The sequence below is a fragment of the Rhodococcus sp. BP-349 genome (assembly GCF_019835845.1).
In the GTDB taxonomy this organism is placed as follows: Bacteria; Actinomycetota; Actinomycetes; order Mycobacteriales; family Mycobacteriaceae; genus Rhodococcoides.
Genome location: NZ_JABUDR010000003.1, coordinates 57,672 through 286,163, shown reverse-complemented (window position 1 = coordinate 286,163; position 228,492 = coordinate 57,672). Strand labels below are relative to the sequence as shown.

The 228,492-nt window shown below is 66.7% G+C and carries 224 protein-coding genes, 4 tRNA genes and 3 pseudogenes (1 of these 231 cut by a window edge); 105 read left to right on the top strand and 126 right to left on the bottom strand.

The window, feature by feature from the left end:
- Positions 1-737, bottom strand: the 5' portion of a protein-coding gene (locus tag HQ325_RS17765) for an iron-siderophore ABC transporter substrate-binding protein (RefSeq protein WP_222632524.1). 253 nt of this gene lie to the left of the window's left edge; the window shows 737 of its 990 coding nt (coding positions 1-737); the start codon lies at positions 735-737; its stop codon lies off the left edge, out of view.
- 164 nt (positions 738-901) lie between these two features.
- Here HQ325_RS17765 and fdhD point away from each other — a divergent pair, with 164 nt between their 5' ends.
- Positions 902-1,750: a formate dehydrogenase accessory sulfurtransferase FdhD gene (gene fdhD, locus HQ325_RS17760; RefSeq protein WP_222631492.1), complete on the top strand. Its 849-nt coding sequence runs from the start codon at positions 902-904 to the stop codon at positions 1,748-1,750.
- Here fdhD and HQ325_RS17755 read toward each other — a convergent pair.
- From HQ325_RS17755 to HQ325_RS17730, 6 genes are all read right to left on the bottom strand, one after another.
- Positions 1,719-3,224: an amino acid permease gene (locus tag HQ325_RS17755; RefSeq protein WP_374107238.1), complete on the bottom strand. Its 1,506-nt coding sequence runs from the start codon at positions 3,222-3,224 to the stop codon at positions 1,719-1,721. The genes fdhD and HQ325_RS17755 overlap by 32 nt on opposite strands.
- 127 nt (positions 3,225-3,351) lie before the next feature.
- Entirely contained in the window at positions 3,352-4,632 is a 1,281-nt protein-coding gene (clpX, locus tag HQ325_RS17750) for an ATP-dependent Clp protease ATP-binding subunit ClpX (RefSeq protein ID WP_027505654.1), read from the bottom strand.
- A 225-nt stretch (positions 4,633-4,857) separates the two neighbouring features.
- Positions 4,858-5,523 (bottom strand): ATP-dependent Clp protease proteolytic subunit, encoded by a 666-nt coding sequence (locus tag HQ325_RS17745; RefSeq protein WP_027505653.1) that lies wholly within the window; start codon positions 5,521-5,523, stop codon positions 4,858-4,860.
- Between the two features lie 79 nt (positions 5,524-5,602).
- Complete coding sequence (locus HQ325_RS17740) at positions 5,603-6,199, bottom strand: ATP-dependent Clp protease proteolytic subunit (RefSeq protein ID WP_051613384.1); 597 nt, start codon at positions 6,197-6,199, stop codon at positions 5,603-5,605.
- Positions 6,200-6,440: 241 nt separating this feature from the next.
- Positions 6,441-7,859, bottom strand: coding sequence for a trigger factor (gene tig / locus HQ325_RS17735; protein WP_222631491.1), 1,419 nt, complete (start codon positions 7,857-7,859; stop codon positions 6,441-6,443).
- Positions 7,860-7,974: 115 nt separating this feature from the next.
- A tRNA-Pro gene (locus HQ325_RS17730) sits at positions 7,975-8,048 on the bottom strand.
- A gap of 192 nt (positions 8,049-8,240) precedes the next feature.
- Here HQ325_RS17730 and HQ325_RS17725 point away from each other — a divergent pair.
- A tRNA-Gly gene (locus HQ325_RS17725) sits at positions 8,241-8,314 on the top strand.
- Between the two features lie 55 nt (positions 8,315-8,369).
- Here the strand turns inward: HQ325_RS17725 and HQ325_RS17720 are convergent.
- Positions 8,370-8,786, bottom strand: coding sequence for an STAS domain-containing protein (locus tag HQ325_RS17720; RefSeq protein ID WP_222631490.1), 417 nt, complete (start codon positions 8,784-8,786; stop codon positions 8,370-8,372).
- A 229-nt stretch (positions 8,787-9,015) separates the two neighbouring features.
- Here HQ325_RS17720 and HQ325_RS17715 point away from each other — a divergent pair, with 229 nt between their 5' ends.
- The 4 genes from HQ325_RS17715 (at position 9,016) to HQ325_RS17700 (ending at position 13,135) form a co-directional block, all read left to right on the top strand.
- A complete protein-coding gene (locus HQ325_RS17715; RefSeq protein ID WP_222631489.1) occupies positions 9,016-9,849 on the top strand; it encodes a universal stress protein in 834 nt (277 codons plus the stop codon).
- Between the two features lie 87 nt (positions 9,850-9,936).
- A complete protein-coding gene (locus HQ325_RS17710) occupies positions 9,937-11,271 on the top strand; it encodes an EAL domain-containing protein (protein ID WP_222631488.1) in 1,335 nt (444 codons plus the stop codon).
- A gap of 18 nt (positions 11,272-11,289) precedes the next feature.
- A complete protein-coding gene (locus tag HQ325_RS17705) occupies positions 11,290-12,306 on the top strand; it encodes an iron-containing redox enzyme family protein (RefSeq protein ID WP_222631486.1) in 1,017 nt (338 codons plus the stop codon).
- A 37-nt stretch (positions 12,307-12,343) separates the two neighbouring features.
- Positions 12,344-13,135, top strand: a complete 792-nt coding sequence (locus tag HQ325_RS17700) for a DUF1542 domain-containing protein (RefSeq protein WP_222631485.1) — start codon at positions 12,344-12,346, stop codon at positions 13,133-13,135.
- A 33-nt stretch (positions 13,136-13,168) separates the two neighbouring features.
- Here HQ325_RS17700 and HQ325_RS17695 read toward each other — a convergent pair whose 3' ends face one another.
- Both HQ325_RS17695 and HQ325_RS17690 read right to left on the bottom strand, forming a co-directional pair.
- Positions 13,169-13,966, bottom strand: a complete 798-nt coding sequence (locus tag HQ325_RS17695; RefSeq protein ID WP_222631483.1) for an Fpg/Nei family DNA glycosylase — start codon at positions 13,964-13,966, stop codon at positions 13,169-13,171.
- Positions 13,967-14,005: 39 nt separating this feature from the next.
- Positions 14,006-14,503 (bottom strand): ribose-5-phosphate isomerase, encoded by a 498-nt coding sequence (locus HQ325_RS17690; protein ID WP_027505646.1) that lies wholly within the window; start codon positions 14,501-14,503, stop codon positions 14,006-14,008.
- A gap of 16 nt (positions 14,504-14,519) precedes the next feature.
- Here HQ325_RS17690 and HQ325_RS17685 point away from each other — a divergent pair, with 16 nt between their 5' ends.
- Positions 14,520-15,230 (top strand): DUF429 domain-containing protein, encoded by a 711-nt coding sequence (locus tag HQ325_RS17685; protein ID WP_308014719.1) that lies wholly within the window; start codon positions 14,520-14,522, stop codon positions 15,228-15,230.
- 39 nt (positions 15,231-15,269) lie between these two features.
- On the opposite strand, the gene HQ325_RS17680 is transcribed toward HQ325_RS17685, so the two are convergent.
- Positions 15,270-15,881: a DsbA family protein gene (locus HQ325_RS17680; protein WP_027505644.1), complete on the bottom strand. Its 612-nt coding sequence runs from the start codon at positions 15,879-15,881 to the stop codon at positions 15,270-15,272.
- Between the two features lie 188 nt (positions 15,882-16,069).
- Between HQ325_RS17680 and pepN the strand changes: the two genes are divergently transcribed.
- On the top strand, positions 16,070-18,652 hold the full coding sequence (pepN, locus tag HQ325_RS17675; protein ID WP_222631481.1) for an aminopeptidase N: 2,583 nt from the start codon (positions 16,070-16,072) through the stop codon (positions 18,650-18,652).
- An 82-nt stretch (positions 18,653-18,734) separates the two neighbouring features.
- Here pepN and HQ325_RS17670 read toward each other — a convergent pair whose 3' ends face one another.
- From HQ325_RS17670 to HQ325_RS17660, 3 genes are read right to left on the bottom strand one after another with little or no spacing between them, the layout of a single operon-like run.
- On the bottom strand, positions 18,735-19,217 hold the full coding sequence (locus tag HQ325_RS17670) for a DUF5130 family protein (RefSeq protein ID WP_222631480.1): 483 nt from the start codon (positions 19,215-19,217) through the stop codon (positions 18,735-18,737).
- On the bottom strand, positions 19,204-19,479 hold the full coding sequence (locus HQ325_RS17665) for a hypothetical protein (RefSeq protein WP_261769336.1): 276 nt from the start codon (positions 19,477-19,479) through the stop codon (positions 19,204-19,206). Before HQ325_RS17665 ends, HQ325_RS17670 begins: the two co-directional genes overlap by 14 nt.
- 18 nt (positions 19,480-19,497) lie before the next feature.
- Positions 19,498-20,220, bottom strand: a complete 723-nt coding sequence (locus HQ325_RS17660) for an HNH endonuclease (RefSeq protein ID WP_261778507.1) — start codon at positions 20,218-20,220, stop codon at positions 19,498-19,500.
- 221 nt (positions 20,221-20,441) lie between these two features.
- Here HQ325_RS17660 and HQ325_RS17655 point away from each other — a divergent pair, with 221 nt between their 5' ends.
- Both HQ325_RS17655 and HQ325_RS17650 read left to right on the top strand, forming a co-directional pair.
- Positions 20,442-21,395 carry a mechanosensitive ion channel family protein gene (locus tag HQ325_RS17655; RefSeq protein WP_222631479.1) on the top strand — a complete coding sequence of 318 codons (954 nt, stop codon included), beginning with the start codon at positions 20,442-20,444 and terminating at the stop codon, positions 21,393-21,395.
- A 20-nt stretch (positions 21,396-21,415) separates the two neighbouring features.
- Positions 21,416-21,811 (top strand): globin, encoded by a 396-nt coding sequence (locus HQ325_RS17650; RefSeq protein WP_222631478.1) that lies wholly within the window; start codon positions 21,416-21,418, stop codon positions 21,809-21,811.
- A 10-nt stretch (positions 21,812-21,821) separates the two neighbouring features.
- Here HQ325_RS17650 and HQ325_RS17645 read toward each other — a convergent pair whose 3' ends face one another.
- Positions 21,822-22,253, bottom strand: a complete 432-nt coding sequence (locus HQ325_RS17645; protein ID WP_222631477.1) for a cupin domain-containing protein — start codon at positions 22,251-22,253, stop codon at positions 21,822-21,824.
- A gap of 247 nt (positions 22,254-22,500) precedes the next feature.
- On the opposite strand from HQ325_RS17645, the gene HQ325_RS17640 reads away from it, so the two are divergent.
- Complete coding sequence (locus HQ325_RS17640; RefSeq protein WP_374107237.1) at positions 22,501-24,114, top strand: glycoside hydrolase family 13 protein; 1,614 nt, start codon at positions 22,501-22,503, stop codon at positions 24,112-24,114.
- A gap of 25 nt (positions 24,115-24,139) precedes the next feature.
- Here HQ325_RS17640 and HQ325_RS17635 read toward each other — a convergent pair whose 3' ends face one another.
- The 6 genes from HQ325_RS17635 to HQ325_RS17610 form a co-directional block, all read right to left on the bottom strand.
- Complete coding sequence (locus HQ325_RS17635) at positions 24,140-24,811, bottom strand: hypothetical protein (protein WP_374107236.1); 672 nt, start codon at positions 24,809-24,811, stop codon at positions 24,140-24,142.
- Positions 24,808-25,239, bottom strand: coding sequence for a thioesterase family protein (locus HQ325_RS17630; protein WP_308014720.1), 432 nt, complete (start codon positions 25,237-25,239; stop codon positions 24,808-24,810). Before HQ325_RS17630 ends, HQ325_RS17635 begins: the two co-directional genes overlap by 4 nt.
- 61 nt (positions 25,240-25,300) lie before the next feature.
- Positions 25,301-30,166 (bottom strand): NAD-glutamate dehydrogenase, encoded by a 4,866-nt coding sequence (locus tag HQ325_RS17625; RefSeq protein WP_222631475.1) that lies wholly within the window; start codon positions 30,164-30,166, stop codon positions 25,301-25,303.
- A 154-nt stretch (positions 30,167-30,320) separates the two neighbouring features.
- Entirely contained in the window at positions 30,321-32,000 is a 1,680-nt protein-coding gene (gene ettA, locus HQ325_RS17620) for an energy-dependent translational throttle protein EttA (RefSeq protein ID WP_027505632.1), read from the bottom strand.
- Between the two features lie 142 nt (positions 32,001-32,142).
- The gene (gene ssb / locus HQ325_RS17615; RefSeq protein WP_051613327.1) at positions 32,143-32,589 is read right to left on the bottom strand and encodes a single-stranded DNA-binding protein; all 447 of its coding nucleotides are present in this window, start codon (positions 32,587-32,589) and stop codon (positions 32,143-32,145) included.
- A gap of 137 nt (positions 32,590-32,726) precedes the next feature.
- Positions 32,727-34,541 carry an ABC transporter ATP-binding protein gene (locus tag HQ325_RS17610; RefSeq protein WP_222631472.1) on the bottom strand — a complete coding sequence of 605 codons (1,815 nt, stop codon included), beginning with the start codon at positions 34,539-34,541 and terminating at the stop codon, positions 32,727-32,729.
- 73 nt (positions 34,542-34,614) lie between these two features.
- On the opposite strand from HQ325_RS17610, the gene HQ325_RS17605 reads away from it, so the two are divergent.
- On the top strand, positions 34,615-35,055 hold the full coding sequence (locus tag HQ325_RS17605; RefSeq protein WP_027505630.1) for a MarR family winged helix-turn-helix transcriptional regulator: 441 nt from the start codon (positions 34,615-34,617) through the stop codon (positions 35,053-35,055).
- 36 nt (positions 35,056-35,091) lie between these two features.
- On the opposite strand, the gene HQ325_RS17600 is transcribed toward HQ325_RS17605, so the two are convergent.
- Positions 35,092-36,630 carry an MFS transporter gene (locus HQ325_RS17600; protein ID WP_222631470.1) on the bottom strand — a complete coding sequence of 513 codons (1,539 nt, stop codon included), beginning with the start codon at positions 36,628-36,630 and terminating at the stop codon, positions 35,092-35,094.
- 125 nt (positions 36,631-36,755) lie between these two features.
- On the opposite strand from HQ325_RS17600, the gene HQ325_RS17595 reads away from it, so the two are divergent.
- Both HQ325_RS17595 and HQ325_RS17590 read left to right on the top strand, forming a co-directional pair.
- Complete coding sequence (locus tag HQ325_RS17595) at positions 36,756-37,418, top strand: TetR/AcrR family transcriptional regulator (RefSeq protein WP_222631468.1); 663 nt, start codon at positions 36,756-36,758, stop codon at positions 37,416-37,418.
- Positions 37,418-37,867, top strand: coding sequence for a GtrA family protein (locus HQ325_RS17590; protein WP_308014778.1), 450 nt, complete (start codon positions 37,418-37,420; stop codon positions 37,865-37,867). The genes HQ325_RS17595 and HQ325_RS17590 overlap by 1 nt, the downstream gene beginning before the upstream one ends.
- On the opposite strand, the gene HQ325_RS17585 is transcribed toward HQ325_RS17590, so the two are convergent.
- The gene (locus HQ325_RS17585; RefSeq protein ID WP_222631466.1) at positions 37,864-39,900 is read right to left on the bottom strand and encodes a cytochrome c oxidase assembly protein; all 2,037 of its coding nucleotides are present in this window, start codon (positions 39,898-39,900) and stop codon (positions 37,864-37,866) included. The genes HQ325_RS17590 and HQ325_RS17585 overlap by 4 nt on opposite strands.
- A gap of 147 nt (positions 39,901-40,047) precedes the next feature.
- Positions 40,048-41,139: an XdhC/CoxI family protein gene (locus HQ325_RS17580; protein ID WP_261778655.1), complete on the bottom strand. Its 1,092-nt coding sequence runs from the start codon at positions 41,137-41,139 to the stop codon at positions 40,048-40,050.
- 113 nt (positions 41,140-41,252) lie between these two features.
- Here HQ325_RS17580 and HQ325_RS17575 point away from each other — a divergent pair.
- Positions 41,253-41,328 (top strand) — tRNA-Arg (locus tag HQ325_RS17575).
- 6 nt (positions 41,329-41,334) lie between these two features.
- Here HQ325_RS17575 and HQ325_RS17570 read toward each other — a convergent pair.
- Positions 41,335-41,973, bottom strand: coding sequence for a YoaK family protein (locus tag HQ325_RS17570; RefSeq protein ID WP_222631462.1), 639 nt, complete (start codon positions 41,971-41,973; stop codon positions 41,335-41,337).
- A gap of 40 nt (positions 41,974-42,013) precedes the next feature.
- Between HQ325_RS17570 and HQ325_RS17565 the strand changes: the two genes are divergently transcribed.
- Positions 42,014-42,433 (top strand): DUF732 domain-containing protein, encoded by a 420-nt coding sequence (locus tag HQ325_RS17565; protein ID WP_222631460.1) that lies wholly within the window; start codon positions 42,014-42,016, stop codon positions 42,431-42,433.
- On the opposite strand, the gene HQ325_RS17560 is transcribed toward HQ325_RS17565, so the two are convergent.
- Positions 42,397-43,962, bottom strand: coding sequence for an AMP-binding protein (locus HQ325_RS17560; protein WP_222631458.1), 1,566 nt, complete (start codon positions 43,960-43,962; stop codon positions 42,397-42,399). The genes HQ325_RS17565 and HQ325_RS17560 overlap by 37 nt on opposite strands.
- A gap of 66 nt (positions 43,963-44,028) precedes the next feature.
- Between HQ325_RS17560 and HQ325_RS17555 the strand changes: the two genes are divergently transcribed.
- Positions 44,029-44,805, top strand: a complete 777-nt coding sequence (locus HQ325_RS17555) for a LuxR C-terminal-related transcriptional regulator (RefSeq protein ID WP_222631456.1) — start codon at positions 44,029-44,031, stop codon at positions 44,803-44,805.
- Here the strand turns inward: HQ325_RS17555 and HQ325_RS17550 are convergent.
- Complete coding sequence (locus HQ325_RS17550) at positions 44,794-45,972, bottom strand: winged helix DNA-binding domain-containing protein (protein ID WP_222631454.1); 1,179 nt, start codon at positions 45,970-45,972, stop codon at positions 44,794-44,796. The genes HQ325_RS17555 and HQ325_RS17550 overlap by 12 nt on opposite strands.
- A 241-nt stretch (positions 45,973-46,213) precedes the next feature.
- Between HQ325_RS17550 and HQ325_RS17545 the strand changes: the two genes are divergently transcribed.
- Positions 46,214-46,873, top strand: coding sequence for an excalibur calcium-binding domain-containing protein (locus HQ325_RS17545; protein ID WP_222631452.1), 660 nt, complete (start codon positions 46,214-46,216; stop codon positions 46,871-46,873).
- Between the two features lie 34 nt (positions 46,874-46,907).
- Here the strand turns inward: HQ325_RS17545 and HQ325_RS17540 are convergent, their stop codons facing one another.
- The gene (locus tag HQ325_RS17540) at positions 46,908-47,150 is read right to left on the bottom strand and encodes a hypothetical protein (RefSeq protein WP_222632726.1); all 243 of its coding nucleotides are present in this window, start codon (positions 47,148-47,150) and stop codon (positions 46,908-46,910) included.
- Here HQ325_RS17540 and HQ325_RS17535 point away from each other — a divergent pair.
- Positions 47,149-47,355 carry a PASTA domain-containing protein gene (locus HQ325_RS17535; protein ID WP_261769331.1) on the top strand — a complete coding sequence of 69 codons (207 nt, stop codon included), beginning with the start codon at positions 47,149-47,151 and terminating at the stop codon, positions 47,353-47,355. The genes HQ325_RS17540 and HQ325_RS17535 overlap by 2 nt on opposite strands.
- A gap of 189 nt (positions 47,356-47,544) precedes the next feature.
- On the opposite strand, the gene HQ325_RS17530 is transcribed toward HQ325_RS17535, so the two are convergent.
- From HQ325_RS17530 to HQ325_RS17520, 3 genes are read right to left on the bottom strand one after another with little or no spacing between them, the layout of a single operon-like run.
- Positions 47,545-47,790, bottom strand: a complete 246-nt coding sequence (locus HQ325_RS17530; RefSeq protein WP_222631450.1) for a hypothetical protein — start codon at positions 47,788-47,790, stop codon at positions 47,545-47,547.
- Positions 47,791-47,801: 11 nt separating this feature from the next.
- Complete coding sequence (locus HQ325_RS17525; protein WP_222631448.1) at positions 47,802-49,013, bottom strand: acyl-CoA desaturase; 1,212 nt, start codon at positions 49,011-49,013, stop codon at positions 47,802-47,804.
- A 30-nt stretch (positions 49,014-49,043) separates the two neighbouring features.
- The gene (locus tag HQ325_RS17520) at positions 49,044-50,165 is read right to left on the bottom strand and encodes a ferredoxin reductase (protein ID WP_222631446.1); all 1,122 of its coding nucleotides are present in this window, start codon (positions 50,163-50,165) and stop codon (positions 49,044-49,046) included.
- Positions 50,166-50,367: 202 nt separating this feature from the next.
- Between HQ325_RS17520 and HQ325_RS17515 the strand changes: the two genes are divergently transcribed.
- Both HQ325_RS17515 and HQ325_RS17510 read left to right on the top strand, forming a co-directional pair.
- A complete protein-coding gene (locus tag HQ325_RS17515) occupies positions 50,368-51,045 on the top strand; it encodes a TetR family transcriptional regulator (RefSeq protein WP_222631443.1) in 678 nt (225 codons plus the stop codon).
- A 20-nt stretch (positions 51,046-51,065) separates the two neighbouring features.
- Positions 51,066-51,875 carry an alpha/beta fold hydrolase gene (locus HQ325_RS17510; RefSeq protein WP_222631441.1) on the top strand — a complete coding sequence of 270 codons (810 nt, stop codon included), beginning with the start codon at positions 51,066-51,068 and terminating at the stop codon, positions 51,873-51,875.
- Positions 51,876-52,088: 213 nt separating this feature from the next.
- Here the strand turns inward: HQ325_RS17510 and HQ325_RS17505 are convergent, their stop codons facing one another.
- Positions 52,089-53,420 (bottom strand): MFS transporter, encoded by a 1,332-nt coding sequence (locus HQ325_RS17505; RefSeq protein ID WP_261778503.1) that lies wholly within the window; start codon positions 53,418-53,420, stop codon positions 52,089-52,091.
- A gap of 23 nt (positions 53,421-53,443) precedes the next feature.
- Here HQ325_RS17505 and HQ325_RS17500 point away from each other — a divergent pair, with 23 nt between their 5' ends.
- Entirely contained in the window at positions 53,444-55,456 is a 2,013-nt protein-coding gene (locus HQ325_RS17500; RefSeq protein ID WP_222631437.1) for an FAD-dependent oxidoreductase, read from the top strand.
- 39 nt (positions 55,457-55,495) lie between these two features.
- Positions 55,496-56,302, top strand: coding sequence for a mycolate reductase (gene cmrA, locus HQ325_RS17495; protein WP_222631436.1), 807 nt, complete (start codon positions 55,496-55,498; stop codon positions 56,300-56,302).
- Between the two features lie 4 nt (positions 56,303-56,306).
- Here cmrA and HQ325_RS17490 read toward each other — a convergent pair whose 3' ends face one another.
- Positions 56,307-57,881, bottom strand: coding sequence for a helicase HerA-like domain-containing protein (locus HQ325_RS17490; protein ID WP_222631435.1), 1,575 nt, complete (start codon positions 57,879-57,881; stop codon positions 56,307-56,309).
- A gap of 84 nt (positions 57,882-57,965) precedes the next feature.
- Between HQ325_RS17490 and orn the strand changes: the two genes are divergently transcribed.
- Both orn and HQ325_RS17480 read left to right on the top strand, forming a co-directional pair.
- A complete protein-coding gene (gene orn / locus HQ325_RS17485; RefSeq protein ID WP_222631434.1) occupies positions 57,966-58,568 on the top strand; it encodes an oligoribonuclease in 603 nt (200 codons plus the stop codon).
- Positions 58,569-58,648: 80 nt separating this feature from the next.
- A tRNA-His gene (locus tag HQ325_RS17480) sits at positions 58,649-58,721 on the top strand.
- 54 nt (positions 58,722-58,775) lie between these two features.
- On the opposite strand, the gene HQ325_RS17475 is transcribed toward HQ325_RS17480, so the two are convergent.
- A complete protein-coding gene (locus HQ325_RS17475) occupies positions 58,776-59,999 on the bottom strand; it encodes a DUF4185 domain-containing protein (protein WP_261778499.1) in 1,224 nt (407 codons plus the stop codon).
- Between the two features lie 512 nt (positions 60,000-60,511).
- Here HQ325_RS17475 and HQ325_RS17470 point away from each other — a divergent pair.
- Positions 60,512-61,258, top strand: coding sequence for a M23 family metallopeptidase (locus HQ325_RS17470; RefSeq protein WP_308014728.1), 747 nt, complete (start codon positions 60,512-60,514; stop codon positions 61,256-61,258).
- A 4-nt stretch (positions 61,259-61,262) separates the two neighbouring features.
- Here HQ325_RS17470 and HQ325_RS17465 read toward each other — a convergent pair whose 3' ends face one another.
- Positions 61,263-62,477, bottom strand: coding sequence for an Ig-like domain-containing protein (locus HQ325_RS17465; protein WP_261778498.1), 1,215 nt, complete (start codon positions 62,475-62,477; stop codon positions 61,263-61,265).
- Positions 62,478-62,957: 480 nt separating this feature from the next.
- Between HQ325_RS17465 and HQ325_RS17460 the strand changes: the two genes are divergently transcribed.
- Genes HQ325_RS17460 through HQ325_RS17445 form a run of 4 tightly spaced genes read left to right on the top strand, consistent with a single transcriptional unit; the run spans position 62,958 to position 66,398 of the window.
- On the top strand, positions 62,958-63,350 hold the full coding sequence (locus tag HQ325_RS17460) for a molybdopterin-binding protein (RefSeq protein WP_222631433.1): 393 nt from the start codon (positions 62,958-62,960) through the stop codon (positions 63,348-63,350).
- Positions 63,350-64,168 carry an ABC transporter permease gene (locus HQ325_RS17455; protein WP_308014779.1) on the top strand — a complete coding sequence of 273 codons (819 nt, stop codon included), beginning with the start codon at positions 63,350-63,352 and terminating at the stop codon, positions 64,166-64,168. Before HQ325_RS17460 ends, HQ325_RS17455 begins: the two co-directional genes overlap by 1 nt.
- Positions 64,165-65,274: a sulfate/molybdate ABC transporter ATP-binding protein gene (locus tag HQ325_RS17450; RefSeq protein WP_222631432.1), complete on the top strand. Its 1,110-nt coding sequence runs from the start codon at positions 64,165-64,167 to the stop codon at positions 65,272-65,274. Before HQ325_RS17455 ends, HQ325_RS17450 begins: the two co-directional genes overlap by 4 nt.
- Complete coding sequence (locus HQ325_RS17445) at positions 65,271-66,398, top strand: TetR/AcrR family transcriptional regulator (RefSeq protein ID WP_222631431.1); 1,128 nt, start codon at positions 65,271-65,273, stop codon at positions 66,396-66,398. Before HQ325_RS17450 ends, HQ325_RS17445 begins: the two co-directional genes overlap by 4 nt.
- Before the next feature lie 36 nt (positions 66,399-66,434).
- On the opposite strand, the gene glgX is transcribed toward HQ325_RS17445, so the two are convergent.
- Positions 66,435-68,489, bottom strand: a complete 2,055-nt coding sequence (gene glgX / locus HQ325_RS17440) for a glycogen debranching protein GlgX (RefSeq protein WP_308014729.1) — start codon at positions 68,487-68,489, stop codon at positions 66,435-66,437.
- Between the two features lie 150 nt (positions 68,490-68,639).
- Here glgX and HQ325_RS17435 point away from each other — a divergent pair, with 150 nt between their 5' ends.
- Complete coding sequence (locus HQ325_RS17435) at positions 68,640-69,503, top strand: YhjD/YihY/BrkB family envelope integrity protein (protein ID WP_222631430.1); 864 nt, start codon at positions 68,640-68,642, stop codon at positions 69,501-69,503.
- Here the strand turns inward: HQ325_RS17435 and HQ325_RS17430 are convergent.
- Both HQ325_RS17430 and HQ325_RS17425 read right to left on the bottom strand, forming a co-directional pair.
- On the bottom strand, positions 69,436-70,182 hold the full coding sequence (locus HQ325_RS17430) for a CDP-alcohol phosphatidyltransferase family protein (RefSeq protein ID WP_222631429.1): 747 nt from the start codon (positions 70,180-70,182) through the stop codon (positions 69,436-69,438). The two genes, HQ325_RS17435 and HQ325_RS17430, sit on opposite strands and share 68 nt — an antisense overlap.
- Positions 70,172-70,468, bottom strand: coding sequence for a hypothetical protein (locus HQ325_RS17425; protein ID WP_027505601.1), 297 nt, complete (start codon positions 70,466-70,468; stop codon positions 70,172-70,174). The genes HQ325_RS17430 and HQ325_RS17425 overlap by 11 nt, the downstream gene beginning before the upstream one ends.
- 213 nt (positions 70,469-70,681) lie before the next feature.
- Between HQ325_RS17425 and HQ325_RS17420 the strand changes: the two genes are divergently transcribed.
- The 3 genes from HQ325_RS17420 to HQ325_RS17410 are packed head-to-tail and all read left to right on the top strand — an operon-like array spanning position 70,682 to position 74,572.
- A complete protein-coding gene (locus HQ325_RS17420; RefSeq protein ID WP_056446171.1) occupies positions 70,682-71,047 on the top strand; it encodes a PLD nuclease N-terminal domain-containing protein in 366 nt (121 codons plus the stop codon).
- A gap of 49 nt (positions 71,048-71,096) precedes the next feature.
- The gene (locus tag HQ325_RS17415) at positions 71,097-72,800 is read left to right on the top strand and encodes an ABC transporter ATP-binding protein (protein WP_222631427.1); all 1,704 of its coding nucleotides are present in this window, start codon (positions 71,097-71,099) and stop codon (positions 72,798-72,800) included.
- The gene (locus HQ325_RS17410) at positions 72,797-74,572 is read left to right on the top strand and encodes an ABC transporter ATP-binding protein (RefSeq protein WP_222631425.1); all 1,776 of its coding nucleotides are present in this window, start codon (positions 72,797-72,799) and stop codon (positions 74,570-74,572) included. Before HQ325_RS17415 ends, HQ325_RS17410 begins: the two co-directional genes overlap by 4 nt.
- Here HQ325_RS17410 and HQ325_RS17405 read toward each other — a convergent pair.
- Positions 74,552-75,472: an MSMEG_6728 family protein gene (locus HQ325_RS17405; RefSeq protein WP_222631423.1), complete on the bottom strand. Its 921-nt coding sequence runs from the start codon at positions 75,470-75,472 to the stop codon at positions 74,552-74,554. The genes HQ325_RS17410 and HQ325_RS17405 overlap by 21 nt on opposite strands.
- 105 nt (positions 75,473-75,577) lie before the next feature.
- Entirely contained in the window at positions 75,578-76,579 is a 1,002-nt protein-coding gene (locus HQ325_RS17400; protein ID WP_222632504.1) for a LacI family DNA-binding transcriptional regulator, read from the bottom strand.
- A 161-nt stretch (positions 76,580-76,740) separates the two neighbouring features.
- Between HQ325_RS17400 and HQ325_RS17395 the strand changes: the two genes are divergently transcribed.
- From HQ325_RS17395 to HQ325_RS17385, 3 genes are read left to right on the top strand one after another with little or no spacing between them, the layout of a single operon-like run.
- Positions 76,741-77,664 (top strand): sugar phosphate isomerase/epimerase, encoded by a 924-nt coding sequence (locus HQ325_RS17395; RefSeq protein WP_222631422.1) that lies wholly within the window; start codon positions 76,741-76,743, stop codon positions 77,662-77,664.
- A gap of 35 nt (positions 77,665-77,699) precedes the next feature.
- Complete coding sequence (locus HQ325_RS17390; RefSeq protein WP_222631421.1) at positions 77,700-78,734, top strand: Gfo/Idh/MocA family protein; 1,035 nt, start codon at positions 77,700-77,702, stop codon at positions 78,732-78,734.
- Between the two features lies 1 nt (position 78,735).
- Positions 78,736-79,608 carry a sugar phosphate isomerase/epimerase gene (locus HQ325_RS17385; protein WP_222631420.1) on the top strand — a complete coding sequence of 291 codons (873 nt, stop codon included), beginning with the start codon at positions 78,736-78,738 and terminating at the stop codon, positions 79,606-79,608.
- A gap of 19 nt (positions 79,609-79,627) precedes the next feature.
- Here the strand turns inward: HQ325_RS17385 and HQ325_RS17380 are convergent, their stop codons facing one another.
- Positions 79,628-80,290, bottom strand: coding sequence for a GNAT family N-acetyltransferase (locus tag HQ325_RS17380; RefSeq protein WP_222631419.1), 663 nt, complete (start codon positions 80,288-80,290; stop codon positions 79,628-79,630).
- Positions 80,291-80,372: 82 nt separating this feature from the next.
- Here HQ325_RS17380 and HQ325_RS17375 point away from each other — a divergent pair, with 82 nt between their 5' ends.
- A complete protein-coding gene (locus HQ325_RS17375; RefSeq protein ID WP_222631418.1) occupies positions 80,373-81,398 on the top strand; it encodes an LLM class flavin-dependent oxidoreductase in 1,026 nt (341 codons plus the stop codon).
- Here the strand turns inward: HQ325_RS17375 and HQ325_RS17370 are convergent.
- Positions 81,372-81,953 carry a TetR/AcrR family transcriptional regulator gene (locus tag HQ325_RS17370; protein ID WP_222631417.1) on the bottom strand — a complete coding sequence of 194 codons (582 nt, stop codon included), beginning with the start codon at positions 81,951-81,953 and terminating at the stop codon, positions 81,372-81,374. The two genes, HQ325_RS17375 and HQ325_RS17370, sit on opposite strands and share 27 nt — an antisense overlap.
- A gap of 35 nt (positions 81,954-81,988) precedes the next feature.
- Here HQ325_RS17370 and HQ325_RS17365 point away from each other — a divergent pair, with 35 nt between their 5' ends.
- The 3 genes from HQ325_RS17365 to HQ325_RS17355 are packed head-to-tail and all read left to right on the top strand — an operon-like array spanning position 81,989 to position 83,698.
- A complete protein-coding gene (locus tag HQ325_RS17365) occupies positions 81,989-82,936 on the top strand; it encodes a DMT family transporter (RefSeq protein WP_222631416.1) in 948 nt (315 codons plus the stop codon).
- Positions 82,933-83,226, top strand: coding sequence for a hypothetical protein (locus HQ325_RS17360; RefSeq protein WP_222631414.1), 294 nt, complete (start codon positions 82,933-82,935; stop codon positions 83,224-83,226). Before HQ325_RS17365 ends, HQ325_RS17360 begins: the two co-directional genes overlap by 4 nt.
- A gap of 28 nt (positions 83,227-83,254) precedes the next feature.
- On the top strand, positions 83,255-83,698 hold the full coding sequence (locus HQ325_RS17355) for a Rieske 2Fe-2S domain-containing protein (protein ID WP_222631412.1): 444 nt from the start codon (positions 83,255-83,257) through the stop codon (positions 83,696-83,698).
- Here HQ325_RS17355 and HQ325_RS17350 read toward each other — a convergent pair.
- From HQ325_RS17350 to HQ325_RS17335, 4 genes are all read right to left on the bottom strand, one after another.
- Positions 83,679-85,178: an amidase gene (locus HQ325_RS17350; RefSeq protein ID WP_222631410.1), complete on the bottom strand. Its 1,500-nt coding sequence runs from the start codon at positions 85,176-85,178 to the stop codon at positions 83,679-83,681. The genes HQ325_RS17355 and HQ325_RS17350 overlap by 20 nt on opposite strands.
- Before the next feature lie 87 nt (positions 85,179-85,265).
- Positions 85,266-85,907, bottom strand: a complete 642-nt coding sequence (locus HQ325_RS17345) for a luciferase family protein (protein WP_222631408.1) — start codon at positions 85,905-85,907, stop codon at positions 85,266-85,268.
- A 92-nt stretch (positions 85,908-85,999) separates the two neighbouring features.
- Positions 86,000-86,698, bottom strand: coding sequence for an aquaporin (locus HQ325_RS17340; protein ID WP_222631407.1), 699 nt, complete (start codon positions 86,696-86,698; stop codon positions 86,000-86,002).
- A 231-nt stretch (positions 86,699-86,929) separates the two neighbouring features.
- A complete protein-coding gene (locus HQ325_RS17335; protein WP_222631406.1) occupies positions 86,930-87,382 on the bottom strand; it encodes an Asp23/Gls24 family envelope stress response protein in 453 nt (150 codons plus the stop codon).
- 245 nt (positions 87,383-87,627) lie between these two features.
- Here HQ325_RS17335 and HQ325_RS17330 point away from each other — a divergent pair, with 245 nt between their 5' ends.
- Both HQ325_RS17330 and HQ325_RS17325 read left to right on the top strand, forming a co-directional pair.
- Positions 87,628-88,257 carry an RNA polymerase sigma factor gene (locus tag HQ325_RS17330; RefSeq protein ID WP_308014731.1) on the top strand — a complete coding sequence of 210 codons (630 nt, stop codon included), beginning with the start codon at positions 87,628-87,630 and terminating at the stop codon, positions 88,255-88,257.
- Positions 88,248-88,757 (top strand): hypothetical protein, encoded by a 510-nt coding sequence (locus HQ325_RS17325; RefSeq protein ID WP_222631405.1) that lies wholly within the window; start codon positions 88,248-88,250, stop codon positions 88,755-88,757. The genes HQ325_RS17330 and HQ325_RS17325 overlap by 10 nt, the downstream gene beginning before the upstream one ends.
- Here the strand turns inward: HQ325_RS17325 and HQ325_RS17320 are convergent.
- Positions 88,741-89,598, bottom strand: a pseudogene (locus HQ325_RS17320) (cyclopropane mycolic acid synthase family methyltransferase). The gene HQ325_RS17325 and the pseudogene HQ325_RS17320 sit on opposite strands and share 17 nt — an antisense overlap.
- A 191-nt stretch (positions 89,599-89,789) precedes the next feature.
- On the opposite strand from HQ325_RS17320, the gene HQ325_RS17315 reads away from it, so the two are divergent.
- Positions 89,790-91,001: an alcohol dehydrogenase catalytic domain-containing protein gene (locus HQ325_RS17315; protein WP_222631404.1), complete on the top strand. Its 1,212-nt coding sequence runs from the start codon at positions 89,790-89,792 to the stop codon at positions 90,999-91,001.
- An 18-nt stretch (positions 91,002-91,019) separates the two neighbouring features.
- Here the strand turns inward: HQ325_RS17315 and HQ325_RS17310 are convergent, their stop codons facing one another.
- The 4 genes from HQ325_RS17310 to HQ325_RS17295 all read right to left on the bottom strand — a co-directional run bounded on the left by HQ325_RS17310 (position 91,020) and on the right by HQ325_RS17295 (position 93,368).
- Positions 91,020-91,424 (bottom strand): four-helix bundle copper-binding protein, encoded by a 405-nt coding sequence (locus HQ325_RS17310; protein WP_222631403.1) that lies wholly within the window; start codon positions 91,422-91,424, stop codon positions 91,020-91,022.
- Positions 91,425-91,505: 81 nt separating this feature from the next.
- The gene (locus HQ325_RS17305) at positions 91,506-92,438 is read right to left on the bottom strand and encodes a TIGR01777 family oxidoreductase (RefSeq protein ID WP_222631402.1); all 933 of its coding nucleotides are present in this window, start codon (positions 92,436-92,438) and stop codon (positions 91,506-91,508) included.
- Complete coding sequence (locus tag HQ325_RS17300; protein ID WP_222631401.1) at positions 92,435-93,106, bottom strand: TetR family transcriptional regulator; 672 nt, start codon at positions 93,104-93,106, stop codon at positions 92,435-92,437. Before HQ325_RS17300 ends, HQ325_RS17305 begins: the two co-directional genes overlap by 4 nt.
- A gap of 106 nt (positions 93,107-93,212) precedes the next feature.
- Complete coding sequence (locus HQ325_RS17295) at positions 93,213-93,368, bottom strand: hypothetical protein (RefSeq protein WP_222631400.1); 156 nt, start codon at positions 93,366-93,368, stop codon at positions 93,213-93,215.
- Between the two features lie 123 nt (positions 93,369-93,491).
- Between HQ325_RS17295 and HQ325_RS17290 the strand changes: the two genes are divergently transcribed.
- Genes HQ325_RS17290 through HQ325_RS17270 form a run of 5 tightly spaced genes read left to right on the top strand, consistent with a single transcriptional unit; the run spans position 93,492 to position 97,200 of the window.
- Positions 93,492-93,719 (top strand): hypothetical protein, encoded by a 228-nt coding sequence (locus HQ325_RS17290; RefSeq protein ID WP_222631399.1) that lies wholly within the window; start codon positions 93,492-93,494, stop codon positions 93,717-93,719.
- Positions 93,716-94,636 (top strand): ABC transporter ATP-binding protein, encoded by a 921-nt coding sequence (locus HQ325_RS17285; protein ID WP_222631398.1) that lies wholly within the window; start codon positions 93,716-93,718, stop codon positions 94,634-94,636. The genes HQ325_RS17290 and HQ325_RS17285 overlap by 4 nt, the downstream gene beginning before the upstream one ends.
- The gene (locus HQ325_RS17280; protein ID WP_222631397.1) at positions 94,633-95,418 is read left to right on the top strand and encodes an ABC transporter permease; all 786 of its coding nucleotides are present in this window, start codon (positions 94,633-94,635) and stop codon (positions 95,416-95,418) included. Before HQ325_RS17285 ends, HQ325_RS17280 begins: the two co-directional genes overlap by 4 nt.
- Before the next feature lie 40 nt (positions 95,419-95,458).
- Entirely contained in the window at positions 95,459-96,598 is a 1,140-nt protein-coding gene (locus HQ325_RS17275; RefSeq protein ID WP_222631396.1) for a sensor histidine kinase, read from the top strand.
- Positions 96,595-97,200: a response regulator transcription factor gene (locus HQ325_RS17270; RefSeq protein ID WP_222631394.1), complete on the top strand. Its 606-nt coding sequence runs from the start codon at positions 96,595-96,597 to the stop codon at positions 97,198-97,200. The genes HQ325_RS17275 and HQ325_RS17270 overlap by 4 nt, the downstream gene beginning before the upstream one ends.
- A 6-nt stretch (positions 97,201-97,206) precedes the next feature.
- On the opposite strand, the gene HQ325_RS17265 is transcribed toward HQ325_RS17270, so the two are convergent.
- Entirely contained in the window at positions 97,207-97,569 is a 363-nt protein-coding gene (locus HQ325_RS17265) for a metalloregulator ArsR/SmtB family transcription factor (RefSeq protein WP_027505578.1), read from the bottom strand.
- Between the two features lie 14 nt (positions 97,570-97,583).
- Complete coding sequence (locus HQ325_RS17260) at positions 97,584-98,846, bottom strand: MFS transporter (protein WP_222631393.1); 1,263 nt, start codon at positions 98,844-98,846, stop codon at positions 97,584-97,586.
- 69 nt (positions 98,847-98,915) lie between these two features.
- On the opposite strand from HQ325_RS17260, the gene HQ325_RS17255 reads away from it, so the two are divergent.
- On the top strand, positions 98,916-99,119 hold the full coding sequence (locus tag HQ325_RS17255) for a zinc-ribbon domain-containing protein (RefSeq protein WP_027505576.1): 204 nt from the start codon (positions 98,916-98,918) through the stop codon (positions 99,117-99,119).
- Between the two features lies 1 nt (position 99,120).
- Here HQ325_RS17255 and HQ325_RS17250 read toward each other — a convergent pair whose 3' ends face one another.
- The 5 genes from HQ325_RS17250 to HQ325_RS17230 form a co-directional block, all read right to left on the bottom strand.
- Complete coding sequence (locus HQ325_RS17250; protein WP_222631391.1) at positions 99,121-100,305, bottom strand: phytanoyl-CoA dioxygenase family protein; 1,185 nt, start codon at positions 100,303-100,305, stop codon at positions 99,121-99,123.
- Between the two features lie 117 nt (positions 100,306-100,422).
- A complete protein-coding gene (locus HQ325_RS17245) occupies positions 100,423-101,439 on the bottom strand; it encodes a LacI family DNA-binding transcriptional regulator (RefSeq protein ID WP_222631388.1) in 1,017 nt (338 codons plus the stop codon).
- 78 nt (positions 101,440-101,517) lie between these two features.
- Positions 101,518-105,024 (bottom strand): AAA family ATPase, encoded by a 3,507-nt coding sequence (locus HQ325_RS17240; RefSeq protein ID WP_222631386.1) that lies wholly within the window; start codon positions 105,022-105,024, stop codon positions 101,518-101,520.
- Positions 105,025-105,065: 41 nt separating this feature from the next.
- A complete protein-coding gene (locus HQ325_RS17235; protein ID WP_222631384.1) occupies positions 105,066-105,707 on the bottom strand; it encodes a dihydrofolate reductase family protein in 642 nt (213 codons plus the stop codon).
- Positions 105,708-105,740: 33 nt separating this feature from the next.
- Positions 105,741-106,373, bottom strand: a complete 633-nt coding sequence (locus HQ325_RS17230) for an isochorismatase family protein (protein WP_222631383.1) — start codon at positions 106,371-106,373, stop codon at positions 105,741-105,743.
- Positions 106,374-106,527: 154 nt separating this feature from the next.
- Here HQ325_RS17230 and HQ325_RS17225 point away from each other — a divergent pair, with 154 nt between their 5' ends.
- From HQ325_RS17225 to HQ325_RS17215, 3 genes are all read left to right on the top strand, one after another.
- Positions 106,528-107,496, top strand: a complete 969-nt coding sequence (locus HQ325_RS17225; protein ID WP_222631382.1) for a GlxA family transcriptional regulator — start codon at positions 106,528-106,530, stop codon at positions 107,494-107,496.
- A 172-nt stretch (positions 107,497-107,668) separates the two neighbouring features.
- Positions 107,669-108,652 carry an arsenic resistance protein gene (locus HQ325_RS17220; RefSeq protein WP_222631381.1) on the top strand — a complete coding sequence of 328 codons (984 nt, stop codon included), beginning with the start codon at positions 107,669-107,671 and terminating at the stop codon, positions 108,650-108,652.
- A 22-nt stretch (positions 108,653-108,674) separates the two neighbouring features.
- A complete protein-coding gene (locus tag HQ325_RS17215; RefSeq protein ID WP_222631380.1) occupies positions 108,675-109,082 on the top strand; it encodes a hypothetical protein in 408 nt (135 codons plus the stop codon).
- 93 nt (positions 109,083-109,175) lie between these two features.
- Here the strand turns inward: HQ325_RS17215 and HQ325_RS22885 are convergent, their stop codons facing one another.
- Both HQ325_RS22885 and HQ325_RS17205 read right to left on the bottom strand, forming a co-directional pair.
- Complete coding sequence (locus tag HQ325_RS22885; protein ID WP_222631379.1) at positions 109,176-109,988, bottom strand: MerR family transcriptional regulator; 813 nt, start codon at positions 109,986-109,988, stop codon at positions 109,176-109,178.
- A 12-nt stretch (positions 109,989-110,000) separates the two neighbouring features.
- A complete protein-coding gene (locus HQ325_RS17205) occupies positions 110,001-110,336 on the bottom strand; it encodes a nuclear transport factor 2 family protein (protein WP_027505563.1) in 336 nt (111 codons plus the stop codon).
- Between the two features lie 161 nt (positions 110,337-110,497).
- Here HQ325_RS17205 and HQ325_RS17200 point away from each other — a divergent pair, with 161 nt between their 5' ends.
- Genes HQ325_RS17200 through HQ325_RS17185 form a run of 4 tightly spaced genes read left to right on the top strand, consistent with a single transcriptional unit; the run spans position 110,498 to position 112,984 of the window.
- On the top strand, positions 110,498-111,478 hold the full coding sequence (locus HQ325_RS17200) for an intradiol ring-cleavage dioxygenase (RefSeq protein WP_222631378.1): 981 nt from the start codon (positions 110,498-110,500) through the stop codon (positions 111,476-111,478).
- 23 nt (positions 111,479-111,501) lie between these two features.
- Entirely contained in the window at positions 111,502-111,735 is a 234-nt protein-coding gene (locus HQ325_RS22620) for a twin-arginine translocase TatA/TatE family subunit (RefSeq protein WP_261778484.1), read from the top strand.
- Entirely contained in the window at positions 111,732-112,514 is a 783-nt protein-coding gene (tatC, locus tag HQ325_RS17190; protein ID WP_222631376.1) for a twin-arginine translocase subunit TatC, read from the top strand. Before HQ325_RS22620 ends, tatC begins: the two co-directional genes overlap by 4 nt.
- The gene (locus tag HQ325_RS17185; RefSeq protein ID WP_261778483.1) at positions 112,502-112,984 is read left to right on the top strand and encodes a preprotein translocase; all 483 of its coding nucleotides are present in this window, start codon (positions 112,502-112,504) and stop codon (positions 112,982-112,984) included. Before tatC ends, HQ325_RS17185 begins: the two co-directional genes overlap by 13 nt.
- On the opposite strand, the gene HQ325_RS17180 is transcribed toward HQ325_RS17185, so the two are convergent.
- On the bottom strand, positions 112,948-114,840 hold the full coding sequence (locus HQ325_RS17180) for an acyl-CoA synthetase (protein ID WP_222631374.1): 1,893 nt from the start codon (positions 114,838-114,840) through the stop codon (positions 112,948-112,950). The genes HQ325_RS17185 and HQ325_RS17180 overlap by 37 nt on opposite strands.
- A gap of 183 nt (positions 114,841-115,023) precedes the next feature.
- Between HQ325_RS17180 and HQ325_RS17175 the strand changes: the two genes are divergently transcribed.
- Positions 115,024-115,461, top strand: coding sequence for a hypothetical protein (locus tag HQ325_RS17175; protein WP_222631372.1), 438 nt, complete (start codon positions 115,024-115,026; stop codon positions 115,459-115,461).
- Positions 115,462-115,496: 35 nt separating this feature from the next.
- Here HQ325_RS17175 and HQ325_RS17170 read toward each other — a convergent pair whose 3' ends face one another.
- A complete protein-coding gene (locus HQ325_RS17170) occupies positions 115,497-116,111 on the bottom strand; it encodes an NAD(P)H-dependent oxidoreductase (RefSeq protein WP_222631370.1) in 615 nt (204 codons plus the stop codon).
- 112 nt (positions 116,112-116,223) lie between these two features.
- On the opposite strand from HQ325_RS17170, the gene HQ325_RS17165 reads away from it, so the two are divergent.
- The 3 genes from HQ325_RS17165 (at position 116,224) to HQ325_RS17155 (ending at position 119,376) form a co-directional block, all read left to right on the top strand.
- On the top strand, positions 116,224-116,832 hold the full coding sequence (locus tag HQ325_RS17165) for a TetR/AcrR family transcriptional regulator (RefSeq protein WP_261778481.1): 609 nt from the start codon (positions 116,224-116,226) through the stop codon (positions 116,830-116,832).
- A 64-nt stretch (positions 116,833-116,896) separates the two neighbouring features.
- Entirely contained in the window at positions 116,897-117,619 is a 723-nt protein-coding gene (locus HQ325_RS17160) for a TetR/AcrR family transcriptional regulator (RefSeq protein ID WP_222631367.1), read from the top strand.
- A 134-nt stretch (positions 117,620-117,753) separates the two neighbouring features.
- On the top strand, positions 117,754-119,376 hold the full coding sequence (locus HQ325_RS17155) for an FAD-dependent monooxygenase (protein WP_222631366.1): 1,623 nt from the start codon (positions 117,754-117,756) through the stop codon (positions 119,374-119,376).
- Positions 119,377-119,430: 54 nt separating this feature from the next.
- On the opposite strand, the gene HQ325_RS22880 is transcribed toward HQ325_RS17155, so the two are convergent.
- Positions 119,431-120,462 (bottom strand): EAL domain-containing protein, encoded by a 1,032-nt coding sequence (locus tag HQ325_RS22880; protein WP_308014780.1) that lies wholly within the window; start codon positions 120,460-120,462, stop codon positions 119,431-119,433.
- Positions 120,463-120,632: 170 nt separating this feature from the next.
- Here HQ325_RS22880 and HQ325_RS17145 point away from each other — a divergent pair, with 170 nt between their 5' ends.
- From HQ325_RS17145 to HQ325_RS17135, 3 genes are read left to right on the top strand one after another with little or no spacing between them, the layout of a single operon-like run.
- Positions 120,633-121,484, top strand: a complete 852-nt coding sequence (locus tag HQ325_RS17145; RefSeq protein WP_222631364.1) for an NAD(P)-dependent oxidoreductase — start codon at positions 120,633-120,635, stop codon at positions 121,482-121,484.
- Positions 121,485-121,540: 56 nt separating this feature from the next.
- Positions 121,541-122,197, top strand: coding sequence for a TetR/AcrR family transcriptional regulator (locus tag HQ325_RS17140; RefSeq protein ID WP_261778480.1), 657 nt, complete (start codon positions 121,541-121,543; stop codon positions 122,195-122,197).
- Positions 122,194-122,847 (top strand): enoyl-CoA hydratase/isomerase family protein, encoded by a 654-nt coding sequence (locus HQ325_RS17135; RefSeq protein ID WP_222631362.1) that lies wholly within the window; start codon positions 122,194-122,196, stop codon positions 122,845-122,847. The genes HQ325_RS17140 and HQ325_RS17135 overlap by 4 nt, the downstream gene beginning before the upstream one ends.
- An 18-nt stretch (positions 122,848-122,865) precedes the next feature.
- On the opposite strand, the gene HQ325_RS17130 is transcribed toward HQ325_RS17135, so the two are convergent.
- Positions 122,866-124,368: an NAD(P)/FAD-dependent oxidoreductase gene (locus HQ325_RS17130; protein ID WP_222631360.1), complete on the bottom strand. Its 1,503-nt coding sequence runs from the start codon at positions 124,366-124,368 to the stop codon at positions 122,866-122,868.
- 154 nt (positions 124,369-124,522) lie between these two features.
- Here HQ325_RS17130 and HQ325_RS17125 point away from each other — a divergent pair, with 154 nt between their 5' ends.
- Entirely contained in the window at positions 124,523-125,377 is an 855-nt protein-coding gene (locus tag HQ325_RS17125; protein ID WP_222631358.1) for an alpha/beta fold hydrolase, read from the top strand.
- On the opposite strand, the gene HQ325_RS17120 is transcribed toward HQ325_RS17125, so the two are convergent.
- Positions 125,358-126,236, bottom strand: a complete 879-nt coding sequence (locus tag HQ325_RS17120) for a methyltransferase domain-containing protein (protein WP_222631356.1) — start codon at positions 126,234-126,236, stop codon at positions 125,358-125,360. The two genes, HQ325_RS17125 and HQ325_RS17120, sit on opposite strands and share 20 nt — an antisense overlap.
- A gap of 48 nt (positions 126,237-126,284) precedes the next feature.
- Between HQ325_RS17120 and HQ325_RS17115 the strand changes: the two genes are divergently transcribed.
- The gene (locus HQ325_RS17115; RefSeq protein ID WP_222631354.1) at positions 126,285-127,097 is read left to right on the top strand and encodes a class I SAM-dependent methyltransferase; all 813 of its coding nucleotides are present in this window, start codon (positions 126,285-126,287) and stop codon (positions 127,095-127,097) included.
- Positions 127,088-128,074, top strand: a complete 987-nt coding sequence (locus HQ325_RS17110) for a phytanoyl-CoA dioxygenase family protein (RefSeq protein WP_222631352.1) — start codon at positions 127,088-127,090, stop codon at positions 128,072-128,074. The genes HQ325_RS17115 and HQ325_RS17110 overlap by 10 nt, the downstream gene beginning before the upstream one ends.
- 23 nt (positions 128,075-128,097) lie before the next feature.
- On the opposite strand, the gene HQ325_RS17105 is transcribed toward HQ325_RS17110, so the two are convergent.
- A complete protein-coding gene (locus HQ325_RS17105) occupies positions 128,098-128,271 on the bottom strand; it encodes a hypothetical protein (protein WP_222631350.1) in 174 nt (57 codons plus the stop codon).
- 76 nt (positions 128,272-128,347) lie between these two features.
- Positions 128,348-129,028 (bottom strand): zinc ABC transporter ATP-binding protein AztA, encoded by a 681-nt coding sequence (gene aztA, locus HQ325_RS17100; protein ID WP_222631349.1) that lies wholly within the window; start codon positions 129,026-129,028, stop codon positions 128,348-128,350.
- A gap of 54 nt (positions 129,029-129,082) precedes the next feature.
- On the opposite strand from aztA, the gene aztB reads away from it, so the two are divergent.
- The 4 genes from aztB to aztD are packed head-to-tail and all read left to right on the top strand — an operon-like array spanning position 129,083 to position 133,350.
- The gene (gene aztB, locus HQ325_RS17095) at positions 129,083-129,940 is read left to right on the top strand and encodes a zinc ABC transporter permease AztB (protein WP_222631348.1); all 858 of its coding nucleotides are present in this window, start codon (positions 129,083-129,085) and stop codon (positions 129,938-129,940) included.
- Between the two features lie 28 nt (positions 129,941-129,968).
- The gene (locus HQ325_RS17090; protein ID WP_222631347.1) at positions 129,969-131,186 is read left to right on the top strand and encodes an ABC transporter; all 1,218 of its coding nucleotides are present in this window, start codon (positions 129,969-129,971) and stop codon (positions 131,184-131,186) included.
- A gap of 2 nt (positions 131,187-131,188) precedes the next feature.
- A complete protein-coding gene (aztC, locus tag HQ325_RS17085; protein ID WP_222632500.1) occupies positions 131,189-132,109 on the top strand; it encodes a zinc ABC transporter substrate-binding protein AztC in 921 nt (306 codons plus the stop codon).
- Positions 132,110-132,141: 32 nt separating this feature from the next.
- Positions 132,142-133,350 carry a zinc metallochaperone AztD gene (gene aztD / locus HQ325_RS17080; RefSeq protein WP_222631346.1) on the top strand — a complete coding sequence of 403 codons (1,209 nt, stop codon included), beginning with the start codon at positions 132,142-132,144 and terminating at the stop codon, positions 133,348-133,350.
- Positions 133,351-133,632: 282 nt separating this feature from the next.
- Here aztD and HQ325_RS17075 read toward each other — a convergent pair whose 3' ends face one another.
- From HQ325_RS17075 to HQ325_RS17050, 6 genes are all read right to left on the bottom strand, one after another.
- Positions 133,633-134,769, bottom strand: a complete 1,137-nt coding sequence (locus tag HQ325_RS17075; RefSeq protein ID WP_222631345.1) for a hypothetical protein — start codon at positions 134,767-134,769, stop codon at positions 133,633-133,635.
- Positions 134,770-134,945: 176 nt separating this feature from the next.
- Entirely contained in the window at positions 134,946-136,373 is a 1,428-nt protein-coding gene (locus tag HQ325_RS17070) for a serine hydrolase (protein WP_222631344.1), read from the bottom strand.
- Positions 136,370-136,858 carry a DUF3995 domain-containing protein gene (locus tag HQ325_RS17065; RefSeq protein WP_222631342.1) on the bottom strand — a complete coding sequence of 163 codons (489 nt, stop codon included), beginning with the start codon at positions 136,856-136,858 and terminating at the stop codon, positions 136,370-136,372. The genes HQ325_RS17070 and HQ325_RS17065 overlap by 4 nt, the downstream gene beginning before the upstream one ends.
- Positions 136,859-136,981: 123 nt before the next feature.
- A complete protein-coding gene (gene dmpG / locus HQ325_RS17060) occupies positions 136,982-138,028 on the bottom strand; it encodes a 4-hydroxy-2-oxovalerate aldolase (RefSeq protein ID WP_222631340.1) in 1,047 nt (348 codons plus the stop codon).
- Complete coding sequence (locus tag HQ325_RS17055) at positions 138,025-138,972, bottom strand: acetaldehyde dehydrogenase (acetylating) (protein WP_222631338.1); 948 nt, start codon at positions 138,970-138,972, stop codon at positions 138,025-138,027. Before HQ325_RS17055 ends, dmpG begins: the two co-directional genes overlap by 4 nt.
- A 46-nt stretch (positions 138,973-139,018) precedes the next feature.
- A complete protein-coding gene (locus HQ325_RS17050) occupies positions 139,019-139,825 on the bottom strand; it encodes a 2-keto-4-pentenoate hydratase (RefSeq protein ID WP_222631336.1) in 807 nt (268 codons plus the stop codon).
- 48 nt (positions 139,826-139,873) lie between these two features.
- Between HQ325_RS17050 and HQ325_RS17045 the strand changes: the two genes are divergently transcribed.
- Together HQ325_RS17045 and HQ325_RS17040 are read left to right on the top strand one after the other, a co-directional pair.
- A complete protein-coding gene (locus HQ325_RS17045) occupies positions 139,874-140,671 on the top strand; it encodes an IclR family transcriptional regulator (RefSeq protein ID WP_222631334.1) in 798 nt (265 codons plus the stop codon).
- A gap of 9 nt (positions 140,672-140,680) precedes the next feature.
- On the top strand, positions 140,681-141,643 hold the full coding sequence (locus HQ325_RS17040) for a hypothetical protein (RefSeq protein WP_222631332.1): 963 nt from the start codon (positions 140,681-140,683) through the stop codon (positions 141,641-141,643).
- 25 nt (positions 141,644-141,668) lie between these two features.
- On the opposite strand, the gene HQ325_RS17035 is transcribed toward HQ325_RS17040, so the two are convergent.
- From HQ325_RS17035 to HQ325_RS17025, 3 genes are all read right to left on the bottom strand, one after another.
- Positions 141,669-143,180, bottom strand: a complete 1,512-nt coding sequence (locus tag HQ325_RS17035) for a hypothetical protein (protein WP_222631330.1) — start codon at positions 143,178-143,180, stop codon at positions 141,669-141,671.
- The gene (locus HQ325_RS17030; RefSeq protein ID WP_222631328.1) at positions 143,177-144,433 is read right to left on the bottom strand and encodes a hypothetical protein; all 1,257 of its coding nucleotides are present in this window, start codon (positions 144,431-144,433) and stop codon (positions 143,177-143,179) included. Before HQ325_RS17030 ends, HQ325_RS17035 begins: the two co-directional genes overlap by 4 nt.
- A gap of 250 nt (positions 144,434-144,683) precedes the next feature.
- Positions 144,684-145,268 carry a hypothetical protein gene (locus tag HQ325_RS17025; protein ID WP_222631326.1) on the bottom strand — a complete coding sequence of 195 codons (585 nt, stop codon included), beginning with the start codon at positions 145,266-145,268 and terminating at the stop codon, positions 144,684-144,686.
- Positions 145,269-145,908: 640 nt separating this feature from the next.
- On the opposite strand from HQ325_RS17025, the gene HQ325_RS17020 reads away from it, so the two are divergent.
- Positions 145,909-147,036 (top strand): hypothetical protein, encoded by a 1,128-nt coding sequence (locus tag HQ325_RS17020; protein WP_222631324.1) that lies wholly within the window; start codon positions 145,909-145,911, stop codon positions 147,034-147,036.
- A gap of 189 nt (positions 147,037-147,225) precedes the next feature.
- Here HQ325_RS17020 and HQ325_RS17015 read toward each other — a convergent pair whose 3' ends face one another.
- The gene (locus HQ325_RS17015) at positions 147,226-148,488 is read right to left on the bottom strand and encodes a hypothetical protein (protein ID WP_222631322.1); all 1,263 of its coding nucleotides are present in this window, start codon (positions 148,486-148,488) and stop codon (positions 147,226-147,228) included.
- A gap of 227 nt (positions 148,489-148,715) precedes the next feature.
- Between HQ325_RS17015 and HQ325_RS17010 the strand changes: the two genes are divergently transcribed.
- The 3 genes from HQ325_RS17010 (at position 148,716) to HQ325_RS17000 (ending at position 151,674) form a co-directional block, all read left to right on the top strand.
- Positions 148,716-150,290 carry a hypothetical protein gene (locus HQ325_RS17010; protein WP_222631320.1) on the top strand — a complete coding sequence of 525 codons (1,575 nt, stop codon included), beginning with the start codon at positions 148,716-148,718 and terminating at the stop codon, positions 150,288-150,290.
- The gene (locus tag HQ325_RS17005) at positions 150,287-151,315 is read left to right on the top strand and encodes a hypothetical protein (RefSeq protein ID WP_222631318.1); all 1,029 of its coding nucleotides are present in this window, start codon (positions 150,287-150,289) and stop codon (positions 151,313-151,315) included. The genes HQ325_RS17010 and HQ325_RS17005 overlap by 4 nt, the downstream gene beginning before the upstream one ends.
- Before the next feature lie 161 nt (positions 151,316-151,476).
- On the top strand, positions 151,477-151,674 hold the full coding sequence (locus HQ325_RS17000) for a PLDc N-terminal domain-containing protein (RefSeq protein ID WP_222631316.1): 198 nt from the start codon (positions 151,477-151,479) through the stop codon (positions 151,672-151,674).
- Positions 151,675-151,819: 145 nt separating this feature from the next.
- On the opposite strand, the gene HQ325_RS16995 is transcribed toward HQ325_RS17000, so the two are convergent.
- Positions 151,820-151,975 (bottom strand): hypothetical protein, encoded by a 156-nt coding sequence (locus tag HQ325_RS16995; RefSeq protein WP_222631314.1) that lies wholly within the window; start codon positions 151,973-151,975, stop codon positions 151,820-151,822.
- A 1,006-nt stretch (positions 151,976-152,981) separates the two neighbouring features.
- Here HQ325_RS16995 and HQ325_RS16990 point away from each other — a divergent pair.
- Positions 152,982-153,281 (top strand): DNA gyrase subunit A, encoded by a 300-nt coding sequence (locus HQ325_RS16990; RefSeq protein ID WP_222631312.1) that lies wholly within the window; start codon positions 152,982-152,984, stop codon positions 153,279-153,281.
- A 3-nt stretch (positions 153,282-153,284) separates the two neighbouring features.
- Here HQ325_RS16990 and HQ325_RS16985 read toward each other — a convergent pair whose 3' ends face one another.
- Positions 153,285-154,406 carry a hypothetical protein gene (locus HQ325_RS16985; protein ID WP_222631310.1) on the bottom strand — a complete coding sequence of 374 codons (1,122 nt, stop codon included), beginning with the start codon at positions 154,404-154,406 and terminating at the stop codon, positions 153,285-153,287.
- A gap of 541 nt (positions 154,407-154,947) precedes the next feature.
- Entirely contained in the window at positions 154,948-155,247 is a 300-nt protein-coding gene (locus HQ325_RS16980) for a hypothetical protein (RefSeq protein WP_222631308.1), read from the bottom strand.
- 183 nt (positions 155,248-155,430) lie between these two features.
- Between HQ325_RS16980 and HQ325_RS16975 the strand changes: the two genes are divergently transcribed.
- Positions 155,431-156,123, top strand: coding sequence for a hypothetical protein (locus HQ325_RS16975; protein WP_222631306.1), 693 nt, complete (start codon positions 155,431-155,433; stop codon positions 156,121-156,123).
- 6 nt (positions 156,124-156,129) lie between these two features.
- Here the strand turns inward: HQ325_RS16975 and HQ325_RS16970 are convergent, their stop codons facing one another.
- Entirely contained in the window at positions 156,130-156,513 is a 384-nt protein-coding gene (locus HQ325_RS16970) for a DUF3291 domain-containing protein (protein WP_222631304.1), read from the bottom strand.
- A 196-nt stretch (positions 156,514-156,709) separates the two neighbouring features.
- On the opposite strand from HQ325_RS16970, the gene HQ325_RS16965 reads away from it, so the two are divergent.
- Positions 156,710-157,372, top strand: coding sequence for a MerR family transcriptional regulator (locus HQ325_RS16965; RefSeq protein WP_222631302.1), 663 nt, complete (start codon positions 156,710-156,712; stop codon positions 157,370-157,372).
- A gap of 204 nt (positions 157,373-157,576) precedes the next feature.
- Complete coding sequence (locus HQ325_RS16960) at positions 157,577-157,933, top strand: hypothetical protein (protein ID WP_222631299.1); 357 nt, start codon at positions 157,577-157,579, stop codon at positions 157,931-157,933.
- On the opposite strand, the gene HQ325_RS16955 is transcribed toward HQ325_RS16960, so the two are convergent.
- The 3 genes from HQ325_RS16955 to HQ325_RS16945 form a co-directional block, all read right to left on the bottom strand.
- Positions 157,911-158,453, bottom strand: coding sequence for a hypothetical protein (locus HQ325_RS16955; RefSeq protein WP_222631297.1), 543 nt, complete (start codon positions 158,451-158,453; stop codon positions 157,911-157,913). The genes HQ325_RS16960 and HQ325_RS16955 overlap by 23 nt on opposite strands.
- Positions 158,454-158,559: 106 nt before the next feature.
- Entirely contained in the window at positions 158,560-159,051 is a 492-nt protein-coding gene (locus HQ325_RS16950) for a hypothetical protein (protein ID WP_222631295.1), read from the bottom strand.
- Positions 159,052-159,392: 341 nt separating this feature from the next.
- Positions 159,393-159,758 carry a hypothetical protein gene (locus tag HQ325_RS16945; protein ID WP_222631293.1) on the bottom strand — a complete coding sequence of 122 codons (366 nt, stop codon included), beginning with the start codon at positions 159,756-159,758 and terminating at the stop codon, positions 159,393-159,395.
- Positions 159,759-160,008: 250 nt separating this feature from the next.
- Here HQ325_RS16945 and HQ325_RS16940 point away from each other — a divergent pair, with 250 nt between their 5' ends.
- Together HQ325_RS16940 and HQ325_RS16935 are read left to right on the top strand one after the other, a co-directional pair.
- The gene (locus HQ325_RS16940) at positions 160,009-160,704 is read left to right on the top strand and encodes a hypothetical protein (RefSeq protein ID WP_222631291.1); all 696 of its coding nucleotides are present in this window, start codon (positions 160,009-160,011) and stop codon (positions 160,702-160,704) included.
- A 124-nt stretch (positions 160,705-160,828) separates the two neighbouring features.
- Positions 160,829-161,074 carry a hypothetical protein gene (locus HQ325_RS16935; protein WP_222631290.1) on the top strand — a complete coding sequence of 82 codons (246 nt, stop codon included), beginning with the start codon at positions 160,829-160,831 and terminating at the stop codon, positions 161,072-161,074.
- A 307-nt stretch (positions 161,075-161,381) separates the two neighbouring features.
- Here HQ325_RS16935 and HQ325_RS16930 read toward each other — a convergent pair whose 3' ends face one another.
- Positions 161,382-161,816: a hypothetical protein gene (locus HQ325_RS16930; RefSeq protein ID WP_222631289.1), complete on the bottom strand. Its 435-nt coding sequence runs from the start codon at positions 161,814-161,816 to the stop codon at positions 161,382-161,384.
- Positions 161,817-162,073: 257 nt separating this feature from the next.
- Here HQ325_RS16930 and HQ325_RS16925 point away from each other — a divergent pair, with 257 nt between their 5' ends.
- The 3 genes from HQ325_RS16925 (at position 162,074) to HQ325_RS16915 (ending at position 164,204) form a co-directional block, all read left to right on the top strand.
- Positions 162,074-162,571 carry a hypothetical protein gene (locus tag HQ325_RS16925; RefSeq protein ID WP_222631288.1) on the top strand — a complete coding sequence of 166 codons (498 nt, stop codon included), beginning with the start codon at positions 162,074-162,076 and terminating at the stop codon, positions 162,569-162,571.
- A gap of 138 nt (positions 162,572-162,709) precedes the next feature.
- Positions 162,710-163,003, top strand: coding sequence for a hypothetical protein (locus tag HQ325_RS16920; RefSeq protein WP_222631287.1), 294 nt, complete (start codon positions 162,710-162,712; stop codon positions 163,001-163,003).
- Positions 163,004-163,175: 172 nt separating this feature from the next.
- The gene (locus HQ325_RS16915; protein ID WP_222631286.1) at positions 163,176-164,204 is read left to right on the top strand and encodes an LLM class flavin-dependent oxidoreductase; all 1,029 of its coding nucleotides are present in this window, start codon (positions 163,176-163,178) and stop codon (positions 164,202-164,204) included.
- 155 nt (positions 164,205-164,359) lie between these two features.
- Here the strand turns inward: HQ325_RS16915 and HQ325_RS16910 are convergent, their stop codons facing one another.
- The 10 genes and pseudogenes from HQ325_RS16910 to HQ325_RS16865 form a co-directional block, all read right to left on the bottom strand.
- A complete protein-coding gene (locus HQ325_RS16910; RefSeq protein ID WP_222631285.1) occupies positions 164,360-164,572 on the bottom strand; it encodes a hypothetical protein in 213 nt (70 codons plus the stop codon).
- A 243-nt stretch (positions 164,573-164,815) separates the two neighbouring features.
- A complete protein-coding gene (locus tag HQ325_RS16905) occupies positions 164,816-165,274 on the bottom strand; it encodes a hypothetical protein (protein ID WP_222631284.1) in 459 nt (152 codons plus the stop codon).
- Between the two features lie 188 nt (positions 165,275-165,462).
- Positions 165,463-165,579, bottom strand: a pseudogene (locus HQ325_RS22990) (tetratricopeptide repeat protein); the annotation flags it as partial.
- 186 nt (positions 165,580-165,765) lie between these two features.
- Positions 165,766-166,737: an ABC transporter substrate-binding protein gene (locus HQ325_RS16895; protein WP_222631283.1), complete on the bottom strand. Its 972-nt coding sequence runs from the start codon at positions 166,735-166,737 to the stop codon at positions 165,766-165,768.
- A gap of 650 nt (positions 166,738-167,387) precedes the next feature.
- A complete protein-coding gene (locus HQ325_RS16890; RefSeq protein ID WP_222631281.1) occupies positions 167,388-167,807 on the bottom strand; it encodes a cytochrome P450 in 420 nt (139 codons plus the stop codon).
- A 1,036-nt stretch (positions 167,808-168,843) separates the two neighbouring features.
- Positions 168,844-169,689: an alpha/beta hydrolase gene (locus HQ325_RS16885; RefSeq protein ID WP_222631280.1), complete on the bottom strand. Its 846-nt coding sequence runs from the start codon at positions 169,687-169,689 to the stop codon at positions 168,844-168,846.
- A 179-nt stretch (positions 169,690-169,868) separates the two neighbouring features.
- A complete protein-coding gene (locus HQ325_RS16880) occupies positions 169,869-172,592 on the bottom strand; it encodes an alpha-L-rhamnosidase (protein WP_222631278.1) in 2,724 nt (907 codons plus the stop codon).
- Positions 172,593-172,712: 120 nt separating this feature from the next.
- Positions 172,713-173,753, bottom strand: a complete 1,041-nt coding sequence (locus HQ325_RS16875; RefSeq protein WP_222631276.1) for a zinc-binding dehydrogenase — start codon at positions 173,751-173,753, stop codon at positions 172,713-172,715.
- The gene (locus tag HQ325_RS16870) at positions 173,750-174,526 is read right to left on the bottom strand and encodes a fumarylacetoacetate hydrolase family protein (protein WP_308014781.1); all 777 of its coding nucleotides are present in this window, start codon (positions 174,524-174,526) and stop codon (positions 173,750-173,752) included. The genes HQ325_RS16875 and HQ325_RS16870 overlap by 4 nt, the downstream gene beginning before the upstream one ends.
- A 163-nt stretch (positions 174,527-174,689) precedes the next feature.
- Complete coding sequence (locus tag HQ325_RS16865) at positions 174,690-175,508, bottom strand: IclR family transcriptional regulator (protein WP_222074438.1); 819 nt, start codon at positions 175,506-175,508, stop codon at positions 174,690-174,692.
- 44 nt (positions 175,509-175,552) lie between these two features.
- On the opposite strand from HQ325_RS16865, the gene HQ325_RS16860 reads away from it, so the two are divergent.
- Entirely contained in the window at positions 175,553-177,265 is a 1,713-nt protein-coding gene (locus HQ325_RS16860; protein WP_222074437.1) for an IlvD/Edd family dehydratase, read from the top strand.
- Positions 177,266-177,355: 90 nt separating this feature from the next.
- On the opposite strand, the gene HQ325_RS16855 is transcribed toward HQ325_RS16860, so the two are convergent.
- The 6 genes from HQ325_RS16855 to HQ325_RS16830 form a co-directional block, all read right to left on the bottom strand.
- Positions 177,356-179,092: a CocE/NonD family hydrolase gene (locus HQ325_RS16855; RefSeq protein WP_222631274.1), complete on the bottom strand. Its 1,737-nt coding sequence runs from the start codon at positions 179,090-179,092 to the stop codon at positions 177,356-177,358.
- Positions 179,093-179,242: 150 nt separating this feature from the next.
- Positions 179,243-180,493, bottom strand: a complete 1,251-nt coding sequence (locus HQ325_RS16850; protein WP_222631272.1) for an alpha/beta hydrolase — start codon at positions 180,491-180,493, stop codon at positions 179,243-179,245.
- Between the two features lie 56 nt (positions 180,494-180,549).
- Complete coding sequence (locus HQ325_RS16845; protein ID WP_222631270.1) at positions 180,550-181,797, bottom strand: alpha/beta hydrolase; 1,248 nt, start codon at positions 181,795-181,797, stop codon at positions 180,550-180,552.
- Complete coding sequence (locus HQ325_RS16840) at positions 181,794-184,346, bottom strand: glycoside hydrolase family 78 protein (RefSeq protein WP_308014735.1); 2,553 nt, start codon at positions 184,344-184,346, stop codon at positions 181,794-181,796. The genes HQ325_RS16845 and HQ325_RS16840 overlap by 4 nt, the downstream gene beginning before the upstream one ends.
- 48 nt (positions 184,347-184,394) lie before the next feature.
- Positions 184,395-185,624, bottom strand: a complete 1,230-nt coding sequence (locus HQ325_RS16835; RefSeq protein ID WP_222631269.1) for an MFS transporter — start codon at positions 185,622-185,624, stop codon at positions 184,395-184,397.
- A 56-nt stretch (positions 185,625-185,680) separates the two neighbouring features.
- Positions 185,681-186,439 (bottom strand): GDSL-type esterase/lipase family protein, encoded by a 759-nt coding sequence (locus HQ325_RS16830; protein WP_222631268.1) that lies wholly within the window; start codon positions 186,437-186,439, stop codon positions 185,681-185,683.
- A gap of 491 nt (positions 186,440-186,930) precedes the next feature.
- On the opposite strand from HQ325_RS16830, the gene HQ325_RS16825 reads away from it, so the two are divergent.
- Positions 186,931-187,605 (top strand): SDR family NAD(P)-dependent oxidoreductase, encoded by a 675-nt coding sequence (locus HQ325_RS16825; RefSeq protein WP_222631267.1) that lies wholly within the window; start codon positions 186,931-186,933, stop codon positions 187,603-187,605.
- Between the two features lie 100 nt (positions 187,606-187,705).
- A complete protein-coding gene (locus tag HQ325_RS16820) occupies positions 187,706-188,944 on the top strand; it encodes a glycoside hydrolase family 1 protein (RefSeq protein WP_222631266.1) in 1,239 nt (412 codons plus the stop codon).
- Between the two features lie 119 nt (positions 188,945-189,063).
- On the opposite strand, the gene HQ325_RS16815 is transcribed toward HQ325_RS16820, so the two are convergent.
- On the bottom strand, positions 189,064-189,687 hold the full coding sequence (locus HQ325_RS16815; protein ID WP_222631265.1) for a TetR/AcrR family transcriptional regulator: 624 nt from the start codon (positions 189,685-189,687) through the stop codon (positions 189,064-189,066).
- A gap of 163 nt (positions 189,688-189,850) precedes the next feature.
- On the opposite strand from HQ325_RS16815, the gene HQ325_RS16810 reads away from it, so the two are divergent.
- The 3 genes from HQ325_RS16810 to HQ325_RS16800 all read left to right on the top strand — a co-directional run bounded on the left by HQ325_RS16810 (position 189,851) and on the right by HQ325_RS16800 (position 195,678).
- Complete coding sequence (locus tag HQ325_RS16810) at positions 189,851-192,085, top strand: MMPL family transporter (protein ID WP_222631264.1); 2,235 nt, start codon at positions 189,851-189,853, stop codon at positions 192,083-192,085.
- Between the two features lie 99 nt (positions 192,086-192,184).
- Positions 192,185-193,168: an SMP-30/gluconolactonase/LRE family protein gene (locus HQ325_RS16805; protein WP_222631263.1), complete on the top strand. Its 984-nt coding sequence runs from the start codon at positions 192,185-192,187 to the stop codon at positions 193,166-193,168.
- A 101-nt stretch (positions 193,169-193,269) separates the two neighbouring features.
- Positions 193,270-195,678 (top strand): glycoside hydrolase family 2 TIM barrel-domain containing protein, encoded by a 2,409-nt coding sequence (locus HQ325_RS16800; RefSeq protein WP_222631262.1) that lies wholly within the window; start codon positions 193,270-193,272, stop codon positions 195,676-195,678.
- A gap of 1,049 nt (positions 195,679-196,727) precedes the next feature.
- Here the strand turns inward: HQ325_RS16800 and HQ325_RS16795 are convergent.
- The 4 genes from HQ325_RS16795 to HQ325_RS16780 all read right to left on the bottom strand — a co-directional run bounded on the left by HQ325_RS16795 (position 196,728) and on the right by HQ325_RS16780 (position 199,342).
- Positions 196,728-197,483 (bottom strand): hypothetical protein, encoded by a 756-nt coding sequence (locus HQ325_RS16795; protein WP_222631260.1) that lies wholly within the window; start codon positions 197,481-197,483, stop codon positions 196,728-196,730.
- A complete protein-coding gene (locus HQ325_RS16790; RefSeq protein ID WP_308014738.1) occupies positions 197,480-198,391 on the bottom strand; it encodes a hypothetical protein in 912 nt (303 codons plus the stop codon). The genes HQ325_RS16795 and HQ325_RS16790 overlap by 4 nt, the downstream gene beginning before the upstream one ends.
- A 99-nt stretch (positions 198,392-198,490) precedes the next feature.
- Positions 198,491-198,742, bottom strand: a complete 252-nt coding sequence (locus HQ325_RS16785; RefSeq protein ID WP_222631259.1) for a DNA gyrase subunit A — start codon at positions 198,740-198,742, stop codon at positions 198,491-198,493.
- Between the two features lie 21 nt (positions 198,743-198,763).
- Positions 198,764-199,342: a hypothetical protein gene (locus HQ325_RS16780; RefSeq protein WP_222631258.1), complete on the bottom strand. Its 579-nt coding sequence runs from the start codon at positions 199,340-199,342 to the stop codon at positions 198,764-198,766.
- 233 nt (positions 199,343-199,575) lie between these two features.
- Between HQ325_RS16780 and HQ325_RS16775 the strand changes: the two genes are divergently transcribed.
- From HQ325_RS16775 to HQ325_RS16765, 3 genes are all read left to right on the top strand, one after another.
- On the top strand, positions 199,576-200,091 hold the full coding sequence (locus HQ325_RS16775; RefSeq protein WP_222631257.1) for a hypothetical protein: 516 nt from the start codon (positions 199,576-199,578) through the stop codon (positions 200,089-200,091).
- A 199-nt stretch (positions 200,092-200,290) separates the two neighbouring features.
- Complete coding sequence (locus HQ325_RS16770) at positions 200,291-200,617, top strand: hypothetical protein (protein ID WP_261778470.1); 327 nt, start codon at positions 200,291-200,293, stop codon at positions 200,615-200,617.
- A 103-nt stretch (positions 200,618-200,720) separates the two neighbouring features.
- On the top strand, positions 200,721-201,176 hold the full coding sequence (locus HQ325_RS16765; RefSeq protein ID WP_222631256.1) for a hypothetical protein: 456 nt from the start codon (positions 200,721-200,723) through the stop codon (positions 201,174-201,176).
- 3 nt (positions 201,177-201,179) lie between these two features.
- Here the strand turns inward: HQ325_RS16765 and HQ325_RS16760 are convergent, their stop codons facing one another.
- Positions 201,180-202,139, bottom strand: a complete 960-nt coding sequence (locus tag HQ325_RS16760; RefSeq protein ID WP_222631255.1) for a hypothetical protein — start codon at positions 202,137-202,139, stop codon at positions 201,180-201,182.
- 992 nt (positions 202,140-203,131) lie between these two features.
- Between HQ325_RS16760 and HQ325_RS16755 the strand changes: the two genes are divergently transcribed.
- The gene (locus tag HQ325_RS16755; protein WP_222631254.1) at positions 203,132-203,623 is read left to right on the top strand and encodes a hypothetical protein; all 492 of its coding nucleotides are present in this window, start codon (positions 203,132-203,134) and stop codon (positions 203,621-203,623) included.
- Positions 203,624-203,955: 332 nt separating this feature from the next.
- On the opposite strand, the gene HQ325_RS16750 is transcribed toward HQ325_RS16755, so the two are convergent.
- Positions 203,956-204,315, bottom strand: a complete 360-nt coding sequence (locus HQ325_RS16750) for a hypothetical protein (RefSeq protein WP_222631252.1) — start codon at positions 204,313-204,315, stop codon at positions 203,956-203,958.
- Between the two features lie 1,022 nt (positions 204,316-205,337).
- Between HQ325_RS16750 and yidC the strand changes: the two are divergent.
- A pseudogene (yidC, locus tag HQ325_RS16745) lies at positions 205,338-206,261 on the top strand (membrane protein insertase YidC); the annotation flags it as partial.
- Between the two features lie 803 nt (positions 206,262-207,064).
- A complete protein-coding gene (locus tag HQ325_RS16740; RefSeq protein WP_261778469.1) occupies positions 207,065-207,700 on the top strand; it encodes a hypothetical protein in 636 nt (211 codons plus the stop codon).
- Positions 207,701-207,923: 223 nt separating this feature from the next.
- Here the strand turns inward: HQ325_RS16740 and HQ325_RS16735 are convergent, their stop codons facing one another.
- Entirely contained in the window at positions 207,924-208,367 is a 444-nt protein-coding gene (locus tag HQ325_RS16735; protein WP_222631247.1) for a hypothetical protein, read from the bottom strand.
- A gap of 152 nt (positions 208,368-208,519) precedes the next feature.
- Here HQ325_RS16735 and HQ325_RS16730 point away from each other — a divergent pair, with 152 nt between their 5' ends.
- Positions 208,520-209,212: a hypothetical protein gene (locus HQ325_RS16730; RefSeq protein ID WP_222631245.1), complete on the top strand. Its 693-nt coding sequence runs from the start codon at positions 208,520-208,522 to the stop codon at positions 209,210-209,212.
- A gap of 535 nt (positions 209,213-209,747) precedes the next feature.
- Here the strand turns inward: HQ325_RS16730 and HQ325_RS16725 are convergent.
- On the bottom strand, positions 209,748-210,380 hold the full coding sequence (locus tag HQ325_RS16725; protein WP_222631244.1) for an SMI1/KNR4 family protein: 633 nt from the start codon (positions 210,378-210,380) through the stop codon (positions 209,748-209,750).
- A gap of 287 nt (positions 210,381-210,667) precedes the next feature.
- On the opposite strand from HQ325_RS16725, the gene HQ325_RS22985 reads away from it, so the two are divergent.
- Positions 210,668-210,937: an ArsR family transcriptional regulator gene (locus HQ325_RS22985; RefSeq protein WP_374107235.1), complete on the top strand. Its 270-nt coding sequence runs from the start codon at positions 210,668-210,670 to the stop codon at positions 210,935-210,937.
- 19 nt (positions 210,938-210,956) lie between these two features.
- Here HQ325_RS22985 and HQ325_RS16715 read toward each other — a convergent pair whose 3' ends face one another.
- Entirely contained in the window at positions 210,957-211,247 is a 291-nt protein-coding gene (locus HQ325_RS16715) for a hypothetical protein (RefSeq protein WP_222631240.1), read from the bottom strand.
- Between the two features lie 428 nt (positions 211,248-211,675).
- Between HQ325_RS16715 and HQ325_RS16710 the strand changes: the two genes are divergently transcribed.
- Together HQ325_RS16710 and HQ325_RS16705 are read left to right on the top strand one after the other, a co-directional pair.
- Positions 211,676-212,002 carry a hypothetical protein gene (locus tag HQ325_RS16710; RefSeq protein WP_222631238.1) on the top strand — a complete coding sequence of 109 codons (327 nt, stop codon included), beginning with the start codon at positions 211,676-211,678 and terminating at the stop codon, positions 212,000-212,002.
- A 795-nt stretch (positions 212,003-212,797) separates the two neighbouring features.
- On the top strand, positions 212,798-213,178 hold the full coding sequence (locus HQ325_RS16705; RefSeq protein WP_222631236.1) for a hypothetical protein: 381 nt from the start codon (positions 212,798-212,800) through the stop codon (positions 213,176-213,178).
- 177 nt (positions 213,179-213,355) lie between these two features.
- On the opposite strand, the gene HQ325_RS16700 is transcribed toward HQ325_RS16705, so the two are convergent.
- Positions 213,356-214,045: a hypothetical protein gene (locus HQ325_RS16700; RefSeq protein ID WP_222631234.1), complete on the bottom strand. Its 690-nt coding sequence runs from the start codon at positions 214,043-214,045 to the stop codon at positions 213,356-213,358.
- Positions 214,046-215,263: 1,218 nt separating this feature from the next.
- Positions 215,264-215,620 carry a hypothetical protein gene (locus tag HQ325_RS16695; RefSeq protein WP_222631232.1) on the bottom strand — a complete coding sequence of 119 codons (357 nt, stop codon included), beginning with the start codon at positions 215,618-215,620 and terminating at the stop codon, positions 215,264-215,266.
- A gap of 286 nt (positions 215,621-215,906) precedes the next feature.
- Here HQ325_RS16695 and HQ325_RS16690 point away from each other — a divergent pair, with 286 nt between their 5' ends.
- Positions 215,907-216,452 carry a hypothetical protein gene (locus HQ325_RS16690; protein WP_222631229.1) on the top strand — a complete coding sequence of 182 codons (546 nt, stop codon included), beginning with the start codon at positions 215,907-215,909 and terminating at the stop codon, positions 216,450-216,452.
- Between the two features lie 64 nt (positions 216,453-216,516).
- Here HQ325_RS16690 and HQ325_RS16685 read toward each other — a convergent pair whose 3' ends face one another.
- The 4 genes from HQ325_RS16685 to HQ325_RS22875 all read right to left on the bottom strand — a co-directional run bounded on the left by HQ325_RS16685 (position 216,517) and on the right by HQ325_RS22875 (position 220,584).
- On the bottom strand, positions 216,517-216,957 hold the full coding sequence (locus HQ325_RS16685) for a hypothetical protein (RefSeq protein WP_222631227.1): 441 nt from the start codon (positions 216,955-216,957) through the stop codon (positions 216,517-216,519).
- A gap of 1,058 nt (positions 216,958-218,015) precedes the next feature.
- Positions 218,016-218,423, bottom strand: a complete 408-nt coding sequence (locus HQ325_RS16680) for a hypothetical protein (RefSeq protein WP_222631226.1) — start codon at positions 218,421-218,423, stop codon at positions 218,016-218,018.
- Positions 218,424-218,476: 53 nt separating this feature from the next.
- Positions 218,477-218,719, bottom strand: a complete 243-nt coding sequence (locus tag HQ325_RS16675) for a hypothetical protein (RefSeq protein WP_222631225.1) — start codon at positions 218,717-218,719, stop codon at positions 218,477-218,479.
- Positions 218,720-219,219: 500 nt separating this feature from the next.
- Complete coding sequence (locus HQ325_RS22875) at positions 219,220-220,584, bottom strand: DUF4041 domain-containing protein (RefSeq protein WP_222631224.1); 1,365 nt, start codon at positions 220,582-220,584, stop codon at positions 219,220-219,222.
- 218 nt (positions 220,585-220,802) lie between these two features.
- On the opposite strand from HQ325_RS22875, the gene HQ325_RS16665 reads away from it, so the two are divergent.
- Positions 220,803-220,979 (top strand): hypothetical protein, encoded by a 177-nt coding sequence (locus HQ325_RS16665; protein ID WP_222631223.1) that lies wholly within the window; start codon positions 220,803-220,805, stop codon positions 220,977-220,979.
- A 494-nt stretch (positions 220,980-221,473) separates the two neighbouring features.
- Here HQ325_RS16665 and HQ325_RS16660 read toward each other — a convergent pair whose 3' ends face one another.
- The 5 genes from HQ325_RS16660 to HQ325_RS16640 form a co-directional block, all read right to left on the bottom strand.
- Entirely contained in the window at positions 221,474-222,055 is a 582-nt protein-coding gene (locus HQ325_RS16660) for a hypothetical protein (protein WP_222631222.1), read from the bottom strand.
- A gap of 260 nt (positions 222,056-222,315) precedes the next feature.
- Positions 222,316-222,813 carry a hypothetical protein gene (locus tag HQ325_RS16655; protein ID WP_222631221.1) on the bottom strand — a complete coding sequence of 166 codons (498 nt, stop codon included), beginning with the start codon at positions 222,811-222,813 and terminating at the stop codon, positions 222,316-222,318.
- A gap of 72 nt (positions 222,814-222,885) precedes the next feature.
- The gene (locus HQ325_RS16650; protein ID WP_222631220.1) at positions 222,886-223,461 is read right to left on the bottom strand and encodes a hypothetical protein; all 576 of its coding nucleotides are present in this window, start codon (positions 223,459-223,461) and stop codon (positions 222,886-222,888) included.
- Positions 223,458-224,516, bottom strand: coding sequence for a hypothetical protein (locus tag HQ325_RS16645; RefSeq protein WP_222631218.1), 1,059 nt, complete (start codon positions 224,514-224,516; stop codon positions 223,458-223,460). Before HQ325_RS16645 ends, HQ325_RS16650 begins: the two co-directional genes overlap by 4 nt.
- Positions 224,513-225,058, bottom strand: coding sequence for an RNA polymerase sigma factor (locus tag HQ325_RS16640; protein ID WP_222631216.1), 546 nt, complete (start codon positions 225,056-225,058; stop codon positions 224,513-224,515). The genes HQ325_RS16645 and HQ325_RS16640 overlap by 4 nt, the downstream gene beginning before the upstream one ends.
- A gap of 288 nt (positions 225,059-225,346) precedes the next feature.
- On the opposite strand from HQ325_RS16640, the gene HQ325_RS16635 reads away from it, so the two are divergent.
- Entirely contained in the window at positions 225,347-225,544 is a 198-nt protein-coding gene (locus HQ325_RS16635) for a PLDc N-terminal domain-containing protein (RefSeq protein ID WP_222631215.1), read from the top strand.
- 208 nt (positions 225,545-225,752) lie between these two features.
- Here HQ325_RS16635 and HQ325_RS16630 read toward each other — a convergent pair whose 3' ends face one another.
- The 4 genes from HQ325_RS16630 to HQ325_RS16615 all read right to left on the bottom strand — a co-directional run bounded on the left by HQ325_RS16630 (position 225,753) and on the right by HQ325_RS16615 (position 228,443).
- Positions 225,753-225,974, bottom strand: a complete 222-nt coding sequence (locus tag HQ325_RS16630) for a hypothetical protein (protein ID WP_222631214.1) — start codon at positions 225,972-225,974, stop codon at positions 225,753-225,755.
- Between the two features lie 19 nt (positions 225,975-225,993).
- On the bottom strand, positions 225,994-226,671 hold the full coding sequence (locus HQ325_RS16625) for a hypothetical protein (RefSeq protein ID WP_222631213.1): 678 nt from the start codon (positions 226,669-226,671) through the stop codon (positions 225,994-225,996).
- A 632-nt stretch (positions 226,672-227,303) separates the two neighbouring features.
- Positions 227,304-227,609: a hypothetical protein gene (locus HQ325_RS16620; protein WP_308014742.1), complete on the bottom strand. Its 306-nt coding sequence runs from the start codon at positions 227,607-227,609 to the stop codon at positions 227,304-227,306.
- Between the two features lie 138 nt (positions 227,610-227,747).
- Positions 227,748-228,443 (bottom strand): hypothetical protein, encoded by a 696-nt coding sequence (locus tag HQ325_RS16615; RefSeq protein WP_222631212.1) that lies wholly within the window; start codon positions 228,441-228,443, stop codon positions 227,748-227,750.
- Positions 228,444-228,492: the final 49 nt, after the last annotated feature.

The following is a 228,492-nucleotide window of genomic DNA, read 5'->3' as shown; positions in this document are numbered from 1 at the left end:
GCGAAGTTGCGCTCGCCCACCTGGTCGACGACCGGCGGATTCACGAAGCCCAGTTCGTTGAGGAAGCGCACCTTCGGGTCCTGCGCGCCGTAGACACCGAACTGTCCGGGACCCTGCAGTGCTCCGAGCAGCACCGTCTTGCCGGCGAACGACGGGTTGGCGGCAGCCGTGTCGGCGAACTCGCGCTCGAGATCGGTGATCAGCGTGCTCGCCTGATCGGCCCGACCGAGCGCCTGGCCGAGAAGCGTGGTCTGGTCGCGCCACGGAATGCCGTAATCGACGAAACCGGTCGGCTGAGTCACGGTGGGGGCGAGCTGGGACAACGAGTCGAACTCCGACTGCGTGATACCGGCATACGTACCGACGATGAGATCGGGGCCTGCCGACGCCACCTTCTCCACGTCGATGCCCTCGGACGCGGTCCCGACGATCGCCGGTGCGGCGCCCCCCAGCGCCGACTGCGCCCAGGGCCAGGTCGCGGACGGGTAGTCGCCGTACCAGTCGAACACTCCGACCGGAACGACACCCAGCGCGAGGAGGGTGTCCTGGTCGTTGTACCCGACGCTGACGACGCGCTGCGGATCTGACGGCACGCTGACCTCGCCGTACTTCGTGGACACGGCCGCGCCGGAGTCCTGCGATCCGCCGGAGTCCGAACTGCTGCACGCAGCGGCCACCGCGACGATCGCGCCGGTGGCACCGAGGAGGAAAGTACGACGTGAGACGCCGGCCGACATGGCCATGGTGAGGTGGTCCCTTCGATGGACGGCGGGGACCCAGCCCCCCTGGTGTAGGCAAGGCTAACTTATGCATCGGCGCCTCGGACACGGGTCCGTCCGCGCGCCGAGCCGACGCGGGTCCACTATGGAGTCATGAGCACGTTGCACGAGAGCCACCACTGATGGGCCGCGCCACCGTCCGCCGTCCGGTCGTCCGGATCCGCGGGCCACACCGCTCCTCGCGGCCCGACACCGTGGTCGCCGAGGAACCGTTGGAGTTGCGGGTCGGCGGCAAGGCACTGGCCGTCACCATGCGTACGCCCGGACACGACGTCGAACTCGCGCACGGGTTCCTCGCCACCGAGGGCGTCATCGGCGGCCGCGACGACATTCTGGCCGCACGGTACTGCGACGGCGTCGACGACGAGGGGCTCAACACCTACAACGTGCTCGATCTCGCTCTCGCAGCGCATGTTCCACCGCCCGACCCCGGGGTCGAACGGAACTTCTACACGACGTCGTCCTGCGGCGTCTGCGGCAAGGCGTCACTCGATGCAGTGCGTCTGAAGACCCGTCACTCCCCCGCAGCCGACGGCGCGACCGTCACCACGACCGTCCTGACCACGCTGCCGGACACCCTGCGCGAGCACCAGCGCATCTTCGCGTCCACGGGCGGGCTGCACGCGGCCGCACTCTTCGACACGGACGGCACACTTCTCGCGGTGCGGGAGGACGTCGGCCGACACAACGCCGTGGACAAGGTGATCGGGTGGGCGGTGCTCGAAGGACGAGTTCCCCTCACGGGAACTTTGCTCATGGTCAGCGGACGCGCGTCCTTCGAGCTCGCTCAGAAGGCCGTCATGGCCGGGATCCCGATCCTCGCCGCGGTGTCCGCGCCGTCGTCGCTCGCCGTCGACCTCGCCGACGAGTCCGGCCTGACTGTCGTCGGCTTCCTCCGCGGAGACGGTATGAACGTCTACACCCACGCCCACCGTGTGATCAGCGAGCCGCCGCTCGACGCCGCCCGGTGATCTGACCGGCAACGGTGAGCACCACGATCACTGCGAGGGTGGCCAGTACCTGACGACGGGACGACCCGTCCGTCAGCATCAGGGCGGTCAGGCCCACGAGCAGCGCGAGCGCCAGCCAGCTCAGGTACGGGAACGCCCACATCCGAACAGGCAGCGGACCTGCCGCCTCCAGACGGCGTCGTAGTCGTAGCTGCGACGCCACCGTCATCGCCCAGATCGCCAAGAGGGACGCGCCCACGGCGTTGAGCAGGAACGTCAGCAGACCGTCGAGGTCGAGATAGTTCAGCAGCACGGCCACGAAGCCGAAGAACACCGAGACCAGCAGCGCGGCACGCGGGACCCCCGACCCATCCACCCGCGCCAACGGGCCATGCCCGTCCCGCCCACCACCGGCCGGCCTCCGGCCTCCCCGCCCACCACCGGCCGGCCTCCGGCCTCCCCGCCCACCACCGACCGGCCTCCGGCCTCCCCGCCCACCACCGACCGGCCTCCGGCCTCCCCGCCCACCACCGGCCGGCCTCCGGCCTCCCCGCAGCGCCAGCGAGTACATCATCCGGCTGGTCGCGTAGATCTGCGCGTTGAAGGCACTGAGCAGTGACAGCACGATGATCGCCTCCATGAAGCCGACCACCCCCGAGAAATTCGCCTGCTGGAGCACCAGCGTGAACGGGCTCTCCGCGGCCGACTGCGCCTCGTCGAGACGGTTCCACGGCAGCAGCAACGTGATCACCAGGATCGACCCGAGGTAGAAGACGCTGATGCGCCACACGACGCTGCGCACGGCGCGCCCCACCGACAGGGCCGGGTCCTTCGACTCGGCCGCCGCGATGGTCACGATCTCGATGCCGCCGAAGGCGAAGGCCACGACCAGCAGACCCGCAGCGATGCCCGAGACGCCGTTGGGCGCGAACCCACCGAGACCGGTGAAATTGGCGAAGCCGACAGGGTCCGAACCGGGCAGCAGGCCGAACACCAGCAGCGTCCCGATGACGAGGAACCCGATGATGACGGTGACCTTGATGGCAGCGAACCAGAACTCGAACTCGCCGAAGTTCGACACCTTCGCCAGGTTGATCGCGGCGAAGACGACCATGGCCACGAGGGCGGGAATCCACGGATCCACACCGAACCACGCGCCCATGAACGCTGCGGCGCCGGTCATCTCGGCGCCCATGACCATGACGAGGGTGAACCAGTAGAGCCAGCCGGTGACGAAGCCGGCGGTGCGGCCGAACGCCATCTCGGCGTACGTCGAGAACGATCCCGACGACGGCGAGGCGGCAGCCATCTCGCCGAGCATGCGCATGACGAGAACGACGAGGAAGCCGGCGATGGCGTAGGACAGGAGGACGGCGGGTCCCGCGGCGGCGATGCCGGCGCCGGTGCCCAGGAACAGGCCGGCGCCGATCGCGGAGCCGAGACCCATCATCGTCAGGTGGCGGACCTTCAGTCCGTCGGTGAGTGAGTCGACCATGAGAAGAACACGGTATCGCCACGCCCCGGCAGGGGCCCCGGCGCCTCCACACCGGCACCGACCTCGTCCCGACGCACGAGAGCCCCGGCGACCGTCGGTCGTCGGGGCTCTCGATCGAGCAGAAGGGTCAGGCGCTCTTCTCGCGCCGTTCCGGCCGGTCCGGCTTGCGCGGCACGATGGTGGGGAGCACGTTGTCGTTCACGGTCTCCGCCGTCACGACCACCTTCGCCACGTCGTCACGACTGGGGATGTCGAACATGACCGGGTTGAGCACTTCCTCCATGATGGCGCGCAGTCCACGAGCGCCCGTGCCACGGTGGATGGCCTGTTCTGCCATCGCGTCCAGCGCGTCCGGGGTGAACTCCAACTCGACACCGTCCATGTCGAACAGGCGTGTGTACTGCTTCACCAGGGCGTTCTTCGGCTCCGACAGGATGGTCACGAGGGACTCCTTGTCCAGATGCGTGACCGACGCGACGACGGGCAGGCGACCGATGAACTCGGGAATCAGACCGAACTTGATCAGATCCTCGGGCATGACCTCGGCAAAGTGGTCCTGCGTGTCGATCTCGGCCTTCGAGTGGACCTCGGCACCGAAGCCGAGGCCACGCTTGCCGATGCGGTCCGACACGATCTTCTCGAGACCGGCGAACGCACCGGCGACGATGAAGAGCACGTTGGTCGTGTCGATCTGGATGAACTCCTGGTGCGGGTGCTTGCGACCACCCTGCGGCGGAACACTGGCCTGCGTGCCCTCGAGGATCTTGAGCAGGGCCTGCTGCACACCCTCGCCGGAGACGTCGCGCGTGATCGACGGGTTCTCGCTCTTGCGGGCGATCTTGTCGACCTCGTCGATGTAGATGATGCCGGTCTCGGCGCGCTTGACGTCGTAGTCCGCAGCCTGGATGAGCTTGAGAAGGATGTTCTCGACGTCCTCACCCACGTACCCGGCCTCGGTCAACGCGGTGGCGTCGGCGATGGCGAACGGGACGTTCAGCATCTTCGCCAGCGTCTGTGCGAGGTAGGTCTTGCCGCAGCCGGTGGGGCCGAGCATCAGGATGTTCGACTTGGCCAGTTCCACGGTCTCACCACGGGCGTCGCGGGCCTTGTCGCCGGCCTGGATGCGCTTGTAGTGGTTGTACACCGCGACGGCGAGACGACGCTTGGCCGTGTCCTGGCCGATGACGTAGTTCTCCAGGAAGTCGCGAATCTCCGCGGGCTTGGGCAGTTCGTCGAGCTTGACCTCGCTCGACTCGGCCAGTTCTTCCTCGATGATCTCGTTGCACAGATCGATGCACTCGTCACAGATGTAGACACCTGGTCCGGCAATGAGCTTCTTGACCTGCTTCTGGCTCTTTCCGCAGAAAGAGCACTTGAGCAGATCACCACCGTCACCGATGCGTGCCATGTGCGTTAGTCCTCACTAGTGAAAGAGAATCTCTGCGTGCGACCGTACCCGCCTTCGCGGCCGGAGGTCGACTTCTGACGCATCCCGAACGAGCATGTCGGAGCGGCGCCGTACCCCCTCGGACGTGGGTGAATCGATGCAGTCCGAACGCTCGGAACCGGCCGGGACCACCCCGTCCACCACCCGTCGTCCGGGCGTGTCGGAGCGGCCTCCGGCCGGCCGGCGTCACTTGCGTGCGGAGAGCTTGCGGTACTCGAAGACGGTGTCGATGATCCCGTAGTCCTTGGCCTCCTCGGCCGTCAGGATCTTGTCGCGATCGGTGTCCTTGCGGATGACGTCGGCGTCCTTGCCGGTGTGGCGACCGAGGGTGGTCTCCATCAGACGGCGCATGCGCTCGATCTCCCGAGCCTGGATCTCGAGGTCGGACACCTGGCCCTGCACACCGCCGGTGGACGGCTGGTGGATGAGGACGCGAGCGTTCGGCAGTGCCGCACGCTTGCCGGGGGCACCCGCTGCGAGCAGCACCGCGGCGGCCGACGCGGCCTGACCGAGGCAGACGGTCGCGACATCGGCGCGCACGTACTGCATCGTGTCGTAGATCGCCATCAGCGACGTGAACGAGCCACCGGGCGAGTTGATGTACATCGTGATGTCGCGGTCGGGATCGAGACCCTCGAGCACCAGCAGCTGCGCCATGATGTCGTTCGCCGAGGCGTCGTCGACCTGCACGCCGAGGAAGATGATGCGCTCCTCGAAGAGCTTGTTGTACGGGTTCGACTCCTTGACGCCGTAGCTGGAGTGCTCGACGAAGGACGGGAGGATGTAGCGGGAATCGGGCCCGGCGGGCGAGCTGGAGCCGGGGAGAGAACGGGGATCGAAGAGCTGGGACATCAGTACTCCAAGGGTGTGGGTGAAGAGATCGGACGACCGACAGGAGCGAGCGCGTGACGCGCTGCGCTGTCCGGTCCGATCAGTTGTCGGCTCCGCTGGTGCCGCCGGCCTGCTCGGCGCGTGTGATGACGTGATCGACCATGCCGTACTCGAGTGCCTGCTGCGCCGTGAACCACCGATCGCGGTCGGAGTCCTCGGTGACCTGCTCGAACGACTGACCGGTGTGCTGAGCGATCAGTTCGGCCATCTCGCGCTTGGTGAGGGCGAACTGCTCGGCCATGATGGCGATGTCCGCTGCGCTGCCACCGATTCCGGCGGACGGCTGGTGCATCATGATGCGGGCGTGCGGCAGTGCGTAGCGCTTGCCCTTGGTCCCGGCGGTGAGCAGGAACTGGCCCATCGACGCGGCCAGACCCATCGCGTAGGTCGCGACGTCGCACTCCGCGAAGTTCATCGTGTCGTAGATCGCCATACCGGCCGAGACGGAACCGCCGGGCGAGTTGATGTAGAGCGCGATGTCGCGAGTGGGGTCCTCCGCCGAGAGCAGGAGGATCTGTGCGCACAGCTTGTTCGCGATGTCGTCGTCGACCTGAGTGCCGAGGAAGATGATGCGCTCACGGAGCAGACGCTCGTAGACGGAGTCGCTGAGGTTGAGTCCGGCGGTCGCGGACGTCATGGCCGGAGCGGTCACGATCGACCCTGCCTGACGGGACGGCCCTGCCTGGTCGGTGTTGGTCGCCGGGTTCGTGGTGGTCACGGTACCTGCCTTCTCGTGCTCGATGTGGTCTCGCCTGAACGAGTTTCTCGCCGTGAGCGCGAACGTTCCCTGTGGACGGAACGCTCACGTTCTCTGTCACCGACACTAACGAAGGACGGCGGCCCCGGAGTCCCGGAACCGCCGTCGTTCGCTGTGAGCGTTACTTCTGCTGTTCGCCCGCAGACGAATCGTCCGCAGCCGAATCCTCCGTGGACGACTCGATCTCCGCCGACTCGGTCTCGTCGGAGGCCTCGTCCTCGGGATCTCCGAAGAGCTCCTTGGTGTCGACGCTCGCACCGGCGGTGTCGGTCACCGAGACGCGATCGACGATGGCGGCGAGCGCCTTGCTGCGACGGATGTCGGCGAACAGGGCGGGAAGCTGGTTGGCCTGCTGCACCTGCTGGATGAACTCCTCCGGCGCGATGCCGTAACGCTGCGCCTGGAAGACGATGTTCTGGGTCAGCTCTTCCTGTCCGACCTGGACCGACTCGGCGTCGGCGATGGTGTCGAGCAGGAGCTGAGTGCGCACGGACTTCTCGGCACTCTCACGCGCGTTCGTGTCGAACTCCTCGCGCGAGGAGCCTGCTGCCTCGAGCTGCTGCGCGAGCTTGTCCTCGTCGTGGTCGAGAGGATGGATCGCGTCGTGCACCGCGGAATCGACCTCGGCCTTGACGAAGGCCTCGGGAACCGGGACCTCGACGGACTCGAGCAGAGCCTCGAGCACCTTGTCGCGGATCTGTCCGGCCTGCTCGACCTTCTTGACGCGGGCCACGCGCTCGCGCAGATCGGCCATCAGCTCGTCGAACGTGTCGAACTGGCTCGCCAGCTGGGCGAACTCGTCGTCGGGCTCGGGCAGCTCGCGCTCCTTCACCGACTTCACCGTGACGGTGACCTGCGCTTCCCGACCGGCATGCTCACCGGCGAGCAGCGTCGTCGGGAACTCCTTCGAGTCACCCACGGACAGGCCGACGATCGCGTCGTCGAGCCCCTCGATGAGCTGGCCGGAGCCGACCTCGTGGGACAGGCCCTCGGTCGACGCCTCCGGCACGTCGTTGCCGTCGACCGTGGCCGACAGGTCGATGGAGACGAAGTCGCCGGTCTGGGCCGCGCGCTCGACACCGGTGAGGGTTCCGAAACGCTGACGCAGCGAAAGGAGCTGCTCGTCGACGGCCTCGTCGGTGATCTCGACCGGGTCGACGGTGACGGTGACGGTCGAGAAGTCGGGCAGCGTGATCTCGGGACGCACGTCGACCTCGGCGGTGAAGACGATCTCCTCGCCGTCCTCGAGCTTGGTGATCTCGATGTCCGGCTGACCGAGGGGCTTCAGCTCGGTCGAGCTGAGCGCGTCGTTGTACTTGGCGGGCAACGCGTCGTTGACCACCTGGTTCAGGACGTTCGCGCGGCCGACGCGTGCCTCGAGAAGCTTCGCGGGCGCCTTGCCGGGCCGGAACCCGGGCAGGCGGATCTGCTGCGCGAGCGTCTTGTAGGCGCGGTCGAAATCAGGCTTCAGCTCCTCGAAGGGCACCTCGACGTTGATACGGACTCGCGTCGGGCTCAGCTGCTCGACAGTGCTCTTCACGAACGTGCTCCTTCATCTGCTCGACTGCAGTGATTCGGTGTCGGACTGTGGTGGTGCGGGGTGGTTCCGGTGGGAAGGTGGATCTGGACCATTCGATCGCGGCGACCGACGTCTGTCGGGATGACAGGATTCGAACCTGCGACCCTCCGCTCCCAAAGCGGATGCGCTACCAAGCTGCGCCACATCCCGTTCCTCGTGCACGCCGTCACCCTCGATCGCGGCGATTCGCACCGGCAAGGCCACAGCGACGTGCGCCGACGATCCTACGGCGGTACCGCCGAGGCGCCGACGGCGGGCCGATTTCTCGAACGCGCGCGACGTTCGGTACAGTTCCTCAACGCAGGCGGCAGGAGCTGGCGATCCCAGCACCGCCGCAGGCATGCGGGCGTAGCTCAATGGTAGAGCCTCAGTCTTCCAAACTGATTACGCGGGTTCGATTCCCGTCGCCCGCTCCACGAACGCGAGAGCCCCCCGATTCACCGAATCGGGGGGCTCTCGTGTGTTCGGGGGTCAGCCGGCGTCGGACAAGACTCCGGCGCCGTCGCGCGCCGAGGCGACCAGCGACACGGCCTCGAAGATGCTTCCGCACACGGTGATCGGTGAGCAGACACCGAGGAGCTCGAGCGGGCGTCGCACCGCGGGATCAGTGGCCACCAAGACCATCGGACGGACCGAGAGCGAGGACGCGGCGCCCAGGAGCAACACGGCGCCGGCGCTGCCCAGGAAGGTCACGTCCGACAGGTCGAGAACCACGTCCTCGTGGCCGCGCGCTGCCACGCGTGCCAGGACCTCGCGGAGTTCGGGCGTGGTGCTCATGTCGATCTCGCCGCCGACCGACACCACGGCGACGTCGCCGCGCTCGTATTCGAGAACGGTGAGATCGGCAGCGTCGAAGGAAAGGTGGGTGTCGAGTCCGTGTGCGGTCATTACTGTGTCTCCCGGTTCGTGTGCGTCGATCTCGTTCCTCGGCGTCTGCCTTAGATTCGCCCGCCAGAGTGACGAGGCTGCGTGCAGAGCATCACGATCCGATAACGTTCGCAGCACATCGAGATAACGCCGTTGCAGACGCAACTGCCTGTTCCGGACATGACCTCGCCTCGCGTCGGGAACACTGTGGTCATCCCGGCACCGTCCGCACGAACCGTTGGAGGCCTGCATGCCCGTGTCCCACCCCGTCGTCGTCGGAGTCGACGGATCGTCCGCAGCGCTCGCGGCCGTGCGATGGGCCACCCGGCTCTGCACCGCTCGCGGCCTGCCCCTCGTGCTGGTCACAGCGGTGTCCGCGCCGGCCTTCGCGGACGTCGACGACACTGCGGCGAGTGCGCTCGACCGCATTCTCGCCGACGGCGTGGACGCGGCGCGGGCCGTGGCGGCCGACGTGTCCGTCTCCACCGAGACCCACCACGGCACCCCCGCCGGAGTTCTGGTCGAACGATCGACGGACGCCGCGATGATCGTCGTGGGGACGCGGGGGCTCGGCGAGTTCACCGGAGGACTCTCCGCGTCGGTGAGCACGGCGGTGGCGACACACGCCTCGTGCGCCGTCACCGTGGTGCCCCTGGACACGCCGCCGAACGAGGGCACGGGACACGCCGTCGTCGTCGGGGTCGACGGCACGGACAACAGCGTGCCCGCCGTCCGCTGGGCGTTCGAGATCGCCTCGTCACGCGGGGCATCGCTGATCGCCGTGCACGCGTGGAGCGACATCGACGTTCCCGGCGGCCGCGGTCGATCCGCCGAGGACGAGGAGGCCGTCCTCGCGGAGACGATGGCCGGATGGTCGCAGGACTACCCCGACGTCGAGGTGCGGCGCGTGGTGGTCCAGGACCGGCCGGTGCGGGAACTCGTGGCCAGATCGGCCGAGGCGGACCTCGTCGTGGTGGGTCGCCGCGGACGGGGTGGATTCACCTCGCTCCTGCTGGGATCGACCAGCCGAGCCGTGATGCACTCGGTGGACGTCCCTGTCACCGTCGTGCCGTCGCCCGTCTGATCCGTCCTCGCGCTCGCGAGGGGTGATCGGCCTACTGTTTCAGATGCTGCAGGACGCGGACTCGGTCCGCCGACGAGAGGACCGGGCGTGGAAGAGATCCCCGCAGGCCTGACGGTCCACTCCCTCTACCAACCTGTCGTCGACCTCTCGACGCGCGCGCTGGTCGGCTACGAGGCCCTCGCCCGCGGCCCCGTCGGCACACCCTGGGAGTCACCCGCCGCACTGTTCGAGTCGGCGCGTGCGCACGGGACCGTCGGTCAGCTGGACTGGATGTGCCGTGTCAGCGCACTCCGGGGCGCCCTCGAGGCCAATCTGCCGACCGGGTTGCAGCTGTTCGTCAACATGGAACCCAGTGCGATGAACCTCGCGCCCCCGGCGGGTGTGGCCGCTCTGCTCGCCGAGGCGTCGCGCTTGTCGGTGGTCGTGGAGATCACCGAGCGCGATCTCCTCGCCGACCCCGCGTCGCTGCTCGCGGCGGTGGAACGAGTGCGCGACCGGCGGTGGCTGGTGGCGGTGGACGACGTGGGAGCCGAGACGGCGAGTCTGGCGCTGCTGCCGTTCCTGCGGCCCGACATCATCAAGCTCGACATGACGTTCACCCAGCAGAGGGCGACGACGGACACCGCGCGCGTACTGGCGGCGGTCTCCGCGGAGTCCGACCGCACGGGAGCGGTCGTCCTCGCCGAGGGCATCGAGACCGAGGAGCACCTGCATCTCGCTCGCGAGATGGGCGCCGCTCTCGGCCAGGGCTGGCTCTTCGGTACACCTGCTCCCCTGCCGCGCCGGGAGCCGCACGCCGGCCCGACCGCCGCCGACCTGCCGTCGGACTCCCCCTTCGCCGCCGGGCTCACCCACCGCATGCCGTCGGCGCCGACGCCCTTCGCACTCGCCGCGGCCACCGGTGGGATCCGCCGCGGGCGCCTGTCGTTGCTCTCCACGATCATCGACCAGTTCGCGCTCCACGCCGCGGCCACCGGGCCGTCGACCATCGTGCTGGCCACGGTTCCGCACTCGTTCGAGGTGTCCGCCGAGCAGATGGACCAGGCCGCGCACCTCGCTGCGTCCGGCACGCTCGTCGCGCTGTTCGGTCGGGGCGGCGCCGCGCACACACCGCCGGTGCCCGGACTGCACACCATGAGACTGCCCGCCGCGGACCCCCTGTTGCGGGAACTGTCGGTGATCGTCGTGAGCCCGCACTTCACCGCCGCCGTCCTCGGAGCCGAAGCGGACGGCGGCGGGTCGGCCGAGTCGGACCCGGTGTTCGACTACCGACTCACGTACGACCGGGAACTGGTGCTCGACGCGGCCACCCTGCTGCTCCGCCGCACCACTCCCGTACCGACCGAGCCCGGATCGGGTCCCCTGCCCGTCTTCGGACCTCAGCGACCACCGCGCATGTTCGGACCCGGCCGAAGTGGGTAGTCGACCGAGGTGACCGCGATGCTGAACGACACCCCGACCGTCTCGACCCCGCCGACCGCAGCCGCGCTGCCGACGGCGCGCGGGCCGTTGTCCTCCGCCGTCCTGTCCGCTCTGGTGCAGCCCCCGTCGGAGGCGCCCGCCATCACGGTGTCTGTCGGGGACGCGGATCCCTACGGTGACGACCTGCATCTCGCGCTGTACCTCTGCTACGAACTGCACTACCGCGGGCTCCCCTGTGTCGACGACGCCTGGGAGTGGAATCCCGACCTCCTGCGTCTACGTGCCGACATGGAGCGCGTCTTCCTCGCCGACGTCCGTGCGCACGTGACGGTGGGCGGCTCGGCGGCGGACGAGATGGACCTGTTGTCGACGGAACACGTCGACGGGTCCGGTCCGTCTTTTCACCTCCGCGACATCGGGACCGCCGAGCAGATGCGGGAGTATCTCGCGCACCGTTCGCTCTACCACCTGAAGGAAGCCGACCCCCACGCCTGGACGATCCCGCGGCTGCAGGGACAGGCCAAGGCCTCCTACGTCGCCGTCGAGTTCGACGAGTTCGGCGGTGGGCGTGGAAGCCGGATGCACCAGAACCTCTTTCGCGATCTCCTCGCAGCGGCGGGACTCGACGCGACGTACCTCGGTTACCTCGACCGGGTGGGTGCGCCGACTCTGGCACCGGTCAACCTGATGTCGATGTTCGGACTGCACCGATCGCTGCGCGGCGCTGCCGTCGGCCACCTCGCCGCGACCGAGATCACCTCCTCACCCGGATCGCAGCGGCTGGTGAAGGCGTTGCAGCGGTTGGACTTCCCCGCCGAGTGCGTCGCGTTCTACGCCGAGCACGTCGAGGCGGACGCGGTGCACGAGCAGGTCATGCGACACGACGTGGTGGGCGACCTCGTCGCTCGCGAACCGGAACTCGAGGCGGACGTCGTCTTCGGGATGCGCGCCATCGACCACGTCGAGAACGTCCTGGCGGACCATCTGATGGACGCGTGGAGCAACGGCCGGGAGTCGCTGCGCCCCGCGCCGTGATCCGCGTCGAGAACCGGACTCTCCGTACACTGGGACCATGGAACCTCTGCTCCTGATCATCGTCGTCGTGGCTCTGGTCGTCAGCGTCGTCGTCGTGTCCCAGCGCAGGTCCGGCCGACGGAGCCTCGAGTCGCTCGACGACGCCAAGGCCGACGCACGCCAGTCCATCGAGCGCCTCGGCGGCCAGGTGTTCAACCTGGTGGGCTCGGACACGGCCTCCAAGCAGGCGCTGGCCGATGCGTCCGAGCGCTACACGGCCGCGGGCTCACAGATCGATCAGGCGCAGTCTCCCACCCAGGCACGTCTGGCCAAACAGACTGCGCTGGAAGGGCTCTACTACATCCGCGCAGCCCGGCTCGCGATGGGCATGGACCCCGGCCCCGAGGTACCCACCATCGACGGACAGAAGTCCGCGGGTGAGGTCACCGAGGAGCGCACGGTGGACTACGAGGGGCGCGCCGTGACCGCGAGTCCCGGTCCCTCCGAGAAGACCCCGAACTACTACCCCGGTGGACGCGTGGCGGGTCGCCCCGTCCCCGCCGGGTGGTACTCGGAGCCGTGGTGGAGGCCCGCCCTGGTGGCCGGCGCGTGGGGCATGGGATCCATGTTCCTGTTCTCCGCGATGTTCTCCGGAATGGCCGGCGTGGGGTACGGGGCGGACAACTTCGCCAGCGGTGAGGGCGACGGGACCGACACGAGCGACGGGGGCTACGACGGTGGGGGCGACTCCGACGGCGGCGGGTTCGACGACGGCGGCGGGTTCGATGGCGGTGGCGGGTTCGACGGCGGCGGGTTCGATGGCGGCGGCGGGTTCGACGGGGGTTTCTGACCTCGACCGTCGCCGATCAGTGCTCGACCGGCCTCACGTCGCCTGACACGTCGGGCACCAGAACAGGTTGCGTCCCTTCATGTCCGCGGTGAGGATGGTCGTGCCACAGATCAGGCACGGTTGGCCGTTCCGCTTGTAGACGTAGGAACGCGGACGTCCCGGTCCTCGCGACCCGGTGCCCGAGTCGTGTTCCTTGTCCAGCGTGATGATGCGCCCGCGGCGAACGCCGACCTTCATCAGCTCGACGAGGTCGGTCCACATCTGGTCCCACTCCTCGTGATCGAGGTGCTTGCCGGTGCGGAACGGACTGATGCGGTGCCGGAACAACAGTTCGGCTCGGTAGACGTTGCCGATGCCGGCGATGACGTCCTGCTCCATCAGCAACGCGCCGACCGCCATGGCCGACTTGTGGATCCGGTGGAACGCCTTCTCCGGGTCGGACTCCTTGCGCAGCGGATCGGGACCCAGGCGCGCCACCAGCGCGTCGACCTGTGTGTCGTCGAAGATCTCGCACCGGGTGGGGCCGCGCAGGTCGGTGCCGTACTCCTCCCCCACCATGCGCATCCGCACCTGGCCGACGGGCTCCTTCATGGGAACGGACTGCTCGCCGAACTTGCCGTACAGCCCGAGGTGGACGTGGACGATCGCCCCGTTGTCGTACCGGTGGAGCAGATGCTTGCCCCACGCGTCGGCGCGCTTCAGGACATGCCCGGAGACCCACTCGGCACCGTCGACGAAACGTCCCTGCGGACTGGACACCTCGATGACCTGGCCGCCGAAACGCTTCTGGTGCAGTCGCGCCAGACGATGGAGAGTGTGCCCCTCGGGCATGGGTGGTACCTGACTACTCGGGCTGTGGTGCGGACCCTCTTATTCGGAGCCGCCGTCGGCCGAGGGTGCACCGGGAACGGCCGGCGCGTCGCCGGTGCGCTCGTACTCGGACAGGATGTCGATGCGGCGCTGGTGGCGCTCCTCGCCCGACCACGGGGTCTCGAGGAACGCGTCCACGATCGCGAGCGCCTCGGGCAGTGTGTGCATGCGGCCGCCGATGCCGATCAGCTGCGCCTTGTTGTGCTGACGCGCGAGCTGAGCCGTCTCGACGCTCCAGGCGAGTGCGCACCGCGCGCCGGGGACCTTGTTGGCCGCGATCTGCTCCCCGTTGCCGGAGCCACCGAGCACCAGTCCGAGGCTCTCCGGGTCGGCGACCGTGCGGCGAGCCGCCTCGATGCAGAACGCCGGGTAGTCGTCCACCGCGTCGTACGTGAACGCACCGCAGTCGATCGGCTCGTGTCCCGATTCCCGCAGGTGGTCGATGATCTGATTCTTGAACTCGAAGCCGGCGTGATCGGCACCCAGGTATACGCGCATGGCTAGAGTTTGACAGGTGCCCCCCTCCGCCCCGACGCCACCGTGCGGGTGGGGCCCCGTCGCCGGGGTGGACGGCGCCGCGGGCCGGTGGGTGGTGGCTCGTCTGCACGAGGGACGAGTGTCGTTGACGCTGGTCGACACCGTCACGGCCGTCCTGGACACCACGCGGGACTGTGCGGCCGTCGGGGTCGACATGCCGCTGACCGTGCCCGACACCGGAGTGCGAGCGAGCGAACTCCAGGTTCGGACGTTCCTGGGCCCGGCGCGATCGTCGCTCTTCCCCACGCCGGTACGCGACGCGGTGTGGGCGGCCTCCTGGGAGGACGCCTGCGTGATCGCCCGCGCTCGCACGGGCAAGGCCATCAGCAAGCAGTCCTGGTACCTCACGGACCACATCCGGGCCTGGTACGCGGCCGACCCCGACATCGCACGGGTGATCGAGGTGCACCCGGAATCCTCGTTCCGGGCACTCGCCCCCGCCACCCGCTTCACATCGAAGAAACGAGCGCGCGGCATCGCCCAACGCCTGCAAGCACTCTCGGCAGTGGTGGACGTGCCGGCGCTACTGGAGGCCACGAGTGCGATCGAGGACGGGCCCGCGATGGACGACGTGCTCGACGCGGTGGCGGCCGCCTGGTCCGCGCGTCGCTGGCTCGGCGGCGAGGCACTGGAGTTCGGGGACGGCACTCGCGATCGCCGCGGCCGTCCCGACCTCATCGTGGTCTGACGCACCCCGCCGGATTCACCGACGGGGTGCGCGGTCGACTCAGTCGAACTGCGGGTCCTCGTTGCGAGAACGCTTGAGCTCGAAGAAGTGCGGGTACGACGCGAAGATCACCGACGCGTCCCACAGCTTGCCGGCCTCCTCGCCGCGCGGGATCCTCGACAACACGGGACCGAAGAAGGCGACACCGTTGACGTGGATGGTCGGCGTGCCGACGTCCTTGCCCACCTTGTCCATTCCCGCGTGGTGACTCTTGCGCAGCGCGTCGTCGAACTCGCTGCTCGCGGCCGCCTCGGCCAACGAGGCCGGGAGGTCCAGTGCAGCGAGCGACTTCTGGATCACGTCCGGGAAGTCCTTGTTGCCCTCGTTGTGGATTCGCGTCCCCATCTCGGTGTAGAGCGGCGCGAGGATCTCGTCGCCCTTCTCCTGCGCGGCCGCGATCGCGACGCGGACGGGGCCCCACGCCTTCTTCATCATGTCCTGGTACTCGTCGGGAAGATCGCGTCCCTCGTTGAGGACCGCCAGGCTCATGACGTGGAAGTTCGTCTCGATGTCGCGAACCTTCGCCACCTCGAGAATCCAGCGCGAGGTGATCCAGCACCACGGGCAGAGCGGGTCGAACCAGAAATCTGCCACGTCCTTGCTATCGCTCACGTCGGTCCTTTCGTCGTCGGGTAGTGCTCGGTGTTCGGCTGGTCTGCGGAGCGTCCCGCACAGTGGGCCGGTGACACGAACTCTGCACACCTGTTCTACCCGCCCGCGGCGACCGGCGTCATGATGGGATGGACACAGCCGCGACCGCAGTTCGGCGGTGGCAGAAGAAATCGACAGAAAGGGTGCACGTGGTTGCCCCCAATTTGACCAGGGACCAGGCAGAGGAACGGTCCTCGCTGCTCACGGTCACGCACTACTCCATCACTCTCGACCTGACCGACGGAGCCGGTGGCCCGGGCGAGAAGACCTTCTCCTCGACCACCACCGTCACCTTCGACGCGACTGCCGGAGCCTCCAGTGTCGTCGACATCGTCGCCGACTCGGTGACCTCCGCGACGCTCAACGGGACCGACGTCGACGTCTCCTCCTACGACGAGTCGACGGGCATCGCGCTCACCGACCTCGCGGAGCACAACGAGCTCACCGTGGTCGCCGAGTGCGTCTACTCCCACACCGGTGAGGGCCTGCACCGCTTCGTCGATCCGTCGGACGGCTCCGTCTACCTGTACAGCCAGTTCGAGACCGCGGACGCCAAGCGCATGTTCGCGTGCTTCGATCAGCCGGATCTCAAGGCGACCTTCGACATGACGGTGACGGCACCGAAGGACTGGGCCGTCATCTCCAACGCCGCTGCCGCTGAGACCTCCGAGGCGTCCGGTGCCACGACGCACGTGTTCGAGACGACTCCCGTGATGAGCACCTACCTCGTCGCGCTCATCGCCGGCCCGTACGCGCAGTGGACCGATTCCTACTCGGACGACCACGGCACCATCCCGCTCGGAATCTACTGCCGCGCATCGCTGTCGGAGTACATGGATGCCGATCGCCTCTTCACCGAGACCAAGCAGGGCTTCGAGTTCTACCACCGTAACTTCGGTGTCCCGTACGCCTTCGGCAAGTACGACCAGCTGTTCGTGCCCGAGTTCAACGCGGGCGCGATGGAGAACGCCGGTGCGGTGACCTTCCTGGAGGACTACGTCTTCCGGTCCAAGGTGACGCGCTACTCCTACGAGCGCCGCGCCGAGACCGTGCTGCACGAGATGGCCCACATGTGGTTCGGCGATCTCGTGACCATGCGGTGGTGGGACGACCTGTGGCTCAACGAGTCCTTCGCCACGTTCGCGTCGGTGCTCTGCCAGTCGGAGGCCACCGAGTACACCAGCGCGTGGACCACGTTCGCGAACGTCGAGAAGAGCTGGGCCTACCGCCAGGACCAGTTGCCGTCGACGCACCCCATCGCCGCGGACATTCCCGATCTCGCCGCAGTCGAGGTCAACTTCGACGGCATCACCTATGCCAAGGGCGCCAGCGTCCTCAAGCAGCTCGTCGCCTACGTCGGTCTCGAGGACTTCCTCGCGGGTCTGCGCAGCTACTTCCGCGACCACGCCTTCGGCAACGCGACCTTCTCGGATCTGCTGTCGGCTCTCGAGGCCTCGTCCGGTCGCGACCTGTCGGACTGGGGTGATCAGTGGCTGCGCACCACCGGCCTGAACACCCTGACACCGGAATTCGAGATCGACGACGACGGCAACTACTCGTCCTTCTCCGTCGTGCAGGGGGCCGCGGCACCCGGCAAGGGTGAGCGCCGCGTGCATCGCATCGCCGTCGGCATCTACGACGGTGACGACTCCGGCGCCCTGACCCGTACCCAGCGAGTCGAGCTCGACGTCGAGCCGCAGGAGCGCACCGAGGTTCCCGCGCTGGTGGGCACGCCTGCCGGTCGGTTGGTGCTCGTCAACGACGACGACCTGACGTACTGCTCGCTGCAGCTGGATCCGGCCTCGCTCGAGACGCTGATCGCGCGCATCGGCGACATCACCGAGTCGCTCCCTCGCACGCTGGCGTGGTCGGCGGCGTGGGAGATGACCCGGCAGGCCGACCTGAAGGCACGCGACTTCGTCGCTCTGGTGCAACGCGGCATCACCTCCGAGACCGAGGTCGGAGTCGTGCAGCGGCTCCTGCTGCAGGCGCAGACCGCGCTCGGCAGCTATGCCGAGCCGGGGTGGGCGCAGTCCACGGGTTGGCCCGAGTTCGCCGACCGCCTCCTCGAGCTGGCGCGCGCGGCCGACGGTGGGTCGGATCATCAGCTGGCCTACGTCAACGCGCTGGCCTCGTCCGTGCTGGCCGAGCGCCACACGGCCGTGCTGCAGGCGCTGCTCGACGGAGACGTGGACGGCCAGGATCTGGGCGGCCTCACCGTCGACACCGATCTGCGCTGGCGGTTCGTCACCGCTCTGGCACGCAGCGGCGCGATCGACACGGGGTCCGACACGCCCGTGATCGACGCCGAGGCCGAGAAGGACAACACCGCGGCCGGTGCCCGCAACGCGGCGGCGGCGCGAGCCGCCCGCCCGCAGGCCTCGGTCAAGGAGGAGGCGTGGACCACGGTCATCGACAACGACTCCCTGCCCAACATCACCGCGCGTGCCATCATCGGCGCGTTCCCCGGTGCGGGCCAGGGAGAGTTGTTGGAGCCGTTCGTCTCCCGCTACTTCGACGCCATCTCCGACGTCTGGGCACGTCGTTCCAGCGAGGTCGCGCAGACCGTCGTCGTCGGCCTGTACCCGACCTGGTCCATCGATGAGCAGTCGGTGGCGGCGGCGGACGAATTCCTCGCGGGCGACCACCCGCCGGCCCTCGCGCGCCTCGTCGTCGAGGGTCGCGCGTCCGTGGTGCGGTCACTCGCCGCCCGAGCGGCGGACGGTGCCTGACCGCACCTGACTCGCGCACGGGACAAGGGCCCATCATCCTCGCGGATGATGGGCCCTTGTCTCTGTGCCGGGTGGCGCCGTGTCAGGCGGACGGGCCGGTGATCGCCGCACTCATGACGCGCACGGCGGCGACGAGGCCGTCGATCAGGTCGCCGTCACGGAAGGATCCCGTGGCCGCGGTGATACCGAGCTGCGCGATGCGGTCGTCGACGAGATGGGCGACGCCGCGACCGGAGCGAACCTCGATGGCGTGCTGATTCGGAGAGACGGCGATGAGCACGGAGTACTCGGCCTCGGGTGTAGCGGCGAGAGCGGCGTCCGCACCCGCGGCGGCATCGGTCCCGAGGTCACCGACCAACACGTTGAAACGGATGCCGGTGCGGCGCGTGGCCTCGATCAGCGATTCGTCGAGCTGGATCAACTCGTCGGTCGCGAACGGGGACAGGTCGGGGTTGACGGTGCCAACCTGGTGCACACCGGAGACCCGACCGCTCGCGGTCACCACATGGCCGACGGGAAGGTTCTCCTCGTCGATCCGACGGGTCGAGAGTTCACCACTTGCCACTTGCCCGGCCTCCTACCAGCGAAGCCGAACCCGCGGTGAGTTCGGCGTGTGTCGAATGCGCAGCGTGCTGCGAGTACGGCGTCACCTCGTCCGTGGCCGACCACAGCACCGGGGCGTGGTCCCACTGCTGCCCGAGTCGGTAGGGGGCGGGACGCGGCGCGGGATCGGTCGACGTGATCTTCGCGAACACGAAGAGCGCGAGGAACAGTGCCAACGGAATCAGTCCGAAGATCAGCGCGGTTTCGAGGATGCTCACGCCCATCACCTTAGTGGACGGGTGTCAGGCCGCGCCCTCACCCAGGTACGGCAGCCAGGTGGGATCGAGTTCCTTGATGCTCGCGAGCAGTCGCCAGTGCGGGCCTTTCGGCGGGACCAGCGCGGCGCGCAGGGTCCACCCCAGCTCGCTGAGCATCTTGTCCGCCTTGCGGTGGTTGCAGGAAGCGCAGCACGCGACGCAGTTCTCCCAGGAGTGACCGCCGCCGCGACTGCGCGGCACCACGTGGTCGATGGTCTCGGCCTTGGAACCGCAGTACGCGCAGCGGAAGCGGTCCCGATGCATCAGAGCCGCCCGGGTCATCGGGATACGCGCTCGGTACGGCACCCGCACGTACGAGCGGAGACGGATGACCGACGGCACCTGCAGTGCGATGTCGGCGGAGTGGACGACGGGACCGTCGTCGTCGTCGTGGACCACGACGGCCTTCTCGCAGACCAGTAGGACGACGGCCCGCCGCATCGGCAGCGCGGTGAGAGGTTCGAACGTGGCATTGAGGAGCAGGACGCGTCGCTTCACCCAGGCGGGGACGGCGTCCTCGTGATCGAGGTGCCCGTCGACGTCGGCCGGATCGGAGTGATCGGTGACGGCGTGCAACGACGCGCCACCGAAGACGATGGGGTGTTCGGACTGGGGTCGTGCCCCCGACGCGCCGCCCTGCTCGGCGTCGGTGGGCGACAGTTGTCGATGCCCGGTCCGCGCCCTCGCGACAGTCCCGCTCTTCTTCATGCCACCTCCAGTGACCACTGCGCACGGCGCGACTACCACTGGTTTGCGACAGCCACCGCCCGCACGTGAAGACCACCACAGTGCATCACGAATCGGTGCCGTTCGCACGCTCATTCGAGGTCGAGCTGACGGCCACGCGGTGAACTCTGGGTGTCCCCCGCACGGGCGGTGGCACGGCGGGGACGGGTGGCGCGCCTCGTGGAGATCCGTAGACTTTTCGGGTGTATTCCTTCGACCCGAACGACGTCCTCGCCCTCTCGCTCTCCGACACCGGCCGCGACTGGTTGATCCAACGCCCGCTCCAGGTTCTGGGGTACGCCCTGCTCGCTGTCGTTCTGCGTTTCGTCCTGCACCGCATGATCGACCGCTTCACCAGCCGCTCACCGGGAGCCGCGCGCAGCGCCGCGGGCAAGCCGCCCCTGCTGCGACCACTACGCGAACGTGCTCCCGCCGGGGTCACCACGACCATCCTGAACGAGCGTCGCAATCAGCGCGCACGCACCATCGGGTCGGTGCTCAAGTCGGCCGTCTCGGTCGGCATCCTGGTCTGGTTCGTGCTGTCCGCACTCTCCATCGTCGGCGTGAACGTCGCGCCCTTCATCGCGTCGGCGGGCATCGTGGGTGTCGCGTTGGGCTTCGGTGCACAGAACCTCGTTCGTGACTTCCTGTCCGGCATCTTCATGCTGCTCGAGGATCAGTACGGGGTCGGCGACATCGTCGACCTCGGTGAGGCGTCGGGCACGGTGGAGACCGTCGGCCTCCGGGTCACGACGGTCCGCGACATCTCCGGGACGCTCTGGTACGTCCGTAACGGCGAGGTTCTGCGTGTCGGCAACATGAGCCAGGGCCACGCCGTCGCCGTGTTGGATCTCCCGGTCAGTCACTCGGCCGACATCGACGTCGCGTGCGAGGTGGCGGAGCGCACGGCGCACGACGCGATCGAGCGCGGCGAGTTCCAGGAAGACATCCTGGAGGCACCGCAGATGCTCGGTGTCGATGCCGTCACCTCGGACACCGTGACCCTTCGCCTGACCATCAAGGTCCGCCCGGGCCGACAGTGGGCCGTACAGCGCCAGTTGCATCGTCAGATCCTCGACGCCTTCGACGAGTCCGGCATCGCGGCGCCCTACCCGAACGGGCGCCCCTTCGGACCCGCCCCGAGTCTGACGAAGTGATCGTGGAGAACAATGGAGCCATGACCGAGCCCGCACAGACCTTCTACGACGCGGTCGGTGGCGCAGAGACCTTCCGCAGCCTGACCGCGCGCTTCTACGCCGAGGTCGAGCGGGACGAGATTCTGCGTCGGCTGTACCCGGAGGAGGACCTCGGCCCCGCGGAGCGGCGCATGCGCATGTTCCTCGAGCAGTACTGGGGTGGTCCGCGTACCTACTCGGACGAGCGCGGCCACCCGCGTCTTCGGTTGCGGCACTCACCGTTCGTCATCGGCCCGTTCGAGCGCGACGCCTGGCTGCGCGCGATGCACACAGCCCTGGCGTCGATCGACTCGGACACCATGGACGATGCGCATCGACAGCAGTTCGTCGACTACATCGAGATGGCGGCGAACTCGATGGTGAACTCGCCGCTCTAGTGCTGCGCGGTCAGCCGAGGGCGCCGGAGCGGCCCTTGCCCCGCAACTTGCGGGCGACCCGCATCGCGAACCACAGAGGACGTGGGATGTGCGGGCGCAGGATGGCGTGTTTGCGCACGTAGGAGGGGACGTGCCACTCCGCCCAGGTGTCGGCGTAGAACAGTGCGGCGTCGCCGGCGCGGAGCACGCGCGGCTCGTTGCCCGCGGACTGGACGATGACCTCGCCCTCGATGACGTGGATGGTCTCGTCCTGCTCGAAGTACCAGTTGAAGGTGCCGGCGGTGCAGTCCCAGACCCACGACGACGTGGTGGTGTCCGGACTGCAGGACCACTGACCGCTCCGCGCGACGGGGGAACCCTCGATGATCCACGAAGGATCGATCGGAGCCGGCAGCAGCTCGACGGAGTCGAGGCTCACGGCTTCGAAAACAGGAGTCGTCATGGATGTTCCTTTACCCTCGCTTGAAGTTCCGCCTGAAAATACCTCACGAAACAAACTTTGGGTAGTTTTCACGCCGATCGTTCCGATTTTCTTGACCTACCCATGGCATGAACAGCGGACGCGTGGTGATTGTCGTGGGAGCCGGGCAGGCCGGAGGCCGGTCGTCACGAGAGGCCGGGCAGGCCGGAGGGGTCGTGGTGACGGGCGCACCGCCCCTCGCGGCTCGGCCTTTGGCACTATTGCGCCTGTGAGCACTCCGATCGACGCGTCAACCGGCCAGTCCCCCGCCGATCGCGCGTCCGCCCCGGCCCCCTGGTGGTCCGACGCGGTCTTCTATCAGATCTATCCCCGCTCGTTCGCCGACTCGAACGGCGACGGGATCGGCGATCTGGGTGGCATCCGGGACAAGCTCGGTTACCTCGAACTGCTCGGCGTCGATGCGCTCTGGCTCAGTCCGGTGATGCGGTCGCCGATGGTCGATCACGGGTACGACGTGTCCGATCCCCGCGACATCGATCCGTTGTTCGGATCCCTCGAGACGATGGACGCCGTCGTGACGGAGGCTCATGCCCGCGGCATGAAGGTCACGATGGACCTGGTCCCGAACCACACGAGCGATCAGCACGAGTGGTTCCGGGCGGCTCTGGCGGCGGCGCCGGGGAGCCCGGAACGCGCCCGCTACGTCTTCCGGGACGGCAGGGGCGACGGCTCCGTGCCGCCGAACAACTGGCCCAGCATCTTCGGCGGCCCCGCGTGGCATCGCGTCACCGAGGCGGACGGCACGCCCGGTCAGTGGTACCTCCACATCTTCGCTCCCGAACAGCCGGATCTGAACTGGACGGAACCCGAGGTGCTCGCCGATCTGGAGGCGACGATGAGGTTCTGGCTCGACCGCGGTGTCGACGGGTTCCGCATCGACGTGGCCCACGGCATGGCCAAGCCGGCGGACCTCCCGGACATGGATCTGTCCGTCAACGAGCTGATGCGCAACGAGGACGGGGATCCGCGCTTCGACGACGACGGAGTGCACGAGATCCACCGCGCCATCCGCCGGGTCGTGGACGAGTACGACGGCGCGATGACGGTCGGGGAGGTGTGGGTGCAGGACAACGAGCGCTTCAGTCGCTACATCCGCCCCGACGAGCTCACTCTGGGCTTCAACTTCCGCCTGGCCGAGTCCGCATTCGAGGCCTCGGCGATCCGGGATGCCATCGACAACTCGCTCGACGCGGTCGACCGTGTCGGCGGTACTCCGACGTGGACACTGTCCAACCACGACGTCGACCGCGAGGTCACCCGCTACGGCGGAGGTGAGCAGGGCCTGCGCCGCGCCCGCGCCATGGCCTTGGTCATGCTGGCTCTTCCCGGTGTCGTGTTCGTCTACAACGGCTCCGAACTCGGACTGCCCAACGCAGACCTCCCCGACTCCGCCCTGCAGGATCCCGCATGGTTCCGTTCCGGCGGGGAAGAGCGCGGCCGGGACGCGTGCCGCGTCCCGCTGCCGTGGGAGGGCGCCGAGCCGCCGTTCGGGTTCTCGACGACGAGGGACACGTGGTTGCCGATCCCCTCCGAGTGGGCACAACTGACCGTCGAGAACCAACTCGAGGACGTCGATTCGATGCTGAGTCTCTATCGGACGGCGCTGAGCCTGCGGGCGGCGCGTCCGGAGTTCAGCGAGCCCGGAGTCGAGTGGTACGGGAGCCCGCCCGGGTGTCTGGCGTTCCGACGTCGCGGTGGCGTCATCTGCGCTCTGAACACCACGTCCGAGCCCATCACACTGCCGCCGGGTGTGCTGCTGCTCGCGAGCGTTCCCTTGCAGGACGGGCAGCTTCCACCCGATGCGGCCGCCTGGCTCGTCTGATCGGCGACTCGCAGTCCCCGAGCGATCAGGAGACCATCAGCGGGATGGTGGCGCCCCGGCTGCGGAACACCGATCCGTAACGCGCGTCGAGCCGGATCCAGGACCGGGCTATCCGCACCCGCACTCGCGCGTCTTCGGCACCCCGGGGCGAGTCGGACAACGTCGGTACGAACTTCATGGCGTTCAGCGCGAAGATCATGCGCATCGACACGGGCACCGCCTCGCTGTCGGCCTCGACGGTCACCACGTCCTGATCGAGCAGGGACACGGGCGGGCCGTGATCGGTGCCGTGTTCGCGGGCCAGGGCGACACCCCGTTCTGCCAGTTCCACGAACACCGGGCCCGGTACGTCGTCCACGTGCGTCCATCCCGCGTCCGGCGGTACTGGACCGCGCCAGGCGGAATCCATGCCGAAGCCCGGGTCGAACGGTGACGGTCCGGCGGACCGCATCGCCGCGAGCAGTCCGTCCGCGGCGACGGTGACGTCCGACGGCAGCACCCGGGCGCGGATCACGCGGGCGGCGAGGACGTCGAATCCGGTCTCGATCCACGCGACCACATGACTGTCCCCACGGCGCCGGAGGCGCACGACGGCCCCCGGGTCGAGCCGGGCGGCGTGGGTCAGGAACGTCGACAGATCGTCCCGGTCCCGTGCGTCCGGGACGGTCACCGACCGCTCGGCCAGTGCACCCGTCACGGCCGCTGCCAGCGCTGCAGGTACTCGCGCTCGTCGCCGGACAGCCGGCGCAGGCGCTGGGTGTCGATGTCGAAGACCGCGATCTGCGTGGACGCCACGATGGCCGGCGGAGTGCTCATCGGTGCGCCGTGCGGGCGCACCTCGTATCCCGCCGTGAAGTCGACGGCCCGCAGCTGCTCCACCCACATGAACACGTCGAGAGGCGTGTCCTCGTGGCGTAACTGGCCGCGGTAGCGCACGTGCAGGTCGGCGATCACCGCACTGTTCCTCAGGGTCGCGGTGGGAACACCGTCGGCCATGAGCCACGGGATGCGGGCCTCCTCCAGCAGCGTCACCATGCGTGCGTGGTTGATGTGCTGGTACACGTCCATGTCCGACCAGCGCACCTCGACGGGGCAGTGGAAGCCGATGAGCTCGTCGTCTGTCACGCCCCCAACCTATCCGGCCCGGCACGGCGCCGGGACGGGCACGTCAGTCCCCCTGGCATGGTCAACGCGAGACGTCGGTCCGCGCACCCGCCCCTCGCACCATGCTGCGAATCTGTCGGGCCGCGACCGAGAGCGTCGCCAGATCCAGCGTTCCGGACTCACCGATCTCCGTGAGGGCCGCTCGGGCACGAGCGAGCCGGGACGCATTGGTGGACTCCCAGTCGGCGATCATCTCGTCCGCCGTCTCCCCCGGTTCGCCGCCGCCCGTCACGTCCAGCGTGAGGGCACGCAGCGACGAGTACAGGTCGTCCCGCAACGCCAACCGCGCCAGAGAGTGCCAGCGGTCGCCGCGTTCGAGCGTGGACACAGCAGACAGGAGCCAGTCGATGCCGAGGTGCTCGCTGAGGGCGTAGTAGAGGCTCGCCATCACCTCGTCGTCCTCGTTCGCGATGTCCGCCGTCTCGATGACGTCGAGCAGGCAGAACACGTCGAGGAGCCGGAACACTCTGTGCGCGAGCTCTTCCGGCGCACCCTTCTCGATGGCGGACGTGGCACGGTCGAGTCCGCTGCGTGCCTGCCGACCCTTCAGCCACGTCGGGAGTTGCGATTCCAGGATCCGCACCTTGCGCGCGAACCTCGTGATCTCGGCACCGACAGCGATGGGCTGCGGCCGGTTCGACAGCAACCACCGCGACCCCCGGTCGAGAAGTCTGCGAGACTCCAGGACGAGCTCGTCCGATGCTGCCGTGGGCATCTCGGTGGCGGCGATGTCGGCCCAGAGGTCGTGCAGACCGAAGATCTCGCTCGTCGCCGCGAACGCTCGGGCGGCGTCCGTGCTCCCCACTCCCGAGTCCTCCGCGAGGCGGAAGGCATAGGTGATACCGCCGTGGTCGACCGTCTCGTTCGCCACCCGCGTGGCCACGATCTCCCGCCGCAGCGGATGCGCCTTGACGGCACCGGCGAAACGTTCGCGCAACGGCGTCGGGAAGTAGTCGGTCATCAACGGGGCGAACACGTCGTTGTCGGGCAGATCCGACGCCAGCAGGTCTTCCTGCAGCGCCAGCTTGACGTGCGCCATGAGAGTCGACAGCTCGGGCGAGGTCAGCCCGAGCCCGTTCTGCAGGCGCCGTGAGATCTCCGACTTCGTCGGCAGTGCGTCGAGCGACCGGTCCACCCGCCCCGATGACACCAGGTCCGCGATCAGTCGGGCGTGGACGCCCAGCAGCTCGGGAGCGTGGGCTCGTGACACGCCCAGGAGTTCGTTCTGCGCGACGTTGTCCTGGAGAACGAGGGCACCCACCTCGTCCGTCATCGAGGCCAGCAGGGATTCCCGGTCCTCCGCTGCCAGGTCACCCGACGTCACCGTGGAATCGAGCAGGATCTTGATGTTGACCTCGTGGTCGGAACAGTCGACGCCGGCGGAGTTGTCCACGGCGTCGGTGTTGATCTTGCCGCCCGCGGCGCTGTACTCGATGCGGCCGAGCGCGGTCACACCGAGGTTGCCGCCCTCGCCGACCACGCGCGCCCGCAGGTCGGCACCGTTCACGCGCACCGGGTCGTTGGCCTTGTCGCCCACGTCGGCATCGCTCTCGGCCCGCGACTTCACGTAGGTGCCGATGCCGCCGTTCCACAGCAGGTCCACCGGCGCCGTGAGGATGGCACGCATCAGTTCGGGCGGTGACAGTGCGGTGACGTCGTCCGTCAGTCCGAGAGCCGCGCGCACCTCGGCGCTGACCGGCACCGACTTCACGGTGCGTTCGTGGACTCCGCCACCCGTGCTGATCAGGGAGGTGTCGTAGTCGGCCCACGACGACCGCGGCAGATCGAACAGCCTCCGTCGCTCGGCGAAGGACGCGGCCGCGTCGGGCGTCGGATCCAGGAAGATGTGCCGGTGGTCGAACGCGGCGACGATGCGGAGGTGCTCGCTGAGCAGCATGCCGTTGCCGAACACGTCCCCGCTCATGTCGCCGATGCCGACCACGCTGATCTCGTCGGACTGCGTGTCGATGCCGTACTCGCGGAAGTGACGCTTCACGCTCTCCCAGGCGCCCTTGGCAGTGATGCCCATCGCCTTGTGGTCGTACCCGACCGACCCGCCCGAGGCGAAGGCGTCGCCGAGCCAGAAGCCGTACTCGGCGGACACCTCGTTCGCGAGATCGGAGAACGTGGCAGTGCCCTTGTCCGCCGCCACCACGAGGTACGAATCGTCGTCGTCGCGCCGCACCACGCGCTGCGGCGGGATGGCCGCTCGCGTGCCACGGTCGAGGTTGTCGGTGATGTCCAGCAGTCCCGCGATGAACATGCGGTAGCAGGCTCGCCCCTCGGCGGTGGTCGCGGCGCGGTCGGTTGCAGCATCGCCCGTCGGGTGCGGTGGCTGCTTGACGACGAAGCCGCCCTTCGCTCCCACCGGCACGATGACCGCGTTCTTGACCGCCTGCGCCTTGGCCAGCCCGAGGACCTCGGTGCGGAAGTCCTCGCGCCGGTCGGACCAGCGGAGACCACCGCGCGCCACGGTGCCGAAGCGCAGGTGTACGCCCTCTACGCGCGGCGAATACACGAAGATCTCGAAACGCGGACGGGGCTTAGGCAGCACGTCGATACCGCGGGGGTCGAACTTGAGGGACAGGAAGTCGCGCTCGCGACCCTGCTCGTCCCTCACGAAGTGGTTGGTGCGCAACGTCGCTCGAACGAGCGTGAACAGAGCGCGCAGCACCCTGTCGGCATCGAGGCTGACCACCTGGTCGATGAGCTCGGCGAGCTCCGACGCGATCTCGTCGGCCCGTTCCTCGGACGCCGAGGCGGGGTCGAACTGCGCGTCGAACAGGTCGACGATCAGCCGAGCCGTCACCGGGTTGGCGAGGAGGACGCCCTCGATACCGGTCTGGCTGAAGGGGAAAGCAGCCTGCCGCAGATACTTCGCGTACGCACGCAACACCACCGCGCGGCGCCACTCGAGACCGGCTCGCAGGACCAGTTCGTTGAAGCGGTCGGCCTCCGCATGGCCGTTCCACACGGCGGCGAACGCGTCGGTGAACCGACGACTGACCACACTCGTCTGGTTCTCGGCGCCCTCGATGACCTCGGGCTCCGCGGACAGGCCGAAATCGTAGATCCAGCAACGCGTTCCGTCCTTGCGCACCACGGCGTACGGCCGCTCGTCGACCACCTCGACGCCCAGGCTCTGCAGAACGGGCAGCACCTGGCTCAGCGAGACCTCGCTGCCGGTCACGTAGAGGGAGAAACGCCAGTGACCCGCCTCGGCGTCGCGCGGGCGGTACAGGCACATGTCGATGTCGTCGCCGACGAGCGCGTCGAGTCGAGCGATGTCGACGAGCGCCCGGTCCGCGTCGAAGTCCTGCTTGTAGGCCTCGGGGAAGGCGACGGCGTAGCGCGCCGCGTTGTCGGGCGACACCGACGGATCGGCCGCGGCCGCCTCACGCAATGCGTCGTCCCACGTACGGGTGGCGTCGGCGATCAGGGCCCGGATGCGGTCGCGGTTCGCGTCCGAGACGTCGACGGCGTCCGCGCTCTGCCCGTCGAAGCGAACGGTGAAATGCACCAGCGCGAGTGGGCTGTCCGAGACGCGTGCCTCGTACTCGACGTCGGTACCGCCGAGCTCGTGCAACAGGATCCGGCGGGTCTCGAGACGCAGGCGGGTGGTGTAGGAGTCGCGCGGAAGGTAGACCAGGGCCGACACGAACCGGCCGTACCCGTCGCGGCGCAGGAAGAGCAGCACCTCGCGGCGCAGGGCACTGCGCTCCACGGCAGAGATGGTGTCGAAGAGCGACCTGCTGTCCGCCGAGAACAGCTCGGTGCGCGGGAAGGACTGGATCGACTCGAGCATCGCCTGGCCGGAGTACGACGACAGGGTGTGCCCGGCGCGCTCGATGACGGTGCGCACGCGGTCACCCACGACCGGGATGTCGAGAACGTTGCCGTGCAACGCGGAGATGGTGAACAGTCCCGTGAACCGGTGCTCTCCCACCGTGTTTCCCTCGTCGTCCAGATCGTGGACACCGACGAAGTACGGGTGCACGGCGCGATGCACCGACGTGGAGCTCGACGCACGTGTGAGAACCAGGAGGTCCTCGCGCGCGACCACGCGATCGACCGGCAGGTCGAAGCCGGCGACGGCGCCGGGATCGTCGGACCGCAGGATGCCCAGCGCGGACTCGGCGACGGGTTCGAGACCTGCGTCCGTCGCGGTGTACCGGCGACTGCCGAGCACGCGGAAGTTGTCCTCGGCCAACCAGCGCAGGAGGCGCGCGGCGTCGTGGCGCGCCTCGGGGGTGACGGCCTCGGTCCCGTCCGCGTCGCCGCGGCGCGGACGTTCCAGACGGTCGGCCAGCTCGAGCTGACGACGGTGCATGGCGTCGGTGTCGTCGACGACGCGACGGACGTCGTCGAGGACATCGGCGAGCGAGCTCTCGAGCGAGGCGAAGGCCTCCTCGCTGGCCGCGGGATGCAGCGCGACGTGGATCCACGACTCGAGAATGCTGCCGTCCGAGAGAACGCCGGCCTCGACGTCGGACGGGGTGGCTCCCCCTCGGATGGAGAGGAGCGTGCCGGACTCGTCGCGCACGACGCGCAGGATCGGGTGCACCACCTCGACGACTGCGATGCCGGCCCCGGTGAGCCAGGCGGTGACCGACTCGACCAGCATCGGCATGTCGTCGGTGACGATCTGCAGGGCCACGCCGACAGTGCTGTCGGCTCCGCGGTGCAGGGCGAGAGCGGCGACGCCGGAATCGCGACGCTCGGCGAGCTCGAGATGCCGGTGCACCACCGCGGTCGGGTCGGCCCCCGTGGTGGTCCGCAACACGTCCAGATCGACGTGCCCGAAGTACACCGCGCGGAGGTCGTCCGCCCGATCGAGCACCGAGTTCGGCGCCGTTGCCGCCTCGGAGTGCTCTCCCGCTGAAGTCATCGCTGTCGCCTTTCGATCACCACGAGCGGCGGATCCACCGGTCGCGGCGACGTTGTCCGTGGGGTTCGGCTCCCGACCCTAGCCTCGAGAGGCCGGGAGCCGAACACCGCGGTGACGTGGCGTGCGATGAAAATAGGTTACTTACCAGTACATTTCAGTCGCGCGTGAGCTTCCGGTGCGTCACGCGGTGCGGGCGAGCGGCATCGGGACCGAGGCGCTCGACCTTGTTGGCCTCGTAGCCCTCGAAGTTGCCCTCGTACCAGTACCAGGCGGCCTCGTTGTCGCCAAAGCCACCTTCCCACGCCAGGATGTGCGTGCACGTCCGGTCGAGGAACCACCGGTCGTGCGAGATCACGACGGCGCAGCCGGGGAACTCCTCGAGGGCGTTCTCCAGCGAACCGAGCGTCTCGACGTCCAGGTCGTTGGTGGGCTCGTCGAGCAGGATCAGGTTGCCGCCCTGCTTGAGCGTCATCGCCAGGTTGAGACGATTGCGCTCGCCACCGGACAGGACACCGGCCGCCTTCTGCTGGTCGTGACCCTTGAACCCGAACGAGCTGATGTACGCCCGCGACGGGAACTCCTGCGTACCGATGGTGATGAAGTCCAGGCCGTCGGACACGGTCTCCCACACGGTCTTGGCGGGATCGATGCCGGACCGGTTCTGGTCGACGTAGCTCAGCTTGACCGTCTGACCGATCTTGACCTCGCCGCCGTCCGGCTCCTCGAGACCGACGATGGTCTTGAAGAGCGTGGTCTTGCCGACGCCGTTGGGACCGATGACACCGACGATGCCGTTCCGCGGAAGCGTGAACGACAGGTCCTTGATCAGCACGCGGCCGTCGAAGCCCTTGTCGAGGCTCTTGACCTCGACCACGACGTCGCCGAGGCGCGGCGGGTTGGGGATCTGGATCTCGTCGAAGTCGAGCTTGCGCATCTTGTCGGCCTCGGCCGCCATCTCGTCGTAGCGATCGAGACGTGCCTTGTTCTTGGCCTGGCGAGCCTTGGCGCCGGAGCGGACCCAGGCGAGCTCGTCCTTGAGGCGCTTCTGCAGCTTCTGGTCCTTCTTGCCCTGGACCTCGAGACGCTCGGCCTTCTTCTCCAGGTAGGTGGAGTAGTTGCCCTCGTAGGGGTACAGACGACCACGGTCGACCTCGCAGATCCACTGCGCGACGTGATCGAGGAAGTACCGGTCGTGGGTCACGGCCAGGATGGCGCCCTGGTACGCGGCCAGGTGCTGCTCGAGCCAGAGCACCGACTCGGCGTCGAGGTGGTTGGTGGGCTCGTCGAGGAGCAGCAGGTCCGGCTTGCTCAGCAGCAGCTTGCACAACGCCACACGACGCTTCTCACCACCGGACAGGTGGGTCACACCCTCGTCCGGCGGCGGGCAGCGCAGTGCGTCCATGGCCTGCTCGAGCTGTGAGTCGATCTCCCACGCGTCGGCGTGGTCGAGCTTCTCCTGCAGCTCGCCCATCTCCTCCATCAGCTCGTCGGAGTAGTCGGTGGCCATCAGCTCGGCGATCTCGTTGTACCGCTTGAGTTGGACCATCGTCTCGCCGAGACCGTCCTCGACGTTCTCGCGGACCGTCTTGTTCTCGTCGAGTTCGGGCTCCTGCATGAGGATGCCGACGGTGGCACCCTGCGCGAGGAACGCCTCACCGTTCCCGGGCTGGTCGATCCCGGCCATGATCTTGAGGATCGAAGACTTGCCGGCGCCGTTGGGGCCGACGACGCCGATCTTCGCTCCCGGCAGGAAGCTCATCGTCACGTCGTCCAGAATGACCTTGTCGCCGTGCGCCTTGCGCACCTTCTTCATGGTGTAGATGAATTCCGCCACGAGTTCCTCTCGATGTGCTCACCAGCGTGTGTGCCGGGCGGATCGCGCCGGCAGAGATGTCGACGACGAGGCCGACAACTGGGAGATGTGCTCGACGCGGAAGTCTACCGGGACCGACCGGTGCCCGTGAAACCGTTCGCGGTCAGCCCACCGGCACCGGCTCGGGCTCGGCCGTGTCCACCGCGGCCTCGGCGACGGTCTCGCCGGACTCCTGCCGCTCGGCCGCCTGACGCGGCCGGTCCACCTTGACGTGGCACCGAGCGAGATCGGGTCCCACCGCGGTGGCTCGGATCTCGAGATCGGCTCGGCCCACGCCCTCCTTCGTCGTGTACTCGTTGGTGTGCGCCTGACCGAAGACGATCACCGAGTCACCCTTCATCAGCGATGCTCCGACCCCCGACACCAGGCGCCGCCAGCAGCTGACCGAGGCGTAGAGCGTGTCCCCGTCCTGCCACTCCCCACTCTCGCGGTCCATGCGGCGCGAATTGCTGGCCACGCGGAAGCTGAGCACCTCGTCGCCGGACGGCGTGGTGCGCTTGATCGGATCGGTGATGACGGTGCCCACCACGGTCAGATACGACTCGTACATCGTTCCCCCCTCTCGCGGTCGATCCGGTACCGACCGCGCCCCCGACTCTGCGCCGCTCGCACCGCGGACAGAAGGGCCCGCGAGCACCTGTGGACGGCCGTCCACAGGAGCGCCGCGGGGGTTGACAGGAGGAGTGGTCAGGCAGTGACCAGCGAGTCGCCGGACGCCGCCAGCAGTGCGGCGTAGGCACCGCCGCGGGCGACGAGTTCGTCGTGGGATCCCGATTCGACGACGTGCCCGTGATCGAGCACCACGATGCGATCGGCCGACCGCACGGTGGAGAGTCGGTGGGCCACCACGATGGTGGTGCGGTCCTGCTCGAGCTGGTCGATCGCGTCGGCCAGAGCACGTTCGGTGGTGGTGTCCAGAGCGCTGGTGGCCTCGTCCAGAACGAGGACGGGCGGGTTGCGCAGAACGGTGCGCGCGATGGCGAGGCGCTGCTTCTCGCCGCCGGAGAACCGGTAGCCACGCTCCCCCACCATCGTGTCGTAGCCGTCGTCGAGCGAGGCGATGAAATCGTGGATCTGCGCTGTGCGAGCGGCATTCTCGATGTCCGCGTCGGTGGCGTCGGGCCGCGCGAAGCGGAGGTTCTCGCGGATCGTGTCGTGGAAGAGATAGGTCTCCTGCGACACCACCCCGACCGTCGCGGACACGTCGGCGAGCGAGAGATCGCGGAGATCGACACCGTCGACCTCGACCGACCCGGACGTCGGATCGTAGAGCCGCGCCGTCAGATACCCGAGTGTCGTCTTGCCGGCGCCGGTCGCTCCCACGATCGCCAGGGTGCTCCCGGCGGGGACCGTGAGGTCGATGTCCGTGAGCGTCGGATGTGCCGCACCCGGATAGTCGAAGCCCACGTGGCGGAAGCGCACCTCACCGCGTCGGGCCGTCGGATCGATCGGCGTCGGTACGGCGGGTTCGTCGATGTCCACCGGGAGATCGAGGTACTCGAAGACCCGGCCGAACAGAGCCAGGGAGCTCTGCACCTCGACGCCGGTGTTGAGCAGCATCATCGTGGGGCGGAACAGCTGTGTCTGGAGGGTGGTGAACGCGACCAGCGTTCCCACCGTCAACGCGCTGCCGTTGCCGATGGTGATGCCGGCGAACCAGTAGACCAGGGCCGGCATCGCGGCGAAGCTGATCGACATGGTCGCCATGCGCCACTTGCCCGCCATCATCGAGCGGAGTTCGACGTCGGCCACCTCGGACGAGCGTTCCGTGAACCGATTCGTGAGGACCGACGACGCGCCGGTCGTCTTGCCCAGCAGGATGCCGCTCACCGAGAGCGACTCCTCCACCTGGACGGACAGATCGCTGAGCAGGCGTTGCCGCACGGTGGAGATACGGCGACGCTCGTCGCCGACCCGCCGAGCGATGCGGACGAACACCGGCAGGATGGCGAGCGAGAAGAGGGCCAGTTTCCAGTCGAGCAGGAAGAGCGCGACGACGGTGGCCATGACGGTGGTCGCGTTCTGAGCGATCGACGTGGCCGTGTTGGTGACGACGGACTGCATGCCGCCGATGTCGTTGGCGATGCGCGACTGCACCTCGCCGGTGCGGGTGCGCGCGAAGAAGCCGAGAGACTGACGCTGCAGGTGCGAGTAGACCTGCACGCGGAGCTGATGCATCAGGGCCTGCCCGATGCTGTTGGACATCCAGGTCTGGGCGACGCCGAGACAGCTGGTGACGACGGCGATCGCGATCATGCCGGCCGCGAGGATCGTCACCAGCGTGACGTCGGCGTTCGGGATGGCGTGATCGAGCATGTCGCGCAGGAGCAGCGGCGATCCCAGTGCCACGACGGCGCTGAGGGTGATGACCGCGCTCACCGCGGCGACCCGGCCGCGATAGGGCCGGAAGAGGGCGACGACGCGCCCGAGCGGTGCGGGCTGGTGGTCCGCAGATGTCACGGGGGACTGCACCGGCCTAGCCGGTGTGGTGGAGGAACGCATATGACCTCCCTGATCGGGTAGAACTGAGGTTACCTCATTATGAGGTCGACCGCTGCAACGCTAGTATCGTCCCGTGCATTCCCACGAGAAGGACCCGGCCGATCTGGTCATGATGGTGGCCAGGTCGATGCGGCGCCGCCACATGGCCGCACTCGAACCTTTCGGACTCTCGCCCTCACACGGACGGGCACTGCGCGTGCTGTCCGGCGCGGCGGGACCACTTCGGCCCGGAGATCTGGCGGAACGGTTGCGCATCGCACCCCGATCGGCAACCGATGTCGTCGACGCGCTGGAGTCGGCCGGCTACGTCGCACGGCACGCCGATGCCACCGATCGTCGCGCGGTTCTCCTCGACCTCACCGACGAGGGGCGGGCACTCGCGGACACCATCGCGCAGGCGCAGCGCAGCGCGTCCGAGGCGATGTTCGCCGGCCTGAGCGCGGACGACCGAGCGACCCTCACCGACCTGCTCACCCGCATCCACGACGAATCCGGTGCAGAGAACCGCGTCTGACACGGTTCTCTGCACCGGATCCGGTGACTGTCTACGTCAGTGAGCGACGACCGTCGCACCCTCGGGTCCGTCGGGCAGCTTGCCCGAGCGGACGAGCAGCGCGGCCATCACCGAGCCGGCGAGGAAGATGGCCGACGCCCACCAGAACGTCGTGGTGTAGCTGGCGATCTCCGCGTTCATCCGGAGCAGCGTCGCGGCGGCCTGCGGATCCGCGGCCTGAGCCACGGCCGCCTGGTTGTCGGTCGCGTAGTTCGTCGCCGCGGTCGCCGCGATGGTGCTGAGCAGCGCCGTACCGATGGATCCGCCGATCTGCTGCATCGTGTTGACGGTCGCGGAGGCGACCCCGGCGTCCTCGGGCGACACCCCGGACACGGCACCCTGCATGGCCGGGGCCATCGTGGCGCCCATACCGACACCCATGATGAGCAGGCTCGGCAGGATGTGAGCTGCATACGAGCTGTCGATCGAGATCTGCGCGAGCAGCGCCATGCCCGCCGACGCGATCAGCATTCCGGCGCTCATGAGAACGCGAGGCCCGAACCGCGGCAGAATCACCGACGTGGCGACGGTGGCCGTGACCACGAGGGTCGCGATCATCGGGAGGAACGCGAACCCGGTGGTGATGGGCGTGTAGCCGAGCGTGCTCTGCAGGTAGTACGTGAGGAACAGGAACACCGCGAACATGCCGGCACCGATGACGAACACCGCCAGGTATGCGCCGCCGCGCGTGCGGTCGAGCACGATGCGCAGCGGGAGCAGCGGATGCGTCGCCCGCGTCTGCAGGTAGACGAAGACACCGAGCAGGACCACGCCGACCGCGAGGAAGCCGATGGTCACCGCATTGCTCCACCCGTCGGACTCGGCGTGTGCGAATCCGTAGACGATCGAGAACAGCGCCGCGGACACGGTGATGGTGCCGGGAATGTCGAGCACCGGACGCTCGGTGGCGCGGTGCTTGGCCAGCAGGAGGAAGCCGCCGACGAACGCGATTCCCGCGAAGATCAGGTTGACGTAGAGGCTCCAACGCCAGTTCGCCCACTCCGTGAGAACACCGCCGAGCAGCAGACCGATGGCGCCGCCGGCACCGGCGACCGCGCCGAAGATGCCGAACGCCTTCGCGCGCTCCTTCGGGTTCGTGAACGTCGTGGTCAGCAGCGACAACGCTGCGGGAGCGAGCAGCGCGCCGAAGACACCCTGTCCCGCACGGGCCGCGACGAGCATGCCGAAGTTGACGGCTGCGCCGCCGACGGCGGACATCACGGCGAAGCCGACGAGTCCGACGAGGAACGTGGTGCGGCGACCGAAGAGGTCACTGAGCCGACCACCGAGCAGCAGGAGGCTGCCGAAGGCCAGAGCGTAGGAGGTGACCACCCACGAGCGGTCCGCGTTGTCGAAGCCGAGATCGAGCTGTGCGGCGGGAAGCGCGATGTTCACGACGGTCGCGTCGAGCACGACCATCAGCTGGGCCAGGCCGAGTACGCCCAGGATGAGCCAGCGAGTGCGGTCGGGCGCGTCGTGCGCGCTCGACCGAATCGTCGGTTGGACGTTTCCGACGTCGGATGTGGTGGAAGACATTGATCCTCGCTTCGGTACGGCGTGAAATGGAGCTATACGGAGGCGTACGCTCCGGATAGCAAGACGATAGCAGCGATGCGGAGGTATGCCCTCCGGTTAACCGACGAACCAGGACGAAACGGACTGTGAAACCCACCACAGCGGCGAAGCCGCTTCGAGCGGACGCCGAGCGGAACAAGCTCAAGATCATCGACTGTGCGCGAGAGTTGTTGGCGCGCAAGGGTCTCGAGATCACGCTCGACGACGTCGCCGCGCGCGCCGGGGTGGGTGTGGGCACCGTGTACCGGCGGTTCGCCAACAAGCAGGAACTCATCGACGGCATCCTCGAGCAGCGTCTGGTCGACGTGCTCAGCCGCGCGGAGGTGGCCGCGGAGGCCGACGATCCCTGGGCTGCGATGGTCGATTTCTTCGAATTCATGTGTCGACACATGGCCGCGGACCGTGGTCTCGGTCACGTCGTCCTCGGGTGCGACGACGGCCTCGACCGCATCGCGGCAGTCCGGTCCAAGCTCGAACCGACCATCAACACTCTCATCCAGCGCGCCCAGAAGGCCGGGAAGCTCCGCCCGGACGTGCAGCCCGGCGACCTCTTCACCCTGGTGCGGATGATCGTGGCCGGCGCCGAGGTTGCAGACGAGGTGGACGAGGACAACTGGCGACGCTATTTCGCCCTGGTGATCGATTCGCTCGCCGCGGTGCCGGACCGATCGACGCCGCTGCCGGGTCGGGCGCTGACGCCGGACGAGATCGTCAGCGTCAAGAGCCGATTGCACGGGAGAGCGTCGTGATCGACAACGTGGTCTCGCCCGTGCTCCCGGCGCACTCCCACCACCCGGTCCTGGTGGCGCTGCGCAGTGACGGCGCGTTCCCTCAGCTGCTCCGCTTCGCGCTGGTCGGCGGGCTGAGCAACGTGCTCTACGTCGCTGTGTTCGTCGCGATGCACAGCGAGGGATCCATCGTGGCCAACGCGGTGGGAGCCGTGGCGTCGACGATTCTCGCCAACGAACTGCACCGTCGGCTCACGTTCCACGCCGCAGATCGAGTGGGCTGGTTCACCGCGCAGTGGGAGGGCGGCGGACTGGCACTCATCGGTCTCGGTGCCAGCACGGCAGCGCTGACCGCACTCGACGTCGCGTTGCCGACCGCGAGCGCCGCGTTGTCGGCCTTGATCCTGGTCGGAGTCACCGCCCTCGTCGGCGGGCTCCGCTTTCTCGCCCTGCGTGGTCTCGTCTTCTAACTGCGGTCACGCTCGCGCCGCGCCAATTCGGCGAACATCGCATTGTGCGCCGCGAGGTCCGCGCCGTCGTCGCGATCGGCTGCCCGGTCCGTGCGGACGGCTTCCTTCCGGTCCGTGTTCGACCACTGCACCAGCAACGCCAGCATGACGAGGATCAGAGGGATCTCGCCCGTCGCCCACGCGATGCCGCCGCCGAGTCGCTGATCCGCCAGCAGGTCGGAGTTCCACGGCAGCGACAGTCCGCGGAAGAAGGTCTGACCCATCACCGTCTCGGTGCTCATCAGCGCGATACCGAAGAACGCGTGGAAGGGCAGCGACCCGAACACCATTGCCAGCTTGGTCACGGGCGAGAGCCGACGCGGCGCCGGATCGACGCCGATGACGACCCAGTAGAACAGGTAACCGCTCAGCAGGAAGTGCGCGTTCATCAGCAGGTGGGCGCCGTGCGAGTCGACGGTCGCGCCGTAGATTCCGCCGAGGTAGAGCGCGTAGAAACCACCCACGAAGATGACGGCCGCGACCAGGGGCTGCGTGAGGAACCGGGACACCGGGCTGTGCAGCGCCTCGAGGATCCATTCGCGTGGTCCCGGCACACCGTCTCGGCCGGCCGCCGGTAGCACCCGCAGGGCCAGAGTCACGCCGCCGCCGAGCGCGAGCAGCACCGGGGTGAGCATCGACAGCACCATGTGAGAACCCATGTGCACGCTGAACATCGCCATCGAGTAGCGGTAGACGCCCGACGACGTCGCGAACAGCAGTGTCGCGCAGCCCAGGACCCAGGCGATCGTGCGACCCACCGGCCATGCGTCGCCGCGGGCCCGCAGTCGACGGACGCCGAGGAGGTAGACGACGGCCATGACGACGGCGGCGGTGCCGAAGATCAGGTCGAACCGCCAGTCGAAGAGGAAACGCCCGAGGCTCGGGGGCGCGGTGAGGTCGTACCCCAACTCCGCCTCGGTGAGTGTCAGCTCGCGAGCGCTCCCCAGCGGCGGCGGTGTCCGGGAGAGTCCGACCGCGAGCCCGATCGTGGCCGCGAAGACCAGTACCTCGGCACCGGCGAAGCGCACGAGATTCGCGCGCGACGTCGGGTCCGCGGCGAGCGCGGGCAGGGCGCGTCGACGCTGGGTGTAGCCGAACACGCCGAGGACGACCAGGGCGACGACCTTGGCGAGTACGAGTCGGCCGTAGGTGGTGTCGAACAGATCTGCGGGCTCGACGCGGACGAAGGCGTTGACCACTCCACTGACACCCATGACGACGAACGCCACCGTGGCGACTGCGGAGAAGCGGCGCGCCGCGACATCGGTGTGCGCGCCGGCGCGACGGGCGTGCGCCAGGACGGCGAACAGTCCGCCCGCCCAGAGCGACGCGGCGAGAAGATGCAGGATGAGGCTGTTGGTGGCGACGTCGTGCGATCCACCGGACGACGAGTGCCCCGACAGTGCGAGAGGCATGAGCGAGCCGAGCGCGACCACCAGCAGGATCGGCGTCCACGACCACCGCAGCACGGCGCGCGTCCCGAGTGCGAGCACGATCGCGATGATCGCGGTCCACTGCCACGCACGGGCCAACTCGATCTGCGACAGGCCCGACCACAGGTTCTCGGGACGCAGCGCCTCGGACACCGGCTGACCGGACGTGTCCGAGAGGGTCAGCGGCACCAGCACGATCGCGCAGGCCGCCCACACGATTGCCGCCGACGACGCGGTGCGCAGCGCGCGATAGCCGTCGATGTCGAGGACGCCCGATCTCTGCGGCGGCACGAGGAAGGCTGCGAGCAGCAGAGAGCCCACGGCGATGACGGCCGCGACCTCCCCGAGCGCGCGCACAGCGGGCAATCCGTACGTCGTCACCGGACCCGGATCCGGGATGCCGAGCAGGACCAACGCCTGCGATGCGGACAGCGCGACGATCAGGCCGGCCACCACCGCGGCGATCAGACCGGCACTCGCGAACACGCCTGCCGATCCGGCTCGTCGCGCCCCACCGTCCGGTTCCGCGGTCGCGGAACGCGGTGCCTCAGTCGTTGCCATACCTCCAGGGTAGGAGGTGACCGGCATCGCAGCACCTACGGGACGTAGTAGACGCGCAACTCACACTCCACCCCCTCCGGCGAGTACGCCGAAAACGTCGTGATGTGCCGCTCTGCAACGGGTGTTCGGACGTACTCGCGGGAGGCCTCAGTGATGAATGCGTCCCTCGCGCTCCCCCAGCGGCCGTCCGTTCCCGCCCCACCGCCTCGCGACGATCTCCGCCGCGATCGACACCGCCGTCTCCTCCGGTGTCCGGGCGCCGAGGTCGAGCCCGATCGGGGACGACAGTCGCGCGAGCTCGTCGTCGCCGATTCCCACCTCGCGCAGTCGCGCGACGCGATCGTCGTGGGTCCGCCGCGACCCCATCGCCCCCACGTAGCCGACGCGGGGCAGCCGCAACGCCACCTCGAGCAGCGGCACGTCGAACTTGGGATCGTGGGTCAGTACACAGATCACGGTGCGCTCGTCGATCTCACCCTCGGCCTGCAGTCGCTCCAGGTGGCGGTGTGGCCACTCGACGACCACCTCGTCGGCCGTCGGGAATCGCGCGGGTGTCGTGAACACCGGCCGCGCATCGCAGACGGTCACGCGATAGCCGAGCAGCGCGCCCTGACGAGCCACCGCCGACGCGAAGTCGATCGCACCGAACACGATCATGCGCGCGGGGGGCGCGAAGGAGTTCACGAACACCGTCATTCCCTCGCCACGCCGCTGACCGTCGGGGCCGTAGTGCAGGACATCGGTGCGGCCCGCCTCGAGCAGACCGCGGGCGTCGTCGATCACCGCGGCATTCGCGCGCGGCGACCCGAGCGTGCCGGACGCCGCAACCAGGTCGACGACCAGGCGAGTACCGACCCGCGCAGCATCGGGGTGCTCGATGACAGTGGCCACCGCGACCGGCCGGTGCTCCGCGATCGCCGACGCCACCGCGCCGAGCTCCGGAAAGGTCGATCGGGACACGGTCTCGACGAAGACGTCGAGGATGCCCCCGCAGGTCAGACCCACCGCGAACGCATCGTCGTCGCTGACTCCGTAGCGATGCAGACCCGCCTCACCGTTCTGCGCGGCCTCGTACACCGCGCCCTCGACGCAGCCACCGGACACCGACCCGACGACTCTGCCGTCCGCGAGCACGGCCATCGACGCACCCGGCGGACGCGGTGCCGATCGGAACGTGCGCACCACGGTGCCCACGCCCACGGGCTCCCCCGCGCGCCACGCCGCGAGCACCTGGTCCATCACGTCCTGCACGCCTGAGCCTTCCCTCGGAGCGAGAAGTCTAAGCCGCACCTCCGGCCCGGGCAGGGCGCACCGCCTCGCTACACTCGACGGCGCATCGGACACCGATGCACGCCTCCGTAGCTCAGGGGATAGAGCAAGGGCCTTCTAATCCCTTGGTCGCAGGTTCGAATCCTGCCGGGGGCACCACGGCGCTCATTCGCCCATCGAGAAGACGACGCCGGCAGCCACGAGCACCGCGATCAGCGCCACCACGGGTGCGCCGAGCCCGACGATCGCGAAGGCCGCGGCGCCGAGAACCGCTCCGCCGGCGAGCGCAGCCCACATCATCAGCGGGCGCACCCAGGATTCCGAGCTGCGCCCCTGGATCCGAGCCGCGATCGTGCGTGCCATGGTCACGAGCGTCCCGGTCATGTACGTGAGGCTGATGCCGCCGTCCCGCTCGAACACCGCGTTCTCGGCGCCCATCGCTGCCGCCACGATCAGTGCGGACACCAGGGTCGCGCCGCCGCCGAGGTGCACGACGCCGGCCGCGGCCAGCAGTACCGCGACGAGCAGGAGGACGACGGTCTTACGACGCCGGCCGGCGAGGTCGCCGACGAGCGACCCGGTGACGACCCCGCCCACGAACGACACGATCACCACGAGCCCGACGGACGCCGCACCGAGATGCCCCGCAGTGAGTTCGACGGCAGCCCGAGTGGTGTTGCCCGTCATGAAGGAGACGAAGAAGCCGCCGAGAGCGAGGAAGCCGACGGCGTCGACGAAGCCCGCCACAGCGGCGAGACCCAGCGCCACGTGGGCATCGCGGTGGCGGTCGTGGGTGCGCTTCACGCGGTCATTGGATCACCACGAGACCGGTAACGTCGCACCGGTGACCCGCCGCACCGCTACCCTTCTCCTCCTCGCGACGCTGAGCGTGGCGGGGTGCGGCGGTGATCCTGCGACACCACCGGCCGACGACCCGGCTCCGGCGACCTCGACGTCCGAGGCGCCCACCACTCCGGCGGTGGCCGGTCCCTCCGTGCCGACGGGCCCCGACGCCGTCGCCGCGGACGACCTCTTCATCGCCGGGTTGGACAGTGGCGCCATCGAGTACACCGACCCGGAGACGATGACGATCCTCGGGCGCGGCATCTGCGCCGAACTGCAGCAGGGGCAGCCGGTGATCGCCGAGGTGGACGCCGTCACGACGGGCAGCCGCGGCAAGTGGGACGAGAGCGCAGCGGGTGCCATCGTCGGGACCGCGATCGGCGCCTACTGCCCCGAGTTCCGAGCGCTGCTGCCCGGCTGACGGTTCCGGCGCAGCAGGAAGCGCTGCACCTTGCCGCTGGGCGTCTTGGGCAGTGCGTCGACGAAGTGCACCGTGCGCGGGTAGGCGTGCGCGGCGAAGTTCGACTTCACCAGCTGCTGCAGCTCGGACTCCAACTCGGCGGTACCCGAGACACCCTCCGCCAGAACGACGTACGCCTCGATCACCTCTCCGCGGATGTCGTCGGGCTGCCCCACCACTGCCACATCCATGACCGACGGGTGTTCCACGAGAACGCTTTCGACGTCGAAGGGCCCGATCCGGTAACCGGCCATGATGATGACGTCGTCGTTACGCGCGGAGAAGAAGTAGGAGCCGTTCTCGATGCGTCCGGCATCGCCCGTCAGGTACCAGGACCCGTCCTCCGTGAACCGTTCGGCTGTCTTGTCGGGAGCGTCGACGTATCCGGTGAACCACATCAGCGGGCTGCCCGCCACCTCGAAGCCGATCTGATCCTCGACGACTCCGGCAGTGAAGCCCGGCAACGGCTTTCCCATCGATCCCGGGATCAGCGGCTCACGCACCGCGTCGTGCCAGGCGTTGACGATGACCATCCCGTGCTCGGTCTGGCCGTAGTGATCACGCACCGGCACGCCGAGCGCCGACTCCGACCACACCAGGACGTCCGGCGTCAGCGGCTCCCCCGCCGACGACGCCCGTCGCAGCGTGATGCCACCGACCGACGGGTCCTTGCTCAGGCTCCGGTACACCGTCGGCGCCGCCGCGAAGTTGGTGACCTCGAACTTCTGCATCACCGCGACCGTGAGCGCGGGGGTGAAGCCGGCATGCAGCATCAGACTGCGACGGCCCATCGCCATGGGGCCGAGAATGGCGTAGTAGAGCCCGTAGGCCCAGCCGGGGTCGGCGGCGTTCCAGAAGACGTCGTCCTCGGACACGTCGAGGCCGTAGGTCATGTAGGCGACGAACGACGCCAGCGCCGACACGGGAACGGGCACGCCCTTCGGCTTGCCCGTCGTGCCGCTGGTGAAGAGTTGGATCATCACACCGTCGCCGCCCACGGCCACCGACACCGCCATCGGCTCGTGCTCACGAACCAGAGCGTCGAAGCCCTCCCCCGTCTCGATCACCGTGATGCCCTCGATCGAGTCGAGCTTCTCGCGCTGGTCCGTCTCTGTGATGACGACGCGTGCCTGCGCAGCCTCGACGCGCATCGCGATCGCGGGAGTCGCGAAGGCGGTGAAGAGCGGGACGTGCACCGCGCCGAGCCGCCAGAGCCCGAGCAGCCCGACGACCAGTTCGAGCCGCTTGCTCATCAGCACTCCGACGCGGTCACCCCGGCCGACGCCCATCTCTGCGAGACCTGCGGCGAATCGTGCCGACAGCTCGTGCAGCTCGCCGTAGGTGAGGTCGCGCGCCGTGAGATCGCCCTCGATGAAGGTGAACGCGATCGCCCCCGGGTCGTGGTCGTCACACAGCAGGGCGGCGAGGTCGGCGTCGGCGGATCCGTAGGTCGCCAGCAGGCGTGCGACATCGTCGGTCAAGGTCGTCATGGTGAGAGTGTGGCGCGGAACACTCGCGGCCCGATACCCTCCGAAGAGGGTAGGAAGACGGAGACGATGATCGACACACATTTCGACGCCGCCGTGGACCGGTTGCGCGCCGGTTCGGGCGTCACGCTCGCTTTCGGCGGAGTCATGACCGCGGGACGGCGCTTGACGCTGCGCCACTTCGCCGGGCAGTCCGTCGGGGCGCTCGACGGTGTCGAACTCGAGGCAGGTCACGGTCTCGGCGGAAAAGTGTTGCAGGTCAATCGCACCGTCGCGCTCGACGACTACATGCGGACTCCGAAGATCAGCCACCGATACGACGCCATCATCTCCGCCGAGGGCCTGCGCGCCATGATCGCCGCCCCCGTCGTCGTCGGGCGGACAGCCGTCGGCGTGCTCTACGGCGCGATGCACACGGCCGGGCACATCGGGGATCGCGTGCTCGACGTGCTGACCCTCGAGGCGGGAGTTCTGGGCCAGGACCTCGCGGTCGACGAGGCGCGGCGCGATGCCGACCGACTGCGCGAGGACGTCCGGCAGACGTACACCCGGCTCCGGGCGGTCGCGGCGCGGTCGGACGCACCCGAACTCATGTCCGTGCTCGACTCGATGCGCGCCTTCCTGGAACCCGCTGCACCGATGCCGTCCGCTCCGCATGTGACGGCCCGCGAACGGGACGTGTTGTCGCTGGTGGCGCTCGGCCGGTCGAACATCGCGATCGCAGAGGAACTCGGCCTCACCGTGTCCACGGTGAAGAGCTACATGAAGTCGATCATGGCCACACTCGACGCGTCGACGAGACACGAGGCGGCGCACGCTGCCCGGCGCGCGGGTCTAGTTCCCTGATCCGGCCCGCAGAGCTTTCTCGAGGGGAGTCGGAAAGGACGGAGTGATGGACGCACCGTCGAGATGGGCCTCGAGACGAGCAGCCTCCGCCGCGACCTGCTCCTCGTCGGCTTTCTCGAACAACCGGAACACCACCTCACCGGCGCCGCGTACGGCCCAGCCGCCGACCACCCGGCCGTTCGACCACACGGTGGGGCCGACATTGCCGAAGGTGTCGAACAGGTCCGGTCGGTACTCGTCCGGCAGGAACCACCGCCGATCCTTCCAGCCCATCGGTGTCGCGTCGAGAGCCGGCAGCAGCGCTACCCCACCGTGTATTCCGTCGATATCGCTGTCGCGGAGCATGATTCCCGGTCCTGAGGAGAGCTCGACCTCCACCGTGTCCAGCGCCGCCACCGCCTTCGTGGTGTGACCCTTGTTCCAGCCCGTCCACCACTGCAGATCGTCCATGGTCGCCGGACCGAACGACTCGAGCCATGCGCGTGCCAGTTCGACACGCGCCTCGGCTTCGTCCATGTCCGGTACACCGTCGGGCCACCAGTAACCGACAGGGGCCCACGTGTGGTGGCGAGAAGTCCACGCCCCCCGAGGTTCCACCCGAACTATCCGACCTTCGGCCGACAACAGGGTCAGCACCTGCGACGTCACGTAACGCCGGACGTCGTATGCCTTGCCCGTCGTCGGGAGGAACGCGGTACGCAACTGCGGTACAGCCGTGGACAATTCGGCTCCCGTGGCGGTTCCCGCTGCCGCGAGCGCCGCATCGACATCGCGCTCCACCCGGTCCAGCCACGTCGGCACGTCGTCGATCACCGGATCCGTCGGCATGGTCGACAGTTGTTTGACGAGGCGAGTTCGCAGAGACCGCGCCACTCCCGCGCTCGCGCCGGCCTGCACGATCGGCATGAACGTCCTGTCGATGACGAACAACGTGCGCCGCATCGCCATCACCCGCACCAGACTGTGATCGGTGTACATCGCGTCGCGCATGGCATCGAGCGTCGCCGTGGTCGACCGCGCCAGCACCTGCAGAGACACAGTGGCCGGATCCGTCGCGTGCAGGGCCACCAGACGCGTCGTCACCTCCGCCGGCGTCAGCGCCATACCCGCGCCGACCGCATGACGGCGCACCAGCAGGTGGCGCCGCTCCTCGTCCGTCACCTTCATCGGCTTAGTCTGACCGACCCCGCTCCCGTGCGCACCCATGCCGCGCGTTGCTCCGTTTGGGCTCCGCTCCGGGGGTGCTCACCGCGCGCACCGCCCGTCGCTCCGCGCACTCCACACCCTGCGCGCTCCACCGCGCGCTGCGCCCGGCAAAGTCGCAAACCTCGCGAAAGCATCCTCTCGAACCCCGCGGTCTGGTTACTATCAGCCGTTCTTAAACACCCCCTTAGACCGAGGTCCCTCAATGAAGCGCTTTATTGCCGGTGTCGGCGTGGTGTCCTGCGGCGCCGTCGTCGTCGCCCTTGCAGCAGCCGCGCCCGCGTCGGCCGATCCTGCTCCGACCCTTCCGTCCGCATTCGTGACCGAGGTCGTCGACGGCGACTCTGTTCGCGTCGTCGACGTGACCCGCGGTGCGATCACCGTGCGAATCGCAGGAGCTGACGCTCCCGAGCTGAACGAATGCTACGGACCCCAGTCGCGGGACTTCACGCGATCCGCACTCGAGCGGCAGCTCGTCGCCGTGATCGTCGATCCGTCACTCGGCGGTGCCGACGCCTCTGGAGAGCTTCCCGCCTACATAGTTCGCGTGGACGGGTGGAATCACAACGTGGAAGCCACCCGCGCCGGCGCCGCAAGGGCGAGCGGAGAGGTGTCGCGCTCCGCGGAAATTCGAGATGCCGAGAACGGCGCTCGCCAGGTCGGTGCAGGCTTGTGGTCGGCGAACTGCGGTACCCCGGCACCGCAACCCCGTCCGCAGGCAGCACCTCAGCCGAGCGGCGTCTACTACGAGAATTGCGACGATGCTCGAGCACGTGGCGCAGCACCCGTGCTGCGCGGTCAGCCCGGCTACCGCGCCGGGCTCGATCGCGACAACGACGGTGTCGGCTGCGAGCCGACGCGATGACACTCGACAGGACGAGACGGCCTTCGAGGCGTGGTCACGCGGCAGTGCTTGCGTTCACGGCGATTTCGGCACTGACGATCACGGCGTGCGGCAGCGAAAGCGACTCCGGAACCACCACCACGGTCGAAACATCGACAGAGACGGTCACCGTTGAAGCGACAGCGTCACGCGTACCGGCCACTACTTCAGCGGTGGCGGAACCTCCCGCAGTGGTCACATCTGCTCCAGCTCCCGCACCTGTGGCAGCGCCGGCATCCATGCCGGCGGTGGTCTGCATGAACTTGCAGGACGCTCAAGATCTGATCCAAGCCGCCGGGGTCTTCTACTCCAGAAGCGACGATGCGACCGGCGCCGGCAGGAATCAGGTCCTCGACGCGAACTGGTCGGTGGTGGCACAAAGCCCGGAGCCGGGCGCACTGGTCACCGAGGGGGAAGCGGTGTTGTCGGTGGTGAAGCTCGGCGAACCGGGCGACTGTTCCTGACGGAACCCACCGCCGCGCGCACCGCCCGTCGCTCCGCGCACTCCACACCCTGCGCGCTCCACCGCGCGCTGCGCCCGGCAACCGCGCACCGGCCGCTTGGCAACCGCTGAGCGCAACGGCAACGACCGAGCCGGCACCCCATACGACAACGGCGCCGCACCCGTCATGGGTGCGGCGCCGTCGCGAGGGTCAGCGACCGTTCGAACGCTTGGACTCCTCGAAGTCCCCCTCGATCACCTCGAAGGTGCGCGTGTCGGACTGTGCCCGGCGCGACGCTTCCCTCATCTCGATGCCGTCGGTGACGAGGTCACCGATCTCGCGGGTGACGTCGCGGACAGCCGTGGCGATGATGACCGCGATGCGTCCGACGTGGGTCGCCGCGGACTCGGTCAGTTCCTGCACGGTGTCCTTGTTGCGTTCGAACTTGCCGACCATGGCACTACCTCTCAGGCTGCTGCTTTTTCGCGCTCGATGATCACGCCGGTCACCTTGTCCACACCGGTGAACCGGTCGGGAAGGGCGAGCCGGAAGATCTTGCCCCACACAGTACCGATCTGATGGAAGAAGCCACCAGTGTTGTACGGAAGGCCGTACTCCTCGCAGAGCGCTTTGACCTCGGGCGCGATCTGCGGGTAGCGGTGCGCGGGCAGGTCGGGGAAGAGGTGGTGCTCGATCTGGTGCGACAGGTTGCCCGACATGATGTGGAAGAGCGGGCTGCCCTCGATGTTCGCCGATCCGAGCATCTGCCGCACGTACCACTGCCCGCGCGTCTCCTGTGCGGTCTCCTCGACGGTGAACGTCTGCACGCCCGTCGGGAAGTGGCCGCAGAAGATGATGGAGTAGGCCCAGAGATTACGCACGATGTTGGCGGTGAAGTTGCCCACCAGCGTCGGCACGAACAGCGGGCCCGTGAGCGCCGGGAATGCGACGTAGTCCTTGACGACCTGGCGACCGGCCTTGTTCCACCAGCCCTGGAGCAGCGGCTTCACGTCGTGCCACTTGCGCTTGCCCTGAATGACGTTCTCGGCCTCGAGGTCGTGGAGCATGACGCCCCACTCGAAGAAGGTCATGAGCAGGAACGCGTAGATCGGGTTGCCCAGGTAGTACGGGTTCCACTTCTGGGCGGTGTCCATTCGCAGGATGCCGTAACCGATGTCGCGGTCCATGTCGAGGATGTTGGTGTAGGTGTGGTGCATGTAGTTGTGCGAGTGGCGCCACTGGTCGGCGGGGCATGCGGTGTCCCACTCGAAGACCTTGGAGTTCAGGCCCGGCTCACGCATCCAGTCGTACTGACCGTGCATGACGTTGTGGCCGATTTCCATGTTGTCGAGGATCTTCGACAGGCTCAGGGCGCTGACGGCGGCGATCCATGCCGGCGGGAAGAAGCCGAAGTACATCAGTCCGCGACCGGCGACCTCGAGTCCGCGCTGTGCCTTGATGATCTTGAAGATGTAGTCGCGGTCTTCCTGACCGAGGTCCGCGACGGTGCGGGCGCGCAGGTCGTCGAGCTTGCGCCCGAGTTCCTCCACGGCCTCGTAGCTCAGGACGACGGGTCCGTCGGTGCCCGGCTCGTCCATCACGTCGACGCCGGACGTCGTGGCGTCGGGCGCCGAGCTGGAACCGATGAACGGGAGAAAGGACAGTGAGAGTCCGAACATGGTGACCTCCTCTTCGAGTGTGCGGATGGGTCAGACGTCGATGTCGACGTCGCCCACGGGGACGGAGATACAGAGCTGGATTTCGTTGTCCGGATCGGAGTCGAGCTCACCGGTCTTGACGTTGCGGGTGCATCCCGACTTCTTGATTGCCGTGCAGGTGAAGCAGATTCCCATCCTGCAGCCGAATTCCGGTGTCAGCCCGGCATTCTCGGCCTGCTCCAGGAGGGTGGCGCCGTCGTTCTCCGCCTCGACGGACGAACCCGAGAACGACACGGTTCCCGAGGCATCCCCGTCGACGACCGGAACGGCGGTGACGAACTCCTCCGAGAACAACGACTCGGAGAGCCCGAGGTCGTCGAACACCGACCTGACACCCTTCATCAGTCCGGGCGGACCACACAGGAACGTCTGCGCCGAGGCGTGCCAGGGTGCTGCGGCGTTCAGGTGCTCGGTGTCGAAGAATCCGTGCAGATGACCACCGTTCTGCTGATCGGTGTACGCGTACAGGACGTCCACGTTGTCGTTCTCGGCCGCGATGCGGTCGAGTTCGGCGCGGTAGCAGACGTCGTTCTCCGTGTAGGCGTAGTGCAGGAACGCCACGCGTCCGGTGTACCCCTCGTGCACCAGCGTGCGCAGCATCGACATCACCGGGGTGATGCCGCTTCCACCACTGATCAGCAGAACGTGGTCCGGTCGCGGGCTCGGCAGCTCGAAGGTGCCCGTGGCGGGTGCGAGATTGACCACGAGACCGGGCTTCGCCGAGGCGACCAGGTAGTTGGACACGATGCCGTCCGGCTGGGCCTTGACGGTGAGTTCGATCGTGTCGTCGTCGGCTCCGGCAGTGCCGGCCGGGGAATAGCAGCGCGTGTGTCGGACGCCGTCGACCACGACCCCGATCTGCACGAAGTGGCCGGCGGAGAAACCCTTCCACTGCCACGTGGGGCGCAGCGTCAGCGTGACGGTGTCGGAGGTCTGATGACGAACGGCGACCACCTCGGCGCGCATGTCGTCGACGGTCATCATGGGGTCGACGAGTTCGAGGTAGCGGTCGACCGCGTGCGGCGTCGTCAGCGTCTCCAACAGTCGGGGCCGCAGCTTGGACAGCAACGAACTACGACGGCCGCGCGATGTGGGGGTGGTGGCGATGCTCAAGTCGTCCTCCTCGAATGACGGGCCGGTGACCGGATCACTTCTCCAGTGCACACTCGTTCACTGGAACCGAGTGTGACAGCCCGTACCGGCAACTTTCAAGGCCAATGTGACGACGGACACGTGTCGTGAGCAGCAGTGACCTGACAGGCTGCCGCGCGTCCGAAGTGCACACCCATACACCGATGTCGGTTAATGTCGAGGAATGTCCGAGAATTCCGTAGGTTCCACGACGGCCAGCAGGGCCGAACGCAAGGAACGCACCCGGCGGGCACTCGTGGACGGAACACTCGACGCCATCGCGGACCGCAGTTTCTCCAGCGTGAGCCTGCGCGAGGTCACGCGTGCGGCGGGAATCGTGCCGACGGCGTTCTACCGCCACTTCGCGTCGATGGAGGACCTCGGTGTCGCGGTCGTCGAGGACAGCATGCGGGTCCTTCGCAAGATCCTGCGGGACGTGCGACGACACCCGTCCGCGGACAACGCGCGCGAGTCGCTCGAACTACTGGTGGGCGAGATCCGCGAACACGACGTCCAGTTCCGCTTCCTGATCCGTGAACGCTCCGGTGGTGTCGTGGACGTCAGGCGTGCGATCGAGACCGAGCTGCGGATGATCGTGCACGAGCTCACCCAGGATCTGTCCCGCATCCCGGCGCTGTCGTCGTGGCCCGGCGACGAGCTCGAGATGGTCGCCGACCTCATCGTCAACACGATGCTGGCGACGGTGGTGGACCTGGTCGAGGTGGCGCCGGCCGGCGCGGCCGAACGCGACATCGTCGAGCGCGCACTGTCCCAGCTGCGTGTGATCATGCTGGGAATGGGCCAGTGGCAGCCGCGGAACGTCCGCGGATCACGAACGTCGGCAGCCGCCCTCGGAGCATGAGGGTCCGCTAGCCTTTCCCCATGCAGATCTCAGTCGGCGACCTGACCTTCGACGCGGACCGATACGGCACCCCCGGCGACCGCCCGGCACTTCTCCTGCACGGTTTTCCCGAGACGTCCGCGAGTTGGCGCGACGTGGCGATCCGCATGGCAGACGCGGGCCGCGACGTCGTCGTGCCGAACCAGCGCGGGTACTCCCCCGGTGCCCGTCCGACCGGTACCGACGCTTACCGCATCGACCTGCTGGTCGCGGACGTCGTCGGAATGCTCGACGAACTGGGCTTCGCGGCAGTCGATCTCGTGGGGCACGACTGGGGGTCGATCGTTGCCTGGTACGTCGCGGCGCTGCATCCGGATCGCGTTCGCACCCTCACCGCCGTGTCCGTCCCGCACCCGGCCGCCTTCGGATGGGCGATCCGCGAGGACGAGGACCAGAAGCAGCGCAGCGAGTACATGAGGCTCTTCCGTCAGCCCGGAAAGGCCGAGGACCTCCTCCTCGAGGACGACGCCCGCCGGCTGATCGCCATGTTCTCCGGTGCCGCCGATCCGACGATCGTCTCGCAGCATCTACCGGTGGTCGGGCAGCGGGACACGCTGACCGCCGCGCTGGAGTGGTACCGCGCCATGACGCGCGACTTCGCGGATCTCCCGTCCGTCGAGGTGCCGACCACCTACGTGTGGGGTAACCAGGACACCGCCGTCGGACGCGCCGCCGCCGAACGCTGCGCCCAGCACGTCACCGGCCCCTACGAGTTCGTCGAGTTGAGTGTCAGCCACTGGGTGCCCGAGGACGATCCGGACCGACTGGCAGACGAGATCCTCGCGCGTTAGCGCGTGATCGGTTGCTGCAGAATCGTTCTCGACTCGTGCCGGTCACACGCCGCGGGTCGCTCAGGGAGATCTCGTGGTGACGCCCGGTCGACCGGACGCTCGGCCGTGACCCGGTCGGGGACCACGATCATCGCGGTCGACGCCATCGGGTACTGCAGGAACTACACGCCGAACACCACGGGTCGCGCGCTGTGCGTCGCGATCTCCTGACTGTCACGCCGCCGCGTCCCTCCCCCGATCACCCTCGGGTGCCGCGACGCGGAGCAGGGCCAGCAACCCGGCCGCCAGCACCAGCACGATGCCGATGATGCCGGCCCGATCCGCGTCGAAGAGGAAGACGAAGAGGCCGAAGAGACTCGGAGCCAGGAACGAGACCGCCCGTCCCGTGGTGGCGTAGAGACCGAACATCTGACCTTCGCGGCCGGGCGGGACGATGCGAGTCAGGAACGTGCGCGATGCCGACTGTGCGGGTCCGACGAACAGGCACAGGATCAGTCCGAAGATCCAGAACATCAGGGGTCCCGAGACGGCGAGCAGAACCAGCCCGGCGACGATCATCGACACGAGCGAGACGACGATGACGAGCTTCGGTCCCAGCACGTCGTCGACACGCCCTGCGACGACGGCGCCGAGTGCGGCGACGACGTTGGCGGCGACGCCGAAGAGCAGCACGTCGGCACTGGAGATGCCGTACACGGTGACGGCCAGCACCGCTCCGAAGGTGAAGACCCCGGCCAGACCGTCACGGAACAGAGCGCTCGCGACGAGGAACCACACGGTGCGTCGGTCGGTGCGCCACAGCTCGGACACGTCGCGCCACAGCACGCGATACGACTCGAGGTAGCCGGCTCGTGCGGCCGCCGCCTCGGGGTCGGTGACGGGGAGCTCGGGAACCGCGAAGAGAACGGGAAGCGAGAACAGGAGGAACCACACCGCCGCCAGCAGCGCCACGAGCCGGATGTTGAGGCCGTCGCCGGTGGTGATGCCCAGCAGTCCACGCTGATCGCCGTCGCCGGCGATGAACCCGAAATAGCACATCAGCAACAGGACGATGCCGCCGAAATAGCCCATCGCCCAGCCGAACCCAGATACCCGACCCAGATTGTCAGGTGTCGAGACCTGACGCAGCATCGCGGTGTACGGCACCTGCGCCACCTCGAAGAGCACCGAGGCGACGGACAGCAGGATCAGGCCCAGCCACAGGTAGTGATAGTCGTCCTTCACGAAGAACAGCGCTGCCATGCACACCACGGTCGCGGTCGTCAGAACGAACAGGAGCCGTTTGCGGCGCCCTCTCGCATCGCTGCGCTGACCGGAGACGGGAGCCAGGACCGCGACCAGAACTCCGGCGATGCCGAGCGACCACCCCAACCACGACGTGGCGGACACGCCGCCGGGCAGATCGGCGCCCACCGAGTCGGTCAGGTACACCGAGAACACGAACGTGAGGATCACGGCCTGGAAGGCGGCGCCGCCCCAGTCCCAGAAACCCCACGCCAGCACCTGCTTCTTCGTCACGACACCGGGCGCGCCCACGACCACCATGTCTCGCAGCATAGGGTGCCGAGATGACCGACTTCCCTGTTCTGCTGTCCCCGATCACGGTCGGTCGTACGACGTTGCCCAACCGGGTGATGATGGGCTCGATCCACACGGGACTCGAGGATCGGGCGAAGGACATCGAGAAGCTCGCCGCGTACTTCGCCGAGCGCGCGCGGGGTGGAGTGGGACTCGTCGTCACCGGGGGCTACTCCCCCAACCGCACCGGCTGGCTGCTCCCGTTCGCGGCCAAGTTGACCAACCGTCTCGAGGCCCGTCGCCACCGACGGGTGACCGATGCCGTGCACCGCGAAGGTGGCCGGATCGTGCTGCAGATCCTGCACGCGGGCCGCTACTCCTACCATCCGCTCGCGGTGAGTGCGTCGGGTGGGACGTCGCCGATCACCCCGTTCCGCGCCCGCGGCCTCACAGATCGGGGAGTGGAACGGCAGATCAGCCACTACGTCCGCTGCGCCCGACTGGCGATGCGCGCAGGCTACGACGGCGTCGAGATCATGGGCGGCGAGGGCTACTTCCTCAACCAGTTCCTGGCACCGAGGACGAACCGCCGCACCGACCGATGGGGCGGGTCCGCCGAGAACCGGCGCCGTCTGCCCGTGGAGATCGTGCGCCGCATCAGAGCAGCAGTCGGACCGGACTTTCTGCTCTCGTTCCGGATCTCGCTGGCCGATCTTGTCGAGAACGGGCAGACGTGGGACGAGATCGTGGCACTCGCCACCGACCTCGAGGCCGCCGGGATCGATCTGTTCGACTCCGACTTCGGCTGGCACGAGTCGCGCGTGCCCACCATCGTGACGTCCGTACCGAGGGCCGCGTTCATCGACTTCACCCGCCGCCTCACCGAGGTGGTGACGGTGCCGGTGGCGGCCGCGAACCGCATCAACATGCCCGAGGTCGCCGAGCAGATACTCGCCGACGGCAGCGCGCAGCTGGTGTCGCTGGCACGCCCGATGTTGGCCGATCCCGACTGGCTGCTCAAGGCGAAGGACGGCCGACGGGACGAGATCAACACGTGCATCGCCTGCAACCAGGCCTGCCTCGACCACGTCTTCGTCCATCGCAAGGCGTCCTGCCTGCTCAACCCGAGGGCCGGGCGGGAGACCGAACTCGTGCTGTCCCCGACCCGCTCCGCGCGAACGGTCGCCGTCGTCGGCGCCGGCCCGGCGGGGCTCGCCACCGCGGTCGCATCGGGGCAGCGCGGACATCGCGTCACCCTGTTCGAGGCGCGCGACGAGATCGGCGGCCAGTTCGCGATCGCGCAGCGCATCCCCGGCAAGGAGGAGTTCGCCGAGACTGTCCGCTACTTCACCCACGCACTCGCTGCGGCGACGGTCGACGTCCGTCTCGGCACGACGGCCACCGCCGCGGACCTCGCGCACTTCGACCGCGTCGTCCTGGCCACGGGTGTGGTGCCGCGCATCCCGTCCATTCCCGGTATCGACCACCCCAGCGTCGTCACCTACGCCGAGGCGGTGCTCGGCCACCGCGAGGTCGGCAGTCGCGTGGCCGTCATCGGGGCCGGCGGCATCGGCGTCGACGTCTGCGAGTTCCTCACCACCGAGCACTCCCCGACCCTGGACAACGCCGAGTGGCGCCGAGAATGGGGAGTCACCGACGATCCCGCGGCCGCGGGTGCCGTCGCCACCGCCGTCGCTCCCCCCGCAGCACGCGAGGTGTACCTGCTGCAGCGGACGGCGGGACGTATCGGGACACGACTCGGCAAGACCAGCGGCTGGGTGCATCGAGCGGCGCTGAGAAGCAGGAACGTGACGCAGTTGTCGGGTGTGCGATACGACCGGATCGACGACGACGGACTCCACATCACCGTCGACGGACGGACACGCTTATTGGAGGTCGACACGGTCGTCGTGTGCGCCGGTCAGGAGTCGGTGCGCGAACTTCTGGACGATCTCACAAGTGCGGGAATCGTGGTGGACGTGATCGGCGGCGCCGACGTGGCCGCGGAGGTGGACGCGAAGCGTGCCATCGAACAGGGGACCCGCCTCGCGGCCGCCCTCTGACGTCGCGTGCTCCGCAGCGTCACGCTAGCCTCGGTGACCGTGAGCCTTCCCGCACCCACCGCAGAGTCCCGTGCCGTCGTCACCGGAGCGTCCTCCGGTATCGGTGAAGCACTCGCCACCGAACTCACCGCCCGCGGGCACTCGCTGATCGTGGTCGCCCGACGCGGTGAGCTCCTCGAGGCCCTGGCCACGAAGCTCACGGCCGAGCACGGAGTCACCGTCGAGGTGCGCGTGAACGACCTGTCCGATCCCGCTCAGCGTCAGACGCTGGCGGACGAGCTGGCCGGCCGCGACATCTCGGTGCTGTGCAACAACGCCGGCATCGCGACGTTCGGGCCCGTCTCGGCACTCGACCCCGCCTACGAACGCGCCCAGGTGCAGCTCAATGCCGTTGCGGTGCATGACCTCACCCTGGCGGTGCTTCCCGGCATGATCGCGCGCAAGGCGGGCGGGATCCTCATCACGGGGTCGGCAGCAGGCAACATGGCCATCCCCAACAATGCGACCTACGCCGCCACCAAGGCGTTCGTCAACACGTTCTCGGAGTCGTTGCGCTCGGAACTGTCCGGCACCGGAGTGCACTGCACCCTGCTGGCACCCGGCCCGGTCCGCACCGAGACGCCCGATCCCGCGGACGCCTCCATCGTCGACAAGCTGGTGCCGGATTTCCTGTGGATCGACAGCGCATACACCGCACGAATCTCGCTCGACGGCCTCGAGAAGAACAAGATGCGCATCGTGCCGGGCATTCTCAGCAAGGGCATGTCCGTTGCGGGCCAGTACAGTCCGCGCTCGATCAGTGCCCCGATCATCGGCAGCTTCTACAAGAAGCTCGGCGGTTCCTGACCTTCTATCTCCGACGGCGGCGTCCGGTCCCGAAGATGCTCCGGGAGATCTCGCGACCGGCCGCACTGGCTGCCGACCGCAGGAAGCTCTTCACGGCGGGGTTGGCCATGATGCGTTCCGCGGCCGACGGCCCTTCCGGCTCCGGCGCGGGCAGCGGCGGCAGGTCGTAGGTCTGCGGCAGCGGCGGGAACTCCGGCCGCTGCGGCGTCGGTTCGGGGGCCATCCGTGCGTTCAGCAACTCGTACGCGGACTCGCCGTCGACGGTCGTGCCGTACGTCGCGTACAACGGACTGGCGGTCGCGGCGGCCGTGATCGCGTCCGTTCCGATGGTGTCCATCAGCGACTGCGGCGGACGAATCCTGGTCCAGGCCACGGGAGTCGGCGCGCCCCGCTCCGACAGCACCGTGACGATCGCCTCGCCGGTCCCGAGGGTGGTGAGTGCCTCCTCCAGGTCGTAGTCCGCACTCTTCGGGTACGTCCGCACCGTCTTGCTCAGTGCCTTCTGGTCGTCCGGCGTGAAGGCACGCAGCGCGTGCTGCACCCGTGCGCCGAGCTGCGAGAGCACCGGCCCGGGAACGTCCGACGGCAGCTGCGTGCAGAAGAAGATGCCGACACCCTTGGAGCGGATCAGTTTCACCGTCTGCTCGACCTGCTGGAGGAACGCCTTCGACGCGTCGGCGAAGAGCAGATGCGCCTCGTCGAACACGAACACGAGCTTCGGTGCATCGAGGTCACCCTCTTCCGGGAGGGTCTGGAAGAGATCGGCCAGTACCCACATCAGGAACGTGGAGAACATGACGGGACGCGCTGCGAGAGCGCCGAGTTCGAAGAGGGTGATCACGCCGCGACCGTCCGGCGCGATGCGGATGAGGTCCTCGGTGCGCATCTCGGGCTCACCGAAGAACGTGTCGCCGCCGTCGGCCTCCAGATTCACCAACGCACGCAGAATCACGCCGGCCGTGGACGACGAGACACCGCCGATGCCCTTCAGGTCGGCCTTGCCCTCGTCGCTCGTGAGGTGCGTGATGACCGCACGGAGATCCTTCAGATCGAGTAGCGCCAGACCTTGCGTGTCCGCCCAGTGGAAGATCAGTCCGAGTGTCGACTCCTGAGTCGCATTGAGCTGCAACACCTTGCTGAGCAGGATCGGCCCGAACGCCGTGATGGTCGCCCGCACCGGCACGGCGCCGCCCTCGGTACCGAGGGAGAGGAACTCGACCGGGAACCCCGTGGTCGCCCATCCCTCCGCGCCGGTCTCAGCGGCCCGGCCGCGCAGCCCGTCCGAGTCGGCGCCCGGGGCGGACAGTCCCGAGAGGTCGCCCTTGATGTCGGCCAGCACCACCGGAACACCGGCCGCGGAGAGCTGTTCGGCGATCACCTGCACGGTCTTCGTCTTGCCGGTTCCCGTGGCGCCGGCCACGAGGCCGTGACGGTTCACCATCTTCAGCGGTAGCCGGACCCGTGCGGTCGGATCCGCGACTCCGCCGAGTACGACACTGCCGAGTTCGATGGCGCTACCTTCTGTGGTGTACCCCGCTGCGATCGCGGCCGCGCGGCCACCTTCCGTCGGCGTCGTCATCGCGTGCTGTGCTCCGTTCGGTGGGGGGCGTACGCGGGAACTCTAGCGCCGGTGCTGTCCGGCAGCGGGTCTACTCTGGCATCGGTGAACGACAAACTCGTGTGGATCGACTGTGAAATGACAGGGCTCGAGCTGGGCTCGGACAAGCTCATCGAGATAGCGGCCCTGGTGACCGACAGCGACCTCAACGTTCTCGGCGACGGCGTGGACATCGTGATCCACTGCGACGACGAGGCACTGGCCTCGATGCCGGACGTGGTCACGGAGATGCACGCCAAGTCGGGGCTCACCGAGGAGGTCCGCGCGTCGACGGTCACGATGGAGCAGGCGCAGGAGAAGGTGCTCGAGTACATCCGGCAGCACGTTCCCGCCGGCACCGCGCCGCTCGCCGGCAACTCGATCGGCACCGACCGCGGCTTCATCGCGCGGGACATGCCGGAGCTGAACGACTACCTGCACTACCGGATGATCGACGTCAGCTCCATCAAGGAGTTATGCCGTCGGTGGTACCCGCGCATCTACTTCGGCCAGCCTCCCAAGGGTCTCGCGCACCGGGCACTCGCGGACATCGAGGAGTCGATCCGGGAGTTGAAGTACTACCGGCAGACGGCCTTCGTGGCGGCTCCGGGACCGACCACCGAGGAGATCGGCGCCGTCGTGACGACGCTGACCGGTGGCGACGCGTGACACAGGGAACCGATTGGCTTCCCGCGTATCGGTCACGCTAGTATCGAACGCGCTGCAACGCCGCAGGGTGTGCAGCAATGGTGGGCGTAGTTCAGTTGGTAGAGCACCAGGTTGTGATCCTGGCTGTCGCGGGTTCGAGTCCCGTCGTCCACCCCGAACACGAAGGCCCCCGACTCGCGAGTCGGGGGCCTTCGTCGTGCGCGGGGGTCAGCGAGGGAGCGCGTCCAGGTCCGTCCGCATGAGAATGACGTTGTAGGACGAGTACTGCGACGCCGTGAAGTACAGCGAGTCGCCGGTCGACCTCGGATGGATGTAGGGCGCGTACAGGCCCCCTCCCGGGTAGTTGCCGATGTCGTTGTTCACCACCAGCGCGGTGGGAGCACTCCACGGCCCCTCGGGTGCTGTCGCGGTCCGCGCCATGATGCGACCTTCGACGTCATTGCCGTACAGCATGATGTAGCGACCGAGATACGCATTCCACGCGACGGACATCTCCCCGACCGGCTGGCCGGCGACAGGTGCGGCGGCGGCGAGGTCGGATGTCCAGGACCCACCGTTCCAGTACTCGTACCGGGTCAGGTCCAGCATCGCGTCGGGCGCGACGCGGGCCAGGTACGCGGCGCCGAGACGGCCGTTCGGCGTGCCGTACTGGTAGACGAACCCGTCCTGGCCGCGGACGAATGCGGCCTGCTGGAACCGCGCGTCCAGCTGTTCGGTACCGGGGATGGTCACACCACTGTTGAACCGGATCGTGCCGGGCTCGGGGAACCACGTCTGCCCGTTGTCACGCGACGTCGCGATTCCCGCGTAGTTCGTCGACCACACCGAGCCGCTCCACTCCCGGACGGACATGAAATGCATGTACTGGACGCCGTTCACGGCGATCGCCGAGGTGGGGACGATCGTGTACTCGACGGGCGACAGCCCGAGGGCGGACAGGAGCTGTGTGGCGAATCGAGGATCGTTCCCGGCCACCACCGCACCGGAGTTCACGTCACCGGGCACACCGTCGGCGAAGGTGATGCCGTCCGTCAGGTCGGTGTCGTTGCTGCGCAGCAGCACGTTGTGCCGCCACTGTCCACCCGGCACCGCACAGTTCCCGAAGGTGTCGCCGAACGCCATGAGCGTCTGGCCCGCTCCGTTGTCCCAGCTGATGCCGAGATCGGTGCCGGAGATTCCGAAGCGATCGAACGTCCGGTTGACACTCTCCTGACCGGTGACCCATCCCACCGTGGAGGTCGACGGTCCGTTGTAGGCGGGCACCGGACCCTGCCGTCCCGCAGGTGGCTGACCGGGAAAACCTGTTCCGTTGATCCCGGTACCGGGAAGTCCCCCACACGGTTCGGCCACCGCCACGGGGGTGAGCACGAGGCTCGCTCCCCCCACCAGAACCAGTGCCAGGGCAGCCGTCATCGCCCGTTGTCGTCGCATACAGAACATCCCCCACAGTCGCGTCACACGCGGCAGTCACCCCGCCCCGAACGCAAGATACCAGTCCGGACACGGTCCGATCTCCGCCGCCGGGCGGCCCCCTCGTCGAATTACACGCATGTGTTTTCGCAGCTGGCAGCGCGATGTCGAATTACGTTGGTGTAATTGAGCATTCGTGTTACCGACGGATACTGGTGTCCCGTAGAGTGACCCGTGGCGCTCTTGGGGAAGGTGCGCCTTGTGTTACTTGTGTTGTTCGCTCGACGGACTGAATGCCAAGGGAAGGGCATTCGCTTCCGCCGAGCGGTGCGCTGTGAACGGCTGCTCTGTCCGCACCGGTCGGTGAGACCGGTGTGACGGGGCGACGTCGACAGCAGTACCGACGTGGACAGCCCAGCAGCATCGGGACTCCTCCCCCGGGTCGGCGCCGACCTGATGGCGACGCCCGTGGGCGCATACGGAGGTAGCTCGTGCACCGAACAACACACTCGAACACCGCTTCACAGGACGCCGTGGACGCACCGCCGTCACCCGTCCGCCGCCGCGGCCGCTGGGGATCGGCCGCCATGGTGGGCGTCGCGGCGACCGGAGCACTGCTCTTCGCCGGAACTCCCACGGCCGCAGCAGCACCCGTTCTCCCGCCTCTCCCCGCTCTGCCGTTCCAGATACCCGGTGTACCGCTGAACGCCAAGCAGCAGGCCGCGATCCTCGCTGCCGTGTTCGACGCGACGGGCGTGCTGGTCCAGGAGGTGGCGGGGCTCGTTCTCGGCGACATCTCCCTCACCCCGGTCACTCCCGACGTCGCGCCGGACGCCACCTCGCCCTTCCAGGCGGCTCCGCTGGGTGTCGGCGGATCACGACTCCCCCTGACGCCCGGCACCTTCGAGGTCACGTCCGGTTACGGCGGGCGCAACAACCCGACCGGGAGCGGACGGCAGAACCACGAGGGCATCGACCTCGGAGCAGCGCAGGGCACCACAATCTACGCGGCCACCGGAGGCACCGTCACGCAGGCCGGTGACGCGGGCGACGGGTACGGCAACCTGGTGAAGATCGAGAAGGGCGACACCGAGGTGCTCTACGGACACCAGAGCCGTATCGATGTCGCCGTGGGTGACACCATCGCCCCCGGCCAGGCCATCGGCGCGGTCGGCAGCACCGGCGACTCCAACGGACCACACCTGCACTTCGAGGTGCGCCGCGGGGGCGAGGCAGTGGACCCGGTCGGCTACCTCACCGCGCTGGGCCTGAAGGTCTAGTGGCTCAGACGGACTGGGCGTTTCCGGCTTTCCATTCGTCCCAGGGGATGTTCCAGTCGCCCAGTCCGTCGGTACCCGACAGGGTTCCACCCACGGTGTTCTTCACGACGGTGATGTCGCCACGCTTGGTGTTGTCGTAGACCCACTTCGCGTTCGACGGACTCAGATTCAGACAGCCGTGGCTGACGTTGGAGTACCCCTGCGACCCGACGGACCACGGCGCCGAATGGAAGAAGATGCCGCTGTACGACATTCGCGTCGCCCAGTCGACCGGGGTGCGGTAGCCCTGCGCGGAGTCCACGGCCACGCCGTAGGTCGACGAATCCATCACCATCGACGCGAACTTGTCACCGATGATGTAGACGCCGTTGTCGGTGGGCGAGCTGTCCTTGCCCATCGACGTCGGCATGGTCTTGACGTCGACACCGTTGATCGAGAACGTCACCTGCTTCGTGGCATCGTCCGCGGTGGCGATGACGGCGTCTCCGACGGAGAAGGACGACGACGCGTTCTCCTGGCCGAACAGCCCCTCGCCCAGGTCGCGGCCGAAGACGTCCACCGTCACCGTGACGCGGGTTCCGGGAGCCCAGTAGTTCTGCGGGCGCCACCGCACCTCCTTCTGGTTCACCCAGTAGAACGCGCCCTCGACCGGCGGATCCGTCACGACGGTGATCGCGTTCTGCGCAGCGATCTTGTCGGGGATCGGTTCGTCGAACTGCACGGCGACCGGCTGACCGATACCCACGATCTCGTTCTCGGACGGCAGCAGGTACGGCTTGGTGACGTTGCCCGGCGAACTCGTGGTGAAGGACGACACCGACGACGCCTCACCGCCGAGACCGTAGGCCCGCGTGCGCAACGTGTAGGTGCCGTTGTAGTCGAGCATCTCGCTGTTCGTCCAGGACGACCGGTCCTCGGACAATGCTCCCGGAACCGGGGTGCCGGCGTCGTCGGTGAGCGTCACCTCGGACAGGGTGCCGTCGGCGACGGTGACGGCGACGGGTGCGCTCGGGGAGAAGCCGACGGACGCGTCGGGGGCCGGCAGTGACACCTTCGGCTTCATGAGTTCCGACAACGGGTTGGAGTCGATCGGCGCAGGGGCCGCCGCCGGCGTCTGACCCGACCCGGCGGTACATCCGGCGACAGAGAGTGCGAGCACCGTCATCGAGGCCACCAGAATCGAGCGCCCCCGACGGGTCCTGCCCCACGACATCGTCATTCTCTCGACTCCACTCACCTGCGCCCGACCCATCAGCTATCACGCACATGATGCCATCCACCTGGGATTTCTCACCACTCCGTAGCCGGAGAACACGGTCACGGTCGAGTACCGATCGAGCATCGACCCGGCTCCTCACCAGCGTTCCGGAGCCCCTACCAGCGGAAATGTGGACCGGACGTCCCGTTTCGCTGATCGCGGGGCTGTTGGTGTGGGTCACAAGCGACCCCGCACAGCACGATGCCGCCGAGCGTGAACTCGGCGGCATCGAGGACGGAGTCGGCCGTGCGCCTCTCGGCAGAAGGCCGCTCGTAGCGGCGAAAGGGGTGGTACCCGGGGCATGGATCCAACTCCGTCGAGCAGTACAACGCGGACACCCCCGACTCTGTTCCCGGCCGCTACCATCACGTGAATGCGCGTTCCCGGTCTCGCTTCGTCCGCATCTGCGCCCCGCCGCGACCCGTTCCGGGGCACGACCCGATGAGTGATCTGCGTGTCCGAGACGCCGCCGCTCTGGTCGGCGTCAGCGACGACACCGTCCGTCGGTGGATCGAGAGCGGTGTCGTCGAGACGTCGAAGGACTCGGCCGGGCGCACCCTCGTGAACGGTGCGTCGCTGGCGGCGCACGCCCGGGCGCGCGCCGCCGCGCCGCCGGATCCGAGCGGCACGGTCAGCTCCGCGCGCAACCGTCTGGCCGGGATCGTCACCTCGGTGGTCGTCGACACCGTGATGGCCGAGGTGCAGATGCAGTGCGGCGCGTTCACCGTGACGTCGTTGATGAGCGCCGAGTCGGTGCGGACTCTCGGACTGGAACCCGGCAGCGTCGCCGTCGCGGTGGTCAAGGCGACCACCGTCATCGTCGAGACACCGTGATCTCCGTCCTCGCGGGCGGGAAGCGCGGACACCGCGACGCGGTGCGTCCGCCCGCCTGGATCCTCGTGCCGGCCGGACTCGGCACCGCGCTCGTCGTGCTCCCTCTCGTGGCGATGCTGCTGTCGGTGGACGTGGCGCGCTTCGTCCCGCTCGTCACCTCGGAGTCGTCCCGTGCCGCGCTGCTGCTCAGCCTGCGCACGGCGGCCGCCAGCACCGTCCTCTGCATCCTGCTGGGGGTGCCGATGGCCCTGGTCCTGGCGCGGTCGACCGGGCGGCTCGTCGCCGTGGTACGCGCACTCGTTCTGCTCCCCCTCGTCCTGCCCCCGGTGGTGGGTGGGCTCGCTCTGCTCTACGCCTTCGGCAGGCAGGGACTACTGGGTGAACACCTGCGGGCGTGGGGCATCGACATCGCCTTCACCACCACCGCGGTGGTCCTCGCGCAGACGTTCGTCGCCCTCCCCTTCCTCGTGATCAGTCTCGAGGGCGCACTGCGCACGGCGGGTACCCGGTACGAGATCGTGGCCGCCACCCTCGGGGCGTCACCCGGCACCGTCCTGCTGCGGGTCACCCTCCCCCTCGTCCTGCCCGGGCTGGCGTCGGGTGCGGTGCTGTCCTTCGCCCGCGCGCTCGGCGAGTTCGGCGCCACCCTCACGTTCGCCGGGTCCCTCCAGGGCGTCACGCGCACCCTCCCGCTCGAGATCTACCTCCAGCGCGAGACGGATCCCGATGCGGCGGTGGCCCTCTCGCTGGTCCTCATCGTCGTCGCGATCGTCATCGTGATCCTCACTCGCAGTAGACGTCCGGCAGGCGTGCTGTGACACCCACCGACACCTCGGTCGTCCTCGACGTCCGTCACCGAGCACGCGGCGCAGACCTCACGCTCACGGTGCCGTCGGGCGGCGTGGTGGCGATCCTCGGGCCCAACGGTGCCGGGAAGTCGACGCTGCTGTCGATGGTGGCCGGACTCGTCCGGCCCGACGAGGGCGTGGTCCGCATCGGCGCGCGCACCCTCACCGACAGCGCGCAGCGCATCGACGTCCCGCCGCATCGCCGACGGGTGGCTCTCCTCGCCCAGGACGCGCTGCTGTTCCCACACCTGTCCGCGCTGGCGAACGTCGCCTTCGCGCCCCGGTCACGAGGCACCGGACGACCCGAGTCCGAGCGACTCGCGCGCCGATGGCTCGAGGCCGTCGACGCGGCAGATCTCGCCGATCGGCGGCCACGCGCACTGTCCGGCGGACAGGCTCAACGCGTCGCCCTCGCCCGAGCGCTCGCGGCCGACCCCGACGTGCTCCTGCTCGACGAGCCGTTCGCGGCGCTCGACGCCGAGTCGGCACCCGCCATGCGACGCGTGCTCCGCGAGGTGCTCGCCGAGACCTCACGCACCACCCTGCTGGTGACGCACGACCGGGTCGACGCCCTGACGCTCGCCGGCGAGGTGGCCGTCGTCGACGCCGGACGAGTGGTCGAACACGGCCGCGTTCGCGACGTCCTGACGGCACCTCGTACTCGGTTCGCGGCCGCCCTGGCCGGGGTGAACTCCATCGAGGGCACCGTCACCGCCCACGACACCCTGACGACCTCGTCGGGTGTCGCCGTGCAGGGGCGCGCCCCCGATCCTCTCGACGCCGGCGCCCGGGCTGTTGCCCTGGTGCATCCCACCGCGGTCTCCGTCTTCGTCGACCCACCGCGGGGCAGCCCCCGCAACGTGCTGCCCGTGCAGATCGACCATGTGGAGTCGACCGGCTCGTCGGTCCGCATCACGTCCACCGCGGACGCGGGCCTGCCCGCGCTGCACGCCGACGTCACCGTCGCGGCGGCCACCGAACTCGATCTCGTGCCCGGCCGTCGCGTCCACTTCGTCGTCAAGGCCGGCGAGGTGGCACTGCACGCCGCGGCTCCCGGCGCGCCCGCACCACGGTGACCGGTGGGTCGCCCCGGCCGCGGCGGCTGCTCGACGCGGCAGCCGACCTGTTCGGCGCCCGCGGTTACGCGGCCGTCGGCATCGACGACGTCGCGGCGGCCGCAGGGGTCACCGGCCCGTCCGTGTATCGCTGGTTCGACTCGAAGTACGACCTGCTCCGCACGCTGCACCTCACCACCGTCGACCGCCTGGAACGACGTATCGCTCGGGAGAGTGCACCGGCCGATCTCCACACGCTCGCGCTCGGCGCCCTGACCGTGCGCCGCTCCCTCGGCACGCTGCGGCGCGACCGCGTCCACCTACGTGAGCCCGACATCGGCTCGGTGGCAATGGTTCTCGATGCCGTCACCGCTGCGGCACGCCGTACCGCTCCGACTCCTCTACCTCCCGGCGACTCCGGCGTCACGACACGGGCGGTGCTCTCCGCCCTCTCCAGCATCGGGACCCATCGCCTCGCCGCCCCCACCGCCGCGGTGCTCGAGGTCCTCGATTCCGCCTGCACCGCAGTGCTCGCGGTGGACCTGCCCGACATCGTCGACGGTCCGGAACTCCCGCACGGCGTCCCGCCCGTCGGTCGACGGGATGCACTTCTCCGCTCGGCGGCGACGCTGTTCGACGAGAACGAGCCCACCGAGGTGACGATGGCAGCCATCGCCTCGTCGGTGGGCCTCGCGGCGTCGAGCACCTACCGCTGGTTCGGCGGCAAGACCGTCGTACTGGACCAGGTGTGCCTCGGTGCCGCGCGGCGGACGGCCGACGAGACGGTGCGCGTCCTCGCCCGGTCGACCACCCCGCACCAGGCACTGGCCGGGCTGGCACGTCGACGAGTGGCTCTCGTGACGCACTCACCGGCACTGCGGGTGCTCCGGCGCCACGGCCTCTCGACGGGTCCGGCAACGGCACTCGAACTCACCGTGATGGCCCGCCAGGAACGGGCGGAGTGGGTGAATCTGCTCGCGTCCACCATGCCGGGACGCACGCGGGCACAGGCGGGAGTTCTCGTCGAAGCGGTGTTCACGGTGGTGGACGACCTGTCACAGCATGTCGACGAGCGTCGGCTCGCCGCGGTGATCACCGCGATGCTGGGTGTGGACGACAGCGGGCCCCGATCACCACATCGGTGATCGGGGCCCGCGTCGGATCTGCCGTGCCGCGACCGGCTACTGAGCCTGCAGCAGCGTGAACGACCTGTCTCGTACCAGCAGTGACGTCGGGTCCTCGCCCACCTGCTGCTCGTGGTCGCTCGAGATCGTGAGCGACCACGTCTCGTCGGGCAGGGTGAACTCGACCGGGGTGTCCGAGGCGTTCATCAGCCAGAGGAAGACGGTGTCCTCGGCCGACGACTTGAACAGCACGGCAATGGACTTGTTCGATCCGGTGGTCCAGTCGTCGTCGCCCATCGCGACACCGTCCGCACGCTGGAAGTCGATCGTGTCGGGACGGCCGCCACTCGTGTCGGTGGTGGTGTCGTCCTCGCCGTGGCGGAACCACACCGGACGCAGCGCCGGGTGTTCGCGGCGAAGCGTGACGAGTGCGGTGGTGAACTCGACGAGTGCCTCGTCGGCCGCCGCCCAGTCGAACCAGGAAATCTCGTTGTCCTGGCAGTAGGCGTTGTTGTTGCCGCCCTGCGATCGCGCGAGTTCGTCGCCTCCCAGGATCATCGGAACGCCGGCGGAGAGCAGGAGCGTGCCGAGGAAGTTGCGACGCTGGCGATCGCGCAGGGCGTTGACGTCCGCGTCGTCCGTCGGGCCCTCCGCACCGCATCCCCACGACCGGTTGTCGGACTCGCCGTCCTGGCTGTCCTCGCCGTTCTCCTCGTTGTGCTTCTCGTCGTACATCGTGAGGTCGGCGAGCGTGAACCCGTCGTGCGCGGTGATGAAGTTGACGCTCGCGAGGGTGGGTCGGCGATCGTTCTCGTACACATCGGGACTACCCGAGATACGTTGCGCCAGAGCGGGAAGGCTACCCTCCTCGCCGCGCCAGAAGTCGCGGACGTCGTCGCGGAACTTGCCGTTCCACTCCGACCACCGGGCCGGGAAGCCGCCGACCTGATAGCCGGCGGTGTCCCACGGCTCGGCGATCAGCTTCACCGGGGCGAGCACCGGATCCTGGTGCACCATGTCGAGGAACGCGCTGTGACGGTCGAGGTCCTCGTCCTGGCGGGTCAGGGTGCTCGCGAGGTCGAAACGGAAACCGTCGACGTGCATCTCGGTGACCCAGTAGCGCAGCGAGTCCATGATGAGGGCGAGCGCGGCGGGATGGCCGACGTTCAGGCTGTTGCCCGTTCCCGTCGTGTCGTAGTACGAGCTGTGATCCTCGGGGACCAGCCGATAGTAGGATGCATTGTCGATTCCCTTGAGGGACAACGTCGGTCCGAGGTGGTTGCCCTCGGCGGTGTGGTTGTAGACGACGTCGAGAATCACCTCGAGGCCGGCCGCGTGCAGCGCCTTGACCATCGACTTGAACTCGGTGACCTGCCCACCCGTGTCGCCCGCGCTGCTGTACTCGTTGTGCGGCGCGAGGAAGCCGATCGAGTTGTATCCCCAGTAGTTCCGGCGACCCTCCTCGAGCAGGTGCGAGTCCTGGACGAACTGGTGCGTGGGCAGCAGTTCGACGGCGGTGATGCCCAGCCGTGTCAGGTGCTCGATGGCGGACGGATGCGCGAGTCCCGCGTAGGTCCCGCGGACGGCCTCGTCCACGTTCTCGTCGAGTTGGGTGAAGCCCTTGACGTGCACCTCGTAGACGACGGACTCGGACAGCGGGATTCGCGGCGCCGCGTCGTCACCCCAGTCGAACGAGTCGTCGACGACGACGGAACGCGGCATGAAGGGCGCCGAATCGGCATCGTTGCGGGTCTCGGGCTCGTCGTGATGATGGGAGAACACCGCTTCGTCCCATTCCACCGACCCGGCAACAGCTTTCGCGTAGGGGTCGAGCAGGAGCTTGGCGGCGTTGTGACGCAACCCCGCGGCCGGATCCCACGGGCCGTCGACCCGGAATCCGTATCGCGTTCCGACGGACATGTTCTCGACGATGCCGTGGAACACGTGGCCGGTGTACTCGGGCAGTGTCGTGGACGAGAGTTCGACACCGTTCTCGTCGTACGTGACGACGGTCACGGACTCGGCGGTCTCGGTGTAGACCGCGACGTTCGCGCTCCCGTCGGGTCGGAGACTGACACCCGCAGGGTAGGGGGTCGAAGGCTGTCGTGTCACTGATGGCACCAGTTCTCTGTCGTAGGTCCAGCTCGTGGAGGGACCGGAAGGCACCCACGGATGTCGTGCGGGTCCCAGCGTTCTTACCCGCGCACCGCCCGGCCGAAACGGTGCAGGTTGAGGACACGGGCCACCGGGTAGCCGTGGACCATGACGACTGTCCGCACGGCTGCGCGCATCGTGCGGGAACGATCGGCCGTCGCCGCGGGAATGCGACTACGGCTCGCTGCGCGCGACACCGCCCTGGTCGCAGCCGGCATCACGTTCTACGGCGGCATCGCCGTCGTGCCGATGTTGCTCCTCGGTCTCCGCCTGACCACGTTGCTGCTGGGCGAGGAGACCGTCGTCGGGTACGGCGACGCCATCGCCGGATTGCTGCCGGGAGCGGCGGGCGCCCCCGGCGCGGTCCGGACCTTGTTCGATGCCGGCACCCACCTCGGGTGGCTGGGCGGCCTGGTCGCCATCCTCCCCGCCACCTTCTACGGAGAGGGCATGCGACGGGCCCTGCTCGTCTACGAGCCCGTGCGCGAGACGTTCGTCGGCTGGCGCGGACGCGCGTCGGCCCTGCCGGTGCTGATCATCACGCCTCTGCTCACCATTCCCGTCCTCGTGGTGGGCAACGCTCTGGCATCCGTGAACGGCGGCATCGGCGCCGGAGCCTTCCGCGTGTGGCTCGGGTTCGTCACCATCTGGTTGGTGCTGGCTGTACCGATCGGATGGACGTACCGGGTGGTCGCACCGACCACCCTCTCGCGCACGGCCGTCGTGATCGGTGCCCTGACCACCGCGTCGTTCGTGTCGGGGTTCTTGCAGGGCTACGTCCTCTTCCTGGCCGTTCCCATCGACTGGTCGGGCCCGTTCGGTGGCCTCGAACCCGTGGGAGCCGCCGTCGCCACGGTGCTGTGGCTGTTCCTGCTGCACATCATCGTGTTGATCGGCTGGGTGTTCACTCTCGAGTGCGACCGGGTCTCGGAGCGGGAAGTGCACTCAGAGCGTGATGGATCGACACGCTGATCTGACTGAAACCGACAACGGCGAGCACCAGGGACACGACGGCACCGATCGTGCCGAACAGCGGACCGGTGTCCACCACGGAAGCCCCCAGGAGGGTCACCACAACCGCGATCACGCGGGACGGGCGCTCCCACACCGTGACGACTCCGATCGATTCCATTCCCGCTGACACGGCACGCGCCCGCGCGGTCTCGTGCAGCAGGGTGAGCAGTGCGACCGCGACCACCAGGGGTGCAGGTGCTCCCAGTACCAGCAGAACGGCGAAGACGAGCATGTCCGAGAGCCGGTCCGCGACGGAATCGGCCACATAGCCGAACGCGGTCGACCGACCCCTGAGCAGTGCGACGGCTCCGTCGAGGCTGTCCACCAGTGCCGACAGCACGAGGAGCAGCGCCGCTGCGCCGGCGCCCCACGGACCGGAGCCCGCGACGGCGAGCGCGAGAACAGCGAAGAGCACTCCCACCGCGGTGACCGCGGTGGGAGTGACGCGCGCGCGGGCGAGCGGGCGGGCCAGAACATACGTGATGGTCAACCAGCCGTGCACCATTGCCGACGAGTGGACGTCGTACCCGCCGTGCAGTTCGGACCAGGCACGGAAGTACTGTGCGCGACTTCTCGGCACGGTGACGACGGGTTCCGACGCACCGGAACCCGTCACGTGATCGTGGTCAGTGACCACCGGGATCCGTGAGGGACTTGCCCTCGGCGGCCTTGACGCGTTTGCGCTCGAGCAGGACGACAGCAAGCCCTGCGAGCAGGAGAACCGGGCAGGCGATGCCGGCGACCAGCACCCATCCCTCGAAGCCGCCGCCCGCGGCGGTCAGCCCCAACCCGAGCGCGACGAAGCCCAGCGCCATCAGGAAGTAGCCCGGCCATGCGCGGCTGTCGGTGATGGCCTCACCGGCGTGCGCACGCGTGGTGCGTGCGAAATCCTGCGGCTGCTCGTTCTCGTTCTGCGCGACCACGACTTGTCCTTTCGTCGATACATCCGTGCATGCCCGTCGGACCGCCGGGGGAAACCCGGTCGGTGGGCGCTCACAGAGGGCATTCGGAACCGCCTACCCCCGCGACGGCTCGTACGGAGTGACGAGGGCGACGTCGGGCGCTAGGGTGAGCGCGTCAACAGACCATGCGGTTCGGGAATCGGGACGTGAACCGCTCTACGTGAGGACGCGCCCGTGCCCTATCTCGGCCTGATCGTCGCCGTGCTCTGGATCTTCTGCCTCATCGACGTCATCACGGCCGACGAGGGGGGCATCCGTCACCTCCCGAAGACGGTCTGGCTCCTGCTCGTCGTGTTCCTTCCTCTCGCCGGGTCCGTGGCCTGGCTGGTGGCCGGTCGGCCGGTCGGCGGCGGCATCTGGGGCGGTCCCGACGCAGGACGCCGACCGAGCGCGACCCGTTTCCCCGAGTACGACGTCCGTCCCGGCCGCGCGGTCGCGACGAACTCCGAGTCCGACGAGGAGTTCCTGCGTCGGTGCCGGGAACGCGCCCAGCAGCAGCGCGACGCCGCCCGTCGCACCAGGAATCCCGAGCACGACTGACGCGTACGCGTCGTCCCGACCGGTCGGCCACGTGGGTTAGGGTCGGCTAATGCATGACGCACCTCCGTCGACCGGCGGGGCCATCCTGCGCCGTACCTCCCGGCGCCACCGTGTGCGACTCGTCGGTTCGTCGGCCCTGTTCTGCGTGCACCAGTTCTGCGAGACGATGGTGCCGGTCGCCATCGGTCTCATCATCGGCCGCGCGGTCGAGACCGGCGACGTCACCGCCATGATCGTCTCGTTGCTGGGCCTGGCGGGACTCTTCGTCGTCCTCTCCTACGCGTACCGGATCGGCGCCCGCATCATCGTCGTCGCGATCGAGCGGGAAGCACACCTGCTGCGCGTGGAGGTCGCGGGACGCGTGCTCGACCCGCGCGGCGTCCAGGTCGATCTCGGCCCCGGCGAATTGTTGACGGTCAGCACCTCGGACGCCGAGAAGACCTCGTGGGCGCTCGACGCCATCGCTCGGGTCGCCGCCGCGGTCACCGCCCTCGTCGTCACTGCGGTGGCACTTCTCGTCATCGATGTGCCGCTCGGGCTGGCCGTCGTCATCGGCACGCCCGTCCTTCTCCTTCTCCTGCAGTTGTGTGCGCCGTTCCTCACCCGGGCCGCGACAGATCAGCAGGCGGAGGTGGCCCGCGTCTCGGGTCTCGCCACCGATCTCGTCAGCGGTGTACGGCCTCTCCGCGGTATCGGCGCCGAGGACGTCGCGTCCCGACGGTTCGTGCAGTCGAGCCGACGTGCACTGGCCGCGACGATGCGTCTGGCCCGTGGCAACAGCGTGTATCTCGGTGTCTCGGCGACGGTGGGCGCGCTGTTGTCCGCCGCCGTGGCCGGCACGGCCGGGTTCCTCGCTCTGGAGGGCCGGATCTCCGTCGCCGAGCTGATCACCGTCGTCGGACTGGCGCAGTTCCTCATCGAGCCGCTGAGTTCGCTCTCCCGACTTCCGGGCTTCCTCGCGGTGATCCGCGGATCGGCGGACCGGTTGGCGTTGGTTCTCGGCGCCGACCCGGTGGTCACCTCCGGCGGCACGCGATCCCCGGACACCTCGTCCGTCGGACTCGACGACCTGTCCTATGGAACCTTGACGCATCTCGACCTGCACCTCGAGCGCGGCGAGATCGTCGGCGTCGTCGCCTACCGGCCGCAGGACGCCGATGCGCTGGCCGCCGTCCTCTCCGGCCAGGTGTCGCCCGACGACGTCACCGGACGCCTGACGGTCGGCGGCGTCGACGTGACCGAGCTCGCGCTTCCCGAGGTCCGCCGCACCGTGCTGGTGGAACCGCACACGTCGGACCTGTTCGCCGGCACGGTGCGGTCCAACATCGCCCTGGACCGCGGGTTCGACCTCGACGCCGCGGTGACCGCCTCCGCCGTCACCGACATCGTCGCCATGCACGACGGCGGTCTCGACCATCCGGTGACCGACCGCGGTGCCAGCCTGTCCGGTGGGCAACGCCAGCGAGTCGCCCTCGCCCGCGCACTCGCGGCGCAGCCGCCGGTACTCGTCCTCCACGATCCGACCACCGCCGTCGACGCGGTGACCGAACACGCCATCGCCACCGGTATCGCGGGACTGCGTCACGACGGCGACGCCCGCACCCAGACGACGGTGCTCATCACCACCAGCCCCGCGCTCCTCGCGGTCACCGACCGCGTCGTCGTGCTCGACGAGGGGCGCGTCGCGACCGTCGGCACCCACCACGGGTTGGCGGAGACGGACGAGCGCTACCGAGAGGCGGTTCTGCGATGACCGAACCGACCGCACTGCTGCCCATCGCGAGTGGACGCCGATGCTGGGCGTTCCTTCGCGGCGAACTCCGTGCGCGGCGGGGATCGGTCGCGCTCACCGTCGCCATCGGCGTGGTCGCGGCGGCCATGGCGCTGATTCCCGTGTACGTCTTCGGCATGCTCGTCGATCGGGTGACCGAGGGCGCACCGACGTCCACGATCGTCGGTGTCGTGACGGTCATCGGCGCCGCGGCGGTCGCGGGCGGTGTCTTCACCGGGATCGGCGCCTACACCGTCAGTCTGCTCGGCGAGAAGATGTTGGCCTCGCTGCGCGAGCGCGTCCTCGGTCGCGCACTCCACCTCCCGGTGAGCACACTGGAACGAGTCGGCAAGGGAGACCTGCTATCCCGCGTCGGGGACGACATCGCGGTGATGGCGAAATCGCTCGGCGAAGTGGTGCCGAACATCCTCGCCGCCGTGCTGCTGGTCCTGCTCAGTCTGATCACGATGCTCGGGCTCGACTGGCGTCTGGGACTCGCGGGCATGGTCGCGATCCCGATGTACGTGATGGCCCTGCACTGGTATCTGCCGCGGTCCGCCCCGATGTACGCCGCCGAGCGCGTCGCGATGGGCGAGCGCGCCCAGTCCCTGGTCAGCAGCATGCAGGGGGCCCGCACCGTGCGGGCGTACGGCATGGAGGGTGAGCACCTCGCGCGCATCGACGCATCGTCCGGCAAGGCTCGCGACATCGCCGTCACCGTCTTCCGACTCTTCACCCGGTTCGGCTCGCGCAGCAACCGGGCCGAGTGCGTCGGCCTCTCGGTCATCCTCACCGTCGGCTTCCTCCTGGTGCGCGAGGACGCCGTCACCGTCGGTCAGACCACCGCGGCGGCACTGCTGTTCCACCGGCTCTTCAACCCGATCGGCATGCTGCTGTACTCGTTCGACGACATCCAGTCGGCCGGTGCCTCCCTCGCACGGCTGGTGGGCGTCATCGATCTGCCCGACGATCGCTCCCCCGGGACCGAGGCGGAGCCCGCCGACGGCACCGTCGTCGTGACGAACCTCCGCCACTCCTACGACGGTGTCGACGACGTCCTGCACGGGATCGATCTGCGGATCGACGACGGCACGACGGTGGCGCTGGTCGGCTCGACCGGCGCCGGCAAGTCCACCATCGCCGCGCTCGTGGCGGGCTCGATGCGAGCGGACTCCGGATCGATACGGGTGGGCGGGGTGTCGCTCGACGACATCGGCTCCGATCGACTGCGCCGGCACATCGCGATCGTCAGCCAGGAGGTGCACGTGTTCGCCGGACCGCTCATCGACGATCTGCGGCTCGCGGCACCGGATGCGGATCGGGAGACGGTCGACGACGCGCTGCGGACTGTCGGCGCGCACTCGTGGGTGAGCACCCTCGAGAACGGTCTCGACACGGTGGTCGGCGAGGGCGGCGTGGAGCTGACTCCGTCTCGCGCGCAACAGATCGCCCTGGCGCGCATCGTCCTGGCCGATCCGGCGGTCGCCGTCCTCGACGAGGCCACCGCCGAGGCCGGCAGCGCCGGCGCGCGCGACCTCGAGGAGGCTGCCCGGGCCGCCACGCGCGGACGGACGACGATCGTCGTCGCCCACCGCCTCACCCAGGCGGCGAGCGCCGACAGCGTCGTGGTGCTCGAGCACGGCCGTATCGTCGAGCAGGGGCCGCACCGGGACCTGGTGGAGGCGGACGGCCGGTACTCCGAACTCTGGTCCGCATGGCGGGGCCGCCGGCCCTCACGTGGACAGACGGAGTGACGGAAGGCCCGCGAGCTCGTCCGGGACCGCGGCACCGGTCGTGACCACCGCGCCGTACTCCCCGGCATCACGCACGGGCTCGCCACGGCGGAACACGCGCACACGCCCCGGGTCGCGGCCCTCGGCCCGCATCGCCTCGACGTCCTCGCGGGTCGGCTCGCGCGCGATGGACGCCGACACCGTGCCTCCCGGCTCGGCGGACGGTTCGGGCAGCGGAAGGTCGGGAGCGAGCGGGTCGGTGTCCAGCAGCAGAGCTGTGCGGCCCGGCAGCACCAGCGCTGCGGCGACCGTCATCAGACGGGGATTCTTCGTCCGCACCTGCGCGGACCGGCCGCGGTGCAGAGCCCGCAGAGCGGACCACTCCTCCGTACCCGGGTCGAACAGCTCTGCGGGCGCACCCATCTCGATCATCGAGGACACCACGGCACTGGGCGTGGTGTCGCCGACCGTCAGGGGCCAGCGCGGGAAGAGAAATCCGGGCCAGACGTACCCGGTCTCCCCGGCCCAGTCGGCCGGGTACACCTGCGGCGCCTTCGCGGCCAGGGCGCGACGATGGCTCGCGTGCACCGTGTCGTCACCGAGCCAGGGCGGCAGTCGGCCGTCGTCACGCAACTCGTCGTACGTCCACGCACGCCCGTCGCTGTAGTCGAGCAGCCGCGCCTCGAGCGACTCCGCTCGCCCGCGGGCCGCCCATTCCCGGCAGGTCGCGATCCCGTAGGCGACGAGCGCCGGGGTGAAACCCCGCCACATCACCACCGCCGGGTGGTTCTTCCACCCGTAGGAAGGCCACACCAGGGCGCGCAGGATCTGGAAGGTCTCGACGCGCTGCTTCCCCAGCCGTTTGTCGTCGAGCAGCTGGGCACTGCGGGCGAAGCCGGGGTCGGGGAGGAACGTCTGCATCCCGAGAGGGTGACCGACGAGGGCCGCGCCGAAACGAGGGTGCGCTGCGCCGGGGCGATCTGCTCGAGTCGAACCCCGGGTCGGGTCGACCGCTCGCGAACGGCGTCAGGTGCGCCGGGCCGTCTGACGCGCGACCGTGCGTACGGGCCCGGTACTCCCGCGCACGACGAGTGACGGCTCGACCACCAGCTCGGCGGGCGCGAGACTCTCGTCCTCGAGGCGGGCGATGGCGAACCGCACCGCGGTCGCCGCGAGGCCCTCGGCGTCCTGCCGGACGGTCGTCAGATCGATACGTGAGAGGTGGGCCAGCTCGCTGTCGTCGTATCCCACCACCGAGACATCCTCGGGGACAGAGATTCCGGCACGGTGGAACGCGTCCATCAACCCCACCGCGCACAGATCGTTGCCGGCGACCACCGCGGTGGGCACGAGCTGCTCGGCGACCATGCGCGTGCCGGCGGCGCTGCCCGCCTCCTCGGTGTGCGCGCCCGGCCACACCACGGCGGGAAGGCCGCGCTCGTCCATTGCGGCACGGAAGGCCGCGCGGCGTTCGGTCGCCCCGGAGTCGGTACCACCGTCGACGTGATGGATGTCGACGTGCCCGAGACCGACGAGGTGGTCGACCGCCTGACGCACTCCATGGTCGTCGGCGCTGCGCACGACGTCGAAGTCCGTGGCGGGCAGGGCGCGTCCGATCATGACCACCACGGCCCGCTCCTCGAGATGTGCGACGTACTCGGGTGAGGACGACGGCCCGAGCAGGATCACACCTTCGCAGCGATGACTGAGCAGTGCCTCGATCGCCTTCGCCTCGTCCCGGCCGGGCGCGCTCGCGGACAGCAACACCTCGTACCCGGCAGCCTCGGCCACGGGATAGATGTGGGTCACGAGATCGGCCTGGAACGGCTGCCGTACGTCGATCACGACGCCCAAAGTTCTACTCCGGCCGCGGGCGAGGAGCCGGGCTGCGTTGTCGGGTCGATAGTCGAGCTCGCGCGCAGCGGCGAGGACACGGTCGCGAGTGTCGTCACTCGCACCCGGTTTGCCACTGAGGACGAACGACACCAGGGTCCGGGACACTCCCGCCAGAGCGGCGACGTCACTCATCGTCGTCTTGCGGCTGCGGGGCGGCGTGGACACCGGCACTCCTCTGCGATGGGGCTTGACACGGAAGCGTGATCCACCTCATAGTAGCTTAAGCGCGTTACTTAAGCGCGTTAGTGCCACAGCACGAGCGCCGGACATTCTTCGAGAGGAACCCCCGAGACATGAGCACGATTCGCGTCGGATCCGCCCCCGACTCCTGGGGAGTGTGGTTCCCCGAGGATCCTCAGCAGACCCCGTACGGCCGCTTCCTCGACGAGGTGTCGGCGTCGGGCTACGAGTGGATCGAACTGGGCCCGTACGGCTACCTGCCCACCGATCCGCAGAAGTTGCTGTCGGAGTTGGGCTCTCGGGGTCTCAAGTTGTCGGCCGGCACGGTCTTCGAACACTTGCACCAGGACGACGCGTGGGACGCGGTGTGGACTCAGATCGAGGACGTCGCCAAGCTGACCGCCGCCGCCGGCGGCAAGCACGTCGTCGTCATCCCCGAGATGTGGCGTGACCCCTCCACCGGCGCGGTGCTCGAGGACCGCGACCTCACGGCAGACCAGTGGCGCAAGAAGACCGAGGGCATGAACGAGCTCGGCAAGCGCATGTTCGAGCAGTACGGCGTCAAGGCGCAGTACCACCCGCACGCCGACAGCCACGTCGACACCGAGGAGAACGTGTACCGCTTCCTCGACGGCACCTCGAGCGAGTTCGTGAACCTGTGCCTCGACACCGGCCACATCAGCTACTGCGGCGGTGACAACATCGCGATCATCGAGCGGGCGCCCGAGCGCATCGGGTACCTCCACCTCAAGCAGGTGAACGAGGAGGTCCGCGCCAGGGTCGCAGCGGAGGATCTGCCGTTCGGCGAGGCCGTCAAGCTCGGCGCCATGACGGAACCGCCGCTGGGCATCCCGGACATGCCCCCGCTCCTGAAGACCATCGAGCGCCTCGCGGACGACGGCAAGCTCACCGCGGACATCTTCGCGATCGTCGAGCAGGACATGTACCCGTGCGCCGTCGACGCTCCTCTGCCCATCGCGCAGCGCACCCGGAAGTACCTGGGCTCCTGCGGCGTCCCCGCCGTCACGTTCGCCTGACCACACTCACGCACCTACAGAAACGGATTGACACGATGACCACCGAACTCCGCATCGCGGTCCTGGGTGTCGGCATGATGGGTGCCGATCACGTCGCCCGCATCACCTCGAAGATCACCGGCGCTCGCGTCGCCGTGATCAACGACTACGTCAGCGAGAAGGCGCACGAACTTGCCGCGACCATCCCCGGGTGCCGCGTCGTCGAGGATCCCCTCGACGCCATCGCCGACCCCGAGGTCGACGCAGTCGTCCTGGCCACTCCGGGCCCGACCCACGAGAAGCAGCTTCTCGCGTGTCTCGAGCACGGCAAGCCCGTCATGTGCGAGAAGCCGTTGACCACCGATGTGGCCACGTCCCTCGCCGTCGTGGCAGCCGAGGCCGCACTGGGCACGAAGCTCATCCAGGTCGGCTTCATGCGCCGCTTCGACACCGAGTACGACCAGCTCAAGGCGCTCATCGATTCCGGCGAGCTCGGCCGTCCGCTGGTGGTGCACTGCGCACACCGCAACCCCGCCGTGCCGCCGCACTTCGACAGCGCGATGATCGTGCGCGACTCGCTGGTGCACGAGGTGGACGTCACGCGCTTCCTCCTCGACGAGGAGATCACGTCGGTGCAGATCATCAGCCCGTCGGCGAATCCCTCGGCACCGCAGGGCCTGCGGGATCCACAGATCGCCATCTTCACCACCGAGTCGGGTCGACACGTCGATGCCGAGGTGTTCGTCACCACCGGTGTCGCCTACGAGGTGCGCACCGAGGTCGTGGCCGAGCACGGCAGCGCGATGATCGGTCTCGACGTCGGCCTCGTCCGCAGGTCCGCTCCCGGAACCTGGGGCGGCACCATCACTCCCGGCTTCGTGCAGCGCTTCGGCCAGGCCTACGACACCGAGATCCAGCGCTGGGTCGACGCGGTGAAGGCCGGCGCCGAGACGGGCAACTACGTCGACGGCCCCGGAGCGTGGGACGGATACGCTGCAGCCGCGGTGTGCGAGGCCGGCGTGAAGTCGCTCGAGTCCGGTGCCCCGGTCGCCGTCGAGATGGTGCAGCGCTCGTCCATCGTCGGTGCCTGAGATGAAGATCGCGCTCGATCCGACGCCGTTCCATCACTCGCATTCGCTACTCGAGCTGCCCGCCGTGGTGGCCGATCTGGGGTACGAGTGGTTGCAGCTCACCCCGCACGTGGACATGATCCCGTTCTTCGGCCATCCCAAGGCCGACGACGGGTTGGTCGCGAAGTTCCGCAAGGCGTGCTCGGACGCCGGCGTCGGGATCGCCTCGGTGCTGCCGGTGCTGCGGTGGTCCGGTCCCGACGAGGACGCCCGCGAGGCGGCCGTGCGGTACTGGAAGCGGGCCATCCAGATCACCGTCGACCTCGGGGTGTCGACGATGAACACCGAGTTCTCGGGCCGACCGGAGAAGCCGGAGGAGTCCGAGCGGGCGTTCTACCGGTCGATGGAGGAACTGGTCCCCATCATCGAGCGCGAGGGTCTCGACGTCCTGATCGATCCGCATCCGGACGACTTCGTCGAGGACGGGCTCGCCGCGATCCGCACCATCCGCGGGATCAACTCCCCGAACATCGGGATGGTCATCGTGGCGTGCCACCAGTTCCACATGGGCGGTGACCTGCCGGCGATCATGGCCGCCGCCGGGGACATGGTGCGTCTGGTGCACGTGGCGGACACGATGGATCATCACCGCTCGCACGGGTTGCGGTACATCACCAACCCACCCGGCAACGCGGTGCGGGTGCACCAGCATCTGAAGATCGGGGACGGCGACGTCGACTGGGACCAGTTCTTCGGCGGCCTCGGCTCACTCGGGTTCTACGACAACGACACCGTCATGGTGTCGAGTGTGTTCGCCGAGAACGAGAACGCCCACGACGTCTCCCGCTACCAGCTCGAGACGATGACCCGGTACATCGAGAAGTACCGGGCCTGATCGCCTCTCACGAGAAGTGTCAGGACGGCTGGACCCCGGGGGTGCGCACGATCATCGGCACTCCCGGGAACACCGCCGCCATCTCGGCGCGCGACTTCCGCAGCGCCGCAGTGCCGTAGCCCTTCTTCCGGTGTCCGGGGTGGATCCACACCCGGAGGTCGATGTCGCCACCGGCGAGCTCGCCGAAGACGATGCCCACCTTCTCCGTGCCCTCGCGTGCAACGAACCACGCGGCCTGCTCGGAGTCGAGGCGATCCCGTGCCGCCGTCAGCTCGGTGTCCAGATCACCGGCCGCTCCGCCGGATCCGTCACCCGCGGAACCGACGTCCGCGAGGCGGGCGGCGAACAGGTCGCGGTCGTCGTCCGAGAACGCTTCCAGCACCAGGGTCTCTCCCGCGCTGGCGGGACGCTCGGCCAACGTGAAGTTCAGGCGGCTGTCCAGGTCCTCGAGCTCCGCGGCGTTGCTCCGGCGGGCGTCCTTGGTGAGGCTGGCGAACGACATGCCCATGACGGCCTCGCCGCCCAACCGTGACGTGCCGAGCAGGGTGGCGATCGCCTCCACGGCGTCGGGCCGGGTCTCGGCCTCGACGATGACGTCGAGCACCTCGTGACGACGTTCGAAGGCCGCCAGTAGGGCGGACGTGATCTCTCGGCGAGCGGCAACATGATCGTGATCGGTCATCGCGTGATCATAGGGCTTCGCCCCCGTGCGCGGTTTGCGTACTCGGGGATGCGCGAAAGGCTCACGGGGGGATCATGGACCCATGCACCCGAGACCGCTGCGCAGGATGGGTTTTCTCACGATCGGACTGTTCGACGGGGACGACCCCGCGGCCGGGCACGAGTCGACGCTCGCGATCATCGAGCTGGGCGAACGTCTCGGCTTCGACAGCGCCTGGTTGCGGCATCGCCACCTGCAGTACGGCATCTCCTCCCCCGTCGCCGTGCTGGCCGCCGCATCGCAGCGGACCTCGCGGATCGAGTTCGGCACCGCCGTGACTCCGCTGGGGTGGGAGAACCCGGTGCGGCTGGCCGAGGACCTCGCCACCGTCGACATCCTGTCCGGCGGGCGCCTGAATCCCGGGGTCAGCGTGGGCCCGCCGATGAACTTCGACCGGTTGAAGGATGCGCTGTATCCCGACACCTCAGATCGGGAGGACTTCACCTACGCCCGAGTCGTGCGGCTCCTCGCCGCGATCCGAGGCGATCGTCTGACGGACTTCGAGGGGATGGACGGCATCGAGGTGCATTCCTCACGCGCACAGCCTCATTCGCCCGGTCTCGCGTCCCGGATGTGGTACGGCGGCGCGTCGCTCGGGTCGGCTCGCTGGGCCGGCGCGAACGGTATGAACTTCCTGACGAGCAGCGTCGTGAAGGCCGAGGAGGACGACGACTTCGACCGCATCCAGCTCTCCCACATCGAGGCTTTCCGCTCGGCACACGCGGCGGGGAACGGCGCTCGGGTCTCGCAGGGCTTGGTGGTGATTCCGACCGACTCGGCCACACCGAGCCAGCGCGCCCGCTACCGGGAGTACGCCGATGCCCGTCTGGGCCGCACCCGGTCACCGGTCGGCCCGGCCCGCCTGCTGTTCGCTCCCGATCTGGTGGGCACAACCGAGCAACTCGTGGAGCAGTTGCAGGCGCGCGCAGCCTTCCGGGAGATCGACGAGGTGGCGTTCGCTCTACCTTTCAGCTTCGACCACGACGATTACGTGCAGATTCTCACCGACATGGCGACGACACTGGGTCCGGCGCTCGGGTGGTCACCGGCCGGTGGGCTCGAGGAGTAGACGCGCGGCAGCACGCGCACGGTCGAAGGGCCGCTCGACCACTCCCATTCCCGCACACACCAGCGCGCCCTCGTGCACGAGCATCAGCAGGTCGGCAGTCCCCGCCGGGTCGGGCGCTCCTGCGGCCGTGAGGATGTCGACGAACAAATCGACCATCCAGCGCTTCTGCCCGATGATCACCGGATAGGCCGGGTGGGCGGGGTCGCTGATCTCCGCGTGCGCGTTGACCATGCTGCATCCCTTGCCACTTCGCTGCGCCGTCCACTCGGCCGAGGCGACGAGCACCGCATCGATCCGATCGCCGGCCGCGTCTGCGGAGACGGCACCCAGCCGGACGGCGAGGAACTCGCGCCACTGACGGTCTCGTTCCCGCAGGTACTCCACGACGAGCCGTTCCTTGGACTCGAAGCGGTCGTACAACGTCTTCTTCGTGACGCCGGCTCGCGCCGCGATCGTGTCGACGCCGACCGCGTGAATGCCCTGCTCGTAGAACAGCTCGTCGGCCGCGGCCAGCACGGCACGCGCCTTCGGCGTCCAGGCGACCTCGGATGTCATGTTTCGAACTATACCGATCTGTGTAGTCTGCTGTCATGAGTAGACAGATCGGTATACCTGTGGATCGACGCACTGCCGTCGGGTCGGTACTGGCGGGCGCGGCGTTCGTACTCTGCTGGTCGTCCGGTTTCATCGGCGCGAAGATCAGCGGTGAGGACGCTGCCGTCACCACCGTCCTGATGTGGCGGTTCCTCCCCCTCGCCCTGCTGCTCGCACCGACGTGGCTCCTCGGGTCTCGCCGAGTTCGAGGCCCGGACCTGCGGCGGCAGGTGATCGTGGGCTTTCTGTCGCAGTCCGGCTACCTCCTCACCGTGTACTGGGCCATCGGCCTCGGGGTCTCCACCGGCACCACGGCCCTCGTCGACGGAGTGCAGCCACTCGTCGCGGCAGCGCTGGCGGGCCCCCTGCTGGGCGCGGCGGCCTCGGGCCGACAATGGATCGGGCTCCTGATCGGTGCTCTCGGCGTCGCGCTCGCCACCGTTGCGGACGCCACGGCGACCACCGCGACCACCCCGGCGTGGGCCTACCTCGTTCCGCTGGTGGGAATGATGTCTCTGGTCGCCGCGACCTTCGTCGACCGTCGCGCCCAGCGACCGGCACCCGTAAGCGCTCTCGGAATCCATTGCGCCACATCGGCCGTCGTCTTCACCGCCGGCGCGGTCGCGATGGGCACCGCGGTACCGCCGACGACACTCGACTTCTGGGCGGCGACGGTGGGACTGGTGGTGTTCGCGACGTTCGGCGGTTACGGGCTGTACTGGTATCTGCTCGACCGGGTGGGGGTGACGAGGGTGAACGCTCTGATGTTCCTCGTACCGCCCGTCACCACGGTGTGGGGCGCCCTGCTCTTCGGCGAGCCGTTCACCGCCCTCACCGCGATCGGTCTGGCGCTGACCTTCGTGGCCATCGCTGTCGTCACGATGCGTCCCCGGGCCGGAACCCGACGGGACATCCCGGAGTCGTCGCTAGCATCGGTGTCATGACGGACGGCCGGGAGTACACCGAGGACGGCCACCACATCGTGATCGACGGGCGGAAGTGGCGCGCCACCGATCCCGACATTCCGGAGGAGCGCGGCGCCGAACTGCGGTCGATCCTGATGGCGTGGCGACGCGACGTCCGCCGGACCGGCGGCGCCGCGGAGTCCCGCGCCGGTGTGCAGGCCGCCAAGGTCGCTCTCGGCGAACGCGGCGCGCCGTGGTGGGAACAGTCCGACGACGAACGCCGCGCGCGTTGGGAGACCGACGTCCCGAGGCCCGGCGACGACGCGTAGTCGGCCGCCGTCCGGGTAACCCCCGCCCATGGCCGACGACCGCACCCCCGCCCCGCGACCGCGCAGCGTGCTCCCACCCGTGCTTCACGATCACCCGATCCGGGCACACGGGCGAGACCTCGTGCGTGTCGCCGATCTGGGTGAGAGGGGCGTGGCCGAGGTGCGCACCGACGACCACGGGGTGCTCGCGGTCGGCATCCGGCCCGACGGGACACCGTTCGCCGTCGGGAACACGTGCCGACACCAACTCGCCAAGCTCGGGCGCGGACGGGTCACCGAGAACGGCTGCCTCCAGTGCCCCTGGCACAGAGCAGAATTCGATGTGACCGACGGGTCCATGGTGTCCGGCCCCAAGGGAGTGATCTTCGGTTTCCCTCCCTATTCCGCAGTGGTGGCCGCCGTCGGACGCGCCGTACCGCTCACCACCGCGCGGGTGGAGATCGTCGACGGCGTCATCCGACTCGCTCACTGACCACGTCCGCGGGGACCCTGTCGAACCATGGCCGCGCCGCCTCGAGCTCCGCGGCGAGCACCAGCAGCCGGGTCTCCCCACCCGGTGGCGCCAAGAAGTGCACGCCGACGGGCAGACCGTCGACTGTCTCCGAGAGCGGAACACTCATCGCCGGCCGCCCGGTCAGATTGGCCGATTGTGTGTACGGGACAGCGGACAGGCTGCGCATCACCGCGTTCTGCACCGCGCCGAGCCGTCCGAGAATCGGTCCCAGCCGCAGCGCGAGCGCGACCCGGGCGCCCACCCTCTCCAGGAACGGGGTGTCGAAGGCGCCGATCAGCGGCGCGGGACCCGCCGTCGTGGGTGTCACGAGCAGATCGAAGCGGCGGTGGAATGCAGCGATGGCGCGGACATGGTCCTGCCAGCGTGCCAGTGCCGCATCGTGATCCACCGCTCTCGTGGCGCGCCCGATCTCGGCGAGGACCAGCGTGTCGAGTTCGAACTCCGTCGTGGTGGGCCGTGCCGCGGCCGACGCGGACGACACCTCGGCGGCGAGGTGGACGAACCACGGCACGAGGAAGTCTCGGGCCAGCTGCTCCTCGTCGAACGGCGAGGCGACCTCCTCGACGGTGTGGCCCAGTTCGACGAGCAGGTCGCGGGCGCGGTCGAGCGCGTCGAGTACGTCCGGGTGGGGTGCGTCGTTCAGCGCCGACCGCGCCGCGACCCCGATCCGGAGCTGAGGACCCGGCCGGCCGAGTGCCTCCACATGGGACGTCGACGGGGCCGCGAACTCGAAGGGCGCGTCGTCGTCCGAGCCGCGCATGATGTCGAGGAACGCGGCCGAGTCGCGCACGGAGCGGGTGAGCACACCGGTGACGGCGCTCCCGAAGAGCATCTCCCCGGCACGAGGCCCCGCAGGGACGACTGCCCGGCCCGGCTTCAGCCCGAACAGGCCGCAGTACGCCGCGGGGATGCGGATGGAGCCGCCGCCGTCACTGGCGCCGGCGACGGGCACGATGCCCGACGCCACCGCGGCGGCCGAACCACCGGAGGAGCCACCGGGTGTGCGGGCGGGATCCCACGGGTTGCGGGTCGCACCGTGCGCCTGCGGCTCGGTGACTCCCTTGGCGCCGAATTCGGGTACGGCCGTGCGGCCCAGGACGACGACCCCGGCGTCGAGCCACCGTTGCACCACGGTGTCGGTGACCGGGGGCCTGGACGACACCCCCGAGCGTGACCCCGACGTCTCGACGATCCCGGCCTGAGCCTGGAAGAGATCCTTGAGCAGGAACGGCACTCCCACCATCGGACCGGACAAGGCGCCCGCGGCCCGCACTCGTGCGGCATCCTCCTGCCACTGCACGAGGGCGTTCAGGGTGGGATCCACCTCGCGCGCTCGCGTGATCGCGACCTCGACCAACTCCGCGGCCGTCACGTCGCCGGACGCGACCAGCTGGGCGAGCCCGGTCGCGTCGTGGGCCCGATACTCGTCGAATCTCATGGCGCTCAGACTAGGTGCGAGTGCCGCCCGCGAGCGCCGGTGTCGTCGAAGTCTGGACACTGCACGGCCCGTGACCCCGCGAACCGATCACGTTCCAGCAGAGACGACTGCTCGGTCCACGATGCGCCGCAGCTGCTGCTGCTCTGCCTCGTTCCGAGGTGCGTAGAGGTAGAGATAGCTGTCCGGCAGTCCCACGAGGGAACGCCCCGCCAGCGGATGCCGCTCTCCCCAGCCCCGCGAGACGATCTCGACGACGTCTCGCGGATCGGCGACCACGTGCATCGACCCCTGCGCGTCGTGCACGTGGGCGATCTCTCCGCGAGCACGCCGAGCGGCGGCGCTGCGCGGGTGATCGACGTGGAGCGCGTTGCCTCGACGTTCCAGATGGCTACGCGCGCTGTGGCATCCGTCGGTGGAGCACAGGATCGTCAGGTGATCCTGCAACGACCGGACACTGACGGGATCGCCGTCGGACACCACCTGCCGGTGCGGGATCGGGAACGGTGCCATGACGGGTCGACTGCCGCGGTCCGGCAACTCGAGCGTACCGACGGCGGCCCGGATATCGTTGTCGCGCAGTCGAATGGTCTCTCGACAGAGGGGGCGTAGAGCGGTCATGACCACCCAGCCGACCGGATTGTCGGGGAGCCCGCCCGGCCCGATCGCGCGCCAGCGTCGATAGTCGTCAAGGATCGCGCGCAGACCTGGCGTACGACGTGCCGTGTTCATGACCCACCCCCGTGTGCGACGGCCCCCACGACCGACCGTCGCATCATGCCCCGGGCGCACCCGGCGAGCAACGGGTTCGTCGCACACGAGAGTCAGTGCGCGGCGACCGCCTCGGCGGGCCGCACGGCCTTGTAGGCGAGTGCACCGACCAGACCACCGATCAACGGGAAGACCAGGAACACCCACAGTTGCGAGAGTGCGCTTCCGCCGGCGATCAGCGCAGGCCCGATGGAGCGCGCAGGATTGACCGACGTCGAGTCGACCCCGATGGCGAGCAGATGCACGAACGTGAGCGTCAGTCCGATCGGAACACCGGCTGCCGCAACGGAATGCGGCCCTGTCACGCCGAGTACGACCAGCACGAGAACTGCCGTTGCCACGATCTCGACGATCGCGACGGCGAGAAGCAAGTAGTTTCCTGCCGAGGCGTCGCCGTATCCGTTGGCGCCGAGACCATCGACCGTTCGGTCGTATCCGGGTCGACCCGTCGCCACGGCGTAGACCACCAGGGCGCCGACGAGTCCGCCGATCACCTGTGCGACGGCGTATCCGGCGGCGCGGGCGGCCGTCATGCGGCCGGTGACGAGGAACGCGAGCGTGACCGCCGGGTTGATGTGGCAACCGGACACGGGTCCGAGCACGAACACCATCGCGAGCAGTGTCAGGCCGAAGGCGAGCGCGATTCCGGTGGTGCCGACGTCGTCGCCCGCCAGGACGGCGGTGCCCACACCTCCGATCACGAGAACGGCGGTGCCGATGGCCTCGGCGATGTAGACGGTGAACTTGGTCATCGTCGTCCACCTCGTCGGGTGCGGCGCTCGTCGATCTTGCGCTTGGCGTAGCCCCACGTCACGCGGCCCAGGCCCTCGAAGAGTCGGCTGGACAGGCTCCGACGGGCGCTCATGCGCGCACCTCGTCGGTGCGTTTCTCGATCGTGGTCATCATGGTTCCTCTCTCCGACCGGCCCGCGGAGTGCGGGTCGGCTGTGTGTGGTCGGTGTGTGTGGTCGGACGAGAATGTCGTCAGGCGGCGGTGCGGTGTCCGTCGACCTGTACGTCGTGCACGACGACGTCGACGCGGCTGCAGGTGAGTCCGGTCAGTGCCCTCACCGCACTGGAGACGTTGCGGCGGACGTCAGCTGCGACGTCGGCGATGGAGATCCCGTAGTCCGCCACCAGATCGAGGGAGACGGCTGCGCTGCGGTCGTTCACCTCGACGGTCACCCCCTGTGCGTGCCGTGCCCCGTCGACGCCCACCGCAGAGCGGACGGCTCCGAGCGCACGGGAACCGGCCGGTTCCAGAGCGTGCAAGCCCGGCACCTCTCGCGCGGCGATGCCGACGACGGTGGCGACCACCGCGTCCGCGACGATCGTGCGGCCGCGACTCCCGCGGTCGGTGACGTCGTCACTGTGGTCGTCGGTCGATGCGACGGACGTCTTCACGGCGTTTCCGGTCGCGTTCTGCGGGGCGTTCACGTCAGGTCCTCCCTCTGGGCTGTGACGGCTCGTCACAGTCATTGAGTCGGGTCCCCACCACGAAAACGCACGTCGGGAATCAAGTGATGCGCATCACATCGGTTTGCGCGTGATCCCGGGCGGGAACAGTCACGTCGGGGAAAGTAGTTGCTTCATCAATCTTCGGGGTGGGTCACTCCGACGGCGGTTCGGGGGGAACAGTGCTCAGTCGTCCGTCGATCGCGCCCGATCCCGGAAGTCCCGGCGTGGCGGGTGACGTCACCCTTCCGTCGACCGCCGCACCGTCGGCGGACGGCGACACGTGCACCGCTCGCACGTTCACTGACGACTACCGCGAACTCGGCGATCGCGCCCTCGCCGCCGCCGCGGGCATGGGTGACCGACGCGCGTTCGAGGAGATCGTGCGCCGACTCGGACCGGACATGCTGCGCTACGCGACCCACCTGTTGTCCGACCGGGGAGCTGCCGAGGACATCGTCCAGGACGCGCTGGTCGACGCCTGGCGCGGACTGCGCCACTTCCGTTCCGACTCCTCGCTACGCACCTGGCTGTTCAGCGTCATCTCCCACAAAGTGACGGATCATCGGCGGCGTCGCAGCATGGCGCCCGTCGAGGACTGGGTGTTCGAGAGGCCGAGCCAGGACCCGAAGGACGACCCGTCGCGCACCGTGTCCGACGCCGACTTCCTGTCCGCGTTGGACGACGCTCTCGCTGAGCTACCGTATCGCCAGCGGGCCTGCTGGCTGCTCCGTGAGGTCGAGGGCATGAAGCACACCGAGATCGGTACGGTCATGGCCCTCTCCCCCGGTGCCGTCCGCGGCCACCTCACGCGTGCACGCGCCACCCTCGAGACACGATTGGAGACGTGGAGATGACGTCGGGTCAGCCTGATTCGACACCGCCGCAGACGGATTCGACGCTCCGTCGAGCCGCGAGCGTGCTGCGCGACGCGCCCGTGCACGGGTGGGTGGACATCAGCGCCGCCGCCCTCTCACGCGTGCGAGCAGTCGGGGTCCGGACGTGGCCCCTCGACGCCCGCTACCCCGACGAGGGAGTGGACGTCGACGAGGACACCCTGCGGGTCAGTGACGTCGTCGTCCGCATCGCCGTCCGCAGCGCCGTCGCCGAAGTGGCGGGCACGGAGCCCGCCGACATCTCGCTCTACACCGAGGGTCACCGATGCACGGGCGGTCTGGTGACGGTGATCGCCGCCTACGGCACGGATCTCCTGAAGGCCGGCGATCTCGTCGCGAGCCGGGCAGCTGCCGCTCTGACGGATGTCCTCGGACTTCCCTACAGCGCCGACGACATAGGCGTTGTCATCGCGGAGATCGATGCCCCGGACCAGGCGGCGCCTTCTACTTCACCATCGTGAACTGGCGGACATCGATCAGTTCCCGCCGGAAGAAGTCGGCGCAGCCGGGCAGGTACCGCATGTAGGTCTCGTACATCGCCTCACCCGCGATGGCGACGGGCTCGTCCTTTCTCGCCTCCAGCGCGGCCGACCACAGATCGAGCGTTCGAGCGTAGTGCTGTTGCAGCGACTGAACCTTCTCCACGCGGAAGCCGGCTCGCTCGCCCTTCTCGATCACCACCTGCGGGATCGGAAGCTCGCCGCCGGGAAAGATCTCGCGACCGATGAAATCGGCGAAGTCCATGTCCGCCCGCGTCACACGCGACTTCTGCCGGAACATGTCGCGGCCGAGGTGCACGATGGTGTGCAGCATCATCCGGCCGTCCGCCGGCAGGATGGAGTGAGCCCGCGCGAAAAAATCGTCGTAGCGAGGCGAGGTGAAGTGCTCGAAGGCGCCGATGCTGACGATGCGATCGACCGGCTCGTCGAACTCCTCCCACCCCTGCAGCCGCACCTCGGTGGTGCGTCCCGTGTCGAGCCCGTTCAGCATCGCCGACACGTGCTCGTACTGGTTCCTGCTCAGGGTCAGACCGACGACGTTCACGTCGTACTCCTCCACCGCTCGCCGAAGCGTCGCGCCCCACCCGCAGCCGACGTCGAGCAAGCGCATGCCCGGACGGAGGTCGCATTTGGACAGCGACAGGTCGATCTTCGCGAGCTGCGCGTCCTCGAGTGTCATGTCCTCGCGCTCGAATTACGCACAGCTGTAGGTCTGTGTCGGATCGAGGAAGAGCCTGAAGAACTCGTCGGAGAGGTCGTAGTGGGCTTGGACGTCGTCGTAGAACGGCTGAAGATCGGACACTGAGTTCCTCCACGGGTCACCGGACAACCGAGCCCCACCCGACGGTGTTGCTGCGGCGCCCGTGTTCCCGCGATCGTCGCGTCGAAACGCACGAATCGAACCCCGGTCGTGGAGTTTCAGCTGTTCCGATGGCGGTACCCCTGCCCGACCATGGCGGTCGACACGCCGACCCGCACGACGAGAGGACACGTATGAAGGCAGTGGTGTGGCACGGAACCGGCGACATTCGACTCGACGACGTCGACGACCCGGTCCTGCAGAGGCCGACCGACGCGATCGTGCGCGTCACCGCGAGCGCGATCTGCGGCACCGATCTGCACATGGTGCGCGGAACGATGCCGGGAATGAGACCCGGCACCGTCCTCGGTCACGAGGCCGTCGGTGTGGTGGAGGAGCTGGGCTCGGCGGTCCGCGGCTTCTCCGTGGGAGACCGCGTCGTGGTCTGTTCCACGATGTCGTGCGGGTGGTGCTCCTACTGCCGGGCCGGCTACACCGCGCAGTGCGACAACGCGAACCCCGGCGGTCCGCTCGCGGGGACGAGCTTCTTCGGCGGTCCGGAGGCCACGGGCTCGATCGACGGTCTCCAGGCGGAGCGTGTGCGCGTCCCCTGGGCGCCGAACACGCTGGTGCGGGTACCGGACGGAGTGAGCGACGATCAGGCCATCCTGGTGTCGGACATCTATCCGACGGCGTGGTTCGGTGCCGAACTCGCCAAGGTGCGTGACGGCGACACCGTGGTTGTGTTCGGCGCCGGCGTGGTGGGACAGTTCGCCGCGGCGTCGGCGAAGCAAGAGGGCGCGGGACGAGTGATGGTCGTCGACGGCATCGCCTCCCGACTCGAGGTGGCCCGGCGTCAGAATGCCGAGACGATCGACTTCAACGCCGAGGATCCCGTCGAGGCCGTTCTCGACCTCACGGGAGGAATCGGCGCCGACCGGGTGATCGACGCGGTCGGGGTCGATGCGCAGACACCGTCGAGTGGTCCCGCCGCGGACGAGGCCGGACAGCAGAGCGAGATGTTCGCGAGCGAAGTGCAGCAGGCCGCGCCGGATGCTGCGCCGAACGGCAACCTGTGGAGGCCGGGTGACGGTCCGAGCCAGGCGCTGCGGTGGGCCGTCCAGGCCGTGGCCAAGGCCGGCACCATCGGCATCCTCGGTGTGTATCCCCCGACCTTCGACGGCTTTCCCATCGGCACCGTCCTGAATCGCAACCTCACCGTGCAGGCCGGAAACTGCAACCACCGCCGCTACGTGCCGATGCTGCTCGACCGTGTCGCGAGCGGGTCGTTCGATCCGTTGAACTTCATCACGCAGACCGAGACACCGATCACGGCCGTCGATGCCTACGAGAGTTTCGACCGTCGCGAGGAGGGCTGGCTCAAAACTGTCCTCGCAGTAGGCTGATCGACACCATGTCCGTCGTCACATCGGTGTGCCCGGCGCGGCCAGCAGGTCGCGGCACGCCCGCGCACATCGCCGACATGCGTCCGCGCACGCGGCGCAGTGCTCGTGCATCTCCGCATGCCGGGCGCATTCGTCGGCACAGTCGTCGCACGCGGACGCACAGGCGATCAGCGCGGCGCGTGCCGTCTCGGACCGGGCACCGCTCCTCGTGATGATCCGGGCGGTCGCGGCACACAGGTCGGCGCAGTCCTGATCGAGTCGTATGCACGACCTGAGTCGCGCGACGGAATCCTCGGCGAGGCAGGCGTCGGCACAGACGGTGCACGCCGTGGAACAGTCGAGACACGCCTCCACACAGGCCGCCACCAGTGCACGATCACCGTCGAGGGGATGGGTGGCCAGTAGGTTCGTCACGGTCGTCATCGCTGCTCCTTCGTCGCACGGATCCGGGTCGGTGTCGGCTACCCGCGGACCGTCGGCGGAAACGGCGCGTACGACGTCGCGTCAGCCCAGGGCGACCGGCAGCAGACCGCGGGACGTGTGGCGAGCGATCTGCTCCAACGCCGGACCCAGGCGCGGATATTCGAACTCGAAATCACTGCGCCGCAACACCTCGGGATCCACCCACCGACTCTTCAGGACCAGTTCCGGTTCGGTGCGGATGACAGCGGCGCCGGCGTGCAACAACCATGCGGGGGTCGCGACACCTCGCGACCGTCCCAGGTGACGTCGAACCTCGCGCATCATGGTGGCGTTGTCCACGGCGAACGGTGTCGCGAGGTTCACCGGTCCCGCGATGTCCTCGCGCGCGTGCAGGTGGTCGATGGACCGGAGCACGTCCGCGACGTGGATCCAGCTGAACATCTGTGTGCCGTCACCCATCCGGCCGCCGAGTCCGAGCCGCGCCAGATCGATGAGGGGGTTGACGGCGCCGCCGCCGGCGCCCAGGACGATCGCCATGCGCAGCGCGATCTTGCGGACGTCGGTGGGCGCGTCGAACAGTTCGCGCTCCCACGCGCGGGCCACCTCGACGGAGAAACCCGTCCCCACGTCCCCGTCCCGCTCCGTCATCGGCCGGTCACGTGCATCGCGGTAGATGGTTCCGGTACTGGCGTTGAACCACACGTCGGGAGCGCGGTCCACGCGCGAGAAAGCTTGTCCCAGTGCGGCCGTCGTCTCCACACGCGAGGAGAAGATGACGTCGGCGGTACTCTTGGTGTAGCGGCAGCTCACCGAACGACCCGCCAGATTGATCACCATGTCGGCTCCGTCGAGGACACGGGTCAACCGGTCGCGGTCCGACCACGTCGCGTCGTTGACGGCGCCGCGGCCCACGGATCTCACGTCGATTCCCCGGTCCCGATACGCCCTCGCGAGGTACTGCCCGATGTACCCCGTCGCTCCACAGATCACGACGGTCCGTACGTCTCTCGTCATCGCCCGCTTCCCTTCTCGGATGTCATGGTGTCCACCAGCCCGACGATGTCGCCGAGCAGTCCTCGCGCGACCGGTAGTCGGGACAGGCTGATCGTCTTCGTGACGACGGGAACGAGACCGTCGACGAGCGCGCGGGTGCGGCGTTGGTCGACGGATCCGTCCGTGACCCAGTGCAGCGTCACACCCAGGTACGCGACCCACAGCAACGTGGGGAGTCGACTCTCCAGCGATGCCGGTCCGCGCTGCTTGGACTTCTGCAGAGTCAGTCGCATGAGGTCCACGGCCATGTCTCGCGCGGCGGACGATTCGGGCGAGAAGGGACTGGAGGTCGACTGCAGGGGAAGCGCCGACTGGAGGAACGAGCCGCCGAAGCTTCGGTAAGGGTGCATCACATCGAGACCGGCGTGCAGCACCGCCGAGAGGTTGTCCGCCAGCGAGGCGCCGTCGCGAAGCCGGGGTATCGCGCGGGTCCGATGCTCGCGTTGGACGACGAGATACAGCTCGTGGACCAACTCGTCCTTGCCGGCGAAGTAGTAGTAGGCATTGCCCAGCGAGACGCCCGCCTCGGTCGCGATGCGCCGCATCGTGGTCGCCTGGAACCCGTCCTCTCGGAAGAGGCGAAGCGCCACCTCCACCAACCGCTCCCGCGTCGCCGTGTCTCGCACCATTGTCGGACTCCCGTCTTGAACGTGTTCAACAACGACCGTAGCGAAGTTGAACACGTTCAACAAGTGCCACCATGAACTCGCGACGAGAATCGAGGGGAGGGCGCGATCAGAAGGTACGGCGACGACGAACCGCCGTCACGACCGCGCTGACGACGAGGATCAGACCGAGAAACTGGAGTCCCGGTGAATCGTCGGCGCCGCCGAGAACGATCGCCGCCAGACCGAGCACCCCGAGCAGCGCGACGACGAACCATCCGTTCATGGTCGACACGCTACTCGGCCGTCCGGTTCATGACGTTTGTCATCGCTCGACCGTGACGGTGTCATCTCGACCGATGCATCCTGGCACTGCCGGTCCTGCCGCATGATCCGAAGAATTGTTCTCATGAAGCAACCAGACGAAGGAAACCTCTTCACCGACCTCATGGAGATCGGACCCGCGCCGACCCCGGCCCGCGAACTGGTGGTGGCCGTCATCACGGTGGCCCTCATCGCGGTGCTGATCGCGATCGTCGGAGTCTCGGTGCCGACCGTGGCAGCGGCCGCCGTCGTCGCCGCGTTCCTCGCCGTCCGCGTCGCCGTCGGGCGTCGGCACTGGGGGCGAACGTCATGACCGTCATCGAGGTGTCGGGAATGACCCGCCGCTACGGCTCCGGCAAGACCGCGTACGACGCGGTCCACAACCTCGACCTCGACATCGCGGAGGGCGAACTGTTCGGACTGCTCGGCACCAACGGCGCCGGCAAGACGTCGACTCTCGAAGTCGTCCAGGGTCTGTCGCGTCCCAGCGAGGGCACGGTCCGCATCCTGGGACTCGACCCCGTGGCGGATCGGAGAAAGGTCCGGCCCGCCCTGGGCATCATGCTGCAGAAGGGTGGACTACCGCAGGATCTGACCGCGGCCGAGAGCCTGCGGATGTGGGCCGGCACGTGCAGCGATCCACTGCCTGTCGACGACGTCCTGGCGCGCGTCGATCTCGGAGCCCGTGCGGACACCCGAGTGAAGTTCCTGTCGGGCGGCGAGCAGCGTCGTCTCGATCTCGCCTGCGCGATCATCAGCCGACCGCGAGTCCTGTTCCTGGACGAACCGACCACCGGACTCGATCCCGAGAGTCGGCGCAACACGTGGCAGCTCATTCAGGAGCTCAAGAACTCCGGGGTGACCATCATGCTCACCACGCACTATCTGGACGAGGCGGAATCGCTGTGCGATCGGTTGGCGATCATGCACCGCGGCAGCGTCGTTCGCAGCGGAACGGTCGACGACGTGGTCGCCGGTCACCCGGCGCGCATCGAGCTGAAGGACCCGCGGACCGCCCTGCCGCAACTCCCGGGAGCCGACGTCGACCGGAAGGGCGACACGGTGTCGATCACGACGAACTCGGTACAGGAGACGCTGACCGAGCTGCTCGTGTGGGCCCGCGACAGCGGTGTCACCCTGCACGGTCTCGACGCGCGAGCCGCGTCTCTCGAGACCGTATTCCTCTCCATCGCAGACACATTCGACGACCCCGAGGTGATCACGGCATGAGTACGATGACCGCACTGTCCCGAGCGGAATTCACGCTCCTCGGACGCAACCGCGTCCTTCTCTTCAACGCTCTGGTGATGCCCCTCGTCCTGCCGATCGTCCTTCTGGTCGTCGCGGGTCGAGACAGTGGGCTCACCGACGCCGGCGTGTCGGCCGCGCTGGAGATCTTCGCCCTGTTCCTGCTGGTGTTCCTGGTCTACTACAACCTCCTGTCGGTCTACGCGACGCGTCGAGACGAGTTGGTGCTCAAACGTCTCCGCACCGGGGAGAGCACGGACGCACAGATCCTTCTCGGACCCGCGGTGCCGTCGTTCCTCCTGACACTCCTCCTCGGAGTGATCGTCGGCGTGGTCGTGGTGGTCCTCGGCGGCGGCACTCCCGTCAACGTCCTGCTCATCGCGGCGGCACTGGTCGGTGGTGCGGCGCTCTTCGCCGCACTGGCCCTCATCACGTCCGCCTTCACCCGCAACGCGGAAGCAGCACAGATCACCAGCCTGCCCGTCATCCTGCTGGCGATGCTCGGATCGTCACTCCTGCGCGACGTGGTACCCGAGTCCCTCGCCGACGTGGTGGCTCTGACACCGATGGCCGCGGTCAGCGATCTCCTGAACCTCGGGTGGTTCGGCACCACCTCGGTGGGTGATGCCGCCGGTGGCGCCGACTCGATGGGCTTCGCGTCGACGTTCGCGGAGGCTGGTCAGCCGGCTCTCGTCATGCTCGCCTGGATCGCGGGCAGCGTCCTGATCGCCCGGACCCACTTCCGCTGGGAACCGCGCTCCTGACGTCCCGCCACCGACCGTCCGATCTGCAAGGCTGGAGACCATGAGACTGCGCGATCATCTCGACCCGACACTCGGCTGGCGGGGCAGCAGCGACGTCGAGAAGGTCCGCACCTACACCCGGCAGTCCTTCCAGTTCATCGTCGTCGCGGTCGCGGTGGCCTCGATGGCGGCCTCGGCGCAGGCGGGTGACGCGATCTCCACCGCCGCCGCGCTGGTGTGCGTGGTGTCTGCACTCGTTGTCCTGCACCGTATTCCCGCACTCGGTGGCGCTTCGAGTGCGGACGTCCGGGCACCGTTGTGCGTACAGATCGCAGCGGCCGCCGTGCTCGTCGTGGTGGGCGCCGCACCGAACCTCCTGTGGGTGGCCATCCTGGTGACGACACCGATCGCGGCACTGGTGGACCTGCGCTGGTCTCTCGGCGCCGCGGTGGTCGCCCCGGTGGTCGCCACCGCATCGGGCTCGACCGCCCTCGAGATCACACTCCTGGCCTTCTGCATCGTCGCCATGGCCACCACGGTGCGCCTGTCGATGTGGTTGCTGCGCATCGTCACCGAGCTGGCCACCACCCGCGACGCCGCCGCCGCCCTGTCGGTCGCCGAGGAACGACTGCGCTTCTCCCGGGACCTGCACGACGTCGTCGGTCGCGCGCTGTCCGCCATCGCGGTCAAGAGCGAGCTCGCCGCCGCGCTGGCTCGGCGAGGAGACGACCGAGCTGCCGCGCAGATGGACGAGGTACGTGTGCTCGCCCGGGAGTCGATGACCGACGCTCGGGAACTGGTGCGTGGCTACCGTTCCGTCGACGTCGCGGCGGAACTCCGCGGCGCCCAGTCCCTGTTGTCCGCCGCCGGTATCCGGACCGAGCTGACGGGGACGGTCGCCGACATCCCCGGCGCAGTAGCCGAACAGGCTGCGTGGGTGGTGCGGGAAGGCGTCACGAACATCCTGCGCCACTCGCGTGCCACCTACTGCCGTATCGAGTTCGGTGACGACCGGCTCCGCATCGTCAACGACCGGCCGACGTCGCCGGAACGTGCGGGCGACGGCACCGGTCTCGCCGGTCTCCGTGAGCGTCTGGCTGCAGTCGGAGGTTCCCTCACCGTCGAGGCCGGAGCCGACACCTTCACCCTCGCTGTCGAATTCGCACCGACGACGACATCCCCCACGAAGGGCACACCATGATTCGGGTACTGCTGGCAGACGACGAGAACCTCATCCGGGTGGCCCTGGGCACGATGCTCGATCTGGAGGACGACATCGAGGTCGTGGGACATGCGGACTCGGGCGAGGCGGCGGTGACCGAGGCCGCGCGGACCACCCCCGACGTCGCGGTGCTCGACCTGCAGCTCGGCGGGATCGACGGTATCGAGACGGCCCAACGCATCGCCGCGCTGCTTCCCGGTTGCCGGTCGATCATCGTCACCAGCCACGGCCGGCCCGGATACCTCAAGAAGGCGCTCTCTGCCGGCGTCGGCGGATTCCTCCCGAAGACCACGTCCGCGGCGACCCTCGCCGAGGTGGTGCGCACGGTGGTGAGCGGCGGACGCTACGTCGATCCGAGCCTGGCGGCCGAGGCCATCGGCGCGGGCGATTCGCCGCTGACACCGCGCGAGTCGGACGTGCTCGAATTCGCCGCGGACGGAGCCACGATCGCCGAGATCGCCCAGCGCGCACATCTCTCACCGGGAACGGCACGCAACTATCTCTCGGCCGCCGCGGCCAAACTGGGCGCCGCCAATCGCCACGAGGCATGCGCGATCGCCCGGCGCCACGGGTGGATCTAGACCCGATCAGTGATGCGGAGGCTCGCCGGTCACGGTGTGGTCGGCGAAGTTGAGACCCTCTCGCACCAGCCGGGCCAGGTGGCCGTCGGCGAGTCGGTAGATGACGTTGCGGCCGCTGCGTTCGGTCTCGACCATGCCGACGAAGCGCAGCTTCGCCAGATGCTGACTCACCGCGGTGCGGGACGCGCCGGTCTCCTCCGTGAGTGCCGTGACGTCGGCTGGGCCGTGGCTCAGCGTCCAGAGCAGGTGCAGCCGAGTGGGATCGGACAGCATGCGGAACGTGTCGCCGGCGGCCTCGAGACGCGCGCGGTCCGGGCGATCGGCGTGGTCGAGACTCGCGTGAGCCCGCTTCTCGTCCGATGCCGTCATATCGCCGCTTCCGTCTACTCGGTCGGTGGCGCGCCCACCGTCGATGCCGGAGCCCAGAGCCGACCGGCACCCAGCGCGGCAAGTGTAGCGAGGACGGCGATGAGCGACGCGGCGACGACCTGACTCACCTCGGCGCCCACCCAGCCCGCCACCGGATAGGTGAGCAGGAAGCACGCATGAGACAACGAGAACTGCGCCGTGAAGAGCTCGTCCCGGTCACCGTCGTCGGATTCTCGAGTGATCACGCGAGCAGACGGGGTGGAGATCATCGACGTTCCAGCGCCCACCACGGCCCAGACGACGGCGAGTGACGCCCAGCCCGCGGCACCACTCGGACGGAGGGCGGCGAGCGCGACAGCACCCGTCGTCCCGAGAGAGACGACCACACCACCGGCGAGCATCAGCCGACGGTCGTCGACGACTGTGAGAATGCGGGGAACTGCGAACGCCACCATCATCGACCCGCCGCCGAAGACGCCGAGAGCCACGGCCAGGGCGCTGGCCGGCCCACCCACGATGTCGCGCACGTAGACGACGCTGTTGACGATCACCAACGCCGTTCCGGCCGCGACGACGAGGTTCAGTGCGAGCAGCCCCCGAAGCGACGGACGGCCACCGAAGCGGCGCACTCCGGCCACGAGTCGGTCACCGAACGACCGAGCCCCGTTCGGGGCGGACCGGGGCTCTCTGTCCGGAATTCGGGTGTTCACCACGAGGACGGCCGACAGCGCGAAACCTACTGCTGTGCCGACGAACAGCGAGTGATACGACACGACGGTGAGCAGCGCCGCGGCGAGCATCGGACTCACCAGCGACTCGAGGTCGTAGGCGAGCCGGGACAGCGAGAGCGCGCGGGTGTACTGATCGTCGCGGGAGATCACCGCGGGAACGACGGCCTGGAAGGTCGGCGTGAAGGTGGCCGAGGCCGCCTGCAGGACGAACACGAGCACGTACACCTGCCACACCTGCGTCACGAACGGCAGCAGTACCGCGATCAGGAGCCGTACGACGTCTGCGGACACCAGTACGGTCGTGCGTGGCAGACGGCCGGTGAGCACGGACATGACCGGAGCCACCCCGACGTAGGCGACCATCTTGACGGCCAGCGCCGTGCCGAGGACAGCGCCGGCGGAACTCCCGGCAATGTCGTAGGCCAGCAGTCCCAGCGCCACGGTGAGCAGACCGGTGCCGACCAGTGCCACCACCTGCGCAGTGAAGAGCCTGCGAAACGCCGGGACCGCGAGAACGGACTCGGATCGAACCTGCAGAACGGCCATGCCGACGACCATACCCATGTGTGCGCACGTGCGCACACATGGGTGTTCGGTGGCCTCTAGGCTGGTCCGATGTTCTTCCTCTTCGGATACGGCACGAAACGGTCCTCGCTCGGCGCCGGCAGCACCCGGACGTGCCCCCGCTGCCACAACACCACCCAGTGGGAGCGGATGCGGCAGTACACGCAGCTCAGCGTCTTCTTCATCCCCGTCGCACGCTGGAAGCGGCGCGTGCTCGAGGTGTGCGGAATCTGCGGAACCGCGACCGAGGTATGAGTCACGCGCGGTGGCGGGCGAACAGATCCACCGCAGCAGCGTCGAACTCTGCGGCGTCGAGCCCGCTTGCCAGCGCGCGCCGCACCAATTCGGCGTGCGTCTCCCCCGCCAGACCGCTGATGGGCTGGTCGAGGTCGAGGTTCGACGGGAACGCGTAGCCCTCAGCGGACGCCGCGATCACGTTGGCGACGTCCCGCTCGCGACCCTGCGCCACCCAGTCCACCAGCGTGGGATACAGGGCGGAGACGATGGCCTGCCGGTCGACGCTGTCGAGCGCGCGGCCGAACGGCGAGGATATCTGCAGCAGGTTCGCCATCCTGAAGATGTCGGTCGACGTGTTGTGCCCTGCCGCGTGGAACAGCGCCGGATTGAAGAACACGGCGTCGCCCTCCCGAAGCGGAAGCTGAACGTGGTTGTCGGCGAAATACTCCCGGAACTCGGGGAGGTTGAAGGCGATGTAGCCGGCCTCGAATTTCTGTGAGTGCGGCAGATACATCGTCGGGCCGCTCTCGATCGGCATGTCGCAGTGCGCCACCGCTCCCTGCAGTGTCAGCGCCGGTGACAGGCGGTGGATGTGCGCCCGGAACGCCGCGGCCGTGTCGGTCGACATGAACCCGAGGTGGTAGTCACGATGCGGATTCTGGGCGGCGCCACCGGGATTGACGACGTTGATGGCGGACGTGACCTGATACATCGGCCCGAGCCACGCCTCCGCCACCAGCGCCAGGAGATCATTGGAGTAGTACCGAGCGAACTGTTCGGGCTCCGCGATCGCCAACTTCTGCAGGGCCGACCAGATGCGGTCGTTCGCTCCCGGCTTGGCGAAGTGGTCACCGTTGCTCACACCGCTCTCGCGCTGGCCATGAATGACGTCCCGGTACGTGCGGGTGGTCTCCGCGACCGCGTGATCGACCGTGAACGCGCCGCGGAAGACCACGATGCCGGGGCCGTTCAGGAGTGCATTCGCCAGTTCGTCCTGGATGTCGGCGCGCACCTGGTCGTCGGTCGCCTGCCGCGCGAGCTCGGGGCCGTCGTACACGAGTACGTTCTGCACCACGTCGGACGCGTGGGGGTGGTCGGCGAGCTGGGTGCTCTCGGACACCAGTGCCCGGAACTCCTCGATGTCGCAGTCGGCCGCGCGGAGGCGATCCGCGCGGTGCGAGTGGCTGCTGATGTTGCTGGTCATACCTGCTCCTCGGTCCCGATGGCCGTTGTCGTCATGGTCGAGCCTGCCGGGCGCGGACACCTCGAGACAAGGCTTCGAACCCTCAGTTTCCCCTCGAGACGGGACTCGCCCGAGCGGTCAGGGCATGTTGAACGGGGTGACGATGCGGATGGGTGACGAGGATCCGCGGACCGCGGTCGAGGCATCACGAGCGTGCAGCACCATCCGGCACGCACGCTGGGCGTCCGCGCGCATGTCGTGCTCGAGCACCGCGGTGATCTGTCGGCGATACAGCAGGTCCCGGTTGTCGGCATCGAGATCGTGCGCGACGAACACCCGGCAGGGTCGATCCAGCGTCCGGAAGGCCCGCACGATGGCCGAGTTCCCGCCGCCACACGAGTAGACGGCGGAGATGGTGGGGTGACGGTCGAGGGCGTCGAGGACGAGCGCCTCGACGCGCTCGTCGAGCCCGTCGTTCTCCGCGATCTCGACGACCGTCCGCACAGGTCCGGGTAGTCGTCGCAGTGCGGTGCGAAAGCCCATCTCCCGCTCCTCCTCGCCGTGGAACGCGTTGCTGCTCAGCGCGATCAGGACGTCACCCGGGTGATCGGCCATCATCGTGGTGATCAGATACGCGGCCGTCTCCCCCGCTGCACGATTGTCCATACCCACGTACCCGGACCGTCGGCTCCCCGGAATGTCGGTCACGTAGGTGACCACGGGAATTCCGGCCGCCACCAGGCGATCGACCGCGGCGGAGACGTCGGGCACCGCGGGCGCCTTGAGAATGACACCCTGAGATCCACTGCCCGGCAGCCTGTTCAGCCGCGCGACCACTGCCTCGACGGTGGCGCTCTCCTGTAGATGAAACCGCGCGCGCACCGTGGCGGGTTCGAGACTCGGCAGTTCGGCCTCGACCGCACGCTTGAAGGTCTTCGAGAACCGGTCGGGCGCGGACATGACGACATCGACCATGTACTTGCGTCCACTGAGTCGCAGTTGTTCTCGTTGGCCGTCGAGATCGGCGATCGCCCGCGTCACCATCGCTCGTGTCGATTCGCGGACACCGGGGCGATCGTTGAGCACGCGGTCGACCGTGGCCTCGCTCAACTCCGCCTGTTGCGCGATCTCTCTGACCCGGTAACGATGCGCCACTGCTGCTCCTGAGGTGACGACGGCTCTGCGCCGTGCGACTGCCCGATCAGCGTCACGGTATCAAGGCCGACGTGATCGTCAGGGTTGTCGGGGCAGTCGGTCGGGGGTGACCGGGCCGAGCGGAATCTTCTCGAGCCGGTCGAGCAACGCCGATGCCTCGCACTCTCGCGCAGTCGACCGGGCCGCACGAACGTCGACCTCGTCGACGGGCTCACCGCGCGACCGCGCGATCCGCGCTGCGAGCAGCACACTCTCGGCCTCCCACATGCGGTATCCGCGGGCGGCGTGCACGGCGCGAGCACGCAGCACGTGAGCGTGCGCGTCGTCCCACCGTCCGAGTGCCGCGCACAGGTCGGCGAGATGGTGGTGAACGACTCCGAGTACCCCGGGAGTCAGCACGACGGTGTGATCGGCGTAGGGGACCAACAGTGCGAGTGCGTTCTCGCACACCACGATGGATGCCGTCGCCGCGGCCGCCCGCGCCGCCAGGACGACGGTGATGAGCCACAACGTGTCGACCGGGATCGCCGCCAGTCTGCCGTTCTCGAACCACCGCACGAGGGATCGGGCTCCGTCCGCATCGCCGGTGTCGACGGCGGACAACGCGAAGGCTGCTCGATAGGCGGGGAGAGCCTCGAAGAGCGGCTCCATGTCCCGCCTCATCGCCGCGAACTCACCGAGCCCGTCTCGGAACATCCCGAGCAGGAAGACGGCGTTCATCTCCCGGCCCCACGTGTGTCGCCCCATCGGCGCCGGCGGCGGGCGGCGAACGTCATCTTCGAGAACCTCGGCAGCACGGCGCAAGTCACCCGTCGCCACGAGAAGTCCGACTCGCATGCACTGCACTGTCCAGAGAGCCTCCTCGTCCAGTGCGAGCCGAGTGGACGACACGGCGTCGAGAGCCGCGGCGGCCTCGCGCGGATCGCCGGACTCGATGTGCGCCCGCGCCATGATGACGGCCGGCGACGGATCGAGATGTCCCCGCCCGACGTCGATCAGCTGCACGAGCTCGGCGAGCGCCTCGGTCCGCTGCTGCCGGAATCGGGGCAGTCTCAGGCCGGTGAGCACAGCACGCAGAGCGTGGGCGAGGGCGTCGTGGTCTCCCACGCCGCGCGCCACGGCGGCGGCGCGTGCAAGGTCTGCAGCACGACCCGACCATCCGATCGAGGTCCAGGCCGATTCCTCGACCATCTGGGTCAGGAGTTCCGCGGCAGCACCCGAAGCACCGCGGCCCACCCTCTCGAGAGCGTCGAGCCCTGTTCGCAGATGCTCCGTCCGCCTCGGGTTGGGTTCGTAGAGCTGGAAGAGAGCGATGCCGTCGATGACGTCCGCGGTGAGTGCGTCCAGCAGTAGATCGAGATCGCCCAGTCGGCGTGCCATCTCGGCGGCGTCCAGAAGGGTCGCGCGGTAGCCGCGGTCCAGAGCCCGCCGCTGCGAACGACCCTGTCGGATGGACAGTTCGCAGCGCGCACGGGTGTCGCCCCCGGGAACGCACCGCTCCGACGCCCTGCGGAAGAACTCGGCGGCGTCCTCGTACGCCGCCACGGCGTAGGACCTCTCGCCGGCACGACGCAGATACTCCGTTGCCGCCGAACGATCGGCGTCGAGCGCACATTCGAGGTGGCCTGCGGTCCTGGCGAGTTCATCGACGGTGGACGTGGCGCCCGAGCCGATGAGTGCAGCCGCGACGGCGGAATGAGCCGCTGCACGATCGGCCCCGGACAGCGTGGCGTCCACGACGTCGACGATCAGCGCATGGCGTAGGTGCAGAACGTCCTGCCCTCGTTCCTCGGTCACCAGACCGGCGGCGGCCAACTCGTCCAGCGCCCGTGCGAAGGAACGGTCGTCGAGGGTGGCGAGCGCGGCGCGCACGACGACCCGCGTGGCGCTGACTCCCGCCACCGCACACAGTGTGACGATCTCGCGTGCGGTCGGAGTCAGGCGATGAAGCACCCACAGCACGGCGTCCGCCAGGGATGCCGGTGACGGTCCGTCCGGCTCGCGCAGATGGGCGTCGAACACGGCCTGGAGGAAGATCGGCGATCCGGATGTCCAGCCGTGCAACCAGATCGGGTCCAGCGCGCTACCGCGCCGGCGCGTCCAGTCCTGCACGTCCTCGACGGTGAGTGCCGGGATCGACACCGTGTGCACCGAGGACGGCGGCAGCGCGGACCGCAGGTCCGCGGTGGGGCCGTCGACCTGTGCCCCGCGCATGGTGACCACCACACAGAGTCGGTGGCGCCCCGCGGCGTGTACGAGAAATCGCAGCACCGACAGCGTGGCCTGCGACGCCCACTGCAGATCGTCGATCGCGAACACCGTCACCCGACGACGGGTGGGCCCGGTCAACCATCGTTCCATCGCCGACGAGAGCATCGCGCGATGGTCCGCGTCGGGCCCCTCGGCCGACCACCGATCCGTGTCGACCCACCCGGTCGTCAGCATGCCGCGGACGGCGAGGGCCGCGGGGTCGTCCTCGTCCCGGTCGCTCTCGCGCCCGAGAGCGTCGATGAACGGTTCGAACGGGACGACCGTGTCCATGCTGCACCGCCCGTAGAACACGTCGGCTCCGGTGGAGTCGGCGCGCTTCAGCGCAGCGGTCACCACCGTGGTCTTCCCGACGCCGGCGTCGCCGGACACCACGACGAGCTGACCGGCGCCGCCCGCGGCCGCCGCGACGGCGGACGCGATGACGTCGAGTTCGCTCGTACGTCCCACGAGCAACGGCGAGTCGTGCGGAGAATCGACGTCGACGCGGTCGCCGTCCACGTGTCGAGCCGGGACGACGACCATCTCCGCCGACGGCGTCGTGGCCACCTCGCCGGTGTCAGGGCCGCGGAGCAACTCGACGAACACTCGCTGGGTCTCCGCGGACATCTCCACGCCGAGTTCGGTGGCCAACACTGTGCGGCATCGCTCGGCGACACCGAGCGCGCGAGCACGGTTTCCGAGGGCGTCGTGCGCACGCATGGCGACCCGGTAGGCGGCCTCGCAGAAGGGGTCCGAGTCGAGCAGTTCCTGTGCTCGGGCCAGCGCGTGCTCGTGGCGACCGAGATCGAGCGAGGCGACGGCGTCCACCTCCAGAGCACGGAGTCGAATGCGTCCGAACACGATGCGAACCTCGTCCGCCCAGGTTCCGTGCAGGCCGTCCAGAGGTGGAGCGCCGAGCAGATCGAGCAACTCACCGGCGCGATCGGCACGCGCGTCCGCGGAGTGATGATCGGGATCCAGGTGTCGACGGGCGAGATCCAGATCGACGATCACCGAGGGGCCGAGTGTCAGGGTCACCGCACCAGATCGACTGGACACCGTGGTACCCGCCAGTGCCGCACTCGTCGCCAGCAGCTCGCGGACCCTGGACAGGACGCTGCGAAGGGCCGACGACCAGGTGGTGGGTCGGTCCGCCGGCCAGATCACCGCGGCGAGTTCGCCGTACACCACACCGCGACCGTGATTCATGGCCAGATACGAGAACACCGTCGCGCATCGCGGTCCCCCGAAGGCCCGGACGTCGACGACGCCCGCGTCGCTCTCCACCCGCGGCGATCCGATCAGCCGGATCACGGCACGAGAGGGAAGCGACACAGTTGTAAGTTATCCCGGGGCCGGCGGGAGCCTCACGTCTGCTACCGCTTCCAGAACAGGTGGTGCACGACTCCGCTCGGACTGGGCACGACCTCGTGCTCGAAGCGATCGTTCAGATCGTCCGGGGACTCCCACAGCGCCAGCCCCGGTCCGAGATCGACGGGCGCGACCGCGACGTGCAGCGTGTCGAGGAGGTCGGCGTCGAGGAACTCCCGGACCGTGGTGACACCGCCACCGATCCGGACGTCTCGACCGTTCGCCGCAGCCTTCGCCTGCGTCAGGACATCGGACGGGCCGGCATCGACGAAGTGGAAGGTGGTGTCGGACAGGGTGAGGGACGGCCGCACATGATGCGTCAACACGAAGACCGGCGTGCGGAACGGCGGCTCGTCCCCCCACCATCCCTGCCATTCGTGATCAGCCCACGGTCCGCGTTGTGGGCCGAACTTGTTGCGTCCCATGATCTCGGCACCGATGTTGTTGGCGAAGTCCCGAGCGAAGTAGTCGTCGAGGCCGCGGGTACCGCCGGATCCGGGGCGTCCCGGCATGCTCGCGGTGCCGAGGTACCACGACATGAGCTCTCGATGGTCCAGGCCGAAGGGATTCTCGAGGCTCTGCTCGACGCCGGCGGCCACCCCGTCGCGGGACACGGTGAAGTTCTGCACTCTCGACAACTGCGTCATGTCTGCTCCCGGCTGGAGGAAGGTGGTCGGTGATCAGACTCGCACGGCGTCACGGCCGGTCATCGCGGACTCGACGAGATTGCTCTTGTCGAGCGGCGTCTCTGCGCGCACCGCGTCGGTCCACGCGGCCGTCGTGGCCACCGCCGCGAAGTTCGAGTGCAGCAGCGTCATGAGCGTCGTGTGCACGACCTTCGCGGACGCGGTTCCCGCCGCGTTGGAGAGGTCGATCGCACCGGACGCGTCCGACAGGATCTCGGCCGCGAAGCCGAGACCTTCGGCCTCGACGGCAGTCGCGAGGTCGCAGTTGTTGGTCATGAAGCCGACGATCGTGATCGTGTCGACGTCTCGGGCCCGAAGATGTTGGGCCACGTCCGTTCCCGCGAAGACGCTGCCGTACTGCTTCTGCACGCGTGTGACGCCCGCAGGCAGCGCCGACTCGATGTCCTGGTGCAGGGCGTGGCCGTCGGTGCCCGGGACGAAGACCGGTGCACCCTCGGGCATGCTGTGCTGCACCGCGAGGACGGGAATTCCTGCGTCGACGGCCGTCTCGATGGCCGACACGATGTTGGCGAGCGACTCGGCGCGAGGCGGGTAGGCGATCTCGAGGGGCCCCGAGAAGTACTCCTGCTGCACATCGACGACGATCAGTGCCCGGCGTGGTGTCATGTCTCCTCTTTCCTGACGGTGTGTGACGTGGTCTGCCCGACCGGGCCGACCCACCACCTCAGTGTTCTCCCGCCTTCGGTCGCAGAACAGTGGCACGTATGCACGCTTACGATGGATTCGAGCCAACTCGAGTTCTGTATCGGAGGAGTCAGCCGTGCGTATCGCGATCTACGCGTTCGACGACGTCACCATGTTCCACCTCGCCGCCCCGCTCATGGTGTTCGGCGAGGTGCAGCGGCTGGGTCTGGCATCCGACTGGGAGACGACGCTGTGGTCGGACTCGCCCGGCAGCATCACGACCTCCGAGGGACACGTGCTCGGTGACGTGGCTGGTCCAGATGTCACCACCACGGCCGACATCGTGATCGTGCCGTCCTGGCACACGTCGCTCCCGCGTCTCGGCGACACCGTCGGACACGCTGTCCGCGAGGCACACTCACGCGGCGCCATGATCGTCGGCCTCTGTCTGGGCGCCTTCGCCGTGGCCGATGCGGGCCTCCTGGAAGGACGCTCCGTCGTGACGCACTGGGCTGCACTCGCCGACCTCGCAGAGCGCAGCGACGGCAGCACCGTGGACCCGTCCGTTCTCTACATCGACCACGGCGACGTCGTCACCTCGGCAGGAACCGTCTCCTCGATCGACGCGTGTCTGCACCTCGTGCGAAAACACCTGGGCACCGCCGCCGCCACTCGGGTCGCACGGCAGCTGGTGGTCGCACCGCACCGCGAGGGTGGGCAGGCGCAGTACATCGAACGGCCCCTCGGCGAACCTGCCGCCGACACGACCATCGCCGATGTCCAGGAGTGGATCCTCGGCCATCTCGACGAGGAGTTGTCGATCGACCGCCTGGCCGATCACGCGCGCATGAGCCGCCGCAGCTTCGTTCGCCACTTCACGCGCTCGACGGGCTCGACACCCGCGCGGTGGGTTCTCGAACGCCGGCTCGACGAGGGCCGACGGTTGCTCGAGACGACGGACTGGTCCATCGATGCCGTGTCGTCCGCGTGCGGATTCGGCAGCCCGGTGACGTTTCGTCAACGCTTCGCCGCCTCCTTCTCGACCACGCCGTCGGAGTACCGCCGCCACTTCACCTCACGCGATCGGACACACCTCCCGGCCTGACGCGAAGGTCCGATCGGACCGGAGGATGGTGGACTGCGTCGACCACGAGGGGGTGGTGGCGGTCATCTGCTGGTGGCTGCGCCACACCCCGACCGCAGTGACTCGCAGCAGACGACGCCCCTTCTGAAGTGGTGGACTGCTGATCAGTGATTCTCTCGCCTAGTGTCGTCGCATGACCGACTGGGCGAACAGCCCCGCCGCACGGTGGTGGGACAGACACCAGATCGGCCTGTATCTCGCGGCACTGACCGTCGGAGCCGTTGTCGGGCTGACCTTCCCGCAGACTGCCCCGACCTTCGAACACGCCATCGATCCGGTACTCGTCGCCCTGCTCTACGCGACGTTCCTGGCAGTCCCGTTCGCGGAGATCGGTCGATCCCTCCGTGATGTCCGCTTCCTCGCGGCCGTCGCGGTCCTGAACTTCGTGGTGGTCCCGGTGGTCGTCCTCGCCCTCACGCGGGTCGTCGCGGACGAGAAGGCGGTACTCGTGGGCATCGTGCTCGTAATGCTCGCTCCGTGTATCGACTACGTCATCGTGTTCAGTGGGCTCGCGGGTGCCGCGTCGACACGACTACTCGCCGCCGCTCCCCTGCTGATGCTGCTGCAGGTCGCCCTGCTTCCCCTCTGGCTGTGGGTGTTCGCCGGATCCGAGACGGTGGCCGTCATCGACGTGGCACCGTTCGTGGAGGCCTTCGTCCTGCTCATCGTCGTCCCTCTGACGGTGGCCGCACTGACGCAAGCACTCGCCCGACGGCATCGGGCCGGCGTGCGGCTGATGAACGTGATGGCCGCCGCGATGGTGCCCCTCATGATGGCGACGCTCGCGGTGGTCACCGCGTCGCAGATCGATTCGGTGCGCGGCCAGTTCGACCGACTGATCGCCGCGGCCCTCGTCTTCGTCGCGTTCCTCGTCGTCATGGCGCCGGCCGGCATCGGCGTGGGTCGGGCGTTCGGTCAGGACGTGCCGTCGACGCGAGCTCTCGTCTTCTCGGGTGCGACTCGTAACTCTCTCGTCGTTCTCCCGCTTGCCCTCGCCCTTCCGCCGGCACTCGACCTCGCTGCCGTCGTGGTGGTGACACAGACACTGGTCGAGCTGCTCGGCATGGTGGTCTACGTGCGACTGATTCCGCGGCTCGTACCCGCCGCGCGAACCTGATGCCGTGTGTGATGGTGGACGAATGACAGATCGCTCGTGGTTCGAACGACCTGCTGTGGAGAAAGCGGGCACAACGTTCTTCCTGGTGTTCGTCGCCGCGCTCGTCCTCCCCGACGCGGTGTCCTCGCTGGTCTCGTCGCCGTCGTGGTGGCATGTCGCGAAGGCCGCAGCGTCGGTCGTCCTCGTCGTCTACGCCGGTACTGCCTTCGTCAAAGCGTGGTTCCTCGGTGGCAGCGCCCGGTCGACGAGGCGGATACCTTCCCTCGATCCAGCCGAGGTTCCGCGAGCTGACGTCGAGACTGCCGTGGCGTCGGCGCCGTCCAGAGTGATGGCAGTGAAAGCACTGCGGGAGACACACCCCGGGCTGGGGCTACGCGAGGCATCGCTGCTGGTGGACGACGTACGGCGATCACCGACAGACGGCACGTGAGCCGTCGTTCACCTCTCCCTGGCCCTGCGGTGGACGAGAGCGCTCAGGTCGGAGGCTGTTCTCGGGGAGCCCCTCCGACTCTGACAGCCGGGGTCACAGCGGGGTGGGGTCCCGGACCGGCCACCAGATCTCCGTCACCAGTTCCCCCTCGAGGTGGACGCCTCGCGGATAGCGCTCGCGTACGGGTCCGTCTCGCCCGATGCCGTGTTCGGCGACATGGGTGCCGAGCGCAGAGTATGTCTCGTCGATCCGGGCGTCCGGCCCGTCGTGCAGAGCCACGGCGAAGTCGCCTCCGGCAACCGTCACCACGTCGAGACCGCACCGAGCCGCATTCCCCGCGTCGACGGGGTTCCACAATGATGCGGAGCCCGTCTCGTCCGCGAACAGTTCCTTGTCGAAGTCGGCCCCGAGCGGCCCGACAGCCTCGATTCCAGCACTACGCAGGCGCTCGATCAGGCTGTCGTGCGCGGTATTCCACCACTCCGCGACGCCGGACAGCGTCACGGTGCCGCTGACGGCCACGGCGACGATCGGTGGGTCGGTCCGCATCTCGATCGACGGCGACGTCGTCGACTCGTTCACCAGTGAGCGGAGAGACGACACCGCGTCGTGCGTCCGCCGCAATTCCGACTCCAGGCGATCGAGGTGCTGCGTGAGCACACTGCGCCGAAGGCTGTCGTTCTCCGCGGCGACGTAGGACCGCACGTCGGAAAGCGGCATGTCGAGGTCGCGCAGACGCTTGATCATCCGTGCACGCGCGACCTGGGAGACGTCGTAATAGCGGTACCCGCTCGATGGATCGACGTCGACCGGTTCCAAGATGCCAGCATCGTGGTAGAGCCGCAACGCTTTTCGCGTCAGTCTCGTCATCGTCGAGAAGTCGCCGATGGTCACCCGCGCCGCCACGGACCCAGTCTCTCATCCACCGATGGTCAACCGTGCGATCACGCCGTCGGCGAGCTCGAATCGGTAGACGAGGTCGGCCACCCCACCGGGGAAGTTCCCGGCGATACGTACCGAGACTCGATGATTCCTCGCATCGACGAGCTCGGACCCCGTCACCGTCGTGGTGTAGGTGTAGCGGCCGGCCACGGTCTCACGCCACGCGCGGATCTCGTCGCGGCCCCGGTAGGTGTGGCCTTCGTCCGTCACGGTTCCGTCCGGAGCAAAGCATGTCGTGAGTGAGTCGCTGTCGTCGCGGTCGGCGGCATCGAGGTAGCGGAGAACGACGTCGGGAGCATCTGTGGTGGTCATGTGCCGAGAATCAGCCCTGCCCCGAGGTGAAGGTCAAGTGGTGGCCGGACCACACACACTCCCGGGTGCCTCACAGCTGGCGTGCAGGCCGCTCCCCGGAACCTCACGAAGTATCGACTCCACACCGAAACGCACACCGCGACAACCGAGGAGCCACCGCAATGAGCACCGTTCCGGAACCCACCCCCACACCCGTTCGGCCCACCTACGCCGGGCGCCCACTCCCCCGGCCCGACGATGACGTCGTCGATCAGGGAGTCGGTTTCGACATCGCCACTCTCGTCACACGCCGCAGAGTCCTCAGCGTCGTCGGCGCCGGAGCCGGAGCACTGGCCCTGGCCGCGTGCTCGGGGTCGTCCGACACCGCGAGCACCACGACCGCCACCGCTGTCGCCACCGCCGCAGTCGCCACGAACGAGATCCCCGATGAGACCAACGGCCCCTACCCGGCCGACGGAAGCAACGGCGTCAACGTCCTCGAGGAATCGGGAATCGTCCGCGCCGACGTCACCTCGAGCCTGGACGGCGGCACCGTCGCCGCCGGAGTCCCGTTGTCGATGACCTTCACCGTCACCGACCTCGCGAACGACAACAACCCCTTCACCGGCGCCGCCGTCTACCTGTGGCACTGCGACGCAGCCGGCAAGTACTCGATGTACTCCGACGGCATCGAGGACGAAACATATCTGCGCGGCGTCCAGGTCGCCGATGCCGCCGGCGTCGTGACCTTCACGACCATCGTCCCGGCCTGCTACTCCGGCCGCTGGACGCACATCCACTTCGAGGTCTACCCGGACGTCGCCTCCGCCACCACCGCCGACAACGCGATAGCCACCTCCCAGGTCGCCTTCCCCCAGGACATGCTCGACGCCGTCTATCAGCTGGACACCTACGCCGGGTCGACCGAGAACCTCGCGCAGATCGGCAGTCTCGACAACGACAACGTGTTCGGCGACGGACACAGCCTCGAGATGGGCACCTTCACCGGCGACCCCACCTCCGGCTACGTCGGATCACTGGCCGTCGCCGTCGACACCACCACCGAACCCGCCGCCGGCGCAGCACCCGCAGGGGGCGGGCCCGGCGGCGGCGGACAACCTCCCATGGGCGGCGGGACCCCTCCCGCCGCACCGTCCAACTGACCACTCACACAGAAGGAATCATCATGTTGCACAACCTGACCGGCTGGCACGCACTCATCGTCCTCGCCATCCTGCTTCTCGTCTTCGGCTCGACCAAGCTCCCCTCCCTCGCCAAAGGCGTCGGGCAGTCCATGCGCATCCTCAAGGACGAGGTCCGCGACGACACCCCCACGCCGTCGACGGGACGCGTCGACGCCGTCGACTCGACCACGACCGCCGCGGACGGCGTCCCGGCGCCGTACCGACACGCCTCATGACCACGACCACCGCCGCGCGAGGCACGATGCCCCTCGCCGGGCATGTCAGCGAGGCACGCCGCCGCGCGACCCGCGCGGCGGTGTCGCTGGTCGTCGGAGTGATTCTCGGCTTCGTACTCTCCGACCAGATCCTCGACGTCCTGCGCACACCGGTGGAGGAACTCGCGCAGTCCCGTCAGGCCAGCCTCAACTACGACACCGTCACCGGGGCCTTCGACCTGCAGATGAGGATCGGCCTCTTCTCGGGAATCATCCTGTCTAGCCCGGTCTGGCTGCGAGAACTGTTCGCCTACCTCACCCCCGGCCTCACGGCTCGGGAGAAGAAGTACGTCCTCGGCTTCACCGCGGCGGCGGTGCCACTGTTCGCCGCCGGGTGCGCCTTCGGCTTCCTCATCTTCCCCCGCATGGTCACCGTCCTCGCGAGCTTCTCCTCCGAGGAGGACAGCACCATCCTCGACGCCTCCTACTACGTGGACTTCGTCATGAAGATCGTCCTCGCCACCGGGGTCGCGTTCGTCCTGCCCGTGCTGCTGGTGATGCTCAACTGCCTCGGAGTCCTGTCCGCCCACCGTCTACGCAGCAGTTGGCGGATCATCGTCGTCGTCATCGCCCTCTTCAGCGCGCTCGTCACGCCGGCGGCCGACGTGCTGTCGATGTTTCTCGTCGCACTGCCGATGTCGGCGCTCTTCGGAGCCGCCGTGGCCATCACCACCGTGCACGACCGGCGGGCACTCACCTCGAACCCCACCACGATCGGGAGAACCCCATGTTCGGACTGACTCTCGAGAAGCTGTTCTTCGTCGCCGTCATCGCCGGCCTCGTCCTCGGACCGAGCCGGCTGCCCGGCTACGCACACCACCTCACCCGCGCGATTCGAACGCTGAAGCAGTTCGTCGAGACGACGCGCGCCACGGCGGAGCGGGAGATGGGCGTGCCGCTCCACCGTTCGGAGTGGGAGTCGCTCGACCTACGGCAGTACGACCCGCGTCGCATCCTGCGGGACGCGCTACACGACACCACGCCGGGGACCGTCGTGACCGACGAGATGATCGAGCAGGCGGAGCGAGTGCGCCCCGGCCAGAAGTACCTGGTGACAGGACCGTCCTCGCACCCCGTCCGCACCCTCATCGCCTCGCTGCCCGCCGACGACCCACGGCGAATCGCCGCCGCACCCGGCACCGGCTCGGACGTGAGCGAGCCGTCAGGGGGCGTTCAGGTCGACGTGCCGGCGCGCCACGGAACGGTGTAGTGGGAGAGAATGGCGTCGATCGCAGTGCTGTCGGTGCCACTCGGAACGTCGACGACGACGGACACGATGCCGTTGTCGAGGGTGGTGTCGACCGCGTCCGCATCCACGAGCCCCTCGAGTGCCGCGACGACGACCGATCGCGCGGCATCGGCGCGCAGGGCGATCTTGTACGGCTTGCCCACATCGGTGAGTGGGAGCGCACTGACGATGGTCACCGACCGCGGCGCAGCGGCGTCCTCGGCGACTCGATCGCGAGCCCAGGCGACGAGGTCGTCGGCCGATACCTCGTGCGGGTCCCCGACGGTGACGTAGGCGACGGGCACTTCACCGGAGTGCTGGTCCGGCGCACCGACCGCAGCGGCGCCGGTCACCGCCGGGTGAGCCAGGAGCGCGTCCTCGATGAGGGTGGGATCGATGTTGTGGCCGCCACGGATGATGAGGTCCTTCGCCCTCCCTGTGAGGTGAACGAAGCCCTCGGCGTCGACTCGACCGAGATCGCCGGTGTCGACCCACCCGTCGTGCAGTGTGCCGAGTCCCTCGAGCACGTGGCCGGCGTCGGTGCGTGCGGACACGTACCCGGCGAACACGGTGGGGCCGCTGATCTCGAGGGTTCCGATCTCGCCGACCGGCAGACGTGTTCTGGTGCCGTCGGATTCGATGCGAACAGCGGCGATCTGTTGATAAGGGAACCGCTGTCCGACAGAGTCGTGTCGCGGCACACCCGGCAGGCTCCGCGCGCTGGCGCAGGTGGCTTCCGTCAGACCGTAGCCCTGCAGCAAAGTCACCCCCGTGTGCTGCTCGAAGCTCGCCCTCACCGCGGCCGGCAGTGCGGACGCGCCCACGATGCACGAGGTCAGACTGGAGATGTCGGCGTCGACGGCGCAGTGTGCGAGGACCGAATAGACCGTCGGGACCGCGCTCATGGCGGCGATGCGGTAACGCTCGACGATCTTCCAGAACTCGCTGTAGAGCGACAGATCGCGGTAGCCGAGAGGGCCGGCCCACACGACGGTCTGACCGCGGAACATCGGTGCGAGCAGAGTGACGACGAGTGCATTGACATGGAACAGCGGCAGCGCGGCGAACAGCGTCGCACCGTCGTCCAGGGTCGAACTCAGGGTCACCATCCACGCGTTCGCCACCTCGTTCCGGTGAGTGTGCGCAGCGAGCTTCGGATTGCCGGTGGTGCCGCCGGTGTGGAAGAACGCGGCCAGATCGCCCGCCCGAGGAGGCTCACCGACGAAACGGCGCCCGGCGATGACAGCGTCGGACAGATATGCCGCCGTCACGCCCTCCGGCCCCGACAGTGCTTCGGGTTCACCGCGGGCACCGGTCGGCCGTAGCGCGAAGACGGTGGTGACAGAGCTACGCTCGGCCACCTCGCACGCCGCGGCCCACACGTCGGCGTCCAGCTCGGGACCTGCCGCGATCAGGACTGTCGCACCGGCCCGGCCGACGAGGTCGGCGATGCGGTCGGCCGTCAGACCGGAGTTGACTGGCGCCACGACACCGGCTGCCTGAGCAGCGAGGGTGGCGGTGATGAGCTCGTCGCAGTTCGGAGACATCAACGCGACGGCGTCGTCACGTCGAATGCCGTTGTCGTACAACAGCTGCGCAGTGGCGTCGACATCAGCGAGAAGTCGGATGTACGTACGACGCACCGGACGTGACCAGTGCGCGGCATCCGGGAGAGTGATCACCGCGTCGCGATCGGGCCACAGTGAGGCCGCCCGCTGGAGTAGCGCGTAGGTGGACACAGGCAGCGCGCGGTCGCCGAGCGGTATCGACTCCACGCCGGCGAGATCGTCCGGCGAATTCATGACCGGCCACAACAGAGACTCGACGACGCCGGTCATCGGCCGTACCGCGCCGTCGACCGAAGCCCCCCGGTACCAGCGCCGTTCCCTGCTGCGAGATCGCACGACATCGCCACACCTCCTTGTTGACGAAATCATCACTTACGATCGTATGCGCAGTCAAGGGTCGACGGTTCTCGACAGGGGATGTAACGCCGAGGCGCCCGACACCGACCAGGTGGTATGACAACGTCGCGGGTCGCCCGCTCCCTGTTCGTCGCCGCAGCGTGCTCGGCCGCCGCACTACTCGCGTCGGGAACGGCACACGCCGAGGTCGTCGACCTCGACATCCTGCCCGGACTGAGCTTCGGTCCCACCACGCCGTACGGCGTGGGATGCACGTACGTCGCCGTGGCCCGCACTGCCGATCTCTCCGGCCCGCGCGTCGACATCGCTCCACTGGACACCGAGTCGATCATGCCCCTGGAGGAGTTCGCCTGGCAGTTCGACGGCTACTGGTCGTCGCCGGTGATCGCGGGACACAAGGTGTCCCTGTGGACGCCGACGACTCCCGGCGAGCATTCCCTCATGGCGTACGAGACGTCCGCGGGTGGGCCGGTCGCGACCGTCACCGTCAACCCCGCGACCGCGGTGGGTCCGCTCTGCTTCGTGGCACCCTGACGCGAAGGGCACGGCCTGCTCACGGTACGACGGGCTCACGGTATGACGGACACGGCCTTCGAGGAACCGACCAGGGCCGCCACACCGTCCACGATCGACCGGGCTTCCTGCGCGAGTGAGTTCCTCGAGCGTGCTTCCGAGTCGTGAACGATTCTCGTGTGACCGGTTCGCGCGCCGGTGTATCCGAGAATGCCGGTGATGATCTGGGTGGACAGGGCGGTGTCGTAGCCGCGCTTCGCGAATCCCTCGGCGTCCTCCCCCGCGACCATGGCCAGATGCACGGTCAGGTGGTCGAGCCTGCGTCCGGTCGGCGTGACTCCGGTGTCGAATGCCCACCCGTCGGTGAAGACGCGATCGACCCACCCCTTGAGGAGCGCGGGCATCGACCACCAGTAGACCGGAAAGACCAGAACCAGGTCGTCGACACCGTCCAGGCGACGCTGCTCGGCGAGCACATCCGCAGGAGGAGTCCCACCCGCCGGATATCCGGCGCGGTCCTCGAGCGAGAACCGTGGATCGAAGCCCTCGGCATGAAGGTCGGCGACAGCGGTGGACACGGCGTCCTCGGTGAGTCGGTCGGCGACGGAGCGAGCGAGACGCTGGGTGAAGGACGTGGTGTCGGGGTGGGCGACGACGACGAGCGCGGTCATGACGATCCTCTCGGTCGGGATGTACCATCAGTAAGTTACCGATAGTAGGTTACCAACAGTAGGTTACCGATGGTACATAGGAGACGGGACGGTGTCGATGGCACGGGTGCGAATGACGAGAGAGGATCGCCACGGCCAACTGGTGACCCTGGCCTGGACGATCGTGCGCGAGGAAGGCACCGACGCACTGACGCTGGGTCGACTCGCGCACGCGGCCGGTATCACCAAACCTGTTGTCTACAGTCACTTTCCGTCACGCGCAGCCTTGCTGGTGGCCTTGTTCGAGGCGTACGACGCGACGCAGACACTCGTACTGGAGCAGGCGCTCGACGCAGTCGAGCACTCACTCGCCGAGCGAGCGCGCGCCATCGCCGCGGCGCATGTCGACTGCGTCGTCACCCACGGGCGCGAACTGGCGGGCGTCGCCGCAGCCCTGGAAGGCGCACCCGAGTTGGCCGACTACAAGCGCCGGTCGGACGCCGCCTACTCGGATCGGTGTCGATCATTCCTCGAACCGTTCGCAGAGGGAGCACTTCCGGCGTCGACCATGACCGCCGTTCTCGGTGCAGCGGAAGCACTCTCCGCAGAAGCAGCTGCGGGGATCTTGGACACCCGGGAGGCGTACGACGAATTGACGGCGACCATCGTCGACGGAGTGGAACGCAGTCGTCGACGCGGCGCCGACCGGTCTGGTCGAGCCGCCGGTGATCCACCACGCTGATCATATGATCACCTGTGCAGATACGATCACCGTTCGCGGAAGCCGGTCGGAAGCAGGTCTCACCATGGTCGAGAGCACGTCGGTCACCCGGCACGACAGGCGACGGAAGCAGACGCGGGCACTGCTGGTGGAGTCGGCATGCGCTTTCCTCGCCAGTGACATCGGCTCGCGGGTGAGTGTCCAGCAACTCGCCGACCGTGCCGATATCGGCGTGGGGAGCTTCTACAACCACTTCGCGAACAAGGAAGCCCTGTTCGACGTCGCGATCGCCGAGACACTCACCGAGTTCGGATCGTTCTTCGACGAGGCGTGCGACGGAATCGACGATCCCGTCGTGCTGTTCGCCAACGGCGTGCGCATGACCGCCCATCTACTCGAGTCCCACCGCGTGATGGCCGAGATCGTGATGCGACTCGGTTTCGAGTACCTGGCGAAGGACACGGCTCTCGCGCCCCGAGCCGCGGCCGGGCTACAGGCAGCGGCAGACTCGGGCAGGTTGACCATCGATCACCTGGACACCGCTCTCGCGTGCACTGCGGGGTCACTCCTGGGTTGCCTCCACCTGCTTGCAGCAGACCCGTCGTTGGACGTGACACGGACCGTGAGCGCCCTCGCTGCGGGGCTGCTTCGGATGTTCGGGCTCGACGACAACACGGCGACCGCCGCCGCATCCCACCCACTGACGTTCCCGGCTCGGCGATTCGGCGCCCCCGCTCCGCTCCCGCCCGCGCGACGCTTCCCAGATCCACACCCCCACGATCGGGACTCCGCAGGGTCCCGCGACTGATGACTTCATCAAGTGTGAACACGGTTGCCCCGCTCGGTACCCGAACGTGACGATCGGACCACGGCCCGCGACGGCTGGAGCGCCTCGTCGCTCACCGGTCCGGGACATGTGGTCACACGCGAGGAGAGCAGGACATGGCGAGCACCAGAGTCGATTCACCCGTACCGATGGACGATGTGGACGTCGTGATCGTGGGCCTGGGTCCCACCGGGGCCACCGCCGCGAACCTGTTAGGTCAGCGAGGAATACGGACGGCGGTCGTCGAGCGCGACGTGGAGATCTACCCGCGCCAGCGCGCCATCGCCTCGGACGAGGACGCGCACCGCGTCTGGCAGGGTCTCGGTCTGTTCGACGAGATGCTGACGACCATGTCCACGGACGTACGGGTGCATCTCAAACACGGTGAGCACACATTCCTCACCACCCACTCGGCGGACAGCTACCAGCAGGGCGTTCCCGGAATGGCGTTCTACCACCAACCCGAGCTGGAGCGAATACTGCGTGACGGCATCGACCGTTACCCCATGGTGAGCGTGACCGCAGGCCTGGATGCCGTGGGGCTCACACAGGGCCCCGACGGGGTCACGCTGACTCTGAGGCCCACTGCCGGCGGGCCCGATCGGACACTGAGGGCTCGCTACGTGATCGCTGCCGACGGCGGTTCCAGCTCGATCCGCAAGATGCTCGGCATCGCGCTGCCGGGCAAGCACATCCAGGAGCAGTGGTTCGACATCCAACTCCGCGCCTGGTACCACCTGCCGTCCGATGCGCCGCTCGATTTCACCTTCATCTCCGACCCCCGCAGGCCGGGCGTGGACTGCCCCTGCCCGATGGGCTACCACCGAGTGGAATTCCGCGTCAACGAGGGCGAGACCATCGAGTTCCTGCAGTCCGAGGCGGGCCTGCGATCTCTGCTCGCCGAGCGCGGAATCGACTACGACCAGGTCGAGATCTTTCGGAGTTGGGCTTACACCTTCCACATCCGTCAGGCCGAGAGATGGAGTGCGGGGCGGGTTTTCCTGGCCGGGGACGCGGCGCACATCATGCCACCCTTCGCCGGGCAAGGTGTGTCGTCCGGGGTCCGAGACGTGGCCAACCTGTGTTGGAAGATCGACGCCGTCCTGCACGACGGCGCCGACCCGTCGCTGCTCGAGACGTACGAGCCCGAACGACGACCGAACGTCGTCAGCCTGACCCGCTTCTCCTTGACGATCGGCCGCATCGTCATGCTGCGTCACACCACCACTGCCCGCCTTCGCGACACGGCGTTCATCGCAGCGTCGAAGACACCCGGAGTCAGATCATGGCTCGCCGGGCTCAGCATGAAGCCCCGGTACACACTGGGGACACGGCGGGGATTCTTCGCCCCCAACGCACGTCGGGCGAGCCTGCGCGGATCCTTCGTCGCGCAGCCGTGGGTGGTGGGGTCGGACCTCACTCCCGTGCGCCTCGACACCCTCCTGGCGGACAGATGGACCTGGGTAGGGTTCCCGTCCGCTCCGATCCCGCGTCGACTGGCCGAGGCCGGGGTGTCCGAGATTCGGCTGCAGCGATCCTCCGCACTGGCGACGCATCAGGTGCCCGACGGCCATGTCGTCGACAGCGAGCAGGTACTCGAACGTCAATTTCGCCGGTCAGGTGCCTCCGGCATTCTCGTGCGACCTGATCACTTCGTCTATGGCAGCGACCGTGACTTGACCGATGCGGACCACGTACGGATAGCAGGAGTGGTGCGGTCGGATCGCGCCGAACGGTGACAGCAACCACGTCTGTGGCCGACAAGTAGCGCTGGGGCTCGGAGTGACGGAGCATCACCGGTGTGAAGGCAGCACGCGCCTCATCAGCGACCGTGCTGCCGACACGACCAGGCGACGGTCGTGCGTGAGAATGAACTCGAACTGCCGATCGGCGTCGGGAACGTCGACATCGCCGAGGTCGCGAGCGATGAGCGCCGCGAAGTAGTGCCGGCCCACCGCCGTCACCGTCCACTCGCCCGAGAATCGTTCGGTCGCATCGAGTGCGGCACCGTGCACTCCGGGCGCCGGCTCGTCCGGTAGGCCCACTCCCAGCGCGGCGATGAACGGGTGCCGTGCCGCGAGAACGGCGTACCGGTCGACCACGTTCGGTGCGAACCACCGGGCGCGTTGAAACGCCGACAGCACGACGAGCGGGTCCGCGGCGTTGCGGGCGTGGTCCTCGATCTGCCGAGCCATGCTCAGCACGAATGCCTTTCGCCCCACCAGGGGCGCGATCTCCCCGAACAGATCGGACGGCACCTCCGGCACTGCGGAACTCGCCGGCGACCTTCTGCGTGACACCACCGACGGCGTCCGTTCGAGAACGTCGCGGCGTCGCGACGTGTCGGACGGCAACGCCGCGGGTCGGCCGAACAGCCAGCCCTGCCCCAGGGTGGCACCGAGCGCTCGGGCACGGGCCAGATGCTCCTCGTTCTCCACACCCTCGGCGAGGATCGTCGCGCCGGTGAACTCGGCGTGCGCACGCACCGCAGCGATGACTCGCGCTTGTGCCGGACTCGGATCGGACTGCACCAGCGTGCAGTCCAGCTTGATGATGTCCGGTGCCACGAATTCCAGCATGGTGACCGTGGCCTCGTTGGCCCCGACGTCGTCGAGGGCCACCGAGCACCCGAGTCGTCGAGCAGCGTCGACCACCGCCAGCAGCGTGGCGGGATCGGACAGCAACGACCTCTCGGTCAGTTCGATCACGACGTTGATCGGGCGGTCGACGCTGTCGAGCACCCTGCGCGCGAAGTCGGGTATGACGGGCCCGATGTGCGGTTCGACGTTGATGAAGACGCTGTACTGGGTACGGACATCGGGGATGCTCCGCCGCCGCTCAGCTGCGGAGCGACTGTGATCACTCCCAGCCTACGGGTCCCACGCATGTCGGGACGCTGATCGGGGATCGAGTTACCGAGCACCTGCTCTGCTACGGTCCGAGGTGTCCGCGGTACTCCTCGTTCACCGCGGCATCGACGAAGGACGGATGCCTCATGACTTTCTCGGGTAAGACCGTGTTCATTTCCGGGGCCAGCCGCGGCATCGGGTTGGCCATCGCGAAGCGCCTCGCAACGGACGGCGCCACCATCGCGCTGCTGGCCAAGACTGCTGAACCCCACCCCAAGCTCGACGGGACCGTGTACACCGCGGCCGCGGAGATCGAGGAGGCGGGCGGGCAGGCGCTGCCCATCGTCGGAGACGTTCGTGACGGCGAGGCGGTGCAGGCCGCCGTCGGCGCCGCCGTGGAGCAGTTCGGTGGCATCGACATCTGCATCAACAACGCCTCGGCGATCAACCTCGGATCCATCGACGAGGTTGCTCTCAAACAGTTCGATCTGATGAACGGCATTCAGGTGCGCGGGACGTACGCCGTGTCGCAGGCGTGCCTGCCCCATATGAAGGGCCGCGACAACCCGCACGTCCTCACGCTCTCACCGCCCCTGCGCCTCGAACAACGGTGGCTCGTGCCGACCCCCTACATGATGGCCAAGTTCGGGATGACGTTGTGCGCCCTGGGAATCGCGGAGGAGATGCGGGAGATCGGCATCGCATCGAACACGCTGTGGCCTCGCACGTTCATCGCGACCGCCGCGGTGCAGAACCTGCTCGGTGGCGACAAGGCGATGAGCGAGGCACGGAAGCCCGAGATCTACGCGGACGCGGCGTACGAGGTGCTGAGCAGACCGGCCCGCGACTACACGGGACAGACCCTCCTGTGCGAGGACGTCCTGCTGGAGGCGGGTGTGACCGACCTGTCGACGTACGACTGCACGCCGGGAGGCGATCTCGCGGTGGACATCTGGGTCGACGAGCCGAACCCCCCGGGCTACCGACCACCCGCCTGAGGCGGTACGCAAGCGACCACCGCGCCGTAACAGAGCGCATGCTCTGCTATGGTTCGATGGTGCCTCGCCCCCGCCTTCACGACCTCGACGCGCTGATGGACGCCGCCGAGTCGCTGGCGGTCGACTCCGGCGCCTCCGCCGTCACGATCCGCGCGATGTCGGAGCGCACCTCGATCTCCAACGGCGCCATCTATCACGCGTTCGGATCACGAGCGGGCCTGCTCGGACGAGTGTGGGTGCGTGACGCACGTCGGATGCTCACTCTGCAGAACGATGCGGTGACCACGGCACTCGAGCACCGCCCCGGACGTGACTCCGCCGTCCGGGCCGTCGTGGCAGCCGCAGCGGCACCGGCCGCCTTCCTCGCCGAATCACCGGTCGCAGCACGGTTTCTCATGACGGTCTCCCGGCGAGAGCTGTTGGGCACCGACGACCTGCCCGACGAGGTCGCCGCAGACCTGCGCACCCTCGACGAGACACTGGCCGCACTGCTCGTCCAACTCTCCCGAGCCCTGTGGAGCCGCGCTGATCGCGAGAGCGTCGCCGTCGTCAAGGACTGCGTCGTCGGGCTCCCGACAGCACTGTTGCTGCGCGGCAACAGATCACCCGACTCTGCCGCCCGGGAACGACTCGCCGCCGCCGTCCGCGGCATTCTCGCCCTCCCCCCACCGACCATGGACCCCGCTCCGCCCACACGAAAGGCCTCCTCATGACCGCCACCCTGAATCTCCGCGACGGCATCGCCGTCCTCACCCTCGGGGACCACGAGAACCGCTTCTCCCCGGAGTGGCTCGACACCGTCGGCGCCCAGCTCGACCAGGTCGAAGCCGACGCCCGCGGACTCGTCACCGTCGGCACGGGAAAGTTCTACTCCAACGGACTCGACCTCGACTGGCTCATGGCCAACGGCGAGCGCGCCGACTGGTACGTCGGCCGGGTGCACGACCTTTTCGCCCGCATCCTGACGTTCCCGCTCCCCACCGTCGCTGCCGTCAACGGCCATGCCTTCGGTGCCGGCGCGATGTTCGCTCTGGCGCACGACTTCCGCACCATGCGCGCCGATCGCGGTTACTACTGCTTCCCCGAGGTCGACATCGACATTCCTTTCACCCCGGGCATGGCGGCGCTGATCCAGGCGAAGCTGTCACCGCAGGACGCCGTCGTCGCGATGACCACGGGGCACCGCTACGGCGGCGCCGAGGCACTGACCGCGAGGCTCGTCGACGCCACCGCCCCCGACGACGAGGTCGTCGATGCCGCGATCGAGCGGATCACGCCCATCGCCGGCAAGGACCGCGGCACCCTCGGCGCGATCAAGACCACCATGTTCGCGCCGGTCGTTGCGGCACTGCGCACGAGCTGAATTCGACCTAGGCGGCGATCAGCCCGCCCGTCCACCGAAGGCGTAGTCGGCCAGGGGGAATCGGCGGCTGCGCCATGCCGCCTCGGGAGTGGTCGACGCCCGGAACGGCACGTCCCCGTTCGCGGTGAAGTAGTAGCTGTTGGCGCCGGCACACGTCGGATCGGTGAAGACCTGCCACGACCGACGTGCCAGTATCGCGCTCATGTACTGCTCCTGCGCCGCCGAGGTCACCTCGGCGAAGGTGGCCCGGCGTCGACGAGCCTCGGTCAGGACACGCACGATGTGCGCGGCACTGTTCTCGACCAGGGTGAAGAACGAGGCGCCGTTGTATCCGTAGGGGCCGAAGACGGTGAAGAAGTTCGGAAAGCCCGCCGTCGCGACGCCCTGATAGGTGTGGAACCTCTCGGCGTCCCAGTGCTCCGCCAGATCGGTGCCGTCGGCGGAGGTGAGCGGATACGTCGGCAGTGCGTCCCTGTCGGTGACCTTGAATCCGGTGGCGAGGACCAACACGTCGAGCTCGTGCTGCACGCCGTCGCTCGTGCGGATGCCGCCGGGCGTGATCGCCTCGATGGACGTCGTCTGCAGAGAGACGTTGTCCCGGTTGAACGTCGAGAGATACGAGTTGTGGAAACTCGGCCGTTTGCACCCGAGCGCGTAGGTCGGAGTCAGGGCGTCCCGTGTGGCCGGATCGTGTACCTGTGCGGCGATGTACCGACGCGCGGCGACCTGGAGAGCCGCGGTGGCGGGAACCCACTTGTGAAAGTGCGCCAGCACCGGGAACGTCGCCTCGACGAACGCCTGGCTCGCCAGGCGGGCGATCTGCCGGACTCCGGGGACTGTCTCGAGACTCGCGCGTCCCATTCGGCCGAGCGGGAAGTCCGGCTTCGGCAGGCACCAGATGGGCGTGCGTTGAAACACCGTCAGATGGTCCACCTCCGGTGCGATCTCCGGGACCACCTGCACCGCCGTCGCGCCGGTACCGATGATGCCGACCCGCTTACCGGCCAGCGAGACCTCGTGGTTCCACCGGCTGGTGTGCATCGTCGCGCCCTCGAAGGTGTCGATGCCCTCGATGTCGGGGAGCTTGGGCTGGCTCAGCGGCCCGCCCGCGTGGATCAACCAGCGTGCCGTCACGTCGCCGGCGCTGGTCGAGATCGACCACGTCACGGACGGCGCATCGAACGAGGCCCCGTGTACGCGCGTGCCGAACTGCAGATGAGGCGCCAGGCCGTACTCGTCGACGATCTGCTCGGCGTAGGCACGCAACTCGCGGCCGGGGGCGTAGCTGCGCGACCAGGTGGATCGCTGAGCGAACGAGAACTGGTAGCTGAAGGACGGGATGTCGACCGCCACGCCCGGATAGGTGTTCCACTGCCACGTGCCGCCGGGACCGTCACCGTCGTCGACGATGAGAAGATCGTCGAAGCCGGCCTTGCGAAGCGCAATAGCGGCACCCAGGCCGGAGAAGCCTCCGCCGACGATGAGGATCTCGTGGTGCGTGCGCGGTGACGTGTCGGGCATGAGGCCCCTTCTTCGACGGTGTGTGGCCGTCGAGGTGCATCCCTCGTGGCCTCGTGACTCTGCGACGGTACAACCGTGACCCGAATCGGACAGCGAAACGTGCAGCGCACGTACTTCCACCGTCATCACCGGGTCCGCGCCTAGTGTCTGCACCATGACCGTCGAACGAGTACCGGTGTCGGGCGGACACATCGCCGTCGAGACACGCACGGGCAGCTCCGATCCGATCCTCGTGATCCACGGGGTGTCCAGCCAGCGCATGCTGTGGAACTGGCTGCACGCGGAGGCGCCACACCTGACGCTCGTCGCGCCGGACCTCCGCGGCCGCGGTGACAGCGTCGACGTCACGGGCGCGTCGTCGCTCGCCCGTCACGCGGAAGATCTGGACGCCGTTCTCGAGGCCCTGGGACTCGACTCCGCGCACGTGTGCGGCATGTCGATGGGTGCATTCGCGGCTGTCGAATTCGCAGCGCGGTTCCCATCCAGAGCGAAGAGTCTCGTTCTCGTCGACGGAGGCGTGCCGGTGGAACCGCCGGCCGGTCTCACCCGAGACACCGTCGCAGCCGTGTTCGAGGACAGGATCGCGCGAACGCGGCAGCGATGGGACGACCTCGACGACTACCTCGACTTCCTGGTGTCGACGTCGTTACCGCTGCTGGACCGTGACGATCCGCTCCTCCGGGAGTACGCCGCTCATGATCTGGCCGACGGTGCGATCCGGCTGTCGACCGATGCGGTCGTCGCGGACGCCACGGACGTCTTCTTCGGCGACTCGCGGTTCCGCGACCTGACGGTGCCGATCCGATTCCTGCACGCTCAGTGGAGCGTCGGGGCAGGGTCTCCGCCGATGTACTCGCCGCAGGACATCGACGCTCTCGAGCTGACGTCCGTCAGAGCACTGGACGGCCTCGATCATGCCGGCACGATCATGACCGCCGTGGGCGCGGCTGCCGTGGGCGAGACGATCGACGACGCACTGCGGGACGGGGTCAGTGACGGGACGCGGTGAACACGTCCACCGGATGCGGCACTCGAAGGCCTCCGTCCGCGCCGGGGACCGACACCGCGTCGAGGTAGGCCCGCACCGGGCCCCGTAGATCGGGGGTCAGCCTGGCCTGCACCGCGAAGTCGAGCACCTCGTCGCTCGCGGACGCCAGATCGACCAGCGCGTGCAGAGTGGCCACGTCGTCGACGACGATCCCGGCGTCGACGAAGGCGTCTCCGACGTCACCGCTGAACCACTGTCGATGACCCTCGAGCGGCGGTGCGAGAACTCCGACCAGCGCGTTCAGCTCGGCCGACGGTGCGATGGCCACCCACAGTTCGCCACCGGGACGTAGCAACGCCAGCGCAGCGCGCAGGGTCGCCTCGACGTCGGCGACGTAGTACATCGAGTGCACGAACATCACGACGTCGAATGTCTCGTCCACCGGGGAGTCACCGAACGACGCCACGTGGCCGTCGGCACTCAGCTCGTCGGCACCGAGCGCGGCCATCGTGTCGGTGAAGCGCTCGACACTGCCGATCCACGGATCGACTCCGACGTACCGCACGGGGCGCCCCGGCACCGCCAACACCAGACCGGCGGCGAGACGGACGTCCAGCACGCCGTCACCGCATCCCACAGACAGCACCGAGATCGGTCCGTCCCCCCTGGTACCCAGCCTGCCGGCAAGGTGCTCGGCGATCAGATCGCGCTGATCGGAGAGCAGTTCGAAAGCGGAATGCAGGCGGGCGTAGGAGTCGGGTTCGAGGCCGGCCAGGGCCGGAGCTCCCCGCCGCACGGCGCGCACACCGTCGAGAAGCACTGCGGCGAGCTCGGTGGGCGGTGGCGCAGCTATGTTGGACATCAGATACGAGTCAATCACGACGCCTCATCCGGTGTGTTGCGGTCGGCTCCTTTCAGGAGGAGTGACATGAGCAGCGGAGACACAGCAGAGCGCAGCCTCGAGCACTGGAGCGAAGCCGGTCGCACGGGCATGGAGGCGTTCTACGCTCTCGCGACCGAGGACTACCGGCAGCTGGCGTTGGCCGCCGACTGGCCGACGCTCCTCGGCGACCGCGCGCACGAGGGCTGGTCGCTGCTCGACGTGGCGTGCGGCAGCGGAAAGTTCCCCACCGCGCTGCGCCGCTACACAGACCTGTCGGCGGTTCCCGAGCTGGCCTACGACCTGCTCGACCCGTCCGCGTTCTCCGTCGCCGAGGCACGCGGCGCGCTCGGCGCGCCGTTCGCGGCCCGGCACGACCTGGTGATGACCCTGCAGGACCTCCCCGCGGACCACGCCGGCTACGACGTCGTCTGGGCCACCCACGCGCTCTACGCACTTCCGCCGGACGAGTTGGACGCTGCGGCAGAACGATTCGTGGCCGCACTGGCTCCCGGAGGCCTGGGCCTGGTCGCACAGGCCACGGCGGCCTCGCACTACCTCGCGTTCTACGACGCCTTCCGCGCCGGGGTGCGCGAGGCGACGCCGTACACGACCGCCGAACAGGTGCGCGACGCACTGACACGAGCCGGCGCGGACGTACGCGACCAGCGCGTCACCTACACGACCGGTACCTCCGACCGTGGCATCGCCGAAGGGTTCCTCCAGCGCTGCGCGTTCGACGACTCGGTGTCGCTGGAGGAGATGGAAGCCGCCCCGGTGCTGGGCGACTACCTGGCCTCCTGCCGCGACGCGTCCGGTTCCTACACCTTCTCGCACGAGGCGGCCCTGCTGTGGCTCTGAACGACTCGACCACCAATGATCGCCTGCCCGAACAGAACCGGGACGGCGGTATCGATCAGGACTGGGCAGGCGACGATCAGGACTGGTGGGACTGGTACGTCACCCTGGCCGCGAACGATGCGGCGCCCACCGAACTGGTCGAGGGTCCCGGCCTGCCCGATGTCGAGGCCGCCACGGACGAGCAGATCGAGCGCGAGCTGGCCGAGCCCTACGACCTCGACTCCGCCTCCGTCGAGGCATTCGCACGGCAGGCTTTCGTGCGACTGCCCGCAGTGCTGTCGCCGGCGGTGGTGCGTCGCCTCGCCGAGCGACTCGAGGAGTTGCTGCGCGCGGAACACGGTGACGACGTCGCCGGCCGATTCACCGCGCTCGAGCAGATGTGGCTCCACGACGACCTGATGCGCACCGTGGCGCTCTCGCCCCGGATCGGCGGCCTGGCCGCGACACTGCTCGACGTGTCCGGAGTTCGCCTGTACCACGACAATGCGCTGTCCAAGGAGCCCGGCTGTGGGCGCACGCCGTGGCATCACGACGCCGAACACTTCCCTCTGCATACCACCGACGCCGTCACCGCATGGATGCCGATGTCGGCCATCCCGGGCCGCATGGGTCCGCTGTCCTTCGCTCGCGGCCGGGACGTGCTGAACGAGGTCGCCGATCTGGAGTTCGACAAGGTCGGTACGTCGTACGACGAGGCCGTCACCCGACGCTTCCTCGAGCGCGACGTCGCGGTGGAAGCGGAGCCGTTCGCGGTGGGAGACGTGTCGTTCCATTCCGCGCTGTGCTTCCACACCGCGGGTCCGAATCGGACGACGCAGCCGCGTCGAGCACTCGCCACCACCTACTTCGCCGACGGCACCCGTGTCGTGGAATCGCCGACCCTGATCAGCGGCACGTGGCGCGAGTTCCTCCCTGGCATCGAGCCCGGTGGACTCGCGGACTCCGAGCTCAATCCGGTGGTGGGTCGCCGCGGCTGAATCTCCCCGCGATCGGCCCGTCGTCAACGGTACGGACGCACTATTCCCAGAATCGGATCGAACGGTGGCGGCACATCGAGATCGACCTGGGTGGTCTGCGTCTGCACTTCGTCGTCGGTCGGTGACACCGTGTCCGGCAGTACTCGCCAGTGGGCGCGTGGATCCTCTGCCGCCTGATCGTCCTCGGTGCTCATCATGTCCTCCCCCTGCGCTCGATGTCGCGAGTAGCTCGGCTCCCATTGTGGACCCTGCTCTGCACCCTCGCGCTCGATATCAGCGGTCGCGATAGGACCGACGGTACCGGTCGCCGCTGAGGACGATGCGGCCCTCTTCGAGGGTCACGACCCGATCGGCCAGGTCCAGCACCAGCGGATCGTGGGACACGCACGCGACCGCCACGCCGCGCCGGGCTTCCGCCCTCATCACGTCTCGAATGCGGTCCCCACTCGTCGTGTCCAGACCCGTCGTGGGTTCGTCGAGGAGAAGGAGGTCCGCGCGACGCGCAAGGCCCTGTGCGAGCAGAGCCCGCTGCCTCTGACCGCCTGACAACGCGGAGAAGGACCTGTCCGCGAGTTCGCTGATACCGAGCCGATCGAGCGCGTCGTCGACGACACGGCGAGACTCGGCATCGACACGGCGCCACGCCCCCGTCCTGCCCCAGACGCCGACTGTCGCGACGTCCCGCACGGTCACCGGCAGCCGATCCGGGACGGCCGCGCGCTGCGGAACGAATCCTAGTGCCCGCGTAGCGACTCGGGTGCCGGCAGTCAACGCACGTGTCCCCGCGATCACTTCCAGCAGGGTGGACTTGCCGGCACCGTTCGGACCTGCGATCACCGTCACCTCCCCCGCGACCACGTCCAGGTCGACCCCGTCGATGGCCGAGTGTCCGTCGAACTCCACGCGGACACTGCGCAGCCGAGCAGCGGGTCGGGTCGTCGCGATCTCGCTCATGGATCCACCTTAACGATTTTGGAAACCGTTATCACTATCGTTACGATCCCGAGCGTGACATTTCAGGCACTCGTCGAACCCTTCTCGCTCGCCTTCGTGCAACGCGCCCTCCTCGGCGGTGCACTGGTGGCGGTGCTGTGCGGGGTCGTCGGCACCTGGGTCGTCATCCGCGGCATGGCGTTCCTGGGTGAGGCTCTCGCGCACGGGATGTTGCCTGGAGTCGCTCTGGCGACGGTCCTGGGGGCGCCCGTGCTGGTGGGCGGCGCGCTCAGCGCGGTCGTCATGAGCCTCGGCATCGCTGCGCTCCAGCGTCGCGGATCCCTCTCCTACGACACGAGCATCGGCATGCTGTTCGTCTCGATGCTGGCACTCGGAGTCATCATCATCTCGCACTCGGGGAGCTTCGCGACCGACGCCACGTCCATCCTCTTCGGGGACATCCTGGCCGTCACGTCGGTGGACATCGCGCTCCTCGCCATTGCGGTGGTGGTCGGCATGACGGTGGCCGCAGGCTTTCATCGCTCACTGGTGGCGCTCGCGCTCGATCCCCGCATCGCGTCGGTTCTGGGCCTTGCTCCCCGCGCGGCACAGGCTGCACTGGTCGCCCTGGTGACGCTCGCTGTCGTGGCCTCCTACCAGGCTGTCGGCTCGCTTCTGGTCGTCGGCCTCCTGCTCGCACCTGCCGTCGCCGCCGAACAGTGGACCACTCGGATCCCGACTCGCATGGTGGCGGCCGCCTCGATCGGTGTGGTGTCGGTGTTCGTCGGCCTGCTGATCTCCTGGCACGCGGCCACCGCGGCCGGCGCCTCGGTGGCCGCCACCGCGATCGCCGTCTCGGGCCTGTCGGTGGCGGCCAGAACGGCCATCAGGTCACTCGCACGCGGAACACCTGCACCGGCTCGTTCCACCTGACACCGGCCGCCCCACCCGAAAGGACACTGTGCGACACCACATCACGACCACCGCTCTCGCCCTCGTCGTCGGCCTGACCGCGTGCTCCACCGAGCAGGCTCCGACGATCCCCGCCGACGAGGCACCCGTCGAAGGACACGGAGCGATCGCCGACGCCGCGGAACTCGCCGAGCCTCGACTCGGACTCACGACCATCGACCCCACCGGCTCGATCTCGCACCTGGATCTACTGGACGAATCGGTGTCCGATCTCGGCGCCATCGGTGCACCCGAGGCGATGAGCACCGACGGACGCTACCTGTTCGCCCGGACGGACGCGGGCATCGAGATCGTGGACAGCGGCGTCTGGACCTGGGACCACGTCGACCACTTCCACTACTACCGCGCCGAACCTCGGCTCCTCGGCACCGTCCAGGGCGCCGGCGCCGCGACCGTGGCCACGTCGAATCAATCCACCTCGGGCGGAACCGGGCTCTACTTTCCCGACACCGGCGACGCCGTCCTGCTCGACACCGAGGCGTTGTCGAAGGGCGAGATCTCCGAGTCGTTCCGGCTGCGGAACCCACCGGGAGACGGCATGGTCGTGCCCGTCGGATCGTTCGCCCTCGTCACCGACGGGGTCGGCCCCTCACGGACAGTCGTCGGGCACACCTCGGACGGGACGCGCACCGGTCTCGTCGAGTCGTGCCCCGACGCCGCCGGCACCATCACCACACGTGTCGGCACCGTGGTCGGCTGCTCCGACGGCGCCCTGCTCGCGTCGTCCGCCGGAGACGAACTCACAGTGGAGAAGATCCCCTACCCTGCCGATGACATCGCCCCTCCGGCAGTGTCGTTCGACAATCGCGAGGGCCGCCCCGCCGTCGCCGGTCTGGCCGGCGACCAGGGCATCTGGTTGCTCGACACCCGCCAGAGGTCGTGGACGCTCCTTCCCGCTCCCACTCGCTTGGCGCACGTGTCGGCGATCGACGACAGCGACGACCACGTTCTCGCCCTCACGGCCGACGGCCGCGTCTTCGTACTGGACGGAGCCGACGGTTCGGTCCTTGCCGAGACGGGCGCGCTCGTCGCCGCATCACTGGCCGCCGGTGAAGCACCCACTCTGATCGCCGACCAGCAACGCGCCTACCTCAGCGCGCCCACCGAACGGAAGCTGTACGAGATCGACTACGCCGACGACGCCCGCGTCTCACGCACGTTCGAGACCGCATCCGAACCAGCCTTCACGGCCGAGACGGGACGCTGATGATGCGACGGCACCGGACGGGCACACCCCTGGCAGCGGCGGCAGTGGCTGTGGTGGTCTCTCTCGCTGGATGTTCGGCGGCAGTCGACGACCGTCCGGTGGTGATGGTCTCCACGAACATCCTCGGCGACGTCGTCGAGGAACTCGTCGGCGACGAGGCAGAGGTCGTGACGCTGATGAAGCCGAACGCCGATCCACACTCGTTCGAAATCTCCGCGCAGGAGGGCGCGCGTCTGCGCTCGGCCGACCTCGTCGTCTCGAACGGACTGGGATTGGAGGAGGGGCTGCAGCAGCATCTCGACGCCGCAGCTGCAGAGAACGTTTCGACGTTCGTCGCCGGGGACGTCATCGACGTGCTCGACTACCGGGAGGGCGACGCGGCGGGCAGCCCCGACTCCCACTTCTGGACCGATCCTGCCCGCATGATCGCTGTCGTCGATGCCTTGGAACCGGTGCTCGGCGATCTCGACGGAGTGGATCCGGCCACCATGTCGACACGAGCGGCCGAGTACCGCGGACAGCTGCAGAGTCTCGACGAGGAGATGTCCGCCTCGTTCGCCGCGATCCCCGACGAACGGCGTGCGCTCGTCACCAATCACCATGTCTTCGGTTACCTCGCCGACCGTTTCGACTTCGAGGTCGTCGGGGCGGTCATACCCGGCGGCACCACCCTCGCCGCACCGTCGGCGTCGGACCTGTCCGATCTCGTCGATGCCGTCGACTCCACCGGTGTCCGCAGCATCTTCGCAGAATCGTCCTCGCCCGACCGCCTCGTTCAGGCACTCGCCAGCGAAGCCGACATCAGCGTGGACGTCGTGCAGTTGTTCACCGAGTCGCTCACAGGTCCCGACGGCGGCGCCCCCGACTATCTGACGATGATGCGCGTCAACACCGAACGCATCGCCGCCGGCCTCTCCCCTTGATCGGTATCGTTCCCACACAGAAAAGGATTCACATGCGTCCCAACCACTTCCAGCGAGCAGGCTCCACGGTGCTCGCGCTCGGTGCGGTCGTCACTCTCGCGGCGTGCTCCTCCGGAACCACCACCGCCGCCGATTCCACCACCAGCACCACCGCAGCGATACAGGCAGGCCCTCGTGTCGCGGTCTCCTACGACGGCGGCGTGCAGGTGCTGGACGCCGCCACCCTCGAGACCATCGCGGACTTCGACTCCGAGGACTACACACGCCTCAACCTCGCCGGCGACGGGCGCAACGTCATGGTGACCACGAGCAAGGGCTTCCAGGTACTCGACACCGCCGCCGGCACCACCGACGCACCACAGCTCACGGACACGCTCTTCGAAGCGGAGAAGGCGGGCCATGTCGTCCGCCACAGCGGCAAGACCATTCTGTACGCCGACGGCACCAGCGACACCACGATCTTCGACACGGCAGCACTGGAGTCGAGCGACGGTCTCCCCGAGGTGGAGAGCATTCCCGGTGTGGAGGCGCATCACGGAGTCTCGATCGTTCTCGAGGACGGCACGTTCCTCACCACCGTCGGCAATGCCAACGGACGCACCGGTATCGAGGTGCGCAATGCCGCCGGTGCGGTCATCGCGCGCAACGATCAGTGCCCCGGCGTCCACGGCGAGGGAACGGCACAGAACGAGATCGTCGTCTTCGGCTGCGAGAACGGTGTCCTGGTCTACGACAAGGGCGAGATCACCGAGCTCGACGCGCCGGACCAGCCCTACGGGCGTACGGGCAACGCGTACGTCAGCGAGACCAGTCCCTTGGTCGTCGGCGACTACAAGAACGACGCCGACGCGGAAGGCTCACTGCTGCAGGCGGTCACCGTCATCGACACCGTGGCGAAGACGCTGGAGGTCGTCCAGATGCCCGACGGTGCCGAGTACACCTGGCGCGGGGTCTCCCGTGGACCCGACGACAAGGCCTACATCATCGGAACCGACGGCGCCGTGCACGTCTTCGATCCCGAGACGCGCGAGTTCACCGCTTCCTACCCCGTCATCGGTGAGTGGGAAGGCCCCGGCGAGTACCAGGACGCACACCCCGGCATCTCTGTCACCGGCGACACCGCCTACGTGACCGAACCGGACACCGACAGCATCCACGCCGTGGATCTGACCACCGGTGACGTCATTGTCAGCAGCGAACTCGACGTCACTCCGAACGAGTTCGTGGCCGTCACCGACTGATCCTGACGCGTCCCGGGGTGCGACATCGGCGGCGGCGTCGTTCGTCGCGATGGGCTCGGACGGAGCGGACGCCATTCGTCGTGGCGGCTGCCCGTCCGGGTTCCGGCGGAAGCGGTAGCCGGTACTGCCTACCATCCTCACGACACGGCGGGATCGTCCAGGGCCGCTGCGAGAACAGTGATCGTCCAGTAAGACGATGCTCGCGCTGTCGGCTCGGAGCCGCGCGGTGAGTGGCGGATTCGATCGGCCCCGACAGTGCCGGACCACCACCGGGACACACGATCAGTGCGGGCGAGACGATGACGGTCGCTGCCGCTCCTCGGTCCACACGGGATGTTCACCCCTGTGGTCGCACGACCACACTCGCGTCGCTCCGCTGTCGGACGTTGCAGCATCGGTGAGCCAGTAGGTTTCGTCGGGTGACCACCCTGCTATGACACTCGCCGTGTCGTCGTCCACGGTGATGGCCGTTCCTGCTGCGACGAGGTATCCGCTGACCGTCAGATGAACACCGTCGTAGTGTTCGGCCACCAGTGGCCAGTCGGGAATGACCCAACGCCCGCTCCGACCTGTGGTGTCGTACCAGTCGTGCCGCTTCTGCGCGGTGACCTCGACGGGGAACCGCCTGCACAGTGCTGCCCACGCCGTCGCGCCGTCGACTTCGTACATCCGAACGTCCTCAGGAACGTGGAGACGCCGAGAGACCGCGCGCTCCCACCCCATACTGTCCTCGACGAACCACAGCCCCGCCGGGCTGTCGTCGGACAACATTCGCGTCGAGCACCGTGTCGGCGGCCACGACCACCATTCTCCAGAGACGCCCGCGGACGGATCGGTCGGCCACTCACGCGCGGCTCGCTCCTCCTGTTCCTTCACGCGAGCCGCGTAGTCGCTCAGCAACGTCGAGGTAGGTGTCGCCCCGGACTCGTCCGGGAAGCCCGCATCAGGGTCCTCCCACCCCACCATCCATTGATCGGTGGCCACCTGACCTGACCACCACCACTGTGCCTGCGGCGACGCTGTGACGTGCTCGGCGATCCGTAACAGCTCACCGCGAACGGACTCGGCGGCCGCGAGAACGTCCTGACCGTCCGGTGGCTGCCAGTAACGGGCGAAGTCCACCGACAATGCGAGAGCTGAGCGCAACGCCGGCGCCGTCACCTCCGGAAGTCGAACGCGTGACAGCCGATCGGCGACGTCGTCCGCGGTCACCACCGTCCGCCGCGCCTCGTCCGCGCCGGGCCCGAACATCACCACTCCGGCGCCCTGATCGACGTCCAGGCGATATGCCGCGAGGACCACCGCGGTGTGCAGCGAGCCATCCGACTCGGCCCCCGAGTACTGCTCGGCGAGCAGCGCGTACTCGAGAAGCAGTCGACGTCCGCGCGGGCCGGCCGGCAACGCCTCGACTGCACTCATCCGTCCACCATCGCAGACAGCGCAGCGCCCTCGCCATCGGATAACCGTCTCCCCGGCTCGCGGCTGTCCACGACTACGTCGACCTCGTGGATGGCTCCGGAGCAAGGTCTCTGCCGTGTGCAGCCCCCGGACACATGTCAGATCTGCGCGTGGCGGCCGACGTGCAGTGCCTACGCTCACCGCGCCCCACGGACACGTCGGCACCCCACGACCTGCCCGAGCACGTCGACCACGGCGGCCGCAGCGATCGCCACGAGCAACATCCACACCAGCAGAGCCACGTCCGGGGCCCACCTGCCTGCCACCGACAACCCCGCGCCGGTCATCGCAGACAGTCCGAACAGGACGGCGACAGCGGCCGCTGTCCCTACCCCGGCCACCACGACCCCGCGCACGACGGCGACCCCTCTGGTCCGCTGGGGCGTCCTGCCCGAGACGATGCGGACCGCGTGAACGCCGATGCCGACCACCAGCGTCGCGATGATCACAGCGAGCGCTCCGAGCACGGCAGACGCCGAGGACGCGGGAAGCTCGCTCGTCCGTCCACCCGTCACCGACGTCGTCAGGTTCCGGCCGACGGCCGCGAGTCGATCGGCCTCGATCTCACCGTATCGGTTCGTTCCCAACACGATTGCGATGTCCAGGGACGGAATCAGAGAGACGTAGGTGTAGTAGCCGGGCACCGCACCCGCATGCCACCAGACATCGTGGCCACCGATCCTCTCGTGGAACAGGCCGTCACCGTAGGTCGAACCCTGAGCCGTCGGCACCTCGCGATACCGGGCGTCGCCGTCATGACGTTCCCGCAGTCGCCACGACGCATAGCGTCCCAGGTCATCGATGGAGCCGGCGAGGTAGCCGTATCCCAACCCCGCCGAATCGACGCCGACATCGACCGGGCGGGAGGAACCGAAGAACGGAACGTGTCCTGGCGGAACATTGTCGATGAACAGCTGCGGGTCGGTGATGGCGTCACTGCCGGCGGGATCGAGTACGACGCGGCGCACGGCGTCGGCGTAGGAGGACCCTCCCGCCTGCTCGATCACAGACTGCAGGAGCAGGTAGTTCAGACTCGAGTACCGGAACTCACCACGAGAACCGGCCCCCTTCGGCGCGTCGAGGACGGTGACGGCGTCGGTCGCGGAACCCCTTCGGGTCCACTCGTCAGTGACGGTGATGTCGTGCGGCAACCCACTGGTGTGATGAACGAGGTCGTCGACGGTCACTGCGGGGTCGGTGAGCACTCGGCGAGCCTGCGGGACCACCTCGACGACAGGGCTGGTCGCGTCGAGAACGCCCTCGCGCTCGAGGCCCCTCGCTGTCGCTGCCGCGAACTGCTTCGACACCGACCCCCAGACGAACGGGGTCGACCCGTCGATGTCGTGACCGTCCCCGTCGACTCCCACGAATGCCGCAGACCGCGCTCCGTCGCTGTCGACGATCCGTGCGGCCATTCCCGGTGCACCGATCGCCGAGGCCCACCGAGTGACGAAGCCCTGCAACGACTCCTCACCGTGCCCTCGACCGGCCGCCGGGCAGATCGACAGTGCAAGCAGTGTCAGAGCGCCCAGAAACACGGCGACGACTCGTCGTGCCGCGGTCATCGTCGTACTCCCGTCAGCGCCGTGGCCCGGTGCGTGGTGAACCACAACCCGGACAGCAGCGCCGCTCCCCAGACCGTGAACAGCGGATCCCAGACCACGGCATGCCCGATCATGGCGGTCCGGTCGTACCCGCCGTCGGGAACGATGGCGCCGGCGAGCACCCCTGCCGCGGACACCGTCGACAACGCGCCCCACACGAACAACACACCGCCAGCGCACCACCCGCACACGCGGACCTGCCGATGACCGTGGCCTCGGACCCGCTCGTTCACCCACGGGAGGACAGCAGCGCCGGCCTTCACGACAGCGACGACACCGAGCGCGAGACCGCTCACCACCGGTCGGTCGTCGGCCAGGGTCACCGCCCAGTCCCCCACCGAGGCGAGCTGCCATCGACCACCCAGCGCCCAGTACGCGCTCGCAGCCGCATGCAGCAGCCCGGCTGCCGCAGCGAGGAGAAAGGCCACCGCCGCAGGCATACTCATGCGTGTCGTTCCCGAGGGTGTCTGCACACGATCGACACTAGGAACGATCCGCACGCCCGAACATCCGGGAGCACCCCGACACCACCCCGAGAAAGGGAATCTCCCGTCAGCGATGCGGGCGCGTCACGAGCGAGCTGCGACGAGGTCGAGGGCGATGTCGGTGATCAGGTCTTCCTGGCCGCCGACGAGGCCCCGCTCACCCACGGCGAGCAGGATGGAGCGGGTGTCGAGTCCGTACTGCCGCGCAGCGGTCTCGGCGTGCCGAAGGAAGCTCGAGTAGACCCCCGCGTAGCCGAGGGTCAGGGTCTCTCGGTCGACCTGGACGGGTCGGTCCTGCAGGGGGCGCACGATGTCGTCCGCAGCGTCCTGAAGGCCGAAGAGGTCGCAACCGTGCTTCCACCCGTTCAGGTCGGCCACGGCGACGAACGGCTCGATCGGGCAGTTGCCGGCACCGGCGCCGTGACCTGCGAGTGACGCGTCGACGCGGGTGACGCCCTCCTCGACGGCGACGACGGAGTTCGCGACGGACAGTGACAGGTTCTGGTGGGCGTGGATGCCGATCTGGGTGTTCGAGTCGAGAACGTCGCGGTACGCCCGCACACGCTCTCGGACACCGTTCATCGTCAGACGTCCACCGGAGTCGGTGACGTACACGCAGTGCGCGCCATACGATTCCATGAGTCGCGCCTGCTCGGCGAGCTGTGCCGGTTCCGCCAGATGCGACATCATCAGGAACCCCGAGACGTCCATACCGAGTTCACGGGCTTTGTCGATGTGCTGCGCGGAGACGTCCGCCTCGGTGCAGTGCGTGGCCACGCGGACAGAGGTGACACCCAGTTCGTGAGCCTTCTTCAGTTCGGCCACCGTGCCGACTCCGGGCAGGAGCAGGGTGGTGAGTTTCGCGCGGTGGACGGCCGAGGCAGCCGCTTCGATCCATTCCCAGTCGGTGTTGCTTCCGGGCCCGTAGGTCAGGCTGTGGCCGGCCAGGCCGTCGCCGTGGGTGACCTCGATGGCGTCGACACCGGCGGCGTCGAGGGCGCCGGCGACGCGGGCGACGGTGGCCGGGTCGATCCGATGTCGCATGGCGTGCATGCCATCTCGGAGGGTGACGTCCTGGATGTAGAGGGCGGCGCCGTCTGCGGCGAAGGCGCGCGTGGTGGTCTCGGTCATCGGGCTGTCTCCAGTGCTGCGTCGGTGGCCATCTTCTCCGCGACCTGCAGGGCGGCGGAGGTCATGATGTCGAGATTGCCGGCGTAGGCGGGCAGGTAGTGCGCGGCGCCCTCGACCTCGAGGAACACCGACACCTTCCACAGGCCCGGTCCCTTCTCCACACCGCCGGTGAGGGTGGCGACGGATTCGGCGTCGTCGAGGGCGGTGAACTGGACGTCCTGCTTGAGGCGGTAGCCGGGAACGTAGGCCGACACGTCGGCGACCATGTCGTGGATCGACCGTCGAACAGCGTCCTGGTCGGGATCGGTGACGAGGGCGAGGACGGTGTCGCGCATGATGAGCGGCGGTTCGGCGGGGTTGAGGACGATGATGGCCTTGCCGTGCGCTGCACCCCCGACCTTCTCGATCGCCTCGGCGGTCGTCTCGGTGAACTCGTCGATGTTCGCGCGGGTACCGGGTCCCGCGGACTTCGAGGCGATCGAGGCGACGATCTCGGCGTAGTGCACCGCGGTGACGCGGGAGATCGCTGCCACGATGGGGATAGTGGCTTGTCCGCCGCAGGTCACCATGTTGACGTCGGGAGCGTCGAGGTGCTCGTCGAGGTTGACGGCCGGCACGACGTACGGGCCCAGCGCGGCCGGGGTCAGGTCGATCAACCGCTTACCGTGGGGTCGCAGGGCCTCTGCGTTCGCGACATGCGCCTTGGCCGACGTGGAGTCGAAGATGATGTCGATGTCCGCGAAATCGGGATGTTCGATCAGGCCCTGGACACCGCAATCGACTGTGCTGATACCCATTCGACGTGCGCGGGCAAGACCGTCGGAGTTCGGGTCGATACCGACGAGAACGGCGATCTCGACGTTCTTCGCGACTCTCTTCAATTTGATGACCAGGTCGGTTCCGATGTTGCCGGAGCCGATGACAGCGGCTTTGGTGGGCGCCATGGTGTCTCGTTTCGTCGTGGTTCTGGTGTCGGTTGGGGCGTGCAGCTCAGGCCGTGAAGGTCGCGGTGACAGTCCCGACCCCGGAGATGGACGCTTCGTACGTCGATCCGGGGGTGACCGGAACCATGGGTCCGAGTGCGCCGGAGAGGATCACCTCGCCCGCTTGCAGAGGCGATCCGTAGGCCAGGCTGGTGTTGGCCAGCCACACCAGTGCATTCCACGGGCTGCCCAGGCAGTCCGATCCCCGGCCGCTGGACACCTGGTCGCCGTCGGCGGTCATGGTCATGCCGACGTCAGCGAGTTCTGGTGCGGCGGTGCGGGTGACGGTGTCGCCGAGGACGTAGAGGCCGGAGGAGGCGTTGTCGGCGACGGTGTCGGCGAGGGTGATGTCCCAGCCGGCGATCCGGCTGTCGACGATCTCGAATGCTGCGGCGACCGTCTCGACGTACCCGGGGGCATCGTCGACGGTGATCTCCCGGTCGATGGGGCTCGACAGGATGAAGGCGATCTCTGCCTCGATCCGCGGCTGCAGCAGCCGGGTGGAATCGATGTGCTCGTCGGCGGAGACGTCGAAGTCGTCGAACAGGACCCCGAAGTCGGGGCGATCGACGCCCAGTTGCTTCTGCACCGCCGGAGACGTCAGGCCGATCTTGCGGCCGACGATACGGCGACCCGAGGCGATGCGCGCCTGCACGTTCCGCGACGCGATGAGATACGCGGTGTCCACGTCGTCGCCGGCGACGAGGTCGCGGACGGGGGCGCACGGCGTCTTCGACGTCGACGCCTCGGCGAGACGGTCGGCGGCGACGGCGACGGGGTTCGGCACCGGAGTCACGGGGGGAACGGAAGTCATGGGAGGAACGCTATCGACGCGCCGGGGCACTGCACTAGGATCTGTCCCATGACGCGGGATGTGGTGTCGGTGTTGCAGCGGGCGGCATGGGTGCTCGACTCCTTCCCGCGGGGTGCGGCACTGACGCTGGCGGAGGTCGCCACCCGCACCGGACTGCCTCGGTCCACTACCCACCGATTGTTGGTCGATCTCACCGAGCTGGGCTGGCTGACGCGCCGCGACAACACCTTCGAGCTCGGATTGACCCTGTTCGAGTTGGGTGAACGTGTCGGGCTCAAGCATCGCCTGCGCAGTGCCGCGTTGCCGTTCATGCAGGATCTCTTCGCGGTGACCGGGCAGACAGTGCATCTCGCGGTCAGGGACGGCGCCGATGCTGTGTACGCGGAGAAGATCCACGGCCATGCCGCGCTGCCCTTCCCCTCGCAGATCGGGGGCCGGATGCCGCTCACGTGCACCGCCGTGGGGAAGGCGCTCCTGGCCCCCGAGGATCCGGACGTTCGCGCCCGCATCCTGGCCGGTCCCCTGCGCCGATACACCGCGCACTCGATCACCGACCCCGACGCGCTCGCCCGCGAACTCGACGCGGTGCGGCGCACCGGAGTCGCCACCGAGCGAGAAGAGGCTGCACTCGGCGGGTGCTGCCTCGCCTCGCCGGTCATGTCCCTCGGCACACCGATTGCTGCGCTCTCCGTCTCGGTTCCCGCCGACTCGTTCGAGCCGCAGCTGCTCGCGCCGGCCGTACGTACAGCGGCGCTGGCGCTGGGTCGCGTGCTGAGCCGTGCAGACCCCCAAGGGCATGGTGAGCACGACGGCGTTCGGGCATCGCCGGCGGGCAGATCTGGCTAGTCTCCCGTCATGGTTCACTCCCGATCCCGGCTCGTCGCTCAGATGTGTGGCGCCGTACTTCTGTTGTCGATCCCCGCATGCGCAAGCACGGAGAACGCCGCCGAAGGCTCCGGACCCGAGGCCGCGGTCGATCCATACTCACGCGACAACACCTGCACAGCAGGCGATGCGGTGCAGAGCGATGCTGAACCTGCGGGCCGACTGACTCAGCTGTCACACACCGCCGGAGAACTTCTCCTGGTCAACGGCATCGCGCCCGGCCCGCAGGTCGCCGTCGGTGGACAGCTCTCGTCCGACCAGGCGGCGGACCGCGCCAGTACCGTCCCCGGCGACGCGTCCATCACCGAAGCACTCTGGGTCGCGGCGATCCCACCCGAGGCCGGCCTCGACCCCGTACGCGACACCGAGGAGTACTTCGCCTCGCAGGCCCGACGGATCTCGACGTTCGAGGTCACCGAAGAGAATCTCGGTCAGTTGCTCGGACCGAACTGGTCATCCGTCATCGACGTGGTCGAAGGCTTCGCCCGCAACGGGTACGAAGACTACGTCGAGCAGGTCCGCGGCGCACCGCCGATGCGCGAGGCCGACGCTGCTGCGACACGAGCTCGACTCCGGGCGGCCTCCGTCGACGCCGGACTCGAAAGCCAATGGAGGACAGCCCAATCGATCGTCCCCATCTACTTCCAGTCCTGCGATCTGTCGTCGAACGTCGCCGGCCACGATGTCGACCTGTCCTCGTCCGTCCTCGCAGAAGTACTCGCCGCAGACGCCGTCGCTGCCGCGTTCACCACCAGCTTCGCCCCTCCTGCAATGGTCGAGCCGTTGGCACGTGGCCTGCAGATCGCCCTCGGTGCCGAAACGAATCCCACCGCCGACGGTGGACTGACCAAGGACTACGACCCCAACGAAATTCTGTCCCCGGAAGACGTCGAATTGATGGAGGCTGAGGAGCCGAGCCTGGAAGGTCCCTGACGACCTGCCCGGGCGAGTACCGCGCTCACAGCAGCGGCCCGTCCGCCTCGTCCCAGAGTAGGGCGGCGTCCACGTCCTCCCCGCTGTCCATCAGCGGCGCGTCGATGCGGAAACTCCTCAGCCCGTTACCGACGACCAGGACGCCGGTGCCATCGAACACGACTCGTGGCACGGACGTGGGGATGGTGACACTGGTCAACGGTTCCAAGGTCGACGAGTCGTGCAGGGTCAGCAGCCACGACAGAACACTCCGGTCGGCGTCCACCGGCCGCGGCAATGGCCACCACCCCGTCCTGGACGAGCCGTCGGGAACGTGCCCGACCGTCCACGAGACCGGTCCCGCCTGGCCACCTCGTAGTGGGCGCCCGCCCCATTCGCCGTCGTCACGCACACTCTGGTCCTCCTGCACCGACCCGACGTCGGAGCCACGGACCAACCGGAGGGGATCACCCAGGAGAAAAGGCTCTCCGTGTCCGCGAGGCAGCAGGGGCACCGCTGGGCCGACAGTCGACACCCCCGCATCCGACACTCGCACCACTCGGGCACCGGCCTTGGCGCCTTGCACGACGACGGCATACACAGAATCACCCTGCACGACAACAGAGGTGACCCGGCCTGCGGCAGTCTCGACGTCGATGGGATCGACACCTGGCCTGAACAGGGTCCACGTCGACGACCCGGTACACGCCAACAACGTGTCGCCGACGACGTCACCCGCGCGGACGTCACGATCGTCCACGCGGACGGGCGCCGCACCCTCTGCAACCCAGATCGTTCCGTCCGCTCCGGTGACCCAGCACCCGTACGGCGTCGCATGGACCCGACGTTCGACCCCGACCACGCCCGGCAGCAGGAACCGCGTCACGATCCCCTCGCTGACACGCATGACAATGGGAAGAGCCGTATCCACCACCCACATAGCGCCACCCGCGCAGGAGACGTCCCCCGGCACGATGCTCGGGCGTACCGGCAGGAGAGGCACATCGTCGAGGTCGAGTTCCACCCTGACGCGGCCCTCCCTGTACGCGACGTCCTCCTCGCCCGTCGGTACGAGCCTGTCGTCGAAGAACTGCGGAGCGGCGTCGACCTCGCGTAGTCGACTGGGCCCCGGTACGGGGCGCCACCCACTGTCTGCTGTGCGTCGATACCGGTCCGTCGCCATCTGCACGCGCGTCACGCGACCCCTGACACGACCATCGGTGTCGTACCCGAAGGTGCCCCAGAACTGCCCTGTGAGCTCCACTTCCCCTGCGCGGGGAACGAACCCACGCCACGATGCGGTCCACCCGTCGCCGCGGAGCAGCCCGCTCCACTCCCACTGTTGTGGTGACTCGGCGCCATCGGTGCGTTGGCGCATCGGAGGTGTGTCCGAGGGCTCGAGGCACGCCCGGATGCGCACGACATCGGGATCGTCGGGTCCGCTCTCGACGAACCTCAACGGTCCCGTCAGTACCTGGCCCCTCGTCGGCGGAGCGATCTCCCCATCTCCGATGACCGACGACGACACATGCACGACGAGTGTGCGGTTCAGTGTCACTGGTCCTCCGATGGTGTGGTTGGTGCGGGGCCTTCGTCGTCGACAGGATCGGGTCTTGGCACCTCGACCGTGATCTCGGCCAGGAGTGTCGCGGTGGCCGGGTCGTCCTCGGGTCTCGGCTGCACCCGAGTGACCGTGCCGGCGACTGGTTCGCTCACATCCAATGGCCGCCAATCGCCGGCCGTCTTCCGCACGACGCCCCCGTTGCCGGCGCCCCACTGCCCGCCGTCTGCATCACTCGCCCTGTCCGGTCGTCGGTAGTGCCGACGGATCTCGAACACGGTTGCCCGATCTGTCACCGGCCGGAGGCTGTGCGTTGCGGTGTCGCACACCTGAACCGGCACCGCATCCGCCTGCCGGCGAACCACACCGTGCCGCCGATCCGACGCCAACGCACCTCCCGTGGATCCGAAGACGTAGAGACGATCCTGGTGGAGAACGCTCGGCTGTCCGCCATCCACGCAGATGCGCGCGACTGTCACCGCATCGTCTCCCGTGTCCACCACCCGGTGGATGTCGTGCACACTGACGATCCAGCACCCGTCCGGCGTCGCGTGCACCCGCCGCGTCCACTCGCCGTGCGGGGACTCGATGGTCAACGGCAACAGAAACTCCACCACCGTCGGCGGATGACATCGAGCGTCGATGCGCAGCAGCGTCGGAGCCGAACGGTGCATCACCCACACCACGTCGCCGCAGATATCGATGGTCCCGCCGATGAACGCAGGCCGTTCCACAGGCGGATCGCCGAGATCCAGGTCGACCAGAACGCTTGTCACCGCACGATGAACGCGACCGTCGTCAGGTACCGACCACGGCTCCAGCTCAGTAGGCACCCCGTCCACGGCGATCAGTTCTTCGGTCCCGCTCACCTCGCGTCGCCCACCGCCGTCGGTCGGGTCCAGGCGGATCTGTACCGCGTGCATGGCCGAGACACGTCCGCTCACCGCTGTCGGCCCGTCATCGTCACCGCGAATCTCGGCGACGAGGTAGCCGTTCAGCTCGACTCGGCCGGAGCACGGTTCAGCGGACCACCATCCGGCGCTCCATCCGTCCCCGTACAGCAGATGGCGCCACCGAAACCCACCGTCTCGACGCTGCTCCGGTCCTCTCCCGTACGCCGGTACAGCGAACGCGGCAAGGGGCTCGTTGATAAGCGAGGAGGTGCCCGTGATCAGTTCGACGACGACGTCGACATCGTCTCCGATGGTCGCCCGGGGAAACGAGCCGTCGCCGATCACCCACCAGGGCACGACAACTCGAAGCGAGGGCTCATGTGAATCTGCCGCTGCCGACGATCGGTCGGATGCGTTGTCGTACATATAGAAGCCCCGAGTAGTAGGAGGCCGCCACGCGAAGGTGTCGGACTCGGGGTCACCTGAGATCAGACTAACGCACACATCGCCGCAGCGACCAGAGAGCGCGGACGAGCCTCGAGCATCGTGCTGGGACCGCCGAAGCGCGGCCGTACGCCCATGCCCGATCAAGCGATTCACCGCCATCTCAGCCGGCGACGCTCCACGTCAGGTGACCGTCGCGAAATGCCGCTGTGTATCGGTCGGCGAAGAGTTCGTTTCCCGTCAGCGCAGTCCGCAGCTCCGTGAACAACTCTGCCAAGGAGCTCCACCGAACATCTGTCTCGTCGATGAACGCACCCTTGTATTCGCTGACGCACCCCTGCCGCGGACCCGGCCTCGTATCGACGATCACCGTGACCCCATCTTGGTCGGCGATGGGGACGAAACGCTTGTCATAAGTTCCGGCCCACCCGCCGGCGAGATCTTCCTGGTCGGCGTCCGACGACTCCGGCTCGTAGTCCGAGCCCTGCTCCACCTGCACCCACAACCGTGAGATGTCAACGCTCCTGGCCGGATCCAGTGTTGCGGTCGAGGGGAACAGCGTCGTGCACCGCCAACACTGTCGAGCGAACCAGAACCTGACCGCAGGATCGGCCGCCGAACTCTCGTCGTACCATTCCCGCAGAACACCGTCGTCCGACGACGTCGGAGTCATGTCGATGCCGTTGCGGGTGAGGATGTCGACTATCGAATCCCACGACGCCGTCAGTGCAGCAGTATCGTCCGCCATTGTGCGACTGTAGCCTCGGCGACCAACTGTGTGTGAGGCTGCGTCGGACAATGATGTGCTCATCATCGACACGACGACAACCAGGGCGAGGCGCAGTCGTCCTCGCACCGCGAATCGACACTCTCACTCGAGGGAGGCACCGTGCCAGGGATCGACAGCGGCTCGCCGAAGACTGCATTCGTCGAGGAGGTCGCCTCCTGTATTCGGGCGATGTCCGAGCCACCGGCCGCGCCGGAGGGCAGCGCCCCGAGCGAACCGGGTTGGTACGTTCAATCACCCGGCGCAGAAGAAACTTACGGGTTCGAGCCGTGGCTGTCGGTGTCCGACGTGCACGTCGCCTACGCAGACCCAGCACTCGTCGTGACACTGAACTGGACCGACCGGAACAATGTGGACGCGTCTCCACAACGGTTCGCCCTCGTCCTCGATGTCACCGGCATCAGTGCCGAACGTTGCACGATCCGCATCGAACACTTGCTCTCACGCGACGAATGGTCCGCGGGCGCGCAACGCGCCGGGACCGTACTGCTGGTAGCCCGACACCCCGCGAACCCAGTGACCGAGCAGAAGAAGCCACCATTCTCTCCGATCTCCGAGGCAGCGCGGATCTCCCGACACCGCCGACCAGCTACTGGACGATGTGGGCGACGCCCGTGCTCACGGTGATGGCCGTCGGCATCGCAGCAACAAGGATCGCCGGACGCGAATTCTGCAGGATAAAGTTCAACCGATGTGGTGCCATTTCCTCGGCGGCAACCTCGACCGCCGATCACTCGACGTCGACACCCGCGATATCGTCGACTATCAGGGCAGACCCATGTGTTCCCCAGCGCAGGATGCAGATCTGGTGCTCTCCCACGGAAGGTGCGTCTACGTCGAGACCGACCAAACGCTGAATGTCGACGGGCGGACTGCCCATATCTTCGAGCACTACGGCGACTGGAGAAGCGACAATCCACCTCCCTTCGCGGCCAACGCTGCGGCATCTCGGCAACACGTCACGATGAGAGGCGCGGACGAAACTGTTCCTGAGCACTGGTCATATGCCGACCTCCTCGCGGATGTCTCGATCGGTGAGTGGGTCCGCGAACACATTCCGCGATTCGACGGCACCGTGGCGGCACTCGTCCCGGACATCTACCCGACCTACCTGCGGCTGCTGCACCCCGCGTGGACGAACTACGACAACAGTGTCGACGACAATCCGGTTCGGTGGACAACCATCGCCGAACGACTCGGCGCGGTGATGCATCAGACCATCGCGTGGGGTTCGATGATCGAAACCGGTGTCCGATCCGGCCGAGGAACCGGTAGAGGCGACCTCTGGCATCACTCACCGCGCGCTGGCGAGCTACCCACGAAAGAGATCGAATCCTTGGCTGCGGTCCTCGCCGAACACACGACCACCCCCGATGACTGCTACTTCGGATTCTGGGAAGGACTGGGCATGACGGGGGTTCCCGTGAACCACCCCCGGATGGTTCTCCCGAGCCGCGAGCACCTTCTGATCCACGGGACGGTCGCTGACGCGGTCCGCGAACTCCACGGGTTCTTGCCGAGCGTGTGGTGGCCGGCCGACCGTGCGTGGTTCGTCGCCACTGATGTGGACCTCACATCAACATACGTCGGGGGGTCGACCGCACTGGCCAACGCGTTGTACGGCGAAACCGAGCGTTTCGAGGCCATCGACTCGTGGCGGGGTGCGCGGATCACGTGGGACTGCGACACCATCAATCCACGGCCTGAGGGCCCGCACACCCACGACTGAGACTGCGAGCGTCCACGGATTCCTACAATTCGCGATGAGGCGGAATTCGTGGTCTACGACGTTCTACGTCGACACCGAAGGTTCAGTGATCCTCGTACGAAGAAGACAGCGGATGCCGCACGGCACCTGATGGGTCCCACAGGCGATGACTGACCCGGTCGACTGAACGGAACGACCAGTGCGCGAGGGTCACTCGTGCGGTCGCGCAGCCCGCACGGACAGAACAGCCGCGACCACGCAGGTCGTCGCTGCGATCGCGATCGCAGCAGCGCTGGCGGGAATGACGCTGCCGGGGGCCGGAATCTCGATCGGTCGGTCGCTCGGCACCCATTCGAGAACACCACTCGGCCGCCGACCGATTGCGGAGAATCCGAATACTGCACACATGACCGGCAGTACGACTCCCAGCGCCAGAACGGACGGGTCGGACGCCGGAGACGATGCGTAGGAGTAGACGGCAGCTGCGGGAAGCACGGCAGCGTAGGCGACCGTCGAGGCGACGTTGTCCCACACCGACCCCGAGACACACACTGCCGCCAGCACGCAGCATCCCACCACCGTCGATGGAACACGCCGGGCGAGAACGAAGCCGACAGCGACAGCCACCAGTGCGAGCGGCGCGGGCCACCACCCGCTCCAGGTCATTCCGTTCACCGTCGTAGCTGCCACAGCCAACCCCGCGCAGATGAAACCGCCATCCCTCTCAGATCGCACAGCCACCACTGCCGCCGCGCACACGGTCACGGCCGCCGCGAGCACCCATTGAATCGACGATGACGCAGTGTCACCGAACGACACGTAGACCACCCACGTCGCCACCGCGAGAATGAGCACCGCGATCATCCTCGACCGGTGCCCCACCACCGCCCTCCGCGCCGATGGTGTGACCATGCTTGCCACAATGAACGCACCGACCACGGCAAGAACCACTTTCGGCACCAACGTGGTCGAGTAGCCTCCACCGAGGGTGATCGACCAGTCGCGCGGAGATCCGAGAAACGAGTCCACTTCGCGGCGGATCGGATGAGCACAAGCCGCACCGGCAATCAAGGCCAGCGCTGCCGCGCGATCGGACGAAGCCGCGGACACGGCAAGCCCTAGAAGCAGTCCCGCTCCGAGTCCCGTAGTCGTAGGGGCCAAGCCAGTGGGAACGTCGAACACCGAGGGTGCTGTGAGCACGACGAGTCCGGCGAGCGCGCCAACGGTCGTCACGAGCTGGTGCTTCCTTCCCAGCCACACTGCGACCACTGCTACGACCAGCGCAACTGCTGCGGACCACGAGGAGTTCAGGAACTTGTCGGACCAGTTGTTCCCGAATGCGTACTGTGATGTCGTGTCGGTCTCAGCTTGATACAGATCGACCGGCCTGGCATTGGCCAGGGCCCACACCGCGACGAGAGCGGCTCCGGCGGTCGCACTGAGCCGGCTCAAAATCGGGAGCGTCAAGGGCACGCGATCACCCTACGTCCCGGTGATCCGACGTCGCCTCGTCGACAACAGCAATGGTCGCGCGGCCGTGGTCTAGTGTGAAAGCCATGCTGACAACACGTCGAAAGAATGTCTCCGCGCACTGACACCCACGGCACGCCGGCGGCTCCACCTCATGGGCCCGGCAGCCGATGACTGACCGACAGAGTGCCGTTGCGCCTCGGACAGTGCAGGTACACATCCCGGTACACATGATCGAGGATGGTTCGATCGCTCCGCCGACGATCGACGTCGTTCTCGCCGGCTACCTCCGATTCCAGGAATCTCCACCGGCGGACCCCGACGCAGTCACTGCTCGAGGACACCTGACCCCGTCCGACGAAGCACCCGGGTGGTGGTCGGTGCCGTCGGGGACACCGCCACGGTGGGTGTGGTCGGGCTTGCTTCGCGGCGATGGATGGACAGCGGAGTGGACCGGGTTCACACCCCGGACGGGCCAGGTCGAGATCACCGGGCAGTTTCTCGGCGTGCAGGACTACGCCAGTGACAGCACATTCCGCGGACTTGTCATCCGGGTGCAGGTGGTGACCGAGCGGCACCGCCGGAATTCCGACGGGCTGTGGATACCCACTGGGGGCAACCGATCTGTCCGTGACGTCAGCCGAGCCGATCAGTTCATCGGGCGGGAGAGGATGGCGGAGGTCGGCGTCGATCACCTCGACATGGACTCCACGGCCATCGTCGATCTCGACCTCGACAACACTCCGCCCATGCCGCCGCGCCCCAGCATCGTCCCCGGGGCAGTGTCCGCCGCTGCAGGAACGACATGGGTCGTCGACACCGAACTCCCCCTGCTGGTCGCCATCTCCGGCGGCGACAGCGTCGTCGAGTATCTGCTCCCGGCCAAGACCGGTGTGCCGCGTCTGCTCTGGGCGGTGCCTGGGGGGTGCTGGGTCGCCGGCGAGGACGGGACATTCTGGGTTCCGGACGGCGAAGTTGCTGTGCGGGTCGATGATCGGTCCGTCCACGCCGGCGCCGTACACGGAGACACCCTCCTCGGGTGCACCCACGACTCCACCTGGCGGATGTACCGACCGGGCGAGGAACCTGCCGACATCGACGTGGCCCCGGTGTCAGGCCACGTGTTTTCCGTCGTCGCCCACGACGACGGTGTCGTCGCCGTCGTTCGACAAGGCGGCTCGGGCACCCGGCTGGTCCGCGTCTCGTTGGCCGGGGCGGTGCATATCGGGCCGGACCTCGCCCCGGATCCCGAACCGGGACAACGCCGGCGATGGTGGCGAGACTTCTTCCTCGCCGGTGATCCACTACGGCTGGTCAGCCACGTCGACGTCGGTGTCATCGAGCCCGACCTGACCGTCCGCGACGACGGCGAACGCCTCGGCCGACGCCAGTTCCACGGCGGCACCGTCGGCCCATACGGGTGGGGCATGGGCTTCCTCGACTCCCGTGCGACCACGCCTCGAGAGTGGTGGCCGCTGCCGGACCAGGAGGTCTACGACCGCGCGGTCCAGATGCTCCACCCACCACGGAAGGTGTTCACAATCTACGACCCCCACACGCTGGAACCGCTGACAAGTGTTCCGCTGATCGACCCGGAGCCGAGCGTGACCATCGACGACACCGGGACGATCCTCGTCGTCGACCGTGGTATCACCACATTCCCGGTCGACATTCCAATGATGACGTGGCCGACAAAGCTGAACGTGGCTGCGCTGCTGGACAAGTCACGTACGACGCGACCAACCGAAGCATTGCCGGATTGTGCTGCCGACATGCTCGAGAATGACACACGGAGGTCACGATGACGCAGTGGATCGAGGTTCTCGTCGGCATGGCGGACGGGCCGACCACCCCTGTGCAGGGAACGGTGAAACCGTACTGGCGCACCACAGAACCAGAAACGTTCTACTACGGGAGCTACGGAGAAGAACCCGTCGAGATTCCCCTCGCCGCAGATGGTGTGCGACTCACCCGGTGGGGCCGCCGAGCACGCATCGAATCCCTGGACGGCACGGTGCTGTTCCTCAGCGACGGTGAGACGGCCTGGAACTTCACCGATGATCCGCAACGACCGAGAAGCACCGCACTGCGACGCGCCCAACGCTTCGGCCCCGGACGCGCCCTGGTCGTCACACGACCCACCGCCGACTGGGTGGGAGACGACCATGCGCGTCCGATCGGCCCGGTCACCGACATCGACTTCCTCGGCCGCCCATGCTGGTCTGTCGAACTCGCCGCGCGCGAGAGCATCGCCATGCCCGAACCGTCGCTCATCCTCGTCGTCGACGCCGAATCCGGTGCAGTGGTGGCCGAACACTCGGGCGACGGACGAGTCGGAGCCGAGTACACCGACATCGTCGTCGGGACACCGATGGACACGTCCAGCTTCACCTGGGACGGCCCGGTCGAGACCGACCAGGAGTCCCGACAGAAGATGCTGCAGCACGACCCGCACTGGCGGGAGCGCGGACTTCGGTGGTTCCGCGACAACGTCACCACCGGCCCGATCAAGGTGTCTGTGCACGTCGAACTTACGCCGCAGTTCGTCGAAGTGACGAACGAGGACACGGACGAGTTCACCGCGCCACTGGGAACGCCACGGCGACGAACGGGGTTGCTGATACGCCGTCGTCACTCCCCCGAACCCTGGGCGGTGAAGATGGCCGACGAGCAATTCGCTTGGTCGACAGCGGACTTCGACTGGACGTTCACCCTGAGACTGGGAACCCTGGACTACGAGGGACTGGCGGCGGTGCAGCAGCAACTACATCCGGGCGAGCCGGTCACCGGTACACCCGACCTGGTGCCGCCGACGAGAACTGCATGGTGACTCATTCGGTGAGCACACCGAGGGGTACCACGGACCGGTCGGTGCGAGGATCACGCCAGACCGCCTCGCCAACGATGTCGGTGGGTAGGAAGGGCCGCTCGGCTACGAGCGGCACCGTCCACTCGTCGGCGAACGATCAGCGAGTTCACTACGCTCACAGGATGGAGCTCGTCGCAATCGTCGTCGTCACCATGTTTCTGATCGCGGCTGTCTCGATCGGACGCGCCACGCACCTCGGTTCACTGGCAAGGATCTGTTGGGCGGCCATTGCATTCGTGCTGCCGGCGATCGGGCCACTGCTGTGGTTCGCGCTCGGTCAACGATACGGCTACCGAATGAACGGTGAAGTTCGGCGGTGACGGTCAGCTTCCGGGGCTGTGGTCGAGACGACCGAGCGCACTGGAAGCAGACCCCATGGATCGACCGAATGGATATTCCACGATTCCGCCGCGAGTCCGTGTACTCGGCCCTCGTGGAACCGCCGAGCGCCGTGAGGACTCGGGCTCACCCCTCCACCTGGTGGGAGGCGTCCGTCATCGTCGTGATAGCTGCGGCCACCGCCGCCTGTATTGCCGTGCTGTACTCGTTCATCTCACCCGCGCCGATGATCTTTCTCCTCGGTGCGGCATTCTGGTAGGTATCGAGCCTGGCAGCTGCCATGCATCGCAGTCGTCGTCGTGGCGGCTACGGGTGCCCTGGTCATGTTGTCGGTGCCTTCTCGTGCAGCCTTCGCGTTCTCGGAAACAACCCTCACCGAAATGGCTACGGAATGTAGCCCGTCCTACGGCGGCGGCCGAGATGACCACCAGATCGGTTACGCCGAAATCGACGGATACTGGTACACCTTCAACAGTTCTGAGGGCGCTGCTCGATGGCCACATCGCCTCCTTCGGTGGAACCGCCAGTATCCCGATGGTGAACCTCGGTCTGGGATTCCGATGCGGAGGTGTGGCCGAGCAATGCCGCCGTCCGCGACAGCAGTGGACACCATGTCCGCCATCGACGGGGAAGGGGCTCCTCCGGGGCACGTCATCGAAGACCGCGCCCGCAGCTCCGAACGCGTGCTTGACTGCACGCATGGTTCTGCAGTACTCGAGCGATCCCCGTCCTGCGCGGTGGCTCACCGAATCGGCAGTGCCGTGGGATGAGCGGGCGAAGTTCGGACCACACACCACTTTCGAGTCGCATGCCCGACTGCGTTACATCCCCGACGAGGGAACATCACCGAGGCCCGAGATCCCGCCACGGCCTGCCACGGAACAGGGCGACTCACCGGTCTTCGCCGAACTCTGTGACCTCCTGACGTCGGCGACGACGACTCCTGATCGGTGTTTCTTCTGCCTGTGGGAAGGCTGGCCGGATATAGATCGAAACATCGATCCTGGCCCACCCACGGTGCACATCCCGAACCGCAGCTACTACTTGTTCAGCGGACCTCTGCGCGAGGTCGGCCGGTGGAGTACCGTCACCGAATCCGATTCCATGCCGCCCGCAGCATTCGTCTGGCCGGCCGACCACGCCTGGTGTGTCGCCTCCGATGTCGATCCTCCCTGGGCAGGCATCAGCGGCACCGCTCGTACGATCTCCCGCCTCACCGACCAGACCAGGATCGATATAGTCACCGCCGACCCGACGCGATGGTGACCACAGCAGGAAGGCGCGTCAGATGACGAACAACGACGGCCGTCGAGCGGAACGACTGAGCATTCTTCGTGCCCTGGCAGTGTGTCTCGACAACACCGCGGAGGTCCTGGGTCTGGTGGCGGAGTCGGAGGGCGACGACGATGCCGTGCACTCGCTCACCACTCGGTTCGGATTCGACCGACTCCAGGCTCGCGCGATTCTCGCAATGCAAGTGAGAAGGTTCTCCCGAACAGAGAAGGCGATTCTGAACAGCGAGATCGCTGCGATGGAGACCGAGGCCGAGGGTCAGCTCGCAGTCGAGACGAGCCCTTCCGAAACGTGACGATCAGACCGGACGCGGGCTGTCCTCGGTCCAGACGGGATACTCTCCCTCGTTGTGGCACAGCCACACTCGGCTGTCGCCACGAGCGACACGTACACCGTCGGTCAGCCAGTAGGTTTCGTCGGGTGCCCATCCTGCGATCACACTTGCCGTGTCCTCCTTCACCACGATGGCCGTCCCCGCTGCGGCAAGGTATGCCCCGACTGTCAGGTGAACGCCGTCGTAGTGTTCGGCCACCAGCGGCCAGTCGGGAATGACCCACCGCCCTGCCCGCCCGGTCGTGCTGTACCAGTCGTGCCGCGTCTGCGCGGTGACCTCGACGGGAAACCGTCTGCACAGTTCGGCCCATGCTTGCGCGCCGTCCACCTCGTACACGCGGACATCGTCGGGAACGTCGAGACGGTGAGCGACCGCCCGCGTCCACCCCATACTGTCCTCGGTGAACCAGAGCTCGGACGGGGTTCCGTCGGACAACAGCCGCGTCGAGCTCCGTGTCGGAGGGAACGACCACCATTCACCGCCGTATGCGGCAGCCGGATCGGTCGGCCGCTCACGAACTGCTCGCTCCTCCTGTTCCTGCACGCGAACCGCGTGGTGACGCAGCACCTCCGCGGCAGGCGGCGCCGCTGAGCCGTCCGGGAATCCCGCATCGGGGTCCTCCCACCCCACCGTCCACTGATCCCCTGTCACCACACCTGTCGCCCACCACTGTGCGTGCGACGACGCTGCGACGTGCTCGGCGACCCGTCGCAGCTCACCTCGGACGGACTCGGCAGCCGCGAGAACATCCTCACCGTCCGGTGGCTGCCAGTACCGTGCGTGATCGACAGATGCGGCAAGAGCCGCGCGCAACACGGTGGCGGTGACCTCCGAAAGACGAAGGTGCGACAGGCGATCCGCCACATCGGCCGCTGTCACCACCGTCTGCCGCGCCTCCTCCGCCCCGGGCCCGAACATCACGACACCGCTGCCCTGATCGACGTCCAGGCGGTACGCCGCAAGAAACACCGCGGTGTGCAACGAACCTTCCGGGTCGGCGCCCGAATGCTGCTCCGAGAGCAACGCGTACTCGAGAAGCAGTCGTCGACCGCGTGGGCCGGCCAGCAATGCCTCGCCTGCACTCATTCGTCCACCATCTCAGATGGTCGGCTGGGTACGTGTTCGTCTGACGCCGTCGGCAGCGCGGAACAGAGTGTGTCGATGATGTCGGCAGCACCGCGGTCGGATGCGAGCGCGTGCCCGCGTCCCACCCACAGAGTGATGGCGTGCGGGTCATCGAAGGCCGCTTCACGGAGGGGGCTGACCGTGGCATGCACCAATGGTGCAGTCTCCTCAGCCGTGGGATGGTGGCTCCGTGCGCGCACTGCTGATCGAGAACCATCTCGATGGATCGCATCCGTCGCCGGGGAGACGACAGAGCCGCCGACCCTGATCGTCGATGGCAGTCTCAACGCGATCAACCGACCACCACGCTGTCGGCCCTGCCGCCGAGTTTCGGTGTGTCACCGGTGACCAAAGACGAAACAGAATGGCAGCGCGATGACAGCGGTGACCCTCCTGGCACTCCTCGCTGTGCAAGGAAAATCGGTGCGAGTTCGAGTGAGCGTCAATTACTGATCGTCGATCTCTCGAGTAATCGCGACGCTTGTTGAAACCGAGTCGCAGACTATGTCATCAATGCGCCGGCACCAGCGCTGACAAGGACGTACACGCCGACACTGGTCACTACTGCGTTGGCGACGAGCGCGGTCGCACCGACCCGCCTGTCCCGCCGCGTCGACACCCGCTCCATGATTCCCGACGAAACGACGCCCACGGCTCCCGCAAACATGATGATCGCAGTGGGGAGGCCGCCGTCGAAACCGACCGCCACGCTCACGACGATGATCAAGCCGGCCACGGCAGCGAGACCCGAGAGCGCTGCGATCGGGCCGTTGGGAAACGTCGATACGTCGGGCTCGGGCATACGCGAGAATCTTTCCACAGTCGGCGGTCCCGACTGTTTCCGTCACCGGACCGCGCGCATTGCAGCATGCCACGACGATCGTGACCGACTCGGTCCGGCCAGTTCGCACGTCGTCGAGCGAAAGGCGCTTGCCGCGCCGCAGTCGACGGGCATGAGCCCGTCATCGCTGTAACGTCGTCCCGCATGCGATGGCCGACGATTCTGATCGCGGCGGCATTGGTCGCGACAGCGTGCAGTCCGCAACCTGGCAGACCGAGCAGTACGGCGCCACCGAGGTCCGAGCAGTACTTCGCCACCGCCCCCACCGGTGCGCCGGTCGATCAGGCCGCGGTGTGCCTGGACTCCAGCGAGCCGAACATCACCGAGCAGGACTACGTCGACTACTGGCAGACCCTCTTCGACGACCAGCGATCCACCTACCCTGATCAGTCCTTCCCGTCACGAGAACAACTCGCCGAGCAGAAGCGAACGGAGTGGCGGCAAGGGCCGAACGACGACGTTCCGAGCGGTGCGGACGCAGCTTTCTCACGCGCAGTGTGCGGCCTCCCCCTCAACGACGGGCAGCTGTATTCAGGGGTGCCGTTTCGCACTCTGAGAGGTCATGTTGCGCAGTACGGACGGGCGGCGTGCAACTCGGTCCTCGAATCCGGAGTCCGGGAGGTGTGGGAGCGACTGCATCCGGACAGCCCAGCTGACTCGCCGACGCCTGACGGCGAAGCAGCGCAGTTCGAGCTCATCGCCTATGCGGCACTGCAGAACGTGTGTCCTCAGCTGGCCGACTACACCGGTCCACCCGTCATACAGGATTGCGGGAATCTCACACCGGGTCCATCGGCCGATACCGGCGAAGGCGTGTTCTGCCGCGGCGACCGCTGACACGGGTCATCGTCCGAGCCTGCTGTGAGCGTCTGCCCAGGTCGGACGCAGGGAGGACGAGGTCGTCCAGAACGTGAACTCTGCATCCGCAGTGTGTTGCCTGAAAGTTTCCATCACCGAGCGGTGTGGTTCCGCGCTCACCATCGCATCGATCGCGTCGCGGTCGCGCCAGGCGCTCAGCGTGTAGAACTCCCGGCGCACAGGGCGTGCGATCAGGGCGACGCCGATCGCCCCGTCCGATCGGCGTACCTGACGATGGATGCGCAGCGATGCGACCAGGAATCGCAGAACATGACGGGAGGACGCGAGCTCGAACCTCGACGCCATGACGACGGAGGCATCGAGCGTGTTCGTATCCTGTGGGCCCGCGAGCCAGGGCAGGGCAACCATGCAGTCCTCCTAGTGCGGTAGGTGGTCGTCGCGCATGCGATCCGTAAACCCGCCAATTCAGCTGTCCGAACGGGAGTCTGCGCGCATGAGGCGCTGCGCTCAGCGGCGACGCTACCGCGACTCGAATCGATATGGACACCGCCGGTATCCATAATGGATAGTGCTAGTCTCTGATCGTGATGTCAAGGCCCCCATCATGAAGGTCTCCGAGCTCAGTACGCGTTCAGGCGTGCCCATCTCCTCGATCAAGTACTACCTACGCGAAGGACTCCTGCAGAGCGGCGTCAGGACCGCGACCAATCAGGCGAACTACGGAGAGCCGCATCTACGCCGGCTCCGCCTCATCCGCTCGATGACCGAGATCGGCGAACTCCCCCTCGCACGGGTACGCGCGACCTTGGCCGCCGTGGACGATGACACGGTGACACTGCACGACACCTTCGGTGCCGTGATGCACGGCTTGGACGACCTTCCTGCCACACACGACAGAGACCCCGATCTGATTACCGCGCACGACGAGGTCACGGCGTGGCTGACCGACCGGCACTGGCATATCGATCCGGCTGCGCCTGCACCGCACCGACTGGCGGAACTCATCACCACGATGCGCCATTTCGGCTTCCCGATCTCTCTGAACAATTTCGACGACGCAGCCGACCATGCCGAGTCCGCCGCGAAAGGCGAAGTGGCCTACGCGAGAGGGAAAGAGGACCGTGCAGCCGCTGTCGAATCCATGATCGTGGGCACCGTCGTCATCGAGCGAGTGCTACTCGAAATTCGTCGGCTGAGCCTCGAATCCGCCAGTTACGACCTCGAGAACGCCGACTCCGCACCGCCTACCTCGCACGCGACAGACTGACCGTCTCTCGATCGAGGCGTGGTGAGAATGCCGTGCTGCCGGACCACCATGAGGCAAGTGCCCCACACGATCTGTGCGCAGGAGCGTAGGGGTTCTTACTCTGTCTTCCTCCGCGATCACCTGCGAGCGTCGACACCAGCAGCACACACCCTTCTCGGGTGACGCGAGGCGACTACGCAGCAGAGAAGAATTTGGAGGACAACAATGAAGAAGTACTTGATTGCAGGGCTTGTCGTCGTCACCGTCCTGACGTGGACGGGGCCGGGGATCTTCGAGACGTCATTGTGGACAGCATTGGCCGTCATGGCTGCGTGCGAAGCCGTTGTCGCGGCGATGCTCTTCGCGTCGAGGTGGCGCAACAGGCGGGCCGCGGTTGTCCTGGCGGTCTTGTCGGCATACCAGTTCGGTCAGAGCTATTTCTACGAACAAGCCCAGTACACATCGAGTGACCCGGTGATCCCGATCGACAACTTCGGTGTACTGGTTCTCAGCGGGATCGCGATCAGCCTGATCGCGGCCGGACCCTTTCCTCGAGACGTCACGGGAGCACCGCCTCGATGAAACCCATCGCAATCGTGCCGAGGGACAGTCCGCCGGTACCGAACGCTGCCGCGGCGCAGACTGCCACCAGCACGTCATCGCGCGACGGGACAGGCGGTTCGATGGTCGTGTTCATGAACTGGAACGGGACTGCCCAGACAATGTCGATACTGTCGTGTGCCAGTGTCAGGTCGCCGAACGCGTTTCGACCAGTGTCCGTGGAGCCGTCGAGAAACCTGCTGTCGGTCAGGGTCGTGGCAGCGAGGGTGAACACTCGTCGATCGAACTCGATCCGGACACGGTAAGACTTCTTCAGAAGTCGCCCGGGCCCCGGCATCAGGACAACTTCGCGGCCGTCGACGACTGCTTCCAGGGCCGATTCGCGCCGCGTCCCGATAGGCGTGTCGCGCGTTCTCTCGCCGGTGCGTCGAATCGACGCGGTGGTCTGCGGCTCGTCCGTGTACACGGCGATGATCTCATCGTCGGACCCCGTCACCTCGATATCGCCGTAGAGGTACGTTTCGACACGGTACGTTCCCACATCGGTCCTCTCAGTGATCGGAAGTGCAATCGATCAACGTCTGGTCACGAGCAAAAGTATGAGTCTGTACGTGCGCCGTCGCCACGAGACACGACGGCCACATTTCTCACGGCGCCACCTCGACCTGCCAGACTCTCCACTTCACCGAAACGCCGCTCTCGATGGTTCCCGCCGGGAGGTACTCGAGCGGCCCGTGCGGCTCGGGAACACGCCATCCGGAGTGCACAGTCGGATGCCGTGTCACCTGCTGCACCACGTATCCCACGAAGTTCAGGACACGGACACGTCCGGTCGTCGGTGTTCGAAAGTCCGTCCACAAGTATCGATCCCACACGAGAGCACCCGTCAGAACCGCCTCACCGACTGGTGTGTCTCCGGCGCTCAGCATCGTCGTGAATCCATCTCCGAGGTGCGCGACACGCTCGATACCCCTCTCGACCCGAACGGTGACGATGGAGGCGGCGACTTCGGACACCACTTCCCGCGGTAGTCCGATCTCCGATGCATCAGCCCAGTAGGTCGTGGGCGAACACAGCGCGCCAGGTTCCGGGTCGTCCGGCCACCATTCCTCGTCGTCGAGCATGAAGACTGTCGTCATGGCCCGGCACCCGCGTCACCGGTCGATGCCAGGCGCGCAACGGGCACAGGCACTCGGCTCACCGCTCCACACCTACGCGCAGCCGTTCTGAGCATGGCCCAGTCGAACCGCTGCCGCTGTTCGTCGAACAGCCCGCGTTCCGTGGGATCGAACACTCCCCTGTTGCGTGCCACACCTGCGAGCGTAGGTCGTTCGGTTCTTGTCCCGCTGTTCTTACTCCTTCGAGACGCCGGTGCCGCCGCACCCTGACTCGCGTGGCTCGCCGATCCGGTCATGGTGACGTGAGAGCCCTGCTGGCCCGGCAGGTCTCCCACAGGCGCAGCCTGGCTGCGGATGTGGAGCTACCTGCTCGACGATGCGCGGTGAGTTACGGAATTGATGAGCCCCGACAGTGCCAGCCCACCACCGGGGTACACGATCATTGCGGGCGAGAAGATCTCGGTCGACGAAGCGTGCGTGATCATCCACACGGCGCCGAACGCAGTCACTGCGAGCCCGATGACGGTCGCGGCAATCTTCGTCCCCAAGCTCTGCTGCGCCAACCTGCCGGAGAACAATGCAGCCAGTCCAGCGAAGACGCACAGGAAGATCGACCCGATGAACAGGCCGTCCAGATCGAGGAGGCGGGCAACCGCGAACAGCACCGCACCGGTCGCGAGTAGGACCAGTTCCGGAACCGGGTCGCGGCGGGGACGCGGCGCGTCCATCACCGTTCGTCTCGTCGCGGCAAGACAGCTGGATGCACTGATGCGGTACGCCTGCCGTGGGCCGGGCTGCGGTACGTGATGGCCTGCATCTGGTTCACGCTTGCACGGACTCACCGCGAGCACCAGCGTACAAACCCCTACAGGTCCAGGCACTCGACACGTGCGACAAGCGCCGACCGACACTCTGCGCCACCCAGCGGCCTCCGCCACGATCCGGCGATGCAGAGTCGGGTCATGGGAGACTTGGGCGATGGCCCACGATGATCTCGACGCCGCAGAGGTTGCGACCATACTGACCTCGGCCGATGCCGGCGATGTCGCCAGATTGCTGAAGACGCCCCCTCCGAGCTCGGTCGACAGACAGTGGGCTCGGGTGTCGGCCATTCTCGAAGCGAATATCGGCGTCGGTTTTCGCGGGGCGGCGGACGCGGACATCGCGGCGGCAGAGAAGGCGACATGCCCGTGGACCGACGAGCTGCGGAATCTCTACCGCCGCGCCGAGCCGACTCCAGAGCAACGCGGAATTGCTTTGATACCACCCGGCTTCGAGCTCCTGAGCCTGAACAGGTTACTGAGCGATCATCGACTGTGGATCGACTTCAACGCCAACCCGGCGTTCGGGGAGCCCATCGACATGGACGAAGAGATGGCAAAGCCGGCGGGATCTCCAGCGCCGATGATGCTGCCCGGGTTCGTGGCTTTCGCCAAGTCGAACGCCGACACGCTGTTCGTCGACACTCGGACAGGCCCCCTGCACGGGTGCGTCAACATCCACCCCGACGCGGACGCACCCTGGAAACCACCGCTGTGGAGATCACTCAGCGCCATGCTCGAGCAACTGGCGTTCTCCCTCGAACGCAACACCACTTTCGACATGCGCGTCACACTGTGGTCGAAATACCAACCATTCATCGAGGGCACTCGCCTGGTATGGGAACACCGATGACGGTCGAGGCGCCCTACGATGCGACGGTGGCGGAAGACGAACGAGAACCCGCCGGTGTCGAAGCTAATGCCTGGCGATCGCTGTGGCGGTCTCGGTTGCTCTTGTCCGGGGCGTGAGTGAACACATGAGCAGTTCCGTTCTCAGCGCTTCTCTCACCGACCGCCGCGCCGCAGTGGGCCGGTCGAGATTCCGAACAACGGTCGTGGCCATCAGCTACGCCGTGCTGATCGTCGCTGTCGCCGTCGAGATGTTTTCCGGCATCAACAATCTCAGTGGCATGCTGGCGGTGGCCGCCGTGTGGCTCGGAGCGTTGTACGCGGTGACATGTTGGTGGCTCAGACACGACGGCGATTCACGCACGGGTCGCTGAGAAGCACAGCGCTGTACGTGCTCGGTCGGTAGCGGCACGGCGTCCTGATGGCGCCCGCCGCGCTGACGTGGTCAGGCTGTCGATCGGTCAACTGCGGCAGAGCTCCACCGAGGAGCAAGCGCGAGTAGCACTACCCGACCACGACGGACACTGCTCGCTCCGCACGGTCCCCGGCACCGTCACGCTGGCCCCCCAGGCGCCGGCGAGCACCGCGACCCACCTGTCCACCGACTCACGAACGAAGTCGAACAACAGCGTCCGGACTCACGGACGGTTCGCCGGCCCGCACGCGGGCCGACCATCACAGTCACGGGGACGGCTCGACGCCGTTCTCGGATCGAGCTCGGCGAACGACCAACCCCGCCACACTGAGCGCCGCAGCGCAGACCAGACCGCCCACCATCCCGACGACCGGCAACAGGCCGGTCAGCCCCGCAATGAGCGATAGCCACGCGAGAATCAGTGCGCCCGTCTCGAGACGCGCCGCCAGTACCGGTCCTGTCCTGCGTCGGTGCGCCGACGACGCCTTCAGATACAACCCGTACGCGCCATAAGTCGCGGCATAAGCGCCGATACAGAACGCGAGAACTCCCACCCCGAACCACCCGGGAACAATCTCGTACGGTGCACCACCGAGAGCTGAGACTGCGGCCACGGCGATCGGGACCACCAGCGCTGTTCCGATGTACAGAAGTACAGCGAGACCCAGAACTGAATCCTTGGGCGACGACGTCCACGACACCGTCGCACCCTAACAAACCGCACGGCCCGGTCCACTCGAACGATGGACACGTCGCGTCTGCGCAACCACGGACAGCCAAGACGTTCGATCGGCCCCCGTAGAACAAACCGAACTGTCGCCGACAGCGAAGCGCACATGGCAGAGTCTGTACTTCGTTCACCAGCTGGTACGTAGACCCGTCCAGCAGGAACGAGCAGCGTCGCCTCGTCGTCGAGTTCCGGCGATCATCCGACGCTCGGTCGAGAGGGGCACCCCGGATGGACACGGCCACCATTTCGGTCGCACACCAGCAGTACGCGATCGTCTCCGACGGCGTGGTGAGCCTGTACGAGGGCGATGGGTCCACGATGACGACGCCGTCGCGGGGCTATCTCACGGTGACGCCCAGTACCGAGTACGGGCAGGTGGAGGTCAGCATCGACGTCGTGATGCGTGAGCTCGACGACTACGTGCCGCAAGGGTGGACCTTGGAGGGGCATGGGTCCTTCCAAGCCGTCGCCGGGTTGCGGGTGGAAACGACGGACGGGCAAGTGTGGAAGCAGTTCACGAGCCTCGGAGGTATCCAATTCCCGTCCGATGTTCTGTACAGGGCATATCGACAGTATTCGTCCGACGGATCGATCGAGCGGCATCGCCTGGAGTTGACACCCCGGTTCATCGTTCCGACACACGAAGTCGACGAGGGCGACCTCGCCGACGAGATCGGAGACGACGGGCCTTCCGTGCTGGGTCTGCACGTCTTCACGGAGGACTGACCTGGTCGAGATGCGGAGACACACGGTGGTAGTCGCGCGACCATGAACCTCGCGAACCACAACGAGTCGAATTCGTAGGACGATGAAACCCGTTGTTGTTGAACGGTGTCGAGAACTTCCCACCGCTCAGGATGCACCATGTGCGGTCACCACGAGCTTTTGGTGAAGCTCACTGCCGACCCTTTCAACGGCAACCCGCCTGACATCGAGACCGAGATGGCCACACCGGCCGGGTTTCCCGGTCCGATGCTGCCCGTTTTCGTGGCATTCGCGAACGCCGGCGCTGACACCTTGTTCGTTGGCTCCGAATACCATTCGCTGTGTCTGGCTGTACTGCGCGAGGCGGTGCTCGTCGAACTGGGTTGTGTTCTTGTCCCAGTTGCCGCCCCGGGTGCAAGGTTGCGGGGCGGCATAGCCGTCGAGTGTCAGTAAAGGTCCGGGGTGCGAGTCCCTGTGGACGCACCACAAAGGGCCCCTGATCAGCAGCCGCGCCGATCAGGGGCGCGGAGAGGTGGGTAGCCCTGGGAACAGTTTCTCGGTCGAGATGGTTGACTTGTAAACTAACCCAGGGTCGACGTCGCGGCCCCGACCGAGAGGCTCAGCAATGCATGTAGGTGTGGACAGCTTCGTGTCCTCCGTAACCGACCCGACCGACGGCCGCGTGATCGGCGCTGCCGAGCGAATGGAGCATCTGCTCGAGGAGATCACACTCGCCGACCGGGTGGGTCTCTACTCGTTCGGGATCGGCGAGCACCACCGCAGCGAGTACTACGATTCCGCTCCGTCGATCATCCTGGCGGCCGCGGCAGCTCGCACGGAACGAATCCGGCTGGGTAGTGCGGTCAAGGTACTCAGTGCGGACGATCCGGTGCGAGTCTTCCAGGAATTCGCCACGCTGGATCTGATCTCGAAGGGGCGGACGGATCTGGTCGTGGGCCGCGGCTCGTTCACCGAGTCGTTCCCCTTGTTCGGTCTGGACCTGGCCGACTACGACTCGCTGTTCATCGAGAAGCTCGAGCTGCTGCTGCAGATCCGGGACAACGTCGAGGTGACGTGGTCGGGCAAGCACCGGCCGGCGCTGACGCGACAGAGCATCTATCCGCGTCCCATGCAGGATCCTCTGCCGATCTGGGTGGGTGTCGGCGGCAGTCCCGAATCATTCGCTCGCGCAGGTCTGTTGGGGCTGCCGCTGATGATCGCGATCATCGGCGGTGAGCCGCGCCAGTTCGCGCCGCTCGTCGATCTGTACCGCCGCGCGGGTGCGCAGGCAGGTCATGCGCCGGAGAAGTTGAAGGTGGGCCTGCACGTGTTCGGGTTCGTCGCGGAGACCACGCAGGCGGCGGCGGACACCATCTACCCCGGGTGGAACGAGATGTTCACGAAGATCTCGCGGGAGCGAGGATTTGCGCGACCGACCCGAGCGCAATTCGATGCCACGTCCGGACCGAACGGTGCCTTTTTCATGGGTGACCCGCAGACGGTGGCCGACAAGATCGCGCGAGTGGGCGAACAGCTCGGCGGTGTGGATCGGTTGTCTCTGCAGATGACCAATCCCCGCTTGGCTCACAGTGATCTGCTCCGCGGCATCGAGCTACTGGGAACGGAGGTCGCACCGCTGGTGGCCGATCTCTGACCGTGGGCTCGATCAGGACGAGCTAGCGGACCTACGGCCGGTTCTCCGGAGTTGCCTGGGCGATGGAATTTCTGGGGGGGAGCGGTAGGTCTCAGTTGGACAGCTCTCGTGCGCCCAGAGCCATTCATGCGGATGACGGAGCGTCTGGGCAAACATCAATGCTGCGGGTGTGCCAGGTCTGCTGCGGTGAGGCACTCGAGTGCCATACCGAGGGGCACGCCTTCGATGACCCGACGGAGCAGCCGTCGGTTGAGGGTCTGCTTCAGCAGTGAGCGGTACAGGCGCGGCGTGGCGGCGAGGGTGCGGGCGATCTCGAGTCCGCGTGCGTACGTGTGGTCGCGGGCGACGACTTCGTTGACGACTCCCAATCGCTCCGCGGTCGCTGCATCAACGACACCTCAGGTCCGGACACAGAACGGCCCACTCGCTTTACGACCTAATCGCGATCGCCAACCGACAATCATTCGGTGGCCACGAGGGCGCGATCATCGATAGCCCAATGACAGCATCGACTTCCGGTCTCCGTACTGCCCTCGGCCGAGTGCGTTGCCACGCCTACAACACCGGCGACGTCGCCGAGCTCAACAAGAACTGTGCGCAGCCGCAATCCTCTATGCGCTGGTTGGCCACACCCTTACTTTCCAGCGGTCCTGCGTAGCGCTCTCATTCCGGCCGGTGCGCAAAGCCTCCACGTATCCGAGCACTTCGAAAACATAGGATTCGGGACGAAGTGGAAACGAGTGCTCCCCGTTCGATTCGGTCGTGTCGAGATCTACCCGACCAGGTTCCCCCACCGTCACCTGGTGGCGGATAGCGATCGGCCACGTCCCCTCCTCCGACGGAGGTTCCGCGGTCCAGATTTCGACGCCCACCGGGAGCGCCGCGTTGTACGAAACCGGTGAGATGACCACGATATTGGCCTCGTCACCCGCGTACGACCCCTCCCCGATCGCGTCCTGCACCAACAGGTCCCAATCGGCCGTGCTGCCCGGCCCGCACCTGATGTAGAACTGGCCGTAGATGAGGGACAGTACGAAGTCATACTCCTGCTCGATCGTCGCTGCTGACATGGATCGCACTATTCCATGCCGTCGAGTGCCGTTTCCGAATGCTTCGGGTCGGGGGCCGCGGCCTGGAATCGATGCGGCCCGGAAGGCTCCCGGGTGTATCGACCATGTTCCGGCGACGGATCATCACAAGCTCTCGGCACGCCGGCATCACCGAGCGTGAGTTCGCGTACCGCGGCCCCTCCGGTTGACTATGCCCCGGCGCTGGCGAACAAGCGCAATGCGTCGTCGTGCTTATCAAGCTCGGTCAGCGTGCTCGACAGCTGCACCACGCACCGGCGACGCCGTTCACCGGTGATCCCCAGGTCGAGTGCGTGTCGTTACAGCCCCTCGGCGAGGGCCTCGTGACGAAACACCGAGACAACACGTCGACACCCCCCGGGAGCAGACTGCTTCCGTTCGGCGGACAAGATCTGGGCTCGATTCGTCAGCTGGCACCACCCGAACAGTCGACACACTGACATCGTCAACTCCTCGGTGTGGCAGCACGGTTGTCAGACGGTCGTCTTGTCGATCGCCGTCGTCAGGTCCACGATCTGGGCGGTGTAGCTCGCGTAGTTGTTGGTCGCGTCGGTGGTCCAGTCGGCGATGTTTCCGGCTTCCGCCGCCCGCACCGACGCCCACGTGGGTCGCTCAGCCTGCAGTTCCGCCAGTGGAGTCGAGTACGAACGAGTGTCCAACAGAACCAAACTCGGTTGGTACTGGCCCGCGTTCTCCCAACTCACCGGTGTGAACGATCCCGAGTCGGCGGCGCGAGGAACATCGGACTCGACCAATGTCAGGCCCCAGTCCTGGTAGTCGCGCAGTTCGGGGAACTCGTCGTTGATGGCGACGTAGTACTGGTCGGATGGAGAGATGGCTATCGCGGTCAGGCCCGGTTTGGCGGCGATGGCCTCTTTCAGGTCGGCGACTGCGGAGTCGTAGGTGCCGCGGTCGGCCGTGATCGCCTCGGTGTCGACGTCGGCGCCGAGTTCGGTGGCGAGCGCTTCGTAGTCCCGCAAGGTCTGCGACGAGGGCTTCTGCGCGGACACCGCGAGGAACGGTGCGACCTGCTCGAGGTTCTTGGCGAGGTCGGAGGTTGCGAGACCGAGGCCGCCGTACGCATCGCCGGCGTACCACCCGGTGATGATCACGTCGGGATCGAGGGCTGCGACCTGTTCGACGTCGATGTCGCCGTAAGCCTGCCCGACACTGTCGATCCCGTCGAGGTCGAGCCCCCGCAGCGGAATCGACGACTCGAACGAGCTACCACCCCAGATTCCGACGGGTCTGATGCCCAAGGGGATCAATGCCGCAGCGGCCTGTTCGCTGGCCACAATGCGCGATGGGACCGCGTCGAGCTCCACGGTGTCGCCGCGACCGTCCACGAAGCTGAAACCTGCTTCCGCGACGGCCTGCTGCTGCTCGGACGCGTCCTCGGACGACGAGCACCCACTCGAGGCCGCGCCACAGACAATCGTGACCACTGCACAGGCTGTCGCAAACTTCCGTCGAGAGGTGGCCGCTCGATCTGGTGAGGTCATGGAATGCAGCATGTTTTCCCGTTCGGTCCGAGTCAGGCAACCGTTGCCTCAGCGGAAGACTAGCCATATCCGCGCGGTTTCAGTGGGTCACGTTGTCGTACCGACAGTCGACTGACCCGATTGCCGACAGATCGGTTGCCATTCGTCTTGTATCAACACGACGCGCTGCCATGTGAACCATCGTCGGGCAGTGATTCGGGTGGCCCTGTTCAGTATCGGGTACCGCTCGTCGCCACACAATCAGATGTAATCGTCTGTCGCACTTTCTCGCTCGACGAGTCGTCCTGGCGCCGGATCGTTTCCCATGTGTTCGACGGCGCCGGCGCAGTGCGGGGGGTAGCTCGCTTGGAACAGGTCCGCGCTCGTTCGACGTCGCCACCGTTGCCGGCGTGACTCTGCGCGTCAACGCCCCCGTCAGCAACGCCCCGGTTGCGATCGCGAACGGAACGGTCAGCGCCATACCGAGTGCGGCCAGTACCGCTGCCGCGAACCACACCGTCACGGCCACCACGGGCAGACCCACGGGAGCGAACCGTCCGTCATCGTGGAAACCACACCCACACGAACCTGCGCGGACACCATTGCTGACGCGGTTACAGCACCCGCCGCCACTGCTCCGATCGGTGGAGCTCGATCGTCACCCAGACCGACTGGGAAAACGCCGGTGCCAGAATCGCGTGAGCGGTCGCCCACGACGGTTCCGAGTTGTACGCAGTGAACAGCCCGTCGCCGGCCACTTGTCGGAGATTGCCCATCGGCACACCGAGGAACTTGGCCCACGTCGACTCGTCATTCACCGCCGCGACCTCGACGGGCCCCGACACGTACGTCACGCGGGTCCCGAACACATTGCGTTCGTAGATCGATCCGTACTTCTGCGCATCACGCATCGCCCACTGGCTGGACTCGGTGACGTGCAGATCAAGGACGTCGCCAAGCACAGGTAGCCGTCGCGGTGGATGTGGCAGCATGCGGTCCACCGCTCGAACAGGTCCTACGGTGTTGTCGATCATCTCTGCTCCCCCTGCGTTTTTACGGTGAAACTCGACTCGGTCGGCCGGGGACGGCCGATCGCGCAAGTACTCGAACTTCTAACCCCCAGTCGCCAGACGGCTTGACCAGCACGTCCTCCAAAGCTCAGCGGGCTCGTCAACGTCGACCTCAGACTCGTCCCCGCAGATGGTCGAGACTTGGGTGAACGGCCACAGCTACACGACTCTTGTTCCAACCGTCTATCGGACCCAGTACAGACAAGAGGGCGACGCTCTGACCAGCAGAAACAAAGCGTGAATCTTCGCGCGGAGGGCCCGAACACGTGCGTTACGAGTTGAAAGTCATGAATAAGCAGCGAGTGGCACCGCAACCGAAAGAGCCCCTGATCAGCATAACCGCTGATCAGGGGCTCTTTTTGGTGCGCCCACAGGGACTCGAACCCCGGACCCAGTGACTATGCCCGCCTGAAACCAGGAATCCGAGTGAGACCACCAATGACCATCTGACCAGGGCGAATTAAGAGTCGAATGACCACACGGGACCACCACGGTTCAGGTGGGGCCGGAATGAAAGTCATGAATAAGTAGTGAGTGACCTCAGGAGTGTCGAGTCTGGCACCTAGCCGCTCTGGGTAGCCGTTGCAGGCAATCCACCCCCGGAATCGACAACTCTGCGAGACCCACCGGTCGTGTGATTGACCGGTCTGACTGTCAGCATTGTCGAACCACGGTGTGCAACGTGACGGGGGCGAACGAACGCGGCACCCGCGGCGTCAAGCCGGTTGACGTATCTCGCGCCAACGGCACAGGTGCGTACAAACCTGCGATCAGGAACTCCACTGTGACCAATCCCCGGACGGGCAGCCAGAGGGCATATGACCACGTGCGCGAGAGGTCAGAGCAGGCCAGGTGGGCGCGGTGACGACGGTGCAGGTGATTCCACACAGATCGTTGGTTTCGGGGACAGCCACTCAGGCAACGGCGGTGGCAGCACCACGCGAGGACATCGGCCGTGCGGTCCGTCGGCTACGGTCGGACGCACTGATGCGGCAATGCTTCAGATCGGCTCATTGTTGTCATAGCGGTCCAGCCACGACGCCATACGGGCGATGCTCCTACGGAAGGGTCGATGGCGAGGCCACGACAAGAATCCGTGGCGCGCTCCTTCCAGGACGTGGTAGTCGACGTCGACACCGGCTGCGACGAGCTCGCGGTGGAATGCGCTACCAGAGGCACGCAACCGATCCTGCTCTGCATCCAGCATCAGAGTCGGCGGATAGCGGCGCAGATCGGTTCCGCCAGGGAAAGCGGGACCAGGCCCGACGAGAGACTCGTCCCCAGTGTAATTCGCCGCGAGTCTCCTGAGCAGGCCCGCCTTGAACAACGGGCGCGCCATCCAGTCCAGACCTTCTTCTATCTCGCAAGAATCCGGCAGAACCGAATGGAACAAACCATAGGCCAAAATCGTGGAAGAGATCGCAGACGTTGAACGATCGAGTAATCGAAGAGTTGCCGACGCGGTGAGATTTGCACCCGCACTGGCCCCTCCCATGTGGATACCTGACCCGGAGTCGTTCGCCAACCAGCGCGCAACGTTGACGATGTCGTCCTGGGCGGCCGGGAACCTGTTCGGATGCGGTCCCGGCGCCGATGCGCCCCACAGCTTCGGGGTAGGGGCGAGCCGATAGTCGACGGTGACTACACGCCGCCCGAGCGCTGCAATCTCGCGTGCCGGCTGATCGGACTCCTTCATCTTGATGCTTCCACCCGAAAATCCGCCCCCGTGTATCCACAGAAGTGGCCTGCACTTCTCACTCGGGGCGATCGGACGATAGTCGCGAACAGGTATATTGCCTTGCTTTCCTGTCACTACCCGGTTCGTCACGTCGATAGCGTCGAACATTCGTTCCTCCTCATTGCCGTGACGAAGCTCGGCGCTGCGCCGTTTTCACTGACGGAGTCCACACACATATCGAAGCGCGACCCGTCCAGCGGGCAGCCACGGTGTGACTGTCGTTGTCGCCGAGAAGTGAAACCGACACCACGTGTCGACCCTCGACTAACGGGTTTTCTACCGTCGCCTCATCCGACGAGTCGGGCCGGTTGGGACGTGGTCCATTCGAAGGTGTGTCGCCCCGGGCCGACGTCATGAACTCGACCGTCCGGCAGTTGCACACGGGCGTCGGTTCCGGTCGGGATCTCGGTGTCCAGAACAGTTGTCGGCCCGTCCACGCGCCACTGCACGGACACAGTTCCGAACGGGGTCTCCACAGAGCCTTCGGCGAACGACAGTGCCCCACCGATCACGGGTGCGATGCCGACTCGCCGATAACCGGGTTCGAGTGGCGTGATGCCGAGCAGAGATTCCCGTAGCCAACCCACCACGGCGCCGAACGCGTAGTGGTTGTGGCTGGCTTCTCCACGCCCGTCGCTGCCGTAACCCTCCCAGGTCTCCCAGACAGTGGTCGCGCCCAGAGTTACCTGGTGCAGCCAGGATGGTGAGGTGTCCTGCATCAGCAGACGGAACGCGACATCGCTGCGGCCGTTGTCCACCAATGTCGCCAGCAGCAGCGGCGTGGAAAGAAAGCCGGTACCCAGATGATCTCCTGCGTCCTCGATCAAGTCGACCAATCGTGCCGTGGCCGCGGGTCGCTGAGTCGACGGCACCAGATCGAAGGCCAGGGCGCGAACATAGTCGTCCTGTCGGTCGGTGCCGATCCGACCGTCGGCGCGAATGAACGCCGCTTGCCAGGCGCGGCGGACGTTGTCTGCCAGGTGCGTGTACCGGGTTGCGTCGTCCTGCCGGCCGAGCACCTCGGCGATCTGTGCGAGCAGCCGAGCGGACGAGGCGAAATACGCAGTGGCCACGACGGCGCCTCGACGTGGGCCCTCGAGAATGTTCAGGGGGAATGTCTCGCCGGGCCGTAACCATTCACCCCAGTGGAAGCCGCTGTCCAGGACGTAGCGTTCGAGGTGCCCGACCCGGGTTCGGACGAACCGACGCTGCAGTCCTTTCTTGGTGCGAGCCTCACGCTCCATGTGTCCGACCCAGCGGCACATAGCCGTGTACTGCTCTTCCAGCACTCGGGTATCACCGTAATAGCGGTACATGTCCCAGGGAGTTCGGACGGCGACATCTCCCCACCCGGCCGAATTGGCCAGCGTCTCGGCAAGTGTGACCATGACTCGACCGACTGCGCTGGAAATCTCACCCGGGACGAAAGGCAGCACACGGCCGTCGGGCCTCTGGTCGATCGCCATGTTGCTCATGTATCGCCGCAGGAAAGCCTGTGAGTCGAGGATTCCCGTCGCTGCCGGGGTGAAGACCTGGATGTCCCCGGTCCACCCGGACCGTTCCCTGGTCGGGCAATCGGTCGCGGTATCGGTGAAGTTGCTTCGCGTACTCCAGAAAACGTTCTGCCACAGCTGAGTGAGTCGCTGGTCGGAACACGAGAACGATCCTGTCGTGGACAGTCGAGACGACAGCACCACGAATTCGACATCGTCGATCGTGAGGTCCGACGTCAACCCGTCGACCTCCAGATAGCGGAACCCGTGAATGGTGAACCAGGGCTGGAACCAGCGCTCGACGCCGTCGAGCACGACCTGGTCTCGTTGGAACCAGGGCCGCTTCTTGTTCGCTTGGATGTACTCCGTGTCGAGTTCACCGTCGGCGGTCGTCAATTCACTGTGAGTGAGCGTCACTGTCGAACCCGCTGGGCCCGACAGTCGGACACGCACGACGCCGGCGGCGTTCTGACCGAAGTCGACCAACTGCTTGCCCGAAGGAGATCGCCACACGCGCTGTGCGGCGAGTCGTTCGACCTCTCCCACCCGCGGGACCTCCTCGGATATCACCCGACGCGGATGCTGCGGAAGTATCTCTGCGGGAGTGAATCTCGACGGCACGTCGTGACCGTCGAGCCAGTCCTCGTCCGAGATGCGGTAATCGACCCGCTCACCGTATTTGGGATCCGACCCGGTGATCCGACCCGGCCCTGCGAACCAGTTCTCCTTCCCGGTTTCCCACGTCACGGTGGTTCCGTCGGCGAGATCCAACTCGACCTGCATGGAGGCCGCGAGCCGGTCTCCGTACACGCGCCGACGATTCAGGAATCCGAGTCGGCCACGAAAACGCCCGTCTCCGACGGCAATAGCGACGACGTTGTGGCCAGTCCGGAAGGCCTCGGTGACATCGTATGTCTGGTGTTCGACCACGTCGTCGAACGGTGTCCACCGCGGAACCAGAGAAGGACCCGTGAGGTCGACACCGTTGACGAAAAGTCGATACCACCCCAATGCGGTCGCGTGGGCCCGACCCCGGACCACAGCTGCCGGCAGGGTCAGGTCACCTCGCAGGTACAGCGCTGCATCGTCGTTCGGCGAGCTCGGCTCCGGTCCTGTGATCCAGCTGTCGGCGCTCCACCGTTCGTTGTCGATACCGGTTTCGAAGGTGGCCGCCTCACTCCAGGGGCCGGGTTCGTCGTCCTTGTCGGACCACACCCGCACACGCCAGGAGTAGGCCGTGGCGGCTGTGAGTGGTGCGCCCGCGTACCGGACGCCGTAGGGCAGGTGAGACTCGATTCTGCCGCTCTCCCACAGGAGCGCATCGGTGAAATCCTCGCCCTCGGCGACCTGCACCATGTAGGCCACTTGGATCAGATCGGCGCCGCGAGGACCGAGAAGCCACGAGAATTCCGGGTTCTCGACGCCGATCCCGATCGGGTCGACCAAGCAGTCGGTACGTAGCCGGAGCGCGTGCAGCCCGGTCGCATTCGAGATGGTCACGTCAGAGTTCGGGGTCATTCAATTCTCCCATCGAGTGAGCAAGGACGGCGCTGCGAGCAGCGGGACTTGGCTGCAGAAACTTCATCGAGAACCACCGACACCGTGGCGGAGCGTGTCCGAGTGCGGTCCGGGGCGGGCTCAGAGAGTCGATCGCGCAGGAGACCTCGGATCGATGTGGATCTTCGGCCCGTCTCCCGCTCCCTCGGGGCGCCACCCCGCCAGCACATCTGCGACGCTGTCGAGCCCGACTGTTGCGGCGACCAACGGCGCGGGATCGACATGACCGGCCGCGTACGCAGCCACCGTGTCGGACAACCCGGGTGAGGCCGAGAGGATACCGACCGCGGTGATGTCGCCGAGAACGATATCTCGTGTGTCGACCACACTTTCGCTCCCCGCGAGACCTATGTAGACGACGCGTCCACCTGGTTCCACGAGGTCCACGGCACGCGCGGGAGCGTTCGGGTCGTTGCTGGCGTCGACGACGGCGTCGAACGGTATGTCGACCAGCGTGTCCGCCGTCCACACATTGTCGAATCCGAGGCTACGGGCGAACTGCATCGACGCTTCCGACAGGCCCAGCACGTGGGTCTCGACTCCCCACGACCGAGTGAACATGGCGGTCAGGAGTCCGATCGTCCCCGGGCCGATGATCAGTACACGGTCCCCCTTCGTGACCGATGCAGCCGATGCTGCGCGGAGGGCGTTGCCCCCGGGCTCCACCAGCGCGCCGAGAACAGCGTCCACGGAATCGGGGAGCTCGTGCAGCGACGATGCGGGCACTGCGATCTGCTCGGCCAGGGCACCGGGGCGCCCTCCGCGGACGCCGACCTCGGTCCGCTGTTCGCAGACGTGTTGCTGTCCACGACGGCACCGCCTACATGTGCCGTCCCCCAGCATCGTGTCCCCCATCACGCGCTTGCCGATCCAGGACGCATCGACGTCCCCTCCGACTGCGCTGACCGTGCCCGCCCACTCGTGCCCGAGGCGCATGGGATAGGACGCGAAACCTTGCTCGAGATAGGCCATCTCACCATCGAAGAACTCGACGTCCGTACCGCAGACCCCGACGCGCTCGACGTCGACGACCACCTCACCCCGAGCCGGGACGGGCAGGGGCACGTCGTACACGCCGCCCTCACCCGGGGCCGTCACCACGAACGCACGCATGGTCGTCATCGCGGTGCGACGACGGTCTGCCGTTGGGCGCCGAGACCGTCGATACCCAGCTCAACCACGTCGCCGACCTGCAGCCATTGCGCGGGTGTGAAGCCCATTCCCACGCCGGGCGGTGTGCCGGTGTTGATGAGGTCACCGGGCTCGAGGACGAGGAACTGACTGAGGTAGTGCACGATGACGTACGGATCGAAGATCATGGTCCCGGTGGAACCGTCCTGCTTCCGCACGCCGTTGACATCGAGCCACATTCCCAGGGCGAGAACATCGTCGATCTCGTCCGTCGTGACCAACCAGGGCCCGGCGGGATTGAAGGTCTCGGCGGACTTGCCTTTCGCCCATTGGCCACCACGCTCGAGTTGGAACGCTCGTTCGCTGACATCGTTGACCACGACGTATCCGGCGATGCATCGCCGGGCCTGCTCGGGGCTGTCCAGATAGCTCGTTCGTTCGCCGATGACGATGCCCAGTTCGACCTCCCAGTCCGGCTTGGTCGCCCCTCGCGGTAGACGCACGTCGTCGTTCGGCCCCACCAGGGTGTTCGGCGACTTCGTGAACAGGATGGGTTCGGCGGGAACGGCCTGGCCGGTTTCTGCGGCGTGGTCGCTGTAATTCAGTCCGATACAGAGAATTTGGTGCGGCCGGGCGATGGGGGCGCCGATACGCTCGCCGGCGAACTCGTGCACGTCACCCGCCGCGGCGCGCTCGGCCACGACGATCCTCACTCGTTCCAGACCGCCCGACCCGAAGAACGCCTCGTCCACGTCATCGACCACGTCGCTCAAGTCGACATAGTGACGCTCGTCGACACGCGCGACCGGTTTCTCGGATCCGTGTTCACCTATCCGCATCAAGTACATGGCACTCCTGTCCGGGGACATCGAAGGTCCGCTCGATCACGAAGACGGATCGAGTCGGTGGTGTAGCAGTGACCGATGGTCAGGGACTCGTCAAGTCCCGCGTCATATGTTTGATCTCGTCCATGGCGTCGAGAAGCGAACTCAGGGGCGTCCGATACGCGAGCGCGCTGATGCTCAGCGCACCGGACGGAACCGACGACGACACCGAGTAGACCGGGAGGGAGACACAATTGATGCCCATCTCGTTCTCCTGGTCGTCGATGGAGAAACCCCGCTCGCGAGTCGCCGCGAAATCATCGTGGAGATCGTTCACGGTGCACAGGGTGTTCGGAGTCCGCCTCACCAGGTCGAAGGAACCGACCCACGACTTGACTTCCGATCGGGTCCGAAGTCGACACGCCAACAACATCTTTCCGACGCCGGTAGCGTGCGCCGGGTTGCGGCCACCGATCATCGAGGTCAATCGCACGCTCCCGACGCCGGGATCGACCTTGGCTCGGTACACCACTTCGCGCCCGTCGAGAACCGCATAGTGGGTCGTCTCCCCGAACCGATCCGAAAGCGCCTCGAGCACCGGCTGCATGCGAAGGTGTTCCGGTCGCGCTTCGTGGAAGGCGAACGCCATTCGCAGCACCTCGTCGCCGAGCAGGTACTTGCCTCGGCCGTCCTGGTCGGCCAGGCCCGCTCGCCGCAGGGAACTCAACGCGCGGTGCACCGTGGGTTTGGGGCTTCCGGACGCCTGCGTCAGTTCGTCCAGCGACGCACCATCGGGAAACCTCGCCAGATCCTTGAGAACCGCCAGTACTCGGTCCGAGCCCACCAACCTCGATTCGGCGCCCGAACCCGCGGACACCGCGTCGATCCTCGACGACTTCGTTGTTCCCGGTCTAGACTCCATATTCCATATAGTAAATCATCGTTTCGATAATCGGAAGGTGCGGGATGACGCTCCGAAGCTCGACGTGGTACGACGGAGACGGGCGGAATGCGTACATCCACCGTGCGTGGATGCGTCGCGGTACGCCGGGTGACAGCTTCTCCGGACGACCGCAGATCGCGATCGCCAACACCGCGTCCGACCTCACCCCCTGCAACGCCCACCTGTCCGAGGTGGCCGTCTCCGTCAAGAACGGCATCTACGAGGCGGGGGGCATTCCCCTCGAACTACCCGTCATGTCGCTGGGTGAGACCCAGGTCAGACCGACAGCGATGCTGTGGCGCAACCTGGCCGCCATGTCGACCGAGGAGATGCTCAGAGCCAACCCGATCGACGGCGTCGTACTCCTGGGTGGATGCGACAAGACCATCCCCTCACTCCTGATGGGCGCTGCCTCGGTCGATCTGCCCGCGGTCGTCGTCCCCGGCGGCCCGATGATCACCGGCACCTTCCGTGGACAGCCACTCGGCTGCGGAACGGACGTGTGGCGATTGTCGGAAGAAGTACGCGCCGGCGAGCTGAGCAGCGCCGAGTTCACCCGATCCGAATCATCGATGATTCGCAGTCGCGGACACTGCAACACGATGGGGACGGCGTCGACGATGGCGCTCGTCGCCGAGGCTCTCGGGGCCGTGCTCCCCGGCCTCGCCGGAACTCCCGCACCGGACAGCCGTCTTCTCGAGATGGCCCACGCCACCGGACGGCTGGCGGTCGAGATGGTCACCGAGGATCGACGCCCCAGTACCCTCTGGACCGACAGATCGTTCCACAACGCTATCGTCGCTCTCGCTGCGACGGGCGGCTCCACCAACGCCGTGGTCCACCTGCTCGCCATTGCCGGACGACTCGGCATCGACCTCACTCTCGACGACTTCGACCGCATCGGTTCCCGCGTACCCGTGCTCGTGGATCTCCTCCCGGCCGGCCGCTTCCTGATGGACGACTTCCACAGGGCCGGAGGCCTTCTCGCCGTGCTACGCCAAGTGAGAGATCTGCTGGACCCCACCGCTCTCACCGTCACGGGGAGACCGCTCGTCGACTACTTGGACGACGCCCCCATCTGGGATCACGAAGTCATCCGGACACGCGACACCCCCCTTCTCGAGGAAGGCGGGATCGCGGTGCTGCGCGGCAACCTGGCGCCCGACGGTGCCGTCATCAAGCCTGCAGCGGCATCCGCCCACCTCGTACGACACCGCGGCAAGGCCGTGGTCTTCGACAGCATCGAGGACTTCCGAGCACGGATCGACGACCCGGACCTCGACGTCGACGCCACCTCGGTCCTGGTCCTGCGCGGCTGCGGGCCACGCGGTTATCCCGGAATGCCGGAGGTGTCCAACATGCCTCTACCCAAGAAACTGCTCGAGCAAGGCGTCCGAGACATGGTGCGCATCAGCGACGGCCGCATGAGCGGGACGGCGTACGGCACAGTGGTTCTGCATGTCTCGCCGGAATCCGCCGCCGACGGCCCGCTGGCACGGATCAGGACGGGAGATGTGGTGGTGCTGGACGTCGCCGCCCGGCGCCTCGACGTCGAGATCACGGACAGCGAGTGGCTCGAGCGGACACACGACAGTTCGACGGCCGAAGCGTACGCAGCACCGTCACGAGGCTGGGAACGGCTCTACATCGACCATGTGATGCAGGCACACACCGGTGCCGACCTCGACTTTCTCGCCGGATCCTCGGGCTCCGAGGTCACCCGCGAGTCGCACTGACCGCCACCGTCGGTCGAGGCCTCTCCGATCGGCCAGTGCGACAGGAGCCGATGTGCGTGGAGTCGCGGTGGAGGCCGCCAGGATGTCGACCTACCCACCGTCCGAAGCAGCCTGCGTGCTCCGGCGCGTACCGGTCGACACCCGTGGAAGATCGAGCCGGAGCGTGTCCAGCACGACCCGGTGACGAACAGACTTGGACGTTTCGGGGCCTTCGTCATACGACCGCAACGCGGGGTGCAGCGAGAATCTGGGATATGCCCCGCCGCTGATCTGGACGCGCAGCCGGTGTCCGGCAGCGAATTCGTACATCATCGGCTCGAGTTCCACGTCGACGACCCGCGGTCCGGTCCAGTTCCCACGATCGTCGAAGCGAACTATTGCGTCACTCACATTCCGAGACCGCCCCCGTGTGTCCACGTCCGTCAGGCGTACGAACAGATCGAAGTCGGATTGCGTGGACTCGACCTCCACGCCGAGGCGCGGTCGACCTCCCACCAGCAACGGCGCAGCGAGTGGCTCACTGGTCACGAACACGACGTCCCCTCGGGCCTCCAGTTCGTTGTTGTTGCGCACTCCGGCTCCGGGTCCCATGTGCGCGCCTCCGATCGACGGCGTGGGATCACGTGCGTCGTAGGTGAACTCGGCAACGCCTCCCCGTTCGAGGCTCAGTGGACGGCCCTCACCACCGAATCGCACTGTGTCGGCATGCGGCGGCCACGAGTCCACCACGAGCTCGCGCGGCCTGGTCTTCGACTTTCCCCCCACCAGGGCAGTGATCCTGGAGCCGGCACGGGTCTCGCCGTCGGCCGAGAGCGGTGCGGATCTGTTCGGCAGACTCTTCAGCCAGTCCAGAGTCGCGTCGGATTCGGCGGGACTGAGCGCCGACCTCAGCTTGGAGTCGGCATGGCCGTCGAAAGCGATCCGGCCTTCGACATCGACGGCTCGCCGCTGGAGCGACTCGATCTGTTCGAGAGACTGACCCAGGAACACGTCATGCCACGCGCCGATCACCAGGACGGGCCTGCTCACCGTGGCGAGGGGTCCGTCGTGCCGATAGTCCGCCCAGTAGACGTCCGACGGGTCCGGATGGAGCAGCCACTCGTCGAACCACTGTGCGCGCAGTCGCATCGACCGACTCGACATGTCACGGAGTGATTTCCGAGCCAGTGCAGCGGCGTTGTCCTTCGCGTCCTTGCGAAGATCGTTCAACATCGCCAGACCAGAGGTGGGCGCACTTCGTCGCCTCGCCATCATCCGGCTCCACCCGAAGAAGCTCACGAGCTCGAAAGGCCCTCTCCCCCACAAGACCTTCCCGATATCGTGGGGCCCGACCGAGGTCACCATCCCGAGCCATTCCGGTACATCGGACTCTGCGAGTGCCCACTGTGCGAAGGCACTGTAGCTCTTCCCGATGGTGACGAAACCGCGGTACCAGGGTTGATGCTTCAGCCACCGGAGTATTCGTGCACCGTCCGCCGCCTCGTCCCTCATCGCCCAGTAGTCGCCGCCCGAAGTATCGGTTCCGCGGGATGCGATCACGAGTACGTCGTAGCCTCGGGATGCGTAGAAGGCGGCCTCGCTGTCACTCGCCTTCAAACCGTACGGGGTGCACAGAAGCAGGAATGGGTTCGCCGTTCCCGCCTCGGCGAGGTATCGACGAGTTGCGAGAGCAACACCGTCTCCGACCGGAATTCTGGGGCCTTCACCCACCTCGTACCTGCTCGTGGGCGCGCTCGCTCCTGTGATTCGCCAGATGCTCCGGCTCACCAGGGACGGGCCTCGCTCGGTCGTCGAGCCATGTGAGTCCGCCGTGGTCGTCTCGAACATCCAGCATTCCTCTCCGGTTCTTGCGTCGACGCAGCGCGCGACTCGGCGTCGTGGCGCGGCGTTCTCCTGATCCTCGTGCTTACCGTTGCGGCACCGTTTATTTCGTGCCGGCCCCCGACAGTTGGCATGGCGCAGCGCGGCGCTCCCCTGTCAGGGAGCCAGACCGAGTCCCTCCAGGTATGTCGACACGATCGAATTCTTGATCTGGCCGCCTATGGCGCCCGGGAACAAGTCGAACCCGTGGTAAGCGAAGGGCACTTTCGCGAGCGTCACATCGGCACCCAGTTCCTGCGCTCGATCGATGGTGCGGTAGTTCCCCTCCGCAGGAATGAAGTCGTCGAGTTCAGGTTGAATGACGAGAGTCGACGGAACCGAGTCGGTGAGGTACGTCGACGGCGACACTGCACTCAGACGCTCCGGCTGCGACGACGGGGAACCCCCCAGGAAGTCGCTCGTGAATTCGCGAGGGTCCACTCCGACGGGTGCAGCCCCGTTGTCGTAGGTGTATTCCAGATCGCTGACCGGAGCGGCCGCTACGACAGCATCCGGAACGGGAACCTGTCCTGCTTCCGAACAGGACGACGTCGCGGCGCCACCGGCGGCCGACCAGCCCAGCAGTAGCGCGAGATGACCGCCTGCCGAATCACCGAGCACGGTGAGCCGATCCGGGTCCGCCCCCGCGGTGGTGGCCTTGCCCACGGACCAACTCAGCGCGCAGGCCACGTCTTGCGGTGCCTTGTCCCACGTCGGGTAGTCCGGGGTCGACAACCGGTAGTCGACGTTCACCACGAACCAACCGCGACTGGCGTACCACCGTGCGAGGGAATCGGTGTCCTCTGCAGATCCCATGTTCCACGCGCCTCCGTGGATGTACATGAGAACGGGGGCGCCCTCGGCACCGCTCTCCGGCACGAAGACGCGGGCTTCCTGCGCCTTTCCGTCGACGGTGACGTACGACGTGATCTCATCGGGACCCTGCGACGGTGTCGACAGGGTCAACGCTCGCGCAAGGTCCACCGACCCGCCGTCGCCGTGTGTTCCCGTCACCATGACTGCGGTGACGGTCACGGACGCGAAGACTGCGAACACCGTGAAAGCTGTTGCGACGAGCCGTAGCACGGGGCGAAGTCCGGCACGCCACAGCGGAACACACAACAGCACTCCGACGACGCTGAGAACGACCAGGTGTGGCCCGGCGATCGCCCATACGAACGCGGGTAGGAACGTGATGATTCGCGATCCGGCCGGGAACAAGGTCCCGAGCGCAAGATACGTCACCACCACTCCGATGACGGCGGCGACGACGCCACCGGTGGTGCGCAGAACCGACGGTCTCGGGCGGGTCGGTTCTACTGCTTCTGCGCCGCCCGAGGAACTGGCGGGAGTGTCGTTCGAGGTCATCGAGATTCGTCCGATCTGTAGGCGTGGTCGACGTCGCTACACGAGGAAGTCAAGGGTCAGGGAGCGAGATTCTGTTCCTGGAGCCAGTGCCGGATCACGGTGTTCCTGAGCTGACCGCCGATCGACCCCTGGAAGGAATCGAATCCGTGGTACGCAAAAGGCACGTCGGCGAGCGTGACCTCCGCACCAGCATCCTGTGCTTGCTCGACCAGGCGGTAATTGCCCTCGGCCGGGATGAAGTCGTCCCGTTCCGGCTGCAGAACCAGGGTCGGCGGCGCCGACGGACCGATGTAGGTCGACGGAGACACCGCAGCGAGTCGCTCCGGCTGCTCGGCCGGGGTTCCACCGAGGAAATCACGCGTGAAATCCTTCGGGCCGATGCCGAGTGGCGCGGCGCCGTTGTCGTACGTGTAGGTCAGGTCACCGACGGGGTAGCCGGCGACCACCGCGTCCGGAACCGGAACGCCCCCCGCCTCCGGGCAGGACGACACGGCGGCACCGGCCGCGGACGACCATCCGAGGAGCATGGCGAGATGCCCGCCGGCCGAGTCACCCATCACTGTCAGGCGATCCGTGTCCGCACCGGCGAGGCCGGCCTTCCGAGCCGTCCAGCTCAATGCGCACGCGACGTCCTGCGGCGCCTTGTCCCACGTGGGGTAGTCGGCGCCCGACAACCGATAGTCGACGTTCACCACGTACCAGCCCTGGCTGGCGTACCACGATGCGGTCTTGTCGTCCGTTGCCGCTGCTCCCATGTACCACCCGCCGCCGTGGATGTACATCAGGACGGGCGCGCCGTCGGCACCGCTGTCCGGCACGTGGATTCGCGCCTCCTGGGGCTGCCCGTCGACGGTGACGTACGTGGCGATCTCATCCGGCGCTCGGAGCGGACTGGACAACGTGAGCGCCCGCGCGAGATTCACCGACCCACCCTCGCGTGACGCGGCGGTCAGCAGCGAGGCGGTGATGGTGACGGAGGCGACCAGTCCGATGATGACCAACACGGAGGCTGTACCGCGAAGGACCGGCCGGTGTCGCGCCAGCCAGAGCGGAACACACAGAAGCACACCGAGAAGACTCACGACCACCAGCTGAGGCGCGAAGTTGGCCCACACGTACGTCGGCGCCAGAGTGAAGACGCTCTCTCCCGCGGGCACAAGATTGCCCAACGCGAGATAGCTGATCAGAAGACCGATGACGGCCGCGACGACCCCTGCGGCAGTCCGCAGACCCCCGAACCGTACGGGTCGCCTGGCTTTCGCGGCCTGTCCGCGAGCGGAGTCCGGCTCTCGAGTGGAGTTCATGACGTTCTTTCTCGACGGACGTCATCGACGTCGGCTGTCGGGGAGTCGGATGACGCGGTCGGTGGCTGCTCGATACCGTTCAGGACATCGTGGAGTCGACGTTCGAAGTCTGCCGAGTCGCCCGGGAGGAAAGCCAACACGTCGGACAACGGGGCGTCGCCGAAGAGTGAGCCGATGGCATCCATGGACACGTCGGGAAGATGGCCGGCGAGCATGGCGCCGACAGCCGGCCAGACCCGGGCATCGTTCATCAGATCGCGGAGCGTCGAGGCGAGCGTGAGCGTGGTCCCGGTGACGTAGTCGGCCGGCAACTCGTACTCCCAGCTGTGTTCACCCGGCCCGACCTCGTCGACTCGGCCGTCCGGCGCGCCCGGCAACACGACCGTCGCCGATGTCCCGTCGGGTATGTCCACCGTGAGTGTCATGCGCCCGTCCGCGATCCTCCACTCGCAGGCGACGTGCCCGTGCACGGTCGTGTGTCCCACTTTTGCCGAGGTCAGGCCACCACCCGGCTCCGGTGCGATCCGGATTCGGCCCCAGCCCGGCTCCAGCGACTGCAGACCACCGACTACTCGGTGCATCCAGTCGGCCACCGCACCCAGCGCGTAGTGGTTGAGCGATGTCATGCCGGTGGAGTTCACCGTGCCGTCGGGTCGAACGGCGTCCCATCGTTCCCAGATCGTCGTCGCACCCCGGGTCACGGGATAGAGGAACGAAGGGCACTCCTCCTGCATCAGCAATCGGTAGGCCTCGGCCGTGTGGCCGGTGCTGCTCAAGGCGTCGGTGAGCAGCGGCGTGCCGGCGAAACCTGTGCGAATGGTGTAACCATCCCGCTCGACGAGGCGTGCGAGGAGGTTCCCCGCCCGCTCGCGCTGTCCGTCGTCGAGGAGCCCGAAGACGATAGCCAGCGCGTAGGCGGTCGTCGTTTCGCTGGCCAGACGACCGGCGGGAGTGAGGTACTCATGGACGAACGCGTCACGGACCCGGAGGTTCAGGGAACGGAAGTCCTCGGCGTCGGCAGTCTCGCCGAGAAGGTCCGCCGTTGCCGCCATCTGCGCCGTGGTTCTGCAGAGATACGCCTGTGCGACTAGGTATCGATCGGTTCGGGACCCCCCCGGGTCGTTCGCCGGGGCGTCGGGATCGAGCCAGTCTCCGAACTGGAAACCCGTGTTCCACAAGTACTCGTCGCTCAACTGACCCTCGACCTCGCGGACGAACGAGGTCATGGACGCGTAGGCGGACCGGAGCAGGTCGAGCTCGCCGTACTCCTGGTACAGCTGCCACGGGAGATTCACCGCGACGTCGCTCCACAGGGCCGTCGCCGACGATGCGTGCGGCAGCACGTCGGGCACGACCCAGGGGACAGTGCCGATGTCCGCCTGCTCCGCGGCGAGGTCGCGGAGCCAGGAATCCAGCACGCCGCGAACGTCGTAGAGGAAGGTCGCGGTGGAGGCGAACGCGTTGATGTCTCCGGTCCATCCCAACCGCTCGTCGCGTTGGGGGCAGTCGGTCGGGATGCCCACGAAGTTGCCGCGCATCGACCACACGATGTTGTCGTGCAACCTCGTGACCAGGGCCGAGGATGTCTCGAACCACCCGGTTCGGGCCATCTCGGAGTGGACCACCACGGCGGACAGATCGTCGGCGGCGAGCTCCCCGGGCCATCCCTCGAACTCGACGTAGCGGAATCCGTGGAACGTGAACTGCGGTTCGTAGGTCTCGACGCCGGTTCCGGCGAGCACGTAGCGGTCGGTGGCCTCGGCGGACCGGTTGGTCTCCCGCTCGAGTTCGCCACCCGGGGTGAGGATTTCAGCATGCCGCATCGTGATCGTGGTCCCGGCCGGGCCGGTCGCTCTCAGGCGTACCCAACCGGTGAGGACCTGGCCGAAATCGACGATGTACCGCCCCACGTCGGTGCGTCGGACATCGACGGGAGGCACGGCCTCCTGGCGCCGGATCGGCGGGCCCGGGGGCGCACGCAGTGTCTCGGTACTCCAGTCGACGGTGGACGCGGGAACCCAGTCCTCGTCGTCGAAGTCCGCGCGTGTCCACCCGTCCGGCTCGAGACGCGCGTCGAACGTCTCACCCGCGTAGATGCCGTTACCGCGCACGCCACCGGTCCCGACACGGAAACTGTCGTCGGTGGCGACGACCTCGGTCCGACCGGCGTACTCCAGCGTGATCTCGGCGAACAACGCCGGCCTGTCGGCATAGATGTGACGGGTGTTGTTCCACGTCAATGCCCCGCTCGCCCAGCCCTCACCGACCACTGCACCGACAGCGTTCGAGCCCTCTGCCAGCAACTCGGTGATGTCGTACGACCGGACGTCGAGATGATGACGATACGACGTCCAGCCAGGTGACAGAACGTCGTCACCGACACGATGACCGTTGATGTGCGCTACCACGATTCCCAGAGCAGTCACCCGGAGAGTGGCGCGCTGGAGTGAGCGTCCTACCTCGAATCCGCGGCGGAAGTAGGTTGCGGGATCGCCGGCTTCCGTGGGCCGCGCATCGCTGATGAACGTACCTCGCCAGACTGGTTCCACAGTCGTGCCTTTCCGAATGGTTGCTGCGGTTGCTGCAGTGGTCGACACCTAACGGACCGCGTCACTGATGTACCGGACGGTGAGTGCGCCGAGCGTCACCGAGATCGCCATGACGACGAAGACCGGCCGGAACGAACCCGTGAGGGTGACGAGGCCGCCGGCGACAGCCGGTGCTAGGACGCTCGGAAGTGTGTTCGCGATGTTGATCAGTCCGAGGTCGTTTCCCGCACCACCCTTGCTGGGCAGCACCATCGCCACCAGCGCCTGGTCGACCGAGAGATACGTACCGAGGCCGAGGCCCAGAACGGCTGCTGCGACGTACATCCCGGTCATGGTGGGAACGAAGAACAGAATGACGGCCGACGGAACGAGTAACAGACTGGAGATGACGACAAAGATCTTGAGCCGCGCGAATCGGTCCGCCAGGTAACCACCGATGGCCGCAGAGATCAGTGTGAAGACACCGTTCACTGCCGTGAGCGGGACCAGGGCTTCGGTCGCGGCCTCGATGGATCCGTCCCCGACTCGAACGTAATCCCTCAGCATGTACAGCAGGAAACCCAGGGCGCTCGACGCTCCGAACAGAATGAGGAAGCGTCCGGCGGCAGCCATGTAGAAATCTCGGGCTTCGCCCCACGGGGGAAAGCGACGTCCCGACTCACTCGGCTGCCGAACGACGTCGACCGATTCCGTTGTGCGAGAGGGATCTCGCGCGAGAAACGCGAATGCCGATGACGTGGCGACGAAGACGACGAGCACTGCGAAATAGCCGAACACGATCCCGCCGGCTCCCGCCAGTGCAACACCCGCGATCAGGCCCACCATCTGACAGACCGCGAGAGCGCCCGACATCGAGCCGCGGCGCGCGATCGGAACTCGCTCGGGCAACGCTGTGGACACGGCCACTGCGACCGCACTCGTCGCAGACGTCGACAGCGCGAAAAGGACGGTGATGACGACGACATTCTCGGCGACCGCGAGTGCCGACATGAGGGGAATTGCAGCGAGCGCACCTCCCAGAACCCACGTGTTGCGTCTCCCCAACCAACGGCCCGATCCGCGATCGCTCAACCGGCCCCAGACGGGCTGACTGATCAGGCCCGCCAGTGCGGCCACCGCGAGAACTGCGCCGAGTACTCCCACCGATTCTCGCTCGGAATACTGCTCGGCGACCTGCCGACCCAACAGGACCGAAACCACTCCACCTTGGAGGACGAAGAGGCCGAAGACACCGAGAGGCAGCAGGAACACGAGTGCACGACCCATCGGACCCGGCATAGCTTCTGCACCTTCACGGGTCAGGTCGTCCGGGTCCCGAGGCGTCACGGAGGAGGTCATCGGTGGCCTTCCGCATCGGAGGACATCGGTGACGAGATCCGGGTGGACCGGTCCGACAGGGTGATGAAGCGTTCCACCCGAGGACGGAGCAGCTGCATCCATGCGGCATATCCGGCGCCCGTCAAGTGGGTGGCGTCCACAGTGAACTCCACACGCAGGTCACCACTCTCGTCCGCCAGGGCCGGCCAGAGATCGAGGTACTCCACATGATCGGGCGAGTGCTCGACCACGGATCGATACGCGCGGTTGAGAAGCACGAGATCATCCCGGTAGCGCCGAGTTCGCGGCATGACGCTCTGCACGACGACAGGTGTACCGGGTGCGCGGCGCTCGATCTCGGAAAGAAGGGCACGGACGTTCCGGACGATCTCGTGCAAAGGCACTCCGAAGGTCAGGTCGTTGGTACCGATGAGAAGGAATACCGCGGCGGGACGACCGATGGCAGTGTCGAGCCGGTGAAGCAGGTCGATGCTCACCTGGCCGCCGATCCCCCTGTTGGAGACCGGAAGGCCCGGGAACCATTCCTGCCAGAGACCGAGCTCGGTGATGCTGTCACCGAGCAGGACGACATGGCCCTCCGGGGCGGGGAACTGCTCGAATTGCGACGCTCGCATGACTTGGCCCGGACCGAGGAATCGTGTCAGCACGGGTGTCAGAAGCGGCTCGACGATCAATCGTCTCAGCAGACCCGGCGAGAACTCGCCGGGTAGCGAATCATGCGGAGCCCGTGAAGGGTCGGCGTGACTGTCGGTCATGACGTGTCCTCTCGCAACGCAGCCCGTTCGCTCGAGCGTTGTCGGGCAGTGAATGAGCGATCCAGCGGGGTCACCGGAATTCGGTTCGGGCTGTGCCCCGCCGACGGGAGTGGCTGCCCTGCGGGCACCTCTTCCGGTCCGATCCTCGTATTCCACATAGTAAATCATCGTTTCGATAATCGGAAGAGCTGGTCGCGAGCCCGGGTTCGAGTAGCGACAAGACGGGCGGAAGTACCCGCAGATGAATCGGTCGCCGACCGACAGGTCGGAGCACTCCTTCGCTGTGGCCGCCTGCGTGGATTCCGATAATCGGAAATAGTTTACTGCAGGTGGAATGTGATCTAGTCTCGGCAGTCCAAGCACAGGCCCGGACGTGCACGGAAAACAGCATGCAAAGAGCACCCATCTCCGATCACGCCGCTCCGCGCAACCGTCCCCGGTGTCGTTCAGCCCTTACTGCAGGGACGATCACACGAAAAGAGTCGACACCCATGCGAACTGCCTTGATCACCGGTGGTGCCAGCGGCCTCGGCGCCGCGGCCGCCGAAAAACTGCGACACGACGGCCTGACCGTCGTCACCTGCGACATCCTCGGGAATCCCGACATCGTCCTCGACGTCACCGACCCCGGCGAGATCGAACGAGCAGTACGGCAGATCGGCCCGATCGACGTCCTGATCAACTCCGCCGGCCTCGTCGGACCCAACACTCCACTGCACTCGACTACCCCCGATGACTGGCGCACCGTGTTCGAGGTCAACGTCAACGGCACCGTCAACACCATGCGCGCCGTGCTCCCCGGCATGATCGACCGCCGATGGGGACGCATCGTCAACTTCGCCAGCATGGCCGGCAAGGACGGCAACCCCAACCTGTCCGTCTACTCCGCCACCAAAGCCGCCGTGATCGCCCTCACCAAATCCGCCGGCAAAGAACTGGCCACCACCGGAGTACTGGTCAACGCCATCGCCCCGGCCGTCATCGAGACACCGATGAACGCCACGACCGCCCCCGACGTTCTCGCACACATCACCAGCCTCATCCCCATGAAACGAGTAGGACGACCAGCCGAGGTTGCCGCCCTCGTGTCCTGGCTCTCGTCCGATTCCGTCTCCTTCTCCACCGGCGCCGTCTACGACATCAGCGGCGGCCGCGCCACCTACTGACCGACCCACCACCCCACAGACCGGACCCCACGCGGGTCGAGGGTGCCCGGTGCATGACGGCCGATGACTTCCCTCGTGCCGCTCGACGACAGGACGAACGATGACGAATGCACCTTTTCCGGACGACTTCCTCTGGGGTACGGCACATGCCGGACACCAGGTCGAAGGCGACAACGTCGACAGTGACACCTGGTTCGTCGAGAACCTCACCCCGACGGTGTTCGCCGAGCCGTCCGGCAAAGCTGTGAACAACTGGGAACTCTGGAGCGAGGACATCGACCTTGCACACGGTATGGGCCTGAACGCGTACCGCTTCTCCGTGGAGTGGTCCCGCGTGGAACCTGTCGAGGGCAAGTTCTCGACCGATGCGCTCGATCATTACGAATCCATCGTGGACCGATGCCTCGAACTCGGTCTGGCACCCATCGTGACTCTCAATCACTTCACCTGCCCACACTGGTTCGCGATGCGCGGCAGTTGGCTGGACACCTCGGCACCCGACTCGTTCGCGCGCTACTGCGACCGCGTGATCGAACGCTTCGGAGACCGCATCGCCTACGCGATCACCGTCAACGAGCCGAACCTTCCACAGTTGCTCGAACTGACGGGCCTGCCCTACTCCGTCATCGACTTCGCTCGAGCAACCTTGTCCGCAGCGGCGGAGGTATCGGGTGTCCCACGATACGGACTCGCCAATATCGTTCCGCCCGAGAACATTCGAGGATTCATCGACGGTATCACTGCCGGCCATATCGCAGCCCGAGCCGTGATCAAGACCCGCTACGCAGACCTCCCTGTCGGCCTGTCGTTGGCGATCATGGACGACGTGGTGGTCGGTGACGACCCGACTGCCCGTGACGGCAAACGAGTCGACGTCTACCGACACTGGCTCGAACTCGCCCGCGAGGACGACTTCATCGGCGTACAGAACTACGAGCAGGTCCACTTCGACGGTCACGGCGTGACACGACCACCCGAGGGCGCCGTGACCACGCACATCGGGACCGTGATCGACCCGTTCTCCCTGGCCGGAGCCGTCCGGTACGCCTACGAGGAGGCCCGGGTACCGGTGATGGTCACGGAACACGGAATGTCGACACCGGACGATACCGCGAGAGCCGCCTTCATCAAGCCGTCGCTCCGCGGTCTGCAGTCCGTGATCGACGACGGTGTGCCGGTGCTGGGATATCTCCATTGGTCCTTGTTGGACAACTTCGAATGGACCTCCGGCTTCGGCGCCCAGTACGGCCTTGTCGCAGTCGATCGCGAGACGTTCGTTCGCACGCCCAAGCCGAGTGCCGCGGTGTACTCGGCGATCGCGCGAGCGAACTCCGTCTGAACCGTCGCGTCGGTCATCTCGACTCGCCGGAGCGCGGGATACGGACACCCTCGAGGGGGTGCCACACCGATCAGGAAGCTACGTCGAGCGCACACCGTGCTCAGTAGTGCCGCAAGGGTTCACAGTTGGGGCAGCGACGGGGGGGTGTCCATGAGCTGTCGCACCACGTGGGTCACCGAGTCCAGGACCCGGTCGGCGAAGTCGTCGTCGTTTCGCTCGGTCGACAGCACCCAGGTGTCCTCACCGGCCACTTCGCCGGCCAGTTCGAGGACCATGATCGCGGTACGCGCGGTGGCCCTGCAGTACAGGTCGTGGGACGGTCGTCCGAGTCGATCGGCCAGAGCGTTCTGCAGTCGAGTCCGCTCGTCGGTGTACTGCTCGAGCAACCGGGTCGCCAATGAGGACGATTGCAGGATGACCTGTCGGATCTGCAGGAATCGTTCGAGCCCTGCACGCGGGACAGTCAACGCCGCTCGCACAGCGTGGCCGAGGGAAACCTCGACCGGCTCGTCCGCAGGCCTACTGCGAAACTCGGTTGCCATCTGACCGTTCAGTTCGAGCGGACCCATGACCAGCATGTCCTTGCTCGGGTAATAGCGGTAGAGGGTCGTCGTACCCACCTGCGCCCGCGCCGCGATCTCCTCCATCGTCGTCTGTTCGTATCCACGTTCGAGAAACAGCGGGAACGCGGCGTCGAGGATGAGTTCGCGCGTCTGCGCAGCATGTTTTTCCCGGAGGCCCATGGCACCAGATTAACAGCCCGACCCGACTCGGGTCTCACTACCGACCGGTAGTGACATCCGGCACAACTGCGTAAATGGTAGTGACTACCGAGATGGTTCATGGTTCTGTATGTGCAGTCGGTACCAGGCGATGGCGGAGGCCATCCACACGAGAGGCATTTCGATGGCATGGCAACTCTTCCGGTTGGGCCGCTGGTCCTTCCTGCACCGCAAACTCGTGGCAGGGGTGTGGGCACTGCTCCTCCTGGTAGGCATCGTGGGGGCCGCGACCCTCGACACCAAGACGAGCGATGCATTCACGCTCGGAGGGGTCGAATCGACCGAGGCGTTCGACCTGATCAGCGATCGCACGGGCGAGAGCGCTGACGGCGCCACTGCCCGCATCGTCTTCGAGGCGCCGGAGGGCCAGAAGCTCACGGACCCCCAGAACACCGCGGCAGTGAACGACGCTCTCGGCGCCCTCCGGAGCGACCACGTCCAAGCTGTAGCCGATCCGTTCACAGCAGGAACAGTGTCGGAGAACGGGCGCGCCGCCTACGCCACGGTGACCTATTCCGTACCCGCCATCGAACTGGTCGACGCCGACCGGACGGCGCTCGAGAACGTCAGCGCCGCGGGTGAACGAGCAGGACTGCAGATGTCCGTCGGCGGCGACGCGGCTGCGGTGGAACAACACCTGCCTCTCGGAGAACTCATCGGCACCGGGGTGGCGATCATCGTCCTCGCCATCACCTTCGGTTCACTCCTGGCCGCCGGGATGCCCTTGCTCACCGCACTCATCGGAGTCGGTATCGGCGTCCTGGGCATCACCGTCGTCAGCGCATTCATCGACCTCAGCTCCACCACCTCCGTGCTGGGGACGATGCTCGGACTCGCCGTCGGCATCGACTACGCACTGTTCATCATGTCCCGGTACCAGAGCGAGATACGGCAAGGCCACTCGCTCGAGAACGCGGCAGGGCGCGCGGTCGGTACTGCCGGATCCGCCGTCGTCTTCGCCGGTCTCACCGTCATCATCGCGCTGGCCGGCCTGGCCATCTGCGGAATCGATTTCCTCACCCAGATGGGCCTCGGAGGAGCCTTCATGGTCCTCATCGCGGTTCTGGTCGCGCTGACCCTCCTCCCTGCGATCCTCGGCTTCGCAGGCCAGAAAGTCGCCCGAGGAAAGATGTCCGCCGCCGTACCCGACGTCGACTCCGACGGCAGCACGTCCACCGGCGACGTCGCCGCTCCGCGCACCAATGGTCGTCGGTGGGTCGAAGCGGTCAGTGCACGCAAGTGGCCGGCGCTGATCGCAGGCCTCGCCGTCGCCGTCGTGGTGTCCATCCCCATCGCTTCGATGGAACTGGCGATCCCCGACGAGGGAACCGCGCCGGCCGGCACCAGTGGCCGCGTCGCCTTCGACACCATCGCGGAGAACTTCGGTCCCGGTGCCAACGGACCGCTGATCGTCGTGATCGACACCGCCGGTTCGGCTGATCCCACCGCCGCGGTGAACGCTGCCGTGCAACGACTCGACGGCATCCGCGACGACGTCGTCGCCATCGTGCCCCCGGCAGTGGAGTCCCTGGATCAGCAGCTCGCGGCCGTGAAGTTCACGACCATCCAGATCCTCCCCGGCAGTGGACCTTCCGACGTTGCCACCAAGAATCTCGTCGCCGAGATCCGGGGTTCGATGGCCGACCTCCCCGCCGATACCGGTGCCCGCGCACTGGTGACCGGTCAGACCGCAGTCGGAGTCGACATCGCCGACAGCCTGACATCGGTGTTCCCGCTGTACCTCGCCGTCGTGGTCACCTTGGCTTTCCTTCTTCTGGTCCTGGTGTTCCGGTCCATCCTCGTTCCCCTCAAGGCTGCCCTCGGATTCCTCCTTTCCGTCGGCATCTCCCTGGGCGCCACCGTCGCCGTCTTCCAGTGGGGGTGGTTGTCCGAACTCATCGGCGTGGACACCGAGTCCCCGATCGTGTTCCTGCTTCCGTTGTTGCTCACCGGCATCCTGCTCGGTCTGGCCATGGACTACGAGGTCTTCCTCGTGAGCCGCATGCGTGAAGCGCACGTTCACGGCACCGAGGCACGACGCGCGGTCATCATCGGATTCCAGTACAGCGCCCGCGTCGTCGTCGCAGCAGCCGTCATCATGTTCGGTGTCTTCGCCGGCTTCGCACTGACCGACCAGCTCATCATCAAGACCATCGGCTTCGCACTGGCGATCGGAATCCTCGCCGACGCCTTCCTCGTTCGCATGCTCATCGTCCCCGCCGTCATGCTGATCGTCGGCGAGAAGATGTGGTGGCTACCGGCATGGCTCGACAGACTCCTGCCGAACCTCGACATCGAAGGCGAAGGCCTCGCGGACAAGGTCCCATCGCCCACACGCAGAGAACCCGCACTCGACTGAACCCGAATCCAGGCGGCCACCTCCACACGGAGGTGGCCGCCTTAATTCGGCCGTCTCCACACGTGTTCCGAATATCGGAACTGCTTTACTGTAAATGGAATGTGGCCTATTCTGGGCCTGTCGCGGCAGGGACCCGACACCCACGACGAGGAGGACGACACAGTGTCGACACCATCAGTCACGCTCGCCTCCCGAGAGAGTTACGTCCTCGCGGAAGGACCGGTGTGGGATCGCCTTCGTCACGTGCTGATGTGGGTGGATATTCAGCGTGGGCTGGTCCTCACCGGCCGACTCCACGAGGACGGCACCGTGACCGAGGAGGAGCGAGTCCGGTTCCCCGGGACCGTCGGCGCCGTGGCCCCCTCGGCCGACAGTCCCGAAGAATGGATCGTCGCCGGTGCCGATCGTGTTCTCTACCGTGACGCGGACGGCCGCGTCACCGACGGGCCCGTCCTGCTGTCCCCGGACTCGACGCGACGCCTGAACGACGGCAAGCCGGACCCTGCCGGCCGATTTCTGGTCGGTAGCCTGAGCCTCGAGGGCGAGTCGCACACGGAGACACTCGTCGTCGTTCGCGAGACGGGGTCGGTCGACACCGTCGACGACGACCTCACGCTCTCGAACGGACTCGCCTGGTCGCCGGCCGGAGACACGCTCTACTCGGTGGACACGATTCGACGGACCATCAGTCGGCGCGGCTGGGATCCCGCGGGCAGCGTGCCGACGTCGCCACGGGAGACGTTCGTGACACTGACCGACGGCTACCCGGACGGCATCTGTATGGACTCCGAGGGTGCTCTCTGGGTGGCGGTGTGGGGACTCGGGGAAGTTCGTCGATACACCTCGGACGGACATCTCGACACGGTCGTCGCGGTTCCGGCACCCCACGTCTCGAGCGTCGCCTTCGGTGGGACGGACCTGCGTACGTTGATCGTCACGACCGCCACCGACGGGTTGTCGGACCAGCAGCGTGCAGAGCACCCCTTCTCCGGTCACCTCTTCACGCTCCGCACGACCGTTCCCGGTGTCGTACAACCTTTCTGGCGCGGACGACCGCGGCGTTCAGCCGAAGCGGAGCACTGACAGCAGTGGCTGTCGATGCAACGAATGCCGGCCCCACCCGACACGACGTCAGCGGCGACCGCGCCACCTACTGACCGACCCACCACCCCGGAGGCAACCCCATGATTCCCTTCAACGACGAATGGACGTTCGTCTCGGCGAGCGACGAGGCCCGACCCGTCACTCTTCCGCACGACGCCATGTTGGGCGAAGGGCGAGATCCGGCCGCACCCGCACAGGGAATGAGCGGGTACTTCAAGGGTGGCTCCTACACATACCGCAAGACGTGGACACTGAGCGAATCGCTCCGCGACAAGCAAGTCGAGTTGGTGTTCGAGGGCATCTTCCGCAACAGCACGATCAGTGTCGACGGAACGGTCGTGGGTGGCTGCCGCGGCGGCTACCGGGAGTTCTCGGTCGACGTCACCGACCACGTCGAGGCCGGACGCTCCTCCGTCATCGAGGTGCTGGCCGACAACTCGATGCAGCCGAACTCACGGTGGTACACCGGATCCGGCATCTATCGTCCGGTGTGGCTCTCGGTACACGATCGTGCGCTGCGGTTCGCCCGCGACGGTATCCGCACCCGAGTGACCTCCACCGGGGATCCAGCCCGCCTGGCTGTCGAGTGCCTGGTGGACGGCACTGCAGAGACTCGTGGAGAGGTGTCGGTACACATCGCTGTCGAGGACGAGCGCGGAGTCGTCGCCGACCGGACGATCGTCGTCACCGGTGATCGCGTCACCTCCGAGATCGACATCGTCGCACCTCGACTGTGGTCGGACGTCTCTCCCAACCTGTACCGCGCCGTGATCCAGCTGCTCCGTGACGGAGACGTCGTCGACGAGCATCGCTTCCGCCTCGGGTTGCGCACCGTGGAGCTCGTTCCCGGTCGCGGGCTGGTTGTCAACGGGGTCGAGACGACGCTGCGCGGCGCCAACATTCATCACGACAACGGCGTGATCGGGGCCACGACTCTCGCAGCTGCCGAGCATCGACGTGTCAGGATTCTCAAGGACAACGGCTTCAACGCCATCCGCAGTGCGCACAATGCGATGTCGCGGTCCCTTCTGGACGCGTGCGACGAGCTCGGAATGTATGTGATGGACGAGACCTACGATGCGTGGCGCATCGCCAAGACCCCGCACGACGACGCCGATCGGTTCGACGACCAGTGGCGTGACGAGGCCCGCGCGATGATCGAGAAGGATCGCAACCGCGCGTCCGTGATCATGTACTCCATCGGCAACGAGATTCCGGACATCACCGAGGCATCAGGCGTAGCCCTGGCACGTGAGATGGCGGAGTTCGCCCGGTCCACCGACTCGACCCGGCCCGTGACGCTGGGCGTGAACTTCCTCGTGTTCGCCCTGGCGCTCATCAAGATGCCCATGTTCGGGGAGGGTTCCATCGTCTCGGCCACGGCATCCGACGACACCGTGGCCAGCAGCACCACGGCCAACATCATCGCCAACCGCGTGGGAAAGCTGATCAACCTCTGCAGTCGTCTCCCCCTCATGGGTAGAGCGGTCAAGCCGACATTCGACGCGCTCGACGTGGCGTCCTACAACTATGCGCACTCTCGCTACGGTGTCGACTCCCGCCGGCACCCGTCGCGAATGATCCTCGGCACGGAATCGGTGCCGGGCGACCTGCCGGTGATCTGGGAGAAGGTGAAGAAGACGCCGAACGTCATCGGCGACTTCATGTGGACCGGATGGGACTACCTCGGTGAAGCAGGGGTGGGCACCTGGACGTACGGCCGCCGCGGCGCGCCCTTGATGAAGTCCTACCCGTTCGTCACCGGCGGCTGCGGAGCCGTCGACATCACCGGGCATGCGGGTGCTCCTGCCTTCCTGGCCAAAGCGGTCTGGGATCCGCAGGCCCCTCCCCGTATTGCCGTGCGTCCTTTGAACTATTCGGATCAGAAGACAGCTCGTTCCGCATGGCGCCCCTCCGACGCAATCGACAGTTGGTCCTGGTCCGGGCGCGATGGGCAAACGGCGTTCGTCGAGGTGTATTCCGCGGACGACGAGATCGAGATCCTGATCAATTCGCGCTCGATCGGGCGGAAGTCGGCAGGTCGCACGTCGGACTTCGTGGCCCGATTCGAGACCCCCTACGAAGCCGGTGAGATCACGGCGATCGGATATCGGTCCGGCATCGAGACGGGGCGATCCTCGTTGCAGACCGCGCGCCGACCGGAACTTCGGATCGACTCCGATCGAACGCATCTGGCAGCCGACGGGCAGGACGCCGCGTTCCTCTCGATTCTAGTCGCCGACAGCGCAGGGAACGTGGAATCGTTGGACGACGACGAGGTGGACCTCGCCGTGACGGGCGCAGCAACACTCGTCGGTTTCGGTAACGGCGCGCCGCACACCACGGAGTCCTACGCCGACGCCACCCACACGACCTTCTTCGGACGAGCACTCGCCGTGATCCGCTCGACCGGAGAATCCGGAACCGTCACCGTCACCGCAACGAGCAGAAGACACGGAAGTTCCGTCGTCACCCTCACCTCGGAATGAGTGCCGTCGAGTGCGTTGTTGCTCTTATAACCCTGTCGGACAACATTATTCAGTAACAATCACGATCGCCGTCGCGACAGACAGGAGACACGACCGACGACGAGAAGTGGGGACATGCTCTCCCCGCGGTGAGCGAGAAGCACGTGTACACCAGATCGGAACGAACAGCACGAATGTCGACAGGGCGGGGCGCCGGATGGGTTGTGGTCGTGACCGCTCTCGTGACGCTTCTCCTCGGTTCGGGCCTGGCCTCCACAGCTGATGCGGCCCGGGGTTTTCGCGTGTAGCGCAACCGCAGCGGTAGGCGGTGGGCCGGCCGGTACTGGGTGACGTTCACGAACTCGATGCGACAGGGTGATGGTCGACAACCGCCTCGCCAGCTCTACGTGCCATGAAGCCATCACTGGTCGAGGGTGAGGTGATGGCCCTTTGCTCAGCCCACATCAGGAGCACCGAAGGCGTCGAGCATGGGTAGCAGCAGAAACCACGAGCCCCCGCTGGGCAGAAACCACCAGCCACCGCTGGGCGGACCGCCAGTCATGGCTCAGACTCGGCACGTGGTGGACGCCCATGGCTACACGACTCTTAATCAGACGGTCTATTGGACCCAGTACAGACAACTTGGCGATGCCCTGACCAGGAGTTATGCAGCGTTGATCTTCGCCCGGAGGGCCCGAACACGCGAGTTTCGAGTTGAAAGTCATGAATAAGTAGTGAGTGGCACCGAAACCAGAAGGGCCCCTGATCAGTATAACCGCTGATCAGGGGCCCTTTTTGGTGCGCCCACAGGGACTCGAACCCCGGACCCAGTGACTATGCCCGGCGAAGGCAAAGAATCCCATTGGGACCACGAAAGTCCACCTGACCAGCACGGATTAAGAGTCGAACGACCACACGGGACCACCACAATTCAGGTGGGGCCAGAATGAAAGTCATGAATAAGTGATGAGTGGCCTGTGAGGTGTCAGGTGGTCCGCGTAGAGCATTGATCGGCTGTCGTAGAAGATCTGCGCCAACAAAGTCGGATGAATAGGCCCAGTCGATTGCTGCTAACGGGTGACCCATTCCGGGCCCGCGAAGAGGCCTCGATCCAGCGGCGCAGTGCCGGAGATCATGACCAGAAGCCGGAAGTGGAAGCCGACCTCGGGTCCGTTAGCGCGTTCGACGATCAATCGGTGATCGGTGAGGGCCTCGACGACACTGATGATGGGATCAGGGACCCAACCCAACCGGGTCTCGACCTGGTCGGCGACGAGGAAGGCCTGCGGGTTCACCGGATTTTCGGTGTCGCGAACCAGTCGGAGTTCATCGCCGGTTCGCAGTTCGGCGATGCGACTCTGTTCCTGCTGATCGAGGTGCCGGACTCCGTGGGTGAGAAACGGGAACGACACGAAGTCGCCGGACCCACTCACTGGTGCGGGTAGGAGCTCAATGGTATCGCCGACCCGCTGACCATGAGATCGCGCGAGTACCTCGAACGGTGCGGCGCCCACGGGTAGTCCGAGGGCGGTCATCGATGCCGCACGGTCCGGACGACGAGACGAGACAACCCGCTCGGCGAAAACGGGGAAGAGGGATTCGGCGCGCATCATCCCGTCACGGGCGTGCGCCAAGCCGGGTAGAGGCCTGAAGTCCGGCCGCTCCAGGGCGGATCGCAGGTAGGCGAAGCTGTAATGATCCGACGCCTGTTGCAGGAAACCAATCGGAACGTACCGGCGAGTCTCTGGATCCCTGCGGGTGACGAGCAGCCTGCTCAGAGAAGGGGGCGCGGCATCGGGAGCGCGTTCAACGACTTCGATGGTCATGCTGTCAACCTCCTCCGGTTCGTCTCCAACAGCGTACTGATGAAGCTACGTCGGAGCTCTGACATTTCCGGTACAGAGAGCAAGATCGACTCGATGGTCTCCTGATCGACGGCGCCGATCCGCTCGATCCACGTCCGGGCCTGCGGTCCGGCGCGACGGACTGCAGAGATCGCGAGATCGACGAGTGTCACGCGTCGTCCGTCTTCGAAGCGACCAGCGAAACCGCCGGCAGCGAGCACGGTCGGATCCTTGGTGGGCATGTGTTCGTCCTGCAGTCCGGACACAAGCGCGCTGCCGTGGTCGAACGATGCGGCCAGTGACCGGCTACCGTTCGCGTTTTGTGTAATCACACCCCAGTTGATGGCGTGTCGGTCCGTGTTCGCGATCCACGCGTCGAACAGAAGGTATCCGGCGAACTGATCGAAGCCGCTCATCGTCGCCGTCGCTGCACCGGACGGGCCGACATCGTCGAGGAGTCGCTCGATGTTGTCGAGGTTGTGACCGATGCGGTTCTTCGGACGATCGTCACCAGCACATGACCTGTAGCCGGCGAATTCAGAGAGGAGGGTGTCGCCGGACTCGAGCGACGAACCGTCCGGGGTGACGTTCTTGGAAATGATCCCGATCTCCGAGCCCCTCTGCGCCAGCTCCACCCTTGCTGAGGGAAGGCCGATGACGCTCGCCAGCTCGGAGGCGATCTTCTCCGACCAGTCGTCGTACCGACGGTAACTCGCTGCTTTGATCGGCTTGAACAGCCACCACCTGGACTGGCCCTCGCGCCGAGAATCCGAGTCGAGTGCAACCCAGTCCTTGGGGTCGAGCCCGCGAGCCTCCTGACTGACCACCACCCACCCCGAAATGTCCCACACCGCAAACGTCTGCTTCATGGGCGAGGAGTGGGGGCGCACAGTGAATGCTGACACGAGCGCCGCAGAACTGCTGACGGGCGACCGGATCGGACAAGGTGTCGCACCCTCGGCGTTACCACTCCGCACTGATCGGCTAGCTCACTTCAGCGCAGCCTCGAGTTCGGCGATCTCACGTTTCAGCTGGGCATTCTCTGTGGCCGAGAACCTTCTGATCTGCATCGCGAGTACCGCACGCGCCTGCAGATCATCGAACCCGAACCGAACCTTCAGCGCAGCGACGGCCGAATCGTCGTCCGTGGACTGTGCCACCACGCTCATGACCTCGACGGTGTTGTCGAGACACAGCTGCAACGCACGGAGAACCCTCAACCGTTCTCCATGACCTGTCATGCTCTCGGACATCTCTCACTCCTATTCGGGTCCATCGAAAACGGTCATCGCCAACTCCACGATCTGGCCGTCGGACAACACCGGGGTCACGTCGCTGAGCACCACCCGTGCGTAGCACTGACCTGCGGCGATCACGACAGCCCGGGCTTCGTCATCACGACCTGCTACGGCATCGGGATCGCCGGCCGCGGAGGCGAGAATCGCAGCCCACTCCTCCAACGCCTCGCGCACGAAGTCGAACCACAGGCCCCGCACGAGCGGACTCACCAGGGCCTGCGACATCGCCGATCGCGCCAACACATCATCGGAGAGACTGCGACCGAGAGCCGCGACCAGCGCCGCCAGCACAACCTCCCGACTGGCGCCCGAAAAGCTCTCCTCTCGCGGATATTCGGGGGCCGCAATAGCTTTCTCCGACACCATGTCGGCGATCAGACTTGCTCCGGTTCCCCAACGCTGGACGATCACCTCACGTGCGACACCCGACTGCTTGGAGACCCGGTCGATGAGATCCCGCGCCAGAAGACCGTCCGACGTGCGCATCTTCGACTCCACCACGCGAAGCACCGCCGGCCGATCAGCGTCGAAGAGACCCCTCATTGCTTCTCCGTCGTGTTCACCCATCACGACAGTCGATCACGAACCCACCGCACGGAAGTCCGGAACGACGACGATTTCACATGATGCAGAGCTGCCGGCCATCCTCACTCGTCCACGCTCGATAGCCGTATGGTCACCCCATGATGAATGGCGACCGCAGTAATGACGGTTCGCCTCTACCGCCGGCCCAGGATTCGACGAGACCTTCTCCTTCAGCATGGTGGCAGTGGTCGATGATTGCCGTGACTGTGTTAGCGACCGTCGCATGTGTCGTCATTCTGTGGGCCTTCATTCCACCCACCGTGCTGTTCCCGATCTTCGCCCTCGCCTCCACTATTTTGATCTTTCTCGGCCTGGCGTGGCTGGTTCTCGCAATCATCGGGTGGGCGAAGTTCCGGGCACGGAAACTTCCGTCGATCTCAGCGGTCGTAGTTGTGTCCACCGTCATCCTGGTGGCGTTCTCGGTGCCACCACGGGCAGCGTTCGCCGTGTCGCAGGGCGCCCTCAAGGACCTCGCGACCGACTGCAACCGGTCCTTCCAAACCCAACAGGCAGGTGCGTACACAGTCCGTTACATCCAGCCCATCGACGGTGGATGCCTCCTCTACGTCGTAGGTGGGCTGATCGATTCGGTCGGGTTCGCGTACCTACCCGACCGCACGCCCTACCTCGGTGAACCGCGACGCGACGGCGAGCGCGGATACACCGAACTTCGAAGCGACTGGTACACGTTCGTCGAACAGTTCTGACGACGCCGACGTGTCCAGCGGGCTCGATCGCAAACAACTCCAGCCTCGCACTTCCACAATGCAACGGGCCCGAGCTCACGTTGCCGCAGACCGGAACGCCCCACGAAAAACCCAGAGAACCACCGTTCGACGTGTTCGCCGACGGAGAGGCCATCGCAACCCGTCCCAGCGCCGCACCGGGTTAGGTAGGTTTTGATCGATGGTCCACTTCCACGTCACGTCCACACGGAACCGCGAATCGATCGCACGTCACGGCCTGGACTGGAACTACATGGGCGCTGCACGAGGCATTGCCGGTAGCAGTCGACCGGAACAGCAAGGGTGCTTCCTCGCTGCAAGCGCCCACGAACGGGACTGGTTCGTACAGATGAACAACACGGGCGGCAATGTCGACGTGTGGGAGGTACAGGGCATCAAGTACACCGACCTCGTCGAGTCACCGCAGGGCTTTTACTTCTACCCCGGCGTTATCGATGCATCGAAACTGCGCCTCGTGCAACGGGATCTACCGCCAGCCAATTTATGAGAGAACACGCCAGTCGGCCCACCATTCATCCATGTAGCATGGGTTACCAATCAGAACACCTGTGCCGCGACACCCGACGACCTACCGCGGATACGCTGGTCGGGTGACCTCGATCAGCTTCCGGATCGCCTCGATTGCGGCCCTCGCCGCAGTAATGGCGTCCTGCCACACCCCCTCGATCGGGGAACCCATCACCCTCGATGCCGATGAGGTGGCAACCCTGGCAGAACGCGACGGTGTGACTATTCCGGACGGCTTCGAGTTCGTCGAGGGGCGAACGCATTCCGAGTTCTCCGGACAACCAGCGTGGTCAGCCCGATACAGCGGTGCCCCCGACGCGTTTGACGGGGAGGCCGTCGCGGAAGCCAACCCGTCGTTCCCACCGATGCGAACCGCCGCCTGCGATCCCACGCCGACGACGAGCGCCGGTAACTCCACCTGGTGCAAACCCAGCCTGATCACCGAACTCCCGCCCGGCGGTGTAACCGACACCATGACCATCGAGTTGACCCACGAGGGCGACGGAACGAAGCTGGTCGTCTCCAGCCAAGGTCACTGAGCGCTACGACGTCGCCGATCCGGCCGACGTCCATTCCAGCGTGCCGGATTCGACGGTCGCGGCCCACCTGCCGGCGAAGTGACTCCCGCCGGTCAACGCGGAACAAACCTCCTCGAACAGGGAGTTCAGGTCAGGCCATCGGACATCCGTGGCGTCGATGTAGGCCCCCGTGAACGCGATGATGCACCCCCGCTGCGGGCCGGGGCGAGTATCGATCACCAGCGACACTCCGTCGATGTCGGCGATCACCACGAACCGGCGGTCGTACCCGATCGCCCCACTGCCTGCGGTGTCATCCCCGACGGACTCGTCACCATCGTGGTCGAAATCCGCCTCGATGCTCGCCCACATCTGTGAAAGATTCACGCTGGAGGCCGGATCGACCGGAACAGGCGTCGGGAAGAGCTCACGGATCCGCCAGCATCTCTGCTCGAACCAGAACCGCACGGACGGCTCGTCCAACACCTTGGCGTCGTACCACTCCGCCAGCACACCGGGCCAGGGCTCAGGCGGCGTGGGGAGCGCTACCCCATGATCATCGAGAAGCTCGGTGATGGCGTTCCACGTCTGCTCGAGAGGGCCGGATGGGATCGGCGCGGCCGGCGGATCGGAGTCGACCTTCTTCGGTGATGAGTCGGCGAACGCCTGGATGCGCAGGTTATATTTCGCAAGGAGTGAGTCGGCCAGGGCCTCTGCGTCGACGGACCGGTCCAGAAGATCGGTACTGTGAATCGGGAAGGGACCCATCACGGTCATCGCTGGCAGCCCCGGTGCGGTGGCGACACCAGCTTCCGCAAGCTGCCGCCGCGCTTCGGTGATCATGCGTAGATACGCGCTCCGGGGATCAGCGGCTTGCTCGATGATCGAGAAACTGCGGTGCGCTGCCTTGAATGTCACTTGCCACACGACCATACGCCTACCTGCACTTTCGGTAGCGGATGGATTGCCGACCCAACCCGACAATGGATATCTCGTCGCAGAACGATCGACAGCAGAGCACGTCGCGGCCGGTCGGATCGATCACCGTTCTGCGCGACATAGAGGCAAGCCTATGTCGGCGATCATCATTCCCGCGGTAACCCCGGCGTCGGGCGACGGCGCCTCCGTAGTCTGACCCGCATGCCACACCCTGCTTCCGGCTCCGACTATCTCGACACCTGCCCCGGCCGGACCGTCGTCGACGAGATGCGACGCGAGCACGACGCGGCACCTGCCATGTCGGCCGGCGAGTACGTGCAGTCGTTGACGACAGCGAACCTCGTCGAACGCGCTCAGCGCGCCGTCAGCTCTTATCTCTACGGGGGCGGTTTGGCCCGGTCGTTGACGCTAGACCCGAACTCGGCCTTGCTGCAATCGATGGCGAACGCTGTTGCAGTCGAGCTGAACTCACCCGGCCGTGACACCTTCACCTCACCGCAACGCCACTCCGGTCAGGTCACCGTCCTCACGTCGCCACAGGTCCGGAATAGACTCAGCGCGACCGAGACCCTCCCCGACGGTGCGTTGTGGACCGCAACACCTTCCACGGACACCACCGACACCTGGACGCACAGTCGCGAGAGCGCACACGCCGTCTATCGACTCGACTTCGACACCAACGACGTCCACCTCTTCCGAGTCGACAGCGCAACAAACTGGACCGACCTCATCGCCACGCATCCTCGATGCGGCCCCGGTACCGCCTACCCTGACTGGGGTCCGATCGCAGAACATTATACAGCCGTGCATGTTTCGATCGCCGGGTTGCTCACCGCCCACCCACTCCTACCCGACAGAGGTGGTCCCCAAGCATCCGACGGATACAGCCACAGCCGGTCCAGACCATGGGCTGGTGTCGGTGACTGGTCCACCGTGAGCACCGCGTGGATGACACTGCCCCGGACGTACACCTGGAGCAGGATGACGCTTAGATAAATCCGTCGTGCGCGATCCGGTCCGTTTGCGATACTGCACCGGTGTGGTCACCCGATCTGGAGTTCGTCGACGAGTGGACGTTCCCCCTGCTTTCCGAGTCGAGAACAGGCGTGCCGGACCACATGGTCGACGCGTGCTTCGCGGTCGGGTCGGACCTGAGGTGGCGACGCAACGGCGCTTATATCGACCTCGATCGCCTTTGGTGGACGCTCTCGCTGCACGAGTCAGGGGCCTTCCAGCTGGGATTGGACTCGAGTGGTCCCCGCCCGCGCGTCACATCGGACACCGAGGGCGACAGGTACCTCGGAATCTGCCTCTACACAGTGGCTTTACACAGGGATCTGACACTTGCGGAGGCGACGGTCGAGATCGCGGACATCGTGCAGGCCGAACTCACGGGATATCCGCCGTGGGTCCACTGGCCCAGCAAGGACAAGCGGATACTGTTCCCGAAACTCGTTGACGGCGAGGCTGTCTGGCAGGATCCGCGCGACGGCACGCTGGTGGCGCGGATCGGTGAACTCACAGCGTGAGACGCGTTCGATCACACGATCATGCGTGTCGGTCCGTGAACTCCAACACCAACTCCGGATGTACGCCTCGCAGGTAGCGGGCTGCGAACGAGTATTTGTCGGCGGCGACCCATGACCACGCAGCGCGCGGCAACTGGTCTGCCTCTTCGCGCGCATCTCCCACCGTGACGACCTCGGTGTCGCCGCGTCGGGACAGAACAACCCGCATCGTCGGTCCAGTCGATGGACGCAGACGCCGAATCGAGTGGAGCGTGTCGGGCGATGGTGTCCGCGTCCCCGTCCTCGGAGAACGCTTCGGTCTGGACTCTGCGCTGAAACCCGTTGTCGATGATTCAGTCGAGCGTCAGGGCCGCCACCAGCCATCCGCGCCCCGGTGTTCTCGATTCGACGAGCAAAGCGCACACAGGCACCGGTTCGGACAGGTTCGTCCCGGTAGCTGCCCCGATGACCACCGCCATCCCGTCGTCCACCATCACAACCGGAGCACCGTCCAACCTAACGGACTCGGCGTCTTGACCGGATCTGCCGAACGCGTCGTTGTACGTGCCGCCGAGCGCCTCGTCGAGAAGCTCACCGGTGGCAAGACGGGCGATCGTCCATCGGTCGCGATGTGCGATCGCATCAATCAAGACGCTGACGGGCGCGACGAACTCTCCGCGCCGGTGCGGTCGACCGAGCCGGTTGACGGTCATCGCGGCGCTCCTCGAACCTGTGTCATCATCCCGCAACTCGGCTGAGTAACCCAACGCGGTGCCGCGGCCACGCTGCAAGGTGTCTCGTGGGTCGGTGTCAGCGGCAGGGTGTGTCCGGTCGGTGGCCGGGGCTGGCGCTGAGGTTGACGGCGTCCGGCCGGGCGCCGGCGAGGGTGTCGGCGACGAGCCGTTCCAGGCGGAGGTTGGGCCGGTCGGGGCTGTAGGCGGCGAGGTCGCAGAAGCTGGCGACTCGTAGAGAAGTTCGGACTCGCGAGGTGAGCCGAAACCTAAGCGACTATCTGCCGGTCCGCGAAAGCACCCGAACTGGTCGGTTTTGCCGGGTCAAGAAGACTTGAGCTGGGTGAACAAGCCGAACGCGTGCTTAGAGCACCGCAGGGTGGCGTCTGACCTGACCCCTCGGGAGGTCCCGAAAATGGTTGCCGTGACGTATCGTGGCCTCATGAGCGCGATCGCCCAAACGATGCAGCTGCGGTGGATACTGCCGCTGATGTCGGTTGCCGGCATTGCGTGCGCCGTCGGTTTCATGCCCGAGGCCGCTCTAGTCGCCGTCGGTCTCCTGGTCATGACAGTGGCCGCTGCAGTCCATCACGCCTGCCCGGCAACGGGCCCGCGGATCGCCGGGATCGACGCTCAACAGAGCCGTCGACGGCACGGAGCGTTCCGCCGTGAAAGTAGCCCCATAGCCCCGGGACGCCCCCTTCCCCGGGCGCCGGGCATCGCTGTGTCCATGCCGTGAACTAGGCATCAAAGCCCCACTCACGGTCACTTATCTCGGATTTTCCGCCCACCCGATTATGTCGGCGCGAGCCTGTGAGAGGCCAGCCCAATCGTCGGCGGCGCTGGACGTCTCTTGCCCCTGACCCGGGCCATCCACAGCGCGGACGAGATCGGCTCCATCTAGCAAGACCGTCAGTTCCGTCAAATGCTTCGACGCGCGCGCTGCCCTCATCCTTTTCGGTTCGGTGCTGCACCGAACCGCAACCTCGAAGGCTGGTTTCCCTGTGCTCGACTTCATCTACTATCCCGTTTCGGCCATACTGTGGTTCTGGCACCGGTGCTTCGGATTCGCCCTGGGTGCGGACAGCGGCTTCGCATGGGCATTGGCAGTGGTGTTTCTGGTATTCACGCTTCGTCTGATCCTGTACAAACCGTTCGTCAAACAGGTTCGCACGGCGCGACAGATGCAGGAACTGCAACCCCAGATCAAGGCTTTTCAGAAGAAATACGGAAAAGACAAGCAGCGGTTGGCCACCGAGATGCAGAAGTTGCAGAAGGAACACGGATTCAGCCCGATCATGGGCTGCCTCCCGGTGCTGGCTCAAGCTCCCGTGTTCATCGGCCTGTTCCACGTACTTCGATCCTTCAACCGGACGACGAACACGTTCGGCCAGTCCGCGATGACGCCGGAACTGAACGCGAACACCCCCAACTACGTGTTCAGCGCCTCGGACGTGCAGTCATTCCTGTCGGCGAGGCTGTTCGGCGCACCGATCTCCGCGAGGATCACCGAGCCGGCATCGGCACTTGAAGCCTTCGCCCCGTTCGGCGGTGCGCCGTCCATCGTGAACATCGCAGCAGTCGCAGTTCCCTTGATGATCGTGGCAAGCCTTGCAACGCATCTGAACTCCCGCGCATCAGTGGCACGACAAAGTCCCAGCGCCACAGCGAACCCTCAGTCGGCGATCATGAACAAGCTCACCTTGTGGGTCTTCCCTCTCGGGGTCCTGGTCGGAGGCCCCTTCCTGCCGATCGCAATCCTCTTGTACTGGGTGAGCAACAACATCTGGACATACGCGCAACAGCACATCGTCTTCACTCGCATCGACCGCGAAGAATCAGAGGCCGCCGCTCTGAAGAAGGAAACCACCCAAACCGCCAGCCCCAAACCGGGTGTGAAACCGACCAGCAAAGGAAGCAAGCGCAAGTAGTCAAAGGTTGGGGTCGTTTTTTTCTTGTCGCCAGGAACTCGCCGGGCCACATGTCCTGGGCTACCTCCCACATCAGCACCAAATCGGTGACCGTGCGGGAGCTGCGGTCACCGACCACGTTGCGCGGATCGCGGCAGCCCGGTCGTTGGCCCCTGGGTGTTCGCTCTGGTGAACGGTTCGCGCGTATACTGCTGCCTGGTGCGCGATCGGTTCGATTTCGCGGATAGCCGCCGAGGTGCAAGTCATCGGCGGTAGGTGAGGTTTTGCTGGTGAGGCGGTGCAACACTCGACACGCCTTCGACCGAACGCACTATTTGGGCCAGTGACGTTGCTGCCGAACGCGATCCGTCGTCTGAGTGGCGGGTACTTTCGGCTACCGATGTCTCGGTGTGGGAAGTGTTACGGCGACTGTCTCCATTCCGCACAAGGTGCGGTGACGACGTCGCCCCTGCTGGACCTCGTGCTGTGTGCTGACCTCGACAACTGTCCGCACGGCGCTCCCTCCTGGGTGTGGGCACCGCCGCTTTCTTTCTCCTTCGGACGCAATGCCGGGCTACGGTTGAGCCGTGCTCCGACGATGGATAGCAGTCATGGTCGCCGTGCTTGCGGTCGTCGGCGGATGCGGACTGTGGCGTGCGACCACCCCGTACCGACCCGTGGCGGGGGTGGTGTCAGCCAGTTCCCTCGAGTGCCGCCGGCCCTACCCGTTCTCGCCGCCGACAGGGATACCGATTGCGACGGTTCCAGCGGGCTTCGCACCCGTCAGAGCCGTCACCTGCGATCCATACTCTGAGGATGAGGTGGCTTCGGATCGAACGGTCGGCTACTACGAACATCGCTGGGAAGGTAACTTCGACCGCGCCGTCGAGCTGTTGAATCGTCGGTCCGAGCATTCGACGTGGTTTCCCGGTGGCTGCAGCGCGGAGTACAGCTTGGCGCAGCTGGACCAGTTCTGGTTGATCGACATCGACGGCCGTGCTGTTCAACCGGGGTTCCCTAGGGACTCGTGTGGTCTTGTCAAAACCGCTGGCCTGGACGAACTGAAGCAGTTGACCGCCGAGGGAAGCACGGAGCACCGAATACCGCTGTCCGACGAACAAATCTACGAATCATGGGGTTGCCGATCAACTTACCGGCCCGCGACGGCCGGCACAGCGCCCGCAACGGCACTGCCAGTGGGCAACCGTTTCTGCCGATTCTCCTCCGGAAAGTTCATCGGTACCGTGAGCAGGTCAACAGTCTTCGACGGATTCGCTTCCGCGCCGGAATGCTACGCCACTGCGAACGAATTGGCCTCTACGAGCTACCTCGACACCCTGTCAGGGCAGGAGCGCGTGGTCACCGTCGAACTGGACGGATGTCAACGTGTCGTCGCTGATGGGTACGTTCCTCAGACAGCATCGAAGGAATTACTGCACGACCTCGGATCGAGGTGACGGTTCGGTGCGTTATCGATGACGTGCCGAGACGTTAGTACGGGAGGAGAGTCACCGTCGTCGCGCGTCCTGTTGGTCAGAGGTGTTGGCTACGGTAGGGAAATTACAGCTTGATGAGCGCTAAGGCGGAAACTTTGTATCGGCAACGTCGTCTATAAGCCCTGAATGCGGCAGGTCTGAGACCGTTGCAGCTGCGTCTCACCGGTCACTCCAGACGGTCTCCTTACCGTGCTCGACGGATACGCGAGCGTCCGGACAAGGTAATGACGCGGCCGACGATGATGGTCAGCGCTGACATAACGATGACAGCAGCGGCGTAGACGATGATGCTCAATCCCCAGCCTTGCTCCGCGATGACTTCGAAGCGGCCGGTGTAGTTACTGATACCGCTGCACGTCCATCCCACCGGCCACCAGGAGCGTTCGGTGCTAACAGTGAACTGTGCGATTTCCAGGTTCGAGGCGGTGTAACCGAAGTGCTCGCGGTACTTCACTTGGCAGCCCGTTTGGTTGGCCCAGATGTAGTTCGTCACCCACAGTGCCAAGAAGGCAATCGCGCTCGCGATCCACGCTGCCGCGACGCAGTTCGACACCACGGCGTCGCGTACCCGGAATGATGTCACCGATGCGATGATCAGGAGTGCGAGGACGACGCCGTACGGGATCACTGTCGCAGTCTCTCAGCAACGGGTGCGGGACTGCACCTCAGTTCACGTCCAACTCTTTCCAGTCAACTGTTGAAACAACCTTGCGAGTCGGGTGGGACAACTCGGCGTTGAGGGTTAAGAATGGAATCGACCCGATGTGGAACACTGCGCCCGTGGTGAGAAACGAACTGGATCCGATGCAGGTTGCGAGCATTCTGCACACCTCGGACGCACGTGAGGTGAAGAGATTTCTGTCCTCACCGCCGCCGAGCTCGGTCCGCACACAATGGTCTCGGGTGTCGTCGATCCTGTCCGCCAATTTGGGTGTGGCCTACTTCGGAGCAGACGACGCCGCAATCGAGGAAGCCGAACGCGCAACATGCCCGTGGACCGACGAAATCCGGGAGCTCTACCGATGTGTCGAGCACGCCGATCATCGCCGTGGGCTCGTTCTCATGCCCTTAGGTTTCGAGTTCATGTCCCTGAAGAGTGTGGTCAGCCACCATGAGCTTTTCGTGAGACTCAATGTCAACCCTTTCTACGGCGAGCCGCCTGACATCGAGACCGAGATGGCCAAACCGGCCGGGTCTCCCGGTCCGATGCTGCCAGGTTTCGTGGCATTCGCGAAGGCCGGCGCTGACACCTTGTTCGTCGACACCCGTTCCGGTCCGCTACACGGTTGTGTCAACCTTCTTCCCGATGGCGACGCGCCGTGGCAGGCTCCTCTCTGGCGGTCGCCCAGCGCGATGCTCGAGCAGCTTGCGTTCTCGTTGGAACGCAACGCTACCTTCGAGATGCGAACCGCATCATGGGGGAAGTACCAGCCATACATCGAGGGCGATCAGTTGGTCTGGGATCCCAAATAGACTGGAAGCCAGCAGCTTTGCAATGTTCAGACGTAGTGATTCTCGGCCGCGAGCCCGCGTACGCCTCTGCGCGGCGAATTCAGGAGGACCGGTGTGGTGCGGAGCGCTGTGTCACGGTTCGACTACTGGTCGACACGAAATCTCAGTGGGCATCGCCCTACGCTAACCGAAGCGTCGGAACTCCCACTGGACGCTGACGGGGAGTACGACGTGATCATGAGCAGTTCCAATTTCTCGTCGGTCACCGCACCAATAGCGTGAGTGACCAGCCCCCTTGCATGAGGAGTGCGCTTCTCGACAGTCGCGCACGAGAGGACTCATGGAAATGTCGGTGGCTTGATCTGGACGAACCTCACTCGATCGCAGTAGCAACCCGCCGTGGATGCGGTGAAGACGCTGCTGAGCCAAGGAGTGGGTGGTCAGGCGAAAGGTCTCGACCTTGGCCGCGAGCGGCGGTCTAATGGGTGCTCTGGCCACCACTGCTGGAGGGAAAGTTCCACCTTCGCCGGTTACTCGTCACCCACCGAGCGCGGCCTCAAAAGTCGTAAAACCCCGGTGGTCGCTCAGGCACCTCCCACAGCAGGGCTCCGTCGACGATTGTCGGTATCAGTCCGTTGAACTCGTCAGGCGCCTCGACACTGCGATGGACGGCAGCGATGTAATCGGTCAAGGAGTCGAACATGGGTCCACCACCATCGGCAGCCTCCGCCATGAAGTAGCGAACACAGCCGTGATGGTCACCGGGTCGAGTGTCGACGTACTCGAAGTCGCCGGCACCGTCCTCGGCGAACGGCACGTACGCGTCCAGGAACATCTCGGCTGTTTCGCCGGCCTCCTGCGCACGTACAGTCTCGGGCCACTCCGGTCCGAGATCATCTATGTCGTGGAGCGTGCCGCGAGCCAACTTGTACCGGTAGAGCAGCCTATCGAGGGTCAGCAACGCTCTGTCGGGCAGCACAGTTCCGACCCAATAGTCTGCACCCACCGGAAAATGCTGGCCGCCGTGCAGCGAGAAGAATTCCGCAAGCTCATCTGGCCACGGCGTGGTTTCGCGCTCGGCCTGCCGACGGGCCTCGCGCGACGGTGGTAGTTCGACAGACGCCGCGGTAACCGGAGCCACCTCCCGCAGTAACTGCATGTAGCCCGCCCATGTCTGCGAGAGGGTCATGTCGGCAGCGTACCGCGGACCGACACGCTCGCACTTCGATCCGCGTTACTCGCTATCGGTCCGGCAACTTCGCTGCTATTTCGGTGCGGTCGAACCGTTGACTAATCCGTGCGGCATCTCACGCGCGAGCACGGCGCGGACACCCCCCGCTCCTCCCATATAGCGGAAGCCCTATTTCGGCGGGTGTTGCAGCGGGATTCCGTGGTCGGCGAACAGCTGCACAGTTTCGTCCAGCTCCTTCGCGGTACGGCTTTCCGCTCGTAGGATGTTGTACAACGATCTAGCGGATGCGGGGTCGACCCGAGCTGCAGCGATGGCGGCCTCGGCCGCAGCGTGGACGTCACCCAGCCGGTGCGCTCGGGGGCGGGATAGAGCGTGTCGGAGCCGTCCCGGGATCGACCGGCTTGTACGGACGTGGGCGCAGCAGAGAGGTGTGCGCACGCGACGTCAAACGCGAGTACACCGTGGCGGAGATCGCCGCGGAGTTCGGTGTGACGCGCCCGACGACCTACCGACACTTGTCGAGCGGTGCGTCGTCGACCACAGCCGACACCTGACCTGGCCCCTTCTGCATATCTAGCCGATTATGATGATCTTGAGTCGGCGCCAGAATCCCTTGGTTTTCGAGAGCTTGTCCGTCCACGCCATGTGGTAGTCAAGGCTGGCATTGGTAGCGCCGGCATAACCGCGGGCAGCGATTCCCTTCCCTACAGCTTCTTCCGGGTTGCCGCCACCGAGCAGTGACACACCAGCCCCGGCGAGACCGGTGAGATCGCGGTGACTGAGCTTGTTCGGGGCTGCATCTGTTCCAAGCTCGGGAACCTTCTTCGACTGCGCGTCGCCGTCGGAACTTCGTGTCCTACTCATCTGGTCGAACCTCCCTTGCAAGAACACATTTGGACCTTGCGTACTTCGACGAAGTTGAGCGTCGTTTCGGTTCTGCGGTTGACGATTTCAGACTAGCAAGTATCAAATACTTAGGACAAGTACCCAACAACCGGAAGGTCTGATGGCTATGCGCACCTCAAATCGGGTGCCGAAAACGTGCGTAAATGACAGCCGACGCCAACCCAGATAGCCGGAGGCTTCGATCGGCGGTCACCTCGACGGTGCTGGCGGTGACGATCGACAAGTTCACGCGGGTTCTGGTGCCTTGGACCGCGACCAGCGCAACGACGAACGAGCGTGTCCTTGTGGAAGTACACGCGGCAAAGCGACGGCGCATCTAGGGTTTGCGAGACTCGTTTACACGACGGATCAGGTCGCAACCTCGAGACCGTCAGAGAGGGCGAAGCATGAGCGAGAAAGTACGCAGTCGCCTCGTCATAGCTTCCATCGTCGCCGCCACGCTGGTGGTTACCGGTTTCACGATCCTGTACACGCAATACGACACACTCGGCTGGTTCCTGGAGCCGCCCCCGAAGATGCACTTCGGAGGACTCGGATACTCGCTCACCAGTATCCCTCCCACTACCGGTCTACCGGGCGATGTGTCGTGGACCCCACAACGCCGCATGCTGCCCCTTTGGTACCGAGTGTTCTTCCCCGTCGACCGAGACCCAACCTCCATCTATGTTCAGTGGCGCGACGGGCTGTTCTACCAGTACGGCACGCAGGACTGACCGCCCGGTCGAGCTGTCGTCGCTCACGAATCGGGAAGTAACCGGTAAGTTCGATCTGCACGAAATCCACGATCTCGACGGTCGCCTCGGCGAGCGTAAGGCCCACGTTCAGGGCAACCGTGTAGCGCCCGATACCGAGCATCCTGTCGTCCTCGCTGTTGCTCTTGACGCGGGGGCGCGGGCCGCTGGAGTTCACTCCGAGCTGCACCACTCATGTTTCGTGCAGCGAGAGCGTCTACTTAATACGGTCGATGTCCAGGTGTGCGCCGCACCGGCGCCATCGGCAGATCCGACCCCACCGCAACGCACGCGCCCACCATTTGCGCCAGCGCACCCAACCCCGGCTCCGGCGAGAGCGGCAGCGTCCACTCGTCGACGAACTCGAGATCCGGGAACCGCATCGGGTCGGTATTTCAGGGTGGTCGGGTCAGCGGCTAGTGCACACACCGAGACGTCTGGTGAAGCGAGACCAGTACTCGGCGTCTTCGGCGCGGTCGCGGAAACAACCATCCCGCCGGCAGCGGGTCGCCGTGTTCGAGTGTTCGACGCGTCATGTCAGCCATGGTGTCAGGACTCGCCTCGGCGAGCACGACAAAACGGACTGTGTGGCACGATCGCGGGATGACGAGTCGGGACGGTTCGGCGCCTGTCGGCGCGCTGTCGACGTCGTCGCCGAACGGCGCGGCACAGCAGCGGTCTCTCGATGCGGCGTGGGTGACGTGGGTAGCGCTCATGCCGGTACTACTTCTCGGAGTAGCCATTCCGGGCGGGTTGTTCGTATCCGATTCTCTCAAGATGGTCTCGGATGTGCTCGCGACGTGGACATTCCTCGGAATGTTCGGCCTGCCGGTTTTTGTGCCCGTGAGCGCCGTCTCGCTCGTCGGTGTGTCTGCGCTCAAGCGTAGGTTCCGGTTCGGCCGCTGGTGCGCTTCGGCCGGCGCCGTCACTGCGGCGCTGTTCTATGCCGCCCTGGTATTCGTGGTCATCGAGGATGCCGCGGCCCCGCAGGCGAGTGACCCGACAAGGTGGGCGCCCGAATTGACTCCGATCACGACGATCCTCGTCGTCGTTCCGTATATCCTCGGCATAGCGGCGAGTGCCTACGTGATCTCTCGACTGTGGTGGCCACGGACCTCGACTTCCGGGACGATGGCCGCGTGGCCTCCGCACCAGTAGAGGTGCGTGAACTGTCAAGGAACGTAGAGAGCTCGAAGCGCGTTACAAGACGAGGCTGGTGCAAACTCCTCCGTAGCGCTGTTGGGGGCGGATCGACTTCCGGTGAAACGTGAGCACGGCTGAGAAGGCAAGTTCCGCCGCCCATCTACTCACCGAGCCGGGTCCGTCAGGTGCGGTTCACGCAGGGTCGACCGCGCGCAATGCGGGTATCAAGGCGATGTTCACGACCTGATCCAATGTCAGAAAATCGCCGGCATTGACGTCGACCTGGAATCCGTCGGGAGCATGAACTGTCGCACGTCGTGAACTACCTCGTTCGACAACGTCGACCACGATTCCATCCGCCCGGTCCACCCGTTCGTCGATCTGTCCGGCAAAGCACGGGCCGGGAGGTGCGTCGGCCAGCTCGACGTCGACGGTCAGCACTCCGGATTGCCCGTCCACTGCGACGATGCCCGCCGCGCTCGCGACCGCACCGAACGACGAACCGTCGACATCAACGGTGAAAGGCGGGAAGCTGAGATCAGCCCCGACGTCGCTCGGTTCGATCACAGCGCCTGGAGGCAGCGCTGACCTCAGCGCAGCCGACATCGCCTCTGCGCCGGCCGGCGTCGCCCACGGCACATCGACGAAGCCACCGAAAGTGCCTCCGCCGCCGTCGAATCCACCACCGATGCCGCCGCCAGGGAAAGCAACATTGATTCGTTCTTGCTCGTCCAACGGAATGACTTCACTGCACCCGGGGATCGCGATCGACTCGGACTGGGGCTCGTGCGTCACGCCCGCAACCACGATCCCAGCCGCGACTAGCACTGCTACAACCGCGGAATCGACCCACACACCACCTCCACGCAGATCACGTTTCACAGGTCGAGCTTATCCATCGGCCGATGTTGCCGCCGAAGTCGTCGACTCATCCTCTGCGCCGACCACTGTGACGACATCTATGACCGTTGATCGGTTTCTTTCCGCCCGGGGCCGGCGCACTCGCGCCGAAGTGCTGAGAGTGCATAGGAGACAAACGCACCGTAGAAGCGCCTATCAAGTTGTACCGCGCTCCGCGATTTCGGCTTCGCGACGGCGGTACTCACTGGGGCTGATTTCGGTAAGGTGTTCTACCGTGCCTGACCCGCTCGCCCGGTACTTCCCATCTTGATGGACCGGTAGCCGCATCGGGGTCTGCTCGAACACTGACCACTGCACGACGACACTGTCCGATGCGACGTCCACGATGCGACCGGGATGCGACCGGGATGCCCCGAGTGCAACACAGCGAATCGAGCACCTGGTTCCTTGTTCAGGACGGCGTCGTCACCGAGATAGCTGACGCAGCGCCCGACGCTCACACGGTCGATCGTGATGGGGTCGTCGTTCTCGTCCGGCGGCGACGCAACGGGTCCTGTCCATGTGAACGTCTCCGACGGGAAACGTTCTACCAAGCGAAGATCGCGAAGCGTCCCCATGAGATGCCCCGACGACGAGGCGATCCGTAGAAGGAGGCCGGTAGCGTCATCCACGACGAACTCCAAGGGGTCGTCCTGGTTGCCGGCGTTCATATCGGGGCACACGATCCTCCACCCAGGGCGGCCGTCGACCGTCACAGCGCCGACTACGGTTGCAGTGTCCGGGCCCGGGTGCACGGGTGTATCGGCCCACCGCATCAGCAGCGATTCGTCGCCGAAGAACCACAGCGGGTTGACCGGCCGTAGAGCCACCATCCGACGAGTGTCAGCGGCAACCCTGTGCATCTCGCCGTCGTGCCACATGAACGCGTCGTGTCCAACACGGGCATACACGGTCACCCCTGCACGGTCGACCCGCCATCGATCCCCCGGTCCTTTGGAAACTTCGAAGCGAATCGGGTCCGCCGGAGTCGACACCGGAGAATGCGACGCATTCAGCGTGGTTGTCACGCTCAGCCGAGCGCTGGCTCGATGACGCCCGATCAAAACGGCCAGAGAGGGCGTCCCATCAACAGCCATCGCGTACCTCCTCCCGTTCAGGTGAATTGCCTGGTGAAGCCGCGCGTGCGGTCGTCGCAGCGACGGGATACGGATTGTCGGTGCGACGCTGCCGAGGTCTCGGTCAGTCGTCGTAGTTTCGGACGAAGTGACGTAAGGCGCGGACCGCTTCGAGGTCGAAAGTCGAGTGTGTGGGATCTTCATCGATCTCGTTCTCGAGGAGCGTTACCGCGGCGTCGAGCTCAGCCCGGTCTACCGGATAGTGCTCGACAAGCGCTCGAAGTATCGGGTGATGACGGTGCCACCAGGATGCGATGGTGACGGCAGAGGACTCGGAGATGCGACGCGGCCGTCTTCCGAGATGACCGCCGGGATACAGGGCCACGTCGTGTCGCACCCGGTCTTCGGGGCATGTGCGCCCGATTCGCAGGTGAAAGACCTCCGCCGGCTTGTCGTTTCTGTCTGACACTGCGGTCACCATCGTCGCTCCTCCGCGGACTCGCGTACGTGCTGAATCCACGTTAGCGTCGGGGGACGGCTCCCGACAGGCCAACACTTCTCCTGTGGTCGACACAGCGACGAGACCGTAACTGCGTCGCCCCCGAGAACGGCCGACGGCGGAAGGCCGAGGTGCCTTCACGTCGGTTTCAAGCGATATTGCCGGCAATCAGTACGCACGCGCGACACTCGACTCCGTATGTTGGGGCGCAAATAGACCTGCGTCCGATGGCTTCGACCGTCGGTTCCTACTCCGCGGGTTCAACGACATGAAGCATCGATACACCCCACCCACTCCCGTGAACCGCGGTGACGTCATCGACGTCGCCGTCGACGCACTGGACATCGAAGATTCGAACGCACCGCCGCCGACCGTAGGTTCGCTCACCACGTGGCTGCTCACATTCAATCCGGCGAACACGCCCGACGCAGTTGAACTGCCGGGGCACACTGTCTGGACCCCCGAGCTTCACGCGGTTCGCTCCGGGGGAATCACAGCCTACGTCGCGCACACTCGAGACACCCGGCACGACCGGGACCGACGACTGTCGACCGGCACGTTCACGGGCACCATGCTCGGCGGCTCGACGCCCGATGACCTTCCGACAACGACAGGGATTGTCCTCGAACTTCATGTTCGACACCAGATTTACCGAGAAACCCGTCCCCACAGTTTGCTACCGGTGCCCGGATCAGACACGCTCCGCCCCGTGATCCGCAGTCCGAAGTGGTTCGACCGCGAAACGATGGTTTCGGGGCGTGACTGCGGCATCGAGAGCGGTCTGATCATCACAATGGCTGTCCCGCGTCAATGACCCGTTCGACCCGGTGTCGACTGCAGGCAGTCAGCCGGACAAGTTCTCGGACGCGATGTAATCCCTACACCCCGGACAGGTTCTTCAGTTGTCGAGGCGCTTGCGATGTCTCGGTGGGCCACAGTTGCAGGAGGTAGCTTTCGACTGGCGTGTCGAACACCGCGCCGTCGTAGTAGTTGTTCCGTCCTCGCGCGAAGATTCGCACTCGATATCGGTGTTCGCCTGGCGGTGTCAAGGCGCCCTCAGCGGGGATAGCAGGAAACCATGCGTAATTGAGCGACTGGAAGACCGATAGGCCGTCAGGTAGGTCGTAGTTCAGGTCGCCTTCTGCTGCATCCTCCCAATTTCCGTCGTCGTAGGCGGGGGGCTCATCGTGCATCTCTACTGCCACGTCGACGGGACCCGACCTCACGCCGACCTTCACGAAGATCACGTCCTCCGCGAAGATGGCGAGACTCAACTCCGGGTACTGCCCGTTGATGACGTCCCGCGGGTTGACGGTCATCAGCCCGAACGAGTGGGAGTCGGTCAGGACTACCGCTTCGTATCTCTCTGTCAGCATCAGCCGCCCTCACTCGGACCGGGGAACGATGCGAAACTGCGTTCCAGGATGACGATTGCCGCCGTACTCCCACCGAACAGTCCGCGTCGGGCCGTCTCGACGAGGACGCACACTGGTAGCGCGGTAGTCGTAACCGTCCTGTCGCACCTGCTCCCACTCGAAGTCGACGGTCTCACCCACGTACAACTCGGCAGGTCCGTCACCGGAGATATGGATAACTTCATTCTCTCGTACCGGTGGCAAGGCAATCGCCCATAAGTGGCTGAAGTGGACCCAACATCCGCCCGGAGTGTCGGCTGACTCGACGACACCCCACCCTTCCTCCCCGCGCCATATCGCGACTTCACCTGTGCTGGTCATTGGTTCAGCCTAGAGAGGAGGCACCCGCGAGTATCGCCGAACCTGTTCGCCGACCGACTACCAGAGGACCACGGGGCGACCGTGCCCAACAAGATCCGCATCTCGAGGCCGAGACATCGAAGCGAAAGTTACGAGATATGGGAGAATCGGACAAATCAAGCAGCGACCTGTACTTCGCGGGGTGAATCCGTGCAGGTGGATGGAAGGATTCGTGTTGTGGCGGGACTCCGGACAGGGCCGCTGCGATTGTGTGCCCTCGCGGCCGTCGTGAGCGGGTTGGTTGGCTGCACGGTGGACGGCACCGCGGATGCACTCTCGGCGACTCCGGGCGCCGCGATCGTGGCGACCGTGGATTGTGGTGACGACGGTGTCGCTACCGTTCGCTCCACGTTCGAGTCCCGCCAGTCGCAGGAAGTTCTTGTCAGCAGAGCACCCGATGTCGCATCCAATACGGCGGTCCCGCTCTATTCCGAGAGGTTCAGGGTCGACGGGGACACTGGTGAGTCCGAAGTGACCATCTCAACGACACCGTCCCGCGGTGTGTGCTCGATGGAACTCGTCGATGAGGAGACCGGCCGTGTCATGGTCCGCTCGACCGGGCCCGCACCCGAAACGGTGACCGGGTTGGCACGATCGAACAGTTAGCAGTCGGCGGACAGCGGCGGGTACCGGCGCCAACAGATTCCGCCTTCTACCCGCTCGGGGTCCCACGCGGGTTGTACCAGGTCTGTGCTCCACTCCTTGGCAGCGACTGCAGCTACCGAGTTGTAACCCGAGCGAATGTGGTCGATGTCGGCGGTCATGCCGTATGTCCGGTGTCGGCCCGCTTCCGGGAAGGTCAGGAGTGTGGTCAATTCGTGGCCGCGCACGGTGATTTCCTCGACTCGGAAGAATCCGTCGGCTGCGCCTGTGGTCAACGTGCGAATGAGACATGCGACGAACTCGAGGCGCCAGTGAGCGCTGCTGTCCGGTGGGAACTGTTCAGTCGACTCCCGATCGAAGTGCTTCAAATCGTACGAGATCTCGTAATCAGTCTGGAATTCATCCACAAGTATTTCTCCTCACTGCTGACGCACGTCCGTTGCGCTCGAACACTTTTCGGTCACACGATCTGAACGACAGTTGTGGCGCCCGGCGCCTTCGACAGCGCTGCCGTAGGAATCAGGTGAAGATCGTGGACGTAGGCGCCGGCCGCCTGCTCTGGATCGGAGAACATTCGGCGCAAATTATCGATGTTCAGTGCGAACTGTACGTTGACGACCGGGGGCTGAGTGGGTGCCTGCCCGTCGAACGTGACACTCACGTCCATGGAACCGCTCAAGGCAGAGAGGTGGAAGTCGGTCACTCGATAACCACCTTGGTTCTGACGGTGAACAAGGCCGCTCACAAGGGCTGCAGCGCACCGTAGGCTCCAAGAATCGTGCGCGGGCCCGTACTCCGGTCGACCGGGTCGAACGTCATCTCCCATGCCGCAAAGGGTAGCGCCGTAGCCGACTGGCTCGACACGTGATTTGACGGTTCGACGACCACACGGCTTCCGAAGTCGGCGTCCACGAGGGCGGATGGTTCGCGGCAGCATTCGAAAAGCAGAAACCCCCGCCCCCAGACCCGAGCGCGCCGCGACGAATCGACTTCGCCTTCACCACGGACGACACATCCGGGGGGGCAGCGCGTCAAGAGCCACGCGAGAACGACGAGAGCGGCCACGGCAGGATCGACGCACCCGCTGATGCCGAGCCCGGCTCGGTGACGGCAATCGTGGACCGGACCTGTTGATCTGTCAGCGTCGCCGTCATAACCACATCGGAAGGCGCATAAGCGTCCGTCAGGTACAGCGGACGCGTTTCAGAAAGATGTTGACCTCTTGCCGATACTGATCAGATACTCCTCGGCATCGGGTTCCTCGGCGTAGCTGATCAGCTCCCCATCCATTGTCTGCAGCGCGGCGAGCACTTCGGTGGGGTGCGCGTAGAAGAACTCGCGGCGTTGATTGACGTGATTGACGCGGCGGTCGGCGAAGAGCCGGTGCATCTCGGCCTCGACGGAAACTGCATCATGGGCGAAGAACAACGCGTGGAGATCGAACCTGAACGGCACCGACGCATCGCCCAACTCGTGCACCCGGTCCATCGGTTCCAGTCGCCGGGTCATGCCGATCTTCACCATGTTGATTCCGAATGCACCCATGTTCGAGATGACGTACACATGCCCCGTCCGCGTGTTGGCGGCCCGCTGATCCACTGCCGCCAAGGCGCGCTGTGTGTCTGCGAGCGTGATCCGCAGTCGTTCCGCTCCCACCACGTCGCCGCTCGCTTCGAGCGCTGCGACGGCGTTGCTGTAGTGCGCCAACTCCTTCTCCAGCTTCACCCGCGCTGACTGGAGCTCCTGCTCTACACGCCGCTGCTCGCGAAGTTCCTCACGGCGCTCTCGCTCCGCTTCCTTCTCTTCCTGCACCTTCATGTGCACATCCGCCGCCAGTTCGAGTTCACGCAGACGCAGACGGTGGTACCGATCAGTGACCCGCAGGTCGATCATCTGGCCTTGCTTGGCGATCTGGTCGGCGGCCTTGAAGAGGCGTTGGCTGGCTGCGGCAAGGTTGCCGGCCTTCACCGTCTTGACGCAGTTCTCGGCCTCTGCGTTGTAGGCACGCAGCATGATGCGTGACATGTCGGCGACGAACTTCTTCCCCTGAGCGAGGGAGTTGTTAAAGGTGAAGTTGGCTGTCGCGGTGATCGCCGACTTGTCCCGTATCCGCTCCTTGATCTCGGACTGCAGGCGCAGAAGCTCGTCCTTGAGTTGCACAGAGGTCTGGGCGGGGTGATGGTAGGCATACAGGCCGACGGCTTGTTGTTCCTGCTGTGCGAGGGTTTCTACCAGTTCCGCACGGGCAGAACCGATGCGAGCGGACAGCTGACCCAGCTCGGAACGCAAGGACGTAGCTTCCGTTCGCAGTCGCGCGACTTCGGCGTCCGCGGCCGCCACCCCACCGAGACCAGTCCGCTCCACGACCGCTCTTAGCCGATCCAGCTCCTCCGCATATTCTTGCGCGCGCTTCTTGGCAGTGAACAGCGACACCGGCTTCCGCGACGCGGTATCGGCGGGCGGGCGATCCTCCGGATTCTGCGTGGCGGACGTCCACTGCGCACCGTCCCACCATCGGTGCTGCGCTTCGCCAGCAGGGTCGGGGTACCACCCCGCATCGATCGACACCGGATATACATATCAGACCGTTGGGTGTGGTGCGGAGCGCTGTGTCACGGTTGAACTGTTGGTCGACACGAGATGTCAGCGCGCATCGCTCTACGCTTACCGAAGCGTCGGAACGCCCCTGGACGCTGACGGAGGAGTGCGACTTGGTTTTGAACAGTTCCGTTCTCAGCGCTTCTCTCGCAGAACGTCGAGCGGCAGTAGGCCGGTCACGGCTCCGCATGATTGTCGTGGCCTCGAGTTACGCCGTGCTGATCGTGGGTATCGCCGTCACGATGTTCTCCGCCAGTGACAGTCTCACCGGCATGTCGGCGGTGGCCGCGGTGTGGTTCGGAGCGTTGTACGCATTGACATGCTGGTGGCTGAGGAAAGACCTCGAATCTCACGTAGCCGACTGAGAACCGCAACACCGCACAATGCCTGCCCCGCAGCGCCCGCACGGCGCGCCGCGGCGGCATCGCTAGGCCGTCGACGCGAGACGAACAATCTGCCCGTCGGTCACTTGAGGCACCGCGCCACCGAGTAGCAAACGCGAATAGCACTGCGCAGCTTGGCCTGACATTCGAAGGCAGCCAGACAGCAACAAGAGCGGTTGCCGGCGCTCGCACCGAGACGGGTCGAGATCGGGGGCGTGATTGGCACGCGGCCACCCGACCTCCCGACGATATAACCTCGCCTTGTCGTCGGGCACTGTGATGGTTATGCCGGGCTTGCCCACGTCACCGAAAGCCTCGAGGTGTGCTGATGCCGATGTGCCGGGCGGCGCGACGACACGCGTTCGTTGACCCCGGCCGATGTCGACGGCCCCTCTCACTGGAGATTCGGCTCTGCATCCAGTTGAACGGATGATCACTCGGTGACCGTGCGGTCCTTCCATTGCAAGCAACGGCCCTCACTCAGGCGGCGGCCGTGTCCGACCGAATAGATCCGCGATCGAACTGCTGGTCTCGGTCGCACGATCTGCTCGTGCTTGTCCACGGCTCATCCTGTGCTGTGCGAAGGCGATCACCGCGGCGAGACATGCGATTCCTACGATCGCCGTTCCGATGCTTCCCACAAGCGCGAACGACGTCGCGGAGAGCGTCGCCAGCAGGGCGACTACACCCCAGGACACGTACCGTCGCGGCCACACCGCAGGCACGACGCAGACAAGAGCAGCTGACATGACAACAATTGCCGGGCCAGCTCCGGTCAGCGCCAAGGTCGACTTCGTACACCCGTTCTGGCCGCCGGTGACCTCGCACGATGTCACCTGATGCTCCGGAATCATTGCTGCCGAAATACTCAGCGCTGCAACCACACCGACCATCGCAGCGAGCAGCGCCCATCCCACCCTGATCGACGAGTCCCGTCGATGCTCGTGCACGCGGTTCACTTCCCGCCGCTGTCGAACTGTCGGCGCAGAACCTCGAACGCTTCGTCGATCAGAGGGGTCTCCCGAGTGGACCTTTCCATTGTGGTCGGCAGCGGCCATGTCTCGAGCGTACCGCCTGCATGTAGTCCAGAAGCTAGGGTTCGTCCGTGAGGCTCCGCACCCACGTTTCGAAAATGAACCACGGCTCCCAGATATTGTCTCGGCCGCAGCCGACGCACCGACACCATCGATGCGTCGGTCAACAACACGGCCACGAGGACGCACAGCACCGTGCGCCCGTTGACAACGGCGCCAAGTCGCTCGACGAGTCGTGGGTCATCGCGTTCCACTGAACCCGTGCAACTTCGTTCGTGCTGACGTCAGGAACACCCCGGGTCGGTGCCGATGGCGAAGCCGTCCTGCCGTGCGATGTTCTCCATCATGCGCACTGTGCGGCACAGGTACTCGCGGTCGACGCGCCATTCGCCGTCGGGCTCGAACACGAAGGGCACCGTTCCCGGTTCGGTCTCGACGACACTCCCGTTCGGAAACGAATACCTCATGGTTCTCGTGACCAACGCCCGATTCGGTTCGCCCTCTTCGACCGCGATAACCGTATTGGTAACGACGGGATTGCCGACACTACCGTCCGGGACCTGGACTACCTGGGGCACAGGACCTTCACCGGAGATGCTCGAAGCCTGACTGGCATCGACTGATCCCACCGCTGACGCTGCGTCCAACTTCGCCGTCGCATCGTCGGCCGAAAGCAATGGAATCTGTGTGTCGGCGCGATCGTCGACAAGCGCGTATCCGCCCAGCGTCAGTCCGCAAAGGGCAGCGGAGGTGCACGCAGCCGCAGCGATCTTGGCTCTCATTCTCATGACCACTCCCCTGTCCTCATGACCACTCCGCTGCCCTGTGTTCACACACGTTCCCACACGGAGGTATCACAGCACGCGGTCTTCCCTCAGCCACTGCACCATGGCGGTAGCCGGTGGGGCTTCGATCGGTAGGTCGCCGATCATCTCGGTGGGTTTCAGGCCGAACCGTGCCGACCCGTCGTCGGTACGTTCGACTGCGACACCGACGATGAAGGATCCACTCGTAGTCCTGACGCCGCGTGCGGTGTAGAGGTACGGGCTGGTGCCGATCGTGACCGTGCTCGGTTGGTCCGTGAGGCGGGTGACGGTGGAGTCGTTGTCGGAGAGTCCGGCGCAGGCGAGTGTCATGGCGATCAGTTCGTCATCGGTGGCTGCGCCCAACGGCGCGGACACCTCGGCGCCGGCCGCCAAGGTCTGTTCGACCCATCGGCTGGCCCAGGGCGGTTGAATTCGATCGCCGAGGTACGCGCTGAACGGAACGGCGGCCGGTGCGCACGGTGGGACGTCGGTGTCCGGTGGGGCGCACGCAGTGAGCAGTGCACAGAGCGCCACACAGAACAGTGCTGTGAGGAGGGCGCCTACTCGGGTGGGCTGAGCGACTGCCCGGCCGGTGGGTCGACGGAGCGAGACTGCAGTCGTCATGGGCGTTGCCCCACCGTCGCGGTGCGGCCGCGGTCCTCGAACACGGTGTAGGAGATCGTCGCGGGTAGTGCGATGGGTACTTCCACGGCGTTGGTGGTGAGGGCGATGCGTTCGGTGTCGAGGAGCGCGCCGGTGCCGGGGTCGACGATCAGGACGATGCGAACATCCGGGGTGGAGGCCGAGAGGGCGATCCCGCGTCGGCCCACCCGGTCGGTCGTTTCCCCGACGACATCGAGGTCGGGTTCGTCTTGCAGGATCTCGAGGTAGGCGGCGTTCTGCTGGGGAGTCAGAACCTGCCCTGCCCACGCCTGGGCGTACTCATCGACCCACCGAGCGGTGGTGACCGAACCGCCGCGGCTCTGCAGAAGCGCATCGCGGACCTCGGCCACGGTGGTGGCGTCGGGGATCGCTGCACCCGGGTTGAACGGTTGCTCGGGAACGGTGACGGTGTCAGACCGCCCATCCTCGGTGGTGATCATCAGACCCGAACCATCCTCAGCGCGCCAGTCTTCGCGGGTGATATCGGAGATGCCGTAGTCGAAGACGGTGCCCTCCGTTGTCTGCGCGGTGTAAAGCCCCCACGACCGAAGCCGGATGTACTCGAACGGCCCGTCCTGCTGCGGCGGCACAGATGCCGCCAGGTCCGCGAGTGCGCCGACCACCTCCGGTGTGGTGACGGGTTCATCGAAGGACACGAAGTTCAGCGGGGGTGCCTGTCGGGCCGCACCGTCGGCAGATGTGAGTGTGAACGACTCGCCGGACGCCGGTGGTAGCGCGAACACCGGGGCTGCCGGGATCGCACCGTCGGTGCCCGGCGGGGTCCGGAGGACACCGGCGGCGCCGCCGATGCCCACGACGAGGGCGACGGCCGCTGCGGCCGCAACGAGGACAGGCCCGCGGCGGCGGGTGGCCGCATCCAGCGACGGGTCCTGCGGGGTCCGGGGGGTCCGAAGAATGTCGTCCAGGGTGTCATCATCGATGCGACCGGGTGGATGCACCCCCGGCGGTACCGGGTTCTGCGCGGCCAACCGCTCGAAGGCGGAACGTGTGGTCACGGCTGGCTCCTGTCGGGATGAAGTTGCGCTGCGGGGGTTCGGTGATCGGCGGCGTCGAGGGCGCTCTGTAACCGTCGGCGTGCTCGGTGGTGTCGCACGGCGAACGTCGCCGGCGAGCAGCCGACGACCGTCGCGGCCTGGCGAGCGGTCAGTCCGTCCCAGGCGGTCAACATCAGCGTTTCCCGATCAGAGGAACTCAGAGTTGCCAGAGCGGAGTGGACGACGACCCTCTCGAGCACAGCATCGTCGACGTGCCCCTTCGTGGTGACGCCGTCAGCTCGGTTCTCGTGGGTGAGTTGTCGAGCGAGTGTGGTCTGGCGTGCATCGCGGCGTCCCAACTCGGAGAGCACGTTGCGGACGGTGACGATGAGCCACGGCAGCGGGTCGGGCGGGACGACGTCGAATCTGCGCCACGCAATCAAGTACGTCTCATCGGTTGCTTCCCTGGCCGTGTCCTCGGGTGCTCGACGAGCGGCGTACGAGAGCACTGTGCCGTGGGTACGTCTGTAGACGTCGGCGAAGCGCTGCTCATCGTCGATCATGACCGTCCTTCGCAAGTGCCCATCACTACTACATGGTTGGGGGCGACCGATTCTTACAGTCGGGTTCGAACGAGTCGCCCGACAGACCGAACCGCCCCGAAGAAACGCCACTGGATCGCAGCCGTCACCAGCACCAACTCGACGACTCTTCCCTGATGACGCGTTGTGTGGGTGCACATTTCGCGCCCCATCGCTGCCATGGCGTCGTCCTGAATCGCACAGCAGAACCCGAACCTGATGCGCGCCGGGGTGAAGACTTCGGTTCGACATCATTGTTACGCTCGCACGATGGAGCTCGCCGGCATCGTTATTCTGGCGTTGTTCGTGGTCGCAGCCATCTCGATCGGGCGAGCTTCCCACGTCGGCGTACTGGCGAAGCTCTGCTGGACAGTCGCCGTGTTCGCACTGCCGGTGCTCGGCCCGTTCCTGTGGTTCGTTGTGGGTCAGCGGTATGCCTATCGCGTGAATGGTGAGGCGCGACAGTGACGATCGATGAGAGGCACCAGCTGTGACTGTGACACTCGTTTGGGCGGTCATCGCGTTCGCATATGTCGGCGTGGCCGTGCTGACGGCGACAGGACAACGTCGGCGATCATCGTCCCGGCTCCACGTTGTAGGAGCCGGTCTGGCATGGCCCCTGACCTGGGCGGTCTGGTACGTCCGTGACCGTCGTCGCGCACATGACGGGCCTTGATCACGCGGTGAGATCGACGCGCTGTCTGCCAGTGATGAGCGCGAGCCCCAGCGCACCGGTGAGGATGCCGCCACCGATCCAGGAAATCGCACCGGCCGGCGAACTCACCCGCAGTAGTGGACCCGCGGCGAGGCTGCCGACCGCGAAGCCCACTCCCAAGGCGGCGTACCGCACGGAGAACGCGGTAGCTCGGCGCTTGGTTGGGACACTGCGCTGCGACATTCCAGTCAGTGAGCCGTGGTCATAAGGATTGTGCGACATCTACGATGCTCGCGCCATCGATGCGCACAGTTGTGGGTGAAACGCCCAGCGCTGGCCAGTCGACGGTCAGTGTCAAGGCATGCGGCGGCGGCAACGGCCACGACCAAATTCTGGTGGTGTACTGATGGTCCCCGTTGTCCGAGGGGAGCCAGGAACCGCCGTCGATCACCAACGCCTGTTCAAGTGTCGGGGCGTCGGTGTCACTGTACTTCGGCTGCGCATCCTCGGTGGACGGTGGCGTGGTACCCGCTTCGTAGTCGAGAGAGAACGTCGGATACGCACCGCCGCCGGTTCCCGCTACTCGGAGGATGGCTTGAAGGGGCCTCATCGTCGCGCGAGTCTGTGGCAGATTCGGATCTTTGCCACTGAGGTACCAGCGCACGGTCAGCAAGAAGCCGATGTCGTACACAGTGACAGTGTCGACCGTTGCGGCGACGTAGCCGACTTCGAAGATCGGTGTTCGAACGTCGAGGTCTGTACCGCCGGGTGTATTAGTCGGTGGAAGCGGGATGACGTCACGAGCGAGGCGTTCGGTGGGCAGCTCGAAGTGAATGATGGTCTCGCTCGGTTGGTTCGGATCATTCGGATCATTTGGTGCTGTCATGTCTGCGTCTCCGTAGATCTTTCGTCCGATGTGCGAATCTGCGGGCCACATCATGTCAGATCGTCTCCTGCGGGGCGTCACGGTTTCGTAATGTGTCTCGCCCAAGTGTCCATCGGTCACCGATCACCGATCATCGGCAGCGATTGATGGGCCGGACGGTCGCCGCCTCGGCGCGAACTCAGCTTCCGTGTACCCGTCAACCAGCAATGTGCGAACGCTGTATTCCCTTGACTGGGTGAATCATTGGTGAGGAGCGCCGACGTGGCCAGACCTCCCCCCAGGTACCCGAGACAGATGGGGGACAGGAAATACGGCTCGTCCCCAGGCTCGAGGAACCACGGGACAACCCGAACGATGGGAACTGCGCCTAGTACAAGTGCAGCAACATTGGTGCTCGTCTTCGACGACGACAATGCCACTGTCACGACCGCGGCAATTGCGGTGAAGATGCACAGCCACGCCGACGCAGTGGCCCAGGATCGGACGCCCAACCGACCTGTAGTCATACCCGATGCCGGACCGATGGCTAGTAGCACCAGCTCCGGCAAAAGCCGACGCATCTCGAATCGTGTACTCGTTGCGACCTCCTACCCGTCGATTGATGCCCCGCTCAGGAAAGGTCATGACTCATCCGCATCGAAGATGAAAGCTCCCTGCGGTTTGACCTACCGCTGGTAGTCGGCTCGCTACTGCCCGTAGGTATGACGCAGTTCAACATTGATCAGCCGCTCGAGGCGTTTGCGCATCCTCCGGATCTCGTCCTCATCGGGATGCGGCGGGTCGAGCAGCAACGTGAACCGGAGGTCTGTGTCGGCGCCGTCGGAGGTCAAATCGAAACGAACACGCACGTCGGGTCGAGCAGGCCAGAGCGAGGACCACACGATCACCGACGTCCGCTCGGACATCAACACCCGCGGGGCAATCTCACCGTCGAGTAGATGCAGCCATGGTCGATGGGTCGGCCGTCCGGGAGCGACGAGATCATCGAACACGACGTGGGGCGGCGGTGACAGACTCTTTCGTCTGGTAGCAACGGCCTCCATACGACAAACCGTACGGGACGATGCGACCCGCAGATGCATGATCTACCCGATCGACGACGGTCCGACCCCCTCACGCATCTATGACTCTCAAGGCCAGACGGTGGTCCAGGTGTACTTCTCCGGCAGGGTCATCCAGGCAGTACTGACGGTGGGCCAATCGCCGACCCCGGCCCACGGCCCCGAGCGGCTGTGACGATAGCCGTCGGAGGGGGCTGCGACCCGGTCCGTCAGCTGTGGGTGCGCGGTGAGTAGACCCGCCAGCGAGAGGTGAACGGCGGCAGCGCGTACCGCGATCACATCCCAATTCGGACTGAGATCCTCGGAAGTGTTCCGAGGATGATCGGCTATGAGCCGACGCCAGTCGGCAGCGCTGCCGATCTTCTTGACATCGATTTCCGCAGGCGTGAAGTGGAGTTCGTACACGGCATTGGGCTCGCTCTCGCGGCTGTGGGTCCACGTGTCCGTCTCGTCCGCCAGGGGTGTAGCGGTCCACAACGCGCCGGCGGGGAGAACTCCCCTCGCAGCTCCCCTGTTGCGAACCCTCGGCGATGCCAGCGTGTGCACCTGTCCGGAATGGCGTTGCGGGGATGTGAACGTGTCGCAGCGTTGCGAGTTCAGTTCGCCTGCAACAGCGTTCGCCATCGAGACGATGCCCAGGTCGTTCGGATCCACCTGCGCTGCTTCGTCGATGCCGTTCCCATACAGGTACGTTCTGACGTCGAGCTGGGCAGCCCGGACGAGGTCGTCCAGGGACTGCATGCGCATGAATTGGGCATCGGACATCGCGGGGGCCGTCGAACGATGATCTCGAGCCATTCCGTCGACGAAGTTT

Coding starts and splice junctions, on each gene's coding strand:
- fdhD (WP_222631492.1), top strand. CDS start 902: ATGGGCCGCGCCACCGTCCGCCGTCCGGTCGTCCGGATCCGCGGGCCA.
- HQ325_RS17755 (WP_374107238.1), bottom strand. CDS start 3,224: ATGGTCGACTCACTCACCGACGGACTGAAGGTCCGCCACCTGACGATG.
- clpX (WP_027505654.1), bottom strand. CDS start 4,632: ATGGCACGCATCGGTGACGGTGGTGATCTGCTCAAGTGCTCTTTCTGC.
- HQ325_RS17745 (WP_027505653.1), bottom strand. CDS start 5,523: ATGTCCCAGCTCTTCGATCCCCGTTCTCTCCCCGGCTCCAGCTCGCCC.
- HQ325_RS17740 (WP_051613384.1), bottom strand. CDS start 6,199: ATGACGTCCGCGACCGCCGGACTCAACCTCAGCGACTCCGTCTACGAG.
- HQ325_RS17720 (WP_222631490.1), bottom strand. CDS start 8,786: ATGACCGCACACGGACTCGACACCCACCTTTCCTTCGACGCTGCCGAT.
- HQ325_RS17715 (WP_222631489.1), top strand. CDS start 9,016: ATGCCCGTGTCCCACCCCGTCGTCGTCGGAGTCGACGGATCGTCCGCA.
- HQ325_RS17705 (WP_222631486.1), top strand. CDS start 11,290: ATGCTGAACGACACCCCGACCGTCTCGACCCCGCCGACCGCAGCCGCG.
- HQ325_RS17700 (WP_222631485.1), top strand. CDS start 12,344: ATGGAACCTCTGCTCCTGATCATCGTCGTCGTGGCTCTGGTCGTCAGC.
- HQ325_RS17695 (WP_222631483.1), bottom strand. CDS start 13,966: ATGCCCGAGGGGCACACTCTCCATCGTCTGGCGCGACTGCACCAGAAG.
- HQ325_RS17690 (WP_027505646.1), bottom strand. CDS start 14,503: ATGCGCGTATACCTGGGTGCCGATCACGCCGGCTTCGAGTTCAAGAAT.
- HQ325_RS17665 (WP_261769336.1), bottom strand. CDS start 19,479: ATGGGCGTGAGCATCCTCGAAACCGCGCTGATCTTCGGACTGATTCCG.
- HQ325_RS17660 (WP_261778507.1), bottom strand. CDS start 20,220: ATGAAGAAGAGCGGGACTGTCGCGAGGGCGCGGACCGGGCATCGACAA.
- HQ325_RS17650 (WP_222631478.1), top strand. CDS start 21,416: ATGACCGAGCCCGCACAGACCTTCTACGACGCGGTCGGTGGCGCAGAG.
- HQ325_RS17645 (WP_222631477.1), bottom strand. CDS start 22,253: ATGACGACTCCTGTTTTCGAAGCCGTGAGCCTCGACTCCGTCGAGCTG.
- HQ325_RS17625 (WP_222631475.1), bottom strand. CDS start 30,166: ATGACTTCAGCGGGAGAGCACTCCGAGGCGGCAACGGCGCCGAACTCG.
- ssb (WP_051613327.1), bottom strand. CDS start 32,589: ATGTACGAGTCGTATCTGACCGTGGTGGGCACCGTCATCACCGATCCG.
- HQ325_RS17610 (WP_222631472.1), bottom strand. CDS start 34,541: ATGCGTTCCTCCACCACACCGGCTAGGCCGGTGCAGTCCCCCGTGACA.
- HQ325_RS17600 (WP_222631470.1), bottom strand. CDS start 36,630: ATGTCTTCCACCACATCCGACGTCGGAAACGTCCAACCGACGATTCGG.
- HQ325_RS17585 (WP_222631466.1), bottom strand. CDS start 39,900: ATGGCAACGACTGAGGCACCGCGTTCCGCGACCGCGGAACCGGACGGT.
- HQ325_RS17580 (WP_261778655.1), bottom strand. CDS start 41,139: ATGGACCAGGTGCTCGCGGCGTGGCGCGCGGGGGAGCCCGTGGGCGTG.
- HQ325_RS17560 (WP_222631458.1), bottom strand. CDS start 43,962: ATGACGACCTTGACCGACGATGTCGCACGCCTGCTGGCGACCTACGGA.
- HQ325_RS17555 (WP_222631456.1), top strand. CDS start 44,029: ATGATCGACACACATTTCGACGCCGCCGTGGACCGGTTGCGCGCCGGT.
- HQ325_RS17550 (WP_222631454.1), bottom strand. CDS start 45,972: ATGAAGGTGACGGACGAGGAGCGGCGCCACCTGCTGGTGCGCCGTCAT.
- HQ325_RS17545 (WP_222631452.1), top strand. CDS start 46,214: ATGAAGCGCTTTATTGCCGGTGTCGGCGTGGTGTCCTGCGGCGCCGTC.
- HQ325_RS17535 (WP_261769331.1), top strand. CDS start 47,149: ATGAACTTGCAGGACGCTCAAGATCTGATCCAAGCCGCCGGGGTCTTC.
- HQ325_RS17540 (WP_222632726.1), bottom strand. CDS start 47,150: ATGCAGACCACCGCCGGCATGGATGCCGGCGCTGCCACAGGTGCGGGA.
- HQ325_RS17530 (WP_222631450.1), bottom strand. CDS start 47,790: ATGGTCGGCAAGTTCGAACGCAACAAGGACACCGTGCAGGAACTGACC.
- HQ325_RS17525 (WP_222631448.1), bottom strand. CDS start 49,013: ATGTTCGGACTCTCACTGTCCTTTCTCCCGTTCATCGGTTCCAGCTCG.
- HQ325_RS17515 (WP_222631443.1), top strand. CDS start 50,368: ATGTCCGAGAATTCCGTAGGTTCCACGACGGCCAGCAGGGCCGAACGC.
- HQ325_RS17510 (WP_222631441.1), top strand. CDS start 51,066: ATGCAGATCTCAGTCGGCGACCTGACCTTCGACGCGGACCGATACGGC.
- HQ325_RS17505 (WP_261778503.1), bottom strand. CDS start 53,420: ATGGTGGTCGTGGGCGCGCCCGGTGTCGTGACGAAGAAGCAGGTGCTG.
- HQ325_RS17500 (WP_222631437.1), top strand. CDS start 53,444: ATGACCGACTTCCCTGTTCTGCTGTCCCCGATCACGGTCGGTCGTACG.
- HQ325_RS17490 (WP_222631435.1), bottom strand. CDS start 57,881: ATGACGACGCCGACGGAAGGTGGCCGCGCGGCCGCGATCGCAGCGGGG.
- HQ325_RS17475 (WP_261778499.1), bottom strand. CDS start 59,999: ATGCGACGACAACGGGCGATGACGGCTGCCCTGGCACTGGTTCTGGTG.
- HQ325_RS17465 (WP_261778498.1), bottom strand. CDS start 62,477: ATGACGATGTCGTGGGGCAGGACCCGTCGGGGGCGCTCGATTCTGGTG.
- HQ325_RS17460 (WP_222631433.1), top strand. CDS start 62,958: ATGAGTGATCTGCGTGTCCGAGACGCCGCCGCTCTGGTCGGCGTCAGC.
- HQ325_RS17435 (WP_222631430.1), top strand. CDS start 68,640: ATGACGACTGTCCGCACGGCTGCGCGCATCGTGCGGGAACGATCGGCC.
- HQ325_RS17415 (WP_222631427.1), top strand. CDS start 71,097: ATGCATGACGCACCTCCGTCGACCGGCGGGGCCATCCTGCGCCGTACC.
- HQ325_RS17410 (WP_222631425.1), top strand. CDS start 72,797: ATGACCGAACCGACCGCACTGCTGCCCATCGCGAGTGGACGCCGATGC.
- HQ325_RS17405 (WP_222631423.1), bottom strand. CDS start 75,472: ATGCAGACGTTCCTCCCCGACCCCGGCTTCGCCCGCAGTGCCCAGCTG.
- HQ325_RS17400 (WP_222632504.1), bottom strand. CDS start 76,579: ATGAGTGACGTCGCCGCTCTGGCGGGAGTGTCCCGGACCCTGGTGTCG.
- HQ325_RS17395 (WP_222631422.1), top strand. CDS start 76,741: ATGAGCACGATTCGCGTCGGATCCGCCCCCGACTCCTGGGGAGTGTGG.
- HQ325_RS17390 (WP_222631421.1), top strand. CDS start 77,700: ATGACCACCGAACTCCGCATCGCGGTCCTGGGTGTCGGCATGATGGGT.
- HQ325_RS17385 (WP_222631420.1), top strand. CDS start 78,736: ATGAAGATCGCGCTCGATCCGACGCCGTTCCATCACTCGCATTCGCTA.
- HQ325_RS17380 (WP_222631419.1), bottom strand. CDS start 80,290: ATGACCGATCACGATCATGTTGCCGCTCGCCGAGAGATCACGTCCGCC.
- HQ325_RS17375 (WP_222631418.1), top strand. CDS start 80,373: ATGCACCCGAGACCGCTGCGCAGGATGGGTTTTCTCACGATCGGACTG.
- HQ325_RS17370 (WP_222631417.1), bottom strand. CDS start 81,953: ATGACATCCGAGGTCGCCTGGACGCCGAAGGCGCGTGCCGTGCTGGCC.
- HQ325_RS17365 (WP_222631416.1), top strand. CDS start 81,989: ATGAGTAGACAGATCGGTATACCTGTGGATCGACGCACTGCCGTCGGG.
- HQ325_RS17360 (WP_222631414.1), top strand. CDS start 82,933: ATGACGGACGGCCGGGAGTACACCGAGGACGGCCACCACATCGTGATC.
- HQ325_RS17355 (WP_222631412.1), top strand. CDS start 83,255: ATGGCCGACGACCGCACCCCCGCCCCGCGACCGCGCAGCGTGCTCCCA.
- HQ325_RS17350 (WP_222631410.1), bottom strand. CDS start 85,178: ATGAGATTCGACGAGTATCGGGCCCACGACGCGACCGGGCTCGCCCAG.
- HQ325_RS17345 (WP_222631408.1), bottom strand. CDS start 85,907: ATGAACACGGCACGTCGTACGCCAGGTCTGCGCGCGATCCTTGACGAC.
- HQ325_RS17340 (WP_222631407.1), bottom strand. CDS start 86,698: ATGACCAAGTTCACCGTCTACATCGCCGAGGCCATCGGCACCGCCGTT.
- HQ325_RS17315 (WP_222631404.1), top strand. CDS start 89,790: ATGAAGGCAGTGGTGTGGCACGGAACCGGCGACATTCGACTCGACGAC.
- HQ325_RS17310 (WP_222631403.1), bottom strand. CDS start 91,424: ATGACGACCGTGACGAACCTACTGGCCACCCATCCCCTCGACGGTGAT.
- HQ325_RS17305 (WP_222631402.1), bottom strand. CDS start 92,438: ATGACGAGAGACGTACGGACCGTCGTGATCTGTGGAGCGACGGGGTAC.
- HQ325_RS17300 (WP_222631401.1), bottom strand. CDS start 93,106: ATGGTGCGAGACACGGCGACGCGGGAGCGGTTGGTGGAGGTGGCGCTT.
- HQ325_RS17295 (WP_222631400.1), bottom strand. CDS start 93,368: ATGAACGGATGGTTCGTCGTCGCGCTGCTCGGGGTGCTCGGTCTGGCG.
- HQ325_RS17290 (WP_222631399.1), top strand. CDS start 93,492: ATGAAGCAACCAGACGAAGGAAACCTCTTCACCGACCTCATGGAGATC.
- HQ325_RS17285 (WP_222631398.1), top strand. CDS start 93,716: ATGACCGTCATCGAGGTGTCGGGAATGACCCGCCGCTACGGCTCCGGC.
- HQ325_RS17280 (WP_222631397.1), top strand. CDS start 94,633: ATGAGTACGATGACCGCACTGTCCCGAGCGGAATTCACGCTCCTCGGA.
- HQ325_RS17275 (WP_222631396.1), top strand. CDS start 95,459: ATGAGACTGCGCGATCATCTCGACCCGACACTCGGCTGGCGGGGCAGC.
- HQ325_RS17270 (WP_222631394.1), top strand. CDS start 96,595: ATGATTCGGGTACTGCTGGCAGACGACGAGAACCTCATCCGGGTGGCC.
- HQ325_RS17265 (WP_027505578.1), bottom strand. CDS start 97,569: ATGACGGCATCGGACGAGAAGCGGGCTCACGCGAGTCTCGACCACGCC.
- HQ325_RS17260 (WP_222631393.1), bottom strand. CDS start 98,846: ATGGCCGTTCTGCAGGTTCGATCCGAGTCCGTTCTCGCGGTCCCGGCG.
- HQ325_RS17255 (WP_027505576.1), top strand. CDS start 98,916: ATGTTCTTCCTCTTCGGATACGGCACGAAACGGTCCTCGCTCGGCGCC.
- HQ325_RS17250 (WP_222631391.1), bottom strand. CDS start 100,305: ATGACCAGCAACATCAGCAGCCACTCGCACCGCGCGGATCGCCTCCGC.
- HQ325_RS17235 (WP_222631384.1), bottom strand. CDS start 105,707: ATGACGCAGTTGTCGAGAGTGCAGAACTTCACCGTGTCCCGCGACGGG.
- HQ325_RS17230 (WP_222631383.1), bottom strand. CDS start 106,373: ATGACACCACGCCGGGCACTGATCGTCGTCGATGTGCAGCAGGAGTAC.
- HQ325_RS17220 (WP_222631381.1), top strand. CDS start 107,669: ATGACCGACTGGGCGAACAGCCCCGCCGCACGGTGGTGGGACAGACAC.
- HQ325_RS17215 (WP_222631380.1), top strand. CDS start 108,675: ATGACAGATCGCTCGTGGTTCGAACGACCTGCTGTGGAGAAAGCGGGC.
- HQ325_RS17205 (WP_027505563.1), bottom strand. CDS start 110,336: ATGACCACCACAGATGCTCCCGACGTCGTTCTCCGCTACCTCGATGCC.
- HQ325_RS17200 (WP_222631378.1), top strand. CDS start 110,498: ATGAGCACCGTTCCGGAACCCACCCCCACACCCGTTCGGCCCACCTAC.
- HQ325_RS22620 (WP_261778484.1), top strand. CDS start 111,502: ATGTTGCACAACCTGACCGGCTGGCACGCACTCATCGTCCTCGCCATC.
- tatC (WP_222631376.1), top strand. CDS start 111,732: ATGACCACGACCACCGCCGCGCGAGGCACGATGCCCCTCGCCGGGCAT.
- HQ325_RS17185 (WP_261778483.1), top strand. CDS start 112,502: ATGTTCGGACTGACTCTCGAGAAGCTGTTCTTCGTCGCCGTCATCGCC.
- HQ325_RS17180 (WP_222631374.1), bottom strand. CDS start 114,840: ATGACCGGCGTCGTCGAGTCTCTGTTGTGGCCGGTCATGAATTCGCCG.
- HQ325_RS17175 (WP_222631372.1), top strand. CDS start 115,024: ATGACAACGTCGCGGGTCGCCCGCTCCCTGTTCGTCGCCGCAGCGTGC.
- HQ325_RS17170 (WP_222631370.1), bottom strand. CDS start 116,111: ATGACCGCGCTCGTCGTCGTCGCCCACCCCGACACCACGTCCTTCACC.
- HQ325_RS17165 (WP_261778481.1), top strand. CDS start 116,224: ATGACGAGAGAGGATCGCCACGGCCAACTGGTGACCCTGGCCTGGACG.
- HQ325_RS17160 (WP_222631367.1), top strand. CDS start 116,897: ATGGTCGAGAGCACGTCGGTCACCCGGCACGACAGGCGACGGAAGCAG.
- HQ325_RS17155 (WP_222631366.1), top strand. CDS start 117,754: ATGGCGAGCACCAGAGTCGATTCACCCGTACCGATGGACGATGTGGAC.
- HQ325_RS17145 (WP_222631364.1), top strand. CDS start 120,633: ATGACTTTCTCGGGTAAGACCGTGTTCATTTCCGGGGCCAGCCGCGGC.
- HQ325_RS17140 (WP_261778480.1), top strand. CDS start 121,541: ATGGTGCCTCGCCCCCGCCTTCACGACCTCGACGCGCTGATGGACGCC.
- HQ325_RS17135 (WP_222631362.1), top strand. CDS start 122,194: ATGACCGCCACCCTGAATCTCCGCGACGGCATCGCCGTCCTCACCCTC.
- HQ325_RS17130 (WP_222631360.1), bottom strand. CDS start 124,368: ATGCCCGACACGTCACCGCGCACGCACCACGAGATCCTCATCGTCGGC.
- HQ325_RS17125 (WP_222631358.1), top strand. CDS start 124,523: ATGACCGTCGAACGAGTACCGGTGTCGGGCGGACACATCGCCGTCGAG.
- HQ325_RS17115 (WP_222631354.1), top strand. CDS start 126,285: ATGAGCAGCGGAGACACAGCAGAGCGCAGCCTCGAGCACTGGAGCGAA.
- HQ325_RS17105 (WP_222631350.1), bottom strand. CDS start 128,271: ATGATGAGCACCGAGGACGATCAGGCGGCAGAGGATCCACGCGCCCAC.
- aztA (WP_222631349.1), bottom strand. CDS start 129,028: ATGAGCGAGATCGCGACGACCCGACCCGCTGCTCGGCTGCGCAGTGTC.
- aztC (WP_222632500.1), top strand. CDS start 131,189: ATGCGACGGCACCGGACGGGCACACCCCTGGCAGCGGCGGCAGTGGCT.
- aztD (WP_222631346.1), top strand. CDS start 132,142: ATGCGTCCCAACCACTTCCAGCGAGCAGGCTCCACGGTGCTCGCGCTC.
- HQ325_RS17075 (WP_222631345.1), bottom strand. CDS start 134,769: ATGAGTGCAGTCGAGGCGTTGCCGGCCGGCCCGCGCGGACGTCGACTG.
- HQ325_RS17070 (WP_222631344.1), bottom strand. CDS start 136,373: ATGACCGCGGCACGACGAGTCGTCGCCGTGTTTCTGGGCGCTCTGACA.
- HQ325_RS17065 (WP_222631342.1), bottom strand. CDS start 136,858: ATGAGTATGCCTGCGGCGGTGGCCTTTCTCCTCGCTGCGGCAGCCGGG.
- dmpG (WP_222631340.1), bottom strand. CDS start 138,028: ATGACCGAGACCACCACGCGCGCCTTCGCCGCAGACGGCGCCGCCCTC.
- HQ325_RS17055 (WP_222631338.1), bottom strand. CDS start 138,972: ATGGCGCCCACCAAAGCCGCTGTCATCGGCTCCGGCAACATCGGAACC.
- HQ325_RS17050 (WP_222631336.1), bottom strand. CDS start 139,825: ATGACTTCCGTTCCCCCCGTGACTCCGGTGCCGAACCCCGTCGCCGTC.
- HQ325_RS17045 (WP_222631334.1), top strand. CDS start 139,874: ATGACGCGGGATGTGGTGTCGGTGTTGCAGCGGGCGGCATGGGTGCTC.
- HQ325_RS17040 (WP_222631332.1), top strand. CDS start 140,681: ATGGTTCACTCCCGATCCCGGCTCGTCGCTCAGATGTGTGGCGCCGTA.
- HQ325_RS17025 (WP_222631326.1), bottom strand. CDS start 145,268: ATGGCGGACGATACTGCTGCACTGACGGCGTCGTGGGATTCGATAGTC.
- HQ325_RS17010 (WP_222631320.1), top strand. CDS start 148,716: ATGATCGAGGATGGTTCGATCGCTCCGCCGACGATCGACGTCGTTCTC.
- HQ325_RS17005 (WP_222631318.1), top strand. CDS start 150,287: ATGACGCAGTGGATCGAGGTTCTCGTCGGCATGGCGGACGGGCCGACC.
- HQ325_RS17000 (WP_222631316.1), top strand. CDS start 151,477: ATGGAGCTCGTCGCAATCGTCGTCGTCACCATGTTTCTGATCGCGGCT.
- HQ325_RS16995 (WP_222631314.1), bottom strand. CDS start 151,975: ATGGCAGCTGCCAGGCTCGATACCTACCAGAATGCCGCACCGAGGAGA.
- HQ325_RS16990 (WP_222631312.1), top strand. CDS start 152,982: ATGACGAACAACGACGGCCGTCGAGCGGAACGACTGAGCATTCTTCGT.
- HQ325_RS16985 (WP_222631310.1), bottom strand. CDS start 154,406: ATGAGTGCAGGCGAGGCATTGCTGGCCGGCCCACGCGGTCGACGACTG.
- HQ325_RS16980 (WP_222631308.1), bottom strand. CDS start 155,247: ATGCCCGAGCCCGACGTATCGACGTTTCCCAACGGCCCGATCGCAGCG.
- HQ325_RS16975 (WP_222631306.1), top strand. CDS start 155,431: ATGCGATGGCCGACGATTCTGATCGCGGCGGCATTGGTCGCGACAGCG.
- HQ325_RS16970 (WP_222631304.1), bottom strand. CDS start 156,513: ATGGTTGCCCTGCCCTGGCTCGCGGGCCCACAGGATACGAACACGCTC.
- HQ325_RS16965 (WP_222631302.1), top strand. CDS start 156,710: ATGAAGGTCTCCGAGCTCAGTACGCGTTCAGGCGTGCCCATCTCCTCG.
- HQ325_RS16960 (WP_222631299.1), top strand. CDS start 157,577: ATGAAGAAGTACTTGATTGCAGGGCTTGTCGTCGTCACCGTCCTGACG.
- HQ325_RS16950 (WP_222631295.1), bottom strand. CDS start 159,051: ATGACGACAGTCTTCATGCTCGACGACGAGGAATGGTGGCCGGACGAC.
- HQ325_RS16945 (WP_222631293.1), bottom strand. CDS start 159,758: ATGGACGCGCCGCGTCCCCGCCGCGACCCGGTTCCGGAACTGGTCCTA.
- HQ325_RS16940 (WP_222631291.1), top strand. CDS start 160,009: ATGGCCCACGATGATCTCGACGCCGCAGAGGTTGCGACCATACTGACC.
- HQ325_RS16935 (WP_222631290.1), top strand. CDS start 160,829: ATGAGCAGTTCCGTTCTCAGCGCTTCTCTCACCGACCGCCGCGCCGCA.
- HQ325_RS16925 (WP_222631288.1), top strand. CDS start 162,074: ATGGACACGGCCACCATTTCGGTCGCACACCAGCAGTACGCGATCGTC.
- HQ325_RS16920 (WP_222631287.1), top strand. CDS start 162,710: ATGTGCGGTCACCACGAGCTTTTGGTGAAGCTCACTGCCGACCCTTTC.
- HQ325_RS16915 (WP_222631286.1), top strand. CDS start 163,176: ATGCATGTAGGTGTGGACAGCTTCGTGTCCTCCGTAACCGACCCGACC.
- HQ325_RS16905 (WP_222631284.1), bottom strand. CDS start 165,274: ATGTCAGCAGCGACGATCGAGCAGGAGTATGACTTCGTACTGTCCCTC.
- HQ325_RS16890 (WP_222631281.1), bottom strand. CDS start 167,807: ATGATCGACAACACCGTAGGACCTGTTCGAGCGGTGGACCGCATGCTG.
- HQ325_RS16885 (WP_222631280.1), bottom strand. CDS start 169,689: ATGTTCGACGCTATCGACGTGACGAACCGGGTAGTGACAGGAAAGCAA.
- HQ325_RS16880 (WP_222631278.1), bottom strand. CDS start 172,592: ATGACCCCGAACTCTGACGTGACCATCTCGAATGCGACCGGGCTGCAC.
- HQ325_RS16875 (WP_222631276.1), bottom strand. CDS start 173,753: ATGACGACCATGCGTGCGTTCGTGGTGACGGCCCCGGGTGAGGGCGGC.
- HQ325_RS16865 (WP_222074438.1), bottom strand. CDS start 175,508: ATGGAGTCTAGACCGGGAACAACGAAGTCGTCGAGGATCGACGCGGTG.
- HQ325_RS16860 (WP_222074437.1), top strand. CDS start 175,553: ATGACGCTCCGAAGCTCGACGTGGTACGACGGAGACGGGCGGAATGCG.
- HQ325_RS16855 (WP_222631274.1), bottom strand. CDS start 179,092: ATGTTCGAGACGACCACGGCGGACTCACATGGCTCGACGACCGAGCGA.
- HQ325_RS16850 (WP_222631272.1), bottom strand. CDS start 180,493: ATGACCTCGAACGACACTCCCGCCAGTTCCTCGGGCGGCGCAGAAGCA.
- HQ325_RS16845 (WP_222631270.1), bottom strand. CDS start 181,797: ATGAACTCCACTCGAGAGCCGGACTCCGCTCGCGGACAGGCCGCGAAA.
- HQ325_RS16835 (WP_222631269.1), bottom strand. CDS start 185,624: ATGCCGGGTCCGATGGGTCGTGCACTCGTGTTCCTGCTGCCTCTCGGT.
- HQ325_RS16830 (WP_222631268.1), bottom strand. CDS start 186,439: ATGACCGACAGTCACGCCGACCCTTCACGGGCTCCGCATGATTCGCTA.
- HQ325_RS16825 (WP_222631267.1), top strand. CDS start 186,931: ATGCGAACTGCCTTGATCACCGGTGGTGCCAGCGGCCTCGGCGCCGCG.
- HQ325_RS16820 (WP_222631266.1), top strand. CDS start 187,706: ATGACGAATGCACCTTTTCCGGACGACTTCCTCTGGGGTACGGCACAT.
- HQ325_RS16815 (WP_222631265.1), bottom strand. CDS start 189,687: ATGGGCCTCCGGGAAAAACATGCTGCGCAGACGCGCGAACTCATCCTC.
- HQ325_RS16810 (WP_222631264.1), top strand. CDS start 189,851: ATGGCATGGCAACTCTTCCGGTTGGGCCGCTGGTCCTTCCTGCACCGC.
- HQ325_RS16805 (WP_222631263.1), top strand. CDS start 192,185: ATGTGGCCTATTCTGGGCCTGTCGCGGCAGGGACCCGACACCCACGAC.
- HQ325_RS16800 (WP_222631262.1), top strand. CDS start 193,270: ATGATTCCCTTCAACGACGAATGGACGTTCGTCTCGGCGAGCGACGAG.
- HQ325_RS16795 (WP_222631260.1), bottom strand. CDS start 197,483: ATGACCATCGAAGTCGTTGAACGCGCTCCCGATGCCGCGCCCCCTTCT.
- HQ325_RS16785 (WP_222631259.1), bottom strand. CDS start 198,742: ATGACAGGTCATGGAGAACGGTTGAGGGTTCTCCGTGCGTTGCAGCTG.
- HQ325_RS16780 (WP_222631258.1), bottom strand. CDS start 199,342: ATGAGGGGTCTCTTCGACGCTGATCGGCCGGCGGTGCTTCGCGTGGTG.
- HQ325_RS16775 (WP_222631257.1), top strand. CDS start 199,576: ATGATTGCCGTGACTGTGTTAGCGACCGTCGCATGTGTCGTCATTCTG.
- HQ325_RS16770 (WP_261778470.1), top strand. CDS start 200,291: ATGGTCCACTTCCACGTCACGTCCACACGGAACCGCGAATCGATCGCA.
- HQ325_RS16750 (WP_222631252.1), bottom strand. CDS start 204,315: ATGACCGTCAACCGGCTCGGTCGACCGCACCGGCGCGGAGAGTTCGTC.
- HQ325_RS16725 (WP_222631244.1), bottom strand. CDS start 210,380: ATGACCCTCTCGCAGACATGGGCGGGCTACATGCAGTTACTGCGGGAG.
- HQ325_RS22985 (WP_374107235.1), top strand. CDS start 210,668: ATGCGGGGTCGACCCGAGCTGCAGCGATGGCGGCCTCGGCCGCAGCGT.
- HQ325_RS16715 (WP_222631240.1), bottom strand. CDS start 211,247: ATGAGTAGGACACGAAGTTCCGACGGCGACGCGCAGTCGAAGAAGGTT.
- HQ325_RS16710 (WP_222631238.1), top strand. CDS start 211,676: ATGAGCGAGAAAGTACGCAGTCGCCTCGTCATAGCTTCCATCGTCGCC.
- HQ325_RS16705 (WP_222631236.1), top strand. CDS start 212,798: ATGGTCTCGGATGTGCTCGCGACGTGGACATTCCTCGGAATGTTCGGC.
- HQ325_RS16695 (WP_222631232.1), bottom strand. CDS start 215,620: ATGGTGACCGCAGTGTCAGACAGAAACGACAAGCCGGCGGAGGTCTTT.
- HQ325_RS16690 (WP_222631229.1), top strand. CDS start 215,907: ATGAAGCATCGATACACCCCACCCACTCCCGTGAACCGCGGTGACGTC.
- HQ325_RS16685 (WP_222631227.1), bottom strand. CDS start 216,957: ATGACCGTCAACCCGCGGGACGTCATCAACGGGCAGTACCCGGAGTTG.
- HQ325_RS16665 (WP_222631223.1), top strand. CDS start 220,803: ATGATTGTCGTGGCCTCGAGTTACGCCGTGCTGATCGTGGGTATCGCC.
- HQ325_RS16660 (WP_222631222.1), bottom strand. CDS start 222,055: ATGGCCGCTGCCGACCACAATGGAAAGGTCCACTCGGGAGACCCCTCT.
- HQ325_RS16655 (WP_222631221.1), bottom strand. CDS start 222,813: ATGAGAGCCAAGATCGCTGCGGCTGCGTGCACCTCCGCTGCCCTTTGC.
- HQ325_RS16650 (WP_222631220.1), bottom strand. CDS start 223,461: ATGACGACTGCAGTCTCGCTCCGTCGACCCACCGGCCGGGCAGTCGCT.
- HQ325_RS16640 (WP_222631216.1), bottom strand. CDS start 225,058: ATGATCGACGATGAGCAGCGCTTCGCCGACGTCTACAGACGTACCCAC.
- HQ325_RS16635 (WP_222631215.1), top strand. CDS start 225,347: ATGGAGCTCGCCGGCATCGTTATTCTGGCGTTGTTCGTGGTCGCAGCC.
- HQ325_RS16630 (WP_222631214.1), bottom strand. CDS start 225,974: ATGTCGCAGCGCAGTGTCCCAACCAAGCGCCGAGCTACCGCGTTCTCC.
- HQ325_RS16625 (WP_222631213.1), bottom strand. CDS start 226,671: ATGATGTGGCCCGCAGATTCGCACATCGGACGAAAGATCTACGGAGAC.
- HQ325_RS16615 (WP_222631212.1), bottom strand. CDS start 228,443: ATGTCCGATGCCCAATTCATGCGCATGCAGTCCCTGGACGACCTCGTC.